The following is a 230,686-nucleotide window of genomic DNA, read 5'->3' on the forward strand; positions in this document are numbered from 1 at the left end:
AAATATAATAAAAATAATTTTAATTAAAACAATTGTTTGCAAAAGTAAATTTTAAAATAATTATGATACATAAAAATATGTATTGATTTTTTATTTGTATCGTTTTAATTTAAATGGCATAACACTTGGGATAAGTGAGGACACAATGAATAATCATCAAAAAGATTTCGATCAATCTCTCGAAAAGGATATTTCGATTGAGCCTAAAGATTGGATGCCAGATGCATATCGTAAAACTTTAATTCGTCAGATTGGACAACATGCACACTCAGAAGTTGTGGGAATGTTACCTGAGGGCAATTGGATCACGCGTGCACCAAGCTTAAAACGTAAAGCTGTTTTACTTGCTAAAGTTCAAGATGAAGCAGGGCATGCATTGTATTTATATAGTGCGGCTGAAACCTTGGGTGCCGATCGTGATGACATGATGGATAAACTCATTGCTGGGCAGATGAAGTATTCATCAATTTTTAATTATCCAACCTTAACTTGGGCCGATGTTGCTGCCATTGGCTGGTTGGTTGATGGTGCGGCAATTGTCAATCAAGTTGCGTTATGTCGTACCTCTTATGGTCCCTATGCACGTGCCATGGTGCGTGTATGTAAAGAAGAAAGTTTCCATCAACGCCAAGGCTTTGAAGCCATGATGCAGTTGGCAAATGGGACACCTGAGCAAAAACAATTGGCACAAGATGCAGTGAATCGTTTTTGGTGGCCTGCACAAATGATGTTTGGTCCGAGTGATGACAATTCTCCAAACAGCGCGCAAAGCATGCAATGGAAAATTAAACTCTTTAGTAATGATGCACTCCGTCAAAAATTTGTGGATAACACGGTACCGCAAGTTTTACAGCTTGGTTTGACTGTGCCAGATCCTGACTTACGTTTTAATGAAGCAACAGGACATTACCGGTCTGGTGAAATTAATTGGGACGAATTTTTTGACATTCTTGCAGGTAAAGGCCCATGTAATCACGAACGTATCGAAGCACGCCGTAAAGCGTGGGAAGGTGGCAAATGGGTACGTGATACTGCTGTGGTCTATGCACAAAAAAAGCAACAACAAGCTGCTGCCAAAGTTGCTTAGTTCAGCGTTTTAGTCAAATTTAATAAGGATTTTATGATGGACAATAAAAATAACTGGTCGCTATTTGAAGTTTTTGTACGAAGTAAACAAGGTTTAAGCCATCGTCATGTGGGTAGTTTACGTGCACCAGATGCAGAAATTGCACTCCAAAATGCCCGTGATGTTTATACCCGTCGCAATGAAGGGATCAGTATTTGGGTGGTGAAATCTGAATGGATTACTTCATCTCAACCCGATGAAAAAAATGAATTTTTTGATCCAGCATTAGACAAGGTATATCGTCATCCGACGTTTTACCATATTCCAGACGGCATTGAGCATATGTAAGGGGGACGAAGATGAGTCATTCAGTATTTGCACAGTTCCTATTGCATTTGGGTGATAGCCAACTGATTTTATCGCATCGTTTGGCCGAATGGTGTGGTCATGCGCCTGAGCTAGAGCTGGATATTGCATTAGCCAATATTGGTTTGGATTTGCTAGGTCAAGCCAGAACATTGTTAAGTCTTGCCGGTGAAGAGGAAGGCTTAGGTCGTGACGAAGATCAATTGGCATTTTTCCGTAACGAACGTGAATATCGCAATTTATTGTTATGTGAACAACCCAATGGTGACTTTGCACAAACCATGGTACGCCAGTGGTTAATGGATCATTATCATCATTTGTTATTTGCTGCATTAAGCCATAGCCAACACAAAGCGTTAGCTGCATTTGCGCTGAAATCATTACGTGAAGTGAAATATCACTTACGTTTTTCTACTGCTTGGATGGAACGTTTAAGTTTAGGGACGAGCGAAGCACATGCAAAAACCCAATTAGGTTTAAACGAATTGTGGCGGTTTAGCAAAGAATTATTTGTCTTAACCACCAAAGAACAGGGCTTGGTATCAGAAGGCTTAATTCCAAATATTGAACCTTTAAAAGCGCAATGGCTGGATGTCGTAACAGTTGAACTGCAACGTTTTGAGCTTAGTTTACCTGAAACAGGGGCTTATCGTAGTGGTGCAAAACAAGGCCTGCATACCGAACATTTAGGTTTCGTTTTGGCTGAATTGCAATATATGCAACGTACTTATCCCAATATGAGTTGGTAAGTTCAGCTTTTCACAAGGAGTGAAGCACATGAATTTAATTCGACAATTTAGCGATGATTGCTGGGATATTTTACAACAGATTTCTGATCCTGAAATTCCGGTGTTATCGGTTGTGGATTTAGGCATGATTCGTGGGGTGGAGTTGAATCAGGACAATAATATTGTGGTTCGACTTACACCCACCTATAGCGGTTGCCCTGCAACAGACGTGCTGAAAGATGAAATCGTACACGCGTTTACTGCAAAAGGTTTCACACCGATTCAAGTTGTGGTGGATTTATCTGAAGCTTGGACCACCGATTGGATGAGCCAAAATGGCAAAGACAAGCTGAAAAAATATGGTATCGCACCTCCAAAAGGCGAGGCACACAGTTGTGGTACGCATGTCGCCTTAACCGATGGGATTGAATGTCCGCATTGCCACAGCATACACAGCAAATTATTAAGCGAATTTAGTTCTACTGCATGTAAAGCCTTATATCAATGCCAAGACTGCTTAGAACCATTTGACTATTTCAAATGCATTTAAGTTGAACATTGTTCAACAGTTTGAAAAGTTAAAATGAAAGAGGATTTTCACATGAGTCAATTTGTACCATTAACCATAAAATCAATTACGCCCCAAACTGAGCAGGCGATTTGTATTGCGTTTGATCTTACCCCAGAACAGCAACAGCGCTTTCAGTATCAACCAGGGCAACATTTAACCATTCGCCATTTAACAGAAAGTGGTGAAATTCGTCGTTGTTATTCGATTTGTAGCGATGTTCAAGAAGATATGAGTATCGCGATTAAAAAAATTGATCAAGGTCAATTTTCAACTTGGGCAAATGACAATTTAAAAGCCGGTGATCAACTTGAAGTAATGCCTCCGCAAGGGATTTTTTTTCAAAAAGTTGCCAAAACTGGAGGAAAGAACTACTTAGGATTTGCCGCAGGCAGTGGAATTACCCCAATTTTATCCATTATAAAAACAGTGTTATTACAGCAACAAGCTGTCAGTTTTACTCTGATTTATGGCAATCGTACTTGGAAACAAACCATGTTTGCTGAGCAAATCATGGATTTAAAGGATCGTTTTAAAGAGCGTTTTCAATTGATCAATGTCTTCTCTCGTGAAATGAATGACAGTGCTTTGTTTAATGGTCGGATTGATGCTGAAAAACTGCAATTATTATTTAAAGCAAATCTGATTCATGCTGAATTTGATCATTGTTTTGCCTGTGGTCCCAATGAAATGATGGAGGCCGTCGAAACGGTTTTACCTGAATTTGGCATTGAACGCAGCAAAATTCATACTGAACGTTTTAATACCGGGGCTGTGAAAAAAGCCACAGCACAGCACATTGGCAATCGTAATGAAGAAAAAGTCAATATTGTGCTGGATGGGCGTGAGTTGATCATTGAAGTCGCCAAAGAAGATGACAGTATTCTAGATGCTGCATTACGTGCCGGTGCTGATTTACCTTATGCATGCAAAGGTGGCGTGTGCGCAACCTGTAAATGCAAAGTACTTGAAGGTAAGGTCGAGATGGCAATTAACTATAGTCTTGAACCTGAAGAACTTGCAAAAGGTTATGTACTCAGCTGTCAAGCATTGCCGACGACTCCAAATGTGCGTTTGAGTTTTGATGAATAAAACGGAATAACATTGGAGCAGAGAGATGGATTTCTTAAAAACCAGTTTAGTGAAAACAGGCGTCATGCTTATCGAGTTAAATCGCCCAGAAAAACATAATGCGCTAAATAATGCCACCTTAAAACAACTTGTGGATGTGCTGCAAGATTTAGAGCGGGACCAAAGTATTAAAACCGTTGTGATTACCGGTAATGAAACATGTTTTGCAGCGGGTGCTGATCTAACAGAATTGGCAGCCCTTGATGTGGTGACAATCCAGCAAGATCAACGTCCGTTACTATGGAAACACATTGATGAGTTTTCAAAACCAATCATTATGGCGATCAATGGCTTTGCCTTTGGTGCAGGCTTTGAGCTCGCCTTGCATGGCGATATTGTGCTGACTGGTGAAAATGCACAATTTGCCTTACCCGAAATTGGTTTGGGTATGTTGCCTGGTGCAGGTGGTACGCAGCGTTTAGCACGTTTGGTCGGACAGCAATTGGCCATGCGTTGGGCAATGACAGGGGAACGTATTTCTGCAGCGCTTGCATTGCAACATGGCATTAGTAGCCAAATTTGCCCAAGCGCACTGACGGTGCAATATGCAATTGAACTGGCTGAAAAAATTGCCAAACAAGCGCCATTGGCAATCCATGTCATTAAACAATCGTTGAAATCCATCCATGAAGTAACTTTAAGCCAAGGCTTGAAGCAAGAACGTCAGCATTTTGTCTGGCTTACGGCAACTCAAGACCGTAAGGAAGGTATTGATGCATTTTTTGAAAAAAGAAAACCAGAATTTAGAGGTGTGTGATGGATTACCAAACCATAATTGTTGAAGAAAAAAATGCAGTCGGTTATTTAACTTTTAATCGCCCAAAGCAACTGAATAGTTTTAATGAAACGATGCATCATGAAGTATCACAAACATTAAAGGCCTGGGCCAAAGATTCAAATATTCGCGCGGTGGTGATTTCAGCCGAAGGTCGTGGTTTTTGTGCCGGGCAGGATTTAGCTGATCGAGTGGTTGATCCCAATGCAGACGCACCTGATTTGGGGGTATCGATTGAAAAATATTACAACCCATTAATCAAACTGATTACAGAAATGCAGAAACCCGTGATTTGTGCAGTAAATGGTGTGGCGGCTGGAGCAGGTGCAAATATTGCCTTGGCTTGTGACATTGTTCTTGCCGCAAAATCTGCATCATTTATTCAAGCCTTTTGTCGCTTAGGATTGGTGCCTGACTCAGGAGGCACTTGGTTTTTACCCCGTTTGGTTGGACGCGCGCAGGCAATGGGTTTGGCAATGCTGGGCGATAAAATTTCTGCTGAAAAGGCAGAGCAACTGGGCATGATTTGGCAAAGTGTTGCAGATGAACAACTCAAAGCTGAAGCGGAAAAATTGGCTAAGCATTTGGCAACACAACCCACCTATGGCTTGTCTTTAATTAAAAAAGCAATCCATGCTGCTGCTGACAATAGCCTAGATGATCAATTGATTTTAGAGCGTGACTTACAGCGTTTAGCAGGTCGTTCCAGCGATTATAAAGAAGGCGTACAAGCATTTATGCAAAAGCGTAGCCCTGAATTTAAAGGATGCTAATCATGCAACAATTCAATTTACAGCAAGCAAATGTCGCTGTTATTGGTGCAGGAACGATGGGTATCGGGATTGCTCAACTGGCTGCGATGAATGGTCATCAAACGCTGCTCTTTGACCTTGATCTCAATACAGCCAAGGCATCACTTGCACAGCTGACAGTACAACTGAATAAACGTGTACAAGCTGGAAAAATAACACAGGCCCTTGTGGACAGTGCATTGGTGAATTTAACTGTGGCGGATGATATTCAACAACTTGCGGCAGCAGGATTAATTATTGAAGCTGTAGTTGAAAATAAAGAAGTGAAACAAAGCATTTTTCAACAACTTGCTGCAATTTGCTCAGAACAGACTATTTTTGCTTCTAATACCTCCTCCATTTCAATAACTGCAATAGCGTCTGCGATTCCACAACCTGAACGTGTGATTGGATTACACTTTTTTAATCCTGCACCAGTAATGAAACTAGTTGAAATTGTACAAGGCTTAAAAACTGCCAAAGTGAATGCAGATGCTTTGTTTAATCTGATGCAGACATGGAACAAAGTACCGGTTTTAGCCAAATCTACGCCTGGTTTTATTGTGAACCGCGTGGCTCGTCCGTATTATGCTGAAGCTTTCCGTGCTTTACAGGAAAATGTGACGACGCCTGAACAGTTAGATTTCATTTTACGTGAATGTGGTCGCTTTGCGATGGGACCATGTGAGTTGATGGATTTAATTGGTCAAGATGTGAATTTTTCAGTGACACAGAGCGTTTATCAGGAATTTTTTTACGAGCCACGTTATCGTCCCTCTCTTATTCAAAAACAACTGGTAGATGCAGGTTGTTTGGGGCGTAAAAATAAACAAGGCTTCTATAATTATCATCAAGAACAACCAACACCAGTATATCGCTTACCTGAAATGACTCAGGATAGCTCACAGAACATGAATGTGAGTATCCATGGTGAATGGGCCAATCAAGCTGATTTTATTCAGCGCCTAAAAAATCAAACGACATTCAATATCAACAAAGTTGTGTCTCAACAAAATTATATTCAAATTGATGATATTGATCTCCAACTCACGCAAGGCGAATCTGCCGATATTGTTTATACACATCAAAAAGTTGTACTGATGGATTGGCATGCGGATTGGAACAAAGCTAAAGCAATTGCAGCGACTGCATCTCCAGCATGTTGCCAAGCAGATCAAGATAAAATGACACAATTCTTTGCTGCAATTGGTGTTCATGTAATTTGGACAAAAGATCATCCTGGGTTATATGTAATGCGAAGCATTGCAATGTTAGTCAATGAAGCTTGCGAGGCGGTTTTGCATGATGTCGCGACAGAACACGATATTGATGCTGCCATGAGATTTGGAGTGAATTATCCGCAAGGTCCATTCCAATGGATGACGCAAATGGGTGCACAACAGATTTTGATGATTTTAGAAAATTTACATCAAGTTTATGGTGAAGAACGCTATCGCCCAAGTCTGTATTTAAGAAAAAAAGTTGCAGCTTCAGCTTTACCCGTAAAGCAAACACAACAATTAAAACAAGCAGGATAAGGAGTAAAAAATGGAACAAGTGTTTATTTGTGATGCTATTCGTACTCCAATTGGTCGTTATGCAGGAGCTTTAAGTAGTATCCGTACAGATGATTTGGCTGCTTTGCCGATTCAATATTTAAAACAACAACATCCTACGTTGGCTTGGGATCAGTTAGATGAGCTTATCCTTGGTTGTGCCAACCAAGCTGGTGAGGATAATCGTAACGTCGCTCGAATGGCATCATTACTTGCGGGACTACCAGACTCAGTTCCTGCGATTACGGTAAACCGTTTATGTGCTTCGGGATTAGATGCGATTGGTTTGGCTGCACGTGCTATTAAGTCAGGTGAAGCACAATTTGTATTGGCAGGTGGTGTTGAGTCAATGAGTCGTGCGCCATTTGTACAGTCCAAGCCAGAAACAGCTTTTAGCCGAACGCCAAGTATTTATGATACAACTATTGGTTGGCGCTTTATCAATCCAAAATTTAAAGCAAATTTTGGGGTGGACAGCATGCCCGAAACCGCAGAAAACGTTGCTGAAAAGTATCAGATTAGCCGTGAAGATCAGGATTTATTTGCTTTCAATAGTCAGAAAAAAACGGCAACTGCGCAACTTAATGGCGTGTTTGCAGAAGAAATATGTGCTGTAGAAATAATCGATCGTAAAAAAAATCTAACACGTATAACTGAAGATGAACATCCACGCGCAGATACCTCACTGGAAAGTTTGGCAAAATTAAAAGCACCATTCCGCAAACAAGATGGTTCTGTCACAGCAGGAAATGCATCGGGTGTAAATGATGGAGCCGCTTGTGTGTTATTGACCAGTGAAGCTTTTGCAACGGCAAATCAGTTGAAACCACTTGCCAAAGTTATTGCAATGGTGAGTGCAGGTGTTGAAGCAAAATATATGGGAATTGGTCCAGTACCAGCAGTACAAAAACTGCTGAAACAGACAGGTTTAAGTCTGGATCAAATGGATGTCATTGAGCTGAATGAAGCATTTGCAGCACAATCACTTGCAGTAATGCGTGAACTAGGTCTGGATGATGATGATGCACGGGTCAATCCCAATGGCGGAGCAATTGCCTTAGGTCACCCATTGGGTATGAGTGGTACACGTTTGGTGATCACTGCAATGAAAGAATTGAAACGCCGTAATGGAAAATATGCACTATGTACGATGTGTGTGGGTGTTGGGCAAGGTGTTGCGCTTATTTTGGAAAATTTTGACGCATAACAGCCACTGCAAGACCAAACCAAGGATTTTAAGAAACAGCCAAAGGATGGCTGTTCAGGGAGTAATAATATGAATAACAATACATTGGAACATTTAGAAAAAGCATCGGTTGATGAATTACGCAATGTTCAATTTGAACGTATAAAACAAACATTGCAACATGCTTATCAAAATAGTGCCGTCTATCGTCAGAAATTTGATGAAGTTGGGGTACATCCTGATGATTTTAAAACTTTAGCAGATCTAGCTAAATTTCCATTTACCTCTAAAAAAGATTTACGCGAAAATTATCCATTTGGCATGTTTGCTGTTCCGCAACAGCAAATAGTCAGAGTACATGCCTCGTCAGGTACAACGGGGCAACCCACTGTCGTGGGATATACTCAAAAAGATATTCAAGTTTGGTCTGATGTTGTGGCGCGTTCATTACGTGCTGCAGGTTTAAGTAATCAAGATATTATTCAAGTGTCTTATGGCTATGGACTATTCACTGGTGGTCTAGGTGCGCACTATGGTGTTGAGCGCTTAGGCGCAACGGTCATTCCTATGTCAGGTGGTCAAACTGAAAAGCAAGTACAATTGATACATGACTTTAAACCCACGGCAATTATGGTGACACCATCCTATTGCTTAAATATCATTGAAGCATTGGAAAAAAGATTTGGTACTGCTAAAGAGTGCTCTATTAAAACCGGAATATTTGGTGCGGAACCGTGGACCAATGAGATGCGTAAAGAAATTGAAGATCGTTTAAGAATTGATGCACTGGATATCTATGGCCTATCTGAAGTGATGGGACCCGGTGTGGCGATGGAGTGTCTGGAGACTAAAGATGGTTTGACCATTTGGGAAGATCATTTTTATCCTGAAATTATCAACCCAGAAACAGGAGAGGTACTGGCTGATGGTGAATTGGGCGAATTAGTTTTTACCACGATTACCAAAGAAGGCATGCCTGTCATTCGTTACCGAACTCGAGATTTGACTCGTTTATTGCCAGGTACAGCAAGAACAATGCGCCGTATGGATAAAATTGTTGGGCGAAGTGATGATATGATGATTATTCGTGGTGTAAATGTGTTTCCATCTCAAATTGAAGAACAAATTTTACAAATCCCTGAATTGGTTCCTAATTATGAGATTCAAATTTGTAAACAAGGTCATCTGGATGGATTGCACATCCGTACAGAAATGCGTCAAGATATACCTCAGGAAATACACGCACAACTGTGTACTCAGCTCAAAACTAAGATCAAAACGATGGTTGGAATTACAGTAAGCATTGAAATTTTGACAGAAGGGGCATTGCCACGTTCAGAAGGTAAGGCTCAGCGTGTATTTGATTTGCGCAACAATAATCATGTTACACATCCATCAAGTACGCTTAGCCTTGGTTAATTTGAGTGTTGTTATTTGAGATTGTTAAATTAAGGTCCTATCGAACATTATGAATTCAAAATTAAAACTTGCTATAGATGATTTTATTACCAAAGAAATGTTAAGTGGAACGTCACTGATCATGACGGTTTTTGGTGACTGTGTGCATCATCACGGTGGGATTATCAGTCTTGCAAGTTTGATTCAGTTAATGAGTGTTTTCGGGCTCAATGAACGTTCGGTACGGACTGCTGTATTTAGACTGGTACAAAATGGCTGGTTAGTGTCTGAAAAGATTGGTCGTACAAGTTATTACCGTGTGACTGAAAGTAGTCTCAACGGTTTTACACTCGCAGATACTAAAATTTATAATTTTAATCATAAAGAATGGGATCAAAGTTGGGATTTGGTCTTACTCAGTTCATTAGATATTGATAATAAACAAATTTTAAAGAAAGAGTTGGAGTGGCTGGGTTTTGCCAGTATCGCAAGTAATGTAATGGCTTATCCAAGTTGCGATAAATTGAAATTACAGAATTTATTGCTCAGTCAGAACATGACAGATCAAGTGGTAATTTTTAAAGCTGAAACTTTGCAACTGTGGCAAGAATCTTATCCAACGGTAAAACGAATGGTGGAAGTTAATTGGCCAATTCTTGAGTTACATTCACGTTATGAAAAATTTATCCAAGATTTTCGAGAGTTTTTAAATCTTGTGGAAAATTCAGATGATATGGATGCCGCACAAGCATTTCAAATCCGTATTTTGCTTATTCATCAATTCCGCCGAATTTTATTAAAAGACCCAAATTTACCATTTGAATTATTACCTTCAAACTGGTTATCGCTGAATGCGAGAAACTTGAGTAGTAACCTCTATCAACTGGTTGTTTTTGCAGGGGAAGAGTACTTTATGCAGTTTGCTCGTACATCAGAAGGTTTTATGCCACCTTTACATCCTATGTTTTATAAGCGATTTGGTGGTTTAAAAGTTGAGGAAATGGGTGTTTAAACCCACTAGTTCATTTAATTATTTAAATGAGTTGGGCTTTGAAAAATATGGATTATTCACATGCCTTGTTATGCCATTGATAATGTAATTCCAGTCGTACACCCTCACGCCTTTGTACATCCAACTGCTGTATTAATTGGTGATGTTATTCTTGAAGAAGGTGTTTATATTGGCCCTTTTGCTTCGTTACGTGCTGATTTTGGACAGATTCATGTCTGTAAAAATTCCAATGTACAAGATAACTGTGTGATTCATGGCTTTCCGAAAAGTATTACCTTAATCGAAGAGTATGGGCATATCGGCCATGCTGCTATTTTACATGGCTGTACAATTGGCAAAAATGTTTTGGTTGGCATGAATAGTGTCATTCTTGATGAAGCTGAAATTGGTGAAAATACCATTATTGGGGCCAATAGCACAGTCAAAGCCAAGGCTGTTATACCCGCAAATGTGCTCGCTCTTGGAAGTCCTGCAAAAGTCGTTCGTGATTTACTAGAAAAAGAAATTGAATGGAAGCGAAATGGAACAAATGAATATATTCATCTTACACAGCGTTGTATAAATTCATTACGAGAGGTGGAACCTTTGATTTCTTTAGAGAATCGGTTGGATTTTACAAACTTTAAAGCTGAGCATAAGTTGTACTAATTTGTGGTTTAATCTTCATTGATGGCGAGTATCACAATATTGTGAATTGGATCAATGCGTACTGAATTTACAATCAGAAAATAGGTTCAACACATTGTTTTTGTCTCGTCCTAAAATAGTTTAACAATATTTCATTGAGAACCGAGTTAAGCAATGAATTCGGTTCTTGCTTTTCCACACATATCATTTTTTAGCCAATCTCTTAAAATCAGGAAAAACATCCTCTTACTGATGATTATCCAAAGCTTATGGTGGTCACGCAACAAATTGAACAAGTCAAGCTGTTGAGCAAAAGGCTGTTGTCATAGATGTCTAAGTGGTTCTTTTATTTGTTAAGATTGGGTAAAATTACTGCAAATTTAGCACTTTATAAAATGTAGATTAGGATGATGATGAACAAAATTTTAGCGATTGCCATAGGGATATTGCCAGTATTTGCACAAGCACAAAGCTTCAAATACACAAACACCGAGTCTGGTTTTAAAAATTATCAGGGACTAGCCACTTTAACAGGGAAATTTTCACGTAATTTAGACCCTGAATATTTGGATTATATGGGCGATGATATTTGCTTTGAACCTAACAAAACATCAGCTGCACTTATTCCACGCCCAAAAGGTGATACACGAGATGTATGGTTTTGCTTTAGCAACTTTGATGCAGCAAAAAAGACTTTTAAGTTACCAGACAATATTAAAAAAGATTATTGCCAATATGAGGGACAGGCAACGATTCATATTAAAGACTATCATTTATTTATAGAGGAAACTGAAGGTTTTGATTCAACTCAATTAGTTTCAGCGACCAATATTACTCCTGCAAAAGCAATAAAATGTAAAGTGCAGAATTAAGACTGTTTGAATACTGTGATGAGATTTGATAACTACAAGTAAATAGAGCTTAACTTGGTTAGCTATTCGCAAACAGAAAAGATCGCATTAATGCGATCTTTTTTTAAAACAAATACTTAATCTATTTATACTCATTTATTCTTTTTGCTGGCTTTTTTATATTCCAGATAGGCTTCTTCAGCAAATTTTCGTAATGAAGTCCCGATTGCTGCATATTGGAATTCATTTAAGTTGGCAAGCGAGGCGCGTGCAGAAGGATGTTGAACACCAAAACCTGAACCCGGAAGTAGTACTACACCTGTTTCATCAGCAACTCGGAAAAGTAATTCTGTTGGATTCTTATTTTTCATCACCCAATCAGCAAATGCGTCACCATATAGTTTCCGTGAGGTATTTTCTAAATTGACCAAGGTATAGTAATCAACGGCATTCGGATCTTGTGGGACTTCAACCCCAAGCTGTCTATAAAGCGCAGCATCACGTTCTCGAACCACAGATTTCACTGCTTTTTTATAGCTTTGACGAGAATCCATCATATTAAATAAAGCAAAAAGAACCATTTGTACTTGTTGAGGTGTGGATAATCCAGCCGTGTGATTTAAAGCAACATTACGGCTATCGGCAACAAGGCGATCAATAAACTTAATACTAGATGGATCTGTGGTGAGGGATGAGTAACGTTCTTCGAGTTCTTTCTTGTCTTTTTTAGAAAGCGCCGCAATTTTTTTATCTAAAATATTATGATTACTCAAGGCAATGACCCCAAGTCTCCAGCCAGTTGCACCAAAATATTTAGAGAAAGAATAAACCAGAATGGTATTGTCAGGGCAAATTGCAAATAAGGATTTAAAGTTATCTGCAAATGTGCCATAAACATCATCTGTTAAAATAATCAGCTCAGGACGCTTTTTAACAATATCAGCCAAAATCGCTAAACCTTCATCACTCATTTTAACCGAAGGTGGATTGCTTGGATTTACCAAGAAAAATGCTTTAATCGATGGATCTTCTAATTTGCGTAATTCTGATTCAGGGTATTGCCAACCAAGATTAGGATCAGCTTCGATGAGTACTTCTTCGAGCTGATAATCATTGAGTTTTGGAATTTCGAGATAAGGGGTAAAAATAGGCGAACCTATGGCAATACGATCACCATGTGAAATAATTTTATTTTCTTTTAATGAATTAAAAATATAAGCCATTGCAGCTGTACCGCCTTCCACTGCAAATAAATCGAGTTCCTCTTTAGGCATACCTTGTACGCCCATTTCACGTAAAACATATTCTTTAATAATCTTTTCGCTGACTCTTAGCATTCGATCTGGGACAGGATAATTACAGCCAAGTATACCTTCGACCATTTCGAGTAAGAATGCATCGGGATCAAGTCCCAATTGGTCACGAACATAAGAAATCGCTTTACCCAGAAAAACAACACCTGGCTTGTCACGATTTTCTAGGATGAAGTGGTCAAAGCGTGATTGCAATCCTTCCGCACGAGGAAATCCACCAAGTCCTTCTGGCATATAGGAAAAAGAAAATTCTGATTCAGTGGCAGAAAATAAACCCAATTGGAAAAAGGCACGCCGTGGAACAGTTGCAAGAAAGTTTGGATTTCCTCGTCCCGCATTGAGCATCATACGGTCGGTATGACTTTGTGCCAAAGCAATCAATTCATCTTTGAGTTCAAATGGGCTCAGTTTTGCGTATTTTGAATAATCAACGTTCCCCATGGGAAGTCTCCTTAATTATCTTGATGTGAATGAGTTTGAAATTTATAAAATTATTTATGCTAAACCGACAATCAGAGGGCCAAGCAAGGTTAAAAATACATTTGCGAGTGCATAGGTAATTGCAAATGGGACGGTCGGAATTGAGTTTCCAGCTTTGTCGAGTACGCCACCAAAAGCGGGATTTGCACTGCGTGAGCCAGTTAATGCTCCAGCCATTACGGCGACATTGTTATAACGGAGTACATAACGGGCAAACAGCATTGAAAGAATTAGCGGTACCAGCGTGACCACCACCCCGATCATAAACAGGGACAAGCCACTTTCTTTAATGGTTTGAATGGCCTGTAAACCTGATTGCAAACCAACAGCAGCAACAAAACCAGCAAGACCTAGATCTTTGAGAAGTTGTGAAGCGGCTAAAGGCATATTGCCGTGGACTTGGTTTCGGCTACGTAGCCAACCAAATAACAGACCTGATAACAGCGCACCGCCACCTGCACCAAGGGTTAAAGGAACATCTCCAATACGGACAACAAATAGGCCAATGACTAAACCAACAACTAAACCTGCACCATGGAAAATCCAGTCTGTTTTTAAGCTTTCGGGTAAAGCTTTACCCGCCTCTTTGACTAGGCGTTCAAGATCACTTTTAGTTCCATATACGGTGACCACATCGCCTTGACGCAGGACCGTATCATCACTTAAAGCTTGTGCTTCACTGTTACGTTTAATTGCCAGCACATAAATGCCATGCTTTAAGTAATCTGGGGTATTGGCTTTGATATCTCCAAGGGTACGGTTGGCATACTTTGAGTTTCGTAATATGACATCTGTGGTATCCATGATCATTTCCATGCCTTGTGAGGATTGCAACTCAGATCCAATAAACTCGGCAATGGAAACGATACTTGTCCTGCGACCAACGACCAGAACAACATCATCTTTCTCTAAGGTAATTTCGGGCGCAACATCAATAAATTGATCTTTGCGTTTTAATCGTTCAATGGTGACGCTCGGTACTTTTGTTTCGAGTTCGGCAATGGTGTGTCCTGATGCTTGTTTGACTTTGTAAATACGACCAACAATTTCAGGCATAGCCAATTCTTGACCAGGTGCCAGTTCAAATGCACCTTTTAACTGTTCCGCTTGCGCTTTTAAGGCATCATCATGAATTTCTCGTCCCATAAATTTTGGCAAGATATTCACACAGACAATAATTGCGCCTAGAGAACCAAAGATATAGGTCACAGCATATCCAATCGCAACATTGGCTTGAAGTTTTTGAATTTCTGCAAGTGGTAAGTCTAGACGAGAAATCGCATCGCCCGCCGTACCAATAATCGCAGATTGGGTCATCCCACCTGCAGCTAGACCTGCGGCTAAGCCTTTATCTAGATTAAAGATTTTTGCCATGACTAAGACCGTAATGAGTCCACATACAGCCATAAAAATAGCCAACAAAATTTCTTTAATGGATTGTGGTCCAAGCGATTTAAAAAACTGTGGACCACTTTCAAAACCGACTGCGTAAATAAATAAAGCAAAAAGAATTGCTTTTACACCATTGTCGATTGGTACCCCAATAAGACTTAGAATAACAGCGACAAGTAATGATCCTGCAACACCTCCAAATTGAAACTTTCCAAACTGGAATTGACCGATCCAAAATCCTATTGCTAAGGATAAAAATAATAGGATTTCAGGACTATGTTTTAATTCACCTTGTAGCCATTCAATCATTTTACGGCCCCACCTTTATTATTTAATCTATATTTGATTATGAATAGAAAGTTAATTTTTTACGTTAAATGGAAAATACTATATCAATCGAGGTTATGTAAAACATCTATATCTAAAATATATTATTTCATGGTTTTTTTATTCATTTAAATAATATGAAAAATATAGAGAATATTAAATTTTGCTTAACTAAAGAAAAATTCCAACCATTATTGAGTGCTTGGATCGCTTATTTGTTTTTTATTAAATTTTCTTGATTGGTAATTTTTTATTAAAAGTTAATTTATTTAAAAAATAAATTTAAGAAAAATAAACAAATTTTTTTGTATTTTTAAGATGTCTGTATTGTTGGTATTTTTTATTTAAGTTGTTGAAAATAATATATTATTATTTTTGATGTTGTATATTTGTTTTTTCGTTGTTAGCAAAATGTATCGTTTGGTAAACAGTATGGAAAAATATAAATATATTGTGCATTTTATTTGAAAAGTAATTAATAAATTAAAAACTTCATTATAAATGTAGGTATATATTATGAATAAAGTGTATAAACTGGTCTGGAATACTACAGTGGGAAGCTGGGTTGTTGTTTCTGAAATTGTAAAAGGTAATAAGAAATCGAAAATTAATAAAATTGTGAAAGGTTCGATGTTTTTATTATTTATTGTTAATTCAAATGCTATTTTAGCACAAGATATTAACGAGAGTTTAAATGTAAATGGTAGTTTAACTGCAACTGGAGATGTGTTTGCAAATGGTATTTCATTAATAACAGTAAATACTGATTTAAATCAAACAAAAAATGATTTAAATACTCTTGATGATCAAGTTAATAATACTTCTACGGGGTTGGTCACAAAGGTATCACAGGTTGATTTTGATAGCTTAAATAACCAAGTGAATGATTCAAGCACGGGGCTGGCGACGAAAGTGTCACAGTCGGATTTCAATAGCTTGAATAATCAGGTCAATGATGTAAACACAGGATTAAATAGCAAGGCATCTGCGACGGATTTGAATTCGCTGAAGAATCAAACTTGGAATATACAAAGCAATGGTGGGACGTCGAGCGCCGTAAAAGCTACAGATACCGTGAATTTTGTGAATGGTAAAAATATTGCTGTAACCAATGCGGGTACGGATATTTCAATTTCCACTGTGGATGATCCAGAGTTTAACTCGGTAAAAATTGGTGATACTGCAAATAATACTGTATTGACCAGTACAGCAAATGGTTTAGACCTGGGTGGCGATAAGCTCACAAATTTAGCCAACGGCAGTATTGCTACAGGATCTACAGATGCAGTGACAGGCGGGCAAGTGAATGATTTACTTTTCCAAAGTGGTCAAGGTATCAAATATTTCCACACCAACTCATCGCTTGTTGATTCACAAGCCAATGGTTTAAATTCTCTCGCTATTGGCCCTGTGGCAAAATCTGAAGGTGAGCTATCAATCGCTATCGGTCATCTCTCAAATGCTACAGGACTCAATAGTATTGCTGTCGGAAATACAGCCAATGCCATCAATGATTATTCTATTGCTTTTGGTAAAGAAACAGGTGCACTTGGCGCCAATTCAACCTCTATCGGAAATGGTGGTCAAGCGAGAGCATTGACCCCGACTTATAACGTATCCAATACGCAACTGATTGCAATCAATGGTATTCCTGTCACCGCAATGGGAACGGATCCCAGCACTATTACTGAAATTAATGGGGTTGCTGTCTCAGCAACGCAAGTGAATCAATTCCTTACAGCTTTGCAAAATGGCGCCAATATGTCTGTTGGGGATAAAAGTGTTGCATTGGGGTCTTCTGCATTAGCAGGTGGGCCTTCAAGTATTGCGATTGGGGATGCTGCGATAGCAACAGGAACGCATTCAAATGCAATTGGTCAGGGTGCAAATGCCGTGGGAACCAATGCCAATGCGATAGGAACCTCGGCATCCGCTGCGACCAATGCCAATGCGATCGGAAATTCAGTGTCTGCAAGTGGAACTGCGAGTGTCGCAATCGGAAATCAAGCGACTTCAGGAGGTGCGAGTTCAATTGCATTGGGTGATGGCGCAAAATCTAGTGTGGTTAATGGTGTTTCAATTGGTAGTGCAGCAGGAGTAGGTTCTATTGGTTCTGGTACATTTGACCGCAATGGGCATATCGCCGTTGGAGCAAACGCAGGACAAAATATTAGTGGTAACCAATCGATTGCTATAGGGGTTGGTGCGGGTAGCAATTCAACAGTCAACTCAACAAGTTCTGATTACAATATCGCTTTAGGTAGCGATGCAGGAACAAACTTATCGGGTAATCAGAATATTTCAATTGGTTTTGGCAGCAATAAAGATAGAAATGCTACCGTACAAAGCTCAGTGGCGATCGGTGCGGCAACATTTACTGAAAGTTTAGGGGTTGCAGTTGGAACACGAGCAAGTGTTGCTCAAGGTGGTGTTGCACTCGGTTATGACTCGATTGTGACGGGTACTTCAGGGGTTGCAATTGGCTTGGATTCTTTAGCAGGTCAAAGTGATGTGGCATTAGGTTCAGGAAGTATTGCGCAAAATAACTCACTTGGAAATGGTTATATCACCAATGTCTCTGGTGGTGTGGGGGGGCTTTAACATTGTTTCGGTCGGGAATAAAAATGAGCAACGTCGAATTACCAATGTTGCAGATGGTTCAGAATTGCAAGATGCGGTGACGGTCAATCAGATTAAAGCTTTACAAAATGACATTATCCGTGTGATGGGCGCAACGGATGCAAAAGGTAATCCTGCAACTATTGGAAGTAGCGGTACTTTACCTCTAATTCAAGTCAATGTTAAAGATTCTTCAGGAAATACCAGTAAGCTTCCAACAACAATTCAAGATGCTTTTGATTTACTGGGTACAGGACAAATTGGTGGCGTAGTACCTGATGCTGTGTTGTATAACTCAGACAAATCAGTTGTGAATTTAGTCGGTACTGATGGAACGATTATTCGCAACGTAAAAGGCGATGAAAATGATCTGTCCTCAGCGGTGAATTTTGGGCAATTAAAAACAGCTGTTGCGGAAGCAGGACCACAATACTTTTCAGTAAATACCACGGATATCAATAATAAAAACAATACAGGGGCAAATGGCGACAATTCTTTAGCAATTGGCCCGAGTGCCAGTACATCTTCCCTTGCAGCGGGGAGTGTTGCTTTAGGTAGTAATGTGATTGTAGCAAGAGAAAAATCAGTTGCGATTGGTGCGGGTGCGGGTTCAGTAGGGGTTTCCTCAATTTCAATCGGTGATTCTTCGATTGCCACAGGTACAAATAATATTGCGATGGGGAAAAGCGCAGAAAGCCGTGGCGAAGATAGTATTGTTATAGGGAATGGTTCTGAGGCGGACGGCACCAAGTCAAACTATGCGGTCGTTGTAGGGAGTGATGCTGAAGTTAATTCCGCAGATCAAGGGATTGCAATTGGTCGCCAAGCATTGTCTCAGGGAGATAATGCGACGGCAATTGGTTATCAGTCTAAAGCCAATGGTGCGCAGAGTGTTGCATTAGGACGCTTTGCCACAGCAACTGCTGAAGACAGTATGGCCTATGGAGATAATGCTAAAGCTTCGGGTGCGAATTCTACTGCAATAGGTTCAGATGCAAACAGTACTTCTCAAGATGGTTTGGCAATAGGCTCTCAAGCAAAAAGCTATGCAGCAAAAGCCACGGCAATTGGTCAAAACGCAGAAAGTGCGGGTGAAAATGCGATAGCGTTTGGTGTCAACAGTGTAAGTCGTGCTAAAGATGCCACTGCAATAGGCAATAATGCAACTTCAAATGGAATCAATGCGATTGCACTCGGCAAACAATCCAATGCAAATGCTCTAAATTCAATTGCGGTGGGTACGGAAACCAATGCACTTCAAGAGGATGCGGTCGCAATCGGAAATAGTGCTTCGGTGAGTGCGAAAGGCGCAACTGTATTGGGTAAGTCTGCAACAGCATCACATGAAAATGCTGTAGTTTTAGGAAATAACTCAGTTTCGGCAGCTTATGTGGCAACCAAATCAGCCACAATTAATGGCAAAACCTATAATTTTGCAGGAGCTCCCGCTGCTTCTTCTAGTGTAAGTGTCGGAGATGTCGGGGCTGAACGAACCATTGTCAATGTTGCTGCTGGGCGTATCAGTAGCTCAAGTACAGATACAATCAATGGCAGTCAATTGTATCAAACCAATCAAGCCATTACCGATTTAGCAGATACGCCATTAAGCTTTGCTGGAGACACTGGCGCGAAAGTAGAGCGTAAATTGGGTGAGCAATTAAAGCTCACTGGTGGAGCGACTGGGGTACTTACAGATGGCAATCTTGGGGTTGTAAGTAATGGTACCGATACTTTGCAATTAAAATTGGCCAAAGATGTCAACCTGACTGCTCAAGGAAGCTTAAGCGTCGGCACTTCCAAAATTACAGATGGGCAGGTGGAAATTAAAGACAGCACCAATAATAGTAATATCAGCACCTCCACTCAGACAGTGATTACTGCTGGGGCAAGCAGTAATAGCGCAAATGCCAATACCATTAACTTAAAAAATGCGAGCAATAATGTTGTGTTAAGTGGTACGACAGGTACTTTGACAGGACTAACCAATAAAACTTTAACTGAATCAGACTTTGCCAAAATGGGGCGTGCAGCAACAGAAGAACAGCTTAAGTTAGTCAATGAGGTGGCTGAAAATGCCAATAAAGGTTGGAATTTAACCACCAACAAAGACGCTACAGGCACTACAAATATTGCAGCCACAGATACAGTCGATTTTTCAAATAGTGATGGCAATCTAGCCATTGGTCACACTGGTGCAAATGTCGATCTAAAACTTGCAGAAATCGTTAATGTGGGCGGACTTCCTGGTGGGGCAAACATTGCCATTAATGGCAAAAATGGCACGATTACAGGATTAACCAATACTACCTTTGATCCAAGTAATTATTTATCTGGGCGCGCTGCAACAGAGGATCAATTGGCAACACCAATTACATTTGCTGGAGATAATGCTGGTGTGAATGTTGATCGTAGATTGGGGCAACGCTTGAGTATTGTCGGTGGTGAATCTGTTGCGAGTAATTTAACCGACAATAACATCGGTGTGGTTGCAGACAGTACCGACAATAAACTAACCATTAAACTCGCTAAAGATATTCAGCTCGATAGTGTAAATGCGAGTGGCACCGTGATCGATAGCAAAGGCTTAACTTTTGTAAACGCAAGTGGCGGTGCTGTGCCGAATTCACCAAGTGTGACCGTGACAGGAATCAATGCGGGGACCAATAAAATTACCAATGTTGCATTGGGTGATATTAGTGACAGCTCTATGGATGCTGTAAATGGTAGTCAGATTAAACAGATCATCGATAAAGGATTTAGTATTAGTGCAAATGCTGACACTGCAGCAAAAGATACGATTGGTCTCGGTGAAAATGTTGATTTTAGTGCAACCGATGGCAACATTAAAATTACCAACACAGGCAATAATGGAATGAGCTTTGGGCTTGAGCCAGTGGTCAAGATTGGACCTGCCACAGGTGGAAATCCAATAACAGTCAATGGTAATACAGGAACAATTACAGGCCTAAGCAATACAACTACATCCAGTAATGACTTTGCTACAGTCGGTCGCGCGGCCACAGAAGAACAGCTCAAACAGATGCAAACTGGGCTCAATGATGCGGGCTTTGGCTTAACGGCTGGCGACGGCAATACCATCAACAAAAAATTGGGCGAAAGTGTTGAGGTTATTGGTGCCGATAGCAATATTGCAACCAAAGTCACTGGTGGCAAAGTTGAAATAGAGCTCGCCAAAAATATTGATCTGAGCACTGCAGGCAGTTTAACGGTCGGTACCAGTAAAATTACAGATGGTAAAGTTGAATTAAAAGATGCGGGCAAATCCAATATTAGTACAGTAAATAGCACAATTGTCAGCGATGGTAGCAATAGCAGTACGCTGGGTGCAGGTAATATCAATGTCAGTAATGGCATCTATCAAACCCAAGTTGGCCCAACACAAATTGTTGTAGGTGGTGCAAATCCTGTTAGCGTGAATGGTTCAACAGGACGGGTGAGTGGTTTAAGCAATACCACTTGGGATCCAAATGCAATTTACAATCAAAAACAAGCTGCGACTGAAGAGCAATTAAAACAAGTCAGTGATGTGGCTCAGAATGCCAATCAAGGCTGGAACATCAAAACGGATGCTATTTTGGGGACAACGCAAGTCAAACCAGGCGATACGGTCGATGTCGGTTTAGCAACAGGTGAAACTAATTTAAATGTCAGTGCAAAAAATGACAGTAATGGAACGACAACCATTGATTTTAGCTTAAATAAAGACCTGAATATTGATAGCGTCACTGCGGGTACCGCAACGGACTCCACTGTACTGAATAAAGATGGTATGACCGTACAAGATGGTAGCACTCAAAGTGTGATCAGTTCTGGTGTGATCAGCGTCAAAAATACGGTCAATCAAGTTGTACTTGATGCCAATAAAGGCACTCTAGAAGGTTTAACCAATAAGACTACATCAGGTAAAGATTTTGCTACCACAGGTCGTGCAGCTACAGAAGAACAGCTTAAAGAAATCCAAACTGGACTGAATGATGCCGGTTTTGCTTTAACCGCTCAGGATGGCAATACAGTAAACAAGAAATTAGGTGAGAGCGTTGATGTGATTGGTGCTGACAGTAATATCAGTACCAAGGTGGCAGCTGGAAAAGTACAGGTTGAGTTAGCAAAAAATATTGATCTTACTTCTGCAGGAAGCTTAACGGTTGGTAAAAGCAAAATCAGCGATGGCAAAGTCGAACTGAAAGATGGCGCTAAATCGAATATCAGTACCGTCGATGGTACATTGGTGAGTGATGCAAGTAATAATAGTAGTTGGATTGGTGCAGGCAGTATCAATCTAAGCAATGGTATTTATCAAACCCAAATGGGACCAACACAAATTATTGTGGGCGGTGCAAACCCTGTAACTGTGAATGGTGCAACAGGGACTATTGGTGGGCTGACCAATAAAACATTTAATCCAAATAACTTTGTCAGTGGTCAAGCTGCGACAGAGGATCAGCTTAAAGCGGTGAGCGATCGTATTCAAACTGCAAACCAAGGTTGGAATTTGACCACCAATGGAACCAATAGTAATCCAGTCAAATCAGGCGATACGGTCGATTTTAGTAACAAAGATGGCAATATTAATATCAGTAACAATGCCAATAATGTCAGTGTCGAATTAGCCAAAGATATCCAGGTTGACAGTGTGACTGCAGGCAATACCGTAATCAATAATGATGGTCTTAGCATTACTGGCGGGCCAAGTGTGACTAAAAATGGTATTGATGCTGCGGGTAATAAAGTCACCAATGTTGCAGAGGGGAGTATTGCTCAGAGCAGTAAAGATGCGGTGAATGGAAGCCAGATTCATAATATTATTGGGGATGGTGCATTCCAAGGCGGAGATGGCAATACCATTACCAACATCGGTGGGACAGGTGCAACCAACATTAATGATGCGATTAGCTCAATCAACCAAAAAGCTGGGCAACATTCTACAGTTATTGCTGGGCAGAATATGACGGTCACTGAAACAACCAATAGCCTAGGAGGTAAGGAATATAAGGTTGCAACAGCGGATGACGTAAAATTTAACACAGTTACCGCAAATACGGTTACTGCAGATAATGTCATAGCAAACACAGTCAAAGTGGGTGATGTTGCAATAGATCAAAATGGAATAAATGCTGGGGATAAAAAAATCACCAATGTTGCAGCAGGTGAAGTATCCAGTACTTCAAAAGATGCGGTTAATGGTTCACAACTCAATACATCAAACCAATACATCACAACATCTTTAGGCGGTGGCGCAAAATATGAAAATGGTCAGTTCACTCCGCCAACCTACAATGTAAATAACGGCTCATATCATAATGTGGGTGATGCTTTAGGTGCGCTTAATCAGGCTGATATTGATTTAGGTAATAAAATTACCAATCTAGGTGATCGTTTAGAGCAAGTATTTTATGACACCAATGGTCGCATAGATGATTTAGAGAAAAGAGCCAGTGCAGGGAATGCACAAGCACTTGCAACAGCAGGTTTACCTCAAGCTTATATTCCAGGCAAAAGTATGATGGCAATCAGTGGGGGGACTTACCGTGGAGAAAGTGGGTATGCGATCGGGATGTCATCAATTTCAGATAATGGTCGATGGGTGTTTAAGGTGAGTGGAAGTGGTAACTCACGTGGTGATTTTGGGGGAACTGTAGGTACTGGGATCCAATGGTAGTTTAGGGAAGCTAAGGCATTTTAGCCATGTAAACAGTGTCTTAGCTTACCATTTTTTGGATTCAAATTAACGAGAACAAGAATTTATGCGAGAGTCGACATATGAAAAATTTATTAATATTGAGTTTAATTGCCGTAACATTGAGTGCTTGTGTCACAGGAACCATTATTTCTAAAGAGGGTAAAACCGAGCAAGCGAAATGGCACAAGGTGGATGATGTCATTTTAAATAAAAAAGCGGGAACATTCCCAAATGTACAGAACTTGAATCAAGTCAGAGCAGGAATGACCAAAGATCAACTTTACGCGCTGATTGGCCGACCTCAATATGAGGATGGCTGGAGAGCAAGGGAATGGAATTATTTGTTTCATTTCACGACTGCAGACCGTACCAATGACACTATTACAACCTGTCAGTTTAAAATTTTATTTGACCAAGAAAAGATCGCAAGAAGCTTTTACTGGAATCCAATACAGCCTAAAGATGGCCTCTGTCCTCCCTCTCTTGAATTAAAGTAACAATCAGTGAGTAGATGATTGAAGGCTTTAAAATTGTATACTTTAAGCATTGAATTTTTTGCGTGTAGAAAAATTCAATTTCAAACAACAGTGTGTAAAGAGAATAAAACCACATCGATGTGAACACTTTAAATAAGCAGTCACATCGATGCGGCACATTTAAATCATATACGTTTTTATGATGATGTTTTAACACGCCATTGAGGATAGATAGAAAGGATATAGTCCTGAAATTGTTGTATCACTTTTGGATTGTTTGAACGCTTTAAATAGTCTAAAACACGATCTAAGTAAGCCTCACTGGGTTGTATCTCAAAACCTAAGTTTTGACTTAATTGAGCATAATGTTCTTTTATAAGATTGGGATTTTCTGGGATCGCTTTAATATTGACTCGCATACCTTCAAAAATATAACGCAAACCATCAAGATTACCTTTGATTGGTACAGTACCGTGATCTTCACCCTCATACTGGACATATTTATAGTTCAGTTGAGTAAAGGGCTGTTGACTTAAATATTGATTGAACTTTTTGATACCCTTGTAATGGTTGTCTAAACTGTCTGTATTTTCACTGGCACCAACTTGGGTTAAAAATAAAGTTTTATGCTGAAAATCTTGATTGTTCGCTTCCTTAAAACGTTTCAGCATGATCTCATCATCCCACCAAATACTAGGGTCATGGACAATATAGGCTTGGATATTTTGTTGACCATTGAGCATATGATTGAGTGCGGTAATACCTCCAAAAGAATGACCAATCAATATATTTAACCCATTAGTACGATATTTTTTCTCAATATCAGGCATGAGCTCTGATTCTAAAAATTTAAAAAATGCGACATTTCCGCCAGTTTTACCTTCAATTACGCGTCCTTGTTTAATTTCAGGCTTTTGCTTGGTTGGGGTTAAGTCTCGGGCACGATCTGTATTGACGATGCCCACAATGACCATTTCAGGAATCGAGGGGTAAGGTGACTTCGATAATTTTTCCACAATTCCTGTCAAATAATGAAAGTTACTTTCGCTATCTAATAGATAAATCACAGGATATTTTTGCTTGGGATATTTGCCATATGTTGCAGGGAGATAGATCTGGATTGGTCTTTTTTCATTTAGAATAGCGGAAGATATATTTTGTGTTTCTCCAATACGAATGCTGTTATCGGCAAAAGTATGTATTGAGATTTGCATGATCAACACGCCTAGCGCCAAGTAGAGAGAAGTTTTCTTCAACATGAAAAATGACCTATTCGATAACAGTGGTGTGATTAACCCAGTCGAGTAAACCTATTGATTGCTCAAGTACGGGGACTGATGATTTACAGAAAAATGAGATTAAATTCAGTTCAGGTTTAATTGTTGGCTGATAGTGCTTTTAGCAGAAACAGGTGTTTTCCAGCATCTGTTTGTATTTTTATAACTGACCAAAGTCACAGAGACGAGTACACGATTTGCTATTGGCTGAATAAGAATAGATTGGGTCATAAAATTGATTTTTATAAATATGCGAATAATAATTATTATCTTTTAAGCTGATGGTAAAAATCAATACAGATTTTTATGTTTTATAAATTTATGTTGCTTTGTACAAGTATATTTACAGACTAAAAAAATATTTGAGTTCTATTGATACGTCGGCTGCAAGATTGGCTCCCATTAAAATTTTTTCAGCGTGTTTTAAACCATACTCCTTAACTCATAGGCTGTATTTCTCAGTAAAGGCAAAACTTGCTGAATCAGCTGTTCTTCAGTGACACGATGTGTTTGTGCAATACAGTTTAATGCAGCGACGGCTTTCCCTTGTGCATTTAATACTGGAACTGCAATCGCAATAACCCCTAATTCATGTTGTTCTTTTGATAGACAATAATCTTGTTTTTGAATCTCTGCCAATACTTGATAAAACTGGACTTCATCTTGAATGGTATAAGCGGTGAGGCGTTTCAAACTATATTTATTTACCCAGTGTTTTTGTTCTTCTAAATTTAATGCTGCCAATAAAACTTTGCCTGTTGAGGTTGCGTGTGCAGGCAAACGATTGCCCAAATGCATCCCATACGGGCTGAGGCGTAAATTATCATGTTGAGGTAAGTAGCTTCGGGCAATTGGAACGACTTCATGTTCATCTAAAACCACCAGCGAAAAAGTCAGACTGGTTTGTGCGCTTAACAGATTGAGAATAGGTTGCACAACTTTAGGCAGATGTGCAGAGCTTAAATAGGAGCTCGATAAGCGTAATACTTTGTGAGTTAACCAAAAGTAGTGATCATCAGTTTCTAAATAACCTAAATATTTTAAAGTTCGTAAATATCTTCGTGCCGCTGTACGGCTCAATCCTGTGCGCTCTGCAATTTGAGTCGAATTGAGTTTTTGACGATCAACCCCAAAGGCTTCAAGCAAACTTAGTCCTTTGGCGAGTCCAGCAATGTAATCATCTTGTTTAATGGTTTCACCTGAAACTTCGTTCTCAATTAAATCGTATCTCATCGTTCATCCATTCCCGATTATAATTTTATGGCCGATATACGGTCATTGTTGCCACTATACGGCAATTATCCAGTTTTCACCATATCAAAAAGAGATCAAAAAAATTAATTTAATGGTCAGGATATGGAGAAAATGTTATGGAAAATTTAACCACACAAGTGGCGATTATTGGTTCAGGCCCAGCAGGGCTATTGCTTGGACAATTGTTGTTTAAAGCAGGTATTTCGCACGTGATCATTGAGCAACGCAGTGCTGAATATGTAGCTGCACGTATTCGAGCAGGGATACTTGAACAAGTATCGGTTGATTTATTGAAGCAAGCGGGTGTGGATGAAAATCTAAACAAGTTTGGCTTAGCGCATGATGGTATTGAAATTTTAACCAATGGCTTAAAGCATCGTGTGGATTTATCTGAGTTAACTCAGGGTAAGCAAGTTACGGTTTACGGACAAACGGAAGTCACAAAAGATTTAATGCATGCACGTGAAGCGGCAGGTTTATGCACTTACTATGAAGCAGAGAACGTGCAAATTCATGATTTTGAGCAAAACCCGTATGTTAGCTTTCAGCAAAATGGTCAATCGTACCAGCTTAGATGTGATTTTATTGCAGGCTGTGATGGCTATCATGGGGTCTGTCGTGCAAGCGTGCCACAAGATAAAATCAAAACTTTTGAAAAGATTTATCCATTCGGTTGGTTAGGTGTACTTGCAGATGTTCCACCTGTTTCAGATGAATTGATATATGTGCAGTCAGAACGTGGCTTTGCTTTATGTAGTATGCGTTCAAAAACCCGTAGCCGATATTATTTGCAAGTTCCTGTGACGGATCATGTTGATGAGTGGTCTGACCAACGATTTTGGGATGAGTTAAAAAATCGCCTTGATGAAGAAAGTTGTAAAAATTTGGTTACAGGTACTTCAATTGAAAAAAGTATTGCACCTTTACGCAGTTTTGTGACAGAACCAATGCGATTTGGGAAACTATTTTTAGCAGGAGATGCCGCACATATCGTTCCGCCGACAGGAGCAAAAGGTTTAAATTTAGCTGCATCTGATATCGCTTATTTGTCAAATGCCTTAATTGAATTTTTTCTCAATGGTTCAGAACAAGGCATTGAGGAATATTCTGAAAAATGCTTAAAACGTGTGTGGAAAGCAGAACGTTTTTCATGGTGGATGACGCATTTACTACATCGTTTTGAAACGGAAAGTGAGTTTGATCATAAAATTAAGCAGGCTGAATTGAGTTATATTTTAGATTCACATGCGGGTTTAACCACATTGGCTGAAAACTATGTGGGTTTACCTTATGAAATTAAAACATTTAATGAGATGCAGGGTAGTCGTTCAGACTTGCTTAGTCATTAATTTTGAAAAATAGAAAGTTACCTATTTTGAGCAAGGTTTTTAAATCTTAATTAAATATAGGTGACTTTTTTGTTGCTAACCAAATTAAACGCAAAATAAAAAGCTTGATCTTCATGTTTATGATTAAGCTAAATTTAAAATGATATGGCTTTATTTAAAGTTTTTTTTTAAAGTATTTTAAGCAACTTTTTGATAAACAATGAAAAGATATAGTTAAGAAAAGGATACTAAGATTAGAAAAAAGTAGTGTGATTGTTCATAAATAATGCGATAAAAAATACTGGAATTTTGAGATTTAAAAAACAAATGGCTCTGGATGTTACAAATTATTTTATAAAAATAAATACTTAGGAATGAGAAAATACCAAGAATTGGGTATTTTTTTACCAATTGGAAAATAATAATTTATTTACTCCATAACTCAAAGAGTAATTAAAATGACTAATTTAAATATTTTAAGTATTGATCAAAATGAAGAGTACATTGTGGTTTCCCTTAAAAATAATGAGGGTAAAAGCTATGAGGTTGGCTATCCAAAATCTGCAGGATATAGCTTAGAACTAGTGACAAATACATTGAATAAAAAGCAAATTGATAAAGTTGAAGGAAGCCGTTGTGAGTTGAAATGGGAAGTCAATGTAAAACCAGGTTATACATCGGATTGCGCAAAAGCATTAGGTATTGCTGAAGGTAATGTAATAGGCGGTATCAGTAAGATATATCAATGCCGCATACAATTTCGTAATACAAAAGGTTGGGGATTTACATTTTATGATTTAAGTGGTGATGACTATAGTTGTTCAACCGTTTTAAATGGATGGCACTATATTGATTATAATTCTAGCGAGCCTACAATCATCGCTGTTGACTAATAGAATTGTTATTCTATGTAATTGATATATTAAAGATTTGATAAAAAAGCACACGCGTTGCTTTTTTATCAAAGAACTGCATCAATTGAGAGGGTATCAATAGTTATAGTTAAGGTTGAATTTAATATTAAGTAGGTTTTATGCCTGTAATGTAACTTCGTAAACCAAAACATTAGCTTCAAACCAAATAGATTCAAATCGAAAATTTGTTTTCATTTTATAGATGAACTTGTTAGCATCAAAGGGTATTTTTGATAGCGTGTGACAGTGAATGTCTTCAGGTCAACAAGTTTTAATTAAACTTAGAAAAATGATTATTGCTGGGGAGCTAGAGGGCGGTGCCAGAGTGGCAGAGATCCCAACGGCTGAGTTGCTTGGGGTGTCCAGACAGCCTGTGCGTATGGCATTTCGTTTGCTTGAGCAAGAAGGTTTATTGATTAAAAATCCGACTCGAGGTTATACGGTTCGAGAAATTTCAGAAAAACTGATCAATGATGCACTTGAAGTGCGTGGCATCCTTGAAGGACTGGCTGCTAAAACCATTGCAGAACAAGGTTTGACGGAAGAACAGAAAAAAACACTACAAAATTGCATTGTCGAAACTGAAAAACTTTTTGATGGAAAAACTGAGTTTGGTGATCATGAACTGGAACGTTATCATCACTTTAATGTGATTTTTCACGATACCATTATTCAAGGTGCACAAAATGTTGCGCTGATCCAAGCCTTAGCCAAAAACAATCAGTTGCCCATGGCCTCGGCCCAAGCCATTACCTATGACCAAACTCAAGCACTTTCAGAATATCGTCGCTTACATTATGCTCATCTACAGCACTGTTCAATTTACGATGCTTTAATGCATAGACAAGCTGGACGTGCTGAAACATTGATGCGGGAACATAGTAGTGTTGTGGTTTTGGGTGAGACCTTAAGAAACGTGTTGTCTCAATAAAACCGAAATGAAAATATCAATAGACCCTAATCAGCTCTTTTAATCGAATCAAAGGGCTGTTTTTCATTAGAATTCAATCAGCAAACTTGTAGATTTTGCTCGAGAACAGCAGGGGGTAAACTGGTTATTTAATGCATGTTCTTCGTCAGTCATAAATACATCACGGTGATCTGGAATTCCTGCAAGCACACGCGTGATACAGGTTCCGCAAATACCTTGTTCACAAGAAACAGGGACATCAAAACCGTTCTCAATTAAGGCTTGGGTTGCTGTTTGATGAGGCTGTACTTCGATTCGACGGTCAGTGCCTTTGATTTCAATGGTAAACGCTGCATTGTTAGATGTCTCTGACTTTTGTGCGACAAAGTGTTCTTGATGAAGTTGTTCTGCTTGCCAGCCCATGTGTTGAGCTGACTCCATCACAAATGCCATAAAACCTGCTGGCCCACAAACATATAAATGTCTATCGGATGCGTTCTGCTCCAAGACGGACGACATATCACATTGAGTTTCTGGTTGATCTTGAATATGAAAATGAATCTGGCCTGCAAAGTGCTCGGTTAAATTTCCATAGAAAGCAATCATTTCATGACTACGAACAAAATAATGCAATTCAAATGGGATCCGCTGGGATTTAAGTCGATACGCCATTGAAAGAATCGGGGTAATGCCGATACCGCCTGCAAATAAGATTGCCTTTTGGGTATGAGGATGAATTTCAAATAAGTTACGTGGTGCGCCAATACGTAATTGATCACCTTCACGGTACTCGGTATGCATGCAACGAGAGCCACCTCTGGAATGCTCATCATGTAAAACACCAATCACATAACGATGTTTTTCACGACAACAGTTAGAAAGTGAGTATTGGCGGGTTAAGCCATTTTTGAGATGTACATCAATATGTGCACCTGCCTCAAAGCTTGGAAGGGCAGAACCATTGCTTGAAACCAATTCAAAGGCTCGAATTGATGGAGTAAGTTGATGAATTTTATCAATAACAACGTCCATGTTTATTCTCCTTTAAATCACCCGAATATTTGGAAACTTGTGTCTTGTTGTTTCAGGCGTGAGCGTACTTTCTTGTGCCAGTAATCGGTCAATCACTTTACGTGACTGTACGCCACCAGCATCGATATTCAGCATCAGTAACTGGCGATGGGGATTTCGCAAAATATTTTGTTGCTGCTGTTCCAGCATTTCTAAATCTTCGGTAAAAATTTTGCCTTGACCTTCGCGGATGAGATCGGTGAGGGTCGGGTTATCGTGTTGAAAATTACGAGCCATTCCCCAAAAATACCAATGCGAGGTTTCTGTTTCAGGGCTAATAAAATCAACCACAATCGATGACACTTTTTTATCTTTGGGGGCATGATATCCGCCATGTCCAGCATGAGCGACACCCACTTCAATGTGTACATTACTTGGAGCAACAAAGTGACAGCGTTGCCAACGATCTACAGCAACATCATCTGCTAAGTTATTACAACGAAGTGCCATTTGCCAAAATGGGGGAGCGATGACATTTTCGATATAACGTTCAGTAATGACATGATCACCATCGACCTTGGTGACAGGAAGGGCTTCATCAATTTCTTTTTGCCCAATACTGCTCGAATGAACATAGGTTTCATGGGTCAAATCCATAAGGTTGTCGACCATCAAACGATAATCACAATGGATATGGAATAAACCACCGCCATAGCTCCACTCAGGATGTTCTGCCCATTCTAGTGTTGGGAGTTTGGACTCATCAGCCAAAGCTTGATCACCAGGCCAAACCCAAATAAAACCAAACTTTTCTACAGCAGCATAGGCTTTATTGCAGGGGAAACCGTTTACGCGTTGAGCTGGCATAGAAATGGTTTTTCCCTCGCATCCCATGACTAAACCATGATAACCACAAACTAAATTACCATCTTCAACATAGCCTAATGATAAAGGGGCGCCACGATGTGGACAAAAATCTTCAACAGCAGCGACTTTATTTTCTTTGCCGCGATAGAAAACAATTTTTTCACCACAGATGGTGCGACCAAGCGGCTTGTCTTGGATATCTTCAGGATAGCAAGCAACATACCATGCATTTTTTATAAACATTTGTGATGACTCCTTATCACTTATTGGATCCAATTTATATCAACACAAGTAAACGGTCAATCCATAAAATGATCATTTTTGATCATTAAATTCTTTGATTTAGGCTTATTTGTTTTGTGTTTATCGATATTTTACTGTTTTTATTTAAAAAATATCTCTACGAGATTTATGTGGTTGTTTGTGCTTTTATTTATATTTTTGGATCCAATTCGTATTTTTGTTGAATACCTATCACGTTGCGAAAACTGAAATATTTAAAAATAAGGGGGTGGACTTTTTTAATATCCTCAATAAGGTCACTTACTTAGAAGAGGTTAAATGAACTAAATGGATCCATTTTAGTGTAATTTTCAAATATGTATATTCGTTTTTCATTCTTTTAATTTAAATATATTGAGGTAAATCATATGTTTTATAGGTTTTAATCTAATTTTGAAAATATTTTTTAATAATGCTATTGATTTTTTGGATCCAATTAATCAAGATGAAATAGAGCAGGACGCTCCAAAAAAATATTCTTGTTCAAAAACGAGTTTTAAAAATTAAATTATTCCTCTAGGTAATTATGGATACGGATATGCATAACCACCCAACGACGCAGTTCAGTAATGTCGTGTGTATATCCTATCCAGATTGGGAGATACACAAATGGAAAGAGATGTGCTTGGTGAGATAAGTCAAAATAAGATGAGCCGCTATCAATGGTTTGTGATTTTGATTTGTGTTTTCCTCAATATTATTGATGGTTTTGATGTCATGGTTATGGCATTTACCGCACCTTCAGTTTCAGCGGATTGGTCGCTTTCTGGTGCTCAAATCGGTTTGTTATTAAGTGCTGGTCTATTTGGTATGGCTGCTGGTTCGATTTTTCTGGCACCACTTGCCGATAAAATGGGTCGCCGTTTACTGATCTTAATTTGTTTGGTGATCGCTGGAATCAGCATGCTGGCATGTGCTTTTGTCAATAGTCATAGCATGTTGGCAGTCCTTCGTTTTGTCACAGGGATTGGGGTTGGCGGTATTCTTGCCAGTAGCAATGTTTTGGCCAGTGAGTATGCTAATACGCGCTGGAGAAGTTTTGCGGTAAGTTTAATGTCTACAGGATATGGGATTGGTGCCACACTTGGTGGGATATTGTCACTGACACTGATTGAACATTTAGGCTGGCGCTCGATTTTCCTTGCAGGTGGGATCACAACTAGTGCAATGCTGTTGGTGAGTATATGGTTATTGCCTGAGTCCTTAGATTATTTGTTGGCAAAAAGACCACAACAAGCGTTAGGGCGAATGAACTCAGTATTACAGCGTATGGGCTTAACTCATCTAGATGCCTTACCTGATTATGCAAAAAGTGATGAAAAAGGTGGCGGAGATTTTGCCAAATTATTTGGTGGGCAGCAGGGTTTTCAAACATTGTGTCTATGGGCTGCTTTCTTTCTCGTAATGTTTGGCTTCTATTTTGTAATGAGTTGGACACCGAAAATTTTAATTTCAATGGGAATGTCGGCTGAACAAGGGGTTACCACAGGTATTTTAATTAGTATTGGCGGGATCTTTGGTGCAGCAATTATTGGTTTGCTAGCATCCCGTATCAAAATCTTCTATGCCTTAAGTCTATTTTTAGGACTAACTGCCGCATGTGTGTTTTTATTCGTGGCTGTCTCGGCCCAAGTGAGCGTGGCATTGATTGTTGGCCTATTACTTGGAACGCTGATTAATGGCTGTATTGCTGGTTTATATTCTATTTCACCTACAATTTACGACGCCGATATTCGTAGCCGTGGCGTAGGCTATGCCATCGGTTTTGGACGTATTGGTGCCATTTTATCACCAACTATAGCAGGCGTTTTTTTAGATAAAGGTTTAGCGCCAGCCACGCTTTATGCATATTACGGAGTGGTATTTATTTTGGCAATTGTACTTATTTTAATGTTAGGTAATGCATTTTATCGACATAAAAATGAAGCAGTCTATACGCTTAAAACAACAACTTAATCCTCTAAAAATTAAATAGTTGAGATAAAAAAATGAAAAAAACATCCTTGTGGGTGTGGGTATACTTTTGCCCATTATTTAGTGCTCTGGCGCATGCCGATTTAGTGACAGACAGCAGTGCAGAGCTAACGCTTAGAAATTTTTACTTTGACCGAGACTATAAACAAGATCCATACCCTTATACTGCTGCGCGCGATTGGGCACAAGGTATTATCTTTAATGGTCAATCGGGCTATACCGATGGAACAGTTGGTTTGGGTGTTGATGTATTGGCAATGGCTGGATTTAACTTAATTGGAGATCGAGCCGATGACTATGCACGGAGTAACTTATTACCTGTAAATGCAGATAATTCACGAGATGATTATTATGGGAAAATAGGGCTGACTGCCAAAGCAAAATTTAAGAAAAATGAGCTTTTTGTGGGGGATTTGGTTCCACGATTGCCCACGATTTTTTCTTCACCTGCGCGTTTGTTCCCTCAAACTTATCGAGGTGCTCGGTTTGTTTCCAATGAAATTCCAAAGTTACAATTGGAAGGTTTTTATGTAGACCAAGTGCGACAGCGTGATTCGATTCATTATAGTGATGTCGGTATGGACAATATCAATCGCCGTTTTGATCGAGCCGCAACAACAGATTACTTCTATAGTTTTGGTGGCGCTTATCAACTCAATGATGCATATCGAATCCGTGCTTATCAGGCTGAACTGCACGATATCTACCAACAGCAATTTTTAGGTTTCAATGGTAAACAGCCTTTAAATGAACAGTTAACTTTTTTAAGCGATGTACGATTTTTCAATAGTCAGGAGGCAGGTAGGCAGAAAATTGGTGATGTAGATAATCAGCATTTAAGTGGATTATTTGGCTTAAATTATCAAAACCATACCCTGTCTTTGGGTTATATGCAGGCCTTTGGTTCGACAGGCTTACCATTTTTGTCGGGAACAGAAAGTCCAGTGGTGCTTGATTTTATGAGCTCGGATTATTCCAATAAAGACGAGAAAGTCTATTCACTGCGTTATGAATATGATTTTAAAAATGTAAAATTAGCTGATATTTCTCTCAATGGATTGCGTTTTATGACTCGCTATGCCAAAGGGCAAGATATTGATTTACTTAGTTATGGCGATAAACGATTTAAAGAAGAATCGATGGAGCTGGATTTAGCTTATAAAATCCCAGAAGGGAAGTTAAAAGGCTTAGGCATGCGAGCACGTTTTTCTCATTACCGAAATGATATGCCAACCAATATGGTCTTTCACTCAGCCAATGAAACTCGTTTAAATATAGATTAGAGCTTTAAGTTCTAAGGGTTCTGTATTACTAAATGGTTCTTTGATATTTAAAGAACCGTTTTTTAATTTAGTCTAATGGTGAAGAGCATGGGTTTAAGTAAATTGTGATGAAAAGAATTTTTAATAAACCATCATCAAATAAATCAATGAACATTAAGGAAATGCGAGAAGATCTATTTGTTATAAAATTAGAGTATGGATTAAGTGCAATGTGATTAAGGGCATAGTCCATATTTTCGCTTCCCATTGCTGGGGATGCCCAGCTGCAAGAACTCCAAATGATCTCCGTCAAAAGCGACTGTCCAAACAACGCCATCTATATAGTAATTATCAATTTCAGGCATTCTACGTTTTGGTGTGCCAAGCTTCTTTACAATAGCTTCTCTACTGTCATTTGCTTTGAGCTCATAGGGGATTGGGCCAGAATAAAGGCCGTTTTTCTTTTCATCGCCAAATAGTCGTATTTCAAGTTGGCTAAATATAAATGTTCCCTCACTTTTGGGTGTGATTCCGCTTGCCTCGGCATCAATATCAAAAGACATCGAAAGCCCTTGTCCTTGGATTGCAATAATGGTGTCCAATGCGCGACTGATTTTTGGTCGGTTGTTTACATCATGCTGAGTCAAGAAGTCGTTAAATTCTGCATAGACACTGCTATGACCCAGAAATTTTATCAGTTCTAATGCATTCATTTTTGGTCTTTATAAATCCAACGATTTTAAACTTTCCACAATATAATAATATATGAAGCTGGGTTTATTGGTGGATTTCTCAATGAATGTGATGAGCTCATTTTAATTCATGGGATTTTTTTATTTAAGGTTAAAACTTATCAGGTCGTATTTGTTGATTTTTCCAATGCTTATTGTGTCTATTTTTTTCCATTATTTTATTCTCTTATGCTGAGGATAATTGGGACTTTACATCACTATAAGATAAAGCCACTTACCTTGCACTTAATTCAGCTAGGTAGATCGATGAATAATATAAGACTGCTGAATTTTATTAGCAGTCTTTAGAGCATGTAGTATCTAACTCGATTAGGCTAAATTGACCAATGTTTCATGTAGATAAACCCAATAATATTGACCTGATTCAACTTTGATACAAGCCGTCGATATCCGTAATGTATCAGGTTCATGGCTTTGTTGATGTTCTTGATATTGAATCCAGCAGTGGTTGTCTGCTTCAAATAAAGCACGCGTATTTAAGATTTTAATTTTTAACGCAGGTTTATTACCTATATTTTGACTAAACAAGGCATTTATTTCGGGTAAACCAATGACATTGCCTTGCGTCGTAATCATTTTAAAATTTGGATCAAAACTGGCTAAGAGTTGATTTAGGCTTTCTTTTGCATTTTGACCAGTAAATACATTTTCAATCAAAATATGTAAATCGATGACATGTTGTAATGCATTGTCCATAGGATTAGACATGGGTTTTCTCCTTAAAAATGGAAATTAATGATAAGAGACACAGCAGAGCTGCAATCATAAAAGTTTGCTGATAACGTATTAAATCATTTGCAGCAGGCAACAGACTAAAAATTGAAATAAGGACAACTGTACCTAAACTAAAAGCGACTTGTCGATTAATGTTCCACAGCACACTGCCTTGTAATAGGTCTTGGCCGTTAAAATCGATGAGGGCACTGATTTGGGCAGTATTGGCACTTAGACCACCACCCATTCCCATCAGTAGATAAGCAACAATTAAGGTACTTAAATCATTGGCATTTGAAACCCAGAACAGCAGTGAAATTCCTAAACTATGTAGCGTAATACCGATTATAAAAAGCTGCTTTTTACCGAGATGACGATAGAGAAGCCCACCACTGGTCATCGATACCAATGCACCTACTGCATAGAGCAGCATAAATAAGCCAGTCTGTTTTGCATTAAACCCAAGGTTACGTTGTAAATTAAAGATATTTAGTAAATTCACACCAGTAAAAATACCGGGTACTGCGTAATAAACGATAAATGCATTGCGTAAATTATAATTTTTTAACAATTGCAAATTAAGAATCGGATGAGCAGATCCTTTCGCGTATTTGAGATAAATCAGAAGCATTGTGATGGAAAGTAGAAAGCTACTGATCGCGAGTAAAACACTATGGTAATCGTTAAATAATGAGAAAGAGAGTAACAAACACAATAGGCTGACATTGACCATAAACAGTCCTAAAAAGTCAGGTTTCCCGGACGTTTTAGCTTTATTTTCTTTGATCCATCGCCATGCTAAAAAAGCAGTGATCACGGTAAAGGGGATATTGGCGAAAAACACCCAACGCCAAGATAAAGCATCAATAATCATGCCGCCAATCGTTGGTGAAAAGGCTGGTGCAATTAATGCAATTGCCATAATCATTGTGGAGATACGTTGCCGTTCATGGTTTGGAAACAGTGCAAATACCAATGCTTGACCGACAGGGATTAATAATCCGCCAGCCACACCCTGAACAAATCTCCAAAAAATTAAACTATGGATTGATTCACTCATGCCAATCAACCAAACGCTGACGGAAAAAAGCAGCATTGAATAACACAGCAATTTCCGATCACCCAATACGCTTGCTAACCATAAGCTCATGGGCATGATTAAAACCAAACCCAAAATATAAGCATTGCTTACCCATGCAACCATCGATGGGCTGACTGAGAAAGCTGTTGCTATATCGGGTAAGGCAATTGCAGACATGAAAATATTGATGCAATCAATAAAGAACCCAAGTAAAAACACTGTTGCTATTTTATAGCGATATGACATAGCGACCTCCAAGATGCAGGAGGGTACGATTCAGGCCTTTTATTGTCGATGCATGCGAAGTAAAATCATTGTTTAATAATTTCAAACAATCAGTGTGATTATGCAAAAAAACCTAAAACAGATTATAAGTTTTTTGCAAGTGGTTGATTCAGGATCATTTACCAAGGCAGCGGAGATTTTGGGGTTAAGTCGATCGATGGTGAGTATTGATATCAAGCATTTAGAACAGCATTTAAATGTGAGTTTGCTGATTCGTAATACGCGTAATATCGCACTGACTGAAATAGGCAAAAGCTTTTATGAGGATTTCAAACACATTCAATTGCAAATCGAAGAAGCTTTTGAGCGCAGTCAAAACTTAGCCACAAGTATCACAGGGATATTGCGTTTTTCATCGACCAATGAATTTGGACGGAAATTCATCTTACCTTTGCTGGGTGAGTTTTGCCGCCAATATCCTCAATTACAGCTACAATATTCATTTAATTCTTCCTTAGATGATTTAGTCACTGAAAAATTAGATTTGGTCATTCGGTTGGGAAACTTAAAAGACTCATCGATGCGGACACGAAAAATTGCTGAATATCCGATTTATTTGGTTGCCAGCCCTGAATTTTTAAAACGTTATCCAATCAATAGTATTGCTGATTTAGCACATGTTCCTTGGATTGGTCATCGCTTATTGAATTGGCAGGATGCGCAATATGTTTTACAAAATGATCAAGGTGAAAAACATACATTGCCTTTTGTTAGAAGTCAGTATGAATCTAATTCAGCAGAAGCGATACATCAGATGACACTTGCTTCATTGGGTGTTGCGATATCGCCAGCTTGGTTGGTCGATGAAGATATTCAGCAAAATCGTTTAACTCGGGTGTTAGCTGATTTTGATTTACCTGTGCAAAATGTCCAATTGCTCTATCCGAATACGGGAACCTTGCCTGCAAAAACTCGTGTCTTTATCGATTTTTTGGTGCAACGACTGTGTATTTAATCATGTCAAAATTGGCGCTTGCTATTGCAAATAGATAAAATGCATGGTCAATTGTTAGACTAGATTTCGCCAGATCAATTGTTTATATAAAACCAACAGGATATCATCAAAAAATATCACAACTCATCTGTATACATCTCAGTAAAATATAGCAAGATGAGCTTCGGTCTAAAAAGAATTTATAAAATGGTGTTGATGTTCTATGCGTGAGCCGTCCTCCTGTCCGCCAGTTTCTGTGTCCTTGAATCAGCAAGCATTGATTCAAAATGGTGATATTGCACCGCAAACACTGGTTGCCTGTGAGGAATGTGACACGCTCTATCATCGAATTCAGCTGACCCAAGGTGAGCGTGCTTATTGTCTCTGTTGTGGGGCTGAGCTTTATCGGCAAAGCAAACCATTTAGTGTCTTACTGGCAATGGTAACAACAGCGCTGATCGTATTTGTGATTGCCAATAGTTTCCCGATTGTTAAGGTGGAATTGCAGGGGAATGATTCCCAGACAACATTACTGGGTGCTGCATGGGCAATGTTTCATGCAGGGCAAGGGCCCGTAGGCGTGTTGATTCTTATCACGACTTTCGTGGTGCCTCTATTGGATTTATTGCTGCTGTTCTATGTCCTTTCATCAGTTCATTTTTTTAAAGTTCGGCCTCGTTATTTAGTTGCAGCATTCCGTACCTTGTTTTTATTTAGAACATGGGGAATGGTTGAGGTATTTTTGATTGGGGTATTGGTCACCTTGGTTAAACTGGTCGGTATGGTTGTGGTGATTCCAGGCGTTGCATTATGGGGATTCTCCATACTGAGTGTATTGCTGGTTTATATTGCCTCAGTAAAAGTCAAAGATCTTTGGGATGAGATCGACAGGAGACTCTCATGAAAACTGAACAGTCTCAGGCTAATTTTTCAAAATACTCAGCGAATACAGACAATAAAAATTCGCAACAATATCCAAGAGCCAAAGATTTGTCTTTGGTGCTTTGTCATTGCTGTGGAACGCTCAATAAACAGGTTCCAGAGGCTGAAACAAAACACACTTCACATTGCTTGAAATGTCATAGTGTGCTGCATCAACGTAAACCAAAGAGCTTAGACAGAACCCTTGCTTTGGTGATTGCTGCGAGTATTTTATATATTCCAGCCAATGTACTTCCGATGACTGTCACAGATTCTTTGTTAGGCAGTCAGCAAGATACGATCATGAGTGGTGTGATCTATTTTTGGCAGAATGGGGATTATTTGGTTTCTGCTGTTATTTTTATGGCCAGTATTTTTATTCCCATGTTAAAACTTTTAATTCTGTGTTTTCTGTTGATTGCAGTAAAAATGCAGTCTTCTAAACGATTGCACTTTTCACCTGAGCATTGCTCAATGCTTTATCGGATTGTTGAGTTTATCGGTCGATGGTCGATGATAGATGTTTTTGTGGTGGCTTTATTGACTGCTTTGATTCAGATTCAATCACTGGCAACTATTCTCGCTGGGCCGGGCGCGGTTGCTTTTGGTGCAGTGGTGGTTTTAACCATGTTTGCATCACTGAGTTTTGACCCGCGTATTATTTGGGATAATTATTCTGCTGCCCAGAATACGCACAACAAGAACGGGCTTTCCCTGCAAGGCTCAGATGTGATTCACGTGGATCATCCTCCCTTGAATCATGATTTATCCAATTCCAGTCAATAAAACAATGATGGGTGTGTATGTCTGAAAATAAAACCAATAACGAAAGCTCAGATCATCAGGATCCTCATGCTGTAGATGAAACGCAGCAGATTTTGCCTGAACCTGAGAAAAATAAAGGACGCTGGCGACCATCGTTGATCTGGCTGATTCCGTTTATTGCCTTGCTTATAGGTCTGTCGTTGGCAGTCAAAGCGGTATTAGATACTGGCCCGACCATTAATGTTGCTTTTAGAACGGCTGAAGGGCTGGTTGCAGGTAAGACGACTGTTCGTTTTAAACAAGTGGATATCGGTCTTGTTCGCCAAATTGATCTTGCCGATGATCATTCACATGTCATTGCCAAAATTGAACTGCGTAAGGATGCCAGTAATTTTGCTGCAAAAGACTCACGCTTCTGGGTGGTTCGCCCCCGCATCGGTGCCAGTGGTGTCTCAGGAATTGATACCTTATTGTCGGGTGCTTATATTGAGGTTGATGGCGGTAAGGCAGAACAAAAACAGGATGAGTTCACTGGCTTAGAAGTTCCTCCAGTCATCTCATCAGATGTACCGGGTAAAATCTTTTTCCTCAAAGCCAATAACCTAGGCTCACTGGATATCGGTTCTCCTATTTATTATCGTCAGATCAATGTGGGTCAAATCACGGCTTATCAGTTGGCCAAAGATGGTAAGAGTGTTGAGTTACAGACCTTTATTCAAGCACCTTATGATAAGTTTGTGACCACAGATGCGCGTTTTTGGCAGGCCAGTGGTGTCGATGTCAGCTTAAGTGCATCAGGATTTAAGCTAGATACCCAGTCTCTGGTGAGTATTATCGCTGGCGGGATTGCTTTCGGTTATCCTGAGAATTCACATGCTGCTGTTGCTTCGGATCAAAGTCGTTTTAATTTATGGGATTCTCGTACTGAAGCTTTGAAAGAGCCAGATGGCAATCCACACCGTATCATCATGTATTTTGATCAGTCTTTACGTGGCTTGTCGGCAGGTGCACCGATTGACTTTATGGGGATTGAAATTGGTAATATTCAGTCGATTAATGCGGAGTTTGATGCAAATTATACTCAGATTCGGATGCGGGCTGAGGGGGTCATTTATCCATCTCGTTTAGCCAATGGCAAAGAACTTGATCCTGATGGTGTTATTTTTAAACGCTTTATCGAAAGAGGCTGGCGTGCTCAGATGCGCACCGGAAATCTACTGACAGGGCAGAACTATATCGCCTTTGATCTATTCCCTAAAGCAAAACCAGCAAACTTAATCATCAGATCAAATGGTGTGATTGAGGTTCCAACCACACCAACCGAGTTGAAGGGATTACAAGCACAAGTATCGCAAATTGCGGATAAACTGAATAAATTCCCATTGGTGGAAATTGGGCAGGATGTACGTAAAACCCTCAATAATATGAATTCAGCGATTAGCTCTACAGATAAATTGGTGAAACAGTTGGATGGCAAAGTTGCGCCAGGACTACAGGCGACTTTGGATGATGTACGTAAAACCATGCGCTCTACTGAAACCATTCTATCCAGTGATGCGCCAATGCAACAGGATGTACGCCGTGCTTTACAGCAAATGACACGTGCTGCCGCATCTTTACAGCTAATGGCTGACTATATTGAACAACACCCAGAATCACTCATTCGTGGGAAAACGCCTGAGGTTAAGAATGCTAAATAAAAAAAATAGCTCACATTTTCTGTCCTATTTGCCGCAGTCTAGTCGAGCAGGTTGTGCTCTGTTATTGGCCGTTGTGGGTTTAACGGGCTGTTCCAGTTCGCCTACACCAAACTACTATAGCTTGACGCCAACGGTTAAACCGTTGGTGAGTTCAAATGTACGGGTGATTGAAGTACTGCCAGTGGGATTACCCGACCGTTTAAACAGGGCCCCCTTAGTCTTACAGGACAGCAGTGGTAAATCTAATGTATTGGATAATGAACGCTGGACGTCCACGTTGGGGGCAGAGTTACGTGATGGTTTGTCTGCGGGTTTGCAACAGAAATTAGGTGCTGTCGATCGTTACAGCAGTGGTATGACGGGTGGTAAAGTCTCTTACCGTATTGCAACCGACTTTTCTCGCTTTGATATTATCGAACACTCCAACACACGTTCGTTAATGGGTTCGATGAGTCGGGATATTGAGGTGGCAGTTGCTTGGATTATTAAACGTGATGATCCAGCCAGACCCTTAAATCAGCCAACAGCTACACAGAATGCAGTGTTGCCTAACCGACAACTCAGTTGTCGAATGGCATTTACCGATGCAGTTGGTGCAGATGGCAATAAAATTGTTGATATAGTCAGTGTTTCACGACAGTCATTGAGTAAGGTTGTCGAAGCGATTGCCGCTTCTGTTGTTGCGACAGAAGCCAATAAAGCTGTGGTGATGGAAGGGGTGACCTGTTCCTAAGTAGGTACTATAAAAAAGCACCCCAGTTTTAAATAAATCTGGGGTGCTGTTAATTTTGATTCAGTGTTAACAATCTAAAAAATTGAATATTCAAAATCCTTTAAATATTAAACCATCGCTGGATCACTGACAGAATCTGCACCTGTTTCAACGCGTCCTGCAAAGCGTCGATAAAACTTAGTGTCCTGAGTACAAGTTACGGCAAAATCATACCATTGCCATGTATCTTTCAGTTCCCAATGTCGTGTTGATGTTTGACCTGCTTTTACACTGATTTTTAACGCTGCGTCACTACGATAGACGACTGGGCTAATGACCAATTCAACATCTTTTGTGCCCATGTTGGTCAGGTCTAAATAAACATTACCATTGGCAATATCATAACACACTCGAATTTCAGGATTGATTTGCAGGCTTTGATTACGATTCAAATCACCTTTGAAATGGCGATGAAAACCATTTGGTCCCATTACCCAAAGATCGTATAAGCCTTGATTATCCTTTTTCACATTCCAAACATCGTCCAATGTTTTACCCGCTTCTACAATGTAACGACGTGGGACACGGCTGAGATTTAACTTATCATAGACATGAAAAACTGCGCCTTGAGTCCCTGTATTCGAGAACAAGAGTTTAACTGTTCCATCATTTTGACAACGTGCACTGGTATGTAATTCATAAGGCAATGCTTTAGATGGGCGAATACCACTGGCTTGAATTGGAAGTTGTAAATTGGTTGGAATCGGAACATTTGGTAATTTCTGCTGAGCTGAACGAAGTTGATCTGCTTGCTCACGGGTTTGTTTACCATTTAATTCTGGCAATACATCTTCATTTGGGGTTTTAAAGTTAAATGCTGAGGTTAAATCACCACAAATCGCACGACGATAAGGGCTGATATTTGTTTCTTTTACCCCAAAGCGTTGTTCTAAAAACATTAATACAGACGTATGATCAAACACTTGAGAGTTAACCACACCCCCACGACTCCACGGTGAAATTACAAAGAGTGGTACCCGGGGACCTGGTCCATAAACACCATTGTCTTTTTTAGGCTGCTTGTCTCTGTCGCTACCCAAAGGCGCGTCATGTAGATAATATTCATGCTGCATATCAGCTTGGCTGAGTGTGGATTTGCCCGCATAAGTATTGTCTGCTTGTAAGGTCGGTGCTGATGGAGACGGAACATGGTCAAAATAACCATCATTTTCATCAAAATTGATCAAGAAAACGGTTTTACTCCAAACCTCTGGCACTGCTGTTAAAGCATCTAAGATTTCTTGAATAAACCAAGAACCTTGTACTGGGCTTGATGGACCTGGATGTTCACAATAGATAGAAGGTGCATTGATCCAAGACACTTGGGGGAGTTTGCCTGTTTTGATATCATTTTTAAAAGCATCTAAAAACTCTTCGGGTTTATTGCCGGGCAGGGTGTTTGCGATACCTTTATACAATGGATTTTTAGCATTATCAGTTACGGCATCATAAGCTTTATAAGGCAATGGTTGCGCTGCTTTATTGTATGGACTATTTGGCGCACCACCACTTGAAACTGGATAGCCTGAAGCAATATTGGCTTTTTTAAAGGTACGGAATGCACCGAGCATGTTATCGCCCCATTCATCCGGCATGTTTTGATAGCAAATCCAGTTAACACCTGCTTCTTCTAAACGTTCAGCATAGGTTTTCCATGTGTAGCCGACATCAACGTTTTGGGGATCACCATCAATCCAGTCCCATTCATTATTCACAAATGCGGTACTGGTCGGTACTGCGCCATTGGTGCCCGTTAAATGAAATGAGCGGTTGGCATCTGTACCTGTGTGCATTGAACAGTGATACGCATCGCAAATGGTAAAAGCATTGGCTAAAGCAAACTGATAAGGGATTTCCTGCTCTTTAAAATAACCCATTGCATAATCAGTTTTATGGGTTGGCCAGTTTGACATACGGCCGTTGTCCCAAGCTTTTTGGCTATCCACCCAAGTATGGTTTGTACCGGGTGCACGTTGTGCATTATTACTTGATCCATCTAAATGAAAAGGCGTTAATAAGGCACCGTTACTTCGTTGTTGTTGCCATACAATACGATCATTTTGCAAAGGAATGGTTAGGCGGTCGGCAAAACCACGAACGCCTTTTAATGTACCAAAATAATGGTCAAATGAGCGGTTTTCCTGCATCAGGATAACCACATGTTCGACATCCTGAATGGTTCCTGTTTTATTATTTGCAGGAATAGCCAATGCCTTTTGAATGCTGGCTGGAAATGTAGATAAGGCAGCAGCACCAAAACTTGTTTTAAGTGTATTTGCTAAAAATTGACGACGATTAATCACAATATTTCCCTTTGGTATTTTTATGTTTATGGTGCACAACGCATTAATGGTTTTTTAGATCCATCAGGCTGTGTAGTGGCCTGATCATCATTTGAATCATTACAAGCGGTGAGTGCCAGTAAAATGGGGAAAATATAAATGTACGATAACCATCGTTTCGGTTTTTTTAACATGTGCTTCGTCCATAATAAAGATGCCCACACATTAGACAGCGCTTGTGACAGCAAGGTGTCATCTTTATGACAAATCATTGACATGACAATAGCGCTAGAAATCGAGTCAAAAATCCAGATAGAAATAGAAAATAAAACTGGGAAAGCTTAATCAGTTTTGATGGAGAGATTAAGTGTGATGTTTAACTTTAATTTTAATTGTTGCTGAGATCTAAGATATCAACTAAGCACCTTACTTTTAAAAGATTAATTTTATTAGTCATATTTTTATAGGATGAATGATTAGGCAACGTGTGAAAATGCGAAGAGTCAGAACAGCATTTAAATTTATAGCTGAGCATGCAGGATATTGCAGGAATGAATGGTTCCTGCATTTATTGACGACCGTTTATTTTAAATGTTTTTTAAGCAAAGCATCCCATCTTTGAACCAATGCTGAATATTCAGTTTTACAGCCAAGTGCTCTGCTTTTGGGTAAGTATTTTTCTTTGACCAGATACGCATATTTTTGCGAGTCAGACCCATAAACATAACATAAGAAATTTTCTGCTCTTACCCATTCAGGTGAGTGCCCCTCTGGTGTAAGTTTTCTTGAAACGGCTGGCCCTTGTTGCTCTAGCCCATAAGAGTCTGAAATAGAAATTAAATAATCTTTATCTTCATCATAAGTTGTTAGGATATAAGCAGCGACTTGATCAGCATAATCCTCTTCGAATTTATAGGGGATATCCAATGCAAGTGTATCTATCAAGGCATGGCCTGCCTCATGATACAAAGTACCAAGTGCGCTTTGAAACAGCTCATCTTCAAGTTCGGTACCTTTAGCACCTGCTTGAGAAAATAGCTCTCTTTGTTCTTCACCTAATTCATAACACATCTCTATTGTGGAAGTATCAGCATCATAGAATGCATTCACTTCACCACATTCTTTGGCAATCACCTTGATATCCTGCGGTATATTGATATAGCTGTTCATATATTCCGCAAAGTCTTCTAATAAATAATTCGCGCGCCAGAATTTTTCTTCGATCTTGGTTTGGGCATTTCTAGCGGGTTGGTAAATCGCAATAAATTTTCCTGTTTGATCTTTAGCCGCATGCTTTTTATGCTGATTTGATGATGAGAGAGTCTGTTTCTGTTGATTGATTTCAGATTGATTATTTGAGGAATCAGCGCCAGTCCCACAACCGACTATGCTAATAAGTACTAAACTGATCAAACAACTTTTTAAAGTAAGAGGGATGTTTTTGTTCATATGTTTTCTCAAAACACAAATAGGAAGAATTATTTATATGCGAATGAAAGTACTGAAAAAGCTGATTGTCTACATACATTTTGGATCATCAGTAAAGTTCTAAGATTGTTTGAAATAGATAAAATTCATGTAATTAAATCATTCATTTCAAGGTGTTCAGCCCTTAACTTATTACTTTATTATTTCATCATCATGTTATTTTGACAGCTTGGTTTTATCTTTTGTCTTTACAGTTTGTCTTTATAGGAATGATACTGTCATTTAAGGACAACCTGAAGCTTTAGCGTATTCAGACCATTGACAAGATCAGCATGGATCATTATTTTAACTCAATAAGTTCTTTTTTGGAACTTGTTATTTTAAGATAAATTCTTGAGGTGAACCATGTCTATATCAGCGGTGAAAGAAAAATCAAAGCAAAAAACACCTGCATCATTTCCAGTACGTCGCATGGATTATCAATTTCAGGATATGCCCAAGTATTGGTGTAATGATGAACCAACCTTTACCCATTACTTCACAGGTCTATCGACACTTTTTCCTGAAGGTGAATCGTACTTTGTCCGTTCAGTGCGCGCTTTACGTGAAAAAATTAAAAACAACCCACAATTAGATCGTGATATTGGTGCCTTTATTGGACAAGAAGCCATGCACTCTAAAGAACATCATGCTTTTCATGTCAGTGCACAACAATATGGTTTAGATCCTGAATCCTTAGAAAAAGTCACAGGGATCATATTAAAAGCGGTAGAACGTACTTTTCCTAAAAAATGGAATCTCTTGGTGACTGTGGGTCTGGAACATTACACCGCCGTGTTGGTGGTGGAGATGATGAAAAATGTCAATGAATTAATGACTGATACTACTATTCGTAATTTATGGTTATGGCACAGCGTTGAAGAAACCGAACATAAGGCTGTGGCTTATGACATGTATGAATACTTATATGGCAAGGGCTTAGATGCCTACATTCCTCGCGTGGCGATTTTTACATTTAGTCTTGTGCTGATCACACTATTTTCTAATGTATATCAAGTGGTGTTGATGTCGAGAGATAAACAATTATTAAACCTTAAGTCTTGGACTAAGTTTGCTGGGTTTACAGTGCAAGCCTATCGTAAGCTGGTACCACAATTTTTCTCTTATTATCAGTTTGATTTTCATCCGAATGATACTGATGAATCCGAAATTGTCGCACAAACTAAAGTAAAAATTGGTTTATCTCCTGAACAATCAACCCTTCTCCAATAAGCATTTTATTTATCAAAATAGGAAATACTGATGAATCCACTCAATATGACTGGTCTGGAAATTATGCAAGCATTCCAAAAAGGACTGGTGCCAGCGCCTGGTATTGCAAAAACTATGGGGATGGAGGAAGTCGGAGACGTTGAATATGGTCGCATTGTATTTATGGCCATTGCGGATGAACGTCATAGCAATCCATTGGGTGGGGTACATGGTGGTTTTGCCGCAACGATATTGGATTCAGTAACAGGGTGTGCCACACATACCGTCTTGGCTGTGGGTGAGGGCTATGGAACTACTGATCTTGCGATAAAAATGTGCCGTCCGATGCCGTTTAATAAAAAGTTGATTGCTGAAGGTAAAGTCATCAACGTAGGGAAAAACTTAGTCATTTCAGAAGGCTATCTTCGAGATGAAGAAGGAAAATTGTATGCACATGCAACAGCAACCAATATGATCATCCGTCGTTGAAAGATTCTATTTCTGCATTATGGTTTTGGACTAGAATTTTTGGATCAGGGCTTTAAATCAGAGCTTTGAAGTATTAAGTGCTGATCCTGTGATGTAGCTCATCGAATGTCAATCGACCCAAAGTTAAGCTGAGAATATAAAATGAATTCAGTTGTATTACATCAATGGGAAATCTCTCCTTTTTGCCAAAAAGTTGCCAGAATGTTGCAATTTAAAGGGATCGCTTATAAGACTGTGGATTATAACGGTGTACTGGGTGCAAAAGTGCCAATGCTCAGTAAAGCAGGCAAGGTTCCTGTTCTAGATATTGATGGTCAACGTATTCAGGACAGTACTCGTATTGCACGTTATCTTGATGATGCTTACCCAGACTTACCACGTTTATATCCTGAAGATCCTTTACAAAAGGCCTATGTTGAGCTTTGGGAAGATTGGTCAGACGAGTTGTTATATTTCTATGAGGTGCACTTTCGTGTCAGTGATGCTGATGCCTTAGATCATGCGGTTGAAATGAGTGCAAAAGGTCGCCCCAAACATGAAATATATCTGTTAAAACCCTTGCTCAAAGCAACATTAAACCTGCAACTTAAAATGCAAGGTACAGGTCGTATGGCTAAGCAGGATATTGAAGCGGAATTTACTCGTCATTTAGAGCGTATCGAATTGGTGTTGGCGCAAACAGGATGGCTGGTTGGCGAGGTTAAAACACTGGCTGATATTGCAGTAGGTTCGCAGCTTTTAGAGATTGTCCGCACCAGTAAAATTTGGGGCGCTAAAATTAAAGCTTATCCTTCTATTGCTCAATGGTTAGACTTGCTATGAATACGCAGAATGCAACATCTCAAAATATAGCAACACTTCCATGTGTGGTTGTTATGGGCGTAGGTGCTGAACAAGGAATTGGAGCAGCAGTTTGTCGTCGTTTTGCTCAAGAAAAATTAAAAGTACATGTTGTGGGGCGTACTTTAGCGAAAGTGCAAGCCGTGGCTGATTCGATCAATGCGCAGGGTGGACATGCCGTAGCACATGCTTTGGATGCTGAAAATGAACAACAAGTACAGGCTTTTTTTGCGGAGAGGAATGCGCAAAAGGAGCATCTCGTCGCTGTTATTCATAATGTGGGGGGCAATATTCCCTCAATTTTTTTAAAGACCTCTCTTCAGTTTTTTACTCAAATGTGGCGTTCTACTTTTTTATCGGCTTTTTTAGTGTCGCAACAAGCCTTAAAAATCTTTGAACAACAGCAATATGGCACACTGATTTTTACCGGGGCAAGTGCATCTCTTCGTGGTAAACCTTTTTTTGCGGCATTTACCATGGGCAAATCCGCATTACGTAATTATGCGATGCATCTCGCCCAGATGTATAAGCCTCAAAACATCCATGTTGCACATATTATTGTTGATGGCATGGTCGATGGTGATCGTGTCAATAAGGCGGTATTTGGTTTAGGACGCTTACTGAGACTTACACGAGGCACAGGTGGTTTAAATATCCAAGCGATTGCTGAAAATTATTGGATGCTTTATCAACAAAAGCGTGATTTATGGACCCATGAGCTGGATTTACGTCCTTATCAGGAGAAATTCTAATATGTACAATTTAATTCCTCCATTGCTGAGAAAAAAATCCAAACTACAGGGCTGTATCGTTGTAATTGGCAATGAAACTCACTCGCTCAGCCAGCTTTTTGTGGATCAAGCACACAACAGCACAATGCCTGTATATCAAGTTCAGCATGATCCTACGCAAACTAATCTAAAGATTGAGCAACAAGATTCAGGTCTAAAGCGGGTTCGTTTGAATCTGATCAATCCGACTGCTTTAAAAAATTTAGTTGGCTATATTCAACGAACAGGGCATTCAATTGAACTGTGTATTTTCCAAGCTGATTTTTCAAAATCATTGTCGAATTCCGATGCTTCAGTCCAACAGATCGAACAGCTTTGGCAAAATACTGGTTTGGCTGCGGTAAATATTTCCCAAGCGATCATTCGACAGATGCTGATAAAGTCACAAGGAACTTTGATCTTTCTAGGAACACAGCCCAACCTGATCGCTGAAAACAATGGCTTAACTCAGAGTATGTTTGCCAGTATTCGGGCATTGGCACAATCTTTGGCAAGAGAGTTTCATCCTAAAGGCATCCATATTACCTATTGTATGTTGGAAAGTTGGGATAGTCAGAATGTTGCCTTGATGGATTCGGTTAAAAATATGTGTTGGCATCTTTATCAACAACCTGATTCAACTTGGAGTCAGGAATTGAGTGTTGGTGTATAAATGCTATGGGGATTAATGCGAGAGAGCGCTAGTTAATCATATCCATCCCAAGCAGCGTGATTCAAACTTCAAAGCAATCGATTATCCTGAAACAATCGTACAATCCATTCGATAAAAACTTTTTGTCGTGGTGAAACCAGTGTTTTTGATGGATAAAGTAAAGAAACAGGCAGGGATGGAACAGGATAGTCAGTTAAAATTTGACAAAGTGTGCCTTGCTCTAGCTCAGATAAATAACCATAACGCGGTGCTTGGATGATCCCAAAATGCTGTTTGGCTGCTGCTGCATAGGTATTTGCACCATTGACTTGAATCTTTAACGGCAACTCAAAAAACTGTGTTTTCTTGCCTGTCAGAAACTCAAGCGGCAGTGGCTTTTGTCGAGCAGAAGAATAAAATCCGACCATAAAATGTGATTGCAGATCGTCTAAGCGTTGTGGTGTGCCATATTTTTCTAAGTATTTTGGACTGGCTAATGTCACTTGTTGAATATCGCCCAGATGCCTGACAATTAACTCACTATTATTGAGCTGACCTATACGAATCACACAATCAATGCCTTCTTTTATCAGATCTACATAACGGTCGCTTTCGGTGAGTTGCAACTGTATCTGTGGAAACTCAGTTAAAAAATCATCTAATTTTGGCAGAATAAAATGCGTAGCAAAAATACCATGAACTGCGATTTTTAAAGGCCCTTGAGGTTTTGCATCAAGAAAATCATGATCAGACTCATTGATATAACCCAAGATATATTTGCAGCGCTCATAATAAATATGGCCTTCATCGGTTGCTTTTACCTGACGAGTGGTACGCAACAATAAGCGCGTATTGAGTTGGAATTCTAATTGTTTAATTGCATCGGTCAGTGTTGAACGTGGCAGATTTATGATCTGCGCAGCTTTGGTAAAACTTTGTTGTTCAACCACATTGACGAAAGCAGACATTGCATTGAGTTTATCCATACGCCATTCCAATTGTTCGATTTATTCGGATAAAGATGTCAGGTTTAACTAGATTATCTGGTTTTATCTGAACAGTATCATAGAAGCGATTAGAGGTATATTTTATTCCATGAGGTCATCACGATGCATACAACAGGTCATACACAGCAAGAAAAAGTGATTTTAATTACAGGCGCTTCTCGCGGGATTGGTGCATTTACTGCCAGCTTATTGGCACAGCAAGGCCATAAAATCATTATCAATTATGCCAGTAACGATAAAGAGGCGGAGCATGTCTTGAGTAGTATTCAAGCGTTAGGTGGAACAGCGAGTCTATTTAAAGCCAACATCAGCCATTCCAATGAAGTGACTGCATTATTTGATTATGTAATTCAAACCTATGGTCGATTGGACGTGCTGATCAACAATGCAGGGATTTTGAAATTAAGTAAGATTGAACAATTAGACGATGAAAGTATTGATCAAGTTTTAGCAATTAATATTAAAGGCCCTTTATATACCATGCGTGAAGCTGCTAAGCGACTGCAAAAGGGCGGTAAAATTATTAATTTATCCAGCAGTGTGGTGGGTATGAAGCTCGAAACTTATGGTGTTTATACTGCATCAAAAGCTGCTATTGAATCCTTAACGGCTATTTTAGCCAAAGAGTTAAGAGGAAAAAATATCACGGTAAATGCCATTGCACCTGGGCCTACGGCAACTGAACTTTTTCTTGAAGGCAAAAGTGATGAATTGATTGCTCAGTTAAGCAAAGCTGCACCTTTAGAGCGTTTAGGCACTGTAGAAGATATTGCCGCAGTGTTGGATTTCGCCGTAAATGAAGCGAGTAATTGGGTCAATGCCCAAGTCCTTCGAGTCAATGGTGGGATCGTTTAATTCCAGATGGAAAATCCTGACTCAAGGATTTAATTTGGGGCGATAGAAGATAATCACTTTATTTATCTGCTACCGCCCCAAATTCTGATGAGATCAAAGTCTGTGAGAATCAAGGCTATACAAATTATTTTTTATAGGCTTTCGCTTGGGTTAAATATTTTTCCATTTCTTCATCTGGAACCATTCCTCCTCCAGTCCCCCAGACAATATGATTAGCATTTTCCAATTGCTGTTGGCTAAAGTGATGTAGCGCGGCATAGTCTTGATGTTGATTGGTCAAAATTGGTCCAAGCATACCAGCCAACGCAGAAGGTTCTAATTTAAGCTGTTCTGCATCATTGAGCATGCCCAAAAGTACATACATGGTTTCATCAGTTAATGTATAAAAACCGTCTAATAACCTTTGCATGGCTCGACCAACAAAGCCAGATGCTCGCCCAACAGCGAGGCCATCAGCAGCGGTGATATTGTCTATACCCAGATCTTGAACTGAAATTTCATCATGTAAACCTGTTGCAACACCGAGTAACATACAAGGTGAATGGGTCGGCTCGGCAAAAATACAATGTATATGATCACCAAAGGCCATTTTTAAGCCAAATGCAACGCCACCGGGGCCTCCGCCAACACCACAAGGTAAATAAACAAATAAAGGATGTTGTTGATCAACCAAAATATTTTTTTGTTCTAATTGTTGTTTTAAACGCTGCCCAGCAACTGCATAACCTAAGAATAAGGTTTGTGAGTTTTCATCATCGATAAAAAAGCAGTTTGGATTTTCTAATGCTGCCTTTCTGCCTTGTTCTACGGCAACACCATAATCTTCAGCATATTCAACTACTGTAACATTGTGCGCACGTAACTTATCTTTCTTCCATTGACGCGCATCTGCTGACATATGCACAGTCACATCAAAGCCTAATTTTGCACTCATAATGCCAATAGAAAGGCCTAAATTGCCTGTAGAACCGACCGCAATACTGTATTGACTAAAAAACTGTTTAAACTCTGGACTATCCAGTTTTGCATAATCATCCTCAATGTTTAGGCGTTGTGCTTGAATCGCAAGTTTTTCAGCATGACAAAGCACTTCATAGATACCACCACGCGCTTTAATTGAACCCGATATTGGAAGATGGCTGTCTTTTTTAAGCCATAATTGACCATGGATCGATTGTCCAAAATACTGTTCCAACTGTTGCTGCATTTGAGGAATCGCTGCCAGTTCGGATTCTATAATACCTTGAGATGCCGCTGTTTCTGGAAAGGCTTTCATCAAATAGGGTGCAAAGCGTGTCAAACGTGCACTGGCATCATCAATATCTTTTTGGTCTAACCCGACATAGGGCAGCCCTTCTACCAGTGAGGTAAAATTGGGATTAAACCACGCCACTTCTTTGAGTGCGATAAGGTCTTTAACAATTGGATATTGGGCAATCAGCTGATTAATCTGTTGAGCGTTCATAAAATACTCCTAAAGGCTTAAATAAAATGAGAAAGCAGGAAGGTGCAGCCCAATGCGGTGAGGGAGGCAAGGAAAGTTGCAGAGGTATAGTATTTAAAGGTTTCGTTTAATGTAGCACCACAGTATTGTTTGACTAACCAAAATAGAGAGTCGGTCACAATGGTAAAACCGATGGCACCTGAACCAATCGCAATCGCCATGATTTCAGGACTAATATCCGGATAGAGCGGTAACATTGGCGCAACGATTGCAGTTGCACCCATCATTGCAACAGTGGCAGAGCCTACAGCTGCATGTAAAATCAGCGCAACCAACCAAGCAAGTAAAATTGGATGCATATGCAAGTGGGAAAGCGTAACAGCCATTGAGTCAGCTAAACCACTGGCTTTTAAAATACTGTTAAATGCACCACCAGCCCCAATGATAAATAAGATGTTGGCAATTGAAGAAAATGAGTCTTCTGTGGCTTTTAATAAGCTTCCCATCTGCATATTACGACGTAGACCAAGGGTGTAGTAGGCAACAAATACCGCAATAAACATGGCGGTGATCGGATTGCCTATAAAGCCTAAAATGTGTGAAAGCTGAGTGGATGTATGACTATTTAATTCAGCCACAGTTTTGATTAACATTAACCCGATTGGAAGAAATACCGTAAATAAGGTGATTTTTAAAGAAGGTAAGTTGTGTTCTTCTTTTAAGGTAAGCTTTGAAAATTCGACAGGTACGGGTTTAAACGGTAAACGTTGACCAACTAATTTTAAAAACAGTGGGCCACCAACCAGTGCAGCGGCTAAACCCACCATTAAGCCAAAAATAATCACGGTACCGACATCAGCCCCTAGTTTATTGGTGACATAAAGTGCGGCAGGGTGTGGCGGTACCACACAATGTACAGCCATTAATGCTGTGCATAATGGAATAGCCAATTTAAACAAAGAGGTTTTGGTATGCTGCGCTATAGAAAAAGCCAAGGGAATTAATAAAACCACACCAACTTCTACAAATAAAGTGATGCCACAAAATAGCCCAATCAACACCATGACCACATCACTGGATATCCAGTGACACCGTTGCAAAGACAGGGCGATACGTTCAGCAGCGCCAGAGATTTCCATCATTTTGCCGAGAATGGTACCCAATGCAATGACTGTAGCAAGGAAACCCAAGGTGCTTCCAATCCCATTTTCAATTGCATTGACCATATCCAGTAATGGCATTTTCATTGCTACACCGACAAAGAAGCTTGCCAGAAGTAAAGCTAAAAAGGGATGCAGTTTAAATTTTAAAATAGTGAAAATAATTAACCCGATACTGGTTAATAATATACTGACATCCACGAAATTGGTTTCCATACCATATATCTCTGTGACAAAAGTTGTTCTTTGTCTATTGAAGTTAAACCAGAGAAATCCGTCAAACGATGATATTTGATCTACGGGTTAAAATAATTCACTTGAAAAATAAATCCTAAATAAATTTTGATTTTTAAATGATTTATACGTTATTTATATGGGCATAGGACAGCAAGAAGCATGTGATCAATCATTTTGTTTCAGCAAAAAGGAAAAGGCATGACCAACGCACATAAAAATCTAACCGGTTTTCAGCTCTCAAAACTGTATACATTTGAAGTTGCGGCTAGACATGAGTCTTTTGCACTCGCCGCTGAAGAACTGTCTTTAACCCCAAGTGCGGTAAGTCACCAAATTAATTTGTTAGAAAAAGAACTTAATATCAAACTGTTTTTACGTTTGCATCGTAAAGTAAAGTTAACCACTGAAGGACAGCGGATTTTAGCTGCTTTACAATTTTCATTAGACTCGTTAAACGTTGAAATTAAGGCACTGCAAAATCAGCAACTTGTTGGCTCACTCACGATTTATGCAAGACCATCGATTGCTCAGTGTTGGTTAGTGCCCCAATTGCCTGATTTCATCCAACGCTATCCATTGATTCAACTTTCAGTTTTAACGGGCAATGAGGATGTAAATTTTCAACGTAGCGGAATTGATATTGCGCTTTATTTTGACAATCAACCGTCTTTTCAGTTGAATTATCAGTATTTAATGGACGAATATATTATCCCCGTATGTAGTCCTGCATATGCTGAAAAATTTAACCTCTACGATCATCTAGACAACTTAAAAAACTGCACATTGCTGCATGACTGCCAAGCATGGAGTAACGGCACAGGCGCAGATGAATGGAACAGTTGGACGCAGCATTTTAATGTAAATATGGATCATTCTTCAGAGATGAGTTTTGACCGATCTGATCTGGCTTTAATTGCTGCTAAAAATCACTTGGGTATTACCATGGGACGTAAAAAACTAGTAGAAAAAGACTTGGAAAGTGGTGAGCTGGTAATGCCATTTAAAAACATGTATTTAAAATGTGATCAGCACTACTATATTACATCATTGAAAAATAATGAATTACCTAAAGTTAAAGCATTTAGTGACTGGATAAAAGCACGAGCAAACTCAGAAATAGGGCATCAGTGAAAAATCCTCAACCCTAGAAAAAGCCGCAAGCCTTGAATAAAAAATAACAAAATCAATTTTATGCTAAAACCTAAAAATTAATATTTTTTGCTGTTAGAATTTTTATAATACTTGATTATTATGGTTAATAGACTTCTTTCATAAGTCCTTTTTAAAACCATAAATCAACATAAAAGCGCCCTCATCCTAGCCTTCTCCCAAAGGGAGAAGGAACTTTCAATACCAATATGATTCACTCTACATGATCATTATTTGATTTATGAAAGATCTTTAATATTTGAGTGTTTATATTTTAATAACGCCAATCAGAATAAAAAATAGACAAACCTAAATATAACGAGAAATAAAAAGGAAATAAAAAGGAAAGATGCATAAGTTTTTATATTAACAATAGGATGATTGAGGTGGAAAAGCTAAACTGAAAATGACATTTTAAAATATAAACAACAACAAAATATACGAATTTTAAGGCAGTAAGATCATCGAAAAATACAGATTCTTCCCTAAAGTCATGTTCAAACCTTTATAAAAAAGTGAAGTTTAATTATAAATATTTATTATTTTTCAATATTTTGATGGATTTTGTTGAAGGTTGAAAAGCAGATCTACTAACATTGTTATTGTAAATAAAATTGTAATTGATTATTATTCTCATTTGTTGATTGTGTGTGTATATTTGTAATCCATATTTTTACTTCTGATTTGAAGATACTGGATGACCTGAAATATACACATTTAATGATGATTAATATCATTTAATAAGATTTCTCCCTCATCAATTTAAACCCTGTTGAGCTATATGAATAGGGGTAGGATGAGGGTAATCGATATAACAAGTATCGAATTTAAATATTGATTTTTTAAATAGCAAAATGGAAAGAATTTTTTAATTCAACAAATATTCACCTCCAAGGAAACGAACATGAAAAAATTGGCGCTATGGATGACCAGTTTAACTGCAATGGCAACTGCTGGATCAGCGATTGCTGCTACAGTCGATCAATCCAATGCTTATCAACAGGCATATGCATTGTATGTGCTTTACCATCCAAATAATAAAGAGCAGAACAGTAGTACTTTAATTAAACAATATACTCAAGACTATGCCGAATTGTTTAAGGCGAATAAAAAAGTCAATCAAGTGCAGTTTGTTCAATACGAGCAAGCACGTTTAGAGCCATTACTTAAACAGCGCCGTGAAATGTCAGAAAAACAGGCGCATGTACGTTATGGCATTCTCGATAATAATAAAGACCAGAAACTGACTTTAAAGGAATTTCAGGAGACAGGTTTAAAAACCTTTAATGAGTTTGATAAAAACTTGGATGGTTTAGTAAATGTAGAAGATGCCAAATTAGCGGGCAATAGTAATGCAACGCATGATGGATTCCGCGTGAAACTACCAATTTCGATGCCGATGCCAAGTAACATCAACGAATTTATTAGCCAATATGGTCAAGGGAAAAACTATGTAACGCTTGGAGATTACCTAACAGCGCGTGACAAACAATATTTTGCAACCGATGCGAATGGTGATCATATTGTCACTGAGAAGGAATATGTGGATGAATTTATGCAACGTTTTGATGCCAATATCGCAACAGGTAAAGTCAAAATGCAGGAAACGGCAGCACAACAATTTCAAGTGATTGGCAAAGGTAAAACAACAATTCAAGCCAGTGATATTCAAAAATTTGCTAAAAATATGGATCAAGCGATCAGTCAATAAATTATAGTCAATACGTAATAAACAGTGTCTCGGTCATCTTGAGGATGATCGAGAAATTTTTTATTTAAAAGCGATAAACTTTTGATAAAATTATAATAATTTTGAATTAAATTTTGTTTAAGATTTACCATATATCCCATTAGAGTATGTTGCGTAGTCTTATAAATGAGTTGGATAAATTAAAAAATTCAATTAAAAGGGCAAACTGAGCTCTCATTTTCTTTATTTTTTTGCTAAGATATTGCTAATAATTCTCATTCTCTTTAAACATGTCTGATCCTATTAGCACGCTATATCGTCATCACCATTCTTGGTTATATCAATGGTTAAAACGTCGCCTCAACCATAGTGAAGATGCCGCTGATTTAGCCCATGATACTTTTCTGCGTATCTTAAAGCGTAAAGATGAATTGTATTTTGATCAGCCGCGTGCAATTTTGACCACTGTTGCCAAGGGAATTTTGATTAATTGGTATCAACGTAAATCGATTGAAAAAGCCTATTTAGAGGCGCTTTCAAGCAGACCTGAATATGATGAAATTACACCTGAGCAAAAAATATCGGCAATTGAATCTTTATGTTTGATTAATCAATTACTCAATCAATTGCCTGAGCGCCAGCAACAGGTCTTTATTTGGTCACAATTAGAAGGGCTGACTCAACAGGAAATTGCAACACGCTTAAATATTTCTACCCGAACCGTGATGCGTGATCTGGTTTCAGTACTGAGTCAATGTTTAGCTGTTATGGATTAATGCCTGCATGTTGCATGATCAAATTTATCAAGAAACAGCGCAATGGATCATTAAAATCCAACACGCACCATTGAATGAAACTGAACAGCTTGAATTTGAACAATGGAAACAGCAAAGTTCCCAACACCAAGCTGCATGGTCTAAAGCCGAACGCTTATTGTATAGCCTTGAGGAATTTCCCGAAGATGGGCAGCAGCTGATTCAGCAAGGCAAGAAAAATGCCCAATTTAATTTAAACAAACAACTGGTGATTGCCTGTTTACTGTGTTTTGGCAGTGTCATGCTATGGAACTCGGATTATCGCTATATATGGTTATCGGATTATCGTACTGCGGTGGGTCAGCAGAAACAGGTTGAGCTGGAAGATGGAACACAACTTCAATTAAATACCCATACGGCTTTGGACGTGCGTTATACAGCGCAACAACGTATTGTAAAATTACATTATGGCGAAATACAAATACGTACGGCCAAAGAAAAAAATCATGCTTATCGCCCATTCTTGGTCGAAACTGAATCGGCAAATCTGCAAGCGCTTGGCACTGTATTTAATGTTCAGTATTTCAACAACAGTGAAAAGCAAACCTGTCTAGGCGTCATAGAAAGCGCAGTGAAAGTCAGTTTGAACCAGTCCAAACACACTAAAATTGTCCATGCTGGTGAGCAGCTATGCTTTGATGATCGCAATTTTAAAGCATTACAAAGTTTAGATCCGAATATATTGGCATGGAAAAACCACATGGTCATGGCTTTTGAAATGCCGTTGGAAAAATTGCTTCAAGAGATTGGGCGCTATCAACACCAATATATAGATATTGCCCCTCAATTGAAGTCGTTAAAAGTTTCAGGTTCATATCCAGTCAATGACTTTGGCACCTTACAAACAGCATTGCAATTCAGCTATCCAATCAAAGTAGAACGTTATTTCGGGGATCGTGTGTTGAGTATTCAGCCGAAACCTGAAAATCAGAAAAGTAAAAATAATTAAGAAATGATGTCAGTTTTTACAGACAAGGCGGGTAATACAGTTAAACCAAACAAATTGGAGAAAATTGATGAGCACCTCATTCACACTCAACCGCCTTGCATCTCGTTTAAAAACAGAGACAGCCAGTCAACATGAATATATGCATCAATTAATGGAAAAAGCCCAAGTATTTAAAGACGTCGCACATTATGCAAAATTTACTTTGTCGCAGTATTATTTTCAAAAAAATGTCGAATATTTATTTCAACATTCCAAGGTCGCAGCCTTGATTTCTGATTTAGATATTCGTGGGCGTTCACAAGCGGCTTACTTAGATCTACAAGATCTTCAGATCGAACCAGAGCCGTTGGCCTTGGTTACTGAAACTGTCGGCTTTCCTGAAGCGCTGGGTTGGATCTATGTATCAGAAGGTTCTACGCTGGGTGCAGCATTCTTATTTAAACAAGCACAACAAAGTTTGGGGTTTTCCGCAGATTTTGCTGCGAGAAATTTAGCTGCCTATCCAGAAGGGCGGGCTAAAGTCTGGAAACACTTTATTGAGGAACTTGATCAGGCTGACTTTACTCAAGACGAGCAAGATCGCGTCATTTACGCTGCTCAACAAGCCTTTGATTATTTTGGCGCATTATTAAAAGACATTCATTCAACATGAAGAAAGTGTCTTCTGTTAGTAATCACACACAAGGCAAAGACTTAACGCTGTTAGCGTCTTTGCCAGTAACGCCATCCGCAAATTTACATTCATCTTCAGTAGTGCGTGTGATCTGCATCATCTTGGCAATTTTGTGTCTTGTTCTCGCTGTGGTGGGCATTGTATTGCCAGGGATCCCAACTTTTGATTTCCTCTTTTTAGCAACGATTTTTGCCTCAAAAGGTTCAGCAAGCTTGCATCGTTGGTTACATCAAAATCGTTATATGGCAATGTTGCTCGCACAGTATCGTGGCGGTTTTAAACAGATTTCGCGTTCACGTAAATGGATGATGACATTGAGTATTTTATTCGGTACGACAATGTTAATGGTGTCTTCACTGCATCTGCACTTAAAACTTAGCCTGCTGGTCATTTTGCTGATTGGGTTGATCTGGATTTGGACCAGACCAGAAAAAATATAAATTTTCATGTCATGTTTTAACAATTCACTGGGTAATGATTATTGAAAATGAAAATCATTCACAAGTGTGGGCGTTCCTATGAAGTTTAAAAAACAAACTCTGGCCATGTTAATACAGTGCTTTTGCATCAGTGGTGTTTATGCACAAATTACTCCCAATGTTTCAATGGCAGCGAAAAAAGCGCCAGAAAAATATTATCAAATTTCAGAGAACCAATTGGGCTATGTGTTATCAAGTTTTGCAGCACAGTCGGGTATTGCCTTAAGTTATGATGCAAATATTTTAAAAGGGCTGAAAAGTAAAGGAATTACCGGGCATTATAGTGTAAAGCAAGGCTTCGATTATTTGCTTACAGATCACCCTTTTCGGGTAGAGCAGCAAGGTTCGACTTATGTCTTAATTGCTAAATCTGGCTCAGCTAAACCGAATACAGAGAAAAACACTGCGACTGGAAATACAAGCACTCCGTTAAATAACACTTCGCTTTTCAATAATATGGACAGTGATGTTGTTACGCTTCCTCAGATTAAAGTCAATGCTGTACAACAAAAACAAAAGGTCAATACAACACAGCTGAATCGTGAACACATTAGCCGATTTAGAGGCACGGGGAATGGTGATGTGTTTTCTGATATCGCTGGTGTACAAGTCAATAGCCTGCGTAACGAAGCGGGTGCAATAGATATTGGTATCCGTGGAGTACAAGGTGAGGGACGTGTCCCTGTAATTATTGATGGTAGCCTACAATCCAGTCATACCTTTCGAGGCTATCAAGGAGAGAGTGACCGAACTTATATCGATATGGATTTGATTAGTCAGATTGAAGTCGAAAAAGGCGCATCGCGAGCGAAATTTAGTGTGGGCGGTATTGGCGGAATCGTGAAAATGCGTACACTCAGTGCAAACGATATTTTGCTGCCAAATCGTCAATCAGGTATCATGCTAAAAGGCAGTTTTTATAACAATAACAAAGCACCACAGACCTCAGATAATGAGCGTGAGCAGATGTCTTATCTGCTTCGTAATAAACTGTCCTCGAATAATTTTCAAAATGGCGCTGGCACAATCGCTGCTGCTTATCGGAATGATGTATTCGATCTGGTGGCTGCTTATAGTAAACGGGAAGTCGGTAATTACTATGCTGGAAAACATGGCATTGATTATTATGAAGCGCGAGATATTGTTGATGTTGGACCCGGTCAAGAGGTGGTAAACACCAGTTATAAAAGTGATTCAGGCATCATCAAAGCGGGTATGAATATTACAGACGAACATCGTGTTGAAGTGAATATGCGCCGCCATATGCAAAAAGCGGGTGAGGTCATGGCTTTTTATTGGAATAGATCGCAAGTGATTGATCCCAACTCTCCACCTTGGGGATATATCGATGGTGATTATGTTCTACCCAAATATATAGAGGGCGCATTTACCATGCCACAATGGTCCCTTGGAACCGCAGCGATTAATGCATTCAGTGCCAACTATACCTATAAGCCCAAGAATAATCAGTGGTTTGATTTAGAGTTAGGGGTTTGGCATACCAATGCCAAATATCGCCAGCACAATGGCATGCTTGGCATAGCCAATTCTCATTATGGCGACCAATACTGGGGAAGTTTTCAGGACTATCGTAGTGGGATTAATTTAGAAAACACCAGTAAAATTGATGCTTTAACCTTGAATTATGGTCTGACATATGACGAGCAACGGATGAAGCCACAAAACCTTATTGATACTGAAATCGCACGTGATGGATTACGTCAAGAGTCCTCTCTATTTCTCAATGGCGATTATATCTTTAAAGATTTTACCCTGAGTTTAGGCAGTAAATGGCATAAGGCAAAAGTTAAGGATTATGGAGACCAGTATGTCGCAATGAGACCGGTCGCCAATTCCGATTTAAATGACAAAGGCTATGCGCTTCGAGATTATGACGGAAAGATCGACTGGATAGCGCAGCTGAATTATCAGTTGCTGAATGGTATTGATGTCTATGGAAAACTCTCCAATATGTACCGCAGTCCAAGTTTGTTTGAATCGACGGTTTCCAAACAAACCTTTAGTTATGATCCAGATCTGCCGATTAAATCAGAGAATTCTCGTCTTGTTGAGTTTGGTTTTATTGGGCACAACGATAACGTTTTCACTGAAGCAGATCAGTTAAAATTCAATATCAATTATTTCCGTAATCAAACCCAAAATTTCCTTACCCAAGGAGTCCAACGTAAAGAGATTGTTAATGAGATTACGCCTGATTTTATTTTGCCTTATACCACCTCATATACTTTTCTAAATTATGAGCAAGTTGTATTGAAAGGTTTAGAGTTTAATCTTGCTTACCAGCATCCAAGTTTCTTTGTAAACATGAACGGAACTTTATATCAAGCACCGAAAGTATGCCCAGCAACGAAAGATGATTGTAATGAGGTCGGAGATTCTTGGAGTCTGATTTCAACACGCTTGCCACCACGTAAACTTTTTAATATTAGCTTAGGCAAGAGTTTGTTTGAAAATAAACTCAATGTGGGGGTACGTGCCAGATATCATTCTGAAAAGAAAAATCCTAAAGGTTGGTTACAGGGTACAGGGGTGAGTGGGCGTGCGGTGACTGAAATTTCTTCGGAAACCTTAGTTGATATTTTTGCGAGCTATAAACTGAATCCAAATCTAAATCTCTCGTTTAATGTTGATAACTTAACCAATCGTTATAACTTTGATCCTGGTACAGTGATCGGTATGCCAATTCCCGGCCGTACCATCAAAGCAGGGTTCGAAATGAGATTCTAGAATCATAAAACAATCAAATCGGCAAAACCCAACTGTAAAAATATGAGTGAACAAAGTAGTGAAAAATCAGTCGCTCTAAATCAGTAGCTCTAAATCAGTGGTTAGAATCACGCACTAAAAAGTTGATAAAGTTCTATAGATATAGAACTTTATCATCAAAAAAATATATTCAAGCGATCTGATCATACACAGAAGCCTAGACAGCAGCATGCTGGTTGTTCAGCCCACTCAACGTCATGATTTTTGCGCCTGTTGGTCAATCTGTTGTAGCTCTTGTAAACGGCTAGAGTGAAGGTCTTGATTGTGTTGACGAGCCAACAGACTGTAAATGGTAGGTAAGACAAAAAGCGTAAAGAAGGTCCCGATCAACATACCGCAGACAATCACAAGCCCTAAGCCAAAACGACTATGTGCACCAGCGCCTGTGGCAAAAAGGAGAGGAATCAGCCCAAACACCATTGCCGCTGTGGTCATCAGAATTGGACGTAAACGAATTTGAGCAGCTTTTAAAATGGCCGCTCGCCGATCTAAACCTTCATGAACTTGTAATTCATTGGCAAACTCAACCATTAAAATACCATGCTTACTAATCAGTCCAATCAGTGTGACTAAACCAATCTGAGTGTAGATATTGACTGTGGCAAGTCCAAAAGCCAAGGGGATTAATGCGCCACAGATCGACAGCGGAACCGTAATTAAAATAATAAATGGATCCATTAGGCTTTCATATTGAGCGGCTAAAACCAGATAAATCACAATCAGCGCGGCTAAAAATGCAAACATCAAAGCGTTACCTTCCTGTACATACTGACGTGCATCGGCTTGCCAGTCATAACTAAATCCAGTCGGTAACTCAGATGCAGCCTGTTCCAGAAAACTTAAAGCTTGACCTAAGGAAACCCCAGCGGCGGGGATTGCCTGAAAAGTTGCAGCATTTTGTTGATTAAATTGAGTGAGTTTATTGGGTTCTACCTGTTCACTTAGACTGACCACAGTCGATAAGGGAATCAGTGTGCCTTGGTCCGTACGAATAAACTGTCGTGTCAGTGCTTGAGCTGTCAAACGTTGTGTATTGATGCTTTGAGGAATCACATCATAGGCACGACCTTGCATACTAAAACGATTGATATAATTCTCACCAACCAATGTCGCCAAGGCTTCACCGATATCTTGCATACGAATACCCAGACTATTGGCTTTGGCCCGATCAACCTCGATTCGAATCACGGGGTTATTAAAGTCAAGATCACTGTCGACCACCACAAAAAGGCCACTTTCACGGGCTTTTTGCTTGATGTTCTGCATCGCCTGATAAATGGTTGAATAGTCTTGTGCACTACGCAACACCATTTGTAAGGGTAATCCACCTGTTGAACCGGGAAGCGCAGGATTTTGGAATACAAAAATACTGCTGCCTTCTACATCACCGACTTTGGCTTGAAGTTGCTGTTGAATTTCATCCGCAGAATGCACTCGCTCAGACCATGTCGAAAGGGTTGTTCCACCAAAACTTGATGCAGGCCCATCTGTACCATTAATAATCCACGTGGTACTGGTTTCGGGGAAAGTCCAGAAGATTTCATCGAGTTTTTGATTAAAGTGCTCAGCATAATTCAGATTGGCATGTTGTGGTGCTTTGATGGCTGCCAATACACTGGCTTGATCTTCATTGGGCGCCAATTCTTTTTGAGGGAGTTGGTAAAGCAATGGAAGGCTAATAAAAATAGCGATCGCAAAAACCACTGTGATCCAACGATGATGTAATGAAAAATTGAGCAATTTACTGTAAAGCTGAGTCAAATGTTCAAAGAACCATTCGGCTGCTTTTGCCATTTTACCTTCCTGCTGTTTGGATTGAAGCAGAAATGAACTCATAACAGGAGATAAGGTTAAGGCAATAATCCCTGAAACCAAAACTGCGCCTGCTAAAGTAAAAGCAAATTCTTTGAATAAGGAACCAGTTAATCCACCCATTAAACCAATCGGAGCATACACTGCGGCCAGTGTAATGGTCATTGCAATTACAGGGCCTGCGACTTCTCGTGCCCCGATCAGAGCTGCTGCAACTGGGGATGCTCCTTCTTCAATATGCCGATGGACATTTTCAACCACTACGATTGCATCATCTACAACCAAGCCGATGGCGAGTACCATGGCTAAAAGTGTGAGTAAATTGATGCTAAAGCCACATAACAGCATTAAACCCAAGGCACCTAACATTGACAGTGGAATTGTCACTACAGGGATCAAGACACTACGTAAAGAACCTAAACACAGATAGATCACCGCAATAACAATAATCAGCGCTTCGATAAAAGTATGTAAAACTTCATCAATAGAGGCATCGATAAAGCGGGCTGTTTCATAGGCAAGATTAACTGTAACCCCCGGTGGCAAAGTTTTTTTGATCTCAGGCAATTTATCTTTAATTCCCTGTACGATCACCAAGGGGTTGCCTGTAGGCGTCGCTTGTAGACCAACAAAAATTGCAGGTTTACCATCCATAGAGGCACTTGTTTCTGTCGAAGCAGCGCCAAGTTCAACTGTTGCCACATCTTGTAGACGAATTAGATTTTGAGCATCATTGCGTATCACCAGATTTTTAAAGTCCTGAATACTGGTGAGATCTGTGGAAACATTGACATTTGAAACCACCAATTCGCCTTTGACCTGACCCGGTGCGGCTTGATAGTTATTTTGACGGATCGCATTGGCGACATCGGCGGCAGTTACACCACGACTGGCCAAACGATCGGCATCCAACCAAATCCGCATAGCCAAACGCTGACTGCCATAGGTCTGTACCTTAGCAACGCCATCAATTGTAGACAGCATGGGCTCTACCACCCTAGACAAATAATCGGTTAATTCAGCCAAGGACAGTTGTTCGCTGGAAAATCCGATATAGGCAACATCGGTAGATTCACCTGAAGAACGTTCAATGACTGGATCAAATGCCTGTTCTGGTAGTTTGTAACGGACTTGATTAACCTTTGCCATCACCTCTGTTAATGCTTGGGTCGAGTCACGATTTAATTGCATGCGTAACGTTACAGCACTGCGACCCTGTACAGTAGAAGAACTGAGATAGTCGATGCCCTCTACCGAAGACACTGCTTGAGCAATGGGTTGGGTGACAAAACCTTGCATAAGTTCAGCAGATGCACCGGGATATTCTGTATTGATACTTATCGTTGAAGTTTCAAGTAAAGGATACTGTCGGATAGGCAGTTTATTTAGAGAAAACAAGCCTGCCAGCAAGATCAAGGTGCTGACGACCAAGGCCAATACAGGGCGTTTTACAAATAGGTCAGTAAATTTCATTCGCTTATCTCCCTAGACTTTGGGCTTGATCGAGGAAGATTGGGGATGCTCAAGTGTATTTACGGTCGGCTCAACTTGCATACCATCACTTAATTTAAGTTGTCCTGATACAACAACTTGATCACCTGCTTTGAGCCCAGATTTGACTACAACTTTGGCTTGATGGCGCTCACCGAGCACTACCGCCACACGTTGCACAATCAGCTTGTTATGGTCTTGTTTTGCAAGGAAGACAGTATTGCCATAAGCCGTATAGGTAATCGCAGTTTCAGGAACGACCAAGCTTGGGCGTTCAGATTCTTGGATGTCTAATTTGGCATACATGCCCGGTTTTAACTGTTGATCATGGTTATTTAAAATTGCTTGCCCCTGCACAGTTCGCGATGTTGTGATCATTGGTTCGATTGCACTTACCACAGCTGTAAAGGACTTTTCAGGAAATGCATCAATTTTGAGTTGTACAGATTGTCCGATTTTTAATCTTGATGCCAATTGTTCATCCAATGTGAAATTGGCAAGAATTTGTCGAAAGTCGACCAGATTAGCAATACCAGAGCCTGCCTCTAAATATTGTCCTTGATGTACTTGGCGTATTCCCATGACACCAGAAAAGGGTGCGCGAATCGCTTTTTGTTTTATGCTGGCTTGTAGCTGTTGGATTTCTGCACGCGTCATATCTCGATCAGCCAATGCGGTATCCATTTCTGCCCGTGAAATTGCATGACTATCAATCAGAAGTTTGGTGCGGTGATAGGCCATTTCGGCTTGTTTCAATTTGGCTTGCAAGCGACCTAATTGAGCTTGTTCAACATCGGTATTGAGTTGAATCAGTATTTGACCTTGTTGAACAGCTTGTCCAGATTGGAAATAAATCTGTTTGATCATACCTGTTGTTTCTGTTGACACTTTGACTTGTCGGATTGCTTCCAACTCACCAATACTGGAAAGCACTTGTGGAATATTTTGTTCGACCACTGTACTCAAGGCCACTTTGACTGGAGGGTAAGCGCCAGATTGATGCGTTTCACTTGAACGAGAATTTAAATAAAAATAGATTGCGACACCCACGAGAATTAAAGTGATCGCGATTAGAAAAAGCCATTTGTTGTTTTTCATGCGACAACTCCAAGGTTGCGGAGTTGTTGTCGAAAATGACTGGCAATGGTCAGCGCTAAAAGACCGCCAATCACTGAAATATGTTCAAGTGCAAAGTAAAAGGCGATATTGGCTTGAATACCAGTCATGTTCCAAAAGTGATGCACAATCACGATTGTCAGTGCTAAAAATACAGAAAGAATCAGTGTGCCGAACCACATATGCCGCTCAAATAAAATACAATAGGCGCCCACAAGTAGAATCAACGCAGAAGCATAATTAAATAACCACGCAGGCTCTAGACCAGCCGCCTGCATTTCCAAAAATCCTGTTTCTACAGCAAGAATTTTACTAAGTCCTGAACTTAGAAATAGAAGCGCAAGACAACATCTGCTGATGGTCCACAGCCATTGGCTTTCTAAACTTAATTTAATGAAATATGGCATGAGAATATTTCCTGAAGAAATAAGGCTGGATGATTAAAACCTTTAAAATGAATAGCTTGTTGTTATTCATAATAGCTGTGGCAAGCAGTCTAAAACCTCAAGTTATATTTAGGTCAATGGGCTTTGATCAGAAAATTTGTAGAGAGATAAGATTTTTACAATGGCTTAAATTAGCGATAGCATTTCTTGTATTTTGAGTTGTAATGATGAAAGGCCATGGCAGGTAAGATCAATTGACAAATGTACTTTGCTGAATTATAAAACCTCAAGTAATGTTGAGAAATATCAAAATGCAGACAGAAGAAAAAATTGATTTTAATCGAATGATGACGGTAGGAGAGGTGGCTAAACGGAGTGGTGTAGCTGTTTCAACCTTGCATTTTTATGAGTCGAAAGGGCTAATTAAAAGTATCAGAACAAATGGAAATCAGCGTCGTTTTCCATCAATTGTCTTACGTTATATTGGAATTATTAAGGTTGCACAAAAAGTAGGAATTTCTCTGGAGGAAATTAAAAATGCATTAAGTGTTTATCCGATGGGAAGCAAATTAACCGCAGAACAATGGTCAGTGTTATCATCGCATTGGCGTAAGGATTTAGATGAGCGTATTCAAAAACTAACACGTTTAAGAGATGAAATGGATTGGTGTATCGGTTGTGGTTGTTTATCTCTAAAACAATGTCCTTTACGTAATCCAGAAGATGTATTGAGACACCAAGGATCCGGTCCCCGTATTTTAGAGCGTGAATAAAAATCCAATATTAATATTATATACGTTTGATATTTTAGCTTTTTATCTTGAGCTGTTGATCACTTATGTTTGATGAAAAAACTCTAAGCGCACTTTCAAGTTTTTAATCATTGCAAATGACCATTATCAATAATGATATTCAATTAAAATGGGCATATTCAAAACCTAGTCAGTGTTGTGTAAATAACCAGTAATAAATAGACAGGTCTGTATAGACAGTCCACCTAACTTTTTAGTAGAATACATCACAATTTAAAATTAAATAATAATGCATGTCTAACAATATTTACGCTGCTTTGGAGCAGCTTGGCTTATCAGCACAAAAACGTGCGATCCACGTACAATTTTCTAATTCGGCGTTGAGCCAACAGGTGTTCCTACAACGTATCGATGGAACACATCAAATCAATGAGGCTGTTCGGCTCCAACTCATCTGTCTTGCGACGTCAGCAACAATCCCTTTAAAAAGCTTTATTGGAACTCAAGCTGCAATCGATATTGTCACAGATAAATCCGAATTAACCCGTATTTCAGGGATTGTGACCCAAGCCGATATTGGCGCATCTGATGGTTCTCTTACCATCTATCGTTTGACTGTAGAAGACCCAACAGCACTTTGGAAACACCGTAGAAACTCTCGAGTATTTATGAATAAGTCGGTTGTGGATGTGATCCAGACTGTGTTCCAAGAATGGGTGCAACGCAGCCCACTGTTTGCTTCAAGTCTGACATTGGACAAGAGTGGACTGAGCAAAGACTATGATGTACGCCCATTTATTATGCAGGCATCTGAAAGTGATTTTGACTTCCTGACCCGTTTGATGAGAAGTGAAGGGATTAACTGGCTGATCGATGAAGCACAACTTAAAGTGTCGAGTTCAACAGAACAAATCCAAGCACAAAAGCTTCGTTTAATTGATGATAATTCGCAATTTAGTGCCTTAGAACGCCGCAATATTCGCTTCCATAGAAGCAGCGCCGTAGAAAAAACTGATTCAATTACCAATTTTATTGGTCAGCGTTCCATTCAACCGACTTCAGTGTATATCCAACGTTGGCAAGCTGATGTATTGGATATCGATGAAGGCGCTGGCAGTGTCCAAAGTAAACATAGCCATAGTGAAAATTATGACAATGCCAGTCTAGCTTTAGAACAAGCATGGCACTTTAGCCCTGCATGGATACAAGACCTTAATGGCGAAGATGGTGCAACGCCATCGAGCAACAGTCAGATTGAAAAGTTTAATCAAAACCTCAGTAACTACTACGATTCACAAGCCAAACAATTTACAGCAACGTCAACAGTGCGCGATGCACATGTTGGTTATTGGTTTGAACTGAATGAACACCCTGAGATAGATCAACACTCAGGTGCAGACAAAGAATTTTTAATCACGGCTAAAAGCTTTTATAACCAAAATAACTTACCTAAAGATCTCACCGATCAAGTCACAGCTTTAGTCCAACAAAGCAATTGGCAAACAAGTCAAATCACCAGCAACACGAGTGATGAACGTCAAGCCAGCAATTTAACCATTCAACGTCGTAATATCAGCACGGTTCCAGCCTATAACCCATTACAACACCGACCGGTTGCATCACCACAACGGGCCAAAGTGGTGGGGCCAAGTGGAGAAGAAATCCATGTCGATGAATGGGGGCGTATTAAAGTTCGCTTCCTGTTTAGCCGTAATGAAGACAATACCCATGATGGCGGTGCGGGTTCCAATGACAATGACACAGATTCAGCGTGGGTCGATGTCCTGACCCCATGGGCAGGTGAAGGCTATGGTGCGCGATTCTTACCGAGAATCGGTGAGATTGTTGTGATTGATTTCTTTGATGGCAACATTGACCGTCCATTTGTGGTTGGGCGCATCCATGAAGCGCAACGCCATCCAAGCAAGTTTGATGACAAAGGTAAACTGCCTGACACCAAGAAGCTGGCAGGAATAAAAAGTCGAGAGTATCAAGGCAGTGGTTACAATCAACTGAGGTTTGACGATACTACTGGCCAAATCAGTAGCCAGTTACAGAGTAGTCATGCCGCCAGCCAACTCAACTTGGGCAAACTGAGTCATCCTAAAGACAAAGCGGAAAGTGATGATCGTGGAGAAGGCTTTGAACTTCGTACTGACCAATGGGGAGCAGTACGTGCAGGGCAAGGTTTACTACTTTCGACTTATAAACAAGACCAAGCCAAAGGTGATCACCTTGATTCAGAGCTTGCCAAAAAGCAACTTGAAGGTAGTCAGACCAACAGTAAAGCCTTAAGCGATATTGCCAAGAACCAAAAGACGGATGAAATTGAATCAATTGAGCAACTAAAAGAATTTACAGAACAGCTTGAGCAAAAAATTGCAAAATTCAATAAAGCCTTGCTTTTATTAAGCTCACAAGATGGGATTGCCTTAAGTACCCCTGAAGATATTCATATCTCCGCAGATTCGCAGATCAATCAAATTGCAGGCGATAGCATCAACTTGAGTACGCAAAAGAATTTGATTGCACACGCGCAAAACAAACTCAGTTTATTTGCTGCTCAAGGTGGCATTAAAGCTATTGCAGCGCAAAGTAAAGTCGAGATTCAAGCACAGTCCGATGCTTTAGATGTATTTGCCAAGCTGGGTATTAACATTTCATCTACTGATGACAAAGTTGTGATTAGTAGTCCTAAAGAGGTTGTGATTACAGGTGGTTCATCGCAAATTGCACTGAATAATTCAGGAATTTTCCCAAAAACAGGTGGGAAGTTTGAGGTGAATGCTGGACAGCATGTGTTTCAGGGCGGGGCAAGTGTTAGTGCTAAATCTAATCTACCACCACCACCGAAACGTGCTTCAGGTATTTTGGAGTTATTACATGATTATTCGCATGGTGAATTTGTTAAAGGGGCTGGTTATACAGTCACAGACACTTTGGGCAAAGTTGTCAATGGGAAGTTGGATGATAAAGGTTTTGCGCGTGTTTCAGGTTTAGCGACTGGTTCAGTCAAAGTTTTATTTGAGCCTGATCCTCGTGATCCATGGGATGAATCGAGTGATTTTAAACGTAAAGTAGATTGGCCAAATAAAAATGATGAAGAAGGGAATGTTGGTATTCAATCTGGTACTAAAGGTTTAACGGATACTTTGAAAAATGGTTTTAAGCAATTGAGCCAGCTTGCGAGTAATGTTAAATCGGTACAACAAAAAATTGAATCTGTTAAAAAGTTGAAAGACCAAGGTGCGAAAGCTTTATTACCAATGGTGATGCAACAGGTGGCAGGCTCAAGTGAGATTACAAATTTAAGTCAGTCGTTTGGTAGTAGCACAGGTTTTGTAGCATCGGATCAGCAAAGTAATCCATTAAGAACATTAACACAGTCTTCTCAGCCGAATATAAGCAACAACATTACATCTAATATTCAATCACCATTTAAAACATTTTTATAATTAGAGAAGAACATGGCACAAAGTACTCCTGAAGTTGTCGCACCCTTAAATACATTAACAATTGCTGATGTCCAAAATTCTAAAGCAAAGATCGATAAATGGTTAAAAGCTAAAACAAATAATAATGTTACTTTGGATCGAGTTGAAACGGTGGCAAGAAATATACCATTTTTAGGGAGTATATTTGCTGCTGTTGATGTGGTCTCTGATGTGATGCAAATTTATGATAAGGGATTTAGCAACGCTGATATTATAGATTGGGCAAATTTAGGAATTGATGCAATTGCAATTATCCCAGGTCCAGCAACAGCGACTGCCCGCACAATGGCGCGTCCTGCATTATTTTTAGTTAGAGAAGAAATAAGACGAATTACCAAAAATGGTGTAAAAAAATTCACTAAAGAGCAACTTGGTCCCGCGATTAGCGCAACTATTGTTAGTGTTATAGCTGAGCATTTAAGCTCGGCATTGGCGGGCGATGTCGAAAAGTTTGCGACTGAAGCTCAGAAGAGATTAAATTCAACACTGACTGACACGGGTGCATGGGTTGAAAAGAGTGCAACAACAATCAATACAGGAATACGTGAAATTGTTGAGAAAGGGACAATTGCAAAACCTGATGCCAATTATAAAAGAGCAGAAGAACAAAGAGCTGCCATTATTCCTCGCTTAATGAATGGCGAGATTCTAAGAGCAGGAAAAAATATAGTTTACACTGTTGAGAATACTTGGAAAGGAGATGCAAAGAGTGGTGCTAATTTACTGACCAAAGGTGCAATGTGGGTAATTAAAAATGAAGATAAAGCTGCTGTTTTAAAACTCGGTAGCAATATTAATCAACTCGGGATAACAGCAAACACAAAAATAAAAAGTTTAGGGGGTGCTGAAACAGCTTTCACCATCGGATGGCTGTTATCTGTTTTACTATTGGCAGTAAAAAAACATAAAAAAGATGCCGCTAAAGCAGCACAAATCAAAGCACAACAAACAGCTGAAGCTAAAAAACAACATAATGATGCTCGATTAGAAAAATCAACGTCTCAAGCCCCAGCAAATAAAAATGCCAGCCAATGTAAAAATTGTATGGGGAGTACGAGTGGTGCAATTACCTTTGCCATGGGGACGGAATTCTTCTCCCATTTTGATGCTCAAATTGGCGGTATGATTCAAGACAGTATCAATCGTACCTATGCGTCAAATTTGTATCAGATGGATGACTCCATTTTTGGCGCACGTTGGATTACACCTTTCACCACTAAAATTTCACGTAAATTCAAATACGATCCTAAAAACAAAGAGCAAAAAGACTACCAAAAAGGCTTGGAATATATCGGTTTGGATGGACGACCAATTGATCTGCCTGAGTTAAAGAAAGGTCAAAGTATTTATGATCCAGTCGAACAGCATACTTATACGGTACTGTCAGATCAATTACATCTCATCGCTTATGGTGATGATGAAAAGCGATTCTATGAAAAATATGGTGAAGACTATCGCCTGTCTTATATAGAACGTAAACATGGATTTAAAGTTGCACTACGCTATGACCATGTCAATGCAGAGAAGAAATCTATTCTTTCGGACATTCTATTCAAACAGGACGACCGTGAACTGGCACATCTCGCTCTACAGCTCACTCCACAAGGCTTAGTTTCTGATATTTGGACAGTCAAAAAAGGTCAGTTAGATCGTGTATTAGCCAGCTACGATTATGATGAGCACGGTGACTTAATCAAAGCCACCAACGAATTTGCTGCATCCTACCATTACCAATATAAGCACCACCTTATCACTCGATATACTGATTTGACCCAACGCGGTATGAATCTGAAATGGGATGGTATTTTACCGACATCTAAAGCCATTGAAGAATGGGCAGACAATGCCAGTCGTGCTGCAAAAATTGACTGGGATCAAAACATTCGTAAAACCTATGTGATGGATGTTGAAGGTAATACCACTGAACATTTTTACGATATCGATGGCTATACCTATCGTATTGTCTATCCCGATAATTTTCAGGAATGGTTCTTTAGAGACAATGCCAAAAACATCACTTTGCATATCGCTAAAGATGGCTCAAAAACCTCTTATACTTACGATGAGCGTGGTAATGTCTTAACCAATACCCAAGACAATGGTGCAACCAGTTATTTTGAATATGATGACAAAGATAATCTGATTGGGATGGTTGATGCAGAACAAGGTCGTTGGTTTAAGCAATACGATAGTTCAGGCAATCTGATCAAAGAGATTGATCCACTGAAACATGAAACTGCTTATGCTTACAATGGCATGGGTTTAGTGACTTCAATCACCGATGCCAAAGGTGGCTCTAAAGCCCTGAAATACGATGATCAAGGTAACTTACTTAGCTATACCGATTGTTCAGGCAAAGAAACAAAATGGCAATACGATGAACGTGGCCGTGTTAAAAATATTGAAAATGCTCTAAAACAAAAAGTTGAATATTTCTATACTGAGCTGACCACTGAAAAAAGAGAACCAATCATCAAAGGCTTACCTTTAAATGCCTTTGGTCAACTGGAAAAAATCCAACATGCTGATGGCGCAGTAGAACACTTTGTTCATGATGCTGAAGGACGCTTACTGGTTCATATTGATCCAAAACAACATCAAACACGCTATGAATACGACGAAGCAGGTTTAATCCTGTCACGTACCGATGCACTCAACCATAAACTGAAATACAAGTGGGATCGCCTTGGACGTTTGACCCGATTGATTAATGAGAACGGTGCAAGTTACCAATTCTTCTACGATCTTGGTGGACGCTTAATCAAAGAAATTGACTTTGATGATAAAGAAACCATTTACCACTACGATGAAGGCACAGGACAGCTTGCGACCAGTATCGAAGTTGCTTCAGCACATGGGCAAGACCTCAAAGACCGTGCTGCCCCGAAAGATCGAATTCAACAATTCATCTTTGACAGTATGGGGCGTTTGGAACAACGTACCGCAGGCTATGGTCACTACGGCTTAGAACTTGAAGCCAAACAGACTGAAGAATTTGCCTACGATTACATGGGGCGTATTTTGCATGCCAAGAATGCAGAGACTAACCTACAATGGTTCTACGATGCTGCGGGCAATGTGATCAAAGAACACCAGCAGGATTACAAGAGTAACAAAACAGCAGTATGGAAACACAGCTACGATGAAATCAATGATCGAATCAAAACCATACGTCCTGATGGACAAAACATTGATTGGCTAACTTATGGTACAGGGCATGTACAAAGCCTGATTGTCAATGGACAAGACCTTGTCAGTTTTGAACGAGATGACCTACACCGTGAAATTGTACGTCACTACGCCAATGGCATCAGCCAAGAACAACAGTTCGACCTTGCTGGACGCTTACACAGCCAAATCATGCTGAATGAACATGACAATGGCTACCAAAACCAATACTCAGCGCAAAATCAAGCAAAACAGAACAATGCCTTACAGCAAACTAGTCAATTGGTACAACGACTGTATCAATACGACAAAACAGGTGAATTGACTGCCATCAAAGATTCTCGTCGTGGCAACATTGCCTACAAATACGATCCTGTAGGACGCTTACTTGAAGCAAGCAGTAAATTGGGTAAAGAAACCTTTAAATTTGACCCTGCCAGTAACATCATAGATCGCTACAATGATGACAAAGCCCAACATCAAGATCAAAACTATGTACAACGAGCAGAAGAAAAAGGCTATGGCTACAATCGTCTAGTCAATAACGTGGTCAAAGAATACCTAGACCAACAATACCAATATGATGCATACGGACAATTGGTTCGACAAAAATCAACGCAAGGTGATTTAAATCTTGAGTGGGATGTTTATGGTCGAATGATCAAAAGCCGTAACAGCCAATACACAGCAGAATATCGCTATGACGCTTTAGGACGAAGAATACAAAAACGTAGTAAGCACCACCATACAGGTGATGAGCACAACATCATCTATGGATGGGATGGTGACACATTGGCTTATGAGTCAACAGAACAAGCCACTAAACACTATATCTACGAAAAAGATAGTTTTGTGCCGATGCTGCAAGCCGTCTATCAAAGCCCTATAGAACTACACCAAACACCTCATTGGTCAGACAAGCCGTATAGTGTACATCGTGACCCATTGTGGAAAACTACCAAACAAAGCAAAGGCTTTGATGATGTATGGTTCTATCATTGTGACCACTTAGGTACGCCACAGGAAATGACAGACCACTCAGGGGCAATCATTTGGAAAGCACAATATAAGGCTTGGGGTGAATGTCAAACAGAGAAAGCGAAGTCTAATTTCTTTGAAAATTCAGAAATCATCAGCAATAATATTCGTTTCCAAGGTCAGTATTTCGATTTAGAGACGGGTTTACACTATAACCGGTATCGTTATTACTCGCCCTATGTGGGACGGTTTGTAAGTAAAGATCCAATTGGGTTGTTGGGGGGAAGTAATAATTATGCTTATACCCCAAGTCCTACAGAATGGGTTGATCCACTAGGATTAAGCTGTCAAAAAATACCAAAAGGCTTTAAAAGCTTTGGTCAATTAAAGCAGTTTGGACAAGCGATGCAGGCAGGGTTTTCTAAATTAGGATTTAAAGGTGCGACGATGTATATGCAAGGAAGTGCACATAGTGGTAGAAGTTTTGAGACGGGTAAAGCTTTTGATGATGGAAGAGTAAGTGATTTTGACATAGCTGTGATTCAACCAGAATTATTTGAAAAAGCAAAAAAAATGGGTTTAGCAAAAGGTAATCGTACATTACCTATTGAGATAAACTCAGTCGAAGCAAATAAATTAGGTATTAATGGTGTACTTCAAAAGATGTCAAAACTCGCGGGAGGACGGGATGTAAATGTTATGATATTTGATAGTCCAGAAAGTGCCAAAGCTAAAGCGGAAGGTACAAGAATTCCAGCAAACTGTATGTAAGGTGTAAAATGAAAAAGAGTTTTTTTTTAGCATATACGACAAACTTAAACCCAATTGATTTAGTTCGAATTTTTGAAAAAAAATTTGATATTTCTTTTATTGAACATAGCAGCGATTATTTGGGAAATTATTACTCTTATGAGGGATTATTTTGTGATAATTTTAAAATATTGCAAAATAAGTTACCTGATGGTGATTTGCAAATAAATGACGGTGGAATAGAAACTATTTTGAAATTGGGTTTTTTTAATGGAAAAAATAAAGAAAAACAAAGTAAGTATGAATTTATGAAAAAACAATTAGCGAGTTTGGATAATATAAATTTACATTCATTTGATATTTTTGAAGAGGAATGAAGGCACTAATACGATAAGAGACCATGTGAAAGGAACATAAATGAAGACTTGGGATCAAGTAGTAGAAAGTGCAGCTGAATTTATATCTTTTTTGGAAAAAGGTAATTTTTATAATACTAAGTTTAGTACTGAAAAAGATTACAAGATTATTTTTGATGCTAATTTAGGGATAGATTATGCGACTAATGATAGTTTTGATGATTTTGATGAATGGGAAACTGTGACTGATCCCCCCGATATTTTTCTAGAAAGCTTTGAATGGAACGATCGGATTAAATATAAACTAAAACAAAAAAATTATTTTGGATTTGAAAATCAAGACTTTAACGGAGCTAAAGAAAAATGGATAACGGGTGAAGCTTGTCTGATAGTAGAGTTAATGTATAGAGATATAGGTATAATATTTCAATGTTATGCAAATGACTATTTTCCTACAATCTGGAAAGAAATTTTAGAAATATATTTAAATGGTGGTTTTCCGTGTGGATGGGATGGTCATCTACCTGAAGGGAAAATTGTAGTTTTTTCTAATCAATAAAATTTAAAATCAGATAAGTTATTTCAAATTATACAAAGCTCAATGATAGCTTCATTGAGCTTATTTTTATTTTAATGATTCATATAACGTACGCCAAAATTTGCTATCGAAAACCACCAAGCAAAGCAAAGGCTTCGATGATTTATGGTTTTACCACTGTGACCACTTAGGTACACCACAAGAAATGAGTGATCAGTCTGGTGCTGTCATTTGGAAGGCGGAGTATAAGGCGTGGGGTGAGTGTAAGACTGAGAAGGCTAAATCAAATTTCTTTGAAAATTCAGAAATTATTTCAAATAATATTCGTTTCCAAGATGCATGAGCAAAGACAGAGCATTGCTCTGTCTGAAGCGCAAGGATCAAGAAACAGGACTACATTATAACCGTTATCGTTATTACTCGCCTTATGTAGGGAGGTTTGTTAGTAAAGATCCAGTGGGTTTATTTGGTGGTGTTAATTTTTATCAGTACGCACATAACCCTCTAGAATGGGTTGACCCTCTAGGTTTGAAACAAAGAAGTTTAGATGAAATAAAAGTAGATAGACGACATAGGGAAAATTCTAAATCAGGAGTGTATTTAAAACATACGCAAGCAAAATGTAAAGACACTGCTATAAAATATTCTAGCTATGGGAAACCAGCTCAATATTGGAGTGATAGTTTAGGGTGTAGTGCGACAACACCACAAGTTACTGCTTTCAGAAATAGAATTGAGAAAGAAGGTTTATCAAAAGGTATAGAACATGAAAATGATGGTAAAGGATCACATTATTATATTTATGATGCGGGGAGAGTGATTGGTTACAACGAAGGAAAACCAACACAGTATATGCGCATTGAGGTTTCTTCAAGTACTAATGAGTTTCATGGACATCCGATATCTGAAGCACGTTATAATGGCTATTATCGTAAAAGGATTAAATAAGTATGAGTTATGAAGCTTTTTTAAATGAAAATTTTTTGCTTCCATTAAAAGTGACTAGAAATTGGATGATTGTAAAAAATTATCTATATAACGTAGATTTACAATGGTTAAATTCGTTAAATTAAGATGAAAGGTTTGATGTAATAGATGCCTATTTTTATACAAACATTTTTTATGCATCAAATTCAATTGAATTAAAATCAATAACATATAGGTTAATATTGGACGTGTATATTATTCCTATAATTGAGAATGATATATATGTGAATTTTCAATATGAGCTTACAGTAAATTTAATTAATTTAAATAAAAAAAGTGAAAGTTTAGATTTTGTTGAGTTTGAATTAAAAAAAATAAGTGATTTATTGAAATTGATTGATAAAACTATGTCTTATGTATCCTTAGACTTAATTAATAACATTGAAAGTAATGATTTTAAAATTGGTCTAGTTCTAGAGAATATTGTTAATTCACTAAACCTAGGAAGAAAGATAATAAGGGATCAGTAATGGCTTTGTTTACACAAACCTATTATTAAAGGCATCTTTAGCAATAAATTGATATTAAATTTAGATCAAAACCATATTTAAAAGGGATGAGATGTGAAAGTTTCGGTTTTAGAATATTTAAAAACCATGAACTTGATGATTTAAGCCCAAAAGCGATATACAAAAGAAATTATCAAATGAAGTATAGAAGATTAACATTTACATTAAATTCTAAATTTTATATCAAAGAGAATGTAAGTTTATTTGATAAAGCATTTCAAATTAAGCTAGAAGAAACAGATAAATTTGAAGAAAAATTAGGATTTATTGCGCAAAATGAATTTTTTTCATTGGCATTCATGGAATCGAGAGTTTGGCGTGCTAAATGATGAGTCTGAGTCTGCAGAAGATTATACCAAACACCTGATTGGACAGATAAACCGTATAATATTTACCGTGATCCGATATGGAAAACCACCAAGAAAAGCAAAGGCTTTGATGATGTATGGTTCTACCATTGTGACCATTTGGGTACACCACAGGAAATGACAGACCACTCAGGTTTGATCATTTGGAAACCGCAATACAGAGTGTGGGGTGAGTGCAAAGCTGAAAAGGCTAATTCCAATTTCTTTGAAAACTCAGAAATTATTTCAAACAATATCCTTTTCCAAGGTGCATGAGCAAAGACAGAGCATTGCTCTGTCTGAAGCGCAAGGATCAAGAAATAGGGCTTCACTATACCGTTATCGTTATTACTCGCCTTATGTGGGACGGTTTGTAAGTAAAGATCCAATTGGATTGTTTGGTGGATTGAATAAATATCAATATGCACCAAATTCTACACAATGGGTTGATGTCCTTGGTTTAAATAAGTATTTCATTGGCAGTATGGACCAAATGTCTTTTAAAGCTTCTGCGTTAAAATCATTAGTGCCACACTCTAAAGAATGGATGGAAACTTATAACAATTCCAAGTTAATTTTCATTTTGTTCAATCCATTGAACCAAATCATAAATTTTTTCAGCGACTTCAACTCCTTTATTTTCAGATAAAGAATATTCTACATGTGGCGGAATAACTGGATATTCCTTACGAATCACAAAACCATCATTTTCCAAATCACGTAAAGTTTGAGTCAACATTTTTTCACTGATGCCATCAATTCTACGTCTTAACTCACTAAAACGGTGAGTCCCTCTTCTTAAACAGAACATGACCAAAACGCCCCAACGATTGGTTAAATGCATAAGCTTAACCCGAGAGGGGCAATTCTTTGACAACACATTTGCGGCTAAACAAGATTCATCAGTATTCATAAACTTTCCACGACTAAAAAACACTTACTTTTTAGTAAGTACTTACAAAAAGTAAGTTTATTATTTACTATAACAAATATCAGCAAAACTGTGTGGCTTTTCACATATTTTGAATCATATATTTATAGATGAGAGTTAATTTATGGCTTCTCCAATTCTACACTGGATTATCGACCCGATCTGCGGCTGGAGTTATGGTGCACTGCCTTTAATTAATGCAGTCGAAGAAAAATTTCCAAATCTACAACGTCTACATTTTGGTGGACTTTATAGTGAAGATCATCAACCACAAATGACAGCAGCAATGCGAACACAGATCATTCACTATGATGAACAAATCCATCAACTCACAGGTGTTGATTTTGGTGATGAATATAAAAATGGTTTGCTTAAAGACAGCACACTGATCATGAACTCTATCCCTGCAACTCATGCTTTACTGAGTATTCAGCAGGGGTTAGGGCATAGCGCGATGATATCGTTATTAAATTTAATACAACAGGGCTACTATCAAAAAGGGCTAAATGTCACACAATATAGTGTGCTGGCGCAATTTGCTGTCGAGTTAGGACTGAATAATGACCAATGGTCAAAATATTTAGATGCGATCGATCAAGATCAACAAGATGAATATATTCAGCATGCACGCCAATTATTATCCCATGTTCGAGGACAAGGTTTTCCAACATTGGTGTATGAAAATCAACATGGTGAAATGGGCAAAATACCGCTTCATGGTTTTTATAATAAATCAGAGGATTTTGTACGTTTTTTAGATCAACAACTACTTAAATCTTAATTTAATTCTAAAGAGAGCCAACAATATGAAATTATTCTTAAAAACACTTCTTGCAAGTTCAGTGATGTTGAGTGCTTCTGCATTTGCAGCAGAGTTAAGCTATAAAGTTTATAACCCACAAGCACAAGGCATTTTTCCAGTTACATCTACACTTATTTCGGGTGAAAAAGATGCAGTGCTGGTCGATGCACAATTCAGTGTTAACGATGCAAAGAACTTGGTTAAAATCATTCAAGACAGCGGTAAAAACCTTAAATATATTGTGATTACAGCGGGTGATCCAGATTTTTATTTTGGTTTAGAGCCACTGGTACAAGCGTTTCCAGATGCAAAAGTGATTGCAACCCCAGAAGTTGTTAAACATATTGAAGCAACCAAAGAAGGCAAGTTTGCTTATTGGGGACCTATCTTAAAAAATGGTGCGCCATCTCAAGTGATTGTACCGAGTGCCAGTGAAGATAAAACCATTGTACTAGAAGGTGAAAAAATTGAGATCAAATCACCGGGTAAATACGCATCTTATCTTTGGGTTCCAAGCAATCGTACAATTCTAGGTGGTGTAGGGTTATCTTCAGGGATTCATCTGTGGACAGCAGATGCACAAACTGAAAAAGAACGTAACGAGTGGCGAAAAACGCTAAAAAAAATGAATCGTTTAAATCCACGTGCAGTGATTCCTGGACATTATATTGGTGATATTCCAACAGGAACTCAAGCAATCGACTTTACTTATCAATACCTTGTGGATGTTGATCAAGTTTTAAAAGATCATAAAGATTCAGCATCAGTGATTGCTGCTTTAAAAGAAAAATACCCGAACTTGGCCGAAGAAAGTTCTTTGGAGTTAAGCTCTAAAGTGTTGACGGGTGAGATGGAATGGAAATAATTTAACGATGACCTGTTGTTTTAAATTCATGAACTTCGTCATTGTTTGTGAACGAGGATAATGGGTTAATCTAATCAGGTGAAACTTAATCTAAGATCATGGTTAAGTTTCATCATTGAAGCCATTGATTTTTTCTAAGCGGAATTTTGAGTTTCAAAGTCTAATACACAATCAACATTTAAAAAATCTCTCACAGTATTTCATTTCATCTCTACGTTGTATTTCTGTATCGAGCGTGAGTATGGATCGTAGAAAATATAAAACTTTCTTAAAATCTAATTAAATAAAAATCAGATACTTAATATTAATAAAACAGGGTTTATTGGCAGCGATAGCGTGATTAAAATTGAATTCAGCATATGTTTTAAAAATGTAGGAATAGGGGTTTTCCCTCATTCAAAAATCTTTTTAGGGCAGAATATACTGTGCATGTTGAATATATCCTCTATAAGAACGCTTGGAGTAAAAAATGACTGAACTAAGTAAAATACCTACACCAGATACTGCTGAAGATAATGCATTTTTTCCATCCCCTTATTCTTTAAGCCAGTACACCGCATCGAAAACAGATTATGACGGTACGACTTATCCCAACCCATATCGTGGCGACAAAAAAATTCTGATGATTGCAACGGATGAGCGCTATATCCTGATGCAGAACGGAAAATTCTTTTCTACAGGAAATCATCCAGTTGAAATGTTACTCCCAGTATTTCATTTAGACAATGCAGGCTTTGAGTTTGATATTGCAACGCTTTCAGGCAATCCTGCCAAGCTGGAAATGTGGGCGATGCCGAATGAAGATAAGGTAGTTTTAGATACCTATGCAAAGTATGCTGAAAAACTTAAAAAACCGCTAAAGCTTGATGATATTTTGGACGAGATCATTGCTGGAAACTCGCCATATGCAGGGGTTTTCATTCCCGGTGGTCATGGTGTACTCGCGAAAATTCCTGAAAGTAAAAGTGTAAAAAAAGTTTTAGAATGGGCGATAAACAACGATAAATATGTGATTACACTGTGTCATGGACCCGCAGCTTTACTTGCCGCAGCCGTCGATGAAAAACCAGAAAACTATATATTTAAAGATTATGAAATTTGTGTATTTCCTGACTTTTTAGATAAAGGCGCAAATATTGAAATTGGTTATATGCCGGGACCATTACAATGGTTGGTGGGTGAAAATCTCGATAAATTAGGCGTTAAAATCCTAAATAAAGGTATTACAGGGCAGGTCCATAAAGACCGAAAACTTCTGACTGGAGACAGTCCTTTGGCATCGCATAATTTAGGTAAGTTAGCCGCTGAAACATTATTGGCTGATCCTGAATTGGTATAAGCATCAATCAAGAGGTTGTTTCTATTTAGACGCAACTTTTTATCTCAATATTGGAGATCTAGAGGCGATTTGCTGCTGATCTTCAATATTTTTAGTTTTAAGCGTTCAGTTTAGTGAGAAGACGGCTTTATGAGACTTGCAAGCAATCAACTGGCTGATTTATTGTTTCAGACTGTTCACCAATTGAGACAAGCACGTGACCTCGAAAGTCTATTTAAAATTCTGGTGGGATTTGCTGCTCAGCTAAATTTTGATCGGATTATTGTATGTAGTGTTTCACCTCAAAACCAACATGAATGGATTGATGAAGTTTTCTTTGTGCATGGTAACTGGGTTGATCGCAGCAATATCGAAGAGCGTGAAGTTTATTTACGCCGCTGCCCAATCACCAAGCATATTTTTGAATACGATGAAGCCTTTTTTTGGGCAAAGAGCTTGCATAAAAAAACTGCAAAAGAAACCTATCGGATTATCAAAAGCCCTCTGCATCTTGGTGAGGTCAATGGAATACAAGTGCCCGTATTTGGTCGAACAGGTTTAGAGGGTGCAATTTCATTTGCGGGTGAAATTTCGGATATGGGTGCTGATTTTAAACTCACAGTACAGATGGTTTGTAATATTGCCTTTGGTGAAATTTTACATAAACAAAAGCATAGAATTGCGCATAAAAAAATACTGACCAAACGTGAAAAAGAAGTTTTAAAATGGGCAGCAGTGGGTCAAAAGCATTTTGAGATTGCCGACATTTTAAAAATTTCAGAGAGAACTGTTGAAAATCATTTACGCAGTATAAGAAAGCGCTTAGGAGTAAAATCTACTGCTCAAGCAATTGCTTCTGCCATCATCAGTAGAGAAATTGAATTATAAAGCAGCCCAATGTTTGCGACTTTTAAACATTCAGGTTTAGCCAAAAGCGCAGCGATTCTTTTAAGAAGCATAGCGTGAGCATTGAGATTTTAAGCCCCCCTCAAAAAAAAGAAGAAAAGAAATAAAATAATAATGATCGCCAAATAAAAACCAGAAGGATTCTTTATTTGGCGTGTATGTGTAGAAAATTTGGTTAGTCTTCACTATGCCCAAATTGAAGTAATTAGATTTATCAATGCTTAAAAATAAATAAATTTTGAAATTTTATCAGCATACTCAACTACATTTTGAGAAATTTCACCTCTAAATAAATCTTCTGTATAGGTGCTCAATGGGCAGCTTACAGATAATACGGCAGCGATTTCTTGAGTTGCCTGACTATAAATAGGTGCAGCACTGGCAGCCATATCGGTATTAAAGTGCCCCCAACTGATCATAAAATCCTGACTGCGGACATAGTTTAAACGTTCTAATAAACTCGCCAAATCACGTGGTGTACGATCAGAATAGACTTTCCAATCGGTAAAATGTTCATAACGCTTAACCACTTCAGCCTCGGAAAGGCGAGATAAAATTAATTGTCCAATTACGGTGGCATGGGCATGCCAACGTGTACCAATATGCACATTACTGGTAAATGAACCAATAGATTGGGCATTGCTGATAAAGACAATATCGGTGTCTTCTAAAATCGAAAGATGCACAGCAATTTTAATTTTATCGCGTAATTCACGCATGATGGGGCTAGCCAGATCAGTCAGCGATGATTTGGATAAGCTGTTAAAACCAAGTTCCATCACGTTGCTGTTCAGCGCATAAGTCTTTTGCGACATTTTTCTTAAATAACCACAAAACTCTAAAGTGTGGATTAAACGAAAAGCACTCGAACGGTTTACATCTAATTTTTCTGCGATTTCAGAAATGGTCATTTCCTGATGCTGTTGATCAAATAATTTTAAAATGGCTAAGCCACGCACCAAACCCGGTACTAAATAACGTTCATCATTATTGGGTTCAGCATTTTGCTCCAAGAGAGCATCATTTATTAAGTTCATTGCCAAGTTGCCCTGTGTTTATTTTGGAATTCCTGCACATGGAATACCACTATAGTAATCATCAATTTTTCTAATCTCAATGTTTATATATAAAACATTTTTTTGATTAAGAAACATCTAAAAATATAACTTTTTATTAATACATTGAAAAACATGAAAATATAGTATTTGACAAGCAAAATGATCAAAGCTTATGCTATTCATTATGTTTTAAATGCTAAATTAAGTTTTATATATAAAACAAATAAGGATGCAAAAATGAGTTGGATCTCAGTTTGTCAGCAAGATGACATTACCGAAGACGAGCCGAAAGCCATAGAAGTCGAGGGTAAGAAAATTGGTGTTTTTTTTATCGATGACAATTATTTTGCGATCGAGAATGTTTGCCCACATGCCTTTGCGTTACTAACAGAAGGTTTTATTGAAGATCAAACCGTGGAATGCCCATTACATGAGGCAATTTTTGATATTCAAACAGGTGAGCTAAAGAGTGGACCGGGATGTCGTGATTTGTGTACTTATCCCGTACGTGTTGAAGGGCAGGACGTTCAAATTCAACTATAAGTCTTATTTATAAGGATGGAATCTCATGAAAACATTTAATGAGAAGCTAGCGAACTGGATTCATGCCACGCCAGCGACCGAAGCAGGGATTAACAATATTCAAATACCGGGACAGCCAGAGCTTCTGGTTTGGCAAACACGTTATAAAGTGCCAACAGTCTATGAGCAGGATTTTGTTCAACATTTAATTCAAGCCTTTTCTTCAGGCGTAACAGAACTTACTGATTTAGTTCAATCTTTAAATCAACAAGGTTTTCGTTGCGAGTCTGGTGAACTTTGGACTTCTGAAACATTTTCTGAAGAAATGCAACGTTTAGGTTATTGATTCAAGGAAGAACAGTGATGAATGCAGCAGTAACAGTGACTCCGAGTGTTGAGGAGTATTTAGATTTAGGTTTACGTGATCAATGGCATCCTGTACTGGCTAGTTGGGAAGTCGCAGCCAATCCTGTGGGTATTACCCGTTTAGGTGAAAATATCGTGGTTTGGCGTGATGACCAAGGTCAGGTGCATGCTTTAGAAGATCGTTGTCCGCACCGTGGTGCACGTCTTTCTTTAGGCTGGAACTTAGGTAATCGCGTGGCATGTTGGTATCACGGTGTTGAAGTTCGCCATGATGGCAAGGTTGAAGATGTACCTGCAGTACATGAATGCCCAATGAAAGGCACAACCTGTGTGAAAAGCTACCCAGTGATTGAGCAACATGGTGCAATTTTCCTGTGGTTTGGCATTGATCCAAATGAAGTCGCTAAACCACTTGATTTTCCTGAGCAATTGGCGAGTGGGGAGTGGAGTTCATTCCTATGCCAAGCAGATTGGAAGGTCAATCATCAATATGCGATTGATAATGTAATGGATCCAATGCATGGCACCTATTTGCATTGTACCTCGCACTCAATGGCGGACGGTGAGCGTACTGCAGAAATGAAACACCGCTCAACTGAAAATGGTTTTGTCTTTGAAAAAGAAGGGCAAACAGGGGTCAATTTTGACTGGGTTGAATATGCCAATACTGGTGCAAGTTGGTTGCGTCTTTCGATTCCTTATCGTAAAGATTTTGGTCCAGGCGGTGAGTTTTGGATTGTGGGTTATGCCACACCGATTGATGCTCAAAATACCCGTGTTTTCTTCTGGCGTTGTCGTAAAGTTAGTGGTTGGCAGCGTAATGTCTGGCGTTTTCTTTACCGCAATCATTTAGAAAAATTGCATTGGGATGTCTTGGAACAAGATCGAATTATTTTAGAAAATCTTGCGCCAAACGCACGTCAACATGAATTCCTCTATCAACATGATGTCGGTTTATCGCGCTTACGCCGTTTAATGAAAAAAGAAGCGGAAAAGCAGTTAAAGAAAATTGCGAGCTTGAATAGCTCAAACCGTATTGAAATGCAGGAACAAGTTCATGGTTAATGTCGCATTGTTGCAGGGCAAGAAAGTCTTTGTTACAGGCGCAGCAAGAGGCTTGGGACGAGACTTTGCACAGGCCATTGCCGAAGCAGGTGCTCAAGTGGTCATGGCGGATATCTTGACAGATCTTGTGCAACAAGAAGCAGCAGTATTGCAGGCACAGGGTCTACAGGTGACTGCGGTCACGATTGACTTGGCCAATGCTGATTCGATTCAACAGGCTGTTCAGCAAGCAGCTGAACATTTAGCTGGAATAGATGGTTTGGTGAATTGCGCTGCACTTGCGACCAATGTGGGTGGTAAAAGCTTGATGGATTATGACGCCGATCTATGGGACCGGGTCATGAACATCAATGTCAAAGGGACGTGGTTGGTCACCAAAGCATGTGTGCCATATCTCAAGCAGTCCGATGCAGGCAAGGTGATTAATGTGGCATCGGATACGGCTTTATGGGGCGCACCTAACTTGATGGCTTATGTTGCAAGTAAAGGTGCTTTGCTGGCAATGACCCGTTCGATGGCAAGAGAGTTAGGGCCATTTAATATTTGTATCAATACGCTTTCTCCAGGATTGACGCTGGTTGAAGCAACAGAATATGTACCGCAAGATCGTCATGATTTATATGTAAATGGTCGTGCGATTCAACGTCAGCAGTTACCACAGGATCTGAACGGAACAGCACTTTATTTACTTTCGGATTTGTCCTCATTTGTGACTGGACAGAATATTCCCGTAAATGGTGGTTTTGTCTTTAATTAAGGAATTGTTTCATGATTACAGGGATTGAGATTTTAAAGTTTGGCGTTGAGGATCGGGCTGCTTCAAATAAATTTTTGGCAGATTTTGGTTTAAAGCCAAGCCAATCAGATATTGAGGGTACGGATCTTTATCAAACCCAGAACGGCAGTAAAATTTATTTATTTGATTGTGATGATCCGCGTCTACCACAGGCCATCGAGTCAGGTTCAACATTACGTGAAGTGACTTGGGGCTTGGATGATGCAGCACAGGATTTGGCTGATTTAGCGACTCGCCTGAAAGATGTAGATGGTTATCAAGCCACGGCTGACATGCTGCAATGCCTAGACCCAAATGGGATGACCATTCGCTTTCAAGCCAGCTTTACCCAAGAGCTACCTGCGTTAAAAACTGAAGGGATTAACCAATACGGCAGTATCACTCGTGTCAATGCAGCTAGTCCAGTGTATGAAAAAGGGCAACCTGTTGCGATTGGACATGTGGTGTTCTTTACTCCAGATTTAGAAAAAACAGAATCTTTCTATATCGAAAAGCTCGGTTTCTTCTTATCGGATGCTTATCGTAATCGTGGTGCTTTTTTACGTTGTCGTGGCAAAGGCTATCACCATGATTTGTTTTTGCTTTCGGTACCCAATAAACCTGCTGGACTCAATCATGTGGCCTTTGTGGTGCGTGATATTCATGAAGTGATTGGCGGTGGCTTAAACATGAACCGTTCTGAATGGTCTACTTTTATTGGTCCGGGTCGTCATCCAATTTCTTCGGCTTACTTCTGGTATGTCAACTCACCTTTGGGTGGTGCATTTGAATACTACACCAATGATGATTATTTGACGGAAGAATGGCAACCACGTGTTGAAGAACATTGTTTAGAACTCTTTACTGAGTGGGCGGTTGAAGGTGGTTTAGATGACCATACTCGTCGTCAAGTCAAACCTGTATAAGCAGTTGGAACAGGGAGATTAAGCTATGCAAAGAATAGTCATCGTTGGCGCAGGACAAGCTGCGGGTTGGGCAGTAAGCACACTCCGTCAACATGGATTTCTAGGTGAAATTCATGTGGTATCCAATGAGGAACGGGTATTTTACGAACGCCCACCCCTGTCAAAACAAGTCCTCTCCAAAGAAGCCAGTTATGACAGTTTGCATCTGTTCTCTGCTGAACAGATGCAAGATTTTAACATTGAGTGGCACAAACCCGCTGTGGCAACTCAAGTGGATCGCCAACAAAAACATGTGGTTTTAGAAAGCGGTCAAGTTTTGCCTTATGACAAATTATTGATTGCAACAGGAAGCCGAGCACGTGTACCAGTCAATACATGGCAATTTATTCCCAATGTGGTGACTTTACGTAATGTACAAGACTGCGAACGTTTAGCCGAAATCTTACAACATACGCAAAAGTTAGCAGTAATTGGTGGTGGTTGGATCGGCTTAGAAATTGCAGCAACGGCACGGAAACAAGGCAAACAAGTGCATGTTTTTGAATACGGTGATCGACTTTGTGCACGTAGCGTTAGCCCTGATGTATCTGAATTTTTGCAAAATATGCATCAACAACAAGGTACTCAGATCCATTTAAATAGTAAAAATGTGCATTTGATTGAAGCAGGTCAACATCAAGTTGAAGTGGTGAATCATCCAAATGCCAGTGAACTGTTTGATTGTGTAGTGGTGGGTGCGGGTGCAGATATTGCCAAAGAGCTGGGTGTGAGTGCGGGGTTAGACGTTAAAGATGGCATTGTCGTCAATGGTTTTGGACAAACTTCAGACCAAGACATTTATGCCGCAGGTGATGTGGCGATACATCCAAGTTTGGGCTATTGCATTCAGTCTTGGGCCAATGCGCAAAATCAAGCCATTGCCACGGCAAAGTCAATGTTAGGTATGGATACGGAATATCTGGATATTCCTTGGTTATGGTCAGACCAGTATCACTACAATATTCAGATTTTAGGGACTTACCAACCTGAAAAAACCAAGCAGATTGTGCTACGTCAAAACGCAGCAGATCAGTGCAGTTATCTTTATCTGGATGAGCAAAACTGTTTGATTAACATGATTGCGATCAATGACTCAAAACTGGTCAAACTGGCAAAGCGCTGGATGCAATCCAATACCGTGTTAGACCCCAAATTATTAGCAGACCCTGAATTTAATGTAATGAAATTAAAACCGTAAACATTAAATCCGGTTCATGACTCAATCGAAGGAATGAAATATGAGTAATGAAGAGAAAAGTGGATTGAAGCATTGGGTTCCTGCTTTTGTCCTGATGATCTGTGTCGTTCTGGCATTTTTCGACAAAATTAGTATCGCAGTCTTATTTGCGGACCCGCACTTTCAGGGCGCGATGGGGATTGCCCAAGACAAAGCAAAGCTTGGATGGTTAATGACCAGCTTTTTATTGGCTTATGGTTTTTCCTCTGTGTTTTTAAGCTTCTTAGGCGATATTTTTAGCCCTAAAAAAATGCTGTTTTGGAGCGTCTTATCTTGGGGGATACTCATGTTCTGTATGGGTTTTACCACCAACTATACAGGGATGTTGATTCTCCGCGTTCTGCTTGGATTAGCTGAAGGCCCATTATTTGCCTTGGCTTATACCATCGTGAAACAAACCTATACAGATCGTCAGCAAGCACGTGCTTCCACCATGTTTTTGTTGGGTACACCGATCGGTGCCTTCTTGGGTTTTCCAATTACCGCGGCTGTTCTCGCAAACCATGATTGGCATACCACCTTCTTTGTAATGGCTGGTTTAACTGTAATTGCACTGATTGCGATTGTGTTTGGCTTACGTAATTTACAACTCAAGAAAACCATTGAGCTGGAATCGACCAGTAAACGTGTAAATTTTAAAGGGCATATCCATAACACCAAAGTGCTATTACAGAACGGTTCATTTTGGTTGGTGTGTATTTTCAATATTGCACTGATGACTTATCTGTGGGGATTAAACAGTTGGGTTCCATCCTACCTGATTCAAGACAAGGGCTTTAACCTTAAAGAGTTTGGTATTTATTCAAGTTTCCCATTTATCGCCATGTTGATTGGTGAAGTGATTGGTGCATTTCTTTCTGACAAGTTAGGTCGTCGTGCCATTCAAGTTTTTAGTGGCTTATTGGTGGCCGGCATCTTTATGTATGTCATGGTCATTATGACAGATCCAATTTTAGTGATTGTTGCAATGTCTCTTAGCGCAATGGCTTGGGGCTTTGGTGTCGCAGCAATATTTGCACTACTTGCTCGTGTGACCACTGCTGATGTGGGCGCGACTGCGGGTGGGATTTTTAATGGACTGGGTAATTTTGCCAGTGCAATTGCACCCGTTCTGATCGGTTACATCGTGATGCAAACCCACAGTTTTAATTTAGGAATTACCTTCTTAGCAGCAGTTGCTGTGATTGGATCGTTCTTCTTAGTTCCTTTACTAAAACGTTATTAATTCAAGATATCTAGGAGTTAAAACATGACTACTCAACAATTCGAATCATGGTCACAGCCTGAAGGTACAAGCTTACAAGATTGGTTAAATACCCGTATCGCACGTTTTGAAACACGTAAATATGATTTTGATGCCTTGAAGTTCCAAGCGGACTATGACCCCAAATATCGTCGTGCCCAAATGCGTTATATGGGCACGGGTGCAACAGGTGTAGTCAATGATGGCAACACTGTTCCAGCAGAAAACTTCACTTTTTCAACCATGGTTTTACCTCCGCAGTGCGAAGGGCCTTTGCATATTCATCATGATGTTGAGGAAGTGTTTTTTATGTTGCGTGGTGAGATTGACCTGTTTATCGAACATAACGGTGAGAAATTTCAAACCAAACTTAAAGAGCGTGATCTGATTTCAATTCCACCTGGAATTTACCGTGGCTTGTTTAATCCGGGTCAGGAAGATGCCTTGATGTGTGTGATGTTAGGTGCGGGTAAACCGACTATTCCGAACTATCCACCAGAACATCCATTGTCGCAAATCAAACGTTGATTGAATCGACAAAGCCCAGCTCTACAGCAAAGGAATCCAGCCATGACATTGCTTGATCGATTAGCCAAATATCCAGTCAAAACCATTGTAGTGGATGGTCAAGTACACGCCTATCGTGAGGCGGGTCAAGGCCAGCCGTTGATTTTGCTACATGGGATTAGTTCGGGTTCTGCTTCATGGATCAACCAGCTCGATGTACTGCGTCAGTCTTTTCGTGTGATTGCTTGGGATGCACCGGGTTATGGCTTATCAGAAGGTTTAAATACAGCGCAACCGAATGCAGAAGATTATGCACAACGTTTGTTGGGTTTAATCGATGCTTTGGCAATTCCTCAAGCCATTTTGGTTGGTCATTCCCTTGGAGCTTTACAGGCCAGTGCTTTTGCTCATCTTTATCCTGAACGAGTACAGACTTTGCTGATTGCCAATGTGGCACAAGGTTATCAACGTTCAGATGAGGAAAGCAAATCACAGGTTTATCAAAAACGACCAATGCTGTTGAAAAGCTTAGGTCATGCAGGCATGGCGGCAAGTCGTGGACCGCATTTAATTTATAAACAAGACGCTCAAGCTTTGGCTTTGGTCACAGCAGTGATGCAGGATTTGACCTTAGACGGTTTTACCCATGCATCGTATTTGTTGGCCTATGACGAAATTAGAAATTATTTAACAGATATTCGTGTTCCTTGCGTCGTGATTGCAGGCGATCAGGACCAAATTACACCTGCACAAGGTATTCAAGACCTTGCCGCAGAAATGCAATTGAGCCGATGTCATCTGATTACAGATGCAGGTCATCTGAGTTATGTCGATCAACCACAACAGTTTAACGACATTATTTTATCGGCACGTTAAGACTCAAACGAGAGAAAAATATGAGCTTCCAAGTTGAAGGAAAAGTAGCAGTAGTAACAGGTGGCTCGTCAGGCATTGGTTTGGCTGCTGTCGAAATTTTAGTTGCAGAAGGTGCCAAAGTGGCATGGTGTGGTCGGGATGAACAGCGTCTAGCAGAATCAAAAAATTATATTTTGGAAAAGTATCCGCAAGCCCATATTTTTACTCAAGCCTGCAATGTTTTAGACAAACAAGATGTAAAACACTTTGCACAACAGGTCAATCAAAATTTAGGCAATGTCGACATGTTGATCAATAACGCAGGTCAAGGGCGTGTATCCAATTTTGAAGACACCCAAGATGAAGATTGGATGAAAGAAATTGAATTGAAGTATTTCAGTGTCTTGCATCCTGTCCGTGCATTTTTAAATGATTTAAAAAATTCGGCGTGTGGGTCAATCACCAATGTCAATTCCTTACTGGCCTTGCAACCTGAACCACACATGATCGCGACTTCATCGGCACGCGCCGCTTTGCTGAATTTAACTCATTCCTTAGCACATGAATTTAGCCAATATGGGATTCGGGTGAATTCAATTTTATTGGGCATGGTGGAGTCAGCACAGTGGAAACGCCGTTTTGAAACACGTTCAGATAACCAAGCGTCATGGGAACAGTGGACAGGCAATATTGCAAAAAACCGTGGTATTCCAATGCAACGTCTAGGTAAACCTGAAGAACCAGCACACGCTTTGGTGTTCTTGGCTTCACCATTGGCATCCTATACCACGGGTGCAGCCTTGGATGTCTCTGGTGGATTTAACAAACATTTATAAGGTGTGCCCATGAAACAGTTGATGATGATTGGTTTCGGTGCAATGGCAGCAGAAGTGTACGCACATATGCCACAAGATTTACAGCTTAAATGGATTGTGGTGCCTGCACGCAGTGTTGAAAAAGTACAGGCACAAGTATCCGCTCAGGTACAGGTAATTAGTTCGATTGATCAATGCCTTGGCACGCCTGATTATGTAATCGAAGTGGCAGGCCAAGCGGCGGTAAAAGAACATACCCAAAAGGTGTTAGAGAAAGGATGGACTATTGGTCTGATTTCAGTGGGAACCTTAGCCGATAGCGAATTTTTCTCTCAACTGAAACAGACTGCGGAACAACACGATGCCCATCTACATCTTTTAGCGGGTGCGATTGCGGGGATCGATGGTATCTCTGCGGCAAAAGAAGGTGGTTTGGAAAAGGTCACCTATAAAGGCTGTAAAAGTCCGAAGAGTTGGCGTGGCAGTTATGCTGAACAATTGGTTGATCTCGATCAGGTCAGTGAAGCTATGGTTTTTTTTCGTGGTACAGCCAGAGAAGCAGCACTGAAGTTTCCAGCCAATGCCAATGTTGCAGCAACTATTGCACTCGCAGGTTTAGGCATGGATGAAACCATGGTTGAGCTTACGGTTGATCCAAAAACCAATAAGAACAAGCACACCATTGTGGCAGAAGGCGTGTTTGGTGAAATGACTATTGAATTGGTGGGTGTACCTTTGGCAAGCAATCCCAAAACCTCAACTTTGGCTGCGCTTAGCGTGATTCGTGCATGTCGCAATAGCGTTGAAGCAATTCAGATTTAAAAGGATTTGATCATGGTAAAGGAAATTTATATCGCAGGTGAATGGCGATTAGGTAAAGGCAATACGATTCAAAGTCTGTTTCCAGCAGATCAATCTGTAAATGCTGAAATTTCTACAGCGAGTTTAGATGATGTCAATGAAGCAATTGAAAAAGCAGATTTGGCATGGCGACAAGCAGGCTGGCGCAATAGCATGCCACATGAACGTGCGCGTATTTTGTATAAAGTGGCAGAGATTATTGAAGCGCGTGTAGATGAGCTTGCAAAATTACAAACCCGTGATAATGGTAAGCCACTGGCTGAAACACGTGGTTTAGTGATGAGTGCAGCCGCGACAGCACGCTATGTTGCCGCAGCATGTGAAACGCTGAATGATGAACTCACCACACAACGTGCGGCTGACTTTATGACCATGAGTGTGCATGAACCTGTTGGTGTGGTGGCCGCGATTACACCGTGGAATTCACCGATTGCCAGTGAAGTTCAAAAACTTGCCCCTGCGATTGCTGCTGGAAATGCGGTGATTCTTAAACCGGCAGAGGCAACGTCTTTAATTGCCTTGGAACTCGCCAAAATCTTTGAACAAGCAGGACTGCCAAAAGGCTTACTCAGTGTTTTAGTGGGGCGTGGTTCTGTAATTGGTGATGCCATCGTAAAGCATCCTTTGGTCCGCAAAATTTCATTTACTGGCGGAACCACTACAGGGCGTCATTTGGCTCATCTTGCCGCAGATAAATTGATTACCACCTCATTAGAGCTTGGTGGAAAATCCCCTACGATTGTTATGCCTGATGCAGATATTGAATTGGCTGCTAAAGGTGTGGCTTATGGGATCTTTAGTTCCGCAGGACAAGCCTGTATTGCAGGTTCACGACTCTTCGTGCATCACAGTATTTACGATCAGTTCCTTAAGCGTTTGGTTGAAATTACCAAAGCATTACGAGTGGGACATCCAGAAACAGCGGGTGTACATTTGGGCTCTTTAATTAATCCAAAGCATTTGGCTTCTGTCGATGCCTATGTGCAATTGGCCAAGCAAGAAGGTGGTCAAGTTGTAGTGGGTGGTCAAGCGCTGACGGATGGTGATTTGGCGAAAGGAAGTTATTACTTACCGACCATCATCACGGGCTTAAATAATACTGCACAAACCTGTCAAGAAGAGATTTTTGGTCCGGTCTTGGTGGTGATGAAGTATCACGATGAAGCTGATTTAATCACCCAAGCCAACGACAGTTGTTTTGGGCTTGCAGCAGGAATCTGGACTGAAAACTACCGTAAAGCTTGGCAAATTGCACGTGCTTTGGAAGTCGGTACAGTCTGGATTAATACCTATAAAAAATTCTCTATTTCGGCACCGTTTGGTGGCTTTAAAGAAAGTGGTATCGGGCGTGAAAAAGGGCGTTTAGGTATTTTGTCTTATATGCAGCAAAAAAGTATTTATATGGGATTAAGCGAACAGCCAAATCCTTGGTGTGAATAATAAATTCATGGAATGAAAAAGTTTTCGAGGAATAAACAATGACAGAACGTGTAAATGTAGGCGAAGCAATCGCGCGTGTTTTAGAAGCACACCAAGTGGAAAGTATCTATGGGGTGATTTCAATTCATAACCTACCAATTGCAGATGCCGTAGGGCGTCGTGAAAAAATTCGTTTTGTGGCAGCGCGTGGCGAAGCAGGTGCAGTCACGATGGCAGATGGTCACTCACGCTTTAAAGGTTTAGGGGTTGCTTTGACCAGTACCGGTGCAGGTGCAGGCAATGCAGTAGGCTCATTGATTGAAGCGATGAATGCTGGGAGTCCTGTGTTGCATTTAACTGGGCAAGTTGAACGTGAATATCTTGATCGTGATGCTAGCTTTATCCATGAAACCAAAGATCAACTGACCTTCTTACGTGCTTCAAGCAAAGCTGCATTTCGTATTACCAGCCCAGACAATGCAGTGGGTGTAATTCGTGAAGCAATTCGTGTTGCAACCACAGTACCGATGGGGCCTGTAAGCGTTGAGCTCCCGATTGATGTGCAAGCTGCAGAAATTGACTTGCCATTGAATTTAGGCCCTGTCAAAGCGCTTGAATTACCGCAGGCTGAGCAAGTTGAAATTGATTTAATTGTTGAAGAAGTTAAAAAAGCCAAACGCCCCATCTTCTGGATTGGTGGCGGCACGTTAAATAGTGTTGATGAAGTGAAAGCCATTGCAGATCTTGGGATTCCTGTTGTTTCTTCGACCCATGCCCGTGGTGTGTTAGCAGATGAGCATCCACGCAGTTTAGGTGCATTCCATAACTCAGCAGGGGTTGAGCAACTGTTAAAACAGGCTGACTTATTGGTGGTGGTGGGCTCGCGTTTACGCAGCAATGAAACCAAAACCTATTCGGTACAGTTCCCTGATAATCTGATTCAGATTGATGCCAATCCAGTGGCGCAGCAACGTAATTATAAAGTTCGTAACTTCATTTGTGCTGATGCCAAAGATGTATTACAACGTGTGCTCACAGGGCTAAGCGGTATCTCAAAAGTTGATGCAGATTATGATGCAGCGGTTGTTGCAGCAAAACAGTCCGCTATTGAGGCACTGCGTACTCAGCTGGATCAATATGCACTGATCTGTGATCACTTACGTGCGGCACTGCCACAAGACGGTATCTTTGTACGTGACATTACCATGTCAGGCAGTACTTGGGGCAGCCGACTATTTCCAGTACAAGCACCGAATCAAAATATTCACTCACTTGCTGGGGCAATTGGTCTTGGTTTAGCCACGGCAATTGGCGCTTCTATTGCCAATCCAGATAAAAAAGTGATTGGTCTCGTGGGCGATGGTGGTTTGATGCTCGGTATCGGTGAGATTGCCACCATGGCACAAGAAAATACCAACATGGTGCTGATGATCATGAACGATGGCGGTTATGGCGTAATGCGTGGTATTCAAAAGAATTACTTTGGTGGGCGTCAATATTTCAACGAATTGCATACCCCAGATTATAAAGTCTTAGGGGAAGCAATGGGAGTGAAAAGCTGGAAAGTGGGCAGTGCAGATGAGTTTAAAAGCGTGATTCAACAAGCAGTCGATTTTCAAGGGCCAAGTGTGATCGAATTGGATATGAATTCGATTGGACCACTGAACTTTGCAGGACCGCCGCAGAAAAAACTCTATTAAACCCAGTTGAACATTCGATGTTGGCATCGGATGTTCAGTAAATTCACCAGCAATTTTTTTTGCTCAAAATACAATAAAAACTATGTTTTATAGGTAAAACAAAAGTCCAACAGGATCGTTGGAACACAAGGGAAGGAAGCAATTATGAAAAAGACAGCTATCGCGATGCTACTTGCAGCATTGTATTTGGGTACCACATCCAGTGTTTTGGCGCAAAGCTCAGCATTAGAATGGAAAAGTGAAGATGAGACGGACTCTATAAAATTGGGTGGCGTGGTGCGATTAAACCAACGCTATGAAAATTGGGAAGGACCTAATGATGGCTTTGGCAAACTCTATTTTGATATTTTTAGAGTCGATGTCAAAGGTAAATTTGACGATGCCTATTTTAATGCAAGCTACTTGTTTCAAGACCAAGAGAAACGCTCGATCGAAAAAGCCTACGTGGGCTACAATTTAGATCAGCAGAATAGTTTAGAAGCCGGCTTTGTATATAAACCTTTTGCGATTTATCCTTATCCGCAAAATGGTTGGACTTACCATATCCCATTCTTTTTGGGCTATGGCAATAACATTGCGCCAGGTTTGAACTGGAATTTTCATAATCAGGACTGGGATGTAAAACTGGGCTATTACCCTGAAATGCTGGCAACCAATCTGCGCTATTCGCCCGAAAGTGCCACTTATGATGATCTTGCCGACAATGCATTTCCAAGTCAAAAAGCCTATCAAAATGAAAAGCGCCATCAATTCAATACGCGGATTGTGCGCAAGTTAGACACCAATGTGGGTAAGCAGGAAGTCGGGGTATCTGGGGCAATTGCGCAATTGCATAATAAAACCACCGATAAAAATGGCCAATATTATGCAGTGGGTGTGCATAGCGATAACAATTACAAACGCTTTAATTTACAAAGCTCTGTGATTCATTATCAATATGATGCAAAGAATCCTGACGGGGTCAATAATGATATGACTTTAATGGGGAATAACGGATTTACCCCTGCTTATTTTATTGCCTCTGAAGCGACAGTTGCCAGTTTAAATCTTGCCTATACCTTACCTATGCAAAATATGGGCAAACTCAAAGCGATCCGATTCTACAATGATTATAGTTATATGGATAAGAAACGTGATGATTGGTCGGATTCTCAAATGAATACCACTGGGATGATGTTTATTGCGTCACCCTTTATGGTGTGGGCCGATTATACTTGGGGGAAAAATGCCAATATTATTGGCGGTGCAATGAATTCAACCGGTTTTAGCTCGACCGTTTCACCCTATAGTGACCAATGGTTGTATCGTATCAATTTAAACCTTGGATTTAGTTTTTAGAAAGCGGATTTGGGAATTGATCTGTTTGTTATGCCGATATTTGCTATGGCAATAACTGCTTTGTTGCACTTAGATTTAAACACTGCTGGATGACATTTACTTATTATTTGAGTATTTGTCAAATGAATATCTGTCAAAGCAGCGGATCGGCGGTGTATGCAACAAAGCATGTTTATCGGATCAATTTTATAACTTCACAAGCGCATACGACGATCGTTTACGCTTGTTTTGCTAAGGCCATCAACGACTTTAATTGCTGAACTTCCAGTGGGGTGGCATGTTGTAATGGCTTTCTTGGTTCACCTACAGAAAAACCTAATTCATTTAAACCTGCTTTGACTGTTTTCGGTAGGCCGCCTTGTACAATAAAGCGCAACAAAGGCAATTGACGATAAAACAAGGCTTTGGCGTGGTCTAAATCACCATCTTTGACTGCCTGATATAACTGACTTGGTAGCTGACCGAGTAGATTTGGCGCCACAGTACACCAACCACTTGCCCCTGCACAAAATGCCTCAAGCGCTAAAGGATTACAGCCATTATAAAAGGGCAACTGTCCTTGAGATAATTCATGAAATTTATGCATGCGCTGAATATCACCCGTACTGTCTTTAACCATGCAAATATTCTCAATTTCTTGAAACATTTTCACGATCAATTCTGGTGACATATCTACGCCACTGGTTGCTGGGTTGTTATAGACCATGATCGGCAGTTTGGTCGATGCGGCAATTTGCTGATAATAATCATAGATTTCTTGATCATTGAGTTTCCAGTAAGATACTGGGATCACCATAATTAGATCAGCGCCAAGCTCCTCGGCTTTTTGGGCTTTTTGAATTGCCATCGCCGTTGTGAGTTCAGAAATTCCCAACATGACCGGGACACGGTGATTAACGACTTCGATACTTTTTTGTGCGACTTGTTGCCATTCTTGCCAAGATAAATAAGCACTTTCACCAGCACTGCCCAATGGCACAATCGCATTACATTGTTGTTCCAGCAGAGCATTTAATGTGATGGTCAGTGCATCCACATCGACAGTTTGTGTGTCTGGGTGAAATGGTGTGATTGGGTATGCAATAATGCCTTCTAATTTCATTTTCATTACTCCTCGATACAGTCCGCATGATTTTTTAAAGCTTTACGCGCATAGTAGGCAAAATTGACATTATTACGCTTGTTGGTAGAGACCCAGTCATGAGCTTCTTTTGCCAGTTCATGTGGGATAGGTTGAATTTGTCCAGCAGCCATTGCCAAAAGCTGAAGTCGGGCAGCGCGTTCAATTAAAATGGCTAAGTTGCAAGCCTCTTCAATGGTTTTACCTGCCACCAGCTGACCATGATGTGACAGCAGTACAGCGCGGTTTTTACCTAAGGCTTCTGAAATAAAAATACCTTCTTCATTGCCGACGGGGACTCCCGGCCACTCTTCCACAAAAGAACAGTCTTCATATAAAGCGCAGGTATCCATTTGTGCGATCGCTAAGGGCACACGGAGCATCGACAACGCTGCAATATGTGTTGGATGGGTATGGATAATGCAATTCACTTCAGGATGTTGTTTATAAATCCATGTATGAAAGCGATTTGCAGGATTTGCCATGCCTTGTTGATCAAGTGGCTTTAGATCTTCATCAACTTCCAATAAGTTTTGCGCGGTAATTTCATCAAAGCCGAGACCAAAACGCTGGGTGATAAAGCTATTGCCTTGCGTGGTACGACAAGTGATTTGTCCCGCTAAGCCAGCATCATGGCCGTGGTCAAATAAAATACGGCAGGTTAATGCCAACTTTTGTCGATCTGTGTAGTTTGAATCTTGAATAAATTGCTGCATATTTTGCTGCGCATTTTGCATCAATTGCTGTTTATCTAGTTGTGCCGTTTGCATAAATAAAACCTCTCGCTGAGTTGATTTTCACATCGCCTAAGTACAGAATAAAAATTCTGTGGATGGATTAAAATATCCAGTTTCTAAAACTTATATGGGCCAGAGAGTTATGCGTCAGCCTTGGAAAATTCGGCTACATTTAGAAGATCGTGAAGAAAAGACCCTTTTTTTAAAGTTGGCAAATCAGATTATTCAAGAGATTTTATCTGGCAGAATTACTCAGGCAACACGCTTGCCAGGTTCACGTACACTGGCGGATGAACTCGGGATTAACCGAAAAACCGTACAATCGGTATATGAAGATTTGGAGGCACAGGGTTGGCTGGTTTCAAAAGCTAGGCAAGGCACCTTTGTCTCTGAGAATTTACCGGATTTAAAAGCGCAGTCATCGCCTACACTCGAACAGGTCGATATCACACCAGTTTTACCAACTCAGGTGCTGATCAAAAATGATGGTGTGCCAGATAATCGGCTGATCCCGTATGAATTGTTTTCACGGGCTTATCGGCATGCATTGATTCAAGTAACACGTCATCAAACCATGGGATATGGAGATCCGCAGGGCAGTTTAGAACTTCGTCAAGCCTTATTAGAAATGTTGTCTATGGAGCGTTTTATACAGACCTCTATGGAAAACATTTGTGTGGTTCGTGGCAGTCAAATGGGGATTTTTCTAGCTGCGCGGGTTCTGGCTCAACATCAGTCTCAGCGTCATATTATTGTGGTAGAGCAATGGGCTTATCCACCTGCAGTGGAAACATTCCTGTCTAATCATTATCAAATTATTCGCGTGCGTTTGGATAAGCATGGTCTAGATACCGATCATTTAACTGAAATTTTGTCCAGCCATGCAGTTGCTGCGGTATACACCACACCTCATCATCAATATCCAACGACAGTGACGATGTCTATGGATCGAAGATTAAAGTTGTTAGAGCTGTCTAAAGCCTTTGATTTTTATATTATTGAAGATGATTATGACCATGAGTTTCATTATGACAGCCGCCCCATTCCGCCGTTAATTAGCTTACCAGCAGCAGACAAAGTGATTCATATCGGCTCTTTGTCTAAAGTGTTTGCGCCCAGTTTAAGAATTGGTTATGTGGTGACCAATGTGCAAATTATTCAGGCGATGAAACAAGACATTTTGCTGATCGATAAACAGGGCAATGCGATTACTGAATTGGCAATGGCTGAACTGATGCAGCAGGGTGAAATTAAGCGGCATATCCGTAAAATGCGTAAGATTTATCAGCAACGTAGAGACTTTGCTGTGAGGGCTTTTCAGCAGACTTTTGAGGAGTGGGTTGAAATAGCCCCACCCGCAGGCGGCATGGCGTTGTGGGTAAAGTTTAAGTTACCTTTTCAACAGCAGTTTTTAACGGTTTTAAAACAATTACATATTGATTCTGAATATGATTTTGGTTCGGAATGGCATCATTCTGATCACAGTTTCTATATTCGTTTTGGTTTTGCAGCCCTGACCGAATTGGAAATCCGTCAAACTGTTGAAAAGTTGTACCAGGTTTTTGTGAGCTGATGATGCTCAAGAAACTTAGAAAGTATTTTGAATCTTGTTGAACTGACTTTAGAACGGTTTAAGCAAAAACCAGAAGCATTGTGTTTCTGGTTTTTTATGGATTAATTTAAAGCCATACGATATTCAATGACCCCTGGTTTTTCAGCGATCCAGTCATAGAGTTTTTGCGCAGTTTGATTGCTTTGTTGAGTATGCCAATACAAGCGCGCGCAGGGTTGAACAATCGCTTGCTGTTGTACATATTCAATCAGGCGCTTGCCTACATGTTGACCTCTTGCCTGTGGAGAAACATATAAGTCTTCTAGATAGCAAAAGTTGGCCTCGGCCCATGTCGAGCGATGGATCACGTAATGTACAAAGCCGAGAACATGCTCAGCTTGTTTAGCAACAGCACAATATATCGGTTCTTGATCATCAAAAAAACGTTGCCAAGTGGTTTGCGTAACAGTATTGGATAAAGCCACTTTGTAAAAGTCTTGATAAGCCAGCCAATACTCCACCCATTGTTTATAGTCTTGTTGTGCAACAGGCACAATTTGAACCACTAAATTTTCCACAGGTATTCTCCAGTCATCGGGAAAGAAAGAGGAGAAATGAGTTTAAGTGTGATTGTGGTATTGAAATAAGATACACTTTGAGTATTTTTAACAGTACCAGTTTTACTTATGGCGACAGCAGCATCGGCTTATTTCCCCCATTTGATCTTGCCTAAAGGGGTGATTAAAGAGGGGTTATATAGCGTTTTACGTGATGCAATTTTGGATGGTCGCCTGGCTTCTGGAACCAAACTGCCCTCTAGTCGTGTCTTGGCGGAAATGATGTCGATTTCTAGAAATTCAGTCTTGGCTGCAATGGATCGTTTACTGGATGAAGGCTATGTTGTGACTAAGCCGAGCTCTGGTACTTATGTCGCAGAGCTGATTCCTGACCAATTAATTTCTATACAAGAGATAGCGACAGAATCTGCATCTGACATCTGTCACAAGCTAAATATTAATCCGCATATCGCAAATTTATTACCTGCTTGGCAGAAACAAAATGTATCTGGGCAGGGTGAAAAAATATTTCATGTCGGCGTTGGTTGTACCGATTTATTTCCCCATTCACTTTGGGGTAAATTATTGGGACGTGCTTGGCGGCAGTCTCATCAGCAATTGGGTCAGTTTCATGATTGTCGTGGCTATTTGCCTTTACGTCAGGCTATTTGTGATTATGTTCGTTCTACGCGGGGGCTAAAATGCGATGTACAACAAATTTTGATTGTAAATGGTACCCAACAAGCGATTCACCTTGCAGCTTATGCATTATTACAACCTTTGGATCAGATCTGTTTAGATGAGCCTGGCTATGATGCCGCTTTAAATATTTTTCGGAGTTTTGGCATTCAAGTTCATCCTGTATCAAGTGATCACGAAGGGATGAAAATTGCTGAGATTATTCAGCATTATTCCAAAAGTAAATTAATCTATACCGCACCCTCTCATCAGTTCCCTTTAGGTGGAACACTCAGTTTAAGTCGACGATTGGCCCTATTGGAATGGGCAGCGAGTCAGCAAAAATGGATTTTTGAAGATGATTATAACAGTGAGTTTAGATATGGAACGCACCCAATTCAAGCCTTACAGGGCTTAGACCAACAGCAAAGAGTGATCTATTCGGGTACTTTTTCTAAAATGATGTTTCCTGAGTTTCGACTTGGATTTATGGTGGTTCCAGAATCGCTGACAGAAACATTGAGTCTGGCAAAATATTATACCGATACGCGGAGTGCTTATTTAGAACAAGCGGCTTTGGCTTTGTTTATCAAGGAGGGGCATTATGCACGCCATGTACGTAAAGTGCGTAAAGCTTGCCAAGAACGTCAACAGGCATTAATTGCTGCGATTCAACAGTTTCTTGCAGATGTATTGACTGTTCAGCCAACCGACTCAGGGATTCATGTGATTTGTTGGCTAAAAGCCCCATGGACTGAGCAAAGCTTTATTGATCAGTGTCTTGCTATTAATCTGGCTGTTCAACCTTTATCTCGCTACTGTCAACAGCCTTATGAAAAAGCAGCAGTATTGTTTGGCTATGCAGCGCATACTCCAGACGAGATTAGCATGAATATTCAGAAGCTGGCGCAACAGATCAAGCAGACCTAATACGGCTTCCTGTTTCATCTTCTATATTTCTTCATTTCCTACATATAAATCACTAGCTGGTTTAGCTGTACACGCATTGATGATAATTGTTGTACATCTGTTTATGTAATGTTATAACATAACAATAAATTACAATTCGGAATCCATGATGCGTCACCATACTTTAGCAATCGCTATTTCTTTACCGGTCTTTCCTGCATATGCGATTGAAAATAAACAGCTGACTGTACTTCCAGTGATTCGAGTAAATGCCGAAAATGATCCATTTATCAATCAAAGTATCATTGTAGAAAATAGAAATGCAGACAATAAAACTTTAGGTGATGCTTTAAAGCATCTTTCAGGGGTACAAAGCAGCGCTTTTGGTCCCAATTCAGGTGCGCCTGTGATTCGCAGTTTAAGTGGAAACCGGGTGCAGATTTTGGAAAATGGTCAGTCTATTTATGGAATGAATAGTATCAGCGGCAATATTAATATCCCTTTTGATCCTTTATTCACTCAATCTGTTACTGTCAATAAATCTTCAGACAGTGTGCGTTATGGTGGTAATGCCATTGGCGGAAGTGTGAATATTGATTCTGGTCTAATCGATACAGCGATGCCGAATAAAAGTTCTCAATTAGAGCTTGTAGCGAAAAAGGGCTGGAATGATTTTGATGCCAAAGGTTTTAAACTCAATCTCAATAACCAAAGTAACTTTTCTACCAATTTATTGTTTTCTAGCCAAGATATGTCAGCTTATAAAATTCCGGGAGAGGGTAAAGCGAGTGTATGTAATAGTGGCGTATTTCCAGCGACGGGTGGGGTAAATACAGCATTGGCAGATGCTTGCCAAAAAGAAGCACGCATTCAAAAAAATTATAATACGGCATCACAGCCTTATATTGACCAATTTATGACGGAAAATCCCGATTGGGCAGATGGTTCATTTTCCTTCTATACAGATAAACCTACCTCAGTTTGGAGTGGAAAAACCTATACCAATCCAGTAAACCCTAAATATGTACCCAATACCCAGCAATATACTGAAAACAAAATTAATAAAGATGTCACACCCAACTATAAAAATAAGCTGGGCAATAGCTATTTAGACAATCAACACTTTGCGATTGGAAGCACTTATTTTCTCAACAATGGACGTATTGGGCTCAGTGCTGATTCAAAAAAAAGTGAATATGGGGTACCCGGATTTTCTCTTGAAAATAAATCTTTTCAATCTACCAGTGACAGCATACCAGTCGGGGTGAAAACAGATCAGCGAAGATATGCCTTAGACAGCGAGTTTAATTTTAGCCCGTTGTTATTGAAACAAATACAATTTGATGTGAGTAAGAGCGTTAATACATCAGGGGAATATTTAGGATCAAAAATGGCCAATAACTATAAATTTGATACCCAACAGGCTGAATTATTACTGAAGCATAGACCTGTTGAATTTTGGAATGGTTTTATTGGCTTTAATCAGATTGATCGTAAAGTGGTAGGACATGGAAATTTACGTTATTTACCGAATATCAATACGCAAACACAAGCCGTGTTTATCAAGGAAAAATTAGACTTTGATTGGCTAGAACTCGATGCTGGTTATCGTAACGAAAAGGTTGAACATAAAATTCAAAAAAGTGATTTTGTACCATCCAGAAATTCACCGAATACAAAACTCACCGATACAAAATTTAATCTTGAAAGCTACAGTTTCGGTTCATACCTAAAATATAATGATCTATTGGGTTTAAAGTTGCGTTATTCAGTGTCAGATAGAGCGCCTGAAATTAATGAACTTTATGCCAGCCATCCACATTATTCAATTATGTTACAAGAAGAAGGTAACCAAAAACTCAAAGAAGAAAAATCCAAAAATCTTGAGTTAACAGGTTTGTTCAATTATAAAAATTTTAATTTTGAAGCGACTGTATATAAGATGAAATATGACAAGTATTTGTATTTGACCCATTCAGGGGCACAAATGCGTAATCGCTTGCCACTTAAATATTGGACCCAGACAGATGCTGAAATTACTGGATTTGAAATTGATTTAAAACAAAAGTTTGAACTCAATCAGTATGGTAATCTTTTGATCTCTGCTTTTGCTGACTTGGTGAAAAATAAAAACCTTAATCCAAACAAAACCAGTTTGGCAAATGATGGAAATTACTTACCCAACATGCCAACGAACCGTTATGGGCTAAACCTTGAATGGAATAAAAATGATTGGTCAGCACGCTTATCCAATATTTACTATGATCAAGCTCAGTATTTAGGCAAAAATGTGTCTAAAGAAATTCCATTGCCGTCTTATAACTTGCTGGATCTACAAATTCAGAAACACTTCAAATTACAAAATGCCAATTTTGATGTTTTCCTCAATGGATCTAATTTGTTAAATGAAGATGCACGACCACAGAACTCGCCATTAAAATACATTGCACCACTTCCTGGGCGTGGGGTACAGCTGGGTATAAGTATGAAAATTTAATCGCTTAACTTTTGTTGGTTAAGTTTTTATATGTTGGGTCTTAACTTAAGATTTATTATCGGGGTCAATAAGTTGCTGTTGTTGAGAAGACTTCAAGCAACGTGTTGGCCCCTTTTATTTTGATACATTGAGAATGAAAAATTGATGTCAACAGACCCTAAAATTAATTTAAAAAATAGCTGTTAAAAATAGTCTATTCGATTTAATCATTACAGTTTGATTTATTGCAGCATCAATTTTTTAACATGCAATGGCTGCTTCACGTTCAAAAATAGATTCAACACTTTCAAATGCCAAATGACAAGCATGGTTTTGATATTGTCGAGCATAACTGTTTACTGCACTTTCAAGCACTTGTAAAAAATCATTATAATTCTGTTCAAAGTCTAATAAGTCGAGTAAGTCTGATTTTTTGCTGTTATGGCAGTTATATTTTTGAATAAAATCAAGCATTAATTTTTGAATAGGGGCATGGGTAAAATAAATTAAATAAGTTGCTGCCGAACCACAATGCAAACAACCTTGTTCAAGATAAATTTCTTCACTGTTTAACCAGCAGCATTGTAAGGTAAAAAATGCTCGAATCGCTTCAGTCGCTAAAGTAGGCTGTTCCAAAGTGTTCACCAATTTTTCATATAATGAAATTGATAATCATTATCAATTAAATTTTGCAAAAAGTCTATGTGATAATTGGTAAATTTTTTAAGTGTTGCTGTGAAATAACGGTACAAATTGATGTTTTTTAATGAGATGGTTTTAAAATAATGAAATTAATTGTTATATTATATCATAACGTTTAATTTGTTGTTTTTTCTATGTCTATTCTTTCGCAACGCTTACAAGCGATTGATGCATTACGAGGCTTGGTGATTTTGATTATGATGGTTGATCATGTCAGAGAAACTTTTTACCTCCATCATCAAGTTCCAGATCCAATGCTGATTCCAGGCACAGAAACGTCACTTTTCTTTAGCCGAATATTGGCCCATTTATGCGCTCCAGTATTTATTGTTTTGACAGGCTTATCCGCCTATCTCTATCAAGCTAAAAATAATAGTCTAGCGATGACACGTGAGTTTTTGATTAAACGCGGGTTATTTCTGATCTTTCTTGAGTTGGTGGTGATCAATTTTGCATGGACTGGCAAGTTCCCACCTGATGTGATTTATCTACAAGTGATTTGGGCGATTGGTTTAAGTATGCTGGCGTTGGCAGCTTTAATTGGATTGCCACAAAAATTATTATGGATAATCAGCATCGTGATTATTTTTGGGCACAATGTGCTTGATCAAGTGTCTTTTGAAAATGTACCTTTCATACAGAATTTATGGTTCATTTTGCATGAACGGGGCTGGATTGAGTTTGGCAATCTGATTCGTATTCGAACCTCTTATCCTGTTTTACCTTGGATTGGTGTGATTACTTTAGGATATTGTATTGGTTCAAGTGTTTTTGCTTCATCTCAACAAAACCAATCAAGAAATACAAAATTACTCATTTTTGGTTTTTCCAGTATTGCTTTATTTTTGCTTTTAAGAGCGATCAATGTATATGGAGATCATGCTTGGACGGTCATGCCGACATGGACTGAAACATTCATGAGTTTTATGAATCTAACCAAATATCCACCATCTTTATTTTTCATTTTATGGAACGTTGGTATTGGACTGGTTCTTTTGGTCTGTCTGCAAAAAATCGAAACAAAACCTTGGATCAAACCCTTGATCATATTTGGTTCTGTACCAATGTTTTTTTATATTGTTCACTTATATGTTTTAAAGGCTTTATATTTGCTCGTGGTTGCCTTTTTTGGGAAAAATCATGGAGATTATTTTGGTGTCGATTCGGTGTCTACATTGTGGTGGATTGCGATTATTCTCAGCATAATTTTATATCCTTTAATGGTTAAATTTTCTGATTACAAACATAAAAACAAACATATCGCTATTCTTAAATACTTATAAGATAAGTTAAGTATTGTTTTTATTTAAAAGCATATCTAGCAGCTAAAATAGTGATGTCCAGTAATGATGGATATCACTATTTTTTTAATATTTTTGAATGCTTAACCTAGTGCTGAACAGCCTAAAGACGACTTGGACTGTATTAAAGCTATTTCATGTTCAATATTTTAATTTATTTTTCACCTTTTATTTATAGCCTGTCTTTATCGAGATGTCTTTATAGGAATGATACTGTCATTTAAGGACAACCTTGAGCCAAAGCATATTCACTTGATTGACAAGATCTGCATGGATCATTATTTTGATTTTATTAGTTCCTTTTTGGAACTTGTTATTTTGAGATAAATTCTTGAGGTGAACCATGTCTATATCAGCGGTGAAAGAAAAATCAAAGCAAAAAACACCTGCATCATTTCCAGTACGTCGTATGGATTATGAGTTTCAGGATATGCCCAAGTATTGGTGTGATGACGAACCTACCTTTACTCATTACTTCACAGGTCTATCAACACTTTTTCCAGAAGGTGAATCGTACTTTGTCCGTTCAGTGCGAGCCTTACGTAAAAAAATTAAAAATAATCCACAATTAGACCGTGATATTGGAGCCTTTATTGGACAAGAAGCCATGCACTCTAAAGAACATCATGCTTTTCATGTCAGTGCACAACAATATGGTTTAGATCCGGAATCTTTAGAAAAAGTCACAGGGATCATATTAAAAGCAATTGAACGTACTTTTCCTAAAAAGTGGAATCTCTTGGTGACTGTGGGTCTGGAACATTACACCGCAGTGTTGGTGGTGGAGATGATGAAAGATGTCAATGAATTGATGACGGATGAAAGCATTCGTAATTTATGGTTATGGCACAGTGTTGAAGAAACCGAACATAAGGCTGTGGCTTATGACATGTATGAATACTTATATGGAAAGGGCTTAGCTGCTTATATTCCTCGCGTTGCGATTTTCACGTTTAGTCTGGTTTTGATTACTGCATTGTCGAGTGTTTATCAAGTTGTGCTGTTAAAACGCGATCGCCAATTATTAAATCTAAAATCATGGCGCAAATTTGCTCAGCATGGTGTGGAAAAATATAAAGTTTTTATTCCTAAATTTATAGATTACTACCGTTTTAATTTCCATCCCAATGATACGGATGAGTCTGAAATCGTGGCAAAAACCAAAGTAAAAATAGGCCTATCTGAAACGCCTCATCATTTACCATCATAACTCTGAGGAAAGAATTATGCGATCTGAAGCATCAAAAGCAAGTTGGGCAATGATTCCTCGACAGGTTAAATTTGAATGGGAGCACTCGCCTTTACACTGGATACCACAAGACCCATTGGCAAGTCATGGTGTCAATCATTTTAGTTTTACCTTGGTTCGAGGAGAGTATTTTTTCTGTCGAATGTTCAATAAAGCTTTACCTTTTATTCATGATGAAAAACTTAAGCAAGATGCCAAAATTTTCATTCGACAAGAAGCCATTCATTCACAAGCGCACAAGGATTCAATCGAAGAATATTTGCTACGTTATGGGGTGGATGTGGAGAACCAATATAAACGAGTTGTTGGCTTATTTGATCGGTTACTCGCGGACAAACCTTTGGGTTTTAACTTACCTAAAGTCTGGCAGCGACCTTGGTTAAATGCGCGAGTTGGGTTAGTGGCCGCGGCTGAACATTTTACTGCAGCAATTGGTCAATATGTATTAACCCGTTCAGATTGGCAGGCACGTGGTGGAGATCCTGTGGTAAGTGACTTGTTTACTTGGCATAGTGCTGAGGAAGTTGAGCATCGTACGGTTGCTTATGATGTTTATCAGCATATTTCAGGGAGTTATTTATTACGTGTTGCGGTGATGGCTGTGACCGCTCCTATTTTTACCTATCTCATGGCGGCTGGTACTGTACAACTGGCTCAAGATGATCCTGCTATTCCACAAAACCAAAAAAGCTTATGGCAACCCGCTTTTTGGAAAGCTTGGCATCGTTCTGATTTAAATGGCTATATACCAGGACCAGTGTGGTTTTTTAAGACCAGTTTACGGTTTTTTAAGCCCAACTATCATCCCTATTACGAAGCTTCAACTGAACTTGCTCAAGCCTACTTGGCACAGTCAGCAGGGGTACTTGCATATCAGCAAAAAACTGAAACTGTTCCGCGGGTGGTTTCATGAAGCATTTTGATAAGACCAAGCTATATGTTCATTCAGGAAATATCTGTTTGGCTGCTTACCATTGGGGCAGCTTAGATGTTGATCAAGATACTATTGTATTGATACATGGTTATCCAGATTCTGCTGAAGTCTGGCACGCGGTGGCACAATATTTAGCCCCTCATTTTAATGTGGTTGCTTATGATGTACGTGGTACAGGATTATCTGATATTCCAAAAACAACAGCAGATTATGCTTTTGAACATTTGATCGAAGATTTATCCCAAGTGATTAAAGCAGTGAGCCCACATCAATCGGTCCATTTGGTTGGACATGATTGGGGCGCTTTACAAGGTTGGGAAGCGGTATTGGCTGACCGATTAAAGTCTCAAATTGCGTCTTATACTGCATTGGCGCCAAGTACAGATCATGTAGGGTGGTGGTTTCATCGCCAGTTGGCCCAAGGTAACTTACAAGGCTATTTCAACGTGATTAAGCGAGTGTCAGCATCAAGTTATATGGCAATGTTACAAATCCCTGTACTTCCTGAACTGACTTGGCGTTTAGGTCTTGGCAAAGTATGGCCAAAACTGGTGGGGTATTTAGAAAAAACCTCAGTTGATAAGAGCCCGACCCAACTTCGCAATGCCATCAGTGGTTTAGGTCTATATCGTCAAAATTTAACCAAAGCATTATTCAAGCCGACAGGTCGAACCACAACCATTCCTGTGCAAATGTTATTGATGAATCAAGATCCATTTGTACCGCTTGCTTTAAGCCGTGGGATGGAAGAGTGGGGGGATGATATTCGCTATAGCGAAGTTTCGGCAGGGCATTGGGGGATTTTAAGTCAACCACAGGCAGTGGCGGATAAGATTCAGCAATTTGTGCAACTGTTTTTAGTCAATAAAGCCATAGCTATCGTTTAAGAGACGGATCAAATAGCCCAATCAACGATGATGGTGCTGTTTGATCCAATAGATGTTGTCATCGAAGCATGTTGTTAAATGACAGCTTTAAATTTATTTGCTGCCTAAACGATGTCCTGATTTAAAACCATTTTCATGCGCAAAAAATACAATAGATAACCCCAATAATGATAATGCGATGATACAAACAAAGAATGAGTCTATTCCTACATTTTGTAGTAGGATGCCACCTAAAATACCGCCCCCTGCAACAGCAAGATTAAACACCGTCACCAGCATGGATTGGGCAATATCCACATTTTCATCTGCGACATCTGCCAGCGCAGTTTGTAGTAGAGTTGGTGCACCGCCAAAAGTCATTCCCCAAAGTACGATACCTAGCATCACAAGCCAGATGTGATGACCGCTCAAGCCCATGAAAAGAGCAGCGATGGCAAAGCCTGTTAAACTGATCAGGGTTAATTTGCGTAATGATCTATCGATCCAAATCCCTGTAATCCAAATGCCGAATATTGAAGAAAGACCAAAAATAAGAAGAATAAGATCAATATGCTCACTCAGCTGTACAGCAGACAAATAAGGCGAAATAAACGTATAAAGTATGTTATGTGCCAAAATCCAAACAAAAATAACCGCCAAAATTGTGCCTATACCGGGGTGTACCAAGACCTTGAGAATGGATTGTTGTTTGCTCGCGGGTTGTCCAGCCAAATGAGGGAGGCTTATTTTTATCCAGATGATCAGGATTAAAGCAAGTCCTGAAATCACCCAGAAAACCCCACGCCAGCCAAACAGATTGCCCAATCCAATAGCTAAAGGCACACCCATACATAATGCAATGGGTTGACCGACCCCAACGATCGCCATCGCTCTGCCTTGTAGATGGGCAGGAACTAGACTTCGAGCATAACCCGCCAAGATACCCCAGATAATTCCAGCTGACATTCCCGCAATAAATCGTGAAATCAGGATGACAATATAGCTGGAAGATAGCGCTGTTAGACTATTGAAGACAAACAAGCCTGTGATTGCCAATAACAATAAAGGTTTTCTTGACCAACTCCGTGTTGCAGCAACCACAGGGATCGCCGCAATGACCGATCCTAGGGCATAAACTGAAATCATTTGCCCTGCTAAAGCTTCAGACACCTCTAAGTCATGACTGATCAATGCCAATAAGCCCGCAGGTATGATTTCCGTCATAATGGTAATAAAACCTGCAACCGTAAATGCCAATAATTTCCATATCGGTAAGCTGGGCGCAGATCGGTTCTGCTCTGATCTGTTGTTGAACTGATTCATGCGCTATACCTCTGTGTATGATTGACAGAAAGTTCATCTCGTTTAAGGAATATAGGCATCACAAAATTTTGAAGATCAATATTCATTGTAGACTCCATGTTGTCATTTATATTGGAATGATCGTTCCATTTTTAGGTAAATAAAACCCTCAGCATTGCAAATTAGCCAGTCTGCTAAGGGGGAAACTAAAAATTAATACAAGGTATTCAGTGCGACTTCAGCAACATTCTCTAGATATTGCTGACGATTTTCTGCGCTACAGCCTTTGCTTAAAACGCGAATGCCTTGAATGGTATTCACGAAAAAAAGTGCTAAGGCTTGCGGAGAACTATGTAGGGTGATTTCACCAGATTGCTTTCCTCTGATCATGAGCTGTTCCAGTGCGTGCTGTAATCGTTCAAAGTTGTACGTGACAGATTCTGCAGTCTTTTGATCGTGTCCTGCTAACTCCAAACAGGCATTGGCCATCAGGCAACCCCGATGTTGCGGATCATTTAATTCATCTTCAATGATACGAGATAATAATTGTTGCATGATACTTTTGACTGATCCATCACTGGATAACAAATCAATATTTGATTTACTGATCAGGCGTTGATAGCGAGATAAGGCTTGTTGGTATAGCTGCTCTTTATTTTTAAAGGAACTATATAAACTGCTGCGTGAGAGTCCAGTTTCCTCAACCAAATCTTGAATTGATGTCGCTGCAAATCCTTTACGCCAGAAAACTTGCATAACTGCATTTTCAACTTCTTCAGGATCAAACTCTTTAGTACGCATAATGTTAATTTATACTGGAACAATCGTTCCTAATACTTTATACAAACAATCAATGGCTGTCTAATGATAATTCAACAGTATGGGGAGATTTGAGTTTGCTTTATTGAATTAAGCCAAGATATAAGTCAACCTGTCAAAAAAGCTCAGACACAAGAATATAATTTCTTTTAATGAATATTTTTAATTAAATCAATTGCATGAGAAAATAAATTATTTAATTATAAAAAGCTTGCAATGCCACACCTTACCTTCAAAGTTTAAATAGCTTTGCGTAGGCGATGCCTCACTTTTCAGAGATGAAAAGTGACAAAAATCTTCTATTGGGCGAGAGGTACGTCCTGTACCCCCGCCCAACGGCGACATCCATGTCGCCTCACGGTAGAATCACCATCTATAATTCAAAAGTAAAAAAAATGAATTGATAACCAACAGTTTCTAAAAGCACATACAAAAACATAAGTTCATTTCTGATCAATGACTTGATAGAAATCACTTGTATGAATAATTAGGGGGGTGACTATAGACATTAAAAAACCACGCTCATGAAGGGCATGGTTTTTGGTTGATCTATAACAGGTTACTAAATATCTAAACTTTAGCTTAAAACTTTTTAGTGAGTGAAAAAGTGAGGGTGGAATCAATTGGATTTGAAACTTTGGCATTGGGATTGCCATTGCTGTATTTTTGATAATATCCGTCTTTGTCCCATGCTTTGCTATAACTTAAACTGGAAGATAAGCCATAAGGCAGCGCTTTGTTAATGGCAACACTGGCATCTTGAAAGCTTGCGGCAGAAAAGTTTTTTATACGTTGATTGCCATAATGCATATTCACCGACCAGCCTTGAGCGATGGGTTGTAACCAATTCACATCTAAATAGCCTGAACCACGAGAGTGCTTATTGGAACCAATTGCTAAAGTGTCAGAATTATTGCCAAAATAATCTTGAGTATAGGTAATTGCATATTTAACACTCAGCGGACCATAGCTGATTTCTGGAATAATTTCACCATAATCAAAACGGGTATAACCTGTTTCAGCAGTGGTTTTTGCCCCAGGATAGTAGTAATAAGCGACTTTAGTACCCAGATTTAACTGACCGAAACTACGGCTATAACCAGTATAGACATCCCATTCAACATTGGCATCACGGATGAAGTCATCACTCACACTAGAAGCCCAAGTTCCTACATAGAAACCATTGGGATGAGCATAATCAAATCCGCCTTGTACAGCAGGGTTGCCCCAGGTCTGTTGAAAACCACGTGAGATATATTGGCTGGCTACTGTCAAATTTGCACTATACGGAGACGGCGTTTCTACACCAGATTCATTGGCATGTAGGGTTTGAAAAAATAAACTCAAAGGGATGGTCAATAATAATTTTTTTCTCATTTTATTCGTCCTTGAAAGATGCGACACACTCAGTCAAAACTGAGGTGTCGCTAAAATATGAATACTTTTACACGATCGGACGTAAAGGCGCTTTGCGCACAGGTGCTGTGCCAGCTTTGTAATAACCCGCTTCAGAACGTGGCAATTTTTTGCCACGAATTTGATCTGCGATTTTTTCAGCGATCATAATCGTTGTGGCATTTAAATTTCCAGTAATGATCAGCGGCATAATCGAAGCATCAACAACGCGCAAGCCTTGTAGACCGTGTACACGACCTTGACCGTCAACCACTGCCATTTCATCTTCACCCATCTTACAACTACATGAAGGATGGTAAGCAGTTTCAGCATGGTTGCGCACGAAATCATCCAGTTCAGCATCAGTTTGCACCTGTTTTCCAGGACTGATTTCATCGCCACGATATGCATCTAATGCAGGCTGTTGCATGATTTCACGGGTGATACGAATGGCATCACGGAATTCACGCCAGTCTTGCTCAGTCGACATATAGTTGAACAGAATACTTGGATGTTCAAATGGATCTTTAGATTTCAGCTTAATTCGACCACGTGCTGGTGAGCGCATAGAACCAACATGCGCTTGGAAGCCGTGTTCTTTCACTGCATTACTGCCGTTATAGTTAATCGCAACGGGTAAGAAGTGATATTGAATATTTGGCCAGTCAAATTCATCTGAGCTGCGGATAAAACCACCTGCTTCAAACTGGTTGCTTGCGCCAATACCAGTCCCATTAAATAACCATTCAGCGCCAATTGCAGGCTGGTTAAACCATTTTAATGCGGGGTAGAGTGAAACAGGTTGCTTACATTTGTATTGTAAGTACATTTCCAAATGGTCTTGTAAGTTTTCACCGACACCCGGTAAATCATGTACAACATCAATATCCATTGATTTAAGGAAGCTACTTTCACCAACACCCGAACGTTGTAAAATTTGTGGTGATGCGATAGCACCCGCACAAAGCAAGACCTCACGGTTTGCACGTGCTTGTGTGAGATTGGTTTTATCCGCACCGATGATATATTCCACACCAATCGCTTGCTTTTGATTAAATAAAATTTTATTGGTGGTGGCATGGGTCACGATCGTTAAATTAGGGCGACCTTTTGCCATGTCTAAATAACCACGTGCGGTACTAGAGCGACGGCCTTTTGGTGTCACGGTACGATCCATTGGACCGAAACCTTCTTGTTGATAACCATTTAAGTCATCTGTACGTGGATAGCCTGCTTGTACACCTGCTTCAACCATGGCATGGAACAAGACATTATTGCCATTTTTAGGGGTTGCCACAGATACAGGGCCATTGGCGCCATGGTAGTCATTGCCACCAATATCACGGGTTTCAGCTTTTTTATAATATGGTAAGCAGTCTGCATAGCTCCAGTCTTCTAGCCCTTTGAGCGTCGACCAGTTATCTAAGTCCATTGCATTACCACGGATATAACACATCCCGTTAATCAATGAGGAACCACCTAAACCTTTACCACGGCCGCATTCCATACGGCGATTATTCATATGTGGTTCAGGATCAGTGAGATATGCCCAGTTGTAACGGCGTCCTTGTAGTGGGTAGGCCAACGCTGCTGGCATTTGAGTACGGAAATCTAAACGGTAGTCTGGGCCACCTGCTTCCAAGAGTAAAACAGTAACCTCTTTGTCTTCAGTTAAACGTGTTGCGAGCACATTTCCGGCAGATCCTGCGCCGATGATAATGTAGTCATATGCTTGAGTAGTCATAATTATCCTTTTTGTATTTTTTAAAAGTGCCAATGCAATCAGGTGATGACATGGCACATAGGATTGATATACGGAGAAAGTGTGAGTGCATTAAAAAATGCTTTGATACTCACCTAACTCAACTTGAACTGATTTGATACGGGTGTAATGCCCAAGTGTGGTTAAACCATTTTCACGGCCGACACCTGATTGCTTATAGCCACCCACTGGCATTTCAGCAGGGGATTCGCCCCATGTGTTGATCCAGCAAATACCTGCTTCGATTTGATGAATAATGCGATGTGCTTTGGTGATGTCTTGAGTCACAACACCTGCTGCTAAACCAAAAGTGGTGTCATTGGCACGACGAATGACTTCTTCTTCAGTTTCATAACTGAGAATGCTCATGACAGGGCCAAAGATTTCTTCTTGAACAATGCGCATATCATCTTGGCAGTCACTGAAAACTGTCGGTAACACATAAGCGCCTTGCGCCAATTCAGCTTCTGTCGCACGGCCACCGCCAATGAGCAGTTTGGCACCTTGTTGTTTGCCTGACTCAATGAAAGACAAGACTTTTTCCATATGCGGGAAGCTGGTGAGTGGACCAAAGTTAGTTTGCTCAGCCATTGGATCGCCGATACGGATTCGTTTTACCCGTTCTACAATTGCGGCTTCAAAATCTGCTAACAGTGCTTTTGGAACAAAGACACGTGTACCATTGGTACATACTTGACCTGAACTAAAGAAGTTTGCCATTACCGCAATGTCTGCTGCACGATTGAGGTCAGCATCATCACAAATAATTAAAGGGGATTTACCGCCGAGTTCCATGGTCACTTCTTTGAGTGTAGAACCTGCGGCACTTGCCATAACTTTCTTGCCTGTTTCAACACCACCAGTGAAAGAAATTTTTTCAATAACTGGATGTTCTGTTAACCATTGTCCAATCTCACGGCCTGCACCTTGTACCACGTTAAATACGCCATCTGGTAGTCCAGCTTCAGTATAGATTTCAGCAAGTTTAAATATGCTTAGTGGTGTGGTTTCACTTGGTTTAAAGATCATGGCATTCCCAGCAGCTAGGGCAGGGGCAGATTTCCATAATGCGATTTGAATTGGATAGTTCCAAGCACCGATTCCCGCGACAACACCAAGCGGTTCACGACGGGTATAGAAAAAGCTTGATTCACGAAGCGGAACTTGCTCTCCCTGAATTGCAGTCGCGAGACCTGCATAATATTCGAGTACATCAGCACCGGTGACAATATCAACGGTCGATGTTTCGCTATAGGCTTTACCTGTATCGAGGGTTTCTAAGCGAGCGAGTTCATCATTACGCTCACGTAAAATGTCGACAGCGCGACGTAAAATACGAGAACGCTCCATCGCTGTCATTGCGGCCCAAATTTTTTGACCTTGTTGTGCGCTTTGAACAGCCGCTTCAATGTCTTGTTGTGATGCTTGTTGAAGGGTTGCGATCACTTCACCGTTGGCAGGGTTAATACTGGTAAAGGTCTTACCACTGGTCGCTGCTACATAGCGACCATGGATGTACAATTGATGAACTTGTGAATCACTCATTCTGTCTCTCCTGCAAAGGTTTTTTCGCAAATTGCAATTGCGTTTTTACATAATCGTAAGCAATGGAACGTGCCAGCTGGCTGTCAAATTCATCATGACTGCTTAAACTGCCACGTAACCATAATCCGTCAATCAATGCCGCTAAACCACGAGCGGCAATGCTTGCCTGTTCTTTATCCAATAACTTGAGAAAGTGAAACTTCAAGTTTGAATACAGGCGTTGATCATTAATTTGTTGCAAGCGCCCAAGTTCGGGTAGGTGCATGCTTGCAGACCAAAAGTCTAACCAGATGCGCATGGCTTGTTTATTGACCTGACTAATATCAAAGTTAGAGTCAATAATCGCTTTAAGTTGGCTTTCTGGATGCTCGTCTGCTTCAGTTTTATTTTGGTCGGTTTTGCGACGTAAAACATTCAGCATTTCTTGCATGCAGGTATTTATTAATCCCTGTTTATCACCAAAATAGTGACTCACAATACCTGTGGATAGCTCGGCTTTCTTTGCGATTTGTGCAATGGTCATATTGGATAAGCCCACTTCATAAATCACATCAAATGCGGCGTTAATAATTTCTTCACGTCGCACATGCTCTGGTTTGACTCTACGTTTTGTCATGTATATCCACTTAAAGTGCTGAAAAGGCACTTTTTATTTAACATTACTCAATGTAGAACATCTTAACATTTTTTTATAATACTTTTTATTGATTGAACGTTCAATCAATAAAAAGTATAATCTGCAAAAATCAATAATTTTTTGATGAGTAATAAGAAATGTAAGTGTATACATCAACATTCTGATCCATCAGGATGTTCAGTAAAAATAGTACATATCCTATTATTTTTTAAGAAAATACACCGATTGCAAGGAGCAATAGCATGGTGTCAAATAGCCATAAAGGATATTCATCCGAACGGATTCGATTAAATTTATTTGTGTTTGGAAGTTCTGCAATCAGTATCGGTATTTTTGGCCTATTGTTTGTTTTATTTCCAGAAAGAAGTCAGTTTTGGCTAACCTATGTGCAAGAGCAGGCCAATCAACTCTTTGGTTGGTATTACATGCTGGTGATTGTGGCATGTCTGGGTTTTGTCGGATGGTTGGCTTTTTCACGTGCTGGACAACTTCCACTTGGAAAAGATGGTGATAAACCTGAGTTTGGTTACTTGGCTTGGGTGTCTATGCTGTTTTCAGCAGGTATCGGTATTGCCTTACTGTATTATGGTGTTGCTGAACCTGTCGATCATTTCTTAAGACCACCTGAAGGCGAGGGCGGCACAATCCAAGCTGCCAGAGATGCCATGATGTATAGCTTTTTACATTGGGGTATACATGGCTGGGTGCTCTATGCCTTATTGGGTGTCACCTTGGGCTATTTTGCTTTTCGCTTAGATTTACCTCTGGCTTTACGTTCTGCGCTTTATCCAATTTTTGGCGATCGGATCTATGGTTTGATCGGCGACTTTGTGGATGGCTTTGGGATTTTAGCCACGGTGATTTCTTTGGTCACCAATCTAGGTATTGGTGCACTGGTGTTGGTTTCGGGCATTAGTTATTTAGTCCCAGCCATTCCCGACAACAATGTTACCCTGATTGCAGTGGTATTGGTGATGATGTCTGTTGCGACAATCACCACGGTGGTGGGGATTGAAAAAGGACTGGCTTGGCTTTCACGGATTAACTTACGTTTACTCTATGCGTTATTATTATTTGTGTTCTTAACAGGGCCAACCAATCATTTACTGAATGGTTTGGTACAGAACGTGGGTGACTATCTCAACCATTTTGTTGCGAAAAGCTTTGATGTGTATTTATACAATCCACAAGCAAAAGGCTGGCTTGGTTCTTGGACGGTGTTTTATTGGGCTTGGTGGATTGCTTGGGCACCTTTCGTTGGGATGTTTATTGCGCGTATTTCAAAAGGGCGCACCATTCGTGAAGTGGTCTTGGGTGTGTGTCTGATCCCTTTAGGCTTTACTTTGGCTTGGATTTCCATTTTCGGAAATACTGCAATTGATTTAATTTTGACTCAAAAACAAAAAGTTTTGGGCGATATGGTTCTTACCGATCCAGCTTTGTCTTTGTTTAAGTTGCTCGAATATTTACCTTTTAATCCTTATGTGGCTGGGATTGTTGTGGTGATTTGTTTTGTACTGTTCTTGACCCCAGTGGGCTCTGGCACGCTGATGATTGCAAATCTGTCTACAAAAGGCGGAAGCAATGAAAGTGATTCACCGATTTGGTTGCGAATTTTCTGGTCTGTGGTGATTACGATTGTCAGTATTGGTTTACTGTTAGCAGGTAGTTTTCATTCGATGCAAAGTGCCGTGGTGCTATGTGGTTTACCATTCTCGGTGATTATTTTGCTGTATATGTTTGGTTTAACCAAAGCAATTAATCAGGACTTAGCCAGCCCGCAACCACCACAAGCCATCAACAAAACGACTGATTCTTCTGAACTCGTCAAATAATAAGATCCACAGATCAACATGAGGATTTAATACACAATTAGGTTGATGCTAGTGCAGGATGAAATGAGATCAGTGATTTTGGCGCAATAGCAAAAGTTGATTGCGCCTGTTAAATAGAAGAAATTCCTCTAGGCAGTATGGAGTTTGCTTATTGCCTAGAGGAAGTCAGTTAAACCGGATTAAAACTTATATTTAAGTCCTAAATTATAGTTACGGCCTTCGCCCCATGTATACGTGCTATACCAGCTAAAAATCGTATAATATTTTTCATCTAAAAGATTGTTTACATTAAAAGAAACAGATAGTTGATCATTGACTTCATAGTTTGCCATTGCATCAAATAGCCAATAATCAGACACCACATGTTTAACAGGATCTTTATACATTGGATTGGTGACATCGCCCCAAGTCTTATCTTGCCAACGTGCACCACCACCAATGGTTAAACCATCCACCCATTGATTGAGCTTATAACTGGTATAAAGGCTAAATTCATTTTCAGGGGTCAAAGTGCTCTGCTTTATCCCATCTTGTTTAGAGATTTTATGATTAAAGCCAGCATGTAAATTCCAACCCGGGCGAATTTCACCAGTAACTTCGAGTTCAGCCCCTTTGGTTTTGACACCTTGTAGCGCTTCAGATGCGACACCACCAGATGGTGTAAGGACGTTTGGAATCTCTTTCGCAAAATTGTCTTGTTTGAGTTGATAATATGCCAAGCTAGCATTTAAGCGACCATCAAAAAATTCACCTTTGATTCCAGCTTCGTAGTTTTCTCCCTCAAGCGGATCAAGTGTTTTACCGTTTGGATTTTGTGCAGATTGAGGTTTAAATATGGTGCTGTAACTTGCATAAACTGAGTATTGGTCATTTAAATCATAAACCGCACCGACATAAGGTATAAAGATACCTGACTCTTTCGTCTCTTCTGACTTATAGTTTGCAATACGTCCACCCAAAATGACTTTTAAATCATCATGTAAATTCAAACGGGAAGTGAGATAAAATCCATTCTGCTTGGTGGTTTCATTGTTTGACCAATGATTACCTCTTTGCCAATCAGGCTCTGCAACATTCCCGTTCCATTGATAATATTGATCTACACTGGTTTTATAATCAGTTGGTGTACCATAACCATTATTTTTCCAAGTGCTTTCAGAAATGCTTGCACCGACAACCAGCTCGTGTTCACGGCCAAAAAGTTGAAATGGACCTGTTGCATAGATGTCTGCAGCATCACTTTTGGTTTCGCCTTTATAGTTTCCAGCCCACATTGAAACACCAGTGCCAGTCGATGGATTTGGATGACCACCAGCCGCTGCGCCTAATTGTGCATCATAGCCATTGATTTGATGATTTAACTGGATTTTTGCGACCCAATCATTATCAAACTTATGCTCTAAGGTTGAGAAAATGGTTCGGGTATATTGCTCCCAATTACTCCAATTTGCACCATTGTTAAAGCCACGCGGCATTTTATTGAATTGGCCCGCCGTATTATAAATCGGGATACCGCCCCATGTTGATCCCTTAGGTTTATTGTCTTGATAATCTGCGCCTACAGTCAGTAGGGTATTGTCGGTTAAATCTGCTTCTAATATGCCGTAGAACACAGGGGTTTTGCGTTCATAGCGATCTAATTGAGATTCTTTGTCTTGATACGCAGCAACTCCACGCGCACGAATACTGCCCGTTTCGTTAAGTGGACCACTTAAATCAATTTGGCCGCGGTAGTTATTCCATGTGCCTAGACCAAGAGAAACATTTCCTTGGAAATCTTTGGTTGGTTTTTTACGAATGAGATTAATGGTTGCACCAGGATCACCCACCCCAGTTAAAAGCCCCGTTGCTCCTTTTAAAACTTCGATACGATCATAAATCGCCATATCACTCAGGGTATTTCCTGCTGAGTAGGCCGAATCACGATTCATCGGGATCCCATCGTACTGGAAGTTTTGTATTGCAAAACCACGGGAGTAATATTCTGTCCGTTCACTGTCATAGGTCACCACACTAACACCCGGGGTATGCCGCATAACATCATCGATAGAGTTGAGATTAAAATCATCCATTTCTTGGCGAGTAATCACACTAATCGTTTGTGGGGTTTCTTTGGGTTTTAAAACCAAACGCGTTGCTGTGGCAATTGAACCCGGAGTATAGACACCACTGTTTTCTGTAATTTCACCCAATTGGTTTGCTGTAAACTTGAGTGTTGGCAATGCGAGAGGTTCTGCATTATTTTGAGTCGTCTCTTCAGTAGCATGCAAAAGGGTAGTAGCAGCTACAGAAGTGAGACCTAACATGATCATTTGAATCATTTTTGACAGGTATTTTTTGTCTGTCATTTGCATTCTTGTTGATGACATCGAAAGCGGCCTTATAAGATGTGAGGAGTACGCTTATAATGTCGTTTGAGATTTAAAAAAGGATCAAACAAATTTATCCCTGTCATTTTGAGATAACATTGGCTCATCTGTTAAGGCGGGTAGATTGGTTTTAAGTTTTGCACTTGGCTAGAGAAAAACAACCTTGGTAATCTTATTTTCAGCAATTATATCACCATGTTTTCGCGGTAGTTATAATTAGTCATCATGAAAAAATGTTGTAGTGGATTCGCTTTGGATCTTTAAGCAGACCATGATGTATAGCTATGCAACACAGCCTGAGCAATGAATAATAAAAAAGACTCGGATCGCGAGATCCGAGGGCTGCTGTCAATTGTGTTCAATCATCATTGAGTTAGGCCATAATAAAGCCAGAGCATCAACCTCAAGGATTGATTTCCATTCCAAATACTCCCCCGAAATAACCGTCTTAAGAACAGTGAGATGGGGGTATTTAAATCGGGTAATGGCTTGATTTAAACAGGCATATCTAGATCATCAAATGTTTCTAGCGTTTTACCTTGTTCTAGATGTTTTTGATAATATGCGACTCGGCTCAAATCTAATGTTGAGCTGGACATGCCGACATTCCAATAGCCCGCCACACGAATATCATCTTTACTCAAATGACTGTGTTGGGTAAACAGCTTACGTATCGCTCTTGCTTCATTACGTTCACAGGCTGCCCAAACGCTTATATCTTCACGATCTTTAAACTGCTCGGCAACTTTAAGTAGCATGCCCAATTTACCCGCTTGCTGTGGTTTTTCCCGATGGAGTAAATGCATATTTACTCCATGATGTTTTGGCAAATCATCAATAATATTGGCTTCACAACTTTCAATATAAATCTCTCCCTGAATCCCCGGTTGCCAATGCTGTAAAATTGAATAGACGGCAGGAATGGCGGTTTCGTCAGCAAACATCACCACGCGTTTGGTTGGGGTAAAATTGGGGATGAAGTGCGGTCTTGGACCAGTAAGTTGAATTTTAGTGCCAATTTTTGCTGAATCTAGCCAAAGCATTGCTGGACTTGGGTCAGCATGTAGAACAAAGTCTATTTCAATTTGGCGGGTACTTGGATCAAAGCAACGCACGGTATATACACGTGATATGGGTAAGCCGTCTGCTTGTTGAAGTACTTCTAAACGAATGGCAAGGTTGGGTGTTGTCCATAAGTCTGGCTGTGTTGTATTGATTTCGCCCCGGATACGTACAATTGAAGGAAAAGGATGAGATATCGCCGTTATCGTCATCTCAATGACTTCCAGATTCCGCATATGATCATCTTGTTTCAGTATCGCTTTTGGGTCTGATACTGTTTTTTTGTCTGAAACCGTTTTTTGGTCTGGTACTATTTTTTGATCTAAAGTTGTTTTTTGATCTGATGTCGTTTGTTGTTGGCTATTCATTATTAAGTCTACCTATATTTATTAAGCAATAAACCACAATTGCCTTTCTTTCAGTGCTGAGCGGATCGAGAAGATCTGCATTGTGTTAAATGTAAAATATAATCATTATCATTTAAAGGGCATTTATGTTTAAATTACTTGTATTTTAATTTTAGCAATTGATTTATTGCGGAGAGAGGTAAGATTGTGAGGCGTTGTAGTATTGATCAGGCTAATGGTTTATTTTAATTACGTGAAAAATATATTAATTTTAATCTTGTAATTTTCTATATAGTCAAATCACCTAATTATTTCATACAAGTGATTTGCATCAAGTCATTGAGCATAAATGAAGCTTATGTTTTTGTATGAACTTTTAAAAATTGTTGGTTATCAATTCATTTTTATACTTTTGAATCATAGCTGGTGATCCTACCGTGAGGCGACATGGATGTCGCCGTTGGGCGGGGGTACAGGACGTACCCCTCGCCCAATAGAAGATTTTTGTCACTTTTCATCTCTGAAAAGTGAGGCATCGCCTACGCAAAGGGATTTAAACTTTGAATGTAAGATGTGGCAGTGTAAGCTTTTATATAATTAAACAATATCATTTCATCATATGTTTGATTTAATTAAAAATATTAATTAAGAGAAATTATATTATTGTGTCTGATTTTTTTTGACAGGTTGACTATATTTGCCGTGCATTTTCTGTCGTTGGCCTTAAAAATTAATCTTAGATCGATTCATTTATCATTTTTTATACAAAGCAATTTTAAGCAAAACAACTTCAAGCAAAAACATAGCTCGCTTGAGGAGATGTATTCTACTTTACTCAACTTTATAGCCTTAAACATCGGAGCAAAACGGCACTGTACTACAAGTTATGCAATAAAATATCTAAGTTCATTGAGCCTAAAGTAATTTTAAAAAATACGCGCGATGCTGACTTTGTTCAGGCAATAACTCCAGTACCCGTTGTATTGCATCATTACGTTCAGGAAGACGACTAATAATTTTTAAAAGTGGGTCAATATCCTGAATTTGATAAATCAGATGACTTAAACGCGCATCGAAACAATCACGCCATGTGGTCAAGAAAGGGCTTTCTGATTTGGCCAAAAAACTTCCTTTGTAGAGGGAAAATGTACTGGCGAGAAAACCTGCATTGAGGGATTGTTCAGCTCTGGTAAAGTCGGTTTGAATCTCACAAACTAACTTATAAGGGCGCGATAAAATACAGTTAGGGAGCAAGGTGCGTAATTGTGACATTTCTGCTTTTAAGGTTTTTTCACTAATGTCCCGATCACCGTATAACGCATAGTGCAGTTCATCTAGGTTAATACCCTCTGGGTGTAACACAAGAATGCATAGAATTTCAATTTGTCGATGGGTCAAAGTTAAAAGCTGTTGGTTAAATTGAACTTTAGGTGTACCAAAAACTTTAAGGTAAAGCATGTTTTTTTGTTCAAATTGAATCGCACGTTGAACCAACTCTGCGCAGCGCTCTACAGCCAATACACCCAGTGAAGTATGCTTCTTGTACTTGGTCGATAAATTAATCACACCATGAAATTGTCCAGATACAGGGTCAACAATCGGCGCGGCATAACAAACCCAATCCTGTACACTGTTCATCTGATTTTCATGTGAATAAACACAGCTAGAGAGATGATTATTTAAAGCCAAACCAATCGCATTTGTACCGACAGCCTGTGTTGACCAATGTCCACCTTCGACAAAATGCACTTGCTCAGCAGAGGAGAGCATAGCACGGCTGCTCCATGTCCAAAGTAATGTGCCATGATGATCTGTGATTCCAATTGCCATTTCAGAATCATCTGCAATTTTTAGTAAATCCGCATAATTATGTTGAAGAGAACGACGAAACAGTGACGGTTCTAGTTCGGTAGGTAAAGCGAGAAGTGGCGCAGCAGTGACGGATTCGATATTGACAAAATGTGTGGTCTGTAAACGAAGCGCTTGTGGCTGTAATTGATTCAATAGCTTCATATCATATTCCTTTATGATGAATGGTTATGCCATTAATACCTTGTATTCTTTGTCGTTGTGTCTGGTGATTTTAGTTGATGATCACACCAGATTTTAAGCTATATTCAAACAAATAGTGTTCCGAAAATAATCATCTTTATTAATTCATTTATTTCACTTTAGAAGTTAATGTTTCGCTTTGAAATGAGTTTTCTGCTCACAAATGTTAAATAAAGTTACCAATAAAAAGACAGTGTGATCTTTTTAGTACTCATTTTTTAGTACTCATTGTTTAATGTTTAGGCGTCCATATTCACTTTAACACTTAATCATCCTAAATTTCTGTGACAATGTTTTCACGTGTAAACGGCTTGGGTACAGGCTCGCCCTTGTATTGACGATCAGCAAAATAGCTGGAACGAACCATTGGCGCACTCCATATATTTTTAAACCCTAATAACTCACCATGTGCTTGATAATGTTCAAACTCTTTCAATGAAACAAAACGATGTATTGGGGCATGAGATTTAGACGGCTGTAAGTATTGACCAATGGTGACATAGTCCACCTGATAGTCACTGAGGTCATTCAGCAACATAATAACTTCTGCTTCGACTTCACCCAATCCCACCATCAAGCCACATTTCGTTGCGATGTCTGGACGTAAATGCTTAAACCGTTTTAACAGTTCCAAGGAATGTTGATAATCTGAACCTGGACGCATTGCACGGTACAAACGAGGGACCGTTTCAATATTATGATTAAATACATCTGGCGGGGTTTCGCTCAGAATGTTGAGGGCAACTTCTAATCTGCCCCGAAAATCAGGGACTAAAATTTCAATCAGCGTATCTGGACTACTTTTACGGATTTCTCGAATACATGCAGCAAAGTGTTGTGCTCCACCGTCAATAAGATCATCACGGTCTACTGAGGTAATCACCACATAGTTTAAATTTAGATTTTTAACGGTTTCTGCTAAATGTTTCGGTTCATCAGCATCCAAAATATTGGGACGTCCATGGGCCACATCACAAAATGGGCATCGACGGGTACAAATATCTCCCATAATCATAAAGGTCGCTGTTCCACCACCAAAGCATTGTGGCAAATTGGGGCACGCGGCTTCTTCACATACGGTATGTAGTTTTTGTTGACGTAATAAATTTTTAATACGTTGCACTTCTTCAGGCTGGCTGATCTTGGTGCGAATCCATTCAGGCTTTTGTGGGATCTGTTCTGTACTGATAATTTTTACTGGAATACGTGCCAATTTATCTGCACCACGTAGTTTTTGTCCCGTGGTGACTGAAACTTTTAAATCCATTTTAAATAGTCCATTAAATAAAATAATTTAATATAAAATGACATTTTTATCTATGATGTCAAATATATTTAAAATATTTATCAATATAATAAAAGAGTGCAAAATATTAATATTATAAAATAAAGGTTGGTTAAAGGTTTGATTTTTTAAGTTTTTGAAAATTATAAAAATTTACAAATATTTTTTGCTTTATAAAGTGCTGTTTTTAATATTTTTATTGTGTTTTATAAAGAAATATTTTTTTAGTCTAATATTAATTTTTAATGAAATAATTTTATATAAATATACGGGTTTTAAATACCAGTATTTGTTTTAAATATATGGTTTTTACTTTTAACTGTGAGCATGAAGGAATAAGTATATGCAATTAACGGAAGAGCAATTGCTAGCAGCATACAGACGGATGCGAGATATTCGTGAGTTTGAGGATCGACTTCACGATGAAAATAATACAGGTGATATTCCCGGATTTATCCATCTTTACAGTGGTGAAGAAGCGGTAGCCGTTGGAATTTGTGAAAATTTGACCGACAAAGATTTTATTACCTCAACCCATCGTGGTCACGGTCACTGCATTGCCAAAGGATGTGATATTCACGGCATGATGTTGGAAATTTTTGGTAAAGACGATGGTTTGTGCCGCGGCAAAGGCGGTTCAATGCATATTGCTGATTTAGACAAAGGTATGTTGGGAGCCAACGGTATTGTTGGTGGTGGGCCGCCTTTGGCAATTGGAGCTGCGTTAACCGCAAAAACCTTAAAGACGGGTGGAATTGGCTTGTCATTTACTGGGGATGGTGGTTCTAACCAAGGTTTGACCTTTGAAGCCATGAATATGGCTGTGGTTTTAAAACTCCCAGTGATTTTTGTTTTTGAAAATAATGGTTTTGGTGAAGGTACTGCACATGATTATGCAGTCGGAAGTAAAGATATTGCTGGTCGTGCTGCGGCTTTTGGTATGCCTGCTGAAAAAGTAGATGGGACAGATTTCTTTGCTGTGTATGAGGTCGCCCAAAAAGCCATTGAACGTGCACGGCGTGGCGAAGGCCCAAGTGTGATTGAAACCATTACCAATCGTTTTTATGGACACTTTGAAGGTGACCCAGGACTGATTCGTTCAAAAGAAGAGCTCGATTATGTCAAAGAGCATAAAGATCCGTTGAAAATTTTCCGTGAAAAAGTCAAAGGCAAGATTGCTGAAGCCACACTGGATGCAATTGATGTTGAATCAAAAGCCAATGTCGATGCTGCTGTCGCAAAAGCACGTGCTGCCAATTATCCAGAACTTTCTCAACTTCTTACCGACGTTTATGTCTCTTACTAAAGGAATAGTAAAGCAATGCCAAATAAAAGTTATCGAAACGCGATTAAAGAAGCGATTGAATCAGAAATGCGCCGTGACCCAAGCGTGATTGTTGTCGGTGAAGATGTCCGTGGTGGGCATGGCGGTAAAAATACGGATGACAATAAACTCGAAGGCTTTGGCGGCGTACTTGGTGTCACCAAAGGGCTATGGACAGAGTTTGGTTCAGAGCGTGTGATTGATACCCCGATTACTGAATCTGCAATTATTGGAATGGCAGCAGGGGCTGCTGCAACAGGTTTACGACCTGTGGCTGACCTGATGTTTATGGACTTCTATGGCGTATGTCATGACATGTTGTATAACCAAGCGGCCAAATTTCGTTATATGTTTGGTGGAAAAGCCAAAGCGCCTTTAGTGGTTCGAGGCATGATCGGCGCAGGCTTTTCTGCTGCCGCACAACATTCACAATCCCCGTATAACGTGTTTGCTGCTGTACCCGGTTTAAAAGTCGTGGTGCCATCTAGTGCGTATGATGTAAAAGGCTTATTGATCCAAGCCATCCGTGATGATGATCCCGTGGTTTTTTGTGAACATAAATTGCTTTATGACATCAAAGGTGAAGTTCCAGATGAACCATATACCATTCCTTTTGGTGTGGCAAATTACACCCGTGAAGGAACCGATGTCACGATTATTGCGCTAAGTTTAATGGTGCATCGTGCCAATGAAGTCGCGGATAAGCTTGCCAAGGAGGGGATTTCTGTAGAAGTTGTCGATCCAAGAACGATTTCTCCACTGGATGAAGAAGGTATTTTAGAATCTGTCGCGTCAACAGGGCGTGTGGTGATTGTTGATGAGTCTGCTGCCCGTTGTGGTTTTGGGCATGATGTGGCTGCATTGATTGCACAAAAAGGCTTTCATTATCTCAAAGCACCCATTGAACTGGTGACACCACCGCATTCACCTGTGCCATTTTCACCCGTATTAGAAAAACAATGGCTACCAAGTGTAGAACGTATCGAACAGGCTGTACGTAAAACGTTGGAGGCTTAGGATGAGCGAAATTAAAACTTTAGAAATCCCAAAATGGGGTTTATCGATGGAAGAGGGCACCATTGCCCAATGGTTGATTCAAGAAGGTGAGCAGTTTAGTAAAGGACAAGAAATTTGTGAAATTGAAACCACAAAAATCGTCAATGTCCTTGAAGCACCGTTTGATAGTACCTTGCGTAAAATCATTGCCAATAATGGCGATACTTTAGTGGTTGGCGGGATCATTGCAATTTGTGCAGATGCGCAAGTTTCTGATGCTGAAATTGATGCCTTTGCTCAATCTTTGGCTGGTGCACCTATTGTCAATGAAAGCAAAGCTGTTGAAGTGGTTACTGAAAAGCTGACAGCGACTCAGCCTGAAACCAAGACACAAGCTGTGCCTAAACAGAATCGTACTGAGCAGGTATCAAAAGCTGTTGCCCAAAATGGCTATGTAATTCCTGCGGCATTACAAGGTTACCAACATGTTGAGGATGCTTTTGCAACACCGCATGCCTTGAAATTGGCTGAAAAGCATCAAGTGAATTTGGCGCTGGTTTCAGGCTCAGGGCGTGAAGGTCGTATCAGTGTGCAAGACATTCAAACCGCAGTTCAAGCTGCGGGTGGATCATGGCCCGATATTCGACAGCAACCGAGTGGTAAAGTGGCGAAATCTAAAGCAGATGATAGCCAAGTGTTGGCAACACCAGTTGCACGTCGTTTAGCCAAACAATGGGGCATTAATTTACATGACTGCCGAGCCTCAGGCTCCAGAGGACGTATTTGTAAGGAAGATGTTGAAGCAGTTTATCAGCGTGAAAACCCTGCACCTGCCCAAAACAGCGCTGATGTAACACTGACAGAAACTGCCAAGGTGACCACCGTTGCGATGAATGGTATGCGTAAAGCCATTGCTTCACGCTTACAGACAGCAAAACGCAATGCACCACACTTCCGTTTAACAGTAAATTTAAATGTAGATGCCATTCAGGGATTACGTCAGCAAATTAATGCCACTGTGCCGCAAGTGAAATTGTCAATCAATGACATGCTGATTAAAGCGGCAGCAGCTGCATTGATCAAAGTGCCGCAGGTCAATGTTCAGTTTGATGAAGAGAATCAGCAGATTTTGCAGTTTGATCAGGCGGATATCTCGGTTGCCGTAGCGATTGAGAATGGCCTTATCACTCCAATCATTAAAGCTGCCAATACCAAGTCTTTGGCACAAATTTCCAATGATATGCGTGATCTTGCAACACGTGCCAAAACCGGCAAATTGGCGCCTGATGAATTTCAGGGCGGCAGTTTCAGTATTTCGAATTTAGGTATGCTCGGCATTCAACAGTTTGACGCGATTATTAACCCACCCCAAGGTGCGATTTTAGCTTTAGGTGCAGCAGAAAAACGGGCAATTGTTGAAAATGAGAGCATCGTGATTCGACAGATGGTGACCGCAACCTTGTCTTGTGATCATCGGGTGATTGATGGTGCGTTAGGCGCACAGTTCTTGGCAGCATTTAAGCAGTTTGTTGAAAATCCTGCATTGATTTTGGTGTAGGAGCATGAGCATGTCAGACACACAATTTGATCTTATTGTGATAGGCGCTGGTCCAGGTGGCTATGTGGCTGCGATTCGTGCAGCCCAACTGGGCTTAAAAACAGCGATTGTTGAAGAACAGCATTTGGGTGGCATTTGCCTGAATTGGGGCTGTATTCCAACCAAAGCTTTATTGAGTGGCGCGGCGCTTGGACAGCAATTTAAACATTCACAACAGTTTGGTTTTTCTTTGGGGGCGATTGATTTTGATATCCAACAACTGGTACGTCATAGCCGTCAGGTGTCTGAACAGTTGGTACAAGGGATTGGGCAATTACTGAAAAAGAATCAAGTTACTGTTTTTAATGCAAGCGCTCAATTTATCGCGAAAGAATGCTTAGAATTGACTGATGCAAAGGGGCAAAAACAACAGATTTCTGCACCACATATTATTGTGGCAACGGGTGCTAGAGCCGCCAATTTAGCACATGTTCCTGTCGATGGACAGCATGTCTGGAGTTATAAAGAGGCTTTAGTCCCAGAACAATTACCGAAATCACTTTTGGTGATTGGTTCAGGGGCCATTGGCAGTGAGTTTGCCAGTTTGTATCAGGACTTAGGTTGCCAAGTCACCTTGGTTGATATTGCCAAACAGATCCTACCCAGTGAAGACATAGAAGTTGCCAAATATGTGCAAAAGCAATTTGAACAGCATGGCATGACGGTTTTGACTGAAGCCGCTGTACAAAACATCGAAATCGACAAGGGCCAAGTACATTGTCATGTTGAAACTGCAACAGGTGTACAAACCATCACTGTTGAAAAAGTCCTTTCCGCAATCGGTGTGCAACCCAATACTCAAAATCTGGGTTTAGAAACATTGGGTATTGAGTTTGAGCATGGTTTTATCAAAGTTGATCCGTGGTGTAAGACCAATGTGGTTGGAGTTTATGCCATTGGTGATGTCGCAGGTGCGCCATGCTTGGCACATAAAGCCAGTCATGAAGCAATTTTATGTGTGGAGAAAATTGCTGGACTGACGCATGTACATGCTTTAGATCGTAGCCAAATTCCAGGGTGTATTTTTACCCATCCGCAGGTTGCAAGTATTGGGCTAAGCGAGCAAAAAGCCAAAGCAGCAGGTTTTACAATCAATGTAGGTAAATTCCCTTTACAAGCCAATGGTAAAGCTTTGGCTTTAGGCGAGACCACAGGATTTGTAAAAACTATTTTTAATCAAGAAACAGGGGAATTGTTGGGGGCACACATGGTGGGTCATGAGGTCACTGAACATATTCAGGGCTTTGCCATCGCTAAATATTTAGAAGCCACTGATGAAAGCCTAGCACAGGTTATTTTCCCACATCCTACGTTATCTGAGGCGATGCATGAGTCGGTTTTATCGGCAATGCAACGTGCAATCCATATTTAAGGAGTCGCAACATGCCTAGAGGTCTAAACAATAAAGTCGCATTAATTACTGGTGCCGCACAGGGCATAGGACGCGGTATTGCTTTACGCTTGGCACAAGAGGGCGTACATATTGCCTTGGTTGATCTTCACCAAGAAAAGTTAACTGCTGTTCAGCAAGAGATTCAAGCATTTGGGGTAAAAGCCACCACATTTATTGCAGATGTTGCTGATCCTGTACAAATCAGCAGTGCGATTGATCATGCAGAATCGACATTAAATGGCTTTGATATCATTATTAATAATGCAGGGATTGCCCAAGTCCAAGCCTTGGCGGAGGTGAGTCCAGATGAATTTAATCGGATTATGAATATCAATGTAGGCGGTGTGCTGTGGGGGATTCAGGCCGCTGCCGATAAATTTAAACAGCGCCAACATGCTGGCAAAATCATCAATGCATGTTCGATAGCTGGGCATGAGGGTTTTGCCTTGCTTGGTGTCTATTCAGCCACTAAATTTGCCGTTCGTGCCTTGACTCAAACCGCAGCAAAAGAATATGCCAGTGCTGGTATCACGGTAAATAGTTACTGTCCCGGTGTAGTCGGTACAGATATGTGGGTCGAGATAGATCAACGTTTTGCTGATATCACAGGTGCACCTGTTGGTGAAACTTATCAGAAATATGTGGATGGAATTGCTTTAGGACGTGCCGAAACCCCAAATGATGTTGCCGCATTGGTTGCTTTTCTAGCCAGTGAGGACGCTGATTATATTACTGGACAGTCAATTTTGACCGATGGCGGAATGGTTTATCGTTAATACTGGAATGAGGAATGCATCAATGAAAGCAGCTCGTTTTTATGATAAAGGGGATATCCGTATTGAGGATATTCCAGAACCACAGGTACAACCAGGAACCGTTGGAATCCAAGTCGCATGGTGTGGTATTTGTGGAACAGATTTACATGAATTTATCGATGGTCCAATTTTTATTCCTCCGTGTGGTCATCCGCACCCGATTTCGGGTGAAGCTGCACCCGTGACTATGGGTCATGAGTTTTCAGGCGTGGTGTACGCTGTAGGGGATGGCGTGGATGATATTCAGGTGGGGCAACATGTTGTGGTTGAGCCTTATATCATTGCAGATGATGTTCCGACTGGACCACATGACAATTATCACTTGTCAAAAAATATGAATTTTATTGGTCTAGGTGGTCGCGGTGGTGGGCTATCTGAAAAAATTGCGGTACAACGCCGTTGGGTACATCCCATTTCTGACCAAATTCCCTTGGATCAAGCCGCATTGATTGAACCTTTATCTGTCGGACATCATGCTTTTGTAAGAAGTGGAGCACAGTCAGGTGATATTGCCTTGGTTGGTGGAGCGGGCCCGATTGGATTGTTATTGTCTGCAATTTTAAAGGCCAAAGGCTTAACTGTCATCATTACCGAGCTCAGTGCAAAACGTAAAGAAAAAGCCTTAGAAGCAGGTGTTGCCGACTATGTGCTAGATCCGTCTCAAGTGGATGTTGTGGCTGAAGTAATGAAAATTACCCAAGACCGTGGGGTGGATGTGGCTTTTGAATGCAGTAGTGTTAATAAGGTCATGGATACACTGGTGGCAGCCATGAAACCGACGGGTGTGGTGGTGATAGTTTCAATCTGGAGTCATCCTGCAACGATTAATGTGCATAGTGTGGTGATGAAAGAGCTGGATATTCGCGGCACGATTGCCTATGTCAATGACCATCAAGAAACCATTCGCTTGGTTGAGCAAGGTAAAATTAATTTAGAACCTTTTATTACCCAAAGAATTGCTTTAGATGATTTGGTTTCACAAGGCTTTGAAACCTTGATTCATAACAACGAATCTGCGGTCAAGATTATTGTGCATCCTTAGAAACCATACAACTCGATGAGGCTTGTTATTGGTTGATGAATAGTTTGTGGGAGGCATCACAATCATTGATCAATAACCAATAACAGGTTTTAGATGAAGTGAAATAGAGATCTTGGTTTAAAATCTTTAAATTGAGCAATCCAAGCCAAGAGTTATTCAAGCAAGTCTTGAGGTTTAGCTGCAAAAAAGCTTTTATAGATAAGTTTAAACTTGGGTCTATGCTTGGTTTAGATATACTTAGCCATTACGCAATGATCTTAGCGAATCAGCTGTTAAAGACAGCCTGATTCAATAAAGTTTTATATCTGGTTATTTTAAATCATCTCTTTCATTAATCATGGTTAATGCCCCAATGATTAATGCCTCCATACTCTGGATAAATTCCGCCTCCATTTCTGCTTCTTCAGCGGCACGTTGGGTGTCTTTAATCGGTTCTTTACCCGCCACAGAATAAATCGTATCTGCAACCGCGATACAGTGAAATGCAATGGTTGCATTTAACCAACCCGCCTGCTTTTCAGAAAGAGAATAAGCCGCCGCAACTTGATGATGATGTTTTTCAATTTTGGTAATCATCGAAGGTGTTGATGCCATTCGACGAATTAAATAGGGGGTAAAGCCGGGGTTGGACTTCACCAGTTCTCGAATTGAATGCATAAATTCAAACAGATATTGTTTTAATGGAATCGGATTTTTTTCTAAAGGCTGTGGTATTTCCCAACGAATAAAAATTTCTTCTGCAATCAAATATTTGAGGTCTTCTAAACTGGCAATATGTTTGTATAACGCCATATGACTGACCCCAAGTGCAGCTGCAACGCCAACAAATGTAAGGTTCAATAAACCGATCTCAATCCCAGCATTCATGATGCGTTCATGGGTGATGGTACGTGGGCGACCGCGAGAAGACGGTTTGCTCAGAGAAGACATATTTATTCCGTAAAAATTAATTTTTTAATGTTGCCATGTGAATGGATGAGGGTCAAATCGTTTACTTTGCTTAATTAGTTTACTACAATGCAACTAAATCTATTGATATTAATTCTCATTATTGTTTGATGGCATATCTAGCGGAGTTTTAGTCAGAATCAACTGACCAAAAGCAGATTGATATGAACGATCAGACACAGGATTTTTACTGTTATGTGTGCAAGTCATGTAAAAGAAGTTCAGGCTCAGTATTCAAATCCATTGAATTTTATATTGCATCCAATTCGGCTCAAGTTAATTCTGGCTTCGGTCATAGCAGCGGTTGGTTCAATGCTCACCTTGGTGCCTTTGATTGCGATTACATGGGTGATCAGTACTATATTTACCGAAGTAACTACACTCGGTGGATCACAACAGGGTGACGATAAAATCCTATGGATGATGTTACTCAGTATCGGGTGTTTGTTGCTCGGCATGCTTTTGTTGACTGTCAGTGAGTTAATCGCGCATTTGGCGGATCATGAAATTACTGGGCAATTGCAAAGCAAGATAACCCAGCATCTGACCCAAGTTCCTCTGGGCTGGTTTACAGGCAGAAGTTCGGGAGAAGTTAAACAAATCATGCAGGATGACATTGGTCTACTGCATAGTTTAACTGCACATTTTTATCCCGCTGTTGGACGTGCATTCGGCACAATTAGTGTTGCTGTAATTTTTCTATTGATGATGGACTGGCGCATGGCGATTTTAGCATTATTGCCATTTTTAGGCTTTGTCATATTTTTACGTAAGGCCATGCGTGCCAGTGGAAATAATATTCAGCAATTTGCCACTCAGCTGGGTCAGATCAATAGTGCCGCTGTTGAATTTATCCATGCGATACCCGTTGTCAAAACCTTTGGCAAAAGTGGTCAGGCTTCACAGGGCTATCAGCAAGCCGTTCATTCATTTGCAGATGCTTTTCGAATATTTACTCGTCCCTTAGTTAAATCTATGGCACATGCCCATGCGATGATTTCACCGATCACCATATTAGGTGTTGTACTGCTGAGTGGAACACTATTGATTTCTTTGGGTTGGCTTAAACCCATAAATTTACTGCCTTTTATGTTGGTTACACCAACCATCTGCGCCCCTGTTTTATTGTTGCATACCTTATTACATGATCTACAGGCCAGTCAGTCTGCCGCACAGCGAATTTTGGCATTATTGGATACACCAGTATTGCCAATGGCTAAAGGGAATCCACAGTTACAGATTAAAGACAGCAGTATTGATTTTCATCAAGTCAGTTATGGCTATACAGCGCAGCATCAAGTGCTATCTGATCTTAATTTTTCACTTAAGTCTGGAACCATCACCGCAATTGTCGGTCCATCGGGTGCAGGGAAGTCAACCATTGCTCAGCTGTTGCTACGCTTTTTTGATCCTGTTGCAGGAACGATCACGCTTGGTGGCGTAGATCTACGCGATATTCAAACCACCACACTTTATCAACAGATCGGGTTTGTTTTGCAGGATACTCGTCTCATTCATGCCAGTGTACGTGACAATATTGCACTCGGACGTCCAAACGCCAACCAACAAGAAATAGAAAACGCAGCAAAGGCTGCAAATATTCATGATCGAATTATGGCGTTGCCACAAGGCTATCAATCTATTGTGGGGAAAGATGCCCAGTTGTCAGGGGGTGAACGTCAAAGGATTAGTATTGCCAGAGCAATTTTACTGGACCCACCGATATTGGTGCTGGACGAGGCCACAGCTGCTGCTGATATTGAAAATGAAATTGCAATTCAGGATGCACTTTCAAAATTTGCCCAAGGTCGAACCCTTTTAGTTATTGCACATCGTTTAGATACCATTATGAATGCTGACCAAATTCTTGTCCTTGATCAAGGACAAATTGTTGAACAGGGGACCCATGAAGCGTTGTTCGCTCAGCAAGGTTTATATCATCAATTATGGTCCTATACCGAAAAGCATGTTCACACGCAAATGGGAGAAGCATCATGCTAAAAACCTTTTCTCAATTGCTGGGTGATGATGTCACTATTCTTCACCGTTATCTGGCGATGGCAGTTGTATATGCTGTGTTTTGTGGCCTGAGCCTGATCATGTTGGCGTTGATTTTGTCTCAATTGATGCTTGCTAATCTTGATCAAATGGCGCTTTGGCTGATCTTATTATTTTTTGCAATCATTCTGTGTTGGTGTCTTCGCCGTGTAGTGGAGCAAATGGGAATTGCTGTTGGTATTGCTGTTTTAGAAAATGCTCGTCTGCGTTTGGGGCATCATGCCGTAAGTCTACCAGTCGGTTGGTTTACCCAACAAAATACCACTCAATTCAATCATCTTGTCACCCAAGGCATGATGTCGGTTGCGCAATTACCAGCACACGTTTTTACCCCTGTGATTAGCAGTGTGATCACGCCTTTGATCATTGTTATTGCATTGTTATGTATACATGGTGTGTTCGGCTTGATTGCATTGGTTGCGCTTCCGTTGATTGTGCTGGTCTTTAGATTGACCAGCAAAATTGCTCGTTTTACAGATGAGCGATACCAACAGAGTTTTGCTGAAACAAGCCAGCGTATGGTGGAGTTCGCGCAAGCTCAATCCGTTTTACGTGCTTTTAATGGTGAAGGTCGTAGCACCCGATTTATCCATCAAGCCGTAGACCAGCAACGATATTTCGGTTTAAAGCTTATTTTAATGTCGTCCTTATCAGCGGTATTGAATAGCTGGGCCATTCAAATTGTGTTTGCGATATTTTTGATTGTTACGGTGTTTTGGCTGAACATCCACAGCGCAAATCAGTTCTTATTGGCAGACATTGTCAACATTACCGTTTCACTGCTCCTCGTTTGTCGATTTATTGACACCTTGCTTGAGGTTGCAGGCTATAGCGAAGTATTGCGTAGTGCAGGCAGTCAACTTGAAGCTATACAACAGATTTTTAACGCCAAAGCATTAGCACAAGTTGAAATTTCTAAAAGCCCCAATGATGCATCGATTGAATTTAAAAATGTTCAATTCCGTTATGCAGAGGATGAGCCTGATGTCTTAAAGGGTGTGGATTTATATATCCCCTCAGGCAGTATGATGGCGCTGATAGGTGCTTCTGGTTCTGGAAAAACCACTTTAGCCAAGCTCGTTGCTCGTTTTTTTGATGTCAATCAAGGGCAAGTGCTGTTAGGTGGGGTGGATGTCAAGCAATTACGCTATGAACAACTGACTACACAGATCAGTCAAATCTTCCAAGACAACTATTTGTTTTCGGGCTCGATTGCTCAGAATATTCGTATGGGTAAAGCCAATGCAACCGATGATCAGGTGATGCAGGCAGTCCAGCAAGCGGGCATCACAGAAATGCTAGCGCGCCTTCCTGATGGTCTTGAAAGCATGGTGGGAGAGGGTGGTGTACGACTATCAGGCGGTGAACGACAACGGATTACCATTGCTCGCGCGTTGATTAAAGACGCACCTATTCTTTTGGTGGATGAAGCAACTGCTGCTTTAGATGCAGAAAATCAGGCGATTATTTGTGAATTGCTGAATCGCTTACGAGGTCAAAAAACAATATTGGTGATCGCACATCAACTCTCGACAATTGCCGCTGCAGATCACATTGCGGTATTAGAAAAAGGCCGAGTGATTGAGCAGGGAACACCCGCACAATTACGCTTGTTGCATGGGCATTATGCCCGTTATTTAGCGCAGGGGCAGGCGGTTAAAGGATGGCGACTAGGCAAAAATGTACAGGTCGGAGAGCATGCCTAATGCCTGTCGTTTTATTGTTGCTGTTTGGTATGTTGTGCATCGCATCCTTACTACTCGGTGCTCAGCAAATCGCATGGTTAGACTTATTTTCTGCATCCAGTGATGCATGGCTCACCCTTAGTGCAAGTCGGATTCCACGTTTGATCACGATTGTATTAACGGGTGTGGGCTTGTCAGTGTGTGGTGTGATCTTACAGCATATTGTCCGAAATCGTTTTGTTGAACCGGGTACAACTGGGAGTTTGGATGCCGCCAAGCTTGGAATTTTAGTGTCATTAACGCTTATTCCAGCCGCAAGTGTACTCAGTAAAATGCTGTTTGCGATGCTTTTTTGTTTCCTTGCCAGTCTGATTTATATCGCCATCATTCGCCGTATCCAATTTAGGAATACCGTTTTAGTGCCTGTGATTGGTTTGATGTATGGCGGCATATTGAGTGCATTGGCAGAGTTCTATGCTTATCGCAATAATATTTTGCAGAGCATGCAAGGCTGGCTGATTGGGGACTTTTCAAGAGTCATTCAAGGCCACTATGAAATGATTTATATCATTTTGCCCATCGTGGTACTGAGCTATATTTTTGCTCATCGCTTTACGGTACTGGGGATGGGTGAGGAAATGGCCTCAAGTCTGGGGCTAGGCTATGTAAGGATGGCTGCAATTGGCTTGTTGCTGGTTGCAATCACTGTTGCAGCAACGGTGATTACCGTTGGCGCTATTCCTTTTGTCGGATTGGTGGTTCCCAATCTGGTTGCCTTGATGTATGGCGAAAACTTGGCAAAAACCTTACCCATTGTGGCTTTGGCAGGTGCTTCTTTACTGTTGGTCTGTGACCTTATCGGACGTTCTGTACTTTATCCCTTTGAAGTGCCGATTGGTTTAACTGCAGGTGGTGTCGGTGGGGTTTTATTCCTGATATTGATTCTGAGAGGGCTTCGATCGTGACAAAGTTGAAGCTATCGATGCTGGTATTCGGCGTAATGGTGCTGGCGGTATTGTTTGTTTTTCTAAATGCAGGATTTGATTTTGCTTATGTCATTCCGCAACGACTGGTTCGGCTCGCCACCATCGTGCTTGGTGGAATATGTGTTGCATTTTCTTCGATTATCTTTCAGACCATCGTCGGCAATCGTATTTTAACCCCATCCATCATGGGCTATGAAGCCGTCTATTTGTTATGGCAGGTCATGTTGCTGTTTTTTCTTGGCACTTCTGGATTGTCATGGCTGGGTTTAAATGGAAATTTCTTTGTTTCAATCTTGCTGATGCTGTTTTATTCGTGGGCAATGCACCGTTGGTTGCTGACCCGAGTGCGCAATGATGTCTTTCAACTGCTGTTATTTGGCTTAGTACTCACTATGGTGATTAGTACCGTCACTCAGTTTATCCAGCTCAAAATAAGCCCCGGTGAGTTTTCAGTATTTCAAGGACTCAGCTATGCCTCATTTAATCGTTCTCAACCTGAAACATTAATTTATGCAGTGGTGACAGTTGTTATGGTTCTTGGGTTACTGAGAAAAAAATATGCTGTTTTGGATGTGATGGTGCTCGGTCGTGAACAGGCAATTTCATTGGGGATTGATCATCATCAATACGTCAAATTTTATCTTGCCTTGATTGCCGTCTTGGTTGCAATTTCAACCAGCTTGATTGGCCCTACCGCATTTATGGGGGTGTTTATTGCCAATATTGCTTATGCACTCGCCGGAACACATCAACATAAATTTACCTTAGCCATCGGCTGTGTTGTGGCGATTGCCATATTTATTATCGCTCAGATTTTAGTTGAGCATGTTTTTAATTATAAAACGACAGTCAGTATTTTAGTCAATTTGGTATGTGGTGTGTACTTTCTTGTACTGACAGTTCGTGCCAGAGGTGTTTCATGATTAGGGTGCGTAATATCCATAAATCCTATGGGGGAAAAAGTGTGCTTTCGGATGTCAATATTGAATTTCCTGAAAAGCAGGTGACTTCACTCATTGGTCCAAATGGAGCGGGTAAATCGACTTTATTGATGATGCTGGCAAATTTATCGAGCCCTGATCAAGGTCAAATTTTATTTCAGCAGAAAGATATTACCCAGATCCGAACGGCTGAATATGCCAAATATGTTGCAACCTTACGACAGTCTCCAAGCTTTAACTTACGCATGAGCGTAGAAGAACTGGTGTCTTTTGGGCGGTTCCCTTATAGCGGTGGTGCTTTGACCGCAAACGATCATCAGGTGATTGATGAGGCAATTCAATTTCTAAATTTAGAAGCATTACGTAAAGCCTATATCGATGAATTGAGTGGAGGCCAACGGCAGATGGCTTTTCTGGCGATGACCATTGCTCAGCAGACTGAGGTGCTTTTATTGGACGAGCCTTTAAATAACCTTGATATGAAACATGCTGTTCAGATCATGCATGCATTACGTCGTTTATGTGATGAACAGGGGCGTACCGTGATTCTGGTGATTCATGACATCAATTTTGCAGCGAATTATTCTGACCATATTGTTGCGTTGAAGAATGGCAAACTGCGTTTTAGTGGTCCAGTCAAACAGGTGATTACTGCGCAACAATTAGATGATCTGTATGAACTTGATTTTGAAATTACCTACAGTGAACAAGGCTGTATGTGCAACTACTTCAACTCAACAGGAGCTTGAATACACATGAAATGGAAAAATAACAGCTGGAATCTGGCATTGAGCATGATAGCCGCAATCAGCTTATCGGGATGTGACAAAAAACCTGCTGCTGATGCGAACCAAGGGGCTCAAAAGTTAGCAACCCCGATCGTGGTTAAACATGAACTAGGAACCACCAGCATTGCCTATCATCCACAACGTGCTGCGGTATTGGATATGAATGAAGCTGATTTTCTTGATCAACTGAGTATTCCTATTGCGGGTATGCCCAAAGATTATGTACCACATTTTTTGCAAAAGTATAAAGATGATCAAAAGGTTCAAGATCTAGGTGCGATTGTTCAGCCCAATATGGAACGGATTTACACACTCAAACCAGACATCATCTTAATGACGCCACTGCAAGCAAATCAGTATCAAGCGTTGAGTAAAATTGCACCGACTGTGCACTATGACATCAATTTCAATAACAGTCAGCAGCATCACATTGAGGCGATTAAAGCGCATTTGATCACTTTAGGCCAGATCTTTAATCAACAGCAATTGGCGACGCAAAAAGTAGATGCATTGGATGCCAAAGTAGCAGAAGTACGAAAAATAACTGTAAATCGTCCTGAAAAAGCTTTGGTGGTCTTACATAACAATGGTGCCTTTAGCAACTTTGGGGTTCAGTCACGTTATGGCTTTGTATTTAATGCATTCGGGGTAAAACCAGCCAGTACAGTGGTAGATACAAGTTTGCATGGTCAACCGATTTCTAGTGAATTTATCAAACAAGCTGATCCCGATATTTTGTATATCGTCGATCGTACAGCCGTCATGGAACATCGTCCGACGATTGATGCTGAGCGGATGAGTAATCCTTTATTACGCCAAACCAAAGCATGGAAAAATGGCAAAGTGGTTTTTGTTGATGCAGATGCTTGGTACATCACTGCGGCAAGCCCAACCTCCATGCATATTTTAATTGATGATGTCATCAAGGGGTATCAGCTATGAATTAGGTCTTTACACGATAAATTTATAGCCAGATAAACTCTAGCCAAAACACCCATACCGTGAACAAGTGACTACAGCATACTTTTCAATAAAAAAAGTGTGATAGGGAAACTTGTGCTTAAAAAATGAAAGGAAATTTGTATATGAAATATGGTCATCCACTTTTTCAGCACGCTTTGAAACCACAGTGCCGAGATTTAAGCCCGCAATTTAAACTGAAAAACTTGATTTCTGCTCAACTGTTGTTGGGTTTCGGATTAACTTTGGTGATTCCGATCTCAACAATTCATGCGCAAACACCTGATCTGCCATCATCAGATCACGAGGCATTGCAAAATTTACCCACCATCCATGTACAAGCTGTGAATGAAAAAAACAGTGTTTTAGCGGGGCAGATTTCTTCGCAGAATAAGTTGGGTTTTTTAGGTGAAAAAGGCTTTTTAGAAACGCCATTTAATAGCATTGGCTATACAGACCAATATATTGAAAATCAACAGGCAAAAGATATTACCGATGTCATTGCTAAAACCGACCCATCTGTATTTACCAATGGTGCCAGTGGCGGATGGAGTGAAAACTACTATATTCGTGGCTTTGCTTCGAGTACAAGTGATATGTCAATGAACGGCATGTTTGGCATCACACCTTTTTATCGAACCTCTCCTGAAATGTTTGAACGAATTGAGGTACTCAAAGGACCTACAGCATTACTCAATGGTATGCCGCCAGCAGGATCGGTGGGGGGCATGGTCAATTTAGTCAGCAAGCGTGCAGGCGATGATCCACTGCAGCGTTTTAGCGCGACCTATATGTCTGATTCACAGTTTGGTGGACATCTCGATATCGGCAGACGTTTCGGTCAAAATAAAGATTTTGGTGTACGTTTAAATACAGTATATCGTGATGGAACAGGGGCAATTAAAGACCAAGATAAAAAAACAGCCTTAGTTTCTTTAGGTCTGGATTGGCGTGGTGAAAGTGCACGTATTTCAGCAGATCTCTATACAGCTGAGGATCGAGTAGATGGTGTCAACCGTGGGATTAATTTACTCTCAGGGGTTGCGATTCCTAAACCACCAAAACCAGACACACTATTAAATCCAGACTGGTCTTTTGTTGAAACCAAAGATAAGGGCGCTATGCTTCGTGGCGAATATGACTTGAGTGATCGAGTTATGGCATATGCCACTTATGGACAAAGTAAAACCGATTATAAATATAATGGTGCCATGTCAGCGACCGTGCTCGACAGTCAAGGCAGGCTCGAAACCAAGATTGGTCAGTTGGCTTTTGATCTTGAAAAGAAATCAGCTGATCTGGGCATAAAAGGAAAATTTGATACAGGATCTATTGGTCACCAATGGGTTGTCAATGCAACGTATTACCAACATGATCAAAATGACTATGGGGTAAGAAACGTGGCTGGGGCTGAATGGATCACCAATCTTTATCATCCAGTTTGGGGAAATCCAGTTCGCTTTAATGCGCCACATATTTCTAAAACAGCATCTCGTTTAAACAGTTATGGGATTGCGGACACCTTATCTTTTGCTCAAGATCAAGTCCAATTGACCTTGGGTGTACGACAACAGAATGTGCTGAGTGAAGCTTTTAATATTGTTACAGGCAGTCGAACATCACGTTATGATGAAAGTGCCACCACACCTGGGGCTGCGATATTGTTTAAAGCCACAGCGCATATTTCCTTATATGCAAACTATATAGAAGGCTTAAGCCAAGGCTCAACCGCACCGTATACTGCGGCAAATGCGGGTGAAGTTTTTGCGCCTTTTAAAACAAAGCAAAAAGAGCTTGGGATTAAAATGGATTTAGGGAAATTCTCAAACACTTTGAGTCTGTTTGAAATTGAAAAACCAAGTAGCTATACCGATCCCGTCAGCAATATTTTTACTGCTGATGGCGAGCAACGCAATAGAGGAGTTGAATGGAGCTTCTTTGGAGCACCTATTGCGAATCTTCGTGTAATCGGTGGTGTTGCCTATATTGATCCTGAATTAACCAAAACTGCAGGTGGTAAAAATCAAGGCAATACTGCGACTGGGGTTGCCAAGCAACAGGCGAAATTAGGCATGGAGTGGGATATTTCGATGTTGCAGGGTTTAACCTTGACTGGAAATGCCACAGCAGTTTCAAAGCAATATATCAATCAGGAAAATACACTACATGCTTCTGGACGAACACTGTTTGATGTTGGGGCGAGATATAAGACCAATGTTTCAAGTTTTCCACTGAGCTTAGCTGCGAGTATCAATAACGTGACCAATAAGGCCTATTGGGGCATGCCACAATTGTCCAGTTTAGCCTTGGGCGCACCTCGAACTTATATGCTGTCGGCTTCTATCGATTTTTAATTTAAGCGATACAGCACTATATTTTTATATGGTGCTGTATGTTGATTCAATGAGGCGCTTTAAATCATATAAATCTGTTTAATCAAAAATAAAGCGGATGGGGTTTTTGTCTCAGGGCAGGCTTGCTTAAAGTGCTGTTGATAAAACAACACTAAATCTAAAACAAGTGATGAAATCTAAACATTTATTAAAATTGAATTTTGAATAAGCCATTGAAAATTATAAAAATAAATATTGGCATAAAAGCTGCTCAATACAAGTGATATGAAATTGGAAGTATCTTAAGGAATACCTATGTCACTTGTCGTCGATAAAAAAGAAAATTCTAAAGAATTTGTAAAAAGTACTTTATCTGAAATTTGGGTCACACGATGTCCAGTACCCACTGCAACAGGAATCTCATTAAAGCGCGGCACCTTAGTCGAAAAATTTGAGCGACATGGTATTGATGTTGCGGTATTGCAAGATGCGCGTAAAGGCTTGTCTGTGCATCATTTTGATCATCAGCTTCCGGCTTTATTCCGTGAGGGTGGCAATGTACCTGCTTTGGCTGCACGTTCAGAAGGTGCCCCAAGTCGTCTGATTGGATTAACTTGGATTGATGAATGGCAAGTGATTATTGTTCGACCTGATTCAGCAATTCGTCAACCTGAAGACTTAAAAAATGCCAAAGTGGCTTTACCTGAATATGCCGATAAACGTGCAGGCAGTATTTTTAGAGCCATGTCATTGCAAGGTATTCGAGGGGCTTTACAACTTGCAAATTTAAGTTTTCGTGATGTTTATTTTATTGAAGTTCCTGAGCGAGCTGAATCGAAACAAGATCGCGATGCCAGTGCCTATTGGTCAGGCCTTGATGCCTTGATTACAGGTGAGGTGGATGCCGTGTATGTCAAAGGGGCATCGGCTGTTGAGGCTGCCACCAAACGTGGTTTAAAAGTCGGTATCGATTTAGATCAATTTGCAGATGTGACTTCACGTGTGAACAACGGGACACCTCGCCCTATCACGGTACATGAAGATTTATTGGAACATCACTTTGATGTCGTCGTGGATTTTCTGGAAGAGCTTTTTGATACCGCAGACTGGGCAGAAGATCATTTAGATGAAGTGCTGGTTATTCTACAAGATGAAACCATTGCGGGTGCTGAAAGTGTGGCTACAGCGTATCGTAATAATTTCCATAAATCTTTACATCCTTCATTAAGTGAAGAGCGCCTTGAGCTTTTAAAACAACAAAAAGATTTTCTTTGGTTACATGGCTTCCTTGAAAAAGACGTAGATCTTGATACATGGGTCGATCATCGCCCATTACTCGAAGTTTTAAAGCGTCGCCAAAATAAACAACGTTAAAACAGGATATTTATCATGACTACACTGATTCAATCGCCACTTTCCCCTGAACTCAATGATTTTATTGAACGCAACCGTGAAAAAGCTGAATTTGCATTTGAGGTGTTCCGTGAGACGGGCACAATCACTGCCAATGGCACGGTCAACTTTGTTGAACGCGCCCCTGAGAATACCTTGGTGACCTTTAACTATGCAGGGCCTTGGTCACGAGATAAAAAAAGCAAAGTACTGGTAGAGAAGCTTGATGGTGAAGTTTTATTGGGACGAAAAGGTGCTGGTGGCCGTTATAACAAACTGTTTCGTGAACATGCAGATGTCACCACAATCTCTCATGTACATGCACCGAATTTAGGTGCTTGGGCCCAAACACACCGAACCCTACCGATTCGATATGTGCCTGTTCAGCGTTTTCATTTATTTAATGAATTACCGATTTATATCGATCGCCGTCAGGCAGAAGTCGATTTCATTTTAGATCAACTCAAGATTGATATTGAGCATCGGGCTATTTTGGAAGCCAATGGCGGTGCCACAGTTTGGGGGCGTCAAGGTCTACAGGAAACTGCTGAATTTATTTTATTGCTTGAAGAAGGTGCTCAAATTCAACTGTTAGCAGAACTGGTTGGAGGAAGTCGTGAATATGGGCAAGGGGTGTTACAGCAACAGTGGAAAATGAGCGGATTGACTGAAAAAGCAAAATCACTGGGATTACTTCCACTCCATTAGAAACATGATTTAAAACAAATATAGAGAATATTATGGCTGTAAAACTTTTATGGTATCTCACCTCTCCTGATGGTCCCTATCCTTGGTTGGAGTCGGGACGCTGGGATACCGATTATGAACATTTACAACAAATTGCAATTACCGCAGATCGTCTGGGGTTTTACGGTTCGCTCATGGGTACAAGTGAGTATGAAACACTGGCGGTTGCTGCAAGTTTAATTCCTTTTACTGAACGCCTGAAGTTTTTGGTTGCGCAGCATCCAGGTGAAGTTCAACCCGCAGTTTTAGCCAAATATGCACAAACTTTTGACGCATTCTCTCAAGGACGTTTGTTGTTTAATGTGGTCAATGGCAATGATCAGGGACTTGCCGCTTTGGGTATTCATTATTCACATGATGAACGCTATGACTTTAGTAAAGAATACTGGAGCACATTTCAACAAAATTATTTAGGCGATAAATCTGGTTTTCAGGGTGAGTTTATTCAAGTGGCTCCACGTCAAGAGGGTGCTTCACCGATGTCAAAATGGCATGGGGCAACCCAAAAACAAGGCGTACCGCTGTGGGGAGCTGGCACATCAGCGAAAGGGGTACAACATTCAGTGGAATTGCTGGATGTGTATTTAAGTTTTGCCAACACACCGCCGCTGCTGGGAGAAAAATTCAGTAAGGTTGCAAAAGAAGCCGCTAAAGTTGGGCGAACTTTGCAGTATGGAACTCGCTTACAAATTATTGTTCGTGAAACCGAAGAAGAAGCGTGGCAATACGCGCAGTCTCTACTCGATAAAATTGATGTGAATTATGCGATTGAAGCAGTAAAACGTCAGCTTCCACCCAATGAAACTTTTGAAAGCTATCAAAGTAATAACCCTATTGTTCAAAAAAATTTAGAACGTTTACGTCAGGGGATATTACCTCAAGCTAAAGATTTTGAAATTTATCCAAATATTTGGACAGGGCCATCACTGTTTGGTTTTGATATCTTAAATCCCGCTGCAGGGACCGCATTGGTCGGGAGTGCTGAAAATATTGCTCAACGTATCCAAGAATATGAAAGCTACGGTACATCTGCATTTATTTTGTCGGGTTTTCCTTTAATTACTGAAGTTTACCGTGTTGCAGACTTGTTGTTTCCTTTACTTGAGCTCGATCATGGCTTTGAGTTACCGAAGTTAAAAAATCGCTCCTCTGTAGATTCTCTATTGAATCAAGAAACTGTGGTTTAAAAGGAGAATCCTATGAGTAAAATTACGCGTAGAGCATTAATTAAAAATACTGGTTTAGGTCTAGGTACGATTGCAGCAGCAAGCCTGATCGGGTGTTCTCGTTCCGATTCCTCAGCAGCAAATGAAGCTGCTGCACATATAAGCCAGCATGCCACACCGCAAAAAGGTGGAGTGATCAAAATTGGGGTGATTAATGGTAATCAAGCTGGAAATTTAGATGCCCATAAGCCGATTGGAATGTCGAGTGCCTTTAGAGGTTGGCCGTTATATGCCAAATTATGGGAGTGGGGGCGAGATATTCAACCTAAATTGGCGCTTGCTGAATTTGCAGAACCCAATGAGGATGGGACTAAATGGACGATTCGGTTAAAGAAAGGGCTTGAATTTCATCATGGTAAAACCATTACAGCCGATGATGTCATTTTCTCTTTACGTCGTTTGACCGATCCTAAACTGGCGTCTCCCTTTGCGGCTTATTTGTATTCACTACAGCGCGATGCGATTAAAAAGCGTGATGATTACACCGTTGAAATTCCATTTGCTCAAGGCAAAGGCTTAGTAGCCCTACCTGAAGCATGGATGAGTTGGGGCGGTATTGTTCCAACAGATTATGACCCAATCAAGAATGTCGTCGGAGCAGGCCCGTTTAAGCTGGAAAGTTTTACCCCAGGTCAACGTTCCCGTTTCGTACGTTTTGAAAATTATTGGAAAGACAATCAGCCTTATGCAGATGCCATTGAAATTATAGATTTTAAAGACCAAACCGGGCGTCTTGCTGCTTTGCAATCAGGGCAAATTGATATTGCATCGGGTATTAGTGCCGAGCATTTATCTTTGATTCAAGCCAATAAACGACTGAATGTTGTTTCATCTGAAACAGATGCTTGGCAATCCTTTGACATGAATACCACTAAAGCACCGTTTAATGATCCTCGTGTCAGACAAGCATTTCGTTTGATTGCCAATCGGGATGATTTAGTGAAACGGGCATTGGCGGGACAAGGGCGAATTGCCAACGATCTGTATTCATTTAGTGATCCTGTTTATAACCATGAAATTCCACAGCGTAAGCAAGATTTAGCCAAAGCTAAAACACTATTAAAAGCCGCTGGTTTTGATCAAAACTTAAAAGTTGATTTATATACAGGACCAGATAGCAATGCAGCCTTGGTGTTTGCGCAACATGCAGCGCAAGCTGGCGTGATTGTAAACGTTAAACAAGTTGAAGCTGCAACATTTGCAGATGCAGTCAAACAAGATTGGGCATTGAGTACAGGTTCAAATGTTTCTCGTCCATTTTTATTGACGGTATTGCAGATTGATGGACCCGGTGCAGCCAATAACAAAACCCGTTTTAATCAAGCCCGTTTTACTGAGCTGGTGCATCACGCATTGCAACAGCCTGATCTGGAAAAACGCAAAGTTCTGGTACATGAGGCACAGCAAATTCAGCATGAACAAGGTGGCTTACTGATTTGGGGTTTTAACAATGTTTTAGATGCACATTCTCATCAGATTGGTGGTGTAACACCTGATCGAACCGGTTTTGCAGCATGGCGAACTGATGAGTTTTGGCGTAAAGGGGAGTGATGATGACGACTCAAGCCAGCAAAATTGAAAGCTCGATTCAACATCCAGCTATCGCCAAGTCGTTTGAATTTCCTGCATGGTTACCTTGGTTTTTGACCCGTATCGTGTCAGGAATTTTGGTGATTTTTGTGATTAGTTTAATTGTATTTATCGCGACTCAAGCGCTTCCATCTGACCCTGCGCGGGTCATTTTAGGGCCAGAAGCACCAGAAGCTACGGTTCAAATACTGCGTGAACAATTGGGGCTGACTCAACCGATATTGGTGCAATACTGGAATTGGCTGACTCAATTATTACAAGGTAATTTTGGACGCTCAATTGATTCCAATGTACCTGTGTTACAGATTATTCAAAACTATTTTGGTAATACGCTTGCTTTGAGTAGCTTGGTGGTGGCAATCACTGTACCGATTTCAGTTTTACTTGGGGTTTGGTTATCGCTACGTCGTGATAGCAAACTAGACCGAATCATTGTATCTAGCTCGATTATTTTTAAAGCAGTGCCCGGATTTGTCATTGCCATTTGGCTGATGATGTTGTTTTCAACTTCGATCATGCATGTATTACCTGCTGCATCATTGTTGATTCCTGGGCAGTCTCCGTTTAGCCAGCTAGAGTTTTTAATTTTACCCATTTTAACGTTAGCTTTATCGCTTATTCCTTATCTCATGCGTCTTGTGCGAGGCTCAATGATCGATGCCTTAGAGTCCGATTATGTCACTTCAGCACGATTACGCGGTATTCCAGAGCGTCGCATTATCTGGAAGCATGTTTTACCTAATGCTTTAGTGCCTGTGGTACAAGGCACGGCATTGACTATACGGGTTTTACTCAGTGGGGCTTTAATTATCGAGGTTGTATTTAGTTATCCCGGAATTGGCAATGCATTGAATGCAGCAATTGAAATGCGGGATATTCCTACCATTCAAGCGATTGTGCTATTGCTGACCATCTGTGTGGTGGTGGTCAATTTAATTGCAGACTTAATGACCACTTTACTCACACCAAAAATACGCACTGCAAAAAAACATAAAGCCCGCTCACCTGGTTTACGTCAGGCATTACGTTTATGGAAATCTGGCCGACCGATTACGGTAAAGCCTGTCGATCGCCGTAATGCCTTGAAGAGTATCAATTCAGGAGAGGGGAAATGAGTACACTTCATTGGTATCAACGTAAGTTTTTCAAAGCCTTGATTTCTGAGCGACAAGTCCGTTTTGGTTTTGTGGTGACAAGCTTAGTTTTGATATTTGCGCTTATTGGCCCAGTGCTGGTTCCTTTTGAACCAACTGCATTAGTGGGCATGACCTATGGTGCGCCTGAAGCACAGGCTTTTCTTGGCTATGACTATATTGGGCATGATGTTTGGTCTCGTGTATTAGCGGGTGGTGCTTCAATTATTTGGATGACCCTCGCTGCCAGTCTGGTGGCTTTAATTATTGGTTCCAGTTTAGGCATATTGGCTGCTTTTGCACGAGATAAAGTTGACCAGTTTGTGACTTGGCTTACCGATGTTTTTATGGCATTTCCTGATCTGATTTTAGTGTTATTAATCGTTTCGATGCTAGGGCGTGAGCCATGGCTGATTGTGCTCACTGTTTCGATTGCTTTTATTCCTGGGGTAGTACGTCTGGCACGAAGTGTTGCGCTAAATTTGGTTGAGCAAGAGTATGTAGAGGCCGCCAAAATTTTAGGTTATTCGAAAAGCTATATTTTATTCCGTGAAATCCTACCCAATATGCTGACACCCTTATTAATTCATCTTGGGGTGATGTTGACGTGGGCTGTTGGCATGTTATCTGGTCTGGCTTTTCTTGGTTATGGTATCGCACCTCCTGCAGCCGATTGGGGCCTGATGATTAATGAAAATCGTGCTGGGTTATTGGTTCAACCGTGGGCAGTATTTGCACCGGTGATTTTAATTGCTTTGTTTGCGCTGGGAACCAATGTGTTGGCTGAAGGTGTAGGGCGTGCCGCAGCGCGGATTGAGGAAAAGTAACCATGACAGAGATTTTAAAGAATACGGTACTACAGGTAAAAGACTTAACGGTGGCATTGGTCAACACAGGCAATCATGTAGTTTCGAATATTTCTTTTCATTTAAACGAGGGCGAAGTCCTTGGGTTGGTGGGAGAAAGTGGTTCAGGTAAAACCACATTGTCGAGTGCGTTATTGGGCTATGCACGACATGGTGCCAAAATTATTCAAGGCACAATTGCGCTGGATGGACAAGATATCCTCAGTCTTGACGATCACGCCTTGCGTAAAATTCGAGGTTATAAAATCAGTCACGTTGCCCAAGATCCAGGAACGGCACTAAATCCAGCATTAACAATTGGACAGCATCTACTTGAGTTATTAGAAGTCCATCAATCACGCTTATCCAGTAGTGAAAGAAATCATAAAGTTGCTAAAATTTTAGATGAAGTGGGATTGCCTCAGGATGATGTGTTTTTAAAACGCTATCCTCATCAGCTTTCCGGCGGGCAACAACAACGGATTTTATTAGCATTGGCATTTTTGTTACAGCCTCGCTTAATTGTCTTGGATGAACCGACAACAGCATTGGATGTTACGACCCAAACTTTAGTGCTGAATATTATTCGTAAATTATGTCGGGAATATAATGTCGCAGCAATTTATGTATCACATGATTTGACTGTGGTGAAAGATATTGCAGATCGCGTAATCGTCCTGTATTCAGGCCAGATTGCAGAAGATGCTACATTAAGCCAGTTATTTGAAACGCCAAAACATCCTTATACCCAAGGTTTACTCAATGCCATCCCCGATGTGTCGATTCGTAAATATTTATCCCCCATCGAAGGACATGCACCCGCACCGAATGACCGTCCAACAGGATGTGCCTTTGCCGCAAGATGTACTTTCGCTAGCGAATTATGTCATCAACAGCAACCGAAATTAACCCTGTTATCTCAAGCATTTGATCCACATTTTGTTGCTTGTCATCATTGGGATGAAGTGGGTGTGATCAATTTTCAAGAGCTTGATCCGCATCTGATTGAATTAAAAACAGATCAACAGGCACTGCTTAAAGTAGAATATATCAATGCTTGGTATGGCCAGCAACAAGCACTTTTCGATGTTTCTTTTCAAATACAGCGTGGAGAATGTTTGGCCTTAGTCGGGGAGTCTGGTTCAGGTAAAACCACACTGTCTAGAGTGATTGCTGGACTGAATGAAAATGCAGAAGGTCAGGTGATTTTAGCAGATGAAGTATTGTCCTTGCAGGGACAAAAACGTCAGTTAACACAACGACATAAACTGCAGTATATCTTTCAAAATCCATATAAAGCCTTGAATCCAGCACATACCATAGGACAGACACTCACTAAAGTGGTTCAGCACTTTTTTGCTACATCTCCGCAAGAAACTCAACAAAAGGTCGTTCAGGTACTTCAACAAGTCTCGCTTCCTCCACAGGTTCAAGAACTCTACCCAAGAGATTTATCTGGCGGAGAACGGCAACGTGTAGCGATTGCACGAGCGCTGTTATGCCAGCCTGATGTTTTGATTTGCGACGAAATTACTTCTGCTCTAGATGTGTCAGTACAAGCATCTATTTTAAAACTGTTGCAACAACTGCAAAAGCAAGGCGTAACTTTACTTTTTGTGACCCATAACCTTGGGGTAGTTCGAGCAATTGCTGATCGAGTTGCCGTTTTAAAAAATGGCCATCTGGTGGAATACGGTGAAACCGATCAAGTACTGAGTCATCCGCAACATGCGTATACCAAAACTTTGCTCACACATGCACCCAGCTTATTTAAGACTACAGCACAGCGTATCTGTGCATAAAAAACAAGAGATTTTCCGGAGTTAAAATGAACGATATTCAGCAACACAATTTTTTAGAATTGGGCAGTATAAGACATATTCAAAGTGAACAAGAAGCATTGGATATTGCCAAGGCAGTAGCAAAACAACTGACTGAATTTGCTCAAGATCCTCAATATAACAAAAGTGTTCCTTATGAACAGGCCCGCTTAATTTCAGAAGCAGGTCTGACAGCGATTATTGTTCCTCAACAATTTGGTGGTTTAGGCGCAAGTATTACTACTTTGGTTAATGTGGTAAAGATCATTTCATCTGCAGATGGTGGTGTGGGGCAACTTCTACAAATTCATTTCACCATGTTTCGAGGAATTTTAACGGGTTATGAGGATGATATTCGCGATCAATTATTGCGTGATGTATTGAGTGGTAAACGTTTAGGCAATGCACTCGCAGAAGTGGGCGGAAAAGATAAATTTCAGCATAAGACCCGTGTTGAAAGAAATTCACAAGGGCAGTTAATCTTAAATGGCAGTAAATTTTATTCCACAGGCTCTTTATTGGCCGAGTGGATCTCTTTATTTGCAGGCAGTGATGATGGACCTGTTTCGATCTTGATTCATCGTGATACGCATGGGGTAGAACTGCTCGATGATTGGGATGCAATGGGGCAAAACAATAGTGTCAGTGGCACAGCCAATTTTAAAGATGTTGTTGTCGATGAACGCTATGTTGCCAAGCGCAATACTGGTGGTCTAGGGACAGTGCTACGCACAGGTTTAACTTGGCCTCAGATTTTGCATGCTGCTATGGATACAGGTATTGCCAAAGGTGCACTTGAAGGGGGGATTGATTATTTGCAACAGAATGCTCGTCCTTGGGTGGAAAGTGGCGTCGACTCCCCGACACAGGAACCGCATATCATTAAGCAAATTGGTGAGTTTGCAGTTTTGGTCCGTTCAGCAGAAGCACTTTTAGATCGCTCAGCAGCGATTTTTGAGCAGCATTTAACTAATCTGGAAGATGAAGCCTTACAAACTGAATTGATTTTATCTGTGGCTGCCACACGTAGTCAGTCAGACCACGCATCTTTGAAAATTTCCAGTGAAATTTTTGGCTTACTTGGAGCAAGCTCTACTTTGTCAAAATGGAATTTAGATCGTTTCTGGCGTAATGCTCGTACACATACCACACATGATCCGATTCGTTGGCGTTTATATCATGTTGGAAATTATTATTTAAATAATATTCCACCTGGTGAATATAACTCTGTGCTTTTAAAGAAACAGGCTGAAAATGTGACCAAATTTAAGTCATAATTTGAGTTCGACAAAAATATGCTATTCGGAAACCTCATCCACAACTGTTTGAGGCAGTACTTAATCGCATATTTTTTTCGGTGAGAAGCAGCGTTTTGTGCGTTGAGAATAGTCAGAAGCTTTTGTATAGGCGATGCCTTAAATTTGGAAGCTGAAAAATAAAAGGTTGTCATCACGACAACCTTTTATTTTTTCGTATTGTTAAGCCACTTGTGCATGAATAGCAATGTCTTGTGCTAGCCATTCACGAACATTGATTTGAGCTGGAATAAACTTCCAGCGATAGAGAAAGTCACTAAGGTCTTGTAAGGCAATAATCGATGTTTCATCAAAATTGGTATTCAGCTTGAGATGTGCATCTGCGCCATAAGCTGCATGGACCCATTGTTCACTGCTATTACATTCTTTAGCCAGATAGCGGTGAGTTTCATCTGCATGCACATGCGCCCATTGTTCAGCTTGTAAAACCGCATCGACGATGGATTGAGCTTGTTGTGGATATTGCGATAGAAAATCTTCATCCACAGTTAGTGTTCGAGGGGTACCATTATTTGAACGTAGGATAGGGTCGGGATGTGAACCAATATCAATAATGGTATGCAGGGCAAAATCATGGGCAATTTGTGCTGCATGTGCGCCTTTTAAAAAGATGGCATCGACATCCCCTTTGATTAAAGCCACAATCTCTGCACTTGCGCTCAGTTTATTACGATTGCTAAAGAAACTCGCATCATTTTCTTCGGTATGATTTTGCTGTTGTGCCACTAATATATCAGCACGCAGACAATCCACCAGTTCCAGATCACTGACCTTAAGATTTACTGTTTTTAATGCATTTTCTAAACCGCGAATGGCTTGAGCACGAGAGAAATCGATGATGGCATCTTGATTCAGTGGGAGCCCAAAGCGTTTACCTTTTAGATCCTCAACCGTCTTAATTTGGGAATCATATCGAGTCAGCAGTAATTGGACTTCATCTGCCCAAGATAAACCGATGACTTTGGTTTTTTGTCCAGAAGCATATGCCCAAATTGCAGGAATACTGCCACCATGCCGAACTGAATTGGCAAGGGTATGGTTAAAATGTGAGTTACGAATCTCTTTTGAGTTCGATTCACGAATTGATTTAATTTCAATTTGTTGCTCAATAAATTTTTCTTTTAGCCAGCCTTTTTGAATCGAGATTCCGAGCCCTGTAGGAACTGGACAGCGTGTATACCAAAGTGTATTCAATGGTTGCGTTTGAAGTGTTGTCATTGTGACATCCTGTTGTGATTTGAATGCTTTAAAGCAATATTGATGCCATTGTTTAACTTGTTGATATTTAAAATATATTTTTAATATCTATTTTTGTGATGTTGATATATCAAATATTGTTGCAATAACAACAGATAACAAGTGCGGATGTTTTAAATCAAACATCTCATCAAACATGTTTTTTAAAAAAATAATATAAAACAGTAGATTAAAATATTTATGCCTTTGAAAAATTTGGCATAGATCTCGCAGTGAGCTATAGATCTTTAGTTGTTGTTTTATTTTTATGTTTAAAAATTATCCACTGCTGCGAAGTTTGGCCTTATATCGTTTTATGCCATTTCGCTTTGTATTGACGGCAACATTATTTGTCCTTGCCAATTTTGGCTTAGCACTACAGCAATATTCAATCGGACATGCGATTGATACGCTAAAACACAGCCAACCTGAAAGTTTATTTCAGCATGCTTTTACAGATCCGTTAAATCCGTGGTTTTGGTTTATTCTACTGACGAGTATCGCTTTACTTCGTGCCATTATTCAATATTTAGCGGGTTTAAGTGCCTTGACGATTGGACAGCAATTGTTAAGTATTTTAAGAGAAAGAATCTTTAGCCAGGTCCAGCATTTAGATGTTTCATGGCACTGGAAACACGGATTAGGTGAAGTTTTATCAAGAACCACCCGAGATTCAGATAAATTAAAAGAAGCTTTGATTAATTTTTGGCGACAAGTGTTTGAATCCAGTCTAGTGGTCGCCGCAACAGTCGGATTGTTGTGTTGGTATCATCCTTGGTTGGGGATCGTCCCGCTTATTTTTATTTTTCTAGGCCTAGCAGTGCTGTTTAAACTGACCAATCAGTTGGTGGTGCTGGATCATCAAGTTGCCTATGCCTATGAAAAAGTCAGTGATACTTTGGCTGAAAGCGTCAATGGCATTCGAGTGGTCAAAGCCTTTCAACTTGAGGAAAAGCTCTTACAACGTTTTGATGCTGCGGTTGATAGCTTTATTCGTCATTCCATTCAAACCATTCGCACCAGTGCACAACGCTTACCGATTCCTCAAATGATTATTGCCTGTTCCTACTTATGGGTGATTGGGTTTGGTGGCTACTTAATTGGACAAAATCAATTACAGATTGGGCAATTTGTGGCTGCTGTACTTATGGCAAATTTATTGGTGTTTCGTATTGAAAGTATTGGACAGGTCTTACATATTTTTGCAGATGCACGTTCATCGGCAACTCGAATATGGCAAATGCTAGATGAGAAATCGGCAATTGTAGATGCTGCACATGCTTTGCCACTACAAGGGGATGCTGATGGGGATGAAGGTTTAAATATTCGACTGGAAAATGTCAGTTTTCAGGATCGAAACACAGAAAAGTATATTTTAAAACAGTGTAATGTTGAATTCCGAGCAGGTGAAATCGTCACCATTGTGGGGAAAACTGGAGCGGGTAAAACCACACTGATGAACTTGCTCAATCGTTTTATCGATCCAACCGCAGGGCAGGTCTGGATTGGTTCAGATCAACGCGGTTGGCTCAATCTTAAAGATCTTAGTTTGGTTAACTTACGTCATATGGTTCAGATTATTCCGCAAGATAATTTCTTTTTCTCAGGAACCTTGGCGGATAACTTAAAAATAGCCAAACAGGATGCGACTGAACAGGAGATGCGAGACGCGTTGCATTTGGCTTCAGCATCTGAACTGTTACAGCGACTCGATGCTGGTCTGGAGACACGAATAGGGGACAAGGGAGTCACCTTATCTGGAGGGCAAAAACAACGGATTGCACTGGCACGGTCAATTTTAAAAAACTCGCCAATCTTGGCGCTTGATGATTCAACCAGTGCTTTAGATTCCACTACAGAAAAACAGGTGTTACAGCGTTTATCAGGCTTGGCTGACAATAAAAATCAGCTCAAAAGAACCATCCTGATCAATTCAAATAAACAGACCACGATTTCTTTATCAGATCGCATTATCGTATTAGATCAGGGACAAATTCTTGCTCAAGGGAGCCACACAGAATTGCTCCAGCATTGCGAATTTTATCGGGAGTTGATGGGATTTCAGAAAGCGCAACAGGAGATTCAAGCATGAATACCACGGTTAAAAATTTCCAACCGCTGACGAAAATCTCTGATCTGCAGATCGAAGAAAACTTAGCAAAAACCGCGCTACATCGCGGAATGTTAAAAAAACTCATTCCTTTGCTTTATCCGATTCGTTATTTAATTCTAGCCATGATCTCAGTAGAGATCTTACAAGTGCTGAGCATCTTTGTACGTCCATGGGCAGTCAAGTACATTTTAGATTCTGGATTTCAGCAAGTGGGTGGGAAACTGGTGTTGTATCAGCCAGTACTTTTTATAGCAATTGCTATTCTGGCATTCAGCTGGGTGTGTCGTTTTGGATTAGCGGGTATATCAAAATACTTGTCTGGAAAAGCGGCTTTAAGTGTCATTAATGATCTAAGACGTTCATTATTTCAACATATTCAAGCTTTAAATATTGGTTATTTTGATCGAACTAAAGCGGGCCGAATTATTTCACGAGCGGATCGTGATGTCGATACTTTAGAACCAGTATTGATACAAGGACCACCTGAACTACTTTCTGCGATTTTACGTTGCGGATTAGCATCTGTGCTTTTGTGGCATATTTATCCCCCATTTTTCTGGTGTTTATTTGCAACTTTGCCGATTTTATTGACAATGACTGCAATATTTAAAAAGTCATCACAACGGCATTGGGGACGGGTTGCCGAAGAACGCAGTCGATTTACTGCACATTTGGTTGAAACGGTAAATGGCGCCAAAATTATTCAGCAATTAAATTATAGTGAAACCAATCAACAGCGCTATCAGCAGCTCTTAAAAGATTTTAATGATTCTATTATTTATGGAAGTAAGCGGACCAGCTGGTTTGCTCCATTTACTGGATTGCTTTCGACAGTGGCAACCGCGGTTTTTATTGTGATTGGAAGTTATGCTTATAGTGAAGGTGTCATCAGTATTGGACAGTTTGCCGAAAGTATTTTTTATGTGTTTTTATTCTTAGCACCTTTACAGGAATTGACCGATTTATTTGAGCGTTATGCCAATGGTGCAGCGTGTGCACAACGGATATTTCTACTTTTAGATACCCAATCTAGCATTCAAGATGCACCACATGCGTTGAAATTAGGGCAACTTAACGGGCATATTCGTTTTCAGTCTGTACATTTTGCTTATACCACCAAAGCTGTTTTACAAAATTTTGATTTAGAGATCGACGCTGGAACGGTGGTTGCGATCGTGGGGCCGACAGGTCATGGTAAAAGCACGATCGTTCAGTTACTGACACGGTTTTATGAGCCTCAGCAGGGGGGGATTTTCTTAGACCGTTATCCGATACAGGATATCCATCTGGACAGTTTAAGACAAAATGTCAGTATTGTTTTACAGGACAATGTCTTGTTTAGCGGCACAATTTTAGACAATTTACGTTTAATTCAACCCGAAGCTACAGATCAACAACTGATTCAGGCGATTGAAGAACTTGGTGCAGATGATATTCTAGGACAGCTTCCTCATGGTTATTTTACTGAAGTTGGAACACTCGGAAAAAATTTAAGTCATGGGCAACGCCAACTTGTTTGTCTCGCACGTGCATATTTGGCTGATCCTAAAATTTTAATTTTAGATGAAGCGACCTCTGCGATTGATATTTATACGGAACAGAAAATCCAATATGCCCTTCGACGCTTATGTAAAAATAGAACCTGTATTGTGATCGCACATCGCTTAAGTACCATTCAAGAAGCAGACAAAATTGTGGTGATTGAGAATGGGGCTGTAGTGGAACAAGGTTCTCATGAACAACTGATTCAACAGCAACAATCTTACTATCAGTTGTATCAATCTTATTTACACAATCAACTTGTATAAGCTTATGCGCCACTAGCAAATCTGTGGTTTTATAAACATTTTTTCGAATCATTGTTTAAATATAAACAATGATTTTTTTATTTTTAATGACAAGTTTTTGATATTCAATAATAAAAATTTTGGCATTGGCTTTGCTATATCGGTGCAGATCGTTAAGGAAGCTTATATGCGTAAATATTTTTCTCAATTCATTCTTCATTCTTCTGTTTTTGCGTTCAGTACACTTACCGCCTCAATCACTTTGGCAAATGAACAAAGGCCTGTATCAGAAAAAGAGGATGTCGTGACATTGCAATCAGTTGTTGTAACGGGTTCTCGGCGAGCTATCAATAGTGCTTTAGAGGCTCCTGCTCCAGTAGACATTGTGACAGCCAAAGAACTACAAGAAACAGGGGCAGGTGATCTTGCAGCTGCATTAACACGCTTATCGCCGTCAGTGAGTTTACCAACATCACCTGCGGGTGGTTTTGGTGCATCGGTGCCGCCGAGTATTGCATTGCGAGGTTTATCTGCAGATCAAACCTTAATTTTGATCAATGGTAAACGTCGCCATACAGCGGCTTACTTCACTCGACAAGCGTATGCTGGGGGGAGAGGTGCTGCGGTAACAGATTTAAGCCTAATCCCGATTAGTGCCATTGAACGTATAGAGATTTTACGAGATGGTGCCGCAGCTCAATATGGTTCTGACGCGATCGCGGGCGTGGTTAACATTATATTGAAATCACGTGATCATGGTGGTGGCGTGAGTTATCAAACTGGAGGCTATACACAAGGGGATGGTGAACAGCATAAAATCAATCTTTGGAAAGGCTTTGAATTACCCAATGATGGTGCTTTAACTGTTGCCGTAGATTTAGGAAAGCGTGAAGCTGCAAGTAATACTGCACCAGATACGCGAACATTTTATGATGGTTCAACCCAAGCCCAATATACCGAGCAGAACACACCATTTAGAACTTGGAAATTTGGTTCTCCTGAACAAAAAGACCAAATCAATATCACTGCGAATTTAGATTTACCTTTAACTGATGAAATTGCCTTGTATGGTTTTAGTAGTTATGGGCATCGTAAGACCATCGGGGAAAATTTTTATGAACCTCCAACCACCAAAACAGTACTGAATCAATCCAGTTATTTTAAGCAACGTTATCCTGATGGACGCTCACCTTTGAGTTTAGTCAGTGTGGATGATTTTGCGACCACGTTTGGGGTTAAACAAGGCAACCAGACTTCAGGAAAATATGACCTGTATGCCACTTATGGACAAAACAAAGTCAGCACTGAACAAGGCAATGGCATTAACCCAAGTTATGGTGCAGATTCACCTTCTCATTATGATTTAGGGGAAAACATTTTTGCCCAACTCAATACAGGACTGGACTATAGTCGTGATTTTGCAATTGATGGTTTAGCCAGTCCATTGACTGTTTCGACGGGAGCGCTATACCGTTGGGAACAATATAAACAAAATGCAGGCGACCCCATTGCTTATACCCGTGGACCCTATTTTAATCCAAGTACGGCTTTAGGTACGGGTATCCCAGGTATATACGCGGGTATTACAGATCAAGACCAACGCAAAATTAGTCGAGATGTGTACGGCATTTATTTGGATCTCGAAGCCGATATTGTAAAAGATTTAAATGTTGGTGCTGCTATTCGAACAGAAAAATATTCAGACTTTGGTTCGACAACCAACGGCAAACTCTTTGCCAAATATGATATATCTCCGCAGTTGACTCTTCGTGGATCTGTCAATACAGGTTATCGCGCACCGTCATTAGCCCAGCAAGGATACTCTGCTTATAGTGTACAAACGGTGCAAACTCCGACAGGTTGGCAAGATGTACAGCAAAGGACTTTAGTTGCGGGAAGTGAAGCGGCTTTACTGATTGGTGGAACTTCACTTAAGCCTGAGAAATCGACCAATTATTCTTTAGGTTTGGTACTCAAACCATTTATCAATACCTCTGCAACTTTAGATCTTTATCAAATCGATATTCGAAATCGTATTTTACTTTCTGACAATATTACTGGCAGCGTGATCAATAATGCTTTTGCAAATACGCCGTATGCAAATATTGCCAATGTGGCGTTTTTTAATAATTTATTAGATACGCAAACACGTGGTTTGGAGTTCGCATTAAAACATGATCTTGATCTTGAACAATATGGCAAGTTAAAGCTGAATTTAGGTTTGGCTTATCATAAAAATAAAATCACTGACAGCCGAGACTCAATCACTGCAAAAGGTGAGCGAATTCCAGTCTCCAGTATTGCTGGTCGAAATACCCAAAGCCTAATTGAATCTACAGCGCCAAAAACCAAATTAGCATTGGGGGCACTTTGGTCAAATCAAGCGTGGAGTATCAATGCCGCAGTCCGTCGTTATGATAAATGGACCACTTTAAATAATACCAATGCTTCATTGGATCAGACCTTTGATCCGCAATGGATTGCTGATTTGGACTTTGGCTACAAAGCAGATGCGTGGGTAAAAGGGCTAAAATTCAATCTGGGCGCAAATAATTTATTTAACAGTTACCCAGACAAAGCCAAAGACTCATCTGTAGGGAACATCGTCAAATACAGTTTTAATGCGCCAGAAGGTGCCTTTGGAACGTATTTATATGGCCGTGTAAGTTACGACTTTTAAATTAAAAAATAAATTTTAAAACAGTTTTTAAATAGGTTTCAAGGTCATGAAAATGCAAAATACTTTTATATCTAATGTGGTTAAATCCGTTTTTGTCGCAAGCATACTAACGTCTGCTGGAATGGCAAATGCCCAGCAAGCCCCTCAGCCTGAAGATCGTTATGGGGATGGACGTGTTTCAGCATTTTATACATGGAAAGCTGCGATTCCAGAACAAGCTGGAAAACTCTTAAAGACAGAGGACATCAGCAACCCTTATATCCGTTTGGACAATGATAGTACGGCCATTCGTATTTTATATAGTTCAACAAGTGGACGGGATAGTAAGACCCCCATTGTGGTTTCTGGGACAGTACATCTTCCTAAAGGTACGCCACCGAAAGAAGGTTGGCCTGTTGTGTTATGGGCACATGGTACGGTTGGTCTAGCAGATGCCTGCGCACCTTCTTGGAATGGACGATCTTATCGAGATGTACAATATTTAAACCGATGGTTAAAAGAAGGATTCGCTGTAGTAGCAACTGACTATGAAGGACTTGGTGTGGCTGGCCCGCACTTGCTGATCAATAATCCAATGCTTGCTTATAGTATTTTAGACAGCGGTCGAGCTGCGCTTAAAACGAAATTACCTCTAGCAAATCGTTTTGTTATTGTGGGGCAATCTCAAGGTGGGGCGGGGGCTGTTTCAGCTTCAGCTTATTCAGCAACCTATGCACCAGAGTTAAATATTAAAGGATCTATTGGCACAGGGGTGATTTATCAGGACCCAGAGGTAACAGCTGAAAAGAATCAGTTAAAGTTAAATCCTTATGAAGTCAGTCCATCCTTAGCATATGGTATTTATAGTTTTTTAGTGACGCAAAGCTTATTTCCTGAAATCAAAACTGAAGATATTTTTACCGCTGAAGCAGTGCCTTTGGTGGAACAAGCAAGAAATGCCTGTTTGACCAGTTTTATGGGAGATATTCAAACAGCAGGACTTTCACCTGCGCAAGCCTATAAGGCGAATCCACCATCGATCTATAAAAAATTACAGGAAAAACAATCCAATGATTATGGTTATTACCCGACCTTAAAAATCAATCATCCATTATTTATTGGCACTGGGGCAAATGATCGTACACCAGATGCACGTAATCAAATGAAGTTGGTGGCGGATGCATGTAAGGCAGGTACAGTCGTTGAAGGGCATTTGTATCATGGATTGGGACATAGTGAGACAGTGAATGCTTCCCTACAAGATTCTATTCCATTTGCCAAAAAGGTGATTGCAGGGGAGAAGATTCAGTCCATTTGCAAACCAGATTTACAATAGAAAATCAGAAGAAAATAACCATCCCTCATAATGATGCTCATGGTTATGACAAGACCTTAAATTAGCAAGCAATAAAAACCGCTCATTCAATCCGATTAAATGAGCGGTTTTTATTTAGCTTGAGGACTTAGGCAATCTGTTTGTTTCGCTTGGCCGCCTCAGCTCGTACCGCAGGAATAATATAACGACCATAGTCCACAGTATCGTAAATTGGATCATAACCACGATTTAAAAAGGTGGTGACGCCCAGATCTACATAATCAAGTAATGCGGCAATAATCGTATCAGGCGTTCCGACAAGGGCGGTGGTATCACCATAGGCCCCAACTGCGCTTGCAGTTGGCATCCATAAGGCTCGGTCATGGCGATCACCTTGTTGTGCTGCTGCCAGTAACCGTTGTGAACCTACGCCTTTAATTTTATGTCCCGAAAGTGAGCCATTATTTTGGAACGTTGGATTTTGCTGAATATCAGCTAAAATTTGTTGTGCTCGTTGCCATGCGAGTTGTTCTGTTGGCCCAATAATAAGACGTACTGATAAACTGACCTGCGGCTGGGGTTTATTGGCTGCTTCTGCTGCCTTTTTAAGTTTATTTATCTGCTCTTTCACGCCCGCTAAAGGCTCACCCCAAAGCGAATAAAGATCTGCATGACGCACTGCGATATCGTAGGCAATATCCGAAGAACCACCGAATGAAATCGGAATAGAAGTTCCATTGACCGGTTTTAAAGGGCAGAAAGCATTTTCCAGTTTAAAGTATTTGCCTTCATAGTGAATCGGTTGCTCACTTTTCCAAAGCTTTTGGATGATATCTAGATATTCACCCGTGCGTTCATAACGTTGAATTTTATCAACAATATAATCACCTTCTTGCGGTTCAGCGGTAATTCCCGTAATGGCATGTAAACGAATGCGTCCTCCGCCAGTGGTATGGTCCAGTGTGGCAAAGGAACGTGCAGCCAGATTAGGCGTCATCAGCGCAGGGCGATGTGCAATCATAAATCCAAGTCGTTCAGTCTGTTGTGCCAGATAAGCTGCGATTTGGGTACTATCAGGGCTACTTGGTCCATTGGCGATTAAAACTTTATCAAAACCTGCATATTCATGTGCACGAGCATGATAACGTAAATATTCGAGATCAATTTTATGACCAATTCGGGTTCCTTTGGTTTCAGACCATTGATTTGGAAAAACCATACCCACAAATTCTATGCTCATCATTTAACCTATGCTGTAAATTTTAAATAAAAGAGCAAAATAGATGCCAAATAGAGAGGCGAGATAAAATATATAATTTTTTAAAAAATATTATTGTAAGCTGTTTATATATGATCAATTGACAGACATATTGTTTAAAAAGCAACATTGCATAAAAATAGAAATATATTGATTATAAATGCATAAGCAAAAACGCCTATTAAATCATTCAATATATAAATTTAGGATTAAATATCTGTAATTATTATTTATCAGCTTTGTAATAGAATTGTACTATTCTATTTTAATATCCTCCTCAGCTATTTAAAGGGTTAATTATGAAATCCTATTTGGATAATGATTATAAAGTAATTACCTTGCCTGATAATGGTGTGCCAATTAAGCCAATAAGAGCAAAAGCGATTATATTTTCTGATCAAAACTCTCGTAAGCTATTAAGCCAAGTTGAAACCATTGCACCAAGTTCTGCCAGTGTGATCATCCAAGGTGAATCAGGTACAGGTAAAGAATTAATCGCACGTGAAATTCATTTGAAAAGTGATCGCCAAAATAAGCCGTTTCTTGCTGTCAATTGTGGTGCTTTAGTTGAAACACTTGCAGAATCTGAATTGTTTGGTTATGAAGCAGGCGCATTTACGGGTGCGCATAAGACACGCCCTGGTATTTTTGAAACAGCCGACGGCGGAACTTTGTTCTTGGATGAAGTGGGTGAGTTGCCGTTGTCTTTGCAAGTAAAACTGTTACGTGTATTGCAAGAAAAGGAAGTTGTTCGGGTCGGTGGACGTAAACCGATCCCGATTAATGTACGCATCTTGTCTGGTACACATGTTGATTTGCGTAAAGCTGTCGCGGAAAATAAATTCCGTTTAGATTTATACTATCGCCTAAATGTGGTTGTGCTAAATATTTTACCATTGCGAGAGCGTAAGGGTGACATTTTGCCTTTGGTGGATTTTTTCTTAAACTCCTATTCGCAAAAGATGATTACGCCGAAACCCAACATCAGTGATCGCGCCAGAAATGCGCTACTCAACTATAGTTGGCCGGGAAATATCCGTGAGCTTGAAAATAATATCCATTATGCACTGCTCATCAGTGGTGGCAAAACCATTGATATTGAACATTTAAGGTTTTCAGAGGAGGGTGGCTCAAGCGTTTTACCAGATAATGATTTGATTCAAGAGTTTGAGGATGTACTCAAGCGTTTATTTCAAGAATATGATGGTGAAGCATGGCACATCATTGAAGATAAAATCGTCAATACCGCTTTTTCAAGTTGCTGGAATAATCAGGTTAAGACTGCAAAAATGTTAGGACTGTCGCGCAATGTTTTACGTAATTTGTTATCAAGATATAATTTATTACCAAATAAAAATGAAATTGTTTAATTGGGCTGTGCAATAGAAACATCCATTTTACCCATGGATGTTTTATTTTGGGCTGGTCATTTTTGTGATCCATAAACCAAGTTCAAACAAAAGCCACATTGGTACTGCCAGTGCAAGCATGCTAAAAATATCAGGGGGTGTAATAAACATTGCGATAAAGAAAAACAAAACAATGATGTGTTTACGGTAATGTTCCAATTGTTGAATAGAAAGAATACCAATAAAAATAAGAATGTAGGTCAGTACAGGGATTTGAAAGGCGATACCAAAAGCCAGAAAAAGCTTGAGACAGAAATCAAGATAACTGTTGATATCAGTCATCGGTAAAACATTATCTGGTGAAGCTAAGACAAAGAAGTTTAACGCCAAAGGCAGAATCAAATAATAGGCAAATAAGATGCCAAGATAAAATAAACCGATGCTGGAGAGCACAAGCGCCATGCCAAATTTTCTTTCACTTTGATATAGAGCAGGTGCAATAAAGCGCCAGAATTGATAAAGAATAAAGGGAATCGCCAATAAAATTGCAAAATAAATATTGAGTTTAAAGGGCGCTAAAAATGTACTCATCACATCTGTAGCTATCATGGTTGAATTTTTAGGCAATCGGGATATTAAGGGTTGAGCCAAAAAATGATAATTGTGTTGTGCAAGGGGCAATAATAGTAAAAAAATAGTTAAGACTGTAGCAATGCTATAGATCAAACGCTTTCTAAGCTCTTTTAAATGTTCGCTATATTTCATTTCAGTGAGTGTTTCACTGAGTATTTGTTCGGTCATGCAGCTTGATCCTCACGCAAGATATTGGATGATGTTGTGTAAATTAAAAAGGGTACTTTTAATTCACGCGCAGAGATTTGATAAACATAATCATGTGTGGGATAAGGGGGCGCTTGATGTGCTATAGCAACAGCGCTATGTACACTTTGGATTTCGTGTTGCATTTGTGCAAGCTGCTGTTTGAGCAGCTCTTCGTTTTGTTTTATTTTGAGCAGCTCTTCTTGCATGATCCTTTTTAGTTCAAGCAATTCCAGTTCATTTTCTAACTCTAGCTGGATTTTGTTAAGATTATTTTTAAGGGCTCTGTATTTAAGTAATCCCACCCTTAATGTTTGAGGGAGCTTTTCAGGTCCCAATATAATCAGTGCAATAACAGCAAAAGCCAAGAGTTCACCAAAACTGATATTGAACATAATGATTTAGTACTCACCGGTTAGTGTTTTTTTCTTTATTTAAATCGAGATGATGGATTTCTTTAGGCTGATTTGTTTCAGACAGTTTTTGATCATCAGAATGAACCGAGTCTTTAAAATCTTTAATTGCACCACCTAAATCCTTACCTAAGTTTTTAAGTTTTGATGTACCAAATAATAAAATAACGATCACGGCAAATAATAATATATGCCAAATTGATAAACCCATTTCATATTTCCTTAATAATTTAAAACTAGTTGGTATAAATATCATGCTTGAATATATTTTCTAAATAATATTTATATCGATGAATATTCGATTTCATTATGCGCTATGGTCCAGCATATTGAGTGCTTGATTACGATAGTTAAATAATAATTCGCTGTCTTTATGTCTTGGATGGGTCAAAGGAACTTGAATGATTTCTTTAATTTTTCCTGGTCGAGCAGACATTACGATCACGCGATCACCCAGATAAACCGCTTCTTCTATATCATGTGTAACTAGAATCATGGTGATCTTTTGATCTTGCCAAATACGTTGTAATTCAGTTTGCAGATGGCTACGTGTAATTGCATCTAAAGCACCAAAGGGTTCATCTAAAAGTAAAATATCAGGCTGATTAACCAAGCCTCGTGCAATCGCTACCCGCTGCGCCATACCACCCGATAGCTCATGTGGATAAGCATTTTCAAAACCTTTTAAACCCACCATTGTAAGATGTTCTGCCACACGGGCATTTTTTTCGGCACGGCTTAAGTCGGTTTCTTCGAGCGCTAAATGAATATTTTCGGAAACACTGAGCCAAGGCAATAGACGGTGCTCCTGAAAAATTAAACCTCGTTTTAAATCTGTCCCTTGTATTGGTGTTTGATTCAGTAAAATCTCACCTTGATAGTCTTTATCTAATCCTGCAATTAAGCGCAACAAGGTCGATTTACCACAGCCACTGCTTCCGACAATAGAAATAAATTCTCCTTGTTGAATATCGAGATGAATACCATCTAATACGGTGAAAGTTTGTTGATCTCGATAAAATGATTTATTGAGTTTTTTAATCGAGAGTAAGGAAAAGCTCATATCAATATCCTGATGAGATGGGTGATTCAGTTAAACACGCCATTGCAGTAGTCGTTTAGAAATCAAGTGAATACAAAGCGTCATGCCAATACCGCTGAGGGTGACCGTGATTGCACACACCAACAAAATATCCATTTCGGCATTGATTTCAGCTTTCATCATTAAATTGCCTAAGCCTGCACCAGCATTGAATAACAGCTCACTGGCAGTTGTGGTAATCCATGTAAAAGGCACCGCTAAATTCAACCCCGTTAAAATATATGGGAGAGCTTGAGGGAAACGGATTTTTTTAAATTCCTGCCAAAAAGATAATTTGTAAATACGAGCGACTTCACTGTATTTCTGGTCATAATGACTTAGCCCTTGAAAGCTGTTAATCACCATCGGGAAAAAAGAAGCAAGCGCAATAATAAAGATTTTTGCCTGCTCACCATTGCCAAACCACAGTGCAATCAATGGGGTTAAACCAAGTAAGGGTACTTGGCGAATGCTATTAAATAATGGTGAAACCAAGGCATTTAAAATTTTTGAATAGGTAAGTAAGGCACCGAGTAGTAGCCCTGTTGTCGAGCCAAGTAAAAACCCCAGTCCAGCTTTTTTAAGACTTCCCCATGTGTTTAACCATAATTCACCTGTTTCAAGCAGCTGAATAAAAGCAAAATACACCTTCTGTAAAGGCACAAATGCATAGGCATGACTGGCGCCTAAACTTGAATTGTATTGCCATAAAGCCAGTAAAAGGAGCGGGAGCAGCAGACCTTTGATCAAGATCAGTGGTTGCGCAAAAGCACTTTTTAAGTTCAGTGGATGCTGTGACATTATTTCCCCCTTGAACTCAATGCAGGTGATACAAGATATTGTTCGAGCTGACGTAAAGTTTTATCTAAAGCAAAACCAATGATTCCTGTAATAAAAACTCCGACCATGACAACGTCTAAACGTAACATTTGTCGTCCGAGCTCCATCATTTGACCAATGCCAGTGCCTGCAGCAAGTAATTCAACGGCCACCAAAATCAACCAAGCACGACCTAGAGCAATCCGCAGTCCACCGATTAATGGTGGGAGGATGCAAGGGATGATGATGTATCTCAACCATGCTGGAGTTTTTAATTTGTAGATCTGGCCCAATTCAATATATTTTTTAGGAATATTTCTAACAGCATCAGCTGTTGTGAGTGCGATTGGAAAAAAACAGGCTTTAATAATCAGTAAAATTTTAAATAGTTCACCAATTCCAAAAACCAAAATAAAAATAGGAATAAGCACAAAGATTGGAATTTGATAAAGGATATTGAACAAAATATAAGTGTAATTTCGGAAAGAGGTGAGAGATGCATAGGCAATGCCAAACAAAATCGCACAGGTGGCCGCAATTGAAAAACCCATCAGCAGTCGAGAAAGGCTATCTTTTAAATGCAGTTGTAGTTCACCACTTTGCAACAAGGCAAGAAATGTCTGCCATACCGTTATAGGTGGCACTAAAATTTGGGTTGGAAAAATCTGTAAATAGCTAATCAATTGCCAAACCAGTAACGCCAAGATGGGTGAAAGGAATGAGAGCAAGCGATAGACCTGCTCAGAAGACAATCGCCTCCATAATGGTGCTTTGATCGCCACGATTTTTTTTTCGATAAGCGGATTTACGAGGATTTTCATGACCTAGTTTCCTTGCTTATGTTGAATATCAAGTGGTTGTAAATTTTGAATGGCTTGACTGGTAAACTGAGCATTGAGCAACTCTTCAGCTTTGATTGGCGTTTGAATCAATTGGTTTTTTACAGCATGGTCGATGACTTTTGCATAATGCTGTTTAAGAAAATCCACTTGGTACTCAGGTGACCAATCTTGTTGCCAGTTACTGCTGGTATTTTGACTTTCGCGTTGAATCACACTTAGAGGCTGACCAAATTTGGTTTGGCTTTGTTGGAATTCATCTTGATGCTGTGAAATCCACTGCATTGCCCGTACTGTCGCATCAGCAAGTAGTTGGGTTGTGTCTGGATGTTGATCCAGATAAGTCTTGCGTCCCCATAGTTCAGCACGCATTTTCCAGTCAGCGGGTAGACTTTGCGATGACCAAATAATTTTGCCAAGATGGCGATCTTGTAAAGTGAGCGCATCACTTAAGGTAAAAAATGCATCGACGCTTTTAGCGGATAAAGCAGCAGCTCCCGCCTGTGGATTGAGATTGATGATTTGAAAATCTTTAAGCTTTAAACCTTTGCTCTGTATCAATTGAGCAAAATTAATTTCCCAAGGACGACCACGATGTAAGGCAATCTTTTTACCTTTGAGGTCCTCAATGGTTTTGATGGGTGAATCCGCTGGAACCACCAAATAAACATTATTACCGACTCCGCCAGGGACGACAATTTGTGTTCTAACACCAGTGGCATTGAGTACTACCGCAGGAAGATTGCCATAAAAAGCAAAATCAATTTTATTGTTGATAAAGCTTTCATTGACTAAGGTGGCCACAGCCGCAGTGGTTACAGGTTCCCACTTTAATTCAATATTTTTCTGCTTTAATGCTTTTAGAAAAATGGGGTCCTGTGCAATAAGTTGTGGTACACCAATAAAGTCCAGACCGCCAGAAGTTCCATTGGCCACAACCGCAATACGAAGCTGTTGTTGACTGGTTTTACTTTGGTTTGGATCTTCGGTTTTGTGTACGCCACAAGCAACCAATCCTAAAAGACTAAAACTTAAAAAAAGACCAGAAAAAATACGCATATCATCATAAAAATCTAGAAATATAAGGGGATAGAGCAAGAACCAAGCCAAAATAATTATTTTATATAAATCAGTTTGTTATGTTTTTATGATTGGTGTTATTTGAATGGATCAAACAGGTTATGTTGTGAAACCGACAGTATTGGATGGATAAGTGTTGAAATTTCAACACCATGTTTAGCTGGGTTTTTATAATATTTAGATAAAACAACAATATAGATGAATTCAATATTGAATAAAAAACGGCATGGTTTCTGCTCATGAGTTGTATCACTCACGATAGCGTGTAAAACCTTTAAATTATTGAGAAGTATTATGTCTGTTGAATTTTTATGGAGAATCCCTGTGCATGGGGATGGTCGTCGAGCACATCAGTTACATACACGAGGTGAATGGAACCAGCTGAGCCCAGCAGTACAATCCCCTCAACGTGTGGCACCTCAACATCAAGATGAATTGTTTGCCTACTATGATTATGTACAACAGGTAGCAAAAGCCGCAGATATCGTAGGTTTTCACGGCGCATTGATTCCTGCTTTTCCACATACTGAAGAACCGTGGGTGCTGGCATCGGCATTGGCAAGAGAAACCAAAAGACTCCGATTATTGATTGCGATTCAACCTTGGTTTATCCATCCTGCATACGCAAGCCAAATGGCAGCAAGTTTGCAGCGTCTCAGTCAGGGACGGGTTGAATGGAACGTGATCTCAGGTGGCGGTGGGGCACAGCAACGAGCCTATGGTGATTTTATTGAACATGATCAGCGCTATGCGCGAACCAATGAATTTTTAGAGTTTGTAAAAGGGTATTCGCATCAGGCACCTTTTGACTATGATGGAAAGTTTTTCCACGTTGAACAAGGTGGTTTGAAATATCCAATGAATCAATATGACGTTCCTCGTTTGTGGTTAGCGGGAGCTAGTCCAGCGGCACTGCAAGTTGCAGGTCGGCATGCCGATATCCACTTAACCTGGGGTGAACCTGTTGAACAGCAGAAAAAAGTGATTGAACAGGCGCGATCCTTCCTTACACAAAATACCCCAGACCATAAGGTAAAGTTTGGTATGCGTATTGATATTTTGGCACGCCCCACACAGGAACAAGCGCTTCAAGAGCTTAAACAGATGTATGAAACCATCGCTGTTGATGGCAATGCATTTGAACGTAAAGATACTGAGTCGGTTGGTGCAAAACGTCAGCAGGCCTTAGCACAAGGCAATCGTTTTGAAGACTTATTTGTCAGTCCAAATGTTTGGGCTGGTATGTCAAATGTAAGGGGTGGGCCAAACTGTATTTTAGTGGGGAGTTATGAACAAGTGGCACAGCGCTTACAAGAATATATCGACATTGGCGTTGGGCATTTTATTCTCGCCAGTAACCCACATTTGGAAGAAGCGTATCGGGTTGCTGAAGAAGTCTTACCCTTGGTTGGATATAAATTAAAATAATAAGTTTAGATCCCTTTGAGATATCAGAGGGATCTTGTTGTTTCAACAGCATAGAACTGTCTTAAAACCAACAGCTTTGCTGAAAAATCAAAGAGTGTTTTTAATTAAATTTATAAAAATTAGTAGCTTATATTGTTGGCATGACTTGTGCAATTTTCAATACAGTATTTTATTTTTTAGTTTAAATTGCCATGAGTGAACGAATATTTAATCCCCATCAGCGGGCGTTGCTATTTGGGCAATATGCATCTGCTTCAACTGCAACTGGCATATCAGACCCATTTACACGACATCGTTTGGATGTGAGTCAATCACCTCCAGCAAAATTGAATAAATTGTGGATCGCGATCATTGCGGTTGCTGCAGCACATTTGGGTATTTGGTATATCGCAAAACAATTACCGACACCAGCTTTGGACATTGCAAAGCCAGAACCCGTGGTGATTGAAATTGTCAAACCAGTGGAACCACCTAAAGTCATTGAACCTAAAATTCCACCAGTGACGCAAAAACCCAAAATTCCGCCTGTGGTCGAAAAACCAAAACCGATTGCGAAACCTATCGAACAGCCGAAACCTGTTCAAAAAACTGTGGAGCAAGCCAAACCGATTGTAAAACCCATTGCACAAGACACAGTTCAAAAAACTGAGGAACCTGTTGTAAGCAAAAAACTGAGCGCTGAACCTGCTCCAAAAACAGCAGAACCAGTGAAGCCTACTGATGACAATTTACCTGTGACAGAAGCCAAGGGTTATGCAGGTTATCTAAGCAACCCCGCAGCAGAGTACCCAGAACAGGCCTTAGAACGTGGTTGGGAAGGCTCGGTGATTTTAAGGGTCAAAGTATTGCCAAACGGTAGCCCAGATAGCGTAACGGTTAAACAAAGTAGCGGCAAAAAACTTTTAGACAGCGCGGCTGTAAGAACAGTAAAGCAATGGAAATTTTCACCGGCCTTAAAAGGTAAAACACCTGTCGAAGGTTGGGTTGATGTTCCAATTCATTATCAATTACCGAAATAAACTATTTTAAATTAAGAGGATATCTACATGACAGACATAAATTCATTGATCCATGACGGCACAATCTGGTTATTGGTTGCTTTCTCCATCGTCACATGGGTGTTGATCGTGGTTAAAGTGGTACAGACACAGAAAGCCAGCAAGCAAAGTAAGGTCTTTGTCGAAGCCTTTTGGAAAGCCAAAAATTTGCCTGAGGCAGTGACTCAATCACAACAAGGTGAAGGCCCTACAGCCCGTGTTGCAAATGCCGGTTTTCAAACCTTGATTGAGGCAGATGAGAAGACTCATCAAGATTTGCAAAACAGTTGGAGTCGTCAGGATCTATTAGAGCGTCATTTACGCAAGCAAATTTTAACTGAACGTCGTCAATTGGAAAAAGGTTCTGCATTATTGGCTTCGATTGGCAATAACGCACCGTTCATTGGACTATTTGGAACAGTGTTTGGGATTATTCATGCTTTACAGGCCATTGCACATTCAGGTAATGCAAGTATGGATGTGGTTGCAGGGCCAATTGGTGAGGCATTGATTGCTACAGGTATTGGTATTGCTGTGGCGGTACCCGCTGTGTTGGCTTATAACTATTTCATACGTAAAGTTAAAACCATCGGTGCAGACCTCGATGATTTTGCTACTGATTTTGTCAGTTTAAATCAAAAAGCGGGTTTTCAGTTACCTGTCACTAAGCCAAAAAACACCACTGGAAATACTGTAGTCAATCATGATGCATCCAGTAAAGAAGTCAAAGAAAAAGGAGTGTTTGCATAATGGCCGTTTCAACCTCCCAAGAAGATGATGTGGTGAGTGAAATTAACATTACGCCATTGGTTGATGTGATGCTGGTTTTACTCATCGTGTTTATCGTTACAGCACCCCTGTTAACCAATACCGTGAAAGTAAATTTACCCAAGGCTGCACCGACGCAGTCAACGGATCAGAATAAAGCGGTTGTCATTAGTGTTAATCCGCAAGGAGAAATCTTCCTTGACAAGGATAAAGTAACTTTGGCAAGTTTTGAAAAAGAGATTCAGTCACGTAAAAACAGTAACCCTAAATTGGCTTTGAATTTAAATGCCGATGAGACCATTCCTTATGGAACAGTTGCAAAATTACTTGCCAGTATTGAGCGAGTAGGGGTAGAAAAATTATCTGTGATTACCGTACCCAAGTAGTCTTTGGATGCTGAATGAAATAGCTGCTACGGCAGCTTTTTTAGTGCCTAAAAATATGAGTAGTTAAAATTAAAACAGCGTTCAAATTTTATTACTTTGTATAAGCATGATTTATATAAGCCTGATTTTTATAAACTGAATGTGTACAAAATGAATGTGTTATTCACAATTTTGATCAGCAACATTAAGGTCTTTGTGTTGGGCAGCAATAGTCGGGATGCATCATTAGAGCCCCATACTGGATTGACTTTTCGTCCTTGAAAAGTCAGAAGATCGCTGACTACAGTAGCCGCTTGATGGTGTTAAGGCTCTGTAAATTTTATTTTAGGCTTGATTGTTCCATAATTTCTCAAAACGCCACGTTGGGAAAATAGTGTGTTCTGCCGCTAATCCTCCAATCTGTTTCGATGCAGCATCTATGCTATGGCTAAAACCCCAAATCAGCATTCCACCGCGTTCATGTTGAATTTTTTGTGCCTGAGCCAAATACACTTTACGCTTGGCTAAATCGGGTTCAGCCAGTGCTTTATAAAACAGCTCACTATATTCTGGGTCTTTAAAGTTGACACGATTGGTTGTTGAAATTGGCGCATCATTCACTACAGCAGTGGATAAATACGGTGTACCCACGTTGGTTGCATTACTGGAGAATTGCCATTTACTTCGATCAGGTCCATTAAATGTGGCTAAATCAACTTGTTTGACCCGAATACTGACATTGGCTTTCTTTGCTTGTTCTGCAAATATCAGGGCAGGTTGGGCGTTGCCAACGGGGGTAATCAGTTCAACGCTTAAGCCATCTTTAAAGCCCGCTTGAGCCAATAAGTTCTTGGCTTCTGTAATGTCTTGTTGACGTTGTGGCAAATTTAGAAATGCTGGATCCTGTGGCGAATATAAATCATTGGCGATGCGTCCCTGACCGTTTAAACCCCGTTGTATCAGCTCTTGACGATCGGCGATTAAACGAAATGCTTGGCGGACTTTGGGATCATTAAATGGTGCCTGTTGAGTATTAAAGTCAAAACTATTGTGGGTATTGGTTTGAGAACGAACCGTTTGAATATGTTTTGCTTGCTCTAAAATTTTAATGTATTCAGGTGAAATCGCATTTGCAAGATCAATTTGTCCTGCCAATAATGCATTTAGTCGAGAAACTTGATCTTTAAAGTCAATGACTTCAAAACGATCTGCATAAGGCCGATCTGCTTTAAAATAGTTTTCAAACCGAGTAAAGACAGAACGTTGACCGGGGATAAATTCTTTGACTTTATAAGGACCTGCGCCCACAGGGTTATGAATGGGATCAAAATCAGTGGGGACAATACCGCCAAAATTGACCCAAGTTTCAGGCAGCGCCACAAAGCCAGCAATTGAACTAATAAAAGGAATGCGTACTGTATATTGATCTAATTTTTGGATACGATCACGATCAATCCATTGCACAAGATTTCGAAAAGGTGAGGCAAGCTTTGGATCTGTTAATCGTTTCAATGAAAAAATGACATCATCTGCGCTGACGGTTTTACCATGATGAAACTCTAAACCTTTACGCAGTCGTATGGTCCATTCGCTGGCATTATGATTAGGTTCTGCAAATTCAGCCAAAGCAAGACGAGGAAGCATGTTTTCGTCCCATTCCCAGAGCTTATTATAAATCGCAAATCCACGGGTAATCCCACTTCCTGAAGCTGAAAGGTGAGGGTCAAGGCTACCTGATTGTTGTCCACCAATCAGCCCTAATCGAATTGTTCCACCATGCTTAGGGGTACTGGAAAGTGAACTTTGGGAGTCAGCGCTAGGTTGTGGAGATTGTCCACAAGCAGATAAACCACTGATTAAAGAAACGCCACCTAGTGCAGTTAGACTTTGGGTTAAAAATTTTCGACGTGAGAGTAACAAGGTTTCATGTGTCATTAAAAATACTCAGTTAGAACGTATTCAGAGGAGATTGCACAATGAATGCCAATTCTTTTTTATATTTTTCTAATATTTATCAATTGATTATAAGCGTTGTGTTTTTTGTCACTGTTGCTTTTTCAGCATTTCTGTTGAAAAAATAAACATGAATAAAATCTGTATATCAATGAGGGCTATTTAAAAGTAATAAAAATCAATGTTTTATATTTGAGTTTTGCCTATTTAAAGATTGGCATAGGCTTTGCGTAACGCAGTGTAAATGTATTTTACTGAGTGTGATATGAAACAGAACTTTCAATTAAAGCCACTGGTGATTGCGCTAGGGCTATTTGGGGCAATCTTTCCATGCGCTATTTTTGCTGAAGAAACCTCAGAGCAAGCCAAGGATTCTAATGGTGATGTAATTACCTTAGCCGATGTTGTAGTGACAGGAGCAAATAAAAAAGCCACCATTCTCCCCAAGCGTAAAGTCACTTCGATTTATGGAACGGATAGTTCTGTATTAGATACCCCACGTGTCGTTTCACAAGTATCAGAACAACAGTTTCGTGAAGATGTTATTCGTAGTGCAGATGATTTGGTTAAGTATGCTCCAAGTATCACCAGAGGAGGTGGGCAAAATGCCAATTTCGCGCCACAGATACGAGGGCAAAACTCCGAAGTTTTTCAAGATAGCCAACGAATATACAGTACCCGACATCCGACCAACTTAAATGCCTATGAAGCTGCTGATATTGTTGCAGGACCAACGGGGGTAATTTTTGCACCGACGTCAGGTTCAGGGGGATATATTAATTATCTCACCAAAAAACCGAATTTTAATAAAGCACAAACCACGATTTCGGGATCAGTGGGTTCAATTTATGCAGGGCAAGGTGCTGAGCCTAATTTCTCAGTCAGTATTGATCATACTGCACCTATTTCTAAAGAATTGGCATTTCGTGTCAGTGCAACAGCACAACGAACAGATGACTATTATGACAATGTAAAAAATAATTTTAATGCATTTTATGGTGCTTTGGCTTGGCGTCCAGATGACAGTCTACGGGTTGACTGGAATATCAGTTATGACGATTATTCAGATTTTAATGTGACGCATGGTTGGAACAGAGCGACACAACAATCCGTTGATCAAGGGCTTTACTATAAAGGCAGAGCGACCCCGATTATTCAAAACGGTTCAAACTTTTGGTCTCCAGTCTTTGAGTCTGGTGCAGCTCACTCTAAAGTGATTGGTTGGCAAACTCGGCAGAAGAATGACAAAAATCAATATATTGCTGTAGGTCCAGTACAGACTTCTCCTTTGCCAAGTTCTACTGCTGATCAAGCGGGTACAATTCGAGGCTGGGTCTATGATCCATCAATCGCAGGCAATGGCTTAGTCAAATTAGATGATGATGTTTCTGGGCGGGGTGAAGATAAAAACAGTGCAAAGCGCTTTAGCACACAATTTAAACTGGTCAAAGATATCAATGAAAATTGGTCTGTGGCCAATAGTACGCTATATCAAAAGAGTCGTGATTTGGGTGATTCTGTTGGGAGTTTCTTTACCGATTTGGATCATGAATTATTGGATAACCGCTTAGAGGTTTTAGGCGATCATGACGTTGAGCTATTGGGTGTCAAAATCAACAATAAAAGCAGTACAGGTGGCGCTTATCGGCATGAGAAATTTACCTCTCTCGCAGCAAACAATAGTTTTAATATCAATCCTTATGATTTAACCAATGATCCATCACAGAAAAACCCTGGAGATTTATTGGGGTTGGTCAATCATGGCGGTTCGACTGGAAGCTGGATTGGGCAGGCTGGTGTTCCACAGTATTCGCAGTATTTTGGCTATTTAAATCTACCTCGAATGTACCCTGTGGGTCATGGCTTATATGCTGAAAAAGGCGGTTTTCCTCCCAATGGAGGTGGTGCAGTTTATACAGGAACAGGCTTTTGGGACACTTACAGCGTATTTACACAGCAAAATTTTACCTTTAATGATGTTTTTGGGATTAATCTGGGAATTAACCACAGTTCTATAAAAGCAAAATTAGAGAATCCACTGGTTTTAGTCCCTACAGATGTCCGCTCAGATTCCAATAAATATAGTTTGCTCAGCTATCAAGCCAGTACCTTTATTAAACCTACTGAAAAAAGTACCCTATATTTTACTTATGATAAAAGTACAGCTTTGAATACGGGTGTATTTGGTCCATTTTTAATTTGGGGCGCTGGAAATCAGCTAAATCCTTTGGCTTTTGACAGCCAAAGTGAATTAAAAGAAGTGGGAGTGAAATACGAGCCGATCACTGATCAACTTCTGTTAACGCTCAGTGGTTTTGAACAGAAGCGCGATTTATCACCTGATACCAATGGCAATATGGCGCGTTTTGAAATCAAAGGCCTTGAATCATCATTACGTTGGCAGCTACAAAAAAATATCGCGATTGGGGCAAACTTAACCTATCTCAATGCTGAATATTCTTCCATTATTCCGGCTGGTTTTTCACCTTTTGGTTTCCATGCAGACAATGCGACGGTATGGGGCGATAGCAATGCTTTAAACCAACGCAAAGCAGGACGTTATGATGCAGCAGGCATTCCTAAATATTCTGCAAGTGCTTATGTGGATTATCAGCACCAGTCAGGTTTTGGACTAAACTTATCGGGCTGGTGGACAAGTAACTGGTATACCAATCTAAGTCAGACCGTAAAGGTACCCAATAATTATAATTTAGATTTGGGACTTTATTATCGTCAACCGCAGTGGACAGTAGGCTTAAATATTCTTAATTTGACCAATGAGCGTAATTTCGTAAATGGTTTAGCTGGTGCAAATAGCGAGTTTTTACAGCCAATGCGTCCATTGACGGTACAAGGACAATTTAGCTATAAATTCTAAATTAAACAGATTTTTATTTTTGATTGCATTAGCCATACTTTTGTATGGCTTTTTTATAAATTTACTCTTAGTAGATATCATTAAAAATAAAAAGCAGCAAAATGTTGAAATAACAACAATACGACAATTAAAAATGTCTATCTATCAGCAAAAATAAATATTTTTTTTATGATTTTTTATATAACACTTTGAAAATATTTAAATAAATAGAATGGCACAAAAGTTGCCAATAACAAGAATAGATTTATTTAAATGGAGTCACCATGTTTAAGGTTACAAAAATTAGGCAGAGTATTTTAACTGCTATGTGGGGCGTAACGGCGAGTGTTTCAACACTGGCTATTGCAAATGAAGAGATCGAGACTACACCAGTACAACAAGCACTGGTTGAAAAAGCCAAAGATGTCAAAAAATTAAGTGATGTGATCGTCACTGCACAATATCGGGCGCAAAATATTCAGAAAGTTCCAACTGCAATTACTGCTGTTTCGGGTAAGGACTTGGCTGCGAAAGGTTCTACTTTTATTGGGGATGTTTTAACCTATACACCAAATGCTGCAGCTGAAAACCCAGATGGGGACAGTCGTCCACGTTGGTATATTCGTGGTCTAGGTACGGGAGATGTGGCTGCATCGACAGTATTTCCTGTTGGCGTGTATGCAGATGGGGTTTACTTAAATGCGCCAGTTGCAGGTGCAGGTGACTTGTTTGATTTAGAGCGTATAGAAGTTTTACGTGGTCCACAAGGTACGCTCTATGGGAAAAACACCACCGCGGGTGCAGTCAATTATATTTCTAAAAAGCCTAATTTTTCAGATAAATCCAATGGATATGCAACCATTGGTTTAGGGGATCATAACCTAAGAACATTTGAAGGTGCTGCCAACGGCAAAATTTCAGAAAATGTTGCGGTGCGCGGGGCTTTTTACTCTGAAGACCGTGACGGATATGCAAAGAATATTGCCAATGGTGAAGATTATGGCAACGTGGATAAAAAATCTTTTCGCTTCCAAGTGCTAGGCAAAATCAATGATGAATGGGATGCTTTGGTCAATCTACACAGCCAAACTTATAATGGTTTAGGCAGTAATGGTTCCTTAAGCGTGGGTAAATACTGGGGTATTTATGAAAGACCTAAAGGACGAGACACCAATTTAGATTTAGATGAAAACAATAAGATTCAGCATGATGGCGCGTCATTAACCTTAACTGGAGATTTGGGGGGCGGATATAGCTTTACTTCGATTACTGCTTTTGATAAGACCACACAAAAGTCGATTTCAGATGGTGATTACACCCCTTATGATGTCGCACGAAGCTATAGTGATAATGAATGGCGTCAATATAGCCAAGAGTTCCGTATCGCTTCTGATGCTGAAAAACGCTTAAGTTGGATTGCAGGATTTCATTATTTCAATGAGGATTTAGATTCCACTGGAGTCAGTGCACGTGTCAATAAAACATTGCCAAATGGCGCTGCTTCTCAAACTGCGTCTACGCCAGCATTTAGAGATATAACCTATAACCAAGCCACTCAAAGCTTTGCACTTTTTGGTAACAGTACTTATAAATTTACAGATAAATTTAAAGTGACAGGTGGTTTACGTTGGACCAGTGAAGAAAAAGATATTGATCTCAATCTGACTCAGATCACAACGGGAGACTATACAAAAGGCAGTTGGTGGAAAAAAGATGGCTATAGCAATGCAGTTTATAACCCAACTCCAAATGCAAATGGGTCAACAAGTCGCAATAAAACTTGGAATGAGTTGACCTATGACATCACCCCAGAATATGAAATTAATCCTAATTTAAATACTTATTTTAGATTCGCACGCGGTTTCCGCTCAGGTGGATTTAACACTGGTTTATCCAGCAGTTTAACCCAACTTGCCGACGTGAATCCTGAATACTTAAATAGTTATGAACTTGGTTTAAAGTCTACGTTATTGGACGGAGATTTAATCGCAAATGCCAATATTTTTTATTATGACTATAAAGATATTCAAACCAATTTACTGGTTGCAACAGAGGGACAAGGTGGCGGTGTGACCTCTGTTCTCGCCAATGGACCAAAAGCTGAAGTTAAAGGTGCTGAATTAGAATTAGATTATTCAGTGACTGAAAATCTACGTTTACGTTTTGCTGGTGCTTATCTTGACAGCGAATATACCGATTTCGTCGATAAAAACCCAGTAACCAATGTGGTTAATGCAGATAATACAGGCAACAGTCTAGTCCGTTCGCCAAAATACACTGTCGGTCTGGGTGGAGAATATACCTTTAATCTCAATGATGGTGCTCGTGTTGTTGTAGGTACAGATGCCAGCTATCGTGACCGTGAATTTTTCCTCGTAAACCGTCAAGACTATTCGGTAGATCCAATCTTAAGCCAAAAAGCATATACCTTATGGAATGCCAATGTTGGCTACCATAGCGCAAATAACAAATACCAAGTCAATGCTTACGTTAAAAACCTATTGAATGAAGAATATCAAGTACATGGCCGTCCAAATGGGCCCGCTGGACAATATGTTTTAACTTATGGAAACCCACGTCAAGTTGGTGTTTCTCTGACTGCTAAATTCTAAGTTATACGGAGAACATCATGGGAATTGAATTTTTTACCCGTCTACCACTACATGGTGAAGCAGAGTACTTAGCAGGCGATCCACGCAATCGTGGTGATTGGTCACGTGTCGCGGGTGTAGACAATACTGGTGCGACATCGAATTACCAAGTCGGTGATGACTTTACCTATATCGACTATCTTAGCCAAGTGGCTCGCGCGGCTGAAATCAATGGTTTTGCAGGCGCCCTGATGGTGAATGCACCTACAGGTGAAGAACCGTGGACAGTGTGTTCCTTATTGGCAAGAGAAACCAAGCGGTTAAACTTTGTGACTGCATTCCAGCCTTATCATTTTAGTCCTTATAATGCAGTACAAAGTGCAGCAACGTATCAGCGTGCCACAGGGAATCGTTTGGTCTGGAATATTATCAATGGTGGCTCTGAGGTTATTCAGCGCCAAGTTGGGGATGCTACTCCGCACGATGACCGTTATATCCGTGCGACTGAATTTTTAGATGTGGTGAAAGGGTATTGGTATAATGAATCATTCCATTACCAGGGCAAATATTATTCTGCTGAAGGTGGCGGTTTAAAATATCCCCTCAATAAAGCTGAACTACCGATCATTTGTACGGCAGGATCGTCTGAAGCTGCCCGTGAGTTTGGTGCGAAGCATGCTGATTATTATTTAATGCGTGCTGAAAAACCCAGTGAAATTGCTGAATTGATTGCTGATGTGCGCAAACGTGCTGCGAGATATGGGCGGGATAATATTAAATTCGGCTTATCCATTGATACGATTGCACGCCGTAGTGAACAAGAAGCGTTGGCAGAGGCACAACGTTATTTGGATGAAGCTGCTGAAAAACAACGCTTACATGCGTCTGCTGCACATGCAGGTTTGAGATCGGCACGTGTATTGAGTTTTGAAAAAGAATATAGTGAAAAAGCAGGCAGTAAAAACGTCGATGATTTCTTTATTCATCCCAATGTTTGGTCAGGCTTTGGCTATATTGGTATTCCACCAGGTGTTGCTTTAGTGGGAAGTTATTCGCAGATTATCGAGCGGATTCAAGAATATAACAGTATTGGGATTGATCTGTTTTTCTTGGCGGGCTATCCACATTTAGAAGAAGCTTATCGCCTTGGCGAACATGTTTTACCTTATTTCAAAAAACAGCGTCAGGCATTACAGCGTATTTCTGAAGAGGCAAAATATCGTATCGCCTAACTTCCATTGCAACAGGTTAAAGCCAAGATTTTTAAACCAGTCTTGGCTTTTTTATATTCATTTTTATACCGATAAAAAATACTGTGGGTTGTCGTTGAAGCTTTGAACAGAAAACCTGTAATGGTTTAAATCATGTAACGACATAAAGCCTCAACAATCCTATATAAAAAAATAAAGCTGTTTTCTTTCAATAATAAATCCTGATATTTGTGTATTTTTATTTTTTATAGATTTACATTTCTGCTATCAGAAAATCACCAAAAGCATTGACCTTAAAGTTAACCTTAACCTTAGTATAGAATGACGGTCCATACGAATCGTATCAAACATTGTAATTTACTGACATAAATGAGAACAGCAATAAGTTATTCAAAGTGTAAATCATACACAGGAGAAATTAACATGGCATATGTTACGACAAAAGATGGTGTTGATATTTTTTATAAAGATTGGGGACCGAAAGATGCCCCAGTATTATTTTTTCATCATGGATGGCCATTAAGCTCGGATGACTGGGATTCTCAGTTATTGTTCTTTTTAAATGAAGGTTTTCGTGTGGTTGCACATGATCGTCGCGGACATGGACGTTCAAGTCAGGTCTGGGATGGTCATGATATGGACCACTATGCCGATGATGTTGCAGAAGTGGTCAAACACTTGGGCATTAAAAACGCAGTACATATTGGTCACTCCACTGGTGGTGGTGAGGTTGTTCACTACATTGCACGTCATGGCGAGGAAAATGTATCCAAGGCCGTATTGGTCAGTGCTGTACCTCCAATTATGCTGAAAACGGAAAAAAATCCGCAAGGTTTAGCCAAAGAAGTCTTTGATGACTTACAGAATCAGCTTTTTAAAAATCGTGCTCAGTTTTATCATGATCTACCAGCGGGGCCATTCTATGGCTTTAACCGACCAGATGCTCAACCTTCAGAACCCGTCGTATTGAATTGGTGGCGACAGGGCATGATGGGTGGAGCAAAAGCGCATTATGATGGAATTGTTGCATTTTCACAGACTGACTTTACCGAAGATTTGAAAAAAATCTCAGTGCCTGTTTTAGTCATGCATGGGGATGATGATCAAATTGTACCTTATGAAAACTCAGGGGTACTTTCTGCCAAACTGGTTCAAAATGGCCGATTAAAAACCTATAAAGGTTATTCACACGGTATGTTAACCGTCAATGCCGATGTGATTAATCCAGATTTATTGGCGTTTATTCGCGAGTGAATAGTTGTCGTTTGATTTAAAAACAGAATATCAATAGAGGCCTTGCGGCCTCTTTTTTTATTAAAGTATCAGATCGTTATTATCTTATTATGATGTAAGTCTTTGAATAAAATTAGTTCTTAAAATAATAAAAATTAAATGCGAAAAAAGGATTGACATTAAAGTGAACTTTAATCTTAAAGTAAGTCCATACTCTATGAGGCTATAAAAATGAACGTCTTTGAAAAATTAGTTTTACCCAATGGTACTCAGATTCCAAATCGTATTGCAAAAGCTGCGATGGAAGAGAATATGGCAGATCTCAATCATGCACCATCAGAAGAGCTCATGCGTTTGTATCAGGCATGGGCAGATGGTGGTGTCGGTTTAATCATTACAGGTAATGTGATGGTGGATCGTCGTGCGATGACAGGACCGGGTGGTGTGGTCTTGGAAGATGAACAGCATTTAGCGCACTTCAAACGTTGGGCGAAAATCGCACGTTCTCAAGGCGCGCAAGCATGGTTGCAGATCAACCATCCAGGTCGCCAAATGCAGTCAAATTTAGGTCAGCCAACGTGGGCACCTTCTGCTGTGGCTTTAGATTTAGGTAAAATGTCAGATCGTTTTAATACTCCAATTGAAATGACTCAAGCCATGATTGACGAAGTGATTCAACGTTTTGCCAATACCGCACGTTTAGGTGAAAAGGCGGGATTTACTGGTGTAGAAATTCATGCAGCTCATGGCTATCTACTCAGTCAGTTCCTTTCGCCTTTAAGCAATCAACGTCAAGATCAATGGGGCGGCTCATTGGAAAACCGTGCGCGTATTTTGATTGAGATTGTCAAAGCAGTACGTGCAGTGGTGTCATCAACATTTACAGTTGCTGTTAAACTGAATTCTGCCGATTTCCAACGTGGTGGTTTTAGTGCTGAGGATGCGCAGCAAGTGGTTAAAATGTTAAATGATCTGTCAGTTGATTTGGTTGAGTTGTCAGGGGGGAGTTATGAAGCACCTGCTATGCAAGGCCAAGCTAGAGATGGTCGGACTTTGGCGCGTGAAGCTTATTTCTTAGAGTTTGCTCAAGAGATTGGCAAGGTTGCCCATATGCCGATTATGGTAACCGGTGGTATTCGCCGTAAACCCGTTGCAGAACAAGTCATTGACAGTGGGATCGATATGGTCGGAATTGCAACAGCCTTAGCAATCGACCCTAACTTACCCAACGAATGGAAACAAGGTCAGAATATCGCACCTGAATTGAAACCAATTCACTGGGAAAATAAAACCTTAGCTTCACTTGCCAATATGGCAACAGTCAAATTCCAGTTACAGAAACTTAGTCATGGGAAAAAATCGAATCCTAAGGTTTCACCTTTATGGGCCTTGATAGTACAACAGACAGAAACGACATGCCGCACACGTCAGTATAAAAAACGTATGCGTGAGTATTCACATTCAGCTTAAGTACAGTGCGTTGTTCAGATGTTGGATTTGATGTGATCCGACAGACTGTACTGCGGCTGTGGCTCAAAGAGGATTTCCCTAATGCTTAGGTATGATCACCGATTAAAGTAATGATGAGAATACTGATCAAGCAGTTTTGCAGATTTCAATGTTTGAGCATCATAGATAATTTATCAATGACCTATGCACAATCCTGAGCTTAAATTGAGATTTAAGCTCAATCGCTTTTATGATTTTCCGATAACATGGACATTTTTAACATTTATCATTGGCATAATACAGATTCAGTAAACGGTTGGCATTTTCTTCACAGGTGATTTCGTCAGGCTTACTATTGATTGCAGTGATCATGCTGCGTAGGTTTTGCTTACTGATCAACAACTTTTGTTCTAGATCTTCAATGTCTTTGATTTTACTTTCGAGTAATCCAATCAGAATATCATGATCCCACTTGCCTACATTTGAAGGCAGGAAAGCTTTGATTTCAGCCAATGAAAATCCAACTTGTTGCGCTTGCTGAATTAGAAATAATTGTTTGAGGTCATTGTCGCTATATTCACGATAACCATTAGATTTACGTTTTGCCTTAGGAAGCAGTTTAATTTGTTCATAATAACGAATCGTTGGGGTACTTAAACCACTTTGTTTGGATAACTCGCTAATGTTCATTTTACAGACTTCCATTTAACATTAAAGTTAACTTTAGACTTATGCTCAGGCAAAAGCAAGATGAAAAATAACGTTAAAGCTGAGGTCAATTAGGTTTAAACGAATATTGGGAGTCCTTTCGATGGAAATTCTCTCATTGAATTAAAATCATGAGAACATTTCACGATAAATGATATTTAAACTTAAAAAATGATCCATTTAAATATCAAAGGTTTGGAATAAATTCATGCCATTTATTCGTTACTTGCTATTTTAACGATTAATTTCAAGTTGTTGTCCCTGACAATTCAAAAACAGCTGTTGTTGATGCCAAGCAAGTTGCCCCGAAACAATTGTGGTGCTGACCTCATAAGCAAATGTTTTATGCATAAATGGTGTCCAATTGCATTTCATATAGTTTTTTTGATCTTTCACTGCAATGTGCTGTTGATTTTCTCGAAGGATCACTAAATCAGCCCAGTAACCTTCTCGAATATAACCACGGTCTTTGATCCTAAATAAGTCTGCCACTTGATGTGCAGTTTTTTGAACCAGTGTTTCAATACTCAGTTTACCTGCTGTAACTAGCTCCATCAGTGCAGGTAACGCATGTTGTACTAAAGGCAGGCCAGAAGGGGCATAAAAATATGACTGGTGTTTTTCATCCCAAGTATGTGGGGCGTGGTCAGTACCAATAATATCCAAGCGATTACTATTCGCAAGGGCATTAATCAAAGCATCTTTATCTTGCTGGGTTTTAATGGCGGGATTACATTTAATTAAGTGGCCCAAAGTAGCATAATCAGCATCATCAAAACTGAGATGATGGATACACACTTCTGCTGTGATATGTTTTCGATTTAAAGGCAGGTTTTTAAACAAACACAGTTCTTTCGCGGTGGTGATATGTAAAACATGCAACTGTGTGGCATATTTCTCAGCCAAAGATACAGCTAATTTTGAGCTATCAAAGCAGACATGTTTATTTCTAATCTGCGCATGAATTTCTGCTGGAATATTTTCCCCATATTTTTGAAAATAGAAATTTTCTTCGGCTTTAATGGCAGGGGTAAATTCGCAATGAGTCAATAAAACCGTTGGAACATTTGCAAATAAGCGTTCCAAAACTTTAGGGTCATCGACGAGCATATCACCCGTAGAAGCGCCCATAAAAACTTTAACACCACTGATTGATTTGGGATCAAGCTGTTCAATAATATCTAAATTATGCGCACTGACTCCAAAATGGAAAGCATAATTGGCCCGACTATGTTGTTTTGCAATCTGCTTTTTCTGGGTCAAAGCGTCTAGGGTTAAGGTGGCTGGATTGGTGTTTGGCATATCCATATAGCTGGTGATTCCACCAATCGTTGCTGCCATTGATTCCGAAGCAATATTGCCTTTATGCGCTGCGCCAGGATCTCTAAAATGAACTTGGTCATCAATCATGCCAGGAATTAACCACGAACCTTCAGCATCTATATTTTTCGCATGATAAGCCCCTGTAATATTGGGATGAATCTTTTCAATCCGACCATGTCGAATCAGTACATCGGAATAATACTGCTTGCCTTCATTGACAATATTGGCATTACGAATAATAAGATTGGGCGAATTTTTAAAACTCATTGTGCAATGCCTTATAGCCTTGAACCAGTTTGATATTGGTGCTGACAACGCTTTCTGAAAACTCACTGATTGAAATATCAATGGGTGGAAATTGCTTTAAATCAGTTTTAGGGTTGATATAACTCATGGCAGGCACATAAAAATGATCGGGTAAATCACGGCCATCAACCACTGCATTGTGACGAATCGCGCTGTGATGACCCACTTTGCAATTAAATAACACACTGTTAAAGCCAACAAAAACATGATGTCCAATTTCACAGGGACCATGAATAATAGAGCGATGCGCGATTGAAGAATTTTCACCAATGATCACTGCTGCCCCCGCTTTGGAATGAATCACCACTCCATCTTGAATATTGGAATTAGCACCAATAATGATGGGTTCCATTTCACCCGCGTCATTGGTTTCATCTGCTCTGATCACTGCATAAGGTCCAATAAATACATTGGCATGGATAATGACTTTTCCGCAAATAATCGCTGTTTGGTCAACATAGGCTGATTGATCTATAACAGGGAGATCTCCAGATGGGTTTTTTCTAAGCATGACTAGACCATTTTAAATAAGTTAAACAATGAGGGTGGTTGAGATAAGGCATTACCATTGCCAAGCGCCCTGAGCAACTGCGTCATGAGCATGTAAACTTTCCGCATGAATCACTTTAAAGTTAAAGCCTAGAATGCTGGGATGATGGATAAATGTGGCATACAAGCGTCTTAATGCATCTTCACAAAACATCAGGTTTTGACCATTCGCAACAGCAAAGGCTTGTTCATCGATACGTTTTACCGCCGTTTGTACGGGTGTCATCAAGGCTTGTTCAGCCTGATTAATAAATAAAATCAGTGGAATATACTGAATGTTTTGATCTAATTTGAAATTTAACTGAGCAAAACTTCTTTGACTATGAGGCGTTGCTGCAATTGCATCTGTGCTATTTAGCCAACTGAGGATTTCTTGTGGGTCTAAGTGAATCTCATGATTTTCCAATGCGGTTGCAAATCTTTGTTGGATGATGTTTCTGGCAAGTGCTGCGGAACAAGGACAAGTAGATGAATAGGGAATTTCGATTTTTAATTCAGCATAAAAATCATCTTTTAAAAGCTGACAGGACAACACAAAAGGATAGCTTTTCCAGCCAGACAATTGGCTGACTAAGGCAGGGCGCTCGATATAAAGCTCACTATGAATTTCAATTTTGGCATGTGCTGATAAATCTTTATGGCTGGCTAAGAAATCTAATAAAGCGTCTTTAATATCAAGTAGCGCTAAATTTTTGATCGTGCTCAATTTCAAAAGTCGCGTATACAAGCGCGACATATGAATACCTTTGGCAAACACATCATCCAAACTGACATAAGCATTCACTTGGCTTTGACAAAGACTATTTTCGAGATAAAGCGGAAGCGCGATTTTTTCCATACCGACCCAATCGAGCGGGTAGTGATAGCTTCTTGTGAGTGAGGATTCAGCAGAAACATCTGGAAGAACAAGATTCATAGGGGGAATAGCTTAAGTTGAAATACATATTGTTATGTTATAACATAACAATATTAATCAACACTACTCATCTGAGTTAAATTTACGCTATGAGATCATTGCAAATTGAGATGAACAAAAAATATTTGATCGGATTCATACTCTGCCTTTCTGCATGTAGTCAAAACAACTCAAATACAATTCATGCTATGCGTACAGTTCAGCAAACGTCACCACAAGTGCCATTAAAAGCAGACTTTCCTCAGCAGCAAGGTATTTTAAAACAAGAGAAAAATCTGCCGCCTGCTTATTTAAAATGGCTCAGTGAGCCGACAAATGCTGAAAGCGTTCAGGCTTATCAGCGCTTTTTAAAGCAACAAGGTATTTCTGCTTATATTCCTACTTTTGAATTTTTACAAACAGCCAGAGATTGGCAACAATGTGATGCATCTGAATTTGAAGTTCCGCCACAAGAGCTGTGGGGCAATATTGTGCCAACATTAAAAATTTTAAATCGTCTTGTGGATGAAAAAATTTTAACCCAGTTTAGCGTGACTTCTGTCTATCGAAATTTCAAGCTTAATCAGTGTGCAAAAGGCGCTCCTTCATCCAAACATATTTTTAATGCTGCATTAGATTTTCGTATTGGTGATGAAAATCCGAACTTAAACCAACAGCTGATGATTCAAGAGCGCAAAGCAAAATTATGTCAATTTTGGCTGGATTCTGGTGAGGAACTTCACATGGGCTTAGGCGTCTATGCATCAGGACAGATTCATATTGATAGTGCAGGTTTTCGTACTTGGGGTGCAGACCATCGCTATAGCTCATCACCATGTGTCAATAACGCTTTAATTGGCAACAATAAAAAAGTGAGTGAATCGCCATGAAGTCAAATTTCATCCGTGACATCAGACAACTTTTAATACGAGAAATTCAAGCGACACATGTTTATCCGCTATTAAACAATCTTAATCCTGATGTTTTTCAATCCTCAGCTTAGATTTATAGGATCTGGAAAAACGCTGTAATCATCACCGAATGATTAAAACCGAATCATCAAATTGCAGTGTTGAAAATGTATGTGCAAGCACAGCTAAAATTTAACTCTAAAGAAATCTGTTTGGAGTTATTCAGTCAGTATTTTCATGTCGATCTCGATATGAAAACACAAAAATATAAAGTGAGAATGCCAATGAATACTCTTTTAGCCACTTCGCAAAAACTTCCCGTCACCGTGCTTTCTGGATTCTTGGGGGCTGGAAAAACCACCTTACTCAATCATATCTTAAACAATCGCGAAGGCCGAAAAATTGCAGTGATTGTGAATGATATGTCGGAGGTCAATATTGATGCCGCTTTAGTTCGAGAGGGTGGTGCTGAGCTTTCAAGGACGGATGAAAAGCTAGTTGAAATGAGTAATGGTTGTATCTGCTGTACCTTAAGAGAAGACCTACTGGTTGAAGTGCATCGTTTAGCACAGGATCAGCGTTTTGATCAATTGGTGATTGAATCTACAGGGATCTCTGAACCACTCCCAGTTGCAGAAACGTTTACCTTTGAAGATGAAAATGGGATTTCTCTCAATGAGTTTGCCCGCTTAGATACTATGGTGACCGTGGTCGATGCTTATAACTTTTTAAAAGATTATAGTTCGCTGGATAGTTTACAAGCGCGCGGTGAATCATTAGGTGAACAAGATGAGCGAAATGTTGTTGATCTACTGATTGATCAAATTGAGTTTTGTGACGTGATTGTATTGAATAAAACAGATTTGATTGATCAAGACGAGCAGGAAAAATTATTTGGCATTTTGCAGTCTTTAAACCCAAGAGCAAAAATTGAAGTTTCTGCGTTTGGCAAGGTGAATCTTGATCGGGTGTTAAATACCCAGCTATTTGATTTTAACGAAGCGGCACAAGCTCCGGGTTGGTTAAAGGAATTAAGAGGTGAGCATACGTCTGAAACAGAGCAATATGGAATCAATAATTTTGTTTATCGAGCGCGCAGACCTTTTCACCCACAACGGTTTTTTGATTTTATCAACTCCGAATGGAAAGGCGTAATCCGTTCCAAAGGCTTTTTTTGGTTAGCCTCAAATCCCGAATTTGCTGGATCTTGGTCACAAGCAGGGGCGATGGCACGCCATGGCGTTGCTGGATATTGGTGGGCAGCAGTGCCAGATGAACATTGGCCTACAGATCAACAAAGTCGAGATGCAATTCAACAAAGCTGGGATGCTCAAACAGGTGATGCACGACAAGAAATCGTGTTGATTGGGATGCAAATGGATCAATCTGAACTTATTCGTCAATTTGATGCTTGTTTATTAAACGATGATGAAATGGCCTTAGGGGCAGAAAAATGGCAAGAGTTTGAAAATCCTTTTAGTGGGTGGACTGATTCTATCATTAGCCATTAATTCATTATGATCTATTCAATTCAGCCAAAGCATTGCTGAGAATACTTGTAAGCATGAGCGCTTTTAATTATACGCTCATGCTTGGCTTTATATTTTATTAAAATTTAGCTCTTAAAGTGAAAGTCACATTACGTGGTTCCCCCCAATAAACACCATTATAGAAACCTACATTTAAATAGTATTTTTCATCAAATAAGTTATTGATATTCACACTTGCAGTCAGCTCATCACTTAACTTATAACTGGCAAAAGCATTGGCCAATACATAGGCCTTTTGTGTGACTACACCATCGTTATAGGCATTTGCAGGAGCTCGCCCCCATTTTTGTGAAATTTCACTTTGCCAATTCAATCCACCACCGAAAGTTAGTTTTTCTGAACCTGCCCAGAGGTTCGCTGGAAGGGTATAACTACTAAATAACTTTAACTGATTTTGTGGAGTAATTGTTAAAGCATTAGAAATTGCAGAACTCACGCTATTTACATAGGTATAGCCGAAGCTAAGATTCCAGTTTTCCTGTAACTTTCCAATGGCTTCTAACTCAATACCATTGACTTTAAGTCCTTTGCCTGATGACATATAAGCGGTTTCCATACCATTGACTTTGGGAATAGTGCCGTTTTGTACGTCATCGGGATATTCTGCATCTACAACGGCAAGATCTTTGACACTTGACCAAAATAAAGCAGCACTGGTCAATAACTTACCATCTAATAGATCCGCTTTAATTCCTAGCTCAGTGGTGCTTCCCATTTCAGGATCTAAATAGTCACCGTAACGATCTTGTTTGGATGAAGGGTTAAATACATTGGTATAGCTGGTATAAGCGGTATAGGTGTCATTGATGTCATACAAAATCCCTGCATAAGGAATCAGTTGGTCAAAACTACGTGGTTTTGTAGGGAGAGTATTGCGATTCCACTCATCGACTTTATAATCATATGAGCTATAACGTGCACCTAAAATAAGTTTAAGTGGATCTGCCAAATTTAACCGCAAAGTCGAATATAAACCATATAGTTCAGTTGTTGTTTTCTTTCCAGCCCCATTCTTTTCATAAGTGGGCTTTGGAATATTACCTGTCCAATTACGATAATCTGGTATGACTGCTGGATAATTAATACTTGGAGTCACATCTAATTCAGTACTTTCACCTTTAAAACCACTATAGCCAATAATTAAATCATGTTGGCGATTTAACAATTGAAATGGTCCTGTTGCATAAAGATCTAAATTGAGTTTTTTATTTTCAGCATAAGGGCTGACCATACTCCATAGACTTAAGCCTTTCCCCGTGTTTGGGTTTGGAAAGCCACTACCACCATAAGCCACCATCCAACTATTATCCGAGGTGCTGTGGGCAATCGCTGCTTTAACCAGCCAGTCATTGGCAAAAGTATGTTCAATATCGGCAAAAACGGTTTTATCGGTATTGGCAATTGAACTCCAGTCCGCAGATAAACTAAAGTTTCGCGAAAAATTTGCTTTGCTTCCATCAGCATTAAAATATGGTACTGTTCCCCACGTTGAGCCTTTAGGGTCGTTGTCTTGATATTGAAACCCGACTGAGGCTGTTGTTGTTGGGGTTAAATCTGCACTGATGATCCCCATTGCGGCTGTTGACTTGAGCTTATAACGATCCATATAGGATTCTTTATCGGTATACGCTGCCATGAATCGACTTCGAACACTGCCATCTTGAGTTAGAGGAATGGATACATCTGCTTCAACACGAGTATTGTCCCATGAGCCATAAGTTGAGCTGACATTGCCCTTAAACTCTTTTTCAGGACGCTTACGTACCATATTGATGGTTGCAGAAGGGCTGCCTGTTGAACCAGTTAAGCCAGAAGCACCTTTGATCACTTCAACTCGGTCAAAGAAAAAACTATCAAAGCGGGGAGCATTGTCTCCTACAGGCATACCATCAATTTGCCTATTGGTAATTTGAAAACCACGGGAATAGTAGTTAGAACGTTCACTGTCATTTTTAGTGGCAGTAACGCCTGGTGTTGCGGCAAGAACATCATCCAGAATGGTCAGCCCGCGTTGTTCAATTTGTTCACGGGTGACCACGCTTACAGATTGTGGTGTTTCTTTTAAAGATAATTTTAATTTTGATGAGCTTCTTGAGGATTTTGCTTTAAAACTTCCGCTTCCCTCAGTTTTTTCATCCTGAGCATCTGCTTTAACTGTAATGGTGGGAAGTACCGAAGCATTCGCTTCATTACTTTTTTGCTCTTGTGCAAAGGCACTATGGGAAATAGCACTGCAAATAAGAATTGATTTTATTGCAATGTTTAATGCCGTTTGTTTACGTAGATTGTCCATAAGAATAGAAATTAGTAAATAAGAATCATTATTATTATCAATTAATATACAAAAAGATACAAATAAAACATAATTTTTAAACTTTTTTATGAATAGTCTAAATGCAGAATTTAGCAGGTGCAGTAAACTTAAGATTTTGATTTTGCAAGATAAGTACTAGAAGGGTAGTCTTGTATTTTATTTATCACGATGATTAATTATTGACTGAGCTTTATCCTGATCCCGAATTGAAAGCTTATATCATTTTCCATTGTTGGTTTTCTTCTGAGAAATTAACCAGAAACGAAACACCTGATTCATCACCAACAAGATATGAGGATGCGTTCACCATCAGTACCTTTAATAAAGTCCCTGTTTCAATGGTAATCGGTTCTAAATCATCTTTATTTAAGGTACGGGTTGGAGTAATTCAATGATTTCCACTTTTATACTAACCTATTGTTTGAACAAAAAATTCTATAAATAATTATTGCATAGCTCAATGAGCTTTGCTGAGATACAGCGTTAGAAAACGCAACATTGATAGGTCTTTATGTAGCCTAAACATTTTTAAAGTTTCACTGTTGTATAAGGCTAAGTTTTCTCTCAGCGGAAAACTTAGCCTAGACATTTTTAAATTTTATAAAGTAATCGTTGCACCAAGCGCTTTAACAAATTGGGCTAACCAAGCTGGATGCGCTGGCCATGCTGGCGCTGTTACCAGGTGTCCATCTGTGACTGCTTCAGTGACTGCAATATCTGCATATTGCCCGCCTGCAAGTTTAACTTCTGCGGCACATGCAGGATAAGCGGAACATAAGCGTCCTTTTAATACATCGGCTGCGGCAAGCAGTTGCGCACCATGGCAAACAGCGGCAATTGGTTTTTTAATCGCATCAAACTCGCGAACAATTTCGATTACTCGATCATTCATACGTAAATATTCAGGTGCACGACCACCCGGAATCACTAATCCAACGTAGTTGTCGCTGTTGACTTGGTTAAAGTCATAGTTAATTGCAAAGTTGTGACCACGTTTTTCGCTATAGGTTTGCTCACCTTCAAAATCATGAATCGCTGTTGCTATTGTATCGCCAGCTTTTTTATCAGGGCAAACTGCATGAACGCTATAGCCCAATCCAGTGAGGAACTGAAAAGGAACCATGGTTTCATAATCTTCAACATAATCACCCACTAACATTAGAATTTGTTTAGACATTTTTACACCTTTTGTTCAAATTTTATGATTTATTTCATGTAAAATAGCATGCTCTAGTTGCAGTTTTAAGTTGAATTTATACGGCTTTAGTCTTAATTTAACAGACTTAACTGTAATAAAAATTGTATTCAGTGATGAATGAGAAAAATATGAAAAAGTATCTATTGGGTTTAGTGATCGTGATTGCTGCTATGAGCAGCCATGCTGCGGTAGAAGAAACAGTGTATAGAGGAATGGGCGAGGCATCTGCACAGTTTCCAAGCTTTAAAAAGATGCAGAAGCAGGGGCTAATCAATAAAAAACCGGATATTTCAAGAAATGACTATAATGATGTATATAAACTAAAAAAACCGCTTCAATTTATGGGGCAAACGGTTGCACTGCTATCAGACGAATATATGACACAGTATGCTGGATGTTGTGTCAGTGAGGGTTGGGGAGCTGTTTTAGCTAAAAAGAGTGATATGAAACTCTTGACTCAATTTGCCAAAACCAACCAGTGTTCATTAAGCAAAGTAGAATCAGATGCCAGTGATTATTATGGTTTTAAACTGAAAGCATTACCAACAGCAGAATATTATGAGCTTTCTTGTCGTGAACGTGATTTAGAAAACCAGCAGTAAAATAGATATATTAAGCTATATAGAGCAGTCGCAATTTAAATCTCTATTGCATTCTAAATTTTCTCCCTCTTTGCTTTGTGTGATACACGGCTTAGAGGGAGAGAGATGTCTTGACTGAATTTTTATGAATGAACCTGCGTAGGTGGTCTTGATCAATATCTACAGAATTAAAGCACCTGTACCAGCACCAATCACCATTAACCAAACTGGGTGAACATTCTTAAACAGACTTAGACAAATGGTGATGGCGACGATTGCGATCAGTAAAATATTTTGAGCAGAGGCTTGGGCAATAATCCAAGCACTGACTAAAACCAAGCCGACTGTAATAGGTTTTAACGCCTTTTCAAATTTCGCCCGAAGTGGATGACTTTTAAAATTATTCCAAAATTTAAGTGCATAAATGGTGATGATTGAAGACGGACCAAACTTTGCAAAAGACGTCACGATCAGTCCCATAGGCCCTGCGACATGCCATCCCACCAAGGGAACAATCATCATGTTTGGACCTGGTGCAGCTTGCGCCATTGCAAACATAGAGCTGAATTGCTCAGCAGTCATCCATCGGTGAATCACAACCACCTGATGTTGCATTTCAGGTAAGATGGCATTCCCGCCACCAAAGGCCAATAAAGACAGTTGAGTAAACACTAAAGTCAGTGCGATGAGAACATACATCTTATTTTACTCCTGAGTCACTTTAGTTTGATTAAATGCTAAAACTGCCATATTCACGGTGATTAAAATCAACAGCGTCAGTGCCAAGGGTAATTTAATCAACAGCATAAAAATAATGGTCAAGATAATGGTGAAATAGGTGAGCTTACTTTTCATGATTGGTTTTAACATCTTAAAACCTGTAGCAAACAGTAGACCCGCAGCAGCGGCAGCTAAACCTTGAATCATGTGCTGCACCATTGGGATATCTTGAAAACTGCTGTATAACTGGTACAACGAGATAACAATAATGGTCGGGGCCAGCATAAGACCAAATACCGCACTAATCGCGCCTTTTACTCCAGCAAAGTCAGAACCAATCGCCACTGCCATATTTACAATATTCCCACCGGGTAAGATTTGGCAGACACCCAACAAGTCGGTAAATTTTTCAGATGTTAACCATTTCTGATCTTCTACAATTAAACGATGTGCGAGAGGGAGTACCCCACCAAACCCCATGAGGCCAAGTTTCATAAAGCCTAAAAATAATGCTTTGCAATTGGGTGTGGTCATGGATTGTTCCATTGGGATTGCTTCAGTATTCATTTAGACCTCTTCAATTTGCTGTGATGTACTTGGCTTGAATATGATTATCTGCTTGTTGAGTTATAAAGAAAAATGCTATTTTTGCTGTTATTCATACCTAAAAAGTATGCTTTAAACATGAATTAGCACGATAAAAATGAAAAGATCGATATTGAGGCGAAAAGATGATTGATATTCATAAGCTTAATGCGTTTGTGGCTGTGGTTGAGGAAAGTAATATTTCTCGGGCAGCGGTACGTCTGAATATGCAGCAACCGCCTTTAACACGGATTATCAAAAACTTAGAAGATGAATTAGACACAGATTTATTGAAGCGTTTACCGCGTGGCGTAGAAGCAACTGAAGCGGGTAAGGCCTTATACCAAGAGGCACTTACCATACTTGCGCATGCACAGGCTATTCCCAAACGCGTGCAAAATATTTCTAAAGGTTTGGAAGGGCAAATCAATATTGGTTTTACCAACTCAGTCGGTTTACATTCCTTTTTGCCTGCTTTACTGCGTAATTTTCGTGAAGTATTTTCAGCGGTATCTATTCATTTGGAAGAAGATGGCAGTAGCTCATTGATTGATTCGATTATCAATGAAAAGAATGACATCGTTTTTTTGCGTAAGCCTGCGCCGATTGGTTTGGGACTCACCAGTTTGCATATACTTGATGAGCCTTTAATTGTGGCATTGCCCAATAATCATCCCTTAACGGAACATCCTGATGCCATCCAATTACTTGATTTAGAGCCTTATGATTTTGTACTGTATCGCCGTTTAGCAGGACAAGACTTGTTTGATAATATTTTGGCTAGCTGTTATCAGGCTGGATTTAGTCCAAAGATTGTTCAAGAAGCCCCACGTTTAACGTCGAGTTTAAATTTGATTGCAGCAGGGATTGGTTTGTCGATTGTTCCAGAGGCCATTCGAGATTTTTGGAACAAGCAAATTATTTACAAAGCGCTTAAAGCGGATACGCCGTGTATTGCACCAATTTATGCAGTCTATAAGCAGGATGCAGAAAATATCCGTTTAAAACATATTTTAAATTTGCTCGTTTAATTTATAGGTTGACTTGCTAAAGCTCCAACTAAATAAGTGGATTTATATATTTTGAATGTTTGAGCTGTTCACTGTGATTAAAGATCTAGGTTAAGCTGTTTCGCAATAATTTATGCTTTGAAATTCTATTTTAAAAACAAAATCAGTGAATCATTGCATTTTTGCTACACATAAAGTCTGAGCTCAAGATTAGTATTATTGTTTTAAATTCAAACCTTAGAAATAGAATTGAGGATATCGCTTTGAAACTTGGATTTGTAAAAAGTGTTTTAGCATCTGCAATCATGTTGTCATCTGCACCAGTATGGGCTGAAACAACAGGGCAAATCACTCAAACCACTTCAGCTATTGTGAAAGATCAAAAAAAATCGGGGATTGATCATCAATATTTTGATCAAAATGTAAAAGGAAATGATGATTTTTATCAACATGTAAATGGAGGATGGTTGAAAAATACCGAAATTCCTGCAGATAAATCACGTTGGGGAACTTTTGATATTTTGCATGAAGAATCATTAAAACAATTGCATGATATTGTCGATGAGCTTTCAAAACAGCAATTGGTGGAAGGAAGTTCAGAGCAAAAAGTGGCAAGTCTATATGCCAATTTTATGGATGAAAAAAGTATTGAAGCATTGGGTATTCAGCCGATTCAAGCGGAAATTACCAATGTTGATGCATTGAAAAGCAAAAAAGATATTGCGCAATTGGCCGCACATTTTTCACGTATTGGTGTAACCAGCCCTTTTGATGTGGGTATTGACCAAGACATGAAAAACTCAACTGAAATGGTGGCAATGCTTGGGCAAAGTGGTTTAGGGTTACCTGATCGTGATTATTATTTAAAAAATGATGCCAAATTTAAGAAAATCCGTTCGCAATATCTAAAGTATATTGAAAAAACTTTAACCCTAGCTGGAGACAAGCAAGCCGCCCAGCATGCGCAAGGGATTTTAAAATTAGAAACGCAAATCGCCAAGATACAATGGAGTAATGTTCAAAACCGTGATGTAACAAAACTCTATAATATTTATAAAACGCAAGACTTAGCTAAACTTAGTCCAAAAATTGATTGGCAAACTTATCTAGAAAAACAAGAGTTGTCCGATAAGATTAAAACCATACAAGTCATTCAACCAAGTTACTTCAAAGGGTTAAGCCCAATTGTTGACAATACCTCACTAGAGGTTTGGAAAGCTTATTTTAAATTTCATTTAGTTAGTGATTTTTCATCATTGCTTAGTCAAGCTTTCGTAGACAATAGCTTTGATTTTTATAGCAAACAGCTCAGAGAAATTAAGGAGCAGAAACCACGTTGGAAGCGTGGTGTGCAATTGGTTGAGGGAACTTTAGGTGAAAGTTTGGGCCAAATTTATGTGAAAAAGTATTTTTCTGCTGAGAAAAAACAACGCATGGAAGTCTTGGTGCAAAACTTAATGAAAGCTTATTCTCAAAGCATAGACAAACTGGATTGGATGAGCCCAACCACGAAAGTTCAGGCGCAGAAAAAGTTAGCAAGTTTTGCGGTGAAAATTGGCTATCCAAACAAATGGCGTGATTATTCAGCTTTAGAAATCAAAAATAATGACTTGATTGGTAATGTGATCCGTTCACGTGAATTTGAACATCAATATGCCTTGAATAAATTGGGCAAGCCTGTTGATCGTGATGAATGGGGCATGACACCGCAAACCATCAATGCGTATTACAATGCTTCTTTAAATGAAATTGTCTTTCCAGCAGCAATTTTACAACCTCCATTCTTTGATATGGATGCCGATGATGCAGTGAACTATGGTGCGATTGGTGCAATTATCGGACATGAGATCAGTCATGGCTTTGATGACCAAGGCAGTCAGTTTGATGAATTGGGCAATATGAAAAATTGGTGGACAGCAGAAGACCATCGAAAATTTAAAGAAAAAACCAATACATTGGTTGCTCAATACAACGCTTATGAGCCAATCAAAGGCTATCATGTTAATGGTGAGTTAACCTTAGGCGAAAATATTGCTGATAACTCTGGATTGGCAATTGCTTATAAGGCTTATCAACTGTCTTTAAATGGTAAGGCTGCACCAGTATTGGATAATTTAACAGGTGAACAACGCTTTTATATTGGTTGGGCACAAGCATGGCGTTCTAAAATTACTGATGCAATGCAAGTTGAATTCTTAAAAAGAGATCCGCATTCACCTGATAAAGTTCGTGGTAATGCCACCTTGCTAAATCAAGCGCCATTTTATGATGCTTTTCATATTCAGCAGGGCGATAAAATGTATTTACCTGCCAATAAACGCGTGACCATTTGGTAATTATCTGACCTAAAAGTCTGCCAAGCTGTATCAAGACTTGGCAGGTTTTTTTATATTTTTTCACATGTTGTATAAATAAATGGCAGTGGAATAGATGTCTAGATAGAGCTTTTTAAGTTTTAACTTAATTGATTATCTCTAATCATTTTTTTTGTGATTTTCTTATCACTTTATTTTGATAAATAGTCAATAAATTCAATGTAATAAGTTTGTTGTTTTGAGCATTTTAAGATATTTTTATGCATAAATATAATTGAGAAATATCAGGTGAATTTAAAAACATTCTTATTGTTGGGTGGGGTCGGTTTTGTATTGCAGGGTTGTACAACCATGAATACATCAACATCAGACGCTTTTAAACAATATGCTTCTGCTCAAGAACTCATTGATAAGCACAATATTAATGAAAACAATAGTGCATCTAAAGAATATGTTTATGATTGGGGATCAAAACAAAGCGATCAGCAGGTGTAGTCTTTAACACCGAAAAGTTACTTAAGCCGTTATTGTAATGCCAAAGGTGGTCATTTTTCTCAAGTGCAAAAAAGCACAATGAGTTCTGTTAAGGATATTTGGGCAAAAAAATTATTAAATACTTATAGCAGTGTTAAACAGGGGATCGGTACATACCAATGTACTGAAAGTAATGGTCAGCAATGGTATGTATCCATCGAACCTTTATCTGAACGTAAACTCGATCAAACAGGAACCAGAGTTGTAAATTTACAAACCAAGGTTTTATCTTTGGATGAGCTTAATAAATTCTATAACAACAAAAGCAATATGGCGGTAGTTGTCCAAGAAAAGAAATCTAAAAATAGTCATTCAAAAAGCAGTGATACAAAAAACATTGATATAAAAACGAACAATTCAAAAAATGCTACTGTTAACAGCGTAGCAAAAACTTCCCCTGTTAAAGTCGTGGAAGAAAAAAAGCCAGTCGCCGCAGTTGCAGAGGAAGTGAAAGAAAAGCTTCAGCCTGAAAAAACAATAACGACACCGCAGTCACAACAGATGCAATTATATATTTCTGCGCGTAAAGAGTTAGGACGTGGACAAAATCAGATCAATGCCTGTAACAATGCTGAACGTGCTTATAATTATGGGCGCTTGCATGGAACAAGTGGAATTAATGTCTATGCTGAATCAGGTGTGTTGGTGGCAAGATGTTTGACCAATGTGCCAAGTTATAGTCAGCGTTTTTCTAATCCGCAAGATCGAGCTAAACGAATTTTGCAGAATTTGGCGGGTAATCAAAATCATGCAGTTGCCAAACATATGCTAAAGCAGATTAAATAATGGAATAGGGTGTTTCATCTCAATGGAGCGAAACACCCAAATAAATTAAAAGCGTTATTCATCATTCAATGAACATTCAAAACTACTCGGATTCTCTTTACAGCGAACTTTTTTGAGGAAATTCATCATTTGTGGATCATAAATACCTGATTTAGTCAGTGCAATACGAGATTCACGCATCATTTTGATATAGTTCAGTTGTTCATTGGCTGGGATATTCATCCAATATTTTGCGGGAATTTCTTTTTCATATTTTGCTACGATGTTAAATGTTCTGCCCAATTGACTCGCGACCCAAGTTCGAGATTTTTGTCCAAAGCCTTGAGGGAATTTGTCTTTGCGAATAATAAAATTGGCCGAAATTTGAGTCAGTGGAAATTTTACAATTCCGCCTTTTTCTCCTAAGCCCTTATAGAGCTCAAAGGGTTTAAATGCAACAACAGGTGCAGGAAGGATATCAATTTCATGATTGTTAAATTTAGCGCCTGCACTGGTGACATCAACAGAAACAGCTTGTGCGCCCACTTGTTGAACCAATTTTGGTTGCGCTTCGTCATAACGGAACACCCCAATTTTTTTACCGGCAGCTTTTGCTAAAGTATTGATATTTTTGTCATTTACAAAAAGATATGCTGGGCCAATTGTACCTAATCCTGCAATTTCATAAGGGCCATTGATCATCTTTTCCGCTGCTCGAGGTAAAGACAATAATTTATAGGCTGAAATGGCTGTTTTCATATCCGTTAATGCACCGATCGCGTCTAAGGAGCCAATATATTTATTAAATTGGCGACCACGTAAACCACTGATAATAGCACCATCACATTTACCCACTTTTAAGTCTTCTGCGGCGAGCCTTTCGTCAGTAACGGCTCTTAAATCTATATCCGCACCCCAATTTTTTGCTTCAAGTGCATAATCTTTAGCTAGGGCATATGCATCACCTGCTTTACCAACCGGATCAAAAACACATACAACTTGCTTTGCAAAAGCAGGCATTGAAAGTGCGAATAAAGTAGTTATTGTGAGAGCTTGAACCATTTTCATATATATTTCCCTATAAACAGTTATGGCATATCTTATTAAAACGTATGTGCTATTGATGAACTAATGACCATGAGGATTGTTTTTTGTGTCAATAAACCCAACAAATGTAGGTTTTTTAGTATGGGTTATCGATTGAGATTTGAGATGCTTTCTATTTTTAAATACAACATAAATATTGAATCGAGTTTAGTACAGCAAATAAGCCACTATTTTATAGCAAATTTATCTAGTCAAAAATTCGAGCAATTAAGTGAAATATTGCTTTAATTATATTGAGAATAGATCGAATAATTAGTTGACCAATTATTTCTGCAATAAATTCTTTGAGAAAATTCCATATTTTTTTAAGAATATAGGCGACCCATTGAATTAAAGCTATGATCTTTCTACAAATGAAATTGAATATTGCCATGAAAGGATTGCGTTTATTCGACTGCCACCATTTTTGTAGTTTTGTCAGGTTAAGGCGAAGTACGTTTTCGTAGAAAATAAGCGCATAGAGCCAAATACAGAATAAAATACCTAAGCAAGAAAGCGTAATTTGTAGAATTGTCATTGAACGTTGTTTTTAATTTTGAATATAAAGTTTGGACCTATTCTAAACTGTATTTTTAATTATGTTAAGGCGCGATGATTTCACTCTTTTAGGTGAGGATTGTCATCTGCCTCTATCGGATGATTATGGAAAGTTCAGTTTTTCCATTTATCCAGTATTTGATTTTATCTTGTTGTAATGAGAAGTAATTCAAGTTACAGAGTCATAACAGGCGAATAGGTAGCGCTTGTGATACAAAGGATTTAATTTCGAATTGGACTTTGTTTATGTCACGCCAAATTTTCTCCTCAATGCATTCTAAATTTTCCCATATGGGTCGTTCTGTATTTATGGCGACGGCATTAATGGGAACAGCACAATTTGCTGTCGCAGGGCCAACCGTTGATCAACTTAGCGATTGTTTGGTAAAAGCAACTACAGCAACAGATAAAACTACAGTATTGCAGTGGACCTTTGCTGCACTATCTACACACCCCGATCTAAAAGCATTGAGTAATGTCAGTGATGCGCAAAGAACACAACTCGATCAAAAGTTTGCTCAGGTTTTACAACGGGTAATTGTAGAGCAGTGTTCCGCACAGACCAAAGCAGTGATTGCAGCTGAAGGTGTGCAAGCAGTAGGTGACAGTTTCCAAGAGTTAGGTCGTACGACAGGTGAAGATATTATTAAAAACCCTGAAGTGAAAAAACAGTTACAGGGTGTATTGCGATATGTCGACTTAAATAAATTGGTGATGACGTTTTTAACCCCAGATATTTGGAATAAGTTGGGTGTGATTCGTCCATAAATCACTTTACCTTTACGGAGCAAGACTTCTTCTCTGTTTAAACAAGAGTGAATCTTCATGATTCAATTGAAATCATTATAGAAATCTCAAAGAAGCTCCTCTTACTATTGAAAGGGTTTGGGGAGTGGAATGAATGCATCAAGAAAGCTTGTTTTAAGTTAGATTGTTAAAATTAGATTGAGTTTTGGTTTGTAAAAATTGGTGGTTGAGGGTATTTAAAAGATCGGGTTTTTCCAGTGATTGCATGTTATCTTGATGATTTGATTCAAAGAAAGCTTAGGTCAATTTAATGAATTTTGAAAAACTCTTTTTATATAAACAATGGTCAGATCAGCGTTTATTTAAAGCCATAGATCAAATTGATCAAGTGCATTATTTAGAAGATTATAATTTTGCCAAGCAACAATTCAATCATATGATCATTGTCGAAGAGTTATTTAGATCTCGGCTAGAAAACACAAAAGCGTTGCACACTCAAACCAATACAGAATTTTTACCCTCCTTAGATGAACTTAAACATCGAATTGCTGCATCAGATTTATGGTTTATTGAATTTGTACAAAATATTCAATCGGATCAACTTGCAGTAATTATTCATTTTCAATTTATAGATAAAAAAACGGGTAGCCTATCAATAGAAGAAATCCTCTTTCATCTCATCAATCATGGAACATATCATAGAGGCAATATCGCGCATGCTTTACATCATGCTCAGGTGGTTCATCCTGCCGATACATATACAGTATTTATTCATCAGTATGAACCTGAACGGAGAGCGCTTTGATAGTTTATAATTTGATAATTTATAAATGACAGGTGATTTTTGCTTTCTGATATTAGAAATAAGTTAGGTATGCGAAATCAATCCTTGTCTCATTTTGTTAAAATTTAATTGTTAAAAATTAACCAATACGTATAATTAATTAAATGATACGTATGAGGTGAAATCTTATGCAAGCGAAATTGACTTTATCTATAGATAAAAAAGTGATTGAACGGGCGAAACTTTATGCTCAGGAACATGAGCAGAGTGTTTCGAGTTTGGTTGAAGCTTATTTAGATCGTATTTCAACACACACTGAAATTTCGAGTGATGTTCAAGCGCCTATTACTGGAAGTTTGACTGGGATGTTTGCCATTCAAGACCAAGGGCAAGATTATAAAGTATTGCTTTCTGAGGCTCGTATGGAAAAACATAAATGAGCGAGCGGATATTTATTGATTCTGATGTAATTTTGGATGTGGCTTTAGCGCGTCAGCCTTTTGTTGAGGCAAGTCAAACTGTTGTAGCGTTGTGTGAGAAAGGGCATTTTACAGGGTGCATTTCTTCGAACAGTGTTGCCAATATTTATTATATTTTGCGTAAGTTGGGAGGTGATGAGAAAGCGCGTCTTTTTATTCAACAACTTTTAAAATTCTTGGTGATTATCCCTGTTGATCATGTTGGGATTTCACAAGCGTTGGTGTCTAAGTTTTCTGATTTTGAAGATGCAATTCAATATTTTTCTGCGTTGAGTTTTGGTTGTAGCAAAATCGTGACGAGAAATATTCAGGATTATAAGTTTGCTGAAATAAGTGTTGTTTTACCGAGTTTTTTTGTTGAGTAAAGAGGATTTTAAATTTATTCTACAATCGGATAATAGAATATTTAAGAGATTTAGTTTTTACTTAGGGAAATTTTGACTAGTAAAAGTTTAGCGTTCCATCCTACAAGAATAGAACAAAAAGATGAGTTTTATCATGAAAATAGATGATCACTTTATTGAACTTCTTTCAAAAATGGAAATACCAAAACAAGTAAAAAAGGAAAACTTTTTACAAATAATTAATGCGAATAAAATTGAATCAGTAAGCACTCAAATTTTAGGTTTAATTTTTGATTCTCATAAAAACCATGGTCTAGGGGCAATTCCTTTACAAGCTTTATTTAATGTTTTAGATATAAAAGTTAAGATACCAAAATTAAGTAGTACTAAAGTTGAAACGTCTTGTTTTTATCAAAAAAAGAACAATTCGGTAGAATTGATTTGATAATTGAAGCTGATCCATATTTATTTGTTGTTGAAAATAAGATCCGTCATAAAATAAATAATCCATTTCATGTGTATAAAAGTTATATTGAAAAAAATTATCAAAAGTATGAATTTTCGAAAGTTTACTATTTGATTTTAGGTATAGAAAAGCCAAAATCAAAAACGGGAGTATTTAAATTTGTTAGCCATTTCGATTTATTGAGCCAAATTGATAAACTGAAAGCTGATAAGGGTGTAGAGATAACATATTTGACACCATTCATTAATGATTATTTTGACGCAATGATGAACTTAAAGAGAAATAAAAATATGAATTACGATGAAGAGAGAGTATTAAAATTCTGTATTAATAATGTAGATAAATTAGATGAATTACAAAAATTTAAAGAAATATCTCTTAATTACTTAGATGAAAAATTGAGAAAAAATATTGAGAACCTATATCAAGAAAAATTCGATGTTAAAAATATACTTACTGATAAAGGTGGAAATTGGAATGACCTTACGAAATATATAAATTCAGAATATATCTATGTGCAAAATTGGGTTTTAGAAATTCAAATTCTATATAGATTAAAGGAGGTGTCAGTTTTTTTAACTCCTTATACTAAGCGTCATAAAAAGCCACTAGAAGATGAAAGCTATCAATATTTTTTAGATTATTTAAAGGCAAAAAAAATTAACGTAATTTGTGAATATGCACTTGGGAATGTTAGGTATGTGCAAGTGTTTGAATTTCCACTTGGTGAAAGTGTTAATAAAATAAGCAAAGCTATTAATGGTATTATCGAGAAAATTTCACCTTAAAAGAAACCCGCTCTAAAACGGATTTTCTTTTAAAATAAAATCAGCTTAACCAATCAATATTTTTTTAATGCTTTGGCTTAAAGTAAGGTTGGCTTAGTTTAATGAGCAGGCTTTACCCTGATACTCATAGCGATTTACCTCATAACTTTTACCATCCCAACGATATACCGCAAAACATAAACCTGGACCTCCATTTTCAATATCAGGCCAGCCGTCTTTGCCTGTGCTTTTTAGAAAAGTCGGTATACCCGCGTTTTCAAAAATAGTTTTCCATTTCCCATTTTTCTGTTGTGAAACAAGGTAGTATCCCACGCCTGTATTGCCATAACACATACTGCTGTAGTCTGAAATAACAGCATCATTTAGCCCATCTTTATTTAAATCCCGATATACAGTAATTTCACCTGTTTCGCATTTTCCTTCCCAACCATGCTTTGTTTTTGCAAAACCTGCTGCTTTAAAAATCAAGCTCGCTTCTTTTGAAGGAACATTAACTTTCGTTTCTGCGAAAGTTGTAGTTGTGAAAAGGACAAGTGTTGAGAGAGTTAGGATAGATATTTTCATTTTGACCTTGAATTTTGAGCAGTAGATTAATGTTTTTAAAGTAATAACAGCAAAGATTTCTTTTGAAAGTGTAACTGTTTCTGGAAAATAAAAAAGTAATAGTGAAGATAAAATGACTCTTTGCCTCGTTATGCTTATTAACTCGTAAAAAGTATGAGATTAATAACATGATTAAAATCAGATGACGCCCCCTCTCCCTCTGGGAGAGGGCTGGGGTGAGGGTGCTTTCCCAGATAAAAAATTTTGAAATAAAACAATAGATTTGAATATAACCAAATTTTTAAAAAGCTAAACATACCAACGCTTTAAACAAAGAAAACCCGCTCTAAAGCGGGTTTTCTTTTAAATTTAAATCAGCTTAACCAATCAATTTCTTCATCAATTCATTGACTTGAGCAGGGTTGGCTTTGCCACGAGAGGCCTTCATTACTTGACCAACTAGACCGTTGAATGCTTTCTCTTTACCAGATTTATACTCTTCAACCATCTTCTCATTGGCAGCAAGTACTTCTTTGATAATGGCTTCAATGGCACCTGTATCAGTTTCTTGTTTCAAGCCTTTTTCAGCAATGATGTCATCTGCAGTTTTGCCTTCTTCCCACATAAAGCCAAACACTTGCTTAGCAATCTTACCGCTAATGGTATTGTCAACAATACGTGCGATCATCCCGCCAAGTTGTTCTGCTGAAACAGGAGAGTCTTGAAGTTCAAGGCTGGCTTTATTTAAAGCACCAGAGAACTCACCCATCACCCAGTTTGCAGCAACTTTACCTTGAGCCGCGCCGCCAGAAGCAGTAACAACTGCTTCATAGAAGTCAGCCAATTCACGCGATAGAGTCAGTACATGTGCATCATATTCAGTCACAGTAAAGTCCGCGATAAAACGAGCACGACGCGCTTTAGGTAACTCAGGAAGTGCAGCACGTGCAGCTTCAATTTGCTCATTTGCAATGATCACTGGAAGCAAGTCAGGGTCAGGGAAGTAACGGTAATCGTTGGCCTCTTCCTTAGAACGCATTGAACGTGTTTCCATTTTGTTCGGATCGAACAAACGGGTTTCTTGATCAATACGACCGCCATCTTCCAAGATGTCCATTTGACGTTGAATTTCAACATTGATAGCTTGTTCGATAAAACGGAATGAGTTGAGGTTTTTTAACTCACAACGGGTACCAAATGGTTGCCCCGGGCGACGTAACGATACGTTACAGTCAGCACGGAATGAACCTTCAGCCATGTTACCGTCAGAAATCCCTAACCAACGCACCAAAGTGTGAATCGATTTGATATAAGCAACAGCTTCTTCAACTGAACGCATATCAGGTTCAGACACGATTTCCAGTAAAGGTGTGCCAGCACGGTTTAAGTCGATGCCAGACATGCCTTCGAATTGATCGTGAATCGATTTACCTGCATCTTCTTCCAAATGCGCACGAGTTACGCCTATACGCTTCACTGTGCCATCTTCAAGCTGGATATCGATATGACCTAGCCCAACGATAGGATTGTCCATCTGGCTGATCTGGTAGCCTTTTGGCGAGTCTGGGTAAAAGTAGTTCTTACGCGCAAATACAGAGGCTTGGTCGATATAGGCATCAATCCCCAAACCAAAACGAATTGCAAGATCAACCACTTCTTGGTTTAGCACAGGAAGTACACCCGGCATTGCCAAGTCGACAAGGCTGGCTTGAGTATTCGGGTCTTGACCAAATTCAGTTGATGAACCTGAAAAGATTTTAGACTGAGTTGCAAGCTGTGTGTGAATCTCAATACCAATAACGACTTCCCAACCGTCAATCAGCTTTGACACGGATGGTGCTAACTTTTGAGCTTCAGTCATTATGCATTCTCCTCAGCAATTGCCGCACGTTTAGTATGCCAATCTGTATTTTGTTGATATTGATGCACAATTGAAAGTAATTGTGATTCTGACCAATAGTTACCAATTAACTGTAAACCTACTGGGAGATTATTCGTATCAAAACCAACAGGTGCGTTAATGGCTGGTAAGCCGGCCAAGTTCACCGCAAGTGTATAGATATCGCCTAAATACATTTCGGTTGGACTCAAGTTCGCACCGATTTTGTATGCTGTTGTTGGTGCAGATGGTGCTGCAATCACATCGACATTTTCAAAAGCTTTTAAGAAATCCTGTTGGATTAAACGACGAACTTTTTGTGCTTTCACGTAGTAAGCATCGTAATAACCAGCAGAAAGCGCATAAGTACCAATCAAGATACGACGTTGTACTTCTGCACCAAACGCTTCTGAGCGAGAGCGTTTATAGAGATCTAAAATATCAGTCGGGTTTTCACAACGGTAGCCATAGCGAACACCGTCATAACGTGACAAGTTAGAAGACGCTTCCGCAGGCGCGATCAAATAATAAGTTGGTACATAGGCTTCAGTCATGTTGAGGTCAATCTCAACCAATGTCGCGCCCATGTCTTGCAATTTTTTCAAAGATTCTTCAACACGTGCTTTAACTTCCGCATCGAGACCTTGAACATTGAAGTATTGTTTTGGAATACCAATACGTAAACCTTTCACTGCTGTTGCATTTAAGTTTGCAACATAGTCATCCACTTCTTTGTTGATTGAGGTTGAATCTTTGAGATCATGTCCAGCAATGGTGTTCATCAAAAAAGCACAGTCTTCAGCAGAACGTGCCATTGGGCCACCTTGATCCAGTGATGACGCAAATGCAATCATCCCGAAACGAGAGACACGGCCATAGGTCGGTTTAAGACCGGTTAAGCCACAGAAAGAAGCAGGCTGGCGAATTGAACCACCTGTGTCGGTACCTGTTGCAAGCGGTGCAAGATCAGCCGCAACAACAGCCGCAGAACCACCAGAAGAGCCACCTGGAACATGTTCTAAGTTCCATGGGTTTTTAGTCGCGCCGTAGAATGAACTTTCAGAGGTTGAACCCATTGCGAATTCATCCATGTTCACTTTACCTAAAGTCACTAGGCCAGCTGCTTTGGCTTTCGCCACCACAGTTGCATCATAAGGTGAAATGAAGTTGTCCAGCATTTTTGAACCCGCAGTGGTTTTAATCCCTTGGGTACAGAAAATATCTTTATGCGCCAGTGGAACACCAGTCAATACGCCAGCAGTTCCAGATTTTAGTAAGTTGTCAGCAGCATCAGCTTGAGCCAATGCTTGTTCGGGAGTGACCGTTACATACGATTTGACACGATCATCAATTTTCGCAATACGGTCCAAATAATGCTGAGTCAATTCACGAGATGAAAATTGGGCAGATTTTAAGCCTTCTGTCATTTCACGAATCGATAAACGGTGTAAATCAGTCATGAGTACAATTCTTTACGATTAATTTTTTAAAATAAGTTCATTTGATCAAATATTATTCAATCACTCTCGGAACGAGGTACAAACCATCCTGAGTTGCAGGAGCAATGGCTTGATATTCTTCACGATGGTTCGCTTCAGTCACGACATCTGGACGAAGTGGTTGCGGATTATCAAATGGGCTCTTAAGTGGCTCAACACCATCGGTATTGATCGCTTTTAAGGTCTCCATCATCCCTAAGATTTTATTTAAACTTTGAGCATATTCAGCAGATTGCGTATCATTCAGCGACAATCGAGCAAGATTGGCGATTTGCGATACAGTTTGTGCATTTAATTCTGCAGAATGCTGAACATCTGAACTTGACATGATGTCTCACCTAATCAGTTTTAAAAAAATTCAAAATATCGTGCGTTATAATAAGCGATTGACTTGTTCAAATCATCACATTTAGTTAAAGTTGCCATCTTGCGTCCATATAAAGTTTAAACTGAGAACGACCCGTGATTCTAAAACGACTAATTGGCTTGTTTTCGCCAGATCTAGCCATTGATTTAGGTACTGCAAATACACTTATTTATGCACCAGGAAGGGGCATTATATTAAACGAACCGACAGTTGTGGCGATTCGTCACAGTGGTTCGCAGAAAATTGTTGCAGCTGTGGGTTTAGATGCTAAGCAAATGCTTGGTCGTACCCCAGCCAATATTTCTGCAATCCGTCCGATGAAAGATGGTGTTATTGCAGATTTCGAAGTTACTGAAACCATGTTAAATCAATTTATTGGTAAAGTGCATGAAAAACGTTTATTTCCACCTGCACCTCGTGTAGTGGTATGCGTACCATGTAAATCAACATTGGTAGAACGCCGTGCGATTCGTGAAGCTGTGTTTAACGCAGGTGCACGTGATGTACGTTTGATTGAAGAGCCTATGGCTGCTGCGATTGGGGCGGGTATGCCTGTTGAGCAAGCGTGTGGTTCTATGGTTGTAGATGTGGGTGGTGGTACAACTGAAATTGCCATCATTTCCTTACAAGGTTGTGTGTACGCAGATTCTTTACGTATTGGCGGTGATGTTTTTGATGAACAAATTATTAACTATGTACGTAAAGCACATGGTTGTGTAATTGGTGAAACAACGGCTGAAACTATCAAAAAAGAAGTGGGCATGGCTGTTGCTGATGGCACAACTTTAGAAATTGAAGTTCGTGGTCGTAACCTTGCTGAAGGTGTACCGCGTGCTATTACGGTAACTTCAGATGAAATTACCCAAGCGATTTCTGATCCATTACAAAGTATTGTTTCTGCTGTGAAATCGGCACTTGAGCAAACTCCACCTGAGTTATCTTCTGATATCGCAGAGCGTGGTATTGTGTTGACAGGTGGTGGTGCATTACTACGTAACCTAGATAAGTTGCTTGCTCAAGAAACAGGTTTACCTGTTGTTGTAGCAGAAGATCCTTTAACTTGTGTAACGCGTGGTGGCGGTAAAGTCTTAGAATTCTTTGACAATCCAAACCATGATATGCTTTTTGTAGGCTAAACTATACTCGATTAAGTTTAAGGATGAGGCGGTGCAACCGAATCTCTTTTCAAGACAACCGCCATCTTTTCGCTCGTTCATCATTGCGGTCATCACTTGTTTGGTAGTGCTGTTTTTTAACTGGCGCATGCCACAAGTGATTCAACCTGCAAGAGATGTCTTGTATGCGGCATATAATCCAATTTATGCCTTAGCAAGCTATCCTGTATTGTCGAAAGAATGGCTAAATCAACAAACTAAATCTGAGGCTCAGTTACGTCGTGAAAATACCGCGATGCAAGCTGAATTGCTTCAGGCTCAAGTACGTCTGCAAAAACTCTCTGAACTTTCTGCTGAAAATACCCGTTTACGTGGTTTGCTCGATACGCCATTGATTATCGATGGACGTATGGAAATTGCAGAAGTGATTGGAACCGATGCTGACCCATTGCGTCATATCATTATCATTAACCGTGGTGAAGCCAATCATTTAAAAGTTGGGCAAACCGTTTTAGATGATAAAGGAATCATGGGGCAAATCATCAACGTCTATCCACATAGTAGCCGTGTCATGTTGCTTTCCGATAAAGAACATTCTTTATCTGTACGTTTAGAAAGCTCAGGTATGCGCGCCATCGTGACGGGTACTGGTGATTTAGGACATTTGAAAATGGAATATGTTCCAACAAGTGCCAATATCAAAGTGGGTGATAAAGTTTATAGTTCAGGTTTGGGGCAACATTTCCCAGCAGGCTATTTGGTCGGTTCTGTATCTAAAGTCATGCGTCATAACACGGGTGAGTTTGCGCAAATTGATGTGGTTCCAGCTGCACAATTAGCAGGTGGTCATCATGTTGTGGTACTTTTCTCTGATTCTTTAGCGATGGAGCAGCCAAATGTTGATCGCTAAGAAATTACCTTCTGAAAAGCAACGTAAAGATCCATTATGGATTATTGTTGTCTCAATTATTATTGGTTCAATTTTAGTGGTTTATCCGATGTCCTATGCATTAGCAGGATGGCGGCCACTGTATATGTTTTTAATCATGCTATTTTGGGTGCTGTGTCAGCCTACATGGTGTGGAATTTGGTTTGCATTTACCATGGGGCTATTTACTGACTTATTGTTAGATGCACCTTTGGGGATGAATGCATTGAGCTATGTGCTGATTGCATTTTTAACTCGCTATTTTATTCGAGAAAGACGTGTACTGACATTTAGTAATCTTTGGATTATTAGTATGTTTGCAATTCTCGCGCATTTGGTCTTTACCTTTATGGCGCAAGTGATGGCAGGTACGCATTTTTCGATTACCCGTCATTGGCAAACATTGGTTTCGAGTATTTTTTGCTGGCCAGTTCTTTATTATTTATTAAGAAGATGGCGCATTTAATTCTGGCCTCAGGCTCGCCAAGGCGTAAAGAGCTGCTTTTACAAGTGGGCTTGGATTTTAGCATCCACAGCCCAGATATTGATGAATCTGTCTTGGAACACGAACAGATTGAGCAGTATGTCCAACGTTTGGCTGAAAGCAAAGCCAAAGTGGTATTGGCGTTGCATCCGCAAAGCACTGTTATTGCAGCAGATACAAGCTTGGTTTTTGCCAATCAAATTATTGGGAAACCAACATCTAAGCAGCATGCTTTTGAAATATGGACATTATTGTCAGGTCAAAAACATGAAGTGTTGACAGGTGTTTGCGTTGCAAATGCACATCAATTATTGAGTGTCGTGGTTCGTACGGAAGTTGAGTTCCAACAATTCAGTCTGAATGATATGGAAGAATATTGGGCTACAGGCGAACCTTTGGGGAAAGCTGGCGCATATGCAATTCAAGGTATTGCGGCAAAGTATGTGACAGGTATAAATGGTAGTTATAGCAATGTGGTTGGGCTACCGTTGCATGAAACGATACAGTTACTTGATCGTATAGATCAGCGCAGTTGAGGCACTAAATTAACTGCTGAAAAGAATTTTTATAATGTTTTGAGTTTAGTTATGTCTGACGAGTTATTGATTAACGTCACACCTATGGAATGTCGTGTGGCGCTAATTCAAAATGGTACGGTCAACGAACTGTTTGTTGAACGAACTGTTAAACGCGGGTTAGTCGGGAATATTTATAAAGGAAAAGTTGTCCGTGTACTTCCAGGGATGCAAGCAGCCTTTGTCGATATCGGGTTATCTCGTACTGCATTCTTACACATCAATGATATGATTTGGCCGCGTAATCAACCTACGCCAAATGTCTTTGAGTTATTACAACCCGGTCAAATTCTGACGGTTCAAGTGATGAAAGATATGTTGGGCACTAAAGGTGCGCGGCTGAGTACCGATCTTTCTATCCCATCTCGTTATCTTGTCTTGATGCCATATGGCAGTCATATTGGTGTATCGCAACGGATTGAGTCTGAAGAAGAACGTGACCGTTTACGCTCGATGATTGAAAGAATTCAAAGCGAGCATAAGTTGCCGGGTTCAGTGATTGTACGTACAGCCGCTGAAGGAATTGAAGAGGCTTCAATTGCTCAAGATATGGCATATTTAGCCAAGCTTTGGGAATTTATTCAGAAAAAACAAAAAATTATTGCAGTACCTTCGCTGATTTTTGAAGAACTTCCTTTACCACAACGTGTTATTCGCGATTTAGCCAATGATGATACGGCAACAATTTATGTCGATTCACGGGAAATACATGCCAAGTTGCAAGAGTTCGTTTGTGAATTTGTACCGAGTATGGAAAGCCGCTTGCAGCACTATCCTGGTGAGCGTCCACTTTTTGATTTGTACAATGTTGAAGAAGATATTCAAAAAGCATTACAAACCCGTGTAGCTTTGAAGTCAGGTGGTTATCTGATGATAGATCAGACTGAAGCGATGACCACAATTGATGTCAATACAGGTTCGTATGTCGGTGGCCGTACGCTAGAAGACACTGTGTTTAAAACCAATATGGAAGCGACACAGGTGATTGCGCGCCAATTACGCTTACGTAATTTGGGTGGCATTATTATTATTGACTTCATTGATATGCAGGAAGCTGTACATCGTGAAGAGGTCATGAACCAGTTTGATAAAATGCTGGAACGTGACCATGCAAAAACCAAGATTACCCAAGTCTCTGAACTTGGCTTAGTTGAAATGACACGTAAACGTACCCGTGAATCATTAGAGCATTTGTTGTGTGAATCATGTCCGACCTGTCAAGGGCGCGGATTTGTGAAAACAGCAGAGACAGTGTGTTACGAAATTTTTCGAGAAATCTTAAGATATACCCGTGCTTATGAGTCTAAGAGTGGCTTTACTGTTATCGGTCATCCATCGGTGATTGATCGCCTATTAACTGCGGAAGCCCCAGCTGTCGCGGATTTAGAGCATTTTATTAATCGCGTGATTAAATTCCAAGTCGAAAATTTATACACGCAAGAGCAATACGATATCATTTTGAGTTGAAATTGTAACAGGATGTCGTTAAACAGTTGTTACATCTGAAATTTTACTTTTTGAACTGATTTCACAATACTAGATTACAAAGGTAGCCAAAGACTTTCTCCCTTTCACAGTCTTAGCAAGTGAGGTCATAAAATGAGTGTAAGTGAACAATTAATCAGTCGTAGTATCAAGCATGTGTTGGAAAGCCAGCCTAAAAATACATGTGTTATGTTAGATGACAATGGTCAAGAAGTGAAAATCACCAAAGACATGGTGGTTAATGTCTGTCATCAACTGTTAAACAAGTGTCGTAATGTTAAAGATTAAGGGGCATATATTAGCCCCTTAATTTTTGAATCAATTTAAGTTTTTATCTCTCAATCAACACTAAAATCAAATCAATTATAAAATCCTATACTAACTTTCGTGCTGCAACAGATTCCTTCGCTACATCTTGAGTATCCGTTTTTGCCTTGGCTTGAGCGTTTGGCTTTTTGTCGGCAAGTTCTACTGCATTTTTCTCTGCAATAATTTGCTCAAACTTTTGGATTTCATTTTCCAAATGCGTGAGAAGATTCTGCAATTTAGGCAGAGATTTACGGCAACCCGTTAAACCGACTTCTAATTTATCTAAATAACTGGTCATGGTGATATTTAGTGCCTGACCATCCAAAACAATAGAAACAGGGTAGAGGGCATCTAATTTAGCGCCATTCCAATACAAAGGTTCACGTGGTCCAGGTACATTGGAAATGATTACGTTAAACGCCTGACGTTTTGGCATAAGTCCTGATGCAATATTCACGCCTGCTGCACCAAAAACGAAAGCACTATAATTTAAGATTTGATCAGAGCTCATACGTTTAAAACGATTTTTTGCATTCTGTACACTGCGTTTAATAATGTCTAAACGCTCTAAAGGACTTTCTTTGTGTGTACCTAAATTTGCCAAAATCATGGTGATACGGTTACTCATATCTGAGTCATCATCACGTAATGAGGCTGGAACCATCGCAATCAGCGGTTTTTTCGGTAAAGCTTCTTGTGTGATTAAATAATCACGTAACGCACCTGCACAAACAGCAAGCACCACATCATTAATCGTAACACCAAGGGCTTTGGAAATATCTCTAAAACGATCAAGTTCAAAAGACTGGGCAGCGAAACGACGTGATGAACTTACTCGTTGGTTAAATAAACTACTCGGTGCTTGAAAGCTTGAAACATAATCGGGGTTTTTCCCCATTTCTTTAAATACAGTTTGGAACAGCTCTTGAGTGACCTTAGGTGCTGCTTCAACTTGTCCCTTTAAAGCAGAGAATATTTTTTTAGCTTTATCCAGTTTGGTTTCTTTTAAACGTTTTGCCCGTTTACCTTCGACACACCAAGGCGGAATAATGGTTTTGGAGTCAGCATCTTTTGAAAATGATTTTTCTACAAGACGCATACCTGCCACACCATCAATCATGGCATGATGGATTTTAAAATACATGGCAAAGCGATTGCCTTCGATCCCTTCAATAATATGACAGGTCCAAAGCGGCTTTGCTCGGTCAATCAACGAACTGTGTTCTTGTGAAATATAAACCAATAATTCACGGATACGTCCCGGATGAGGTAATGCGATATGACGGAAATGATGGTCGATATCAAATTCTTCATCTTCATCCCAAAACATGCCGCTTAAGCGGTTGTTAAACGGTGGGACAGGAATAGATTTTGAATTACGAATATCTGCAACAAGATCTTGAATGAAGGTAGAAGGCGCATGTTCTGGTATTTCAAATAAGAATAACCCACCAACATGCATGGGTTGTTGACGTTTTTCTAAATTTAAAAAAATAAAATCAATAGGGTGTAATGGGCGCATAGTCTTGGATTGCCTCACTGCAATTTCTACAACAACTCATTTATGAGCTGGTGAATTGTTAGAATTATAGAACCGTGTAACTTGGGTCTGTTGATCATTCGTCCATGTTTACAACGATGTGATGTTAGAAAACATCAGGTACATCGTTACATTTTGTGTTGCCAACAATGCAGCGCTTTGTTGGCATTCTGGGTATAGCTAAAATTTCTCAGTTTGAGTGATGAAACCTGAAAATAGTCTCACTATTTTTTCATGCCTTTGCCTACTCAACTCTAGCCTATAACACAAGCTATAGATGAAATATCAACAAACCTTAGTATAAAACTTTTCTAAGCGTAAAATCCAAGCATTTCGATGAACGTTAAGTTAATAAAAATTCATGAGTTTTAATGAGTTTTCCTGATATTACTTTTTTAAATTGCCTGCGTGTAAGCCACATTCTTTATGTGTTGCTTCTTCCCACCACCAGCGACCTTCGCGTTCATGTTGATTTGGCAATACTGGACGGGTACATGGTTCGCAGCCAATTGAGATAAAGCCTTTTTCATGTAATGGATTATAAGGAATCTCCATCATACGAATATAGTTCCATACATCCGCACTTGACCAATTGGCCAATGGGTTATATTTAATCAGTTGTTTGCCTTCACCAGAAAAACCGCTATCCGCTTGAATGACTGGAATTTCCGTACGTGTACCTGGGCTTTGATCTTTGCGTTGCCCAGTAATCCAACCATCTAAAGTGGCTAATTTTTTACGTAGTGGCTGAACTTTTCGGATACCACAGCATTCTTTATGATCATCTTGATAGAAGCTAAATAAACCTTTTTCGTTGACCAACTGTTGAACGGCATCGGCTTCTGGAAAGCAAATCTCAATTTTAATCCCATAGTGCTTACGTACGGTTTCAAGAAATTGGTAGGTTTCAGGGTGTAAACGACCTGTATCTAAACTAAAAACACGAAATGGCTTACCTAAATTGTGTGCCATATCGATAAGAACAACATCTTCTGCGCCAGAAAATGAAATTGCAATTTCACCTTGCTGAGAAAGCGCAAGTTCTAAAATTTCAGAAGGTGATTTGTCGGCATACTCAGTCGCAAGTGCGTCCACAAGATCTATGGTTGGAATGGCGGTCATATCTGCTCCTGGCAGTTAGCTTGAAGCTACAATTTTCGTAAACATGTTCAAAAGATATTTGAATTTAAGCATTTTGGCAAAAATTAGCTCAATTCAACTTATGTGAATTGCTGCTTTTGACGATCCAGATATTTTAAAGTAAATGAAATATGCTACTTAGCAGATTAATTAAAATACTTATGAATAAAACAGATTTGTAAATATTGACAAGCCTTATGCATAACCAAATGAAATGGGTTTGCTGTAAAAACTTTCAGCATTCTTTTTAAACTTTAGTGCTATGATAAGCCCAAAATTTTTAACTGACATTTGGGAGAACCCATGGAAATCGTATGTCTTGATCTTGAGGGTGTATTGGTACCAGAAATCTGGATCAATTTTGCTAAAAAAACAGGAATCAAAGAATTAGAAGCAACAACTCGTGATATTCCTGACTACGATGTGTTGATGACTCAACGTTTAAATATTCTTAAACAGCATGGTTTAGGCTTAAATGACATTCAAGCTGTGATTGCAGACATGGGGCCATTTCCGGGTGCAAAAGAGTTTGTAGAATGGTTACGTACCCATTTTCAGTTGATTATTCTTTCAGATACATTTTATGAGTTTGCACATCCGTTGATGCAACAGTTAGGTTGGCCAACCATTTTCTGTCATAAATTAGAAACTGATGAAAATGGTATGATCACTGCGTATAAATTGCGCCAACCTGATCAAAAACGTGAAGCTGTAAAAGCTTTACATGGTTTAAATTACCGTGTAATCGCAGCAGGCGATTCGTATAACGATACAACCATGTTGGGTGAAGCTGATCATGGTTTCTTATTTGATGCGCCTGAAAATGTGATTCGTGAATTTCCACAGTTCCCGCCAATTCATGGTTATGACGCGCTTAAAGAAGCAATTCGTAAAGCATCTATTCGTGATATTCCAGCTTAATCTAAGATTTAAATCCAAAGGCGCTCAATGCGCCTTTTGTTTTGCTTTGATTTTTAACACACTTTAGTGGATATTCTGTTTATTTTTAAACGCAAAAACAAACGCCAAGCTGGCCAACAAGATAATCATACAAATATAGACATCTGCAGTAAAAATTAAGCCCACTTTATTGACAAAGTATCCAGCAATAATCGCAGGTATACTAAAGGCCAAATAACTTTCAACAAAAAATGCGGCCATTAAACCTGCACGTTGTTCAGGTAAAGCTAAGGGCATAACAGCACGAATAGCACCCATAAAACCTGTACCAAAGCCAATCCCAGTCACCACAGCACCAATAAACAATAAGATTGGTTGCACCAGATGAATGCCAAGCAAAATAACACTTGAGCCCGAGACAATCGTAATTGCAGCAGTGATTAAAATTTTAAATGTGTGTGCATTGCGCAGGGTTAAAATTCCAAGTGCGCCTGAAACTGATAGGGTAATAAACATCATGCCATTCAGCCATGCCGATTGCACATGGAAAGCTTGAGCCAGCAATGAAGGCATTAACGAGAGGAAGAACCCACTGACCATCCATAACGAGATATTAATTGGACTTACGATCAAGAGTGCTTTTCGGGTTTGTACTGGAACAGTCAGTTGCGGTTTTAATGATGCCAAAGCACCCACACGTTTAGTTGCGGTTTCAGGGCTAAAAATTGCGATAAATGTGGCAGATACAAACAGAAAAATGAGTATTTCAAAAATAAGTGTTAATGGAACAGTCGAAAACTCTAAAACAATGCAGGTCATTAGCATACCCGCAGCCATACCAAGCATTGGAGAAATACTATTAATTAAAGAACCCTGTGTTTTACTCAGATCAAGCAAAGCTGCTCCAAACGTAGATGCGGCTAAAGCCGTGGCAATACCTTGCAAACCTCGTGCGATAAACAGCATTTCGATATTGGATGCAAACAAGAAAAAGCCCATGGACATAATTTCTAAAATCAAAGCCACAAAAATAACCGGCTTACGTCCAATATAATCAGACAATGATCCTGCCACCAATAAGGTTAATAGCAATGCAAACGCATAGGTGGCAAAGATAAGCGTTAATAAAACAGGAGAAAAATGGAAGTGTTGTTGATACAAGCGATATAACGGTGTTGGTGCGCTTGAGGCTGCCAAAAAGGCCATTAGGGTAAAAGTATGTGTGTACAGTGCAGCATTATGGCTTAATTTATAGGAAGTCACTTGACGATTAAAATTAGAGTTGCGCATAATCAACATGTACATAAAAGCTATTAATTAGCTTTTATACCGTATTTTGGATTAAACACAAAGGTTTAGCTAAGATGATTTTTGATTAAAGCTGTTCTTCAATCATTAACCCATTGATAGATTTTCATTTATAGATTTGTAGTGATTTGCTGATGACGAAAGTGATTACAGGTTTGCGTCCCGGTGGACGCAGTGCACGAATACAAGCCGCAGTTCATAATGCGGTGCAAACATTACAGCAGAATGTAGCTGTGGCAGATTTGACGATTCCGATGATTGCTGAATATGCAGGAGTCACCCCCTCTACGATCTATCGACGGTGGGGAGATTTATCTCAACTGCTTGCAGATGTTGCCTTTAATATTTTACATCCAGACAGTGTACCTGCGGATCTTGGTAGTTTTAAGCAAGACTTATATGCATGGATGGAGCAATATTTTGAGGAATATGCCTCACCCGTTGGGCGTACAATCTTAAGCGATATTGTGGCGGAAAATGATTCGCCAACCTCTGGTAAGTGTTATGACTTTTTGATTCAACAGTTAGACATTATTCAGCAACGTGCCCAGCAAAGAAATGAAACAAGCATCGATAATCAACTGATTATTGAAATTGTGATTGCACCCATGTTGCATCGGATTCTATTTACCGAACAAGAATCGAGTTTGGACTATATTCACCATTTATTAGCACGTTTGTTTAATTTTGCGGATGTCTTTAAAAACACGACATCCGATTTTGGGTAGTAAACAGGTGCAATCATTTCGGCTTTGAGAAAAACTTAAAGCGCGCCTCGAATCAATGGATAGACATTATCGAGTAGAATTTTCTGTGCCGTTGCACTGGGGTGGATTAAGTCTTTTTGCATCAAACTTTTATTGCCTGCAATTCCATTCATAAAAAACGGATGCATTTTAACTTTGTATTGTTGGCTTAGGGTTTGATAATTTTTCTCAAAAGCTTGGCTATAAGCTGCACCATAATTCGGTGGAATTTTCATTCCCAATAAAATGACCGTGGCTTGGCTTTTCTGACTTTGTTGAATTAATTGCGCAAGATTTTTCTGAATCATTTGTGGCGGTTGTCCACGTAAACCATCATTGCCACCCAACTCAATCACCACGATATCAGGTTTATGGCTTTGTAATAGTTTTGGAAAACGCGCCAACGCACCACTGGTGGTTTCACCACTTACACTGGCATTGACCACATTATGTTGTTTGGGAAATTGTTGGTTTAAGCGTTGCTGTAGCAAGAAAACCCAGCCTTGTTGTGGGTTAATACCATAACCCGCACTTAAGCTATCACCTAAAATCATGATCGTTTTTGCAAAACTACTAACGGGCAACAGACAGATTATGCTAAAAAATAAACAATGAATTAGGTTTTTCATCATTTTCAAATTTAACAATTTTTTGATTTGCATATAAGGTACTTTATGATGTCTAAGGTTCAGGATGATTCAACTTCTCCCATCATGCCACAAGTGATAATTTCTGCACAGCAACTTACACAAAAGATAGAATTACCTCATCAAACGCTTACAATTTTTGAAAATCTAAATCTTAATATTTATACAGGTGAACAGGTCGCGATTACTGGACGTTCTGGTTCCGGAAAATCAACTTTATTGGGTATCCTTGCTACTCTCGATCAAGCCAGTGCAGGTCAACTCAGTGTTTGTGGTGAATCAATTGAGCATTTAAATGAAGAACAACGTGCGTTGATTCGACTTCAATATATTGGTTTTGTATTTCAATCTTTCCAGTTACTGCCACATCTTTCTGCCTTAGAAAATGTGATGTTACCATTACGTTTACAGAAGAATTTTAATTATGCACACGCAGAACAAAAATCTTTAAGTTTATTGGCCAAAGTTGGTTTAGAACGACAAAGCCAACAAACCCCGAAAGTATTGTCTGGTGGGGAGCAACAACGGGTTGCCATTGCACGAGCTTTAATTTCTGACCCCAAAATTATTTTTGCTGACGAACCTACAGGCAATTTAGATGAACATACTGCATTTGAAATTGAACAACTCTTATTTGATTTAAATAAAGAACTCGGTACAACTTTAGTGCTTGTCACTCACGATTCGCAATTGGCAGCACAGTGCCAACGTCATTATGAATTAAAAGATGGTCAATTGATTGAACATGCTCAAACGCCTCAATCGAATGAGGTGGTGTAATGTTGACCTTGTTTAAACCCTTATTTAGGCAAAGTTTTGCCAGTTCAGGCATATATTTGCTGATTATTGCATTGAGTTTAGCCATTAGTGCGACTACTGCATTAAAGTTTAGCAATGATCAAGTCAAACAAGCAGTGACCTTACAAGCTGCCAAAATGCAAGCTGCAGATTTACAACTTAGTGATACAGATCCAATTGACCAACAATGGATCAAACAGGCTGATGATTTAAAATTAAAACAGTCCCATGTCACCATTTTTGGTTCAATGGCCTCTACACAGGATCAGTTTGTTATGGTCAATGTGAAAGCCATTGACACAGCATTTCCCTTACGTGGTGAATTAAGGATTGCGCCAAAACAAGCCTTACAAAGTGGCGGGGTTTGGCTAAGCAAACGCGCACAAGAATTATTAAAATTAAACCTAGGCGATAGCGTTCAAATTGCCAATGGTCAGTTTAAAGTTACTGGCATCATTGAACATGATTCAAATCAAGAATTAGGCTTTTCTGCCTTTTCGCCAACCGTGATTATCTCTCAAGCAGATGTTGCAAAAACGGGTGCAATTCAAGTTGGAAGTCGGATTGAATATCGTTTGTTGATGGCAGGGGATGCGGAGTCGATTGCAACATATCAGCAATTTTTTAAGACATTTAAAGCGCAAGAAAAGCAAAATGTGAATCCAAAGATTGCACAAAATTCGGATGCAGATTCAGCTTTAAGTGCATCAAGTGCCAATACATTGACTGAAAACACATTGACTGAAAAGCAGCCAACAACACACTCACAAACAGATCAATCCATACAAGATCAACAAAATGCGGATAATGAATTAGATGCACAAAGTAATTTAAGACTACGTAATGCAGATGAGGGCAATTCACGCTTACTTAAACCAATTGAAAACCTCGATACTTTCTTACAATTGGCCAATATTCTGACGATTCTTTTATGTGGTTTAGCCATCGCTTTAACCAGTCAGCGTTACGTACAGCAGAACCAAGATCATATTGCACTGATGCGTTGTATGGGGGCAACGAAACGGCAGATTTTTCAAACCTATCTCGGGTTGCTGAGTGTTGTTATTTTAATCGCCATTATCATTGGCAGTATTTTAGGACTGATTTTAGGTTATTCGTTGTTGCAATTGATGTTGCAGATGATTCCGAACCTAGAATTGCAATTTTCAATGTTGCAGATACTGGTTGGTCCTTTGCCTATTGCAATTTTTACCAGTGCGATTGTATTGATTGGATTTATTTTACCGAGCTTGTGGCAACTGTTAAATACACCGCCTATTCGGGTGATACGCCAACAAGAAAAGTCGGCACGTTCAATGTTGTGGATGATGGCTACAGGTTTAGTCAGCTTGATTATTTTTAGTTTGGTCTTGACCGAAAATCTGATACTTACTGCGTTGGTAATGGGTGCAGTCATTGTGTTAACAGCTTTGTTATATGCAGTGGTTTGGATGATTTTAAAGACTTTAAAATCAATGAAAAATAGGCTCTCAGCCTATATCCGAACCCCTTCGCAAACCGCTTTACAAATTACCGCTTTGGCATTGGGTTTAAGTCTGATCACGGTACTTGCTGTATTGAGAACTGATTTATTAGAGCGTTGGCAGCAACAATTGCCTGAAGGAACGCCTAACCAGTTTATTTATGGTCTACCACCATTTGAACTGGAGGCTTTTAAACAACAATTGGCACAGCAACACTGGAAAAGCACACCGTTATATCCCAATGTCAAAGGGCGCTTATTGGCAAAAAATGGTCAAGCTTTTCCTGCCCAATTGGTAAAAACCAATAATTCTTTACGTCGTGAGTTAAATCTCACCCAAGCAGATCATTATCCACAAGACAATATTATTGTTGCTGGAGATGCCCAATTAACTCAAATTGGGCAGGTGTCTGTAGAGGCCAAATTGGCTGAAGAATTGGGCATTAAAATTGGCGATCGTTTAACTTTTAGTTTGCCTGAGGGAAATTTGGACGCGCAAGTTGTGAATTTGCGTACCGTGGAATGGCAAAGCTTTAGTCCAAACTTTTTCTTTATTTTTACTCCAAAGACGTTGGATGAAAACGCAGGCAGCTACTTAGGGAGTTTTTATGTGCCACCGAGTGAAAAAATCAAGATGGTCAATCTAATTCAACAATTCTCCAATACGGTCTTTATTGACGTCTCTTTAATTTTTGATGAAATTAAAAACTTGGTTTCTGTGTTGGTTAAAATCATTACAGTTTTGGCGGTGTTGGTGAGTTTATCTGGCTTTTTAGTGTTGATTGCGTGTATCAATTTGCTGATGGATGAACGAAAAAAAGAAGTGGCATTGTTACGTTCTTTTGGTAGTTCAAAGCGTCAGTTAAAAAATATGATGAGTTTTGAAATCGGCTTTATTGGATTATTGGCGGGAGTCGTTTCCTGTTTCTTTGCGGAGGTGATTAGTGCCGTTGCCAGTTATCGTATGGAAATGGTGGTGCAATTACATTGGGAAATTTGGCTGATTTTACCAATTTCGATGGCAGTGTTGTGCGCATTGATTGGGCGTTACCGATTGAGCTATTTATCCGAAATCCCACCATTACAAAGTCTAAGAGAGTTGAATTAAACCGCTTTGTTTAAGTGGTTTTATCTGGCTGTTTAATTTCAGTTGAGTCTTTAAAAGACTGCCCCAGTGAAGACAGTAAATTAAAAAATGGCGACCTATAGGCCGCCATTTTTTATGCTTCTTGAATTGAGTGTACTCTGCAATGTTTTATTACGGCATAGACAAGCTATTTTAGAGATTAAAAGTTTAATTGCTCACGCATTTGTGCAATGGCTTGTTGCCAAAGTGGGCTAAGTGGTCCAACGAGATGCTGGCAATAGAGATAAACCGCATAGGTTGCTGCAATCCCTAAAATCACAATGACAATATTGGCAGCTTTACCCATTTTGGCACGTTGTGTTGCATACCAAGCCAAAGCCATGACCGCACCCATTAACATCCCACCGATATGGGCAGCATTGTTAATTCCAGAGGCTAAAAAGCCAAAAGCTAAGTTGATCGCAAGTACGGTTAAAAGTGATCTTTTATCTAAAATGAATCTTTGATTCGGGGTAGGTGGGAACAACGACAGGAGTGTCAGTGCACCACCAAGTCCCATCACAGCACCCGATGCACCTGCAGATACATGAGGAAAGAGTTTTTGATCAAAATTTTGCAGCAGTTCGTAGCTATTTCGAATATCCAAATAACCACTTAATAAACATCCCATGAGTCCAGCAAGGATATAAAGTCCAA

The 230,686-nt window shown here is 39.7% G+C and carries 190 protein-coding genes and 3 pseudogenes (1 of these 193 only partly in view); 130 read left to right on the forward strand and 63 right to left on the reverse strand.

Going from position 1 to position 230,686, the window contains the following annotated elements; genetic code table 11:
• Positions 1–145 precede the first annotated feature (145 nt).
• From paaA to CQZ96_RS18435, 13 genes are all read left to right on the forward strand, one after another.
• The gene (gene paaA, locus CQZ96_RS18375; RefSeq protein WP_105713449.1) at positions 146–1,087 is read left to right on the forward strand and encodes a 1,2-phenylacetyl-CoA epoxidase subunit PaaA; all 942 of its coding nucleotides are present in this window, start codon (positions 146–148) and stop codon (positions 1,085–1,087) included.
• A 36-nt stretch (positions 1,088–1,123) separates the two neighbouring features.
• On the forward strand, positions 1,124–1,414 hold the full coding sequence (gene paaB, locus CQZ96_RS18380) for a 1,2-phenylacetyl-CoA epoxidase subunit PaaB (protein WP_004717766.1): 291 nt from the start codon (positions 1,124–1,126) through the stop codon (positions 1,412–1,414).
• An 11-nt stretch (positions 1,415–1,425) separates the two neighbouring features.
• A complete protein-coding gene (gene paaC / locus CQZ96_RS18385) occupies positions 1,426–2,181 on the forward strand; it encodes a 1,2-phenylacetyl-CoA epoxidase subunit PaaC (protein ID WP_105713450.1) in 756 nt (251 codons plus the stop codon).
• Positions 2,182–2,209: 28 nt separating this feature from the next.
• Positions 2,210–2,710, forward strand: coding sequence for a 1,2-phenylacetyl-CoA epoxidase subunit PaaD (gene paaD / locus CQZ96_RS18390; RefSeq protein WP_105713451.1), 501 nt, complete (start codon positions 2,210–2,212; stop codon positions 2,708–2,710).
• Positions 2,711–2,761: 51 nt separating this feature from the next.
• Positions 2,762–3,820, forward strand: coding sequence for a 2Fe-2S iron-sulfur cluster-binding protein (locus CQZ96_RS18395; RefSeq protein ID WP_105713452.1), 1,059 nt, complete (start codon positions 2,762–2,764; stop codon positions 3,818–3,820).
• Positions 3,821–3,845: 25 nt separating this feature from the next.
• Positions 3,846–4,616, forward strand: a complete 771-nt coding sequence (locus CQZ96_RS18400) for an enoyl-CoA hydratase-related protein (RefSeq protein ID WP_105713453.1) — start codon at positions 3,846–3,848, stop codon at positions 4,614–4,616.
• Positions 4,616–5,407, forward strand: a complete 792-nt coding sequence (gene paaG, locus CQZ96_RS18405; RefSeq protein WP_004717756.1) for a 2-(1,2-epoxy-1,2-dihydrophenyl)acetyl-CoA isomerase PaaG — start codon at positions 4,616–4,618, stop codon at positions 5,405–5,407. Before CQZ96_RS18400 ends, paaG begins: the two co-directional genes overlap by 1 nt.
• 2 nt (positions 5,408–5,409) lie before the next feature.
• The gene (locus tag CQZ96_RS18410) at positions 5,410–6,963 is read left to right on the forward strand and encodes a 3-hydroxyacyl-CoA dehydrogenase (RefSeq protein WP_105713454.1); all 1,554 of its coding nucleotides are present in this window, start codon (positions 5,410–5,412) and stop codon (positions 6,961–6,963) included.
• Positions 6,964–6,973: 10 nt separating this feature from the next.
• A complete protein-coding gene (gene pcaF / locus CQZ96_RS18415) occupies positions 6,974–8,188 on the forward strand; it encodes a 3-oxoadipyl-CoA thiolase (RefSeq protein WP_105713455.1) in 1,215 nt (404 codons plus the stop codon).
• A 69-nt stretch (positions 8,189–8,257) separates the two neighbouring features.
• Complete coding sequence (gene paaK / locus CQZ96_RS18420) at positions 8,258–9,586, forward strand: phenylacetate--CoA ligase PaaK (protein ID WP_105713456.1); 1,329 nt, start codon at positions 8,258–8,260, stop codon at positions 9,584–9,586.
• Between the two features lie 49 nt (positions 9,587–9,635).
• Positions 9,636–10,577: a PaaX family transcriptional regulator C-terminal domain-containing protein gene (locus CQZ96_RS18425; protein ID WP_105713457.1), complete on the forward strand. Its 942-nt coding sequence runs from the start codon at positions 9,636–9,638 to the stop codon at positions 10,575–10,577.
• 60 nt (positions 10,578–10,637) lie between these two features.
• Positions 10,638–11,225 (forward strand): gamma carbonic anhydrase family protein, encoded by a 588-nt coding sequence (locus CQZ96_RS18430; RefSeq protein ID WP_105713458.1) that lies wholly within the window; start codon positions 10,638–10,640, stop codon positions 11,223–11,225.
• Between the two features lie 392 nt (positions 11,226–11,617).
• A complete protein-coding gene (locus CQZ96_RS18435; protein ID WP_105713459.1) occupies positions 11,618–12,076 on the forward strand; it encodes a hypothetical protein in 459 nt (152 codons plus the stop codon).
• 131 nt (positions 12,077–12,207) lie between these two features.
• Here the strand turns inward: CQZ96_RS18435 and CQZ96_RS18440 are convergent, their stop codons facing one another.
• Together CQZ96_RS18440 and aspT are read right to left on the reverse strand one after the other, a co-directional pair.
• Positions 12,208–13,809 (reverse strand): bifunctional aspartate transaminase/aspartate 4-decarboxylase, encoded by a 1,602-nt coding sequence (locus CQZ96_RS18440; protein ID WP_105713460.1) that lies wholly within the window; start codon positions 13,807–13,809, stop codon positions 12,208–12,210.
• 54 nt (positions 13,810–13,863) lie between these two features.
• Positions 13,864–15,549 carry an aspartate-alanine antiporter gene (gene aspT / locus CQZ96_RS18445; protein WP_105713461.1) on the reverse strand — a complete coding sequence of 562 codons (1,686 nt, stop codon included), beginning with the start codon at positions 15,547–15,549 and terminating at the stop codon, positions 13,864–13,866.
• 534 nt (positions 15,550–16,083) lie between these two features.
• On the opposite strand from aspT, the gene CQZ96_RS21730 reads away from it, so the two are divergent.
• The 3 genes from CQZ96_RS21730 (at position 16,084) to CQZ96_RS18460 (ending at position 24,384) form a co-directional block, all read left to right on the forward strand.
• The gene (locus tag CQZ96_RS21730; protein ID WP_228722734.1) at positions 16,084–18,168 is read left to right on the forward strand and encodes an ESPR-type extended signal peptide-containing protein; all 2,085 of its coding nucleotides are present in this window, start codon (positions 16,084–16,086) and stop codon (positions 18,166–18,168) included.
• On the forward strand, positions 18,140–23,866 hold the full coding sequence (locus CQZ96_RS21735; protein ID WP_228722735.1) for a YadA-like family protein: 5,727 nt from the start codon (positions 18,140–18,142) through the stop codon (positions 23,864–23,866). The genes CQZ96_RS21730 and CQZ96_RS21735 overlap by 29 nt, the downstream gene beginning before the upstream one ends.
• A gap of 101 nt (positions 23,867–23,967) precedes the next feature.
• Entirely contained in the window at positions 23,968–24,384 is a 417-nt protein-coding gene (locus CQZ96_RS18460; protein ID WP_105713462.1) for an outer membrane protein assembly factor BamE, read from the forward strand.
• Positions 24,385–24,560: 176 nt separating this feature from the next.
• Here the strand turns inward: CQZ96_RS18460 and CQZ96_RS18465 are convergent, their stop codons facing one another.
• The gene (locus CQZ96_RS18465) at positions 24,561–25,622 is read right to left on the reverse strand and encodes an alpha/beta hydrolase (RefSeq protein ID WP_105713463.1); all 1,062 of its coding nucleotides are present in this window, start codon (positions 25,620–25,622) and stop codon (positions 24,561–24,563) included.
• A gap of 441 nt (positions 25,623–26,063) precedes the next feature.
• The gene (locus tag CQZ96_RS18470) at positions 26,064–26,873 is read right to left on the reverse strand and encodes an IclR family transcriptional regulator domain-containing protein (RefSeq protein WP_056513343.1); all 810 of its coding nucleotides are present in this window, start codon (positions 26,871–26,873) and stop codon (positions 26,064–26,066) included.
• A gap of 137 nt (positions 26,874–27,010) precedes the next feature.
• On the opposite strand from CQZ96_RS18470, the gene pobA reads away from it, so the two are divergent.
• From pobA to CQZ96_RS18485, 3 genes are all read left to right on the forward strand, one after another.
• Positions 27,011–28,243 carry a 4-hydroxybenzoate 3-monooxygenase gene (gene pobA / locus CQZ96_RS18475; protein WP_105713464.1) on the forward strand — a complete coding sequence of 411 codons (1,233 nt, stop codon included), beginning with the start codon at positions 27,011–27,013 and terminating at the stop codon, positions 28,241–28,243.
• 437 nt (positions 28,244–28,680) lie between these two features.
• On the forward strand, positions 28,681–29,115 hold the full coding sequence (locus CQZ96_RS18480) for a hypothetical protein (protein WP_105713465.1): 435 nt from the start codon (positions 28,681–28,683) through the stop codon (positions 29,113–29,115).
• Between the two features lie 271 nt (positions 29,116–29,386).
• Positions 29,387–30,067, forward strand: coding sequence for a GntR family transcriptional regulator (locus tag CQZ96_RS18485; protein WP_004717728.1), 681 nt, complete (start codon positions 29,387–29,389; stop codon positions 30,065–30,067).
• A 66-nt stretch (positions 30,068–30,133) separates the two neighbouring features.
• On the opposite strand, the gene CQZ96_RS18490 is transcribed toward CQZ96_RS18485, so the two are convergent.
• Positions 30,134–31,078, reverse strand: coding sequence for a PDR/VanB family oxidoreductase (locus CQZ96_RS18490; protein ID WP_105713466.1), 945 nt, complete (start codon positions 31,076–31,078; stop codon positions 30,134–30,136).
• A 12-nt stretch (positions 31,079–31,090) separates the two neighbouring features.
• On the reverse strand, positions 31,091–32,167 hold the full coding sequence (locus CQZ96_RS18495) for an aromatic ring-hydroxylating oxygenase subunit alpha (protein ID WP_105713467.1): 1,077 nt from the start codon (positions 32,165–32,167) through the stop codon (positions 31,091–31,093).
• Positions 32,168–32,815: 648 nt separating this feature from the next.
• Here CQZ96_RS18495 and CQZ96_RS18500 point away from each other — a divergent pair.
• Both CQZ96_RS18500 and CQZ96_RS18505 read left to right on the forward strand, forming a co-directional pair.
• Positions 32,816–34,162 (forward strand): MFS transporter, encoded by a 1,347-nt coding sequence (locus CQZ96_RS18500; RefSeq protein WP_105713468.1) that lies wholly within the window; start codon positions 32,816–32,818, stop codon positions 34,160–34,162.
• A 32-nt stretch (positions 34,163–34,194) separates the two neighbouring features.
• Positions 34,195–35,463 carry an OprD family outer membrane porin gene (locus CQZ96_RS18505; protein WP_105713469.1) on the forward strand — a complete coding sequence of 423 codons (1,269 nt, stop codon included), beginning with the start codon at positions 34,195–34,197 and terminating at the stop codon, positions 35,461–35,463.
• Positions 35,464–35,678: 215 nt separating this feature from the next.
• On the opposite strand, the gene CQZ96_RS18510 is transcribed toward CQZ96_RS18505, so the two are convergent.
• From CQZ96_RS18510 to CQZ96_RS18520, 3 genes are all read right to left on the reverse strand, one after another.
• The gene (locus CQZ96_RS18510) at positions 35,679–36,155 is read right to left on the reverse strand and encodes a hypothetical protein (RefSeq protein ID WP_105713470.1); all 477 of its coding nucleotides are present in this window, start codon (positions 36,153–36,155) and stop codon (positions 35,679–35,681) included.
• Positions 36,156–36,503: 348 nt separating this feature from the next.
• Complete coding sequence (locus CQZ96_RS18515) at positions 36,504–36,902, reverse strand: hypothetical protein (protein WP_004717714.1); 399 nt, start codon at positions 36,900–36,902, stop codon at positions 36,504–36,506.
• Positions 36,895–38,235 carry an MFS transporter gene (locus CQZ96_RS18520; RefSeq protein WP_105713471.1) on the reverse strand — a complete coding sequence of 447 codons (1,341 nt, stop codon included), beginning with the start codon at positions 38,233–38,235 and terminating at the stop codon, positions 36,895–36,897. The genes CQZ96_RS18515 and CQZ96_RS18520 overlap by 8 nt, the downstream gene beginning before the upstream one ends.
• A gap of 100 nt (positions 38,236–38,335) precedes the next feature.
• Between CQZ96_RS18520 and CQZ96_RS18525 the strand changes: the two genes are divergently transcribed.
• From CQZ96_RS18525 to CQZ96_RS18545, 5 genes are all read left to right on the forward strand, one after another.
• Complete coding sequence (locus tag CQZ96_RS18525) at positions 38,336–39,229, forward strand: LysR family transcriptional regulator (RefSeq protein ID WP_004717711.1); 894 nt, start codon at positions 38,336–38,338, stop codon at positions 39,227–39,229.
• Between the two features lie 202 nt (positions 39,230–39,431).
• Positions 39,432–40,112: a paraquat-inducible protein A gene (locus CQZ96_RS18530; RefSeq protein WP_004717709.1), complete on the forward strand. Its 681-nt coding sequence runs from the start codon at positions 39,432–39,434 to the stop codon at positions 40,110–40,112.
• Positions 40,109–40,915, forward strand: a complete 807-nt coding sequence (locus tag CQZ96_RS18535) for a paraquat-inducible protein A (protein ID WP_004717708.1) — start codon at positions 40,109–40,111, stop codon at positions 40,913–40,915. The genes CQZ96_RS18530 and CQZ96_RS18535 overlap by 4 nt, the downstream gene beginning before the upstream one ends.
• Positions 40,916–40,926: 11 nt before the next feature.
• On the forward strand, positions 40,927–42,594 hold the full coding sequence (locus CQZ96_RS18540) for an intermembrane transport protein PqiB (RefSeq protein ID WP_167468956.1): 1,668 nt from the start codon (positions 40,927–40,929) through the stop codon (positions 42,592–42,594).
• Entirely contained in the window at positions 42,584–43,327 is a 744-nt protein-coding gene (locus CQZ96_RS18545; RefSeq protein ID WP_105713472.1) for a PqiC family protein, read from the forward strand. Before CQZ96_RS18540 ends, CQZ96_RS18545 begins: the two co-directional genes overlap by 11 nt.
• Positions 43,328–43,434: 107 nt before the next feature.
• Here CQZ96_RS18545 and CQZ96_RS18550 read toward each other — a convergent pair whose 3' ends face one another.
• From CQZ96_RS18550 to CQZ96_RS18560, 3 genes are all read right to left on the reverse strand, one after another.
• Positions 43,435–45,669: a phosphocholine-specific phospholipase C gene (locus tag CQZ96_RS18550; RefSeq protein ID WP_105713473.1), complete on the reverse strand. Its 2,235-nt coding sequence runs from the start codon at positions 45,667–45,669 to the stop codon at positions 43,435–43,437.
• 26 nt (positions 45,670–45,695) lie between these two features.
• Positions 45,696–45,842: a hypothetical protein gene (locus tag CQZ96_RS18555; RefSeq protein ID WP_166781954.1), complete on the reverse strand. Its 147-nt coding sequence runs from the start codon at positions 45,840–45,842 to the stop codon at positions 45,696–45,698.
• A 388-nt stretch (positions 45,843–46,230) separates the two neighbouring features.
• Positions 46,231–47,097 (reverse strand): DUF4344 domain-containing metallopeptidase, encoded by an 867-nt coding sequence (locus tag CQZ96_RS18560; protein ID WP_105713474.1) that lies wholly within the window; start codon positions 47,095–47,097, stop codon positions 46,231–46,233.
• A gap of 384 nt (positions 47,098–47,481) precedes the next feature.
• Here CQZ96_RS18560 and CQZ96_RS18565 point away from each other — a divergent pair, with 384 nt between their 5' ends.
• The 5 genes from CQZ96_RS18565 to CQZ96_RS18585 all read left to right on the forward strand — a co-directional run bounded on the left by CQZ96_RS18565 (position 47,482) and on the right by CQZ96_RS18585 (position 51,099).
• Positions 47,482–48,348, forward strand: coding sequence for a metal-dependent hydrolase (locus CQZ96_RS18565; RefSeq protein WP_105713475.1), 867 nt, complete (start codon positions 47,482–47,484; stop codon positions 48,346–48,348).
• A gap of 30 nt (positions 48,349–48,378) precedes the next feature.
• Positions 48,379–48,816, forward strand: a complete 438-nt coding sequence (locus tag CQZ96_RS18570) for a PaaI family thioesterase (protein ID WP_105713476.1) — start codon at positions 48,379–48,381, stop codon at positions 48,814–48,816.
• Between the two features lie 141 nt (positions 48,817–48,957).
• Positions 48,958–49,638 carry a glutathione S-transferase family protein gene (locus tag CQZ96_RS18575; RefSeq protein ID WP_105713477.1) on the forward strand — a complete coding sequence of 227 codons (681 nt, stop codon included), beginning with the start codon at positions 48,958–48,960 and terminating at the stop codon, positions 49,636–49,638.
• Positions 49,635–50,408, forward strand: a complete 774-nt coding sequence (locus CQZ96_RS18580) for an SDR family NAD(P)-dependent oxidoreductase (protein WP_105713478.1) — start codon at positions 49,635–49,637, stop codon at positions 50,406–50,408. Before CQZ96_RS18575 ends, CQZ96_RS18580 begins: the two co-directional genes overlap by 4 nt.
• Position 50,409: 1 nt before the next feature.
• Positions 50,410–51,099 carry an oxidoreductase gene (locus CQZ96_RS18585; RefSeq protein ID WP_105713479.1) on the forward strand — a complete coding sequence of 230 codons (690 nt, stop codon included), beginning with the start codon at positions 50,410–50,412 and terminating at the stop codon, positions 51,097–51,099.
• Between the two features lie 68 nt (positions 51,100–51,167).
• Here the strand turns inward: CQZ96_RS18585 and CQZ96_RS18590 are convergent, their stop codons facing one another.
• Positions 51,168–52,064 (reverse strand): LysR family transcriptional regulator, encoded by an 897-nt coding sequence (locus CQZ96_RS18590; RefSeq protein WP_105713480.1) that lies wholly within the window; start codon positions 52,062–52,064, stop codon positions 51,168–51,170.
• A 123-nt stretch (positions 52,065–52,187) separates the two neighbouring features.
• On the opposite strand from CQZ96_RS18590, the gene CQZ96_RS18595 reads away from it, so the two are divergent.
• Entirely contained in the window at positions 52,188–52,940 is a 753-nt protein-coding gene (locus CQZ96_RS18595; RefSeq protein WP_105713481.1) for an SDR family oxidoreductase, read from the forward strand.
• Between the two features lie 124 nt (positions 52,941–53,064).
• On the opposite strand, the gene CQZ96_RS18600 is transcribed toward CQZ96_RS18595, so the two are convergent.
• Entirely contained in the window at positions 53,065–54,405 is a 1,341-nt protein-coding gene (locus tag CQZ96_RS18600) for a D-serine ammonia-lyase (RefSeq protein WP_004717683.1), read from the reverse strand.
• Positions 54,406–54,422: 17 nt separating this feature from the next.
• Complete coding sequence (gene dsdX / locus CQZ96_RS18605) at positions 54,423–55,760, reverse strand: D-serine transporter DsdX (RefSeq protein ID WP_105713482.1); 1,338 nt, start codon at positions 55,758–55,760, stop codon at positions 54,423–54,425.
• Positions 55,761–55,979: 219 nt separating this feature from the next.
• Between dsdX and dsdC the strand changes: the two genes are divergently transcribed.
• The 7 genes from dsdC to CQZ96_RS18640 all read left to right on the forward strand — a co-directional run bounded on the left by dsdC (position 55,980) and on the right by CQZ96_RS18640 (position 64,284).
• Positions 55,980–56,912, forward strand: a complete 933-nt coding sequence (dsdC, locus tag CQZ96_RS18610; RefSeq protein ID WP_004717679.1) for a DNA-binding transcriptional regulator DsdC — start codon at positions 55,980–55,982, stop codon at positions 56,910–56,912.
• Between the two features lie 922 nt (positions 56,913–57,834).
• On the forward strand, positions 57,835–58,641 hold the full coding sequence (locus tag CQZ96_RS18615) for a hypothetical protein (protein ID WP_105713483.1): 807 nt from the start codon (positions 57,835–57,837) through the stop codon (positions 58,639–58,641).
• A gap of 269 nt (positions 58,642–58,910) precedes the next feature.
• On the forward strand, positions 58,911–59,396 hold the full coding sequence (locus CQZ96_RS18620; protein ID WP_004717675.1) for a sigma-70 family RNA polymerase sigma factor: 486 nt from the start codon (positions 58,911–58,913) through the stop codon (positions 59,394–59,396).
• A 7-nt stretch (positions 59,397–59,403) separates the two neighbouring features.
• Positions 59,404–60,384, forward strand: a complete 981-nt coding sequence (locus CQZ96_RS18625) for a FecR domain-containing protein (protein ID WP_105713484.1) — start codon at positions 59,404–59,406, stop codon at positions 60,382–60,384.
• A 67-nt stretch (positions 60,385–60,451) separates the two neighbouring features.
• The gene (locus CQZ96_RS18630; protein ID WP_056513245.1) at positions 60,452–61,036 is read left to right on the forward strand and encodes a biliverdin-producing heme oxygenase; all 585 of its coding nucleotides are present in this window, start codon (positions 60,452–60,454) and stop codon (positions 61,034–61,036) included.
• The gene (locus CQZ96_RS18635) at positions 61,033–61,497 is read left to right on the forward strand and encodes a YbaN family protein (protein ID WP_105713485.1); all 465 of its coding nucleotides are present in this window, start codon (positions 61,033–61,035) and stop codon (positions 61,495–61,497) included. The genes CQZ96_RS18630 and CQZ96_RS18635 overlap by 4 nt, the downstream gene beginning before the upstream one ends.
• Before the next feature lie 78 nt (positions 61,498–61,575).
• Positions 61,576–64,284 (forward strand): TonB-dependent receptor, encoded by a 2,709-nt coding sequence (locus CQZ96_RS18640; protein WP_105713486.1) that lies wholly within the window; start codon positions 61,576–61,578, stop codon positions 64,282–64,284.
• A 234-nt stretch (positions 64,285–64,518) separates the two neighbouring features.
• Here the strand turns inward: CQZ96_RS18640 and CQZ96_RS18645 are convergent, their stop codons facing one another.
• Genes CQZ96_RS18645 through CQZ96_RS18655 form a run of 3 tightly spaced genes read right to left on the reverse strand, consistent with a single transcriptional unit; the run spans position 64,519 to position 69,149 of the window.
• On the reverse strand, positions 64,519–67,608 hold the full coding sequence (locus CQZ96_RS18645) for a MexW/MexI family multidrug efflux RND transporter permease subunit (RefSeq protein ID WP_105713487.1): 3,090 nt from the start codon (positions 67,606–67,608) through the stop codon (positions 64,519–64,521).
• Between the two features lie 12 nt (positions 67,609–67,620).
• A complete protein-coding gene (locus tag CQZ96_RS18650; RefSeq protein ID WP_105713488.1) occupies positions 67,621–68,724 on the reverse strand; it encodes an efflux RND transporter periplasmic adaptor subunit in 1,104 nt (367 codons plus the stop codon).
• Positions 68,721–69,149 carry a DoxX family protein gene (locus CQZ96_RS18655; protein WP_105713489.1) on the reverse strand — a complete coding sequence of 143 codons (429 nt, stop codon included), beginning with the start codon at positions 69,147–69,149 and terminating at the stop codon, positions 68,721–68,723. The genes CQZ96_RS18650 and CQZ96_RS18655 overlap by 4 nt, the downstream gene beginning before the upstream one ends.
• 290 nt (positions 69,150–69,439) lie before the next feature.
• On the opposite strand from CQZ96_RS18655, the gene soxR reads away from it, so the two are divergent.
• The 8 genes and pseudogenes from soxR to CQZ96_RS21750 form a co-directional block, all read left to right on the forward strand.
• Positions 69,440–69,901 carry a redox-sensitive transcriptional activator SoxR gene (soxR, locus tag CQZ96_RS18660; RefSeq protein ID WP_056513223.1) on the forward strand — a complete coding sequence of 154 codons (462 nt, stop codon included), beginning with the start codon at positions 69,440–69,442 and terminating at the stop codon, positions 69,899–69,901.
• A gap of 272 nt (positions 69,902–70,173) precedes the next feature.
• On the forward strand, positions 70,174–73,335 hold the full coding sequence (locus CQZ96_RS18665; protein WP_105713490.1) for a type VI secretion system Vgr family protein: 3,162 nt from the start codon (positions 70,174–70,176) through the stop codon (positions 73,333–73,335).
• Between the two features lie 12 nt (positions 73,336–73,347).
• Positions 73,348–78,291, forward strand: a complete 4,944-nt coding sequence (locus CQZ96_RS18670) for an RHS repeat-associated core domain-containing protein (RefSeq protein WP_228722736.1) — start codon at positions 73,348–73,350, stop codon at positions 78,289–78,291.
• A gap of 8 nt (positions 78,292–78,299) precedes the next feature.
• Positions 78,300–78,647, forward strand: a complete 348-nt coding sequence (locus CQZ96_RS21740; RefSeq protein WP_227549130.1) for a hypothetical protein — start codon at positions 78,300–78,302, stop codon at positions 78,645–78,647.
• Between the two features lie 40 nt (positions 78,648–78,687).
• On the forward strand, positions 78,688–79,185 hold the full coding sequence (locus CQZ96_RS18680) for a hypothetical protein (RefSeq protein ID WP_105713491.1): 498 nt from the start codon (positions 78,688–78,690) through the stop codon (positions 79,183–79,185).
• 82 nt (positions 79,186–79,267) lie between these two features.
• Positions 79,268–80,112, forward strand: a pseudogene (locus tag CQZ96_RS18685) (RHS repeat domain-containing protein); the annotation flags it as partial.
• Positions 80,113–80,375: 263 nt separating this feature from the next.
• The gene (locus CQZ96_RS21745) at positions 80,376–80,621 is read left to right on the forward strand and encodes a hypothetical protein (protein WP_228722737.1); all 246 of its coding nucleotides are present in this window, start codon (positions 80,376–80,378) and stop codon (positions 80,619–80,621) included.
• 389 nt (positions 80,622–81,010) lie between these two features.
• A pseudogene (locus CQZ96_RS21750) lies at positions 81,011–81,473 on the forward strand (RHS repeat domain-containing protein); the annotation flags it as partial.
• A gap of 105 nt (positions 81,474–81,578) precedes the next feature.
• Here CQZ96_RS21750 and CQZ96_RS18705 read toward each other — a convergent pair.
• Positions 81,579–81,920 carry a winged helix-turn-helix transcriptional regulator gene (locus CQZ96_RS18705; protein WP_105713494.1) on the reverse strand — a complete coding sequence of 114 codons (342 nt, stop codon included), beginning with the start codon at positions 81,918–81,920 and terminating at the stop codon, positions 81,579–81,581.
• A gap of 142 nt (positions 81,921–82,062) precedes the next feature.
• Here CQZ96_RS18705 and CQZ96_RS18710 point away from each other — a divergent pair, with 142 nt between their 5' ends.
• From CQZ96_RS18710 to CQZ96_RS18725, 4 genes are all read left to right on the forward strand, one after another.
• On the forward strand, positions 82,063–82,719 hold the full coding sequence (locus CQZ96_RS18710) for a DsbA family protein (RefSeq protein ID WP_105713495.1): 657 nt from the start codon (positions 82,063–82,065) through the stop codon (positions 82,717–82,719).
• Positions 82,720–82,744: 25 nt separating this feature from the next.
• Positions 82,745–83,605: a Vmh family MBL fold metallo-hydrolase gene (locus CQZ96_RS18715; RefSeq protein ID WP_105713496.1), complete on the forward strand. Its 861-nt coding sequence runs from the start codon at positions 82,745–82,747 to the stop codon at positions 83,603–83,605.
• A 469-nt stretch (positions 83,606–84,074) separates the two neighbouring features.
• Complete coding sequence (gene hchA, locus CQZ96_RS18720) at positions 84,075–84,944, forward strand: glyoxalase III HchA (protein WP_105713497.1); 870 nt, start codon at positions 84,075–84,077, stop codon at positions 84,942–84,944.
• 129 nt (positions 84,945–85,073) lie between these two features.
• On the forward strand, positions 85,074–85,811 hold the full coding sequence (locus CQZ96_RS18725; protein WP_105713498.1) for a PA1136 family autoinducer-binding transcriptional regulator: 738 nt from the start codon (positions 85,074–85,076) through the stop codon (positions 85,809–85,811).
• A gap of 239 nt (positions 85,812–86,050) precedes the next feature.
• On the opposite strand, the gene CQZ96_RS18730 is transcribed toward CQZ96_RS18725, so the two are convergent.
• On the reverse strand, positions 86,051–86,866 hold the full coding sequence (locus CQZ96_RS18730) for an IclR family transcriptional regulator (RefSeq protein ID WP_105713499.1): 816 nt from the start codon (positions 86,864–86,866) through the stop codon (positions 86,051–86,053).
• Positions 86,867–87,124: 258 nt separating this feature from the next.
• Here CQZ96_RS18730 and CQZ96_RS18735 point away from each other — a divergent pair, with 258 nt between their 5' ends.
• From CQZ96_RS18735 to CQZ96_RS18800, 14 genes are all read left to right on the forward strand, one after another.
• Positions 87,125–87,430, forward strand: coding sequence for a non-heme iron oxygenase ferredoxin subunit (locus tag CQZ96_RS18735; RefSeq protein WP_034615827.1), 306 nt, complete (start codon positions 87,125–87,127; stop codon positions 87,428–87,430).
• A gap of 25 nt (positions 87,431–87,455) precedes the next feature.
• Entirely contained in the window at positions 87,456–87,755 is a 300-nt protein-coding gene (locus CQZ96_RS18740; RefSeq protein ID WP_004823462.1) for a recombinase-like helix-turn-helix domain-containing protein, read from the forward strand.
• Positions 87,756–87,772: 17 nt separating this feature from the next.
• A complete protein-coding gene (locus tag CQZ96_RS18745) occupies positions 87,773–88,840 on the forward strand; it encodes an aromatic ring-hydroxylating oxygenase subunit alpha (protein WP_004717632.1) in 1,068 nt (355 codons plus the stop codon).
• On the forward strand, positions 88,833–89,597 hold the full coding sequence (locus CQZ96_RS18750; protein WP_105713500.1) for an SDR family oxidoreductase: 765 nt from the start codon (positions 88,833–88,835) through the stop codon (positions 89,595–89,597). Before CQZ96_RS18745 ends, CQZ96_RS18750 begins: the two co-directional genes overlap by 8 nt.
• 11 nt (positions 89,598–89,608) lie before the next feature.
• Complete coding sequence (locus CQZ96_RS18755) at positions 89,609–90,541, forward strand: VOC family protein (protein WP_004717628.1); 933 nt, start codon at positions 89,609–89,611, stop codon at positions 90,539–90,541.
• A gap of 25 nt (positions 90,542–90,566) precedes the next feature.
• The gene (locus CQZ96_RS18760; protein ID WP_105713501.1) at positions 90,567–91,778 is read left to right on the forward strand and encodes an NAD(P)/FAD-dependent oxidoreductase; all 1,212 of its coding nucleotides are present in this window, start codon (positions 90,567–90,569) and stop codon (positions 91,776–91,778) included.
• Positions 91,779–91,818: 40 nt separating this feature from the next.
• Positions 91,819–93,042, forward strand: coding sequence for an MFS transporter (locus tag CQZ96_RS18765; protein ID WP_004717622.1), 1,224 nt, complete (start codon positions 91,819–91,821; stop codon positions 93,040–93,042).
• A gap of 24 nt (positions 93,043–93,066) precedes the next feature.
• Positions 93,067–93,588 (forward strand): cupin domain-containing protein, encoded by a 522-nt coding sequence (locus CQZ96_RS18770; RefSeq protein WP_004717620.1) that lies wholly within the window; start codon positions 93,067–93,069, stop codon positions 93,586–93,588.
• A 42-nt stretch (positions 93,589–93,630) separates the two neighbouring features.
• Entirely contained in the window at positions 93,631–94,443 is an 813-nt protein-coding gene (locus CQZ96_RS18775) for an alpha/beta fold hydrolase (RefSeq protein ID WP_105713502.1), read from the forward strand.
• Positions 94,444–94,463: 20 nt separating this feature from the next.
• Positions 94,464–95,258 (forward strand): SDR family oxidoreductase, encoded by a 795-nt coding sequence (locus CQZ96_RS18780; protein WP_105713503.1) that lies wholly within the window; start codon positions 94,464–94,466, stop codon positions 95,256–95,258.
• A gap of 9 nt (positions 95,259–95,267) precedes the next feature.
• On the forward strand, positions 95,268–96,059 hold the full coding sequence (locus CQZ96_RS18785) for an aspartate dehydrogenase (protein WP_105713504.1): 792 nt from the start codon (positions 95,268–95,270) through the stop codon (positions 96,057–96,059).
• A gap of 12 nt (positions 96,060–96,071) precedes the next feature.
• Complete coding sequence (locus CQZ96_RS18790) at positions 96,072–97,538, forward strand: aldehyde dehydrogenase (RefSeq protein WP_004717613.1); 1,467 nt, start codon at positions 96,072–96,074, stop codon at positions 97,536–97,538.
• A 38-nt stretch (positions 97,539–97,576) separates the two neighbouring features.
• Positions 97,577–99,217: a thiamine pyrophosphate-binding protein gene (locus tag CQZ96_RS18795; protein WP_056513148.1), complete on the forward strand. Its 1,641-nt coding sequence runs from the start codon at positions 97,577–97,579 to the stop codon at positions 99,215–99,217.
• Between the two features lie 144 nt (positions 99,218–99,361).
• Positions 99,362–100,555, forward strand: a complete 1,194-nt coding sequence (locus tag CQZ96_RS18800) for a hypothetical protein (protein ID WP_105713505.1) — start codon at positions 99,362–99,364, stop codon at positions 100,553–100,555.
• A gap of 217 nt (positions 100,556–100,772) precedes the next feature.
• Here CQZ96_RS18800 and CQZ96_RS18805 read toward each other — a convergent pair whose 3' ends face one another.
• A complete protein-coding gene (locus CQZ96_RS18805; RefSeq protein WP_105713506.1) occupies positions 100,773–101,657 on the reverse strand; it encodes a dihydrodipicolinate synthase family protein in 885 nt (294 codons plus the stop codon).
• 5 nt (positions 101,658–101,662) lie between these two features.
• Entirely contained in the window at positions 101,663–102,445 is a 783-nt protein-coding gene (locus tag CQZ96_RS18810; RefSeq protein ID WP_004717605.1) for an aldolase, read from the reverse strand.
• A 109-nt stretch (positions 102,446–102,554) separates the two neighbouring features.
• On the opposite strand from CQZ96_RS18810, the gene CQZ96_RS18815 reads away from it, so the two are divergent.
• Positions 102,555–103,985 (forward strand): PLP-dependent aminotransferase family protein, encoded by a 1,431-nt coding sequence (locus CQZ96_RS18815; RefSeq protein WP_105713671.1) that lies wholly within the window; start codon positions 102,555–102,557, stop codon positions 103,983–103,985.
• Between the two features lie 101 nt (positions 103,986–104,086).
• Here the strand turns inward: CQZ96_RS18815 and CQZ96_RS18820 are convergent, their stop codons facing one another.
• Positions 104,087–104,542, reverse strand: coding sequence for a GNAT family N-acetyltransferase (locus tag CQZ96_RS18820; RefSeq protein ID WP_105713507.1), 456 nt, complete (start codon positions 104,540–104,542; stop codon positions 104,087–104,089).
• A gap of 108 nt (positions 104,543–104,650) precedes the next feature.
• Between CQZ96_RS18820 and CQZ96_RS18825 the strand changes: the two genes are divergently transcribed.
• Both CQZ96_RS18825 and CQZ96_RS18830 read left to right on the forward strand, forming a co-directional pair.
• Complete coding sequence (locus CQZ96_RS18825; protein WP_105713508.1) at positions 104,651–106,129, forward strand: PLP-dependent aminotransferase family protein; 1,479 nt, start codon at positions 104,651–104,653, stop codon at positions 106,127–106,129.
• A gap of 148 nt (positions 106,130–106,277) precedes the next feature.
• Positions 106,278–108,605 (forward strand): TonB-dependent receptor, encoded by a 2,328-nt coding sequence (locus tag CQZ96_RS18830; RefSeq protein ID WP_105713509.1) that lies wholly within the window; start codon positions 106,278–106,280, stop codon positions 108,603–108,605.
• 240 nt (positions 108,606–108,845) lie between these two features.
• Here CQZ96_RS18830 and CQZ96_RS18835 read toward each other — a convergent pair whose 3' ends face one another.
• Complete coding sequence (locus CQZ96_RS18835) at positions 108,846–109,220, reverse strand: hypothetical protein (RefSeq protein ID WP_016539422.1); 375 nt, start codon at positions 109,218–109,220, stop codon at positions 108,846–108,848.
• 200 nt (positions 109,221–109,420) lie between these two features.
• Between CQZ96_RS18835 and CQZ96_RS18840 the strand changes: the two genes are divergently transcribed.
• The 4 genes from CQZ96_RS18840 (at position 109,421) to CQZ96_RS18855 (ending at position 113,657) form a co-directional block, all read left to right on the forward strand.
• A complete protein-coding gene (locus CQZ96_RS18840) occupies positions 109,421–110,569 on the forward strand; it encodes a DUF1624 domain-containing protein (RefSeq protein WP_105713510.1) in 1,149 nt (382 codons plus the stop codon).
• Between the two features lie 361 nt (positions 110,570–110,930).
• The gene (locus tag CQZ96_RS18845) at positions 110,931–111,797 is read left to right on the forward strand and encodes a metal-dependent hydrolase (protein WP_105713511.1); all 867 of its coding nucleotides are present in this window, start codon (positions 110,931–110,933) and stop codon (positions 111,795–111,797) included.
• Positions 111,798–111,813: 16 nt separating this feature from the next.
• The gene (locus tag CQZ96_RS18850) at positions 111,814–112,749 is read left to right on the forward strand and encodes a metal-dependent hydrolase (protein ID WP_056513119.1); all 936 of its coding nucleotides are present in this window, start codon (positions 111,814–111,816) and stop codon (positions 112,747–112,749) included.
• A complete protein-coding gene (locus CQZ96_RS18855) occupies positions 112,746–113,657 on the forward strand; it encodes an alpha/beta fold hydrolase (protein ID WP_004717586.1) in 912 nt (303 codons plus the stop codon). Before CQZ96_RS18850 ends, CQZ96_RS18855 begins: the two co-directional genes overlap by 4 nt.
• Before the next feature lie 93 nt (positions 113,658–113,750).
• On the opposite strand, the gene CQZ96_RS18860 is transcribed toward CQZ96_RS18855, so the two are convergent.
• The 6 genes from CQZ96_RS18860 to betI all read right to left on the reverse strand — a co-directional run bounded on the left by CQZ96_RS18860 (position 113,751) and on the right by betI (position 121,075).
• Positions 113,751–114,959 carry an MFS transporter gene (locus CQZ96_RS18860; protein ID WP_105713512.1) on the reverse strand — a complete coding sequence of 403 codons (1,209 nt, stop codon included), beginning with the start codon at positions 114,957–114,959 and terminating at the stop codon, positions 113,751–113,753.
• 192 nt (positions 114,960–115,151) lie between these two features.
• On the reverse strand, positions 115,152–115,739 hold the full coding sequence (locus CQZ96_RS18865) for a TetR/AcrR family transcriptional regulator (RefSeq protein WP_105713513.1): 588 nt from the start codon (positions 115,737–115,739) through the stop codon (positions 115,152–115,154).
• A gap of 600 nt (positions 115,740–116,339) precedes the next feature.
• Entirely contained in the window at positions 116,340–117,134 is a 795-nt protein-coding gene (locus tag CQZ96_RS18870) for a TorF family putative porin (protein WP_105713514.1), read from the reverse strand.
• Positions 117,135–117,201: 67 nt separating this feature from the next.
• Positions 117,202–118,896 (reverse strand): choline dehydrogenase, encoded by a 1,695-nt coding sequence (gene betA / locus CQZ96_RS18875; protein WP_105713515.1) that lies wholly within the window; start codon positions 118,894–118,896, stop codon positions 117,202–117,204.
• 90 nt (positions 118,897–118,986) lie between these two features.
• Positions 118,987–120,459: a betaine-aldehyde dehydrogenase gene (gene betB / locus CQZ96_RS18880; protein ID WP_105713516.1), complete on the reverse strand. Its 1,473-nt coding sequence runs from the start codon at positions 120,457–120,459 to the stop codon at positions 118,987–118,989.
• Positions 120,452–121,075 carry a transcriptional regulator BetI gene (gene betI / locus CQZ96_RS18885; protein WP_004717575.1) on the reverse strand — a complete coding sequence of 208 codons (624 nt, stop codon included), beginning with the start codon at positions 121,073–121,075 and terminating at the stop codon, positions 120,452–120,454. Before betI ends, betB begins: the two co-directional genes overlap by 8 nt.
• Before the next feature lie 263 nt (positions 121,076–121,338).
• On the opposite strand from betI, the gene CQZ96_RS18890 reads away from it, so the two are divergent.
• The gene (locus CQZ96_RS18890; RefSeq protein WP_004717570.1) at positions 121,339–122,931 is read left to right on the forward strand and encodes a BCCT family transporter; all 1,593 of its coding nucleotides are present in this window, start codon (positions 121,339–121,341) and stop codon (positions 122,929–122,931) included.
• A 179-nt stretch (positions 122,932–123,110) separates the two neighbouring features.
• Here CQZ96_RS18890 and CQZ96_RS18895 read toward each other — a convergent pair whose 3' ends face one another.
• From CQZ96_RS18895 to lipA, 4 genes are all read right to left on the reverse strand, one after another.
• Complete coding sequence (locus CQZ96_RS18895; protein ID WP_228722738.1) at positions 123,111–125,279, reverse strand: TonB-dependent siderophore receptor; 2,169 nt, start codon at positions 125,277–125,279, stop codon at positions 123,111–123,113.
• 515 nt (positions 125,280–125,794) lie between these two features.
• Positions 125,795–126,730: a siderophore-interacting protein gene (locus tag CQZ96_RS18900; RefSeq protein WP_105713518.1), complete on the reverse strand. Its 936-nt coding sequence runs from the start codon at positions 126,728–126,730 to the stop codon at positions 125,795–125,797.
• A gap of 894 nt (positions 126,731–127,624) precedes the next feature.
• Positions 127,625–128,722, reverse strand: a complete 1,098-nt coding sequence (locus tag CQZ96_RS18905) for a helix-turn-helix domain-containing protein (protein ID WP_004717563.1) — start codon at positions 128,720–128,722, stop codon at positions 127,625–127,627.
• Between the two features lie 313 nt (positions 128,723–129,035).
• The gene (lipA, locus tag CQZ96_RS18910; RefSeq protein ID WP_105713519.1) at positions 129,036–130,028 is read right to left on the reverse strand and encodes a lipoyl synthase; all 993 of its coding nucleotides are present in this window, start codon (positions 130,026–130,028) and stop codon (positions 129,036–129,038) included.
• A gap of 361 nt (positions 130,029–130,389) precedes the next feature.
• Here lipA and CQZ96_RS18915 point away from each other — a divergent pair, with 361 nt between their 5' ends.
• Genes CQZ96_RS18915 through CQZ96_RS18940 form a run of 6 tightly spaced genes read left to right on the forward strand, consistent with a single transcriptional unit; the run spans position 130,390 to position 137,213 of the window.
• Entirely contained in the window at positions 130,390–131,352 is a 963-nt protein-coding gene (locus CQZ96_RS18915; RefSeq protein ID WP_034610596.1) for a thiamine pyrophosphate-dependent dehydrogenase E1 component subunit alpha, read from the forward strand.
• Positions 131,353–131,367: 15 nt separating this feature from the next.
• On the forward strand, positions 131,368–132,387 hold the full coding sequence (locus CQZ96_RS18920; RefSeq protein WP_004717558.1) for an alpha-ketoacid dehydrogenase subunit beta: 1,020 nt from the start codon (positions 131,368–131,370) through the stop codon (positions 132,385–132,387).
• A gap of 1 nt (position 132,388) precedes the next feature.
• Positions 132,389–133,924, forward strand: a complete 1,536-nt coding sequence (locus CQZ96_RS18925; protein ID WP_105713520.1) for a 2-oxo acid dehydrogenase subunit E2 — start codon at positions 132,389–132,391, stop codon at positions 133,922–133,924.
• Positions 133,925–133,934: 10 nt separating this feature from the next.
• Positions 133,935–135,335, forward strand: coding sequence for a dihydrolipoyl dehydrogenase (gene lpdA, locus CQZ96_RS18930; protein WP_105713521.1), 1,401 nt, complete (start codon positions 133,935–133,937; stop codon positions 135,333–135,335).
• An 11-nt stretch (positions 135,336–135,346) separates the two neighbouring features.
• Complete coding sequence (locus CQZ96_RS18935) at positions 135,347–136,132, forward strand: acetoin reductase (RefSeq protein ID WP_004717552.1); 786 nt, start codon at positions 135,347–135,349, stop codon at positions 136,130–136,132.
• A gap of 22 nt (positions 136,133–136,154) precedes the next feature.
• Positions 136,155–137,213, forward strand: coding sequence for a 2,3-butanediol dehydrogenase (locus tag CQZ96_RS18940; RefSeq protein WP_056513081.1), 1,059 nt, complete (start codon positions 136,155–136,157; stop codon positions 137,211–137,213).
• Positions 137,214–137,522: 309 nt separating this feature from the next.
• Here CQZ96_RS18940 and CQZ96_RS18945 read toward each other — a convergent pair whose 3' ends face one another.
• Positions 137,523–138,143, reverse strand: a complete 621-nt coding sequence (locus CQZ96_RS18945) for a TetR/AcrR family transcriptional regulator (protein ID WP_056513063.1) — start codon at positions 138,141–138,143, stop codon at positions 137,523–137,525.
• Positions 138,144–138,356: 213 nt separating this feature from the next.
• Here CQZ96_RS18945 and CQZ96_RS18950 point away from each other — a divergent pair, with 213 nt between their 5' ends.
• From CQZ96_RS18950 to CQZ96_RS19020, 15 genes are all read left to right on the forward strand, one after another.
• Positions 138,357–140,162, forward strand: coding sequence for an ABC transporter ATP-binding protein (locus CQZ96_RS18950; RefSeq protein WP_105713522.1), 1,806 nt, complete (start codon positions 138,357–138,359; stop codon positions 140,160–140,162).
• Complete coding sequence (locus CQZ96_RS18955; protein ID WP_105713523.1) at positions 140,156–141,925, forward strand: ABC transporter ATP-binding protein; 1,770 nt, start codon at positions 140,156–140,158, stop codon at positions 141,923–141,925. The genes CQZ96_RS18950 and CQZ96_RS18955 overlap by 7 nt, the downstream gene beginning before the upstream one ends.
• Positions 141,925–142,869: an ABC transporter permease gene (locus tag CQZ96_RS18960; protein WP_105713524.1), complete on the forward strand. Its 945-nt coding sequence runs from the start codon at positions 141,925–141,927 to the stop codon at positions 142,867–142,869. Before CQZ96_RS18955 ends, CQZ96_RS18960 begins: the two co-directional genes overlap by 1 nt.
• Positions 142,870–142,886: 17 nt before the next feature.
• The gene (locus tag CQZ96_RS18965; protein WP_105713525.1) at positions 142,887–143,813 is read left to right on the forward strand and encodes an iron chelate uptake ABC transporter family permease subunit; all 927 of its coding nucleotides are present in this window, start codon (positions 142,887–142,889) and stop codon (positions 143,811–143,813) included.
• Positions 143,810–144,580, forward strand: a complete 771-nt coding sequence (locus CQZ96_RS18970) for an ABC transporter ATP-binding protein (RefSeq protein WP_056513049.1) — start codon at positions 143,810–143,812, stop codon at positions 144,578–144,580. Before CQZ96_RS18965 ends, CQZ96_RS18970 begins: the two co-directional genes overlap by 4 nt.
• 6 nt (positions 144,581–144,586) lie before the next feature.
• Entirely contained in the window at positions 144,587–145,561 is a 975-nt protein-coding gene (locus CQZ96_RS18975) for a siderophore ABC transporter substrate-binding protein (RefSeq protein ID WP_105713526.1), read from the forward strand.
• 143 nt (positions 145,562–145,704) lie between these two features.
• On the forward strand, positions 145,705–147,933 hold the full coding sequence (locus tag CQZ96_RS18980; protein ID WP_105713527.1) for a TonB-dependent receptor: 2,229 nt from the start codon (positions 145,705–145,707) through the stop codon (positions 147,931–147,933).
• A gap of 294 nt (positions 147,934–148,227) precedes the next feature.
• Positions 148,228–149,286, forward strand: coding sequence for an ABC transporter substrate-binding protein (locus CQZ96_RS18985; RefSeq protein ID WP_105713528.1), 1,059 nt, complete (start codon positions 148,228–148,230; stop codon positions 149,284–149,286).
• 15 nt (positions 149,287–149,301) lie between these two features.
• On the forward strand, positions 149,302–150,012 hold the full coding sequence (locus tag CQZ96_RS18990; protein ID WP_004717530.1) for a class II aldolase/adducin family protein: 711 nt from the start codon (positions 149,302–149,304) through the stop codon (positions 150,010–150,012).
• Between the two features lie 32 nt (positions 150,013–150,044).
• A complete protein-coding gene (locus CQZ96_RS18995; RefSeq protein WP_004717527.1) occupies positions 150,045–151,238 on the forward strand; it encodes an LLM class flavin-dependent oxidoreductase in 1,194 nt (397 codons plus the stop codon).
• A gap of 12 nt (positions 151,239–151,250) precedes the next feature.
• Positions 151,251–152,828: an ABC transporter substrate-binding protein gene (locus tag CQZ96_RS19000; RefSeq protein ID WP_105713529.1), complete on the forward strand. Its 1,578-nt coding sequence runs from the start codon at positions 151,251–151,253 to the stop codon at positions 152,826–152,828.
• Between the two features lie 2 nt (positions 152,829–152,830).
• On the forward strand, positions 152,831–153,982 hold the full coding sequence (locus CQZ96_RS19005; protein WP_105713530.1) for an ABC transporter permease: 1,152 nt from the start codon (positions 152,831–152,833) through the stop codon (positions 153,980–153,982).
• The gene (locus CQZ96_RS19010) at positions 153,979–154,827 is read left to right on the forward strand and encodes an ABC transporter permease (RefSeq protein ID WP_004717521.1); all 849 of its coding nucleotides are present in this window, start codon (positions 153,979–153,981) and stop codon (positions 154,825–154,827) included. The genes CQZ96_RS19005 and CQZ96_RS19010 overlap by 4 nt, the downstream gene beginning before the upstream one ends.
• 2 nt (positions 154,828–154,829) lie before the next feature.
• A complete protein-coding gene (locus CQZ96_RS19015) occupies positions 154,830–156,647 on the forward strand; it encodes a dipeptide ABC transporter ATP-binding protein (protein WP_105713531.1) in 1,818 nt (605 codons plus the stop codon).
• A gap of 26 nt (positions 156,648–156,673) precedes the next feature.
• Positions 156,674–157,942 carry an acyl-CoA dehydrogenase family protein gene (locus tag CQZ96_RS19020; RefSeq protein ID WP_105713532.1) on the forward strand — a complete coding sequence of 423 codons (1,269 nt, stop codon included), beginning with the start codon at positions 156,674–156,676 and terminating at the stop codon, positions 157,940–157,942.
• A 201-nt stretch (positions 157,943–158,143) separates the two neighbouring features.
• Here the strand turns inward: CQZ96_RS19020 and CQZ96_RS19025 are convergent, their stop codons facing one another.
• A complete protein-coding gene (locus CQZ96_RS19025) occupies positions 158,144–159,199 on the reverse strand; it encodes an ABC transporter substrate-binding protein (protein WP_105713533.1) in 1,056 nt (351 codons plus the stop codon).
• Positions 159,200–159,485: 286 nt separating this feature from the next.
• On the opposite strand from CQZ96_RS19025, the gene CQZ96_RS19030 reads away from it, so the two are divergent.
• The 4 genes from CQZ96_RS19030 (at position 159,486) to CQZ96_RS19045 (ending at position 167,112) form a co-directional block, all read left to right on the forward strand.
• Positions 159,486–161,309, forward strand: a complete 1,824-nt coding sequence (locus tag CQZ96_RS19030) for an ABC transporter ATP-binding protein (RefSeq protein ID WP_105713534.1) — start codon at positions 159,486–159,488, stop codon at positions 161,307–161,309.
• On the forward strand, positions 161,306–163,138 hold the full coding sequence (locus tag CQZ96_RS19035; RefSeq protein ID WP_105713535.1) for an ABC transporter ATP-binding protein: 1,833 nt from the start codon (positions 161,306–161,308) through the stop codon (positions 163,136–163,138). Before CQZ96_RS19030 ends, CQZ96_RS19035 begins: the two co-directional genes overlap by 4 nt.
• A gap of 166 nt (positions 163,139–163,304) precedes the next feature.
• Positions 163,305–165,797, forward strand: a complete 2,493-nt coding sequence (locus CQZ96_RS19040; RefSeq protein ID WP_105713672.1) for a TonB-dependent receptor plug domain-containing protein — start codon at positions 163,305–163,307, stop codon at positions 165,795–165,797.
• A gap of 52 nt (positions 165,798–165,849) precedes the next feature.
• Complete coding sequence (locus CQZ96_RS19045; RefSeq protein ID WP_416377029.1) at positions 165,850–167,112, forward strand: lipase family protein; 1,263 nt, start codon at positions 165,850–165,852, stop codon at positions 167,110–167,112.
• A gap of 127 nt (positions 167,113–167,239) precedes the next feature.
• Here CQZ96_RS19045 and CQZ96_RS19050 read toward each other — a convergent pair whose 3' ends face one another.
• On the reverse strand, positions 167,240–168,331 hold the full coding sequence (locus CQZ96_RS19050; protein ID WP_004717504.1) for an LLM class flavin-dependent oxidoreductase: 1,092 nt from the start codon (positions 168,329–168,331) through the stop codon (positions 167,240–167,242).
• Positions 168,332–168,648: 317 nt separating this feature from the next.
• Here CQZ96_RS19050 and CQZ96_RS19055 point away from each other — a divergent pair, with 317 nt between their 5' ends.
• Positions 168,649–169,719, forward strand: coding sequence for a sigma-54 interaction domain-containing protein (locus tag CQZ96_RS19055; RefSeq protein ID WP_004717502.1), 1,071 nt, complete (start codon positions 168,649–168,651; stop codon positions 169,717–169,719).
• 42 nt (positions 169,720–169,761) lie between these two features.
• Here the strand turns inward: CQZ96_RS19055 and tatC are convergent, their stop codons facing one another.
• The 7 genes from tatC to CQZ96_RS19090 all read right to left on the reverse strand — a co-directional run bounded on the left by tatC (position 169,762) and on the right by CQZ96_RS19090 (position 174,728).
• Positions 169,762–170,499, reverse strand: a complete 738-nt coding sequence (gene tatC / locus CQZ96_RS19060) for a twin-arginine translocase subunit TatC (protein ID WP_105713536.1) — start codon at positions 170,497–170,499, stop codon at positions 169,762–169,764.
• A complete protein-coding gene (gene tatB, locus CQZ96_RS19065; protein WP_004823389.1) occupies positions 170,496–170,912 on the reverse strand; it encodes a Sec-independent protein translocase protein TatB in 417 nt (138 codons plus the stop codon). Before tatB ends, tatC begins: the two co-directional genes overlap by 4 nt.
• A gap of 13 nt (positions 170,913–170,925) precedes the next feature.
• Complete coding sequence (locus CQZ96_RS19070) at positions 170,926–171,141, reverse strand: Sec-independent protein translocase subunit TatA (protein ID WP_004823388.1); 216 nt, start codon at positions 171,139–171,141, stop codon at positions 170,926–170,928.
• A gap of 96 nt (positions 171,142–171,237) precedes the next feature.
• On the reverse strand, positions 171,238–171,993 hold the full coding sequence (locus CQZ96_RS19075; RefSeq protein ID WP_004717493.1) for an ABC transporter ATP-binding protein: 756 nt from the start codon (positions 171,991–171,993) through the stop codon (positions 171,238–171,240).
• Between the two features lie 30 nt (positions 171,994–172,023).
• Positions 172,024–172,812 carry an ABC transporter permease gene (locus CQZ96_RS19080; protein ID WP_105713537.1) on the reverse strand — a complete coding sequence of 263 codons (789 nt, stop codon included), beginning with the start codon at positions 172,810–172,812 and terminating at the stop codon, positions 172,024–172,026.
• Complete coding sequence (locus tag CQZ96_RS19085) at positions 172,812–173,651, reverse strand: ABC transporter permease (protein WP_004717490.1); 840 nt, start codon at positions 173,649–173,651, stop codon at positions 172,812–172,814. Before CQZ96_RS19085 ends, CQZ96_RS19080 begins: the two co-directional genes overlap by 1 nt.
• A 3-nt stretch (positions 173,652–173,654) precedes the next feature.
• Positions 173,655–174,728 (reverse strand): ABC transporter substrate-binding protein, encoded by a 1,074-nt coding sequence (locus CQZ96_RS19090; RefSeq protein ID WP_105713538.1) that lies wholly within the window; start codon positions 174,726–174,728, stop codon positions 173,655–173,657.
• A gap of 315 nt (positions 174,729–175,043) precedes the next feature.
• Between CQZ96_RS19090 and CQZ96_RS19095 the strand changes: the two genes are divergently transcribed.
• The 4 genes from CQZ96_RS19095 (at position 175,044) to CQZ96_RS19110 (ending at position 178,368) form a co-directional block, all read left to right on the forward strand.
• Positions 175,044–176,177 carry an LLM class flavin-dependent oxidoreductase gene (locus CQZ96_RS19095; protein WP_105713539.1) on the forward strand — a complete coding sequence of 378 codons (1,134 nt, stop codon included), beginning with the start codon at positions 175,044–175,046 and terminating at the stop codon, positions 176,175–176,177.
• Between the two features lie 191 nt (positions 176,178–176,368).
• Positions 176,369–177,196, forward strand: coding sequence for an energy transducer TonB (locus CQZ96_RS19100; protein WP_105713540.1), 828 nt, complete (start codon positions 176,369–176,371; stop codon positions 177,194–177,196).
• A gap of 27 nt (positions 177,197–177,223) precedes the next feature.
• Positions 177,224–177,964, forward strand: a complete 741-nt coding sequence (locus CQZ96_RS19105; protein ID WP_105713541.1) for a MotA/TolQ/ExbB proton channel family protein — start codon at positions 177,224–177,226, stop codon at positions 177,962–177,964.
• On the forward strand, positions 177,964–178,368 hold the full coding sequence (locus CQZ96_RS19110) for an ExbD/TolR family protein (RefSeq protein ID WP_004717481.1): 405 nt from the start codon (positions 177,964–177,966) through the stop codon (positions 178,366–178,368). The genes CQZ96_RS19105 and CQZ96_RS19110 overlap by 1 nt, the downstream gene beginning before the upstream one ends.
• 324 nt (positions 178,369–178,692) lie before the next feature.
• Here the strand turns inward: CQZ96_RS19110 and CQZ96_RS19115 are convergent, their stop codons facing one another.
• Complete coding sequence (locus CQZ96_RS19115; RefSeq protein WP_096734859.1) at positions 178,693–180,282, reverse strand: ABC transporter substrate-binding protein; 1,590 nt, start codon at positions 180,280–180,282, stop codon at positions 178,693–178,695.
• Between the two features lie 283 nt (positions 180,283–180,565).
• On the opposite strand from CQZ96_RS19115, the gene CQZ96_RS19120 reads away from it, so the two are divergent.
• The 5 genes from CQZ96_RS19120 to CQZ96_RS19140 all read left to right on the forward strand — a co-directional run bounded on the left by CQZ96_RS19120 (position 180,566) and on the right by CQZ96_RS19140 (position 189,662).
• Entirely contained in the window at positions 180,566–183,178 is a 2,613-nt protein-coding gene (locus CQZ96_RS19120; protein ID WP_105713674.1) for a TonB-dependent receptor, read from the forward strand.
• A 263-nt stretch (positions 183,179–183,441) separates the two neighbouring features.
• Positions 183,442–185,769 (forward strand): TonB-dependent receptor, encoded by a 2,328-nt coding sequence (locus CQZ96_RS19125; protein ID WP_339485318.1) that lies wholly within the window; start codon positions 183,442–183,444, stop codon positions 185,767–185,769.
• A 17-nt stretch (positions 185,770–185,786) separates the two neighbouring features.
• Complete coding sequence (locus CQZ96_RS19130; protein WP_105713542.1) at positions 185,787–186,980, forward strand: LLM class flavin-dependent oxidoreductase; 1,194 nt, start codon at positions 185,787–185,789, stop codon at positions 186,978–186,980.
• A 402-nt stretch (positions 186,981–187,382) separates the two neighbouring features.
• On the forward strand, positions 187,383–188,213 hold the full coding sequence (locus CQZ96_RS19135) for an alpha/beta fold hydrolase (RefSeq protein ID WP_004717468.1): 831 nt from the start codon (positions 187,383–187,385) through the stop codon (positions 188,211–188,213).
• 210 nt (positions 188,214–188,423) lie between these two features.
• Complete coding sequence (locus CQZ96_RS19140) at positions 188,424–189,662, forward strand: NADH:flavin oxidoreductase/NADH oxidase family protein (RefSeq protein ID WP_105713543.1); 1,239 nt, start codon at positions 188,424–188,426, stop codon at positions 189,660–189,662.
• Positions 189,663–189,917: 255 nt separating this feature from the next.
• Here CQZ96_RS19140 and CQZ96_RS19145 read toward each other — a convergent pair whose 3' ends face one another.
• The 4 genes from CQZ96_RS19145 to folE2 all read right to left on the reverse strand — a co-directional run bounded on the left by CQZ96_RS19145 (position 189,918) and on the right by folE2 (position 193,443).
• Complete coding sequence (locus CQZ96_RS19145) at positions 189,918–190,331, reverse strand: MerR family transcriptional regulator (RefSeq protein WP_004717464.1); 414 nt, start codon at positions 190,329–190,331, stop codon at positions 189,918–189,920.
• Positions 190,332–190,583: 252 nt separating this feature from the next.
• Positions 190,584–191,939 (reverse strand): dihydroorotase, encoded by a 1,356-nt coding sequence (locus CQZ96_RS19150; RefSeq protein WP_105713544.1) that lies wholly within the window; start codon positions 191,937–191,939, stop codon positions 190,584–190,586.
• The gene (locus CQZ96_RS19155; RefSeq protein ID WP_105713545.1) at positions 191,929–192,489 is read right to left on the reverse strand and encodes a carbonate dehydratase; all 561 of its coding nucleotides are present in this window, start codon (positions 192,487–192,489) and stop codon (positions 191,929–191,931) included. Before CQZ96_RS19155 ends, CQZ96_RS19150 begins: the two co-directional genes overlap by 11 nt.
• Positions 192,490–192,540: 51 nt before the next feature.
• The gene (gene folE2, locus CQZ96_RS19160; protein ID WP_105713546.1) at positions 192,541–193,443 is read right to left on the reverse strand and encodes a GTP cyclohydrolase FolE2; all 903 of its coding nucleotides are present in this window, start codon (positions 193,441–193,443) and stop codon (positions 192,541–192,543) included.
• 110 nt (positions 193,444–193,553) lie between these two features.
• On the opposite strand from folE2, the gene CQZ96_RS19165 reads away from it, so the two are divergent.
• Together CQZ96_RS19165 and zigA are read left to right on the forward strand one after the other, a co-directional pair.
• Positions 193,554–194,312 (forward strand): D-Ala-D-Ala carboxypeptidase family metallohydrolase, encoded by a 759-nt coding sequence (locus tag CQZ96_RS19165; RefSeq protein ID WP_171287908.1) that lies wholly within the window; start codon positions 193,554–193,556, stop codon positions 194,310–194,312.
• Positions 194,313–194,617: 305 nt separating this feature from the next.
• Positions 194,618–195,844: a zinc metallochaperone GTPase ZigA gene (zigA, locus tag CQZ96_RS19170; protein WP_105713676.1), complete on the forward strand. Its 1,227-nt coding sequence runs from the start codon at positions 194,618–194,620 to the stop codon at positions 195,842–195,844.
• A gap of 97 nt (positions 195,845–195,941) precedes the next feature.
• Here the strand turns inward: zigA and CQZ96_RS19175 are convergent, their stop codons facing one another.
• Positions 195,942–198,176, reverse strand: a complete 2,235-nt coding sequence (locus CQZ96_RS19175) for a TonB-dependent siderophore receptor (RefSeq protein ID WP_105713548.1) — start codon at positions 198,174–198,176, stop codon at positions 195,942–195,944.
• Between the two features lie 619 nt (positions 198,177–198,795).
• Positions 198,796–199,374: a DJ-1/PfpI family protein gene (locus CQZ96_RS19180; protein WP_105713549.1), complete on the reverse strand. Its 579-nt coding sequence runs from the start codon at positions 199,372–199,374 to the stop codon at positions 198,796–198,798.
• A gap of 149 nt (positions 199,375–199,523) precedes the next feature.
• On the opposite strand from CQZ96_RS19180, the gene CQZ96_RS19185 reads away from it, so the two are divergent.
• Complete coding sequence (locus CQZ96_RS19185) at positions 199,524–199,997, forward strand: hypothetical protein (RefSeq protein ID WP_105713550.1); 474 nt, start codon at positions 199,524–199,526, stop codon at positions 199,995–199,997.
• A 159-nt stretch (positions 199,998–200,156) separates the two neighbouring features.
• Here the strand turns inward: CQZ96_RS19185 and CQZ96_RS19190 are convergent, their stop codons facing one another.
• A complete protein-coding gene (locus CQZ96_RS19190) occupies positions 200,157–200,675 on the reverse strand; it encodes a chromate transporter (protein WP_105713551.1) in 519 nt (172 codons plus the stop codon).
• 6 nt (positions 200,676–200,681) lie between these two features.
• Entirely contained in the window at positions 200,682–201,263 is a 582-nt protein-coding gene (locus CQZ96_RS19195; RefSeq protein ID WP_105713552.1) for a chromate transporter, read from the reverse strand.
• Between the two features lie 164 nt (positions 201,264–201,427).
• On the opposite strand from CQZ96_RS19195, the gene CQZ96_RS19200 reads away from it, so the two are divergent.
• The 3 genes and pseudogenes from CQZ96_RS19200 to CQZ96_RS19210 all read left to right on the forward strand — a co-directional run bounded on the left by CQZ96_RS19200 (position 201,428) and on the right by CQZ96_RS19210 (position 205,926).
• The gene (locus CQZ96_RS19200) at positions 201,428–202,312 is read left to right on the forward strand and encodes a LysR family transcriptional regulator (RefSeq protein ID WP_105713553.1); all 885 of its coding nucleotides are present in this window, start codon (positions 201,428–201,430) and stop codon (positions 202,310–202,312) included.
• Between the two features lie 242 nt (positions 202,313–202,554).
• Positions 202,555–204,627, forward strand: a complete 2,073-nt coding sequence (locus CQZ96_RS19205; protein ID WP_105713554.1) for a M13 family metallopeptidase — start codon at positions 202,555–202,557, stop codon at positions 204,625–204,627.
• A gap of 267 nt (positions 204,628–204,894) precedes the next feature.
• Positions 204,895–205,926, forward strand: a pseudogene (locus tag CQZ96_RS19210) (hypothetical protein).
• 54 nt (positions 205,927–205,980) lie between these two features.
• Here CQZ96_RS19210 and CQZ96_RS19215 read toward each other — a convergent pair.
• The gene (locus CQZ96_RS19215) at positions 205,981–206,973 is read right to left on the reverse strand and encodes a putative solute-binding protein (RefSeq protein WP_096734844.1); all 993 of its coding nucleotides are present in this window, start codon (positions 206,971–206,973) and stop codon (positions 205,981–205,983) included.
• Between the two features lie 822 nt (positions 206,974–207,795).
• Between CQZ96_RS19215 and CQZ96_RS19220 the strand changes: the two genes are divergently transcribed.
• The 6 genes from CQZ96_RS19220 to CQZ96_RS19245 all read left to right on the forward strand — a co-directional run bounded on the left by CQZ96_RS19220 (position 207,796) and on the right by CQZ96_RS19245 (position 211,157).
• Positions 207,796–208,317, forward strand: a complete 522-nt coding sequence (locus CQZ96_RS19220; RefSeq protein WP_105713556.1) for a hypothetical protein — start codon at positions 207,796–207,798, stop codon at positions 208,315–208,317.
• A gap of 289 nt (positions 208,318–208,606) precedes the next feature.
• Positions 208,607–209,101 (forward strand): DinB family protein, encoded by a 495-nt coding sequence (locus tag CQZ96_RS19225; protein ID WP_105713557.1) that lies wholly within the window; start codon positions 208,607–208,609, stop codon positions 209,099–209,101.
• Between the two features lie 167 nt (positions 209,102–209,268).
• A complete protein-coding gene (locus CQZ96_RS19230) occupies positions 209,269–209,520 on the forward strand; it encodes a DUF6364 family protein (protein ID WP_105713558.1) in 252 nt (83 codons plus the stop codon).
• Entirely contained in the window at positions 209,517–209,924 is a 408-nt protein-coding gene (locus CQZ96_RS19235) for a PIN domain-containing protein (RefSeq protein WP_105713559.1), read from the forward strand. Before CQZ96_RS19230 ends, CQZ96_RS19235 begins: the two co-directional genes overlap by 4 nt.
• Positions 209,925–210,057: 133 nt before the next feature.
• Positions 210,058–210,348, forward strand: coding sequence for a hypothetical protein (locus tag CQZ96_RS19240; RefSeq protein ID WP_105713560.1), 291 nt, complete (start codon positions 210,058–210,060; stop codon positions 210,346–210,348).
• Entirely contained in the window at positions 210,306–211,157 is an 852-nt protein-coding gene (locus tag CQZ96_RS19245) for a PD-(D/E)XK nuclease family protein (protein WP_105713561.1), read from the forward strand. Before CQZ96_RS19240 ends, CQZ96_RS19245 begins: the two co-directional genes overlap by 43 nt.
• A 93-nt stretch (positions 211,158–211,250) precedes the next feature.
• Here CQZ96_RS19245 and CQZ96_RS19250 read toward each other — a convergent pair whose 3' ends face one another.
• The 4 genes from CQZ96_RS19250 to gatC all read right to left on the reverse strand — a co-directional run bounded on the left by CQZ96_RS19250 (position 211,251) and on the right by gatC (position 215,406).
• Positions 211,251–211,721, reverse strand: a complete 471-nt coding sequence (locus CQZ96_RS19250) for a hypothetical protein (protein ID WP_056518058.1) — start codon at positions 211,719–211,721, stop codon at positions 211,251–211,253.
• Positions 211,722–212,079: 358 nt separating this feature from the next.
• Positions 212,080–213,561, reverse strand: a complete 1,482-nt coding sequence (gene gatB / locus CQZ96_RS19255) for an Asp-tRNA(Asn)/Glu-tRNA(Gln) amidotransferase subunit GatB (RefSeq protein ID WP_105713562.1) — start codon at positions 213,559–213,561, stop codon at positions 212,080–212,082.
• Positions 213,561–215,039, reverse strand: a complete 1,479-nt coding sequence (gene gatA / locus CQZ96_RS19260; protein ID WP_004717425.1) for an Asp-tRNA(Asn)/Glu-tRNA(Gln) amidotransferase subunit GatA — start codon at positions 215,037–215,039, stop codon at positions 213,561–213,563. Before gatA ends, gatB begins: the two co-directional genes overlap by 1 nt.
• 52 nt (positions 215,040–215,091) lie before the next feature.
• Positions 215,092–215,406: an Asp-tRNA(Asn)/Glu-tRNA(Gln) amidotransferase subunit GatC gene (gene gatC / locus CQZ96_RS19265; protein ID WP_004717422.1), complete on the reverse strand. Its 315-nt coding sequence runs from the start codon at positions 215,404–215,406 to the stop codon at positions 215,092–215,094.
• 134 nt (positions 215,407–215,540) lie between these two features.
• On the opposite strand from gatC, the gene CQZ96_RS19270 reads away from it, so the two are divergent.
• The 6 genes from CQZ96_RS19270 (at position 215,541) to CQZ96_RS19295 (ending at position 220,320) form a co-directional block, all read left to right on the forward strand.
• Entirely contained in the window at positions 215,541–216,581 is a 1,041-nt protein-coding gene (locus tag CQZ96_RS19270; protein WP_004717418.1) for a rod shape-determining protein, read from the forward strand.
• A 31-nt stretch (positions 216,582–216,612) separates the two neighbouring features.
• A complete protein-coding gene (gene mreC, locus CQZ96_RS19275) occupies positions 216,613–217,470 on the forward strand; it encodes a rod shape-determining protein MreC (RefSeq protein ID WP_004717416.1) in 858 nt (285 codons plus the stop codon).
• A complete protein-coding gene (gene mreD, locus CQZ96_RS19280; protein ID WP_004717415.1) occupies positions 217,457–217,954 on the forward strand; it encodes a rod shape-determining protein MreD in 498 nt (165 codons plus the stop codon). The genes mreC and mreD overlap by 14 nt, the downstream gene beginning before the upstream one ends.
• Positions 217,942–218,508 carry a Maf family nucleotide pyrophosphatase gene (locus tag CQZ96_RS19285; RefSeq protein WP_096734838.1) on the forward strand — a complete coding sequence of 189 codons (567 nt, stop codon included), beginning with the start codon at positions 217,942–217,944 and terminating at the stop codon, positions 218,506–218,508. Before mreD ends, CQZ96_RS19285 begins: the two co-directional genes overlap by 13 nt.
• Positions 218,509–218,559: 51 nt before the next feature.
• Complete coding sequence (gene rng / locus CQZ96_RS19290; RefSeq protein WP_004717413.1) at positions 218,560–220,014, forward strand: ribonuclease G; 1,455 nt, start codon at positions 218,560–218,562, stop codon at positions 220,012–220,014.
• Between the two features lie 132 nt (positions 220,015–220,146).
• On the forward strand, positions 220,147–220,320 hold the full coding sequence (locus CQZ96_RS19295) for a PA1571 family protein (protein WP_004717412.1): 174 nt from the start codon (positions 220,147–220,149) through the stop codon (positions 220,318–220,320).
• A gap of 85 nt (positions 220,321–220,405) precedes the next feature.
• Here the strand turns inward: CQZ96_RS19295 and CQZ96_RS19300 are convergent, their stop codons facing one another.
• On the reverse strand, positions 220,406–221,863 hold the full coding sequence (locus CQZ96_RS19300; protein WP_105713563.1) for a WS/DGAT/MGAT family O-acyltransferase: 1,458 nt from the start codon (positions 221,861–221,863) through the stop codon (positions 220,406–220,408).
• 405 nt (positions 221,864–222,268) lie between these two features.
• Positions 222,269–223,003 (reverse strand): phosphoadenylyl-sulfate reductase, encoded by a 735-nt coding sequence (locus CQZ96_RS19305; RefSeq protein ID WP_004717410.1) that lies wholly within the window; start codon positions 223,001–223,003, stop codon positions 222,269–222,271.
• 321 nt (positions 223,004–223,324) lie between these two features.
• On the opposite strand from CQZ96_RS19305, the gene thrH reads away from it, so the two are divergent.
• Positions 223,325–223,942 carry a bifunctional phosphoserine phosphatase/homoserine phosphotransferase ThrH gene (gene thrH / locus CQZ96_RS19310; RefSeq protein ID WP_004717409.1) on the forward strand — a complete coding sequence of 206 codons (618 nt, stop codon included), beginning with the start codon at positions 223,325–223,327 and terminating at the stop codon, positions 223,940–223,942.
• A gap of 63 nt (positions 223,943–224,005) precedes the next feature.
• Here the strand turns inward: thrH and CQZ96_RS19315 are convergent, their stop codons facing one another.
• Positions 224,006–225,211, reverse strand: a complete 1,206-nt coding sequence (locus tag CQZ96_RS19315) for an MFS transporter (RefSeq protein WP_178283389.1) — start codon at positions 225,209–225,211, stop codon at positions 224,006–224,008.
• A 152-nt stretch (positions 225,212–225,363) separates the two neighbouring features.
• Here CQZ96_RS19315 and CQZ96_RS19320 point away from each other — a divergent pair, with 152 nt between their 5' ends.
• Positions 225,364–225,957, forward strand: coding sequence for a TetR/AcrR family transcriptional regulator (locus CQZ96_RS19320; protein WP_105713565.1), 594 nt, complete (start codon positions 225,364–225,366; stop codon positions 225,955–225,957).
• Positions 225,958–225,992: 35 nt separating this feature from the next.
• Here CQZ96_RS19320 and CQZ96_RS19325 read toward each other — a convergent pair whose 3' ends face one another.
• A complete protein-coding gene (locus CQZ96_RS19325; RefSeq protein WP_105713677.1) occupies positions 225,993–226,607 on the reverse strand; it encodes an arylesterase in 615 nt (204 codons plus the stop codon).
• 45 nt (positions 226,608–226,652) lie between these two features.
• Between CQZ96_RS19325 and CQZ96_RS19330 the strand changes: the two genes are divergently transcribed.
• Both CQZ96_RS19330 and CQZ96_RS19335 read left to right on the forward strand, forming a co-directional pair.
• The gene (locus CQZ96_RS19330) at positions 226,653–227,402 is read left to right on the forward strand and encodes an ABC transporter ATP-binding protein (RefSeq protein ID WP_035372018.1); all 750 of its coding nucleotides are present in this window, start codon (positions 226,653–226,655) and stop codon (positions 227,400–227,402) included.
• Positions 227,402–230,011: an ABC transporter permease gene (locus CQZ96_RS19335; RefSeq protein WP_105713566.1), complete on the forward strand. Its 2,610-nt coding sequence runs from the start codon at positions 227,402–227,404 to the stop codon at positions 230,009–230,011. Before CQZ96_RS19330 ends, CQZ96_RS19335 begins: the two co-directional genes overlap by 1 nt.
• A gap of 178 nt (positions 230,012–230,189) precedes the next feature.
• Here CQZ96_RS19335 and CQZ96_RS19340 read toward each other — a convergent pair whose 3' ends face one another.
• A protein-coding gene (locus CQZ96_RS19340) for a rhomboid family intramembrane serine protease (RefSeq protein WP_105713567.1) crosses the window boundary here: on the reverse strand, positions 230,190–230,686 show its 3' portion. 313 nt of this gene lie beyond the right edge of the window; only the last 497 of its 810 coding nucleotides appear in the window; its start codon lies beyond the right edge, outside the window; its stop codon occupies positions 230,190–230,192.

Origin of the sequence: Acinetobacter sp. MYb10 (assembly GCF_002980175.2) — a bacterium.
Classification (GTDB): Bacteria; Pseudomonadota; Gammaproteobacteria; order Pseudomonadales; family Moraxellaceae; genus Acinetobacter; species Acinetobacter guillouiae.

Bases quoted from the DNA above. Each gene is read 5' to 3' on its own strand.
- paaA (WP_105713449.1), top strand. From the start codon at position 146: ATGAATAATCATCAAAAAGATTTCGATCAATCTCTCGAAAAGGATATT.
- paaB (WP_004717766.1), top strand. From the start codon at position 1,124: ATGGACAATAAAAATAACTGGTCGCTATTTGAAGTTTTTGTACGAAGT.
- paaC (WP_105713450.1), top strand. From the start codon at position 1,426: ATGAGTCATTCAGTATTTGCACAGTTCCTATTGCATTTGGGTGATAGC.
- paaD (WP_105713451.1), top strand. From the start codon at position 2,210: ATGAATTTAATTCGACAATTTAGCGATGATTGCTGGGATATTTTACAA.
- CQZ96_RS18395 (WP_105713452.1), top strand. From the start codon at position 2,762: ATGAGTCAATTTGTACCATTAACCATAAAATCAATTACGCCCCAAACT.
- CQZ96_RS18400 (WP_105713453.1), top strand. From the start codon at position 3,846: ATGGATTTCTTAAAAACCAGTTTAGTGAAAACAGGCGTCATGCTTATC.
- paaG (WP_004717756.1), top strand. From the start codon at position 4,616: ATGGATTACCAAACCATAATTGTTGAAGAAAAAAATGCAGTCGGTTAT.
- CQZ96_RS18410 (WP_105713454.1), top strand. From the start codon at position 5,410: ATGCAACAATTCAATTTACAGCAAGCAAATGTCGCTGTTATTGGTGCA.
- pcaF (WP_105713455.1), top strand. From the start codon at position 6,974: ATGGAACAAGTGTTTATTTGTGATGCTATTCGTACTCCAATTGGTCGT.
- paaK (WP_105713456.1), top strand. From the start codon at position 8,258: ATGAATAACAATACATTGGAACATTTAGAAAAAGCATCGGTTGATGAA.
- CQZ96_RS18425 (WP_105713457.1), top strand. From the start codon at position 9,636: ATGAATTCAAAATTAAAACTTGCTATAGATGATTTTATTACCAAAGAA.
- CQZ96_RS18430 (WP_105713458.1), top strand. From the start codon at position 10,638: ATGCCTTGTTATGCCATTGATAATGTAATTCCAGTCGTACACCCTCAC.
- CQZ96_RS18435 (WP_105713459.1), top strand. From the start codon at position 11,618: ATGAACAAAATTTTAGCGATTGCCATAGGGATATTGCCAGTATTTGCA.
- CQZ96_RS18440 (WP_105713460.1), bottom strand. From the start codon at position 13,809: ATGGGGAACGTTGATTATTCAAAATACGCAAAACTGAGCCCATTTGAA.
- aspT (WP_105713461.1), bottom strand. From the start codon at position 15,549: ATGATTGAATGGCTACAAGGTGAATTAAAACATAGTCCTGAAATCCTA.
- CQZ96_RS21730 (WP_228722734.1), top strand. From the start codon at position 16,084: ATGAATAAAGTGTATAAACTGGTCTGGAATACTACAGTGGGAAGCTGG.
- CQZ96_RS21735 (WP_228722735.1), top strand. From the start codon at position 18,140: ATGTCTCTGGTGGTGTGGGGGGGCTTTAACATTGTTTCGGTCGGGAAT.
- CQZ96_RS18460 (WP_105713462.1), top strand. From the start codon at position 23,968: ATGAAAAATTTATTAATATTGAGTTTAATTGCCGTAACATTGAGTGCT.
- CQZ96_RS18465 (WP_105713463.1), bottom strand. From the start codon at position 25,622: ATGTTGAAGAAAACTTCTCTCTACTTGGCGCTAGGCGTGTTGATCATG.
- CQZ96_RS18470 (WP_056513343.1), bottom strand. From the start codon at position 26,873: ATGAGATACGATTTAATTGAGAACGAAGTTTCAGGTGAAACCATTAAA.
- pobA (WP_105713464.1), top strand. From the start codon at position 27,011: ATGGAAAATTTAACCACACAAGTGGCGATTATTGGTTCAGGCCCAGCA.
- CQZ96_RS18480 (WP_105713465.1), top strand. From the start codon at position 28,681: ATGACTAATTTAAATATTTTAAGTATTGATCAAAATGAAGAGTACATT.
- CQZ96_RS18485 (WP_004717728.1), top strand. From the start codon at position 29,387: ATGTCTTCAGGTCAACAAGTTTTAATTAAACTTAGAAAAATGATTATT.
- CQZ96_RS18490 (WP_105713466.1), bottom strand. From the start codon at position 31,078: ATGGACGTTGTTATTGATAAAATTCATCAACTTACTCCATCAATTCGA.
- CQZ96_RS18495 (WP_105713467.1), bottom strand. From the start codon at position 32,167: ATGTTTATAAAAAATGCATGGTATGTTGCTTGCTATCCTGAAGATATC.
- CQZ96_RS18500 (WP_105713468.1), top strand. From the start codon at position 32,816: ATGGAAAGAGATGTGCTTGGTGAGATAAGTCAAAATAAGATGAGCCGC.
- CQZ96_RS18505 (WP_105713469.1), top strand. From the start codon at position 34,195: ATGAAAAAAACATCCTTGTGGGTGTGGGTATACTTTTGCCCATTATTT.
- CQZ96_RS18510 (WP_105713470.1), bottom strand. From the start codon at position 36,155: ATGAATGCATTAGAACTGATAAAATTTCTGGGTCATAGCAGTGTCTAT.
- CQZ96_RS18515 (WP_004717714.1), bottom strand. From the start codon at position 36,902: ATGTCTAATCCTATGGACAATGCATTACAACATGTCATCGATTTACAT.
- CQZ96_RS18520 (WP_105713471.1), bottom strand. From the start codon at position 38,235: ATGTCATATCGCTATAAAATAGCAACAGTGTTTTTACTTGGGTTCTTT.
- CQZ96_RS18525 (WP_004717711.1), top strand. From the start codon at position 38,336: ATGCAAAAAAACCTAAAACAGATTATAAGTTTTTTGCAAGTGGTTGAT.
- CQZ96_RS18530 (WP_004717709.1), top strand. From the start codon at position 39,432: ATGCGTGAGCCGTCCTCCTGTCCGCCAGTTTCTGTGTCCTTGAATCAG.
- CQZ96_RS18535 (WP_004717708.1), top strand. From the start codon at position 40,109: ATGAAAACTGAACAGTCTCAGGCTAATTTTTCAAAATACTCAGCGAAT.
- CQZ96_RS18545 (WP_105713472.1), top strand. From the start codon at position 42,584: ATGCTAAATAAAAAAAATAGCTCACATTTTCTGTCCTATTTGCCGCAG.
- CQZ96_RS18555 (WP_166781954.1), bottom strand. From the start codon at position 45,842: ATGTTAAAAAAACCGAAACGATGGTTATCGTACATTTATATTTTCCCC.
- CQZ96_RS18560 (WP_105713474.1), bottom strand. From the start codon at position 47,097: ATGAACAAAAACATCCCTCTTACTTTAAAAAGTTGTTTGATCAGTTTA.
- CQZ96_RS18565 (WP_105713475.1), top strand. From the start codon at position 47,482: ATGTCTATATCAGCGGTGAAAGAAAAATCAAAGCAAAAAACACCTGCA.
- CQZ96_RS18570 (WP_105713476.1), top strand. From the start codon at position 48,379: ATGAATCCACTCAATATGACTGGTCTGGAAATTATGCAAGCATTCCAA.
- CQZ96_RS18575 (WP_105713477.1), top strand. From the start codon at position 48,958: ATGAATTCAGTTGTATTACATCAATGGGAAATCTCTCCTTTTTGCCAA.
- CQZ96_RS18580 (WP_105713478.1), top strand. From the start codon at position 49,635: ATGAATACGCAGAATGCAACATCTCAAAATATAGCAACACTTCCATGT.
- CQZ96_RS18585 (WP_105713479.1), top strand. From the start codon at position 50,410: ATGTACAATTTAATTCCTCCATTGCTGAGAAAAAAATCCAAACTACAG.
- CQZ96_RS18590 (WP_105713480.1), bottom strand. From the start codon at position 52,064: ATGGATAAACTCAATGCAATGTCTGCTTTCGTCAATGTGGTTGAACAA.
- CQZ96_RS18595 (WP_105713481.1), top strand. From the start codon at position 52,188: ATGCATACAACAGGTCATACACAGCAAGAAAAAGTGATTTTAATTACA.
- CQZ96_RS18600 (WP_004717683.1), bottom strand. From the start codon at position 54,405: ATGAACGCTCAACAGATTAATCAGCTGATTGCCCAATATCCAATTGTT.
- dsdX (WP_105713482.1), bottom strand. From the start codon at position 55,760: ATGGAAACCAATTTCGTGGATGTCAGTATATTATTAACCAGTATCGGG.
- dsdC (WP_004717679.1), top strand. From the start codon at position 55,980: ATGACCAACGCACATAAAAATCTAACCGGTTTTCAGCTCTCAAAACTG.
- CQZ96_RS18615 (WP_105713483.1), top strand. From the start codon at position 57,835: ATGAAAAAATTGGCGCTATGGATGACCAGTTTAACTGCAATGGCAACT.
- CQZ96_RS18620 (WP_004717675.1), top strand. From the start codon at position 58,911: ATGTCTGATCCTATTAGCACGCTATATCGTCATCACCATTCTTGGTTA.
- CQZ96_RS18625 (WP_105713484.1), top strand. From the start codon at position 59,404: ATGTTGCATGATCAAATTTATCAAGAAACAGCGCAATGGATCATTAAA.
- CQZ96_RS18630 (WP_056513245.1), top strand. From the start codon at position 60,452: ATGAGCACCTCATTCACACTCAACCGCCTTGCATCTCGTTTAAAAACA.
- CQZ96_RS18635 (WP_105713485.1), top strand. From the start codon at position 61,033: ATGAAGAAAGTGTCTTCTGTTAGTAATCACACACAAGGCAAAGACTTA.
- CQZ96_RS18640 (WP_105713486.1), top strand. From the start codon at position 61,576: ATGAAGTTTAAAAAACAAACTCTGGCCATGTTAATACAGTGCTTTTGC.
- CQZ96_RS18645 (WP_105713487.1), bottom strand. From the start codon at position 67,608: ATGAAATTTACTGACCTATTTGTAAAACGCCCTGTATTGGCCTTGGTC.
- CQZ96_RS18650 (WP_105713488.1), bottom strand. From the start codon at position 68,724: ATGAAAAACAACAAATGGCTTTTTCTAATCGCGATCACTTTAATTCTC.
- CQZ96_RS18655 (WP_105713489.1), bottom strand. From the start codon at position 69,149: ATGCCATATTTCATTAAATTAAGTTTAGAAAGCCAATGGCTGTGGACC.
- soxR (WP_056513223.1), top strand. From the start codon at position 69,440: ATGCAGACAGAAGAAAAAATTGATTTTAATCGAATGATGACGGTAGGA.
- CQZ96_RS18665 (WP_105713490.1), top strand. From the start codon at position 70,174: ATGTCTAACAATATTTACGCTGCTTTGGAGCAGCTTGGCTTATCAGCA.
- CQZ96_RS18670 (WP_228722736.1), top strand. From the start codon at position 73,348: ATGGCACAAAGTACTCCTGAAGTTGTCGCACCCTTAAATACATTAACA.
- CQZ96_RS21740 (WP_227549130.1), top strand. From the start codon at position 78,300: ATGAAAAAGAGTTTTTTTTTAGCATATACGACAAACTTAAACCCAATT.
- CQZ96_RS18680 (WP_105713491.1), top strand. From the start codon at position 78,688: ATGAAGACTTGGGATCAAGTAGTAGAAAGTGCAGCTGAATTTATATCT.
- CQZ96_RS18705 (WP_105713494.1), bottom strand. From the start codon at position 81,920: ATGAATACTGATGAATCTTGTTTAGCCGCAAATGTGTTGTCAAAGAAT.
- CQZ96_RS18710 (WP_105713495.1), top strand. From the start codon at position 82,063: ATGGCTTCTCCAATTCTACACTGGATTATCGACCCGATCTGCGGCTGG.
- CQZ96_RS18715 (WP_105713496.1), top strand. From the start codon at position 82,745: ATGAAATTATTCTTAAAAACACTTCTTGCAAGTTCAGTGATGTTGAGT.
- hchA (WP_105713497.1), top strand. From the start codon at position 84,075: ATGACTGAACTAAGTAAAATACCTACACCAGATACTGCTGAAGATAAT.
- CQZ96_RS18725 (WP_105713498.1), top strand. From the start codon at position 85,074: ATGAGACTTGCAAGCAATCAACTGGCTGATTTATTGTTTCAGACTGTT.
- CQZ96_RS18730 (WP_105713499.1), bottom strand. From the start codon at position 86,866: ATGAACTTAATAAATGATGCTCTCTTGGAGCAAAATGCTGAACCCAAT.
- CQZ96_RS18735 (WP_034615827.1), top strand. From the start codon at position 87,125: ATGAGTTGGATCTCAGTTTGTCAGCAAGATGACATTACCGAAGACGAG.
- CQZ96_RS18740 (WP_004823462.1), top strand. From the start codon at position 87,456: ATGAAAACATTTAATGAGAAGCTAGCGAACTGGATTCATGCCACGCCA.
- CQZ96_RS18745 (WP_004717632.1), top strand. From the start codon at position 87,773: ATGAATGCAGCAGTAACAGTGACTCCGAGTGTTGAGGAGTATTTAGAT.
- CQZ96_RS18750 (WP_105713500.1), top strand. From the start codon at position 88,833: ATGGTTAATGTCGCATTGTTGCAGGGCAAGAAAGTCTTTGTTACAGGC.
- CQZ96_RS18755 (WP_004717628.1), top strand. From the start codon at position 89,609: ATGATTACAGGGATTGAGATTTTAAAGTTTGGCGTTGAGGATCGGGCT.
- CQZ96_RS18760 (WP_105713501.1), top strand. From the start codon at position 90,567: ATGCAAAGAATAGTCATCGTTGGCGCAGGACAAGCTGCGGGTTGGGCA.
- CQZ96_RS18765 (WP_004717622.1), top strand. From the start codon at position 91,819: ATGAGTAATGAAGAGAAAAGTGGATTGAAGCATTGGGTTCCTGCTTTT.
- CQZ96_RS18770 (WP_004717620.1), top strand. From the start codon at position 93,067: ATGACTACTCAACAATTCGAATCATGGTCACAGCCTGAAGGTACAAGC.
- CQZ96_RS18775 (WP_105713502.1), top strand. From the start codon at position 93,631: ATGACATTGCTTGATCGATTAGCCAAATATCCAGTCAAAACCATTGTA.
- CQZ96_RS18780 (WP_105713503.1), top strand. From the start codon at position 94,464: ATGAGCTTCCAAGTTGAAGGAAAAGTAGCAGTAGTAACAGGTGGCTCG.
- CQZ96_RS18785 (WP_105713504.1), top strand. From the start codon at position 95,268: ATGAAACAGTTGATGATGATTGGTTTCGGTGCAATGGCAGCAGAAGTG.
- CQZ96_RS18790 (WP_004717613.1), top strand. From the start codon at position 96,072: ATGGTAAAGGAAATTTATATCGCAGGTGAATGGCGATTAGGTAAAGGC.
- CQZ96_RS18795 (WP_056513148.1), top strand. From the start codon at position 97,577: ATGACAGAACGTGTAAATGTAGGCGAAGCAATCGCGCGTGTTTTAGAA.
- CQZ96_RS18800 (WP_105713505.1), top strand. From the start codon at position 99,362: ATGAAAAAGACAGCTATCGCGATGCTACTTGCAGCATTGTATTTGGGT.
- CQZ96_RS18805 (WP_105713506.1), bottom strand. From the start codon at position 101,657: ATGAAATTAGAAGGCATTATTGCATACCCAATCACACCATTTCACCCA.
- CQZ96_RS18810 (WP_004717605.1), bottom strand. From the start codon at position 102,445: ATGCAAACGGCACAACTAGATAAACAGCAATTGATGCAAAATGCGCAG.
- CQZ96_RS18815 (WP_105713671.1), top strand. From the start codon at position 102,555: ATGCGTCAGCCTTGGAAAATTCGGCTACATTTAGAAGATCGTGAAGAA.
- CQZ96_RS18825 (WP_105713508.1), top strand. From the start codon at position 104,651: ATGGCGACAGCAGCATCGGCTTATTTCCCCCATTTGATCTTGCCTAAA.
- CQZ96_RS18830 (WP_105713509.1), top strand. From the start codon at position 106,278: ATGCGTCACCATACTTTAGCAATCGCTATTTCTTTACCGGTCTTTCCT.
- CQZ96_RS18840 (WP_105713510.1), top strand. From the start codon at position 109,421: ATGTCTATTCTTTCGCAACGCTTACAAGCGATTGATGCATTACGAGGC.
- CQZ96_RS18845 (WP_105713511.1), top strand. From the start codon at position 110,931: ATGTCTATATCAGCGGTGAAAGAAAAATCAAAGCAAAAAACACCTGCA.
- CQZ96_RS18850 (WP_056513119.1), top strand. From the start codon at position 111,814: ATGCGATCTGAAGCATCAAAAGCAAGTTGGGCAATGATTCCTCGACAG.
- CQZ96_RS18855 (WP_004717586.1), top strand. From the start codon at position 112,746: ATGAAGCATTTTGATAAGACCAAGCTATATGTTCATTCAGGAAATATC.
- CQZ96_RS18860 (WP_105713512.1), bottom strand. From the start codon at position 114,959: ATGAATCAGTTCAACAACAGATCAGAGCAGAACCGATCTGCGCCCAGC.
- CQZ96_RS18865 (WP_105713513.1), bottom strand. From the start codon at position 115,739: ATGCGTACTAAAGAGTTTGATCCTGAAGAAGTTGAAAATGCAGTTATG.
- CQZ96_RS18870 (WP_105713514.1), bottom strand. From the start codon at position 117,134: ATGAGAAAAAAATTATTATTGACCATCCCTTTGAGTTTATTTTTTCAA.
- betA (WP_105713515.1), bottom strand. From the start codon at position 118,896: ATGACTACTCAAGCATATGACTACATTATCATCGGCGCAGGATCTGCC.
- betB (WP_105713516.1), bottom strand. From the start codon at position 120,459: ATGAGTGATTCACAAGTTCATCAATTGTACATCCATGGTCGCTATGTA.
- betI (WP_004717575.1), bottom strand. From the start codon at position 121,075: ATGACAAAACGTAGAGTCAAACCAGAGCATGTGCGACGTGAAGAAATT.
- CQZ96_RS18890 (WP_004717570.1), top strand. From the start codon at position 121,339: ATGGTGTCAAATAGCCATAAAGGATATTCATCCGAACGGATTCGATTA.
- CQZ96_RS18895 (WP_228722738.1), bottom strand. From the start codon at position 125,279: ATGACAGACAAAAAATACCTGTCAAAAATGATTCAAATGATCATGTTA.
- CQZ96_RS18900 (WP_105713518.1), bottom strand. From the start codon at position 126,730: ATGAATAGCCAACAACAAACGACATCAGATCAAAAAACAACTTTAGAT.
- CQZ96_RS18905 (WP_004717563.1), bottom strand. From the start codon at position 128,722: ATGAAGCTATTGAATCAATTACAGCCACAAGCGCTTCGTTTACAGACC.
- lipA (WP_105713519.1), bottom strand. From the start codon at position 130,028: ATGGATTTAAAAGTTTCAGTCACCACGGGACAAAAACTACGTGGTGCA.
- CQZ96_RS18915 (WP_034610596.1), top strand. From the start codon at position 130,390: ATGCAATTAACGGAAGAGCAATTGCTAGCAGCATACAGACGGATGCGA.
- CQZ96_RS18920 (WP_004717558.1), top strand. From the start codon at position 131,368: ATGCCAAATAAAAGTTATCGAAACGCGATTAAAGAAGCGATTGAATCA.
- CQZ96_RS18925 (WP_105713520.1), top strand. From the start codon at position 132,389: ATGAGCGAAATTAAAACTTTAGAAATCCCAAAATGGGGTTTATCGATG.
- lpdA (WP_105713521.1), top strand. From the start codon at position 133,935: ATGTCAGACACACAATTTGATCTTATTGTGATAGGCGCTGGTCCAGGT.
- CQZ96_RS18935 (WP_004717552.1), top strand. From the start codon at position 135,347: ATGCCTAGAGGTCTAAACAATAAAGTCGCATTAATTACTGGTGCCGCA.
- CQZ96_RS18940 (WP_056513081.1), top strand. From the start codon at position 136,155: ATGAAAGCAGCTCGTTTTTATGATAAAGGGGATATCCGTATTGAGGAT.
- CQZ96_RS18945 (WP_056513063.1), bottom strand. From the start codon at position 138,143: ATGTCTTCTCTGAGCAAACCGTCTTCTCGCGGTCGCCCACGTACCATC.
- CQZ96_RS18950 (WP_105713522.1), top strand. From the start codon at position 138,357: ATGTGTGCAAGTCATGTAAAAGAAGTTCAGGCTCAGTATTCAAATCCA.
- CQZ96_RS18955 (WP_105713523.1), top strand. From the start codon at position 140,156: ATGCTAAAAACCTTTTCTCAATTGCTGGGTGATGATGTCACTATTCTT.
- CQZ96_RS18960 (WP_105713524.1), top strand. From the start codon at position 141,925: ATGCCTGTCGTTTTATTGTTGCTGTTTGGTATGTTGTGCATCGCATCC.
- CQZ96_RS18965 (WP_105713525.1), top strand. From the start codon at position 142,887: ATGCTGGTATTCGGCGTAATGGTGCTGGCGGTATTGTTTGTTTTTCTA.
- CQZ96_RS18970 (WP_056513049.1), top strand. From the start codon at position 143,810: ATGATTAGGGTGCGTAATATCCATAAATCCTATGGGGGAAAAAGTGTG.
- CQZ96_RS18975 (WP_105713526.1), top strand. From the start codon at position 144,587: ATGAAATGGAAAAATAACAGCTGGAATCTGGCATTGAGCATGATAGCC.
- CQZ96_RS18980 (WP_105713527.1), top strand. From the start codon at position 145,705: ATGAAATATGGTCATCCACTTTTTCAGCACGCTTTGAAACCACAGTGC.
- CQZ96_RS18985 (WP_105713528.1), top strand. From the start codon at position 148,228: ATGTCACTTGTCGTCGATAAAAAAGAAAATTCTAAAGAATTTGTAAAA.
- CQZ96_RS18990 (WP_004717530.1), top strand. From the start codon at position 149,302: ATGACTACACTGATTCAATCGCCACTTTCCCCTGAACTCAATGATTTT.
- CQZ96_RS18995 (WP_004717527.1), top strand. From the start codon at position 150,045: ATGGCTGTAAAACTTTTATGGTATCTCACCTCTCCTGATGGTCCCTAT.
- CQZ96_RS19000 (WP_105713529.1), top strand. From the start codon at position 151,251: ATGAGTAAAATTACGCGTAGAGCATTAATTAAAAATACTGGTTTAGGT.
- CQZ96_RS19005 (WP_105713530.1), top strand. From the start codon at position 152,831: ATGACGACTCAAGCCAGCAAAATTGAAAGCTCGATTCAACATCCAGCT.
- CQZ96_RS19010 (WP_004717521.1), top strand. From the start codon at position 153,979: ATGAGTACACTTCATTGGTATCAACGTAAGTTTTTCAAAGCCTTGATT.
- CQZ96_RS19015 (WP_105713531.1), top strand. From the start codon at position 154,830: ATGACAGAGATTTTAAAGAATACGGTACTACAGGTAAAAGACTTAACG.
- CQZ96_RS19020 (WP_105713532.1), top strand. From the start codon at position 156,674: ATGAACGATATTCAGCAACACAATTTTTTAGAATTGGGCAGTATAAGA.
- CQZ96_RS19025 (WP_105713533.1), bottom strand. From the start codon at position 159,199: ATGACAACACTTCAAACGCAACCATTGAATACACTTTGGTATACACGC.
- CQZ96_RS19030 (WP_105713534.1), top strand. From the start codon at position 159,486: ATGTTTAAAAATTATCCACTGCTGCGAAGTTTGGCCTTATATCGTTTT.
- CQZ96_RS19035 (WP_105713535.1), top strand. From the start codon at position 161,306: ATGAATACCACGGTTAAAAATTTCCAACCGCTGACGAAAATCTCTGAT.
- CQZ96_RS19040 (WP_105713672.1), top strand. From the start codon at position 163,305: ATGCGTAAATATTTTTCTCAATTCATTCTTCATTCTTCTGTTTTTGCG.
- CQZ96_RS19045 (WP_416377029.1), top strand. From the start codon at position 165,850: ATGCAAAATACTTTTATATCTAATGTGGTTAAATCCGTTTTTGTCGCA.
- CQZ96_RS19050 (WP_004717504.1), bottom strand. From the start codon at position 168,331: ATGAGCATAGAATTTGTGGGTATGGTTTTTCCAAATCAATGGTCTGAA.
- CQZ96_RS19055 (WP_004717502.1), top strand. From the start codon at position 168,649: ATGAAATCCTATTTGGATAATGATTATAAAGTAATTACCTTGCCTGAT.
- tatC (WP_105713536.1), bottom strand. From the start codon at position 170,499: ATGACCGAACAAATACTCAGTGAAACACTCACTGAAATGAAATATAGC.
- tatB (WP_004823389.1), bottom strand. From the start codon at position 170,912: ATGTTCAATATCAGTTTTGGTGAACTCTTGGCTTTTGCTGTTATTGCA.
- CQZ96_RS19070 (WP_004823388.1), bottom strand. From the start codon at position 171,141: ATGGGTTTATCAATTTGGCATATATTATTATTTGCCGTGATCGTTATT.
- CQZ96_RS19075 (WP_004717493.1), bottom strand. From the start codon at position 171,993: ATGAGCTTTTCCTTACTCTCGATTAAAAAACTCAATAAATCATTTTAT.
- CQZ96_RS19080 (WP_105713537.1), bottom strand. From the start codon at position 172,812: ATGTCACAGCATCCACTGAACTTAAAAAGTGCTTTTGCGCAACCACTG.
- CQZ96_RS19085 (WP_004717490.1), bottom strand. From the start codon at position 173,651: ATGAAAATCCTCGTAAATCCGCTTATCGAAAAAAAAATCGTGGCGATC.
- CQZ96_RS19090 (WP_105713538.1), bottom strand. From the start codon at position 174,728: ATGCGTATTTTTTCTGGTCTTTTTTTAAGTTTTAGTCTTTTAGGATTG.
- CQZ96_RS19095 (WP_105713539.1), top strand. From the start codon at position 175,044: ATGTCTGTTGAATTTTTATGGAGAATCCCTGTGCATGGGGATGGTCGT.
- CQZ96_RS19100 (WP_105713540.1), top strand. From the start codon at position 176,369: ATGAGTGAACGAATATTTAATCCCCATCAGCGGGCGTTGCTATTTGGG.
- CQZ96_RS19105 (WP_105713541.1), top strand. From the start codon at position 177,224: ATGACAGACATAAATTCATTGATCCATGACGGCACAATCTGGTTATTG.
- CQZ96_RS19110 (WP_004717481.1), top strand. From the start codon at position 177,964: ATGGCCGTTTCAACCTCCCAAGAAGATGATGTGGTGAGTGAAATTAAC.
- CQZ96_RS19115 (WP_096734859.1), bottom strand. From the start codon at position 180,282: ATGACACATGAAACCTTGTTACTCTCACGTCGAAAATTTTTAACCCAA.
- CQZ96_RS19120 (WP_105713674.1), top strand. From the start codon at position 180,566: ATGAAACAGAACTTTCAATTAAAGCCACTGGTGATTGCGCTAGGGCTA.
- CQZ96_RS19125 (WP_339485318.1), top strand. From the start codon at position 183,442: ATGTTTAAGGTTACAAAAATTAGGCAGAGTATTTTAACTGCTATGTGG.
- CQZ96_RS19130 (WP_105713542.1), top strand. From the start codon at position 185,787: ATGGGAATTGAATTTTTTACCCGTCTACCACTACATGGTGAAGCAGAG.
- CQZ96_RS19135 (WP_004717468.1), top strand. From the start codon at position 187,383: ATGGCATATGTTACGACAAAAGATGGTGTTGATATTTTTTATAAAGAT.
- CQZ96_RS19140 (WP_105713543.1), top strand. From the start codon at position 188,424: ATGAACGTCTTTGAAAAATTAGTTTTACCCAATGGTACTCAGATTCCA.
- CQZ96_RS19145 (WP_004717464.1), bottom strand. From the start codon at position 190,331: ATGAACATTAGCGAGTTATCCAAACAAAGTGGTTTAAGTACCCCAACG.
- CQZ96_RS19150 (WP_105713544.1), bottom strand. From the start codon at position 191,939: ATGAGTTTTAAAAATTCGCCCAATCTTATTATTCGTAATGCCAATATT.
- CQZ96_RS19155 (WP_105713545.1), bottom strand. From the start codon at position 192,489: ATGCTTAGAAAAAACCCATCTGGAGATCTCCCTGTTATAGATCAATCA.
- folE2 (WP_105713546.1), bottom strand. From the start codon at position 193,443: ATGAATCTTGTTCTTCCAGATGTTTCTGCTGAATCCTCACTCACAAGA.
- CQZ96_RS19165 (WP_171287908.1), top strand. From the start codon at position 193,554: ATGAACAAAAAATATTTGATCGGATTCATACTCTGCCTTTCTGCATGT.
- zigA (WP_105713676.1), top strand. From the start codon at position 194,618: ATGAATACTCTTTTAGCCACTTCGCAAAAACTTCCCGTCACCGTGCTT.
- CQZ96_RS19175 (WP_105713548.1), bottom strand. From the start codon at position 198,176: ATGGACAATCTACGTAAACAAACGGCATTAAACATTGCAATAAAATCA.
- CQZ96_RS19180 (WP_105713549.1), bottom strand. From the start codon at position 199,374: ATGTCTAAACAAATTCTAATGTTAGTGGGTGATTATGTTGAAGATTAT.
- CQZ96_RS19185 (WP_105713550.1), top strand. From the start codon at position 199,524: ATGAAAAAGTATCTATTGGGTTTAGTGATCGTGATTGCTGCTATGAGC.
- CQZ96_RS19190 (WP_105713551.1), bottom strand. From the start codon at position 200,675: ATGTATGTTCTCATCGCACTGACTTTAGTGTTTACTCAACTGTCTTTA.
- CQZ96_RS19195 (WP_105713552.1), bottom strand. From the start codon at position 201,263: ATGAATACTGAAGCAATCCCAATGGAACAATCCATGACCACACCCAAT.
- CQZ96_RS19200 (WP_105713553.1), top strand. From the start codon at position 201,428: ATGATTGATATTCATAAGCTTAATGCGTTTGTGGCTGTGGTTGAGGAA.
- CQZ96_RS19215 (WP_096734844.1), bottom strand. From the start codon at position 206,973: ATGAAAATGGTTCAAGCTCTCACAATAACTACTTTATTCGCACTTTCA.
- CQZ96_RS19220 (WP_105713556.1), top strand. From the start codon at position 207,796: ATGTCACGCCAAATTTTCTCCTCAATGCATTCTAAATTTTCCCATATG.
- CQZ96_RS19225 (WP_105713557.1), top strand. From the start codon at position 208,607: ATGAATTTTGAAAAACTCTTTTTATATAAACAATGGTCAGATCAGCGT.
- CQZ96_RS19230 (WP_105713558.1), top strand. From the start codon at position 209,269: ATGCAAGCGAAATTGACTTTATCTATAGATAAAAAAGTGATTGAACGG.
- CQZ96_RS19235 (WP_105713559.1), top strand. From the start codon at position 209,517: ATGAGCGAGCGGATATTTATTGATTCTGATGTAATTTTGGATGTGGCT.
- CQZ96_RS19240 (WP_105713560.1), top strand. From the start codon at position 210,058: ATGAAAATAGATGATCACTTTATTGAACTTCTTTCAAAAATGGAAATA.
- CQZ96_RS19250 (WP_056518058.1), bottom strand. From the start codon at position 211,721: ATGAAAATATCTATCCTAACTCTCTCAACACTTGTCCTTTTCACAACT.
- gatB (WP_105713562.1), bottom strand. From the start codon at position 213,561: ATGACTGAAGCTCAAAAGTTAGCACCATCCGTGTCAAAGCTGATTGAC.
- gatA (WP_004717425.1), bottom strand. From the start codon at position 215,039: ATGACTGATTTACACCGTTTATCGATTCGTGAAATGACAGAAGGCTTA.
- gatC (WP_004717422.1), bottom strand. From the start codon at position 215,406: ATGTCAAGTTCAGATGTTCAGCATTCTGCAGAATTAAATGCACAAACT.
- mreD (WP_004717415.1), top strand. From the start codon at position 217,457: ATGTTGATCGCTAAGAAATTACCTTCTGAAAAGCAACGTAAAGATCCA.
- CQZ96_RS19285 (WP_096734838.1), top strand. From the start codon at position 217,942: ATGGCGCATTTAATTCTGGCCTCAGGCTCGCCAAGGCGTAAAGAGCTG.
- rng (WP_004717413.1), top strand. From the start codon at position 218,560: ATGTCTGACGAGTTATTGATTAACGTCACACCTATGGAATGTCGTGTG.
- CQZ96_RS19295 (WP_004717412.1), top strand. From the start codon at position 220,147: ATGAGTGTAAGTGAACAATTAATCAGTCGTAGTATCAAGCATGTGTTG.
- CQZ96_RS19300 (WP_105713563.1), bottom strand. From the start codon at position 221,863: ATGCGCCCATTACACCCTATTGATTTTATTTTTTTAAATTTAGAAAAA.
- CQZ96_RS19305 (WP_004717410.1), bottom strand. From the start codon at position 223,003: ATGACCGCCATTCCAACCATAGATCTTGTGGACGCACTTGCGACTGAG.
- thrH (WP_004717409.1), top strand. From the start codon at position 223,325: ATGGAAATCGTATGTCTTGATCTTGAGGGTGTATTGGTACCAGAAATC.
- CQZ96_RS19315 (WP_178283389.1), bottom strand. From the start codon at position 225,211: ATGCGCAACTCTAATTTTAATCGTCAAGTGACTTCCTATAAATTAAGC.
- CQZ96_RS19320 (WP_105713565.1), top strand. From the start codon at position 225,364: ATGACGAAAGTGATTACAGGTTTGCGTCCCGGTGGACGCAGTGCACGA.
- CQZ96_RS19325 (WP_105713677.1), bottom strand. From the start codon at position 226,607: ATGATGAAAAACCTAATTCATTGTTTATTTTTTAGCATAATCTGTCTG.
- CQZ96_RS19330 (WP_035372018.1), top strand. From the start codon at position 226,653: ATGTCTAAGGTTCAGGATGATTCAACTTCTCCCATCATGCCACAAGTG.
- CQZ96_RS19335 (WP_105713566.1), top strand. From the start codon at position 227,402: ATGTTGACCTTGTTTAAACCCTTATTTAGGCAAAGTTTTGCCAGTTCA.